We start from the raw sequence: 230,686 nt of genomic DNA, 5'->3' as shown, positions 1-230,686 counted from the left end.
CTCCCATGTCGCGGAGGTTCTCGAAGTTCACGCCCTTGACGACGCGCCCTGCCGCGACATCCAGGCACGGGATGATGCGGGTGATCACGGACACGTCAGAGCCTCGCTGCGTGGATCTCGGTCACGAGGATGGCGCGTGCGCCGAGACCATACAGCGCGTCCATCACCTGGTTGACGCCGGCGCGGGGGCTCATGACGCGCACCGCGACCCACTCGGGGTCGCGCAACGGCGAGATCGTGGGCGACTCGATTCCGGGGGCGATGGCCACCGCCGCGTCAACGAGGGTCACGGGGAGGTCGTAGTCGATGAGGACATAGCGCCGGGCGACCATCACGCCTCGAAGCCGGCGCAGCAGGGTGTCGATACCGTCGGCGTCCGATGCGCCCTGGATCAGGACCGCCTCAGACTCGAGGAGGACCGGACCGAAGATCTCCAGCCCCGCCTGACGGAGGGTCGTTCCCGTCGAGACCACGTCCGCGACCGCGTCGGCCACGCCGAGGCCCACCGCGGACTCGACGGCGCCGTCGAGCGGCACAAGATCCACCCCGATCCCGCGCTCATCCAGGAAGGCATCGACCAGACCTGGATAGGCGGTCGCAACACGCAATCCGTTCAGGTCGGCGAGGTCGGAGAATCGCCCGGGAGGGCCCGCGAAGCGGAAGGTGGAGCCGGCGAATCCGAGCGCCTCGATCTCACGCGCGGGCACCCGTGCGTCCAGCAGCAGGTCACGGCCCGTGATTCCGACGTCGAGCGCTCCCGATCCCACGTAGGTGGCGATGTCCTTGGGGCGCAGATAGAAGAACTCGACGTCATTGGCCGGATCGATGACGTGCAGGTCCTTCGAGTCCCGACGGCCGGTGTAGCCGGCCTCGGCGAGCATGGCGGCGGACGTGTCTGCCAGCGAGCCCTTGTTGGGCACGGCGATTCGCAACATCAGATGTCTTTCGAAAGGAGCGGGCGGCGGATGGGCGCGGGCTCAAAGATGTCGATAGACGTCTTCGAGACGCATCCCCTTGGCGATCATCAGCACCTGCAGGTGGTACAGCAGCTGTGAAATCTCCTCGGCCGTAGCCTCATGCGACTCGTATTCCGCAGCCATCCAGACTTCGGCCGCCTCTTCGACGATCTTCTTGCCGATCGCGTGCACACCGGCATCCAGCTGCGCCACTGTTCCCGAGCCTTCGGGGCGCTCGACGGCCTTCGCGCTGAGCTCGCCGAACAGCTCCTCGAACGTCTTCACGGTTCCAGGGTATCGAACAGTTCAGTGGCGGTGCGCCAGCAGCGCCCGTTCACGCAGGGAGGCGATCGCCTCCGTAGGGTCGGTGGAGCCGAACACGGCCGAGCCTGCGACGAAGGTGTCGGCACCGGCTTCTGCCGCCTGCGCAATGGTGGATGCGGAAATACCGCCATCGACCTGGAGCCAGACATCCGAGCCCCGACGGCGGGCGTGCTCTGCCACGAGAGCGAGCTTGGGCATCATGTCGGGCATGAAGGACTGCCCGCCGAAGCCGGGCTCCACGGTCATGATGAGGACCTGGTCGAACTCGTCGATGTGCTCGAGGAACGGCTCGATTCCGGTACCGGGTTTGAGGGCGACGCCGGCACGGGCGCCGATCTCACGCAGCCGGCGCGCCAGAGCCACCGGCTGCGTGGTCGCCTCGGCGTGGAAGGTCACCGACGCAGCCCCGAGCTCGGCGTACCCGGGGGCCCAGCGATCCACGTCGTCGATCATCAGGTGGACGTCCAGCGGCACGGGGCTCGTTTGCTGGATGCGCTCGACCATCTGCGGCCCGAAGGTGAGATTCGGCACGAAGTGGTTGTCCATGACGTCCACGTGGACGAAATCCGCCGAGGCGATGCGCGCGAGCTCGGCGGCCATATTGGCGAAATCGGCGGCGAGGATGCTGGGGTTGATCCGTACGGCGGCGTCGGGTGATGTCACCGAACCATTATGGATGGCGGCATCCGGCGACGAGCGCTAACGGCGGCGCAGAAGAGAGATCGACATGGCGTCGGTGCCGTGACGGTGGGGCCACAGCTGTGCACGACCGGAGTCATCCTGCTGTGCGGGAAGGTCGATCGGTGCCTGCGCGACCTCGCGTAGGACTGCACGCGCGTCCATCTCCTCGACACCCTCGCGATCGGCGAGCACGTCACGGACGACGTCGCGCGTCTCCGCGAGGTGCGGTGAGCAGGTCACGTAGGCGACCACTCCCCCGGGTGCGAGGCCGTCGATCGCGGCACTCAGGAGCTCCTGCTGCAGGGAGACGAGCTGACCGACGTCCGCCGGGCTCTTGCGCCACCGCGCCTCCGGTCGACGGCGCAGCGCACCGAGTCCCGTGCAGGGCGCGTCGACGAGGATGCGGTCGTAGCGCCCCCGGCGGGCGCGCATGCGACCGTCCTCCTCGGACACGGGGATTTCCACGGGGACAGCGGCGATCGAGCGACGCACGAGCCCCGCTCGGGCGGGGACGAGTTCGTTGGCCTCGAGTGCCACTCGCGTTCCCGAAACCGACGCCCGGTGGGCTTCCGCGGCGAGCAGAGCGGTCTTGCCGCCCGGCCCGGCACACAGATCGAGCCATTTCTCCCCTGGCATCGGCGTGCGCGCCCCGACGAGGGCGAGCGCTGCGAGCTGTGAGCCCTCGTCCTGGACGCGCACCGCGTTCCCCGATCCTTGGACCAGCCCCGCAGGATCACCGCCCGGTGAGCGGAAGCCGTACGGAGAGAAGAGTGTGTGCTCGGCAGTTTCGGGGATCTCCGCGAGCCCGGGGAGGGCCGCGAGGGTCACCGTCGGCGCGGCATTGTCGGATTCGAGCAGTGTCACCAGCTCTCCTGCCCGTCCCTCCGCATCCAGCGCGCGCCGCAGCGCGCGGATCACCCAGACGGGGTGGGAGAAGCGCACGGCGAGTCGCTCGTCATCCGAGCGCGCTGAGGCCTCAGCGCGCTCGAGCCACGACACCGCGTCGGAGGCGGCGACCTGACGCAGCACGGCGTTCACAAAGCCCGCCGCGCGGGCACTCGCCACTCGGCGTGTCAGGGTCACGGCCTCGTTGACCGCGGCATGCGCGGGCACGCGCATCCCCAGGATCTGGTGCACGCCCACGCGCAGGATGTCGAGCACCGCCGGATCGATCTTGTCGGTCCCCCGCGCCGCGGCGATCACGATGACGGCATCCCATGTGCCGCGCTGCCGCAGCGTGCCATAGGTCAGCTCTGTCGCCAGCGCCGCGTCGGGTCCGGTCAGCTGCGCGCGTGAGATCGCCTGTGGCAGTGCCAGGTTTGAGTAGGCGTCGGACTCGTCGACCGCGCGAAGCACCTCGAACGCGACATCGCGAGCGCTGACTCGCGCGCTCATCCGCCGACCACCGCGGTGTCGACCCGCAGCCCGCGCCACCAGTCGGCCGCCGCCATCGCCTGTTTCCCGGCGGGCTGGACGCGCACGAGCTCCAACGGCGCGGATCCGGTCCCGACGATGACGCCCCGGCCGAGCGCACGCAGGTGCCCTGGGGGAAGTGGCGGAGTGGCAGGGTCCACGGTGCGCACCTCGAGCACCTTCAGGCGTGCACCGTCGAAGGTGGTGTGGGCGCCGGGGGTCGGCGTCATCGCGTTGATGCGGGCCTGGACCAGGCGACGCTCCTGATCCCAATCGACCGCGCCGTCAGCATCGGAGAGCTTCGGGGCGAACGTCGGCTCACCGCGCTGGGCCACCGACCGGGCAGATCCGGCCCCGATGGCATCGATGACCTCGCGGAGGAGCACGGCGCCGTCCTCGCTTAATCTCGACAGCAGCCCGCCGGCCGTGGCGGACTCCTCCAGGCGCATGCGGATCTCGTCGAACACCGGCCCATCGTCGAGCCCCGGCCCCAGCTGGAACACACCGGCGCCGATCTCGTTGTCCGCCGCGAGGACGGCGTGCTGTACGGGCGCGGCACCGCGCCAGCGCGGCAGCAGCGAGAAGTGCAGATTGATCCACCCGTGCACGGGAAGCGACAGCAGGGGCTCGCGCACGAGTCCGCCGTACGCGACGATGACACCGAGATCGGGGGCGGTCTCCGCCACGAGCGCCGTCGTGGCGGCATCGAGGCGATCGGTGCGGTGGACGCGCAGCCCCAGTGTTTCCGCCGCCTGCGCCACGGGCGAGGGCGTGAGGGTGCGCTTTCGTCCGACGGGTGCATCCGTGCGGGTGAGGACGAGCGGGATGTCGTGACCGGCGGCCGCCAGCGCACACAGCGACGGAACAGCCGCGTCGGGGGTTCCGGCGAACACGAGTCTCATGGGGCACCTTCGATATCGATGTCGAGCAGATCCAGCCGGACACGCAGTGTACTTCCTCCCCGGGCGGGCGTATCGGCACCCGGTTGTCTGCGGCGGCTACGACTCGCCTCACGGATCACCGCGGCACGCAGTGCCTCGGTGATGGCGGCGCCGTCGTGATAGTCGAAACGCAGCACCGCGCGCCAGCCGTCGCGGTCGGGCACCGGCCCGAGGACGGACCAGGTGGGAAGTGCAGACACATCGGCACGCACGGCGGCGAGCGTGTCCTCCACCTCCCGGCGAGAGCCGTCGATGCGAGCGCTGCGGACCGCCGGCGGCATGTGGAGCGCCGCGCGATCGACGAGCTCGCGCTGCGCAAACTGCGGCTGGGACCACGTCGCCAGCGCTCGCCCCACGTCCCCTGCGACGCCCACGAGGTGCACGGGCGCCCCCGGTGCGGCGAGGGCTGCGGCATTCGACCACCACCTCAGGCAGTGTTCGGCGATGCGCAGATCCTCTGCCATCAGCATCCGTTCGCCGTCCAGCAGCAGCACCGCACGGAACCCCCCGACCGCGAGGGGCTCCGCTCCCCGTGTCGCGATCACGAGAGCGGGGTTGCTATCCACCTCGGTGACGGGGTGCTCACCGTCGGAGACGATGATCCGCGTTCCCGGGAATGCCCGCCCCAGTTCCTCAGCGGTGCGCTCCGAACCGCTTCCCACCAGACGGAATGCGCTCGACTCACACGTGCTGCAGCGCCAGGCGTCCGCCCGCGCTCCGCACCACGCGCACTCGGGCACCGCACCACGGCGGGCAGCTCGCAGCGGGCCACCGCATCGCCGGCAGCGTGCCGGCTCCCGACAGCCGGCGCAGGCCAGGACCGGGGCGTAGCCCGGGCGGGCCACTTGGACGAGGACCGGACCGGACGTGAGCGCTTCGCGTGCTGCCGAGAACGCCGCCGACGGTATGCGCGCGGCCATCGACTCCCCTTCGCGCATCGGTGTGAGAAGCACCCGTGGTGTCCTGCGGGGCGTCTCGACCACCTCATGGAGCCAGCCCATCGCCCGCAGGCGCTGCACATCGGTCGTGCGCGTGTGACCCGCGAATACAAGAGCACACGACTCGGTCTCCTGTCTTACCAGGGCGGCGTCCCGGGCATGCACGCCCGGGGCATGCGGTTCCGCCAAGAGGGGATCACCGTCGTCCCACACCAGGATGAGACCGAGGCGGTGTGCCGGGGCGTACACGCTCGATCGGTTGCCGAGGACGATCACCGGGCGCGGCTCCGATGCGCGCAGGTAGGCCCGGTAGCGCGCGGGAGCGGGCTGGGCGGCGTCCAGTCGAACGACGTCCTCCTCCTCGACCCGGTCGGCGAGTGCGCCGGCGAGCTGCTCGAGGTCGCGGTGGTCCGGCACGACGAGGACCGCACTCTCCCCCCGCGCATACGCGGCCACAGCCGCAGCGGCGACGACGTCTGCCCACACCCCGCGCGCACCGCTGGCAGCGGGAGCCGGCCGTACGGAGAGCGCCACACGGGCATGCTCGTGGAGGTGCTCCCGAAACCCGCGGTAGTCCGCGAGGACGGACTGCGCCCAGGACGCGGTGGATTCGCTCACCGTGGCGGGCGGTGCGGAATCTTCTCGGTTCGCGAGCCACGCCTTTTCGGCGCGCACCATCCGCCTCGGGATCGCCACCCGCAGGATGTCGTTCACGCTGCCGGCGGCACGGTCTGCCAATCGGCGCGCGAGTCGGTAGAGCGCTGGGGACAGCACCGGCACCGCGGACACGACCGAATCCAGCTCTGACAGCTCGCGATCAGGGGCGTCCTCGGTGTCCACGTCGACGATGAAGGCGTCCACGATGCGCCGCGCGGCACGCAGCGGTACGCGGGCACGGACACCCGGGATTGCGTCAGCCGCCAGCGCGTCGGGGATGGCGTAGTCGAAGAGTCGATCCAGCTGGGGCAGCGGAGAATCGAGCACGACCCGCGCAATGCGCCGGCCGACCACGCTCAGAGCCCGGCGGCGGCGCGCAGGTCAACCGCGCGATCGGTGCGCTCCCAGGTGAAGTCGGGGAGTTCGCGACCAAAGTGTCCGTAGGCGGCGGTCTGCGCGTAGATCGGACGCAGCAGGTCGAGATCATCGATGATCGCCTGCGGTCGCAGGTCGAAGACGCTGCGGATCGCCCCGACGATCTTCTCGTCCGACACATGGCCGGTGCCGAATGTCTCGACGTACAGTCCCACCGGGGTGGCGCGTCCGATCGCGTAGGCGACCTGCACCTCGAGTCTGTCTGCAAGGCCTGCGGCCACCGCATTCTTCGCGACCCAGCGCATCGCGTACGCCGCGGACCGGTCGACCTTTGACGGGTCCTTGCCGCTGAACGCTCCCCCGCCGTGCCGTGCCGCGCCGCCATAGGTATCGATGATGATCTTGCGTCCGGTGAGGCCGGCATCGCCCTTCGGACCGCCGGTGACAAAGGGACCTGCGGGATTGATGAAGTACTTCACGTTCGAGACATCCAACCCGGTGGTGGACAGGACAGGATCGATCACTTCCGCCTGCACGGCCGCGCGGAGCGCGGTCTGCGAGATGTCGGGATGATGCTGGGTCGAGAGGACGACCGCCTCGACCGTCTTCGGCACGCTGCCCTCATAACCCAGCGTGACCTGCGTCTTGCCGTCGGGACGCAGGAACGGCAGGTGGGCTTCACGACGCGCCTCGGTGAGTCGCTCCGCGATGCGGTGTGCCGTCCAGATCGCCATCGGCATGAGCTGGGGCGTCTCGTTCGTCGCGTAGCCGAACATGATGCCCTGATCCCCCGCGCCGAGCGCGTCATCGGGGTCGGAGGAACCGTCCTCACGGTGTTCGAGGGCTGAGTCGACGCCGTGGGCGATGTCGCCGGACTGCTCGCCGATCGAAACGCTGACGCCGCAGGAGTCCCCGTCGAAACCGGTGTCGCTGGACGTGTAGCCGATCCTGTTGACGACCCCGCGCACGATACCGGGGATGTCCACGTAACCGTCGGTGCGTACCTCGCCGGCGACATGCACGAGACCGGTGGTGACGAGCGTCTCCACCGCGACACGGCTGTGCGGGTCGACCGTCAGCAGGGCGTCGAGGATGCTGTCCGAGATCTGATCGCAGATCTTGTCGGGATGTCCCTCGGTGACCGATTCGGAGGTGAACAGCCGGAGTGCGGTCATGTGAGGCTCCCGTCGTGATGGTCGTCGCAGAGTATGCCGGTGGCCGCCGACAGCGGCGGTCACCGGCCGGTGATCACTCGGCGGCGCGCAGGCGCAGCTTGTCCTCGTGGATCTCGTGCAGCGCGATGGTGAGAGGCTTGTCCTCGACGGTCGAGTCCACGAGCGGGCCGACGTTGTCGAAGAGGTTTCCCTCGTGAAGGTCGGAGTAGTAGTCATTGATCTGGCGCGCGCGCTTGGCGGCGTAGATGACGAGCTGGTACTTCGAGTCGACCTTCTCGAGCAGGCTGTCGATGGGGGGCTCGATAATGCCCTGGTTGTTCCCGGCCATGGAGGACCTCCTTGGTGGCTGGCGGAGAGTGAGAGTCGCAGCGCCGAGGCGCGTGCGTGACGGGGTGAGCCCGTAGCCGTCCATTTTACGGGACGAATGGCGCCCGTGCCGTCACCCGTGCCAGAGCGCGACGCATCTCGTCATCTGTGGTCGCCGCGGAGCACCTCGACGACGGCGCGCGCGGCCTCCGCGACATCGGCGTTGACGATGAGGTAGTCGAACTCGTCCTGCGCGCGGAGCTCGGTCCGAGCGGTGCGCAACCGACGCGCGCGCTCCTCGTCGTCCTCGGTCCCCCGTCCCACCAACCGGTTGACGAGTTCAGCCCAGCTCGGCGGCGCGAGGAAGATCAGCGCGGCATCCGGTTGCGCCGCGCGCACCTGGCGGGCGCCCTGGAGGTCGATTTCAAGAAGGACGGCTTCGCCGCGATCGAGCGCTGCCTGGATGGGGCCGCGCGGCGTCCCATAGCGGTAGCGGTTGTGCACCAGAGCCCACTCCAGCAGTTCGCCGTCGGCAATGAGGCGGTCGAACTCGGCGTCGTCGACGAAGTAGTAGTGCTCACCGTCGACCTCGCCAGGCCTCGGCGGGCGCGTCGTGGCCGAGATCGACAGATGTATTTCGGGATTGTTCTGGCGGATATAGGTGGCGACAGTGCCCTTCCCCACGGCAGTCGGACCTGCCAGGACGAGCAGCCGCGACCGGTTGCCACGCGGCGTCGGCTCCGGCCAGTGTGCATCGAGGTAGCCCGCGAGCACCGCACGCTGGCGCGAACCGAGCCCGCCCAGTCGCTTGACCGGCGAGATCCCGAGTTCAGCCAGAATGCGATCACGCTTGGTCGTGCCGACGGCAGGGATGGCGGTGAGAAACTCCGTGACGCGCATCGCACCGGCAGCGGATTCGGGATCCGCAAGCGCACGTCGAAGGAGTCCCTGCGGTGTGAGCACGCGGGTCGCCACATCCATTTTCAGACCAGCGCGCTCACGGCGCGCCGCGACCGCGCGCTCCGATGCGGCCTGTCGATCGACCTCGGGCGGACGAGACTCAGGCACCCAGCGCCTCCCGGTACAGGGCGGTGCGCTCATCGATCCGATCAGCGATGGCGGCCGGACCGGCAGCCAGGATGCTGCGACTCTCGCTGGCGATCACCGCGCTACTGACATAGCCGAACAGGGTGCGAAGGTCGCGAGGCTCCGCACCTTGGGCCCCGAACCCGGGGGCAAGGAGGGGTGTCCCGGCGAGGACGACGTCGGACAAGCCACACGCCCGGCGTTCGACGGTCGCGCCCACGACGAGCCCGAGTGAACCCAGCGGTCCCGGCATCCCGACATTGCGGGCGCCGATCTCTCGAGCGATGCGCGCCGCCACCGACTCATCGTCACCGGAGCCCGGGTCGACGGTGAGCGCCGTCTGTACGGCGAGAGCCTCGGGGTTGCTCGTCGCCGCGAGGACGAACACGCCCTTGTCGGCGCGAAGCGCGGTGTTCATCGTGGTGTGGAGCGAGTCCGGCCCGAGGTACGGGCTGAGCGTGACGGCATCCGCTTCCAAGGGCGAGCCCGGCTCGAGCCAGGCGGCGGCGTACCCGTCCATCGTCGATCCGATGTCCCCGCGCTTCGCGTCCGCGATGACGAGGAGGCCCGCCGCGCGTGCGGCGGCCATGACCTCCTCCAGGGCAGCGAAGCCGGCCGATCCGAAGCGCTCGAAGAAGGCGACCTGCGGCTTGACGACGGCCACGCGATCGACCGCGGCCTCCACGACCCGAAGCCCGAACTCACGCACGCCCGCGGATGACTCGTCCAGACCCCATGACCGGAGCAGTCCACCGTGCGGATCGATCCCGACACACAGTGGACCGCGCTCGGCCAGTCCGGCGGCAAGTCGCTCCCCGAATGTCGTCATGCGTGCTCCGCCCGGTCGCGTGCGTAGTCTTGCAGGCTCTTGACGTCGAAGCCGGTTCGCAGCACCGGAATCGCGCTCACGGCTGCCCCGAGAACAGCCATCGTGGTGACCAGAGCCTTGTCGGCGGCGACCGCTGCCGCACGGATCTCATAGCCATCGGCACGAGCCGTCCCACCCCCGGGGGTGTTCACGATCATGTCGATCTCCCCCGCATTGATCAGGTCGACGATGTTCGTCTCCCCCGTCTCCTGCGTGAGCGAGTACTTCTGCACGACCTCGACCGCGATGCCGTTGCGGGCGAGGATCTCGGCGGTGCCCTCCGTCGCCGTGAGGGTGAAGCCGAGCTCGGCCAAGCGGTGAGCGGGCAGGATCACGGCCCGCTTGTCCGAGTCGGCGACCGAGATGAACACCGTGCCGGTCTGGGGAAGGCCGCCGTACGCCGCGGACTGGCTCTTGGCGAACGCGGTCGGGAAGTCGCGGTCGATCCCCATGACCTCACCCGTCGACCGCATTTCGGGGCCGAGCACCGAATCCACAATGTGACCCTCGGCGGTGCGGAACCGCTTGAACGGCAGCACCGCCTCCTTCACCGCGACAGGAGCGTCCAGCGGCACGCGCGAACCGTCTGTGGCGGGGAGAAGCGCCTCCGCCTTCAGCGCGGCGATCGAGTCTCCTGCCATGATGCGGCTGGCCGCCTTGGCCAGCGGGATGCCGAGGGCCTTGGATACGAAGGGCACCGTACGGCTGGCGCGGGGGTTGGCCTCGATGACGTAGAGCACACCGGCGCTGATCGCGAACTGTACGTTCAGCAGGCCCCGCACGCCGACACCGCTCGCAATCGCGAGGGTCGCCTCGCGCACGCGGTCGATGTCGGCGCGGCCGAGCGAGACCGGCGGAAGCGTGCAGCTCGAATCACCGGAGTGGATGCCGGCCTCTTCGAGGTGCTCCATCACTCCGCCGATGTACAGCTCATCACCGTCGAACAAGGCGTCGACATCGATCTCGATGGCATCGTCGAGGAACCGGTCGACCAGCAACGGCATACCCGGACCGATGATCGCCTGGTCGGCGACCCGCACGAAGTAGTCGCGCAGGCTCGCGGTGTCGTAGACGATCTCCATGCCGCGCCCGCCCAGCACGAAGCTCGGACGCACCAGGACGGGGTAGCCGATGTCCTCGGCGACCACGACCGCACCCTCGACATCCGTCGCAGTGCCGTGCCGTGGGGCGACGAGGCCGGCCTCCGAGAGGATGCCGCTAAACAGCGCGCGCTCCTCGGCAAGGTCGATCGCGGCGGGGCTCGTGCCGAGGATCGTGTAGCCGGCGGCCTCGATGCCCTTGGCGAGCCCCAGCGGCGTCTGACCGCCGAGCTGGCACACGACGCCGAGGATCGTGCCCGAGCGCGATTCGGCGTGCAGCACCTCGAGGACGTCTTCCAGCGTGAGCGGTTCGAAGTAGAGGCGATCGGACGTGTCGTAGTCGGTGGACACGGTCTCGGGGTTGCAGTTGACCATGACGGTCTCGTAGCCGGCATCCGAGAGTGCGAACGACGCATGGACACACGAGTAGTCGAATTCGACGCCCTGGCCGATGCGGTTCGGGCCGGAACCGATGATGACGACCTTGGTGCGTTCCGAAGGCGTGACCTCGGTCTCGGTGTCGTAGCTCGAGTAGTGGTACGGAGTCAGTGCCGGGAATTCCCCCGCGCACGTGTCCACGGTCTTGTAGACCGGGCGAAGGTCGAGCCCATGCCGGATGCCCCGCACCTCGGCCTCGGTCAGTGCGCGCAGCTGCGCGATCTGGGCATCGCTGAATCCGTGGTCCTTGGCCACGCGCAGCACCTCGAACGTGAGTTCGGAGGCATCGGCGATGAACTGGGCCACTTCGTTGATCAGCACGATCTGGTCGACGAACCACGGGTCGATGGCCGTGGCGTCGAAGACCTGCTCGGGCGTAGCTCCGGCACGGAGAGCCTGCTGCACGACCACGATCCGGCCATCCGTGGGGACCTTGGCGATCTCGAGCAGTTCGTCGACGGAACGCGGCTCGGTCCCCCAGTGGAAACTCGAACCTCGCTTCTCGAGCGAGCGGAGCGCCTTCTGCAGGGCCGTGCTGAAGTTCCGGCCGATCGCCATCGCCTCGCCGACCGACTTCATGGTCGTGGTGAGCGTCACGTCGGCCGCGGGGAACTTCTCGAAGTTGAAGCGCGGCACCTTCACGACGATGTAGTCGAGCGTCGGCTCGAAGCTTGCGGGCGTCACCTGCGTGATGTCGTTGGGGATCTCGTCCAGGCGGTAGCCGATGGCGAGCTTGGCCGCGATCTTGGCGATCGGGAAGCCGGTGGCCTTCGAGGCCAGCGCCGAGGACCGCGAGACACGAGGGTTCATTTCGATGACGATGATGCGCCCGTTGTCGGGGTTCACCGCGAACTGGATGTTGCAGCCGCCGGTGTCCACGCCGACGGCGCGGATGATATCGATGCCGATGTCGCGCAGGCGCTGGTATTCGCGGTCCGTGAGCGTGAGCGAGGGCGCAACGGTGATCGAATCGCCGGTGTGGACACCCACGGGATCGACGTTCTCGATGGAGCAGACGACGACCGTGTTGTCGGCCGTGTCGCGCATCAGCTCGAGCTCATATTCCTTCCAGCCGAGGATCGACTCCTCGAGGAGGACCTCGTTCGTCGGCGAGTCGTGGAGGCCCGCGCCGCCGATGCGCCGCAGGTCCGCCTCGTCGAAGGCGAAGCCGGAGCCGAGTCCGCCCATCGTGAAGGAGGGGCGCACGACGAGGGGGTAGCCGAGCTTGTCCGCCCCGGCGAGAAGCTCCTCCATCGAGTGACAGATGACGGAGTCGGCGACATCGGCGCCGGCCTCGATCACGAGTTCCTTGAAGATCTGGCGGTCTTCGCCCTTGCGGATGGCGTCGACCTTCGCGCCGATGAGCTCGACCCCGTACTTGTCCAGGATCCCGCGGTCGTGCAGCGCCATGGCGGCGTTGAGGGCCGTCTGCCCACCGAGGGTCGGCAGGATCGCGTCCGGCTCTTCCTTCTGGATGATCGTCTCGATCACCTCGGGGGTGATCGGCTCGATGTAGGTCGCGTCCGCGAAGTCGGGATCGGTCATGATCGTCGCGGGATTGGAATTGACGAGAATGACGCGCACCCCCTCTTCGCGCAGCACACGGCAGGCCTGTGTGCCCGAGTAGTCGAACTCGCATGCCTGACCGATCACGATCGGGCCCGACCCGATCACCAGGACACTGCGGATGTCGTCGCGCTTAGGCATTGCTGTCTTTCTTGCTCAGGTTCGAGGCCACCATGTCGCGGAAGCGGTCGAAGAGGTAGTTGGCGTCGTGGGGACCGGCGGCGGCTTCTGGGTGGTACTGCACCGAGAAGGCCGGGATGTCGAGTGCCCGCAGCCCCTCCACGACGTTGTCGTTGAGGCCGATGTGGCTGACCTCGACGGGTCCGAAGCCCTGCGGACTTTCGAAGGGCCCATCGAGCGGAGCGTCGACGGCGAAGCCGTGGTTGTGGGCGGTGATCTCCACACGCCCGGTCTGCTTGTCGAGCACGGGCTGGTTGATGCCGCGATGCCCGAAGGGGAGCTTGTAGGTTCCGAGGCCGAGAGCACGCCCCAGCAACTGGTTGCCGAAGCAGATGCCGAAGAACGGCAGCTTCTCGGCCAGGACCGCGCGCAGGAGCTCCACGTGGGCCTCGGAGGCCGCGGGGTCGCCCGGCCCGTTCGAATAGAAGACGGCAACCGGATCCAGGGCGAGGAGCGCATCGATCGTCGTGTCCTGCGGAAGGACGTGCACATCGAAGCCTCGCGCGGCCAGGTTGTCGACCGTTGCCTGCTTCACGCCGAGGTCGAGCACGGCGAGCGTGCCCAGCCGCTCGCCGGTGGCCGGGGTGACCTCCACCGCGGCGACAGACACCGACGCGGAGAGGTTCTGACCCGCCATCTGCGGTGCCTCGGTCACCAGCCGCAACTGCTCCTCCGCAGCGAGATCGACCGCCGCACCGGAGAAGACACCGCCGCGCAGGGAACCGGCCGAGCGGATGTGGCGGGTGACCGCGCGTGTGTCGATTCCGCTGATGCCGACGATCCCGTCGCGCTCGAGGGACGTCGCAAGCGACTCGTCCGCCCGCCAGTTGGACACGATCCGGGACGGGTCGCGCACGACATAGCCCGCGACCCAGATGCGACGCGACTCGGGGTCTTCGGCGTTCATGCCGGTGTTGCCGATGTGGGGCGCGGTCTGGAGAACGATCTGCCCGGCGTAGGACGGGTCGGTCAGGGTCTCCTGGTAGCCGGTCATGCCGGTCGCGAACACGACTTCGCCGAGAGTGACCCCTCGGGCGCCGTAGGCGTAGCCGGGAAAGCGTGAGCCGTCTTCGAGGACGAGGACAGCGGGTTCTGTGGAGAACGAATTCATGCGGTGGTTCCTGTCGGGAGGGCGGCGCGGAGGGCTTCGGCCAGCTCGCGTGCGGAGATGTCTCGGGGGCGGAGGTAGGTGTCGACGTCGGTCGCGGCGTCCAGGTGCCACCGCACGCGCACGAGTCCATCCTTCTCCACGACCCGGTCGATGGCGACGGTCGACTGTGCGATCGAGTCGAGCCGTTCGCGCCGGAGGGAAATGCGCGGTGTCGCGGCCAGATCGAACACCACGCCGGCGGTGGTGATGGTCGCCGTTCCCGTCGCGCGGAACCGTAGCCCCGCGATCGTGAGGCGCTCGAGGGGCTCGTCGACGCGCGTGGTCGCGACGTGCAGGATGTCGAATCGGCCAAGGACCGCGGCGTCTGCCGGCAGATCGTCGGTCGGGGCCTGCATCCGCGCGTCTCGTCGGACACGCCGCCACCAGCCCCACGCGATGAGGGCAAGGACGATGGCTGCCACGGCCATCATGATCAGCGCGGCGCCTTCACGGCTCATGCGAGCACCCCCGGGTGGTCGAGGAGAGCGCCCTCGGCGACCGTCGGGACGCCGCGGAAGATCGTCCAGCGGACTTCACCCGGCAGCTCGCGTCCGAGGTAGGGCGAATTGACGCTCCGCCCCTGCAGGTCGTCGGACGTGAAGGGGCGCCCGGGCGAGGGATCGTACAGGGTGAGGGATGCGGTGGCCCCAATCGTGAGGGTGCCGAGTCCCGGCAAACGGCCGATCTGTGCCGGGGTGGCGGACATGGTGCGGGCAACGTCCGACCACGACATCATCCCCGTCTCCACCATGGTCTGGTGCACGATGCGAAGCGCGCTCTCGAGGCCCACCATGCCGTTGGCGGCCGCCTGCCACTCACACGCCTTCGCTTCGGCGGGGTGCGGCGCGTGGTCAGTCGCAACGATGTCGATGGTGCCGTCGGCCAGGCCTTCGCGGACGGCGTGGACGTCCTCGGCGGTGCGCAGCGGTGGGTTGACCTTGTAGCGCGGGTCGTACCCGCGGACCAGATCGTCGGTCAGCAACAGGTGGTGAGGGGTGACCTCGGCGGTCACGTTGATGCCACGGCTCTTGGCCCAGCGGATGATCTCGACCGAGCCGGCGGTCGAGAGATGGCAGACGTGCAGACGTGAGCCGACGTGCTCGGCGAGTAGCACGTCGCGCGCGATGATCGATTCCTCGGCGACGGCGGGCCAACCCGCGAGGCCGAGCTCGGCAGACACGGCGCCCTCGTTCATCTGGGCGCCCTCGGTGAGTCGGGGATCCTGCGCGTGCTGTGCGATGACGCCGTCGAAGGACTTCACGTACTCGAGAGCGCGGCGCATGATCACCGGGTCCCATACACAGAACCCGTCGTCGCTGAACACGCGCACCTGCGCGCGGGACGTCGCCATGGCACCGAGCTCGGCCAGACGCTCCCCCTTCTGCCCGATCGTGACGGCGCCGATCGGCTGCACGGTCACGTAACCGGCAGACTCTCCCAGTGCCAGTTCCTGCTCGACGACGCCCGCGGTGTCGGCCACCGGCGAGGTGTTCGGCATGGCGAACACCGTGGTGTAGCCACCGGCCGCCGCGGCACCGGACCCGGTGAGGATCGTCTCGGAGGCCTCATAGCCGGGCTCACGCAGATGCGTGTGCAAATCGACCAGCCCCGGGAGCGCGATCAGACCGTCGGCGTCGACAACTCGCGCACCGGCGCGAGTGAGCCCCGCGCCCATGTCGACGATCGCCCCGTCGTCCACGAGCAGATCTGTCGTCGTTCCGTCCGCGAGCGTCGCGCTGCGGAGCAGGAGGACGTCGGTCATCGCTGTTCCTCCTTCGTCGTGTCGGTGTGTCCGGCCAAGAGCAGGTACAGCGCCGCCATGCGCACCGAGACCCCATTGGACACTTGTTCGAGTACCGTCGCCTGCGCCGAATCGGCTGCGGCAGCGGAGATCTCCAGGCCGCGGTTCATCGGCCCCGGGTGCATGACAATGCTATCCGCGCCCAGTGCCGCCAGCCGCTGCGCATCCAGGCCCCAGCGCCGTGCGTATTCGCGCTCGCTCGGGAAGTAGGCCGCGTTCATCCGCTCCAGCTGGATGCGCAGCATCATGAGGACGTCGGGTCCCTGTGCGATGGCATCGTCGAGGTCGTACACGACGCGGGCCGGCCAGCGCGAGACATCCTGCGGTACGAGAGTGGGCGGTGCGACCAGGGTCACGTCGGCTCCGAGGGTCGACAGCAGCCAGAGGTTCGAGCGCGCGACGCGCGAGTGGAGGATGTCCCCCACGATCGCCACGCGCAGGCCCGCGAGATCCCGTCCTCGGCTGTCGACGCCGTATGCGCGCTTGCGGATCGTGAAGGCATCCAGCAGCGCCTGGGTGGGGTGCTCGTGGGTGCCGTCGCCCGCGTTGATCACGCCCGCACTGATCCAACCACTCGTGGCGAGCGTGTGCGGGGCGCCCGAGGCCGGATGACGGATGACGACGGCATCCGCGCCCATGGCTTGCAGCGTCTGGGCGGTGTCCTGCAGCGACTCGCCCTTGGAGACGCTGGATCCCTTCGCGGCGAAGTTGATGACATCCGCCGACAGGCGTTTGGCAGCCGCCTCGAAGGAGATTCTGGTGCGCGTCGAGTCCTCGAAGAAGAGGTTGACCACCGTCTTCCCGCGCAGCGTCGGAAGCTTCTTCACCTCGCGCTGCTGCGTTGCCGCCATGTCTTCAGCGGTGTCGAGGATGAGCAGAGCGTCTGCCTTCGAGAGGTGCGCGGTACCGAGCAGATTCCTCATGACTCGATCGCCACCTCGTCGACGCCGTCCATCTCCCTCAGGCGCACGGTCACGTGCTCGGTGCGGGCGCTCGGCAGGTTCTTTCCGATGAAGTCGGGACGGATGGGGAGTTCGCGGTGGCCACGATCAACGAGGATCGCCAGGCGTACCGCGTCCGGACGGCCGATGTCCTTGATCGCGTCCAGCGCGGCACCGATCGTTCGGCCGGAGAAGAGCACGTCGTCGATGAGCACAACCGTTGCGCCCTCGAGGCCGGACGCGGGGATCGACGTCGGCTGCGGAGCGCGCGTGGGCTGGCGGTGCAGATCGTCACGGTACATCGTGACGTCGAGGGCGCCGACTTCGACGTCGGTGCCGGAGAACTCCCGGAGCAGAGCGGCGAGGCGATGGGCGAGAGTCACACCGCGGGTCGGGATTCCCAGAAGGACGAGTCCGTCCGCGCCACGGTTGGATTCGAGGATCTCGTGGGCGATACGCGTCAAAGCGCGCGCGACGTCGGCTTCGTTCAGCACGGTTCTCGTGCTCATCCGCCGCTCCCTTCTCCGCCTCACAGGACGGTGTTAAAGGTTGCTGTGCTCGCCACAGTCTACGCGGATCAGGACCCTGCCGGCACGCTCTCGGGTAGCTGCGGCGCGTCCGCCGCGCCACGCGCGCGGATCGGATGGCCCTGACTGGTCAGACACCGCCCGGAGGCGAGATCCCACTTCCAGTCATGCAGCGAGCAGGTGAGAACACCGTCCTCGATCTTGCCGGTCTTCGTGAGATCTGCTCGCAGATGTGGGCAGCGACGCTGCACGACCCAGTCCCCGATCTCGGCATCCTCGGTCTGATCGGTCTGCTCCGCGTACCAGTTCTCGACGTACTCGATGCGGTCGCGCGAGAGGCACTTGAGAAATGTCGTGAGGAACTCGTTGAACTTGCCGCTACGGCCCACGTCGAACTGCATCGACAGGAAGATCGAGTTCGACCAGTCGATCTCATGGTCACGGATGTTCGTCGAGACGAGGTCCGCGGGGATCGTGTACCAGTAGATGCACTCCTCCCCCGCGTACTCCCGCACCTTCGCCTTGGCGAAGTCGACGACCATGTCCAGCTCCCCGATGCGGAAGCGCACGTTGCCTCCGACACCGTTGCGGATCGTGCGGGCCCGGCGCAGCAGTGGCTCCCACCACTCCTTGATCGCGGCGAGCATCTCCTGCGGCGGAAGAATCGCGGCACGCGACCCTTCTTCTGCGCGGACTTCGTCCTGCCGGCTGTCCCGCTGCTCGGCGAGGTAGGCCCACTTGTCGTCGAAGACCCGGTCGATCTCGGCATCCGAGTAGAGCGTCTGCGTGACGCGTACCTCGCCGTGATTCAGGTCGAGGACCGTCCCCGGCAGAAACTCGTACCCCTTCTGCTCGGGACGCACGTCCTTCATGTGCGCGAGGAACTGGCGCTGGTCCGTGAAGATCGAATCGTCCTCGAGGCCGTAGCCGTTGTAACGGAAGAGATCCTCGCGCAGGAACATCGGTGGGCCCGCCATCGGGAACACGTGCTCGGCGTCGACCTTCTCGATGTAGTACAGCGCGCGCTTGTTCTGGGCGTCGCGCTTGAGTCGGGCGAAATTCTGCTTCGCGTCCTGAGGGAGGTCATACACCATAGGCCACCAGATGGCGCCGGATACCTGCGTGAAGTACGCATCGGGCTTCGAGAAGGTGAGGATCTTCTCCAGATCGAGCGGGTGAGAATCGTTCTGGTTGAGGATGCTCGCGGTGCCGTCGTCGACCGACAGTGACGAGTCGCCGATCGGTCCGTCGCTGGGTGCCCGCAATGGCGTGACCATGATCGTGAGCGGGCCGAACTGGATGGGCACACCTGCTTCGGTGTGGATGATGTTGTCGTATCCCGCGGCGCGCAGGTCGACCTCGAGATCATCCGTCGGATACTCCGGGAGGAGGACCTTGATGTCCTTGGGGACGACACGCTCCATGAGCGCGGGATCGAAATGGTCGCGGTGGCGGTGGGAGATGTAAAGGAAGTCCGCCCTGCCGAATCGCTCCCAATCAAGTCCCCGGTTGTCGGGAAATGGGAACCAGGAGCCGAAGAAGGTAGGACCGACGACCGGGTCGCACAGGATGCTTCCGCCTGCGGTCTCAATGAACATTCCCGCGTGTCCGAGGCCTGTGATGCGCATGCCCGTCCTTCCGTCCGTCACAGTGATGCTACGCGAACGACCCGGCCGCGATCCGGACGGATCGCCGTGACAAAGGGGCCGATGAGAAGCGTGAAGCCGGTCAGTCGCCGCGTGCGATGCGCGCGAGCACGCCGTGCACGAAGGGCGCCGACTCGTCGGTCGAATACTCCTTCGCGAGCTCGACGGCCTCATCAATCGCGACCGCGGCGGGGATGTCGTCGTTGTAGACGATCTCCCATGTCCCGATCCGCAGGAGGGCGCGGTCGACGGCAGGCATGCGGGCGAGCGACCAGTCTTTCGCGGTGTCGACGATCCGCGCATCGATGGCGTCGCGATTGTCGATCACGCCATCGATGATCTCTCGGGCGTAGAGCCAAGAGGCCTCGCGTGCGGGCTCGGTCGCAGCGCGCTGCGCCTCTGCGGCGAGCACAAGCGAGAGCTCCTCCCCCCGGACATCGGACTGGAAGAGCATGTCAAGCGCGCGCTTGCGCGCCTTCGTGCGGGCACTCATGAAACGAGGACCGCCTGGTCAGTTGACGCGGCCGAGGTAGTCACCGGAGCGCGTGTCGACCTTGACCTTCGTTCCGGTCTCGAGGAACAGCGGCACCTGGATCTCATAGCCCGTCTCGACCGTCGCGGGCTTCGTGCCCGCGGAGGACCGGTCACCCTGCAGACCGGGCTCCGTGTAGGTGATTTCCAGCACAACGGATGCGGGCATCTCGAGGTACAGCGGCGTCCCGTTGTTCATCGCGATCGTGACCTGCTGGTTCTCGAGCAGGAAGTGCTTCGCATCGCCGACGGTGGCCGCCGGCACGTTGATCTGGTCGTAGTCGCTCATGTCCATGAACACGAAGCTGTCGCCGTCGTTGTACAGGTACGTGTAGTCGCGACGATCGACGTTTTCGATCTCGACCTTGGCGCCGGCGTTGAACGTCTTGTCGACGACCTTCGCGGTGAGGATGTTCTTGAGCTTGGTGCGCACGAACGCGCCACCCTTGCCGGGCTTGACGTGCTGGAATTCCACGACGCTCCAGAGCTGTCCGTCGATGTTGAGGACGACGCCGTTCTTGATGTCTGCAGTCGATGCCATGAGTGTGTGAGTGTCCGTTCGTCTGGGCGGAGTCCGTGCGACCCGACCGCCTATTCTAGCCGCGACCCGCTCGATCGCCGTCAGAGGCTTTCGGCCGGGGATTCGATCAGGTCGATGAGCTCGTCCGTGGCGCGCACGTAGCCCGCCACGCCCTCCCCGACGACATGCACCGCGGCGACATCGCGCACGTACGAGTGGTGGCGGAACGGCTCCCGCGACAGGACGTCTGAGATGTGAACCTCAGCAACGGGCAGAGCAACACCCGATAGCGCGTCGCGCAACGCCACAGAGGTGTGGGTCAGCCCACCAGGGTTGATCACGATCCCCGCGCAGTCCTCGCGGGCAGCGTGGATCGCATCGATGAGCACGCCCTCGTGATTGGACTGCAGAGAGCGCACCTCGAAGTCACGATCAGCGGCGGCGCGGGCGACGAGGGTTTCCACATCGGAGAGGGTCTGGCTACCGTAGATCGCCGGCTCCCGTGTGCCGAGCAGGTTGAGATTGGGGCCGTTGAGCAGCAGCAGGCGGCGCGCGGTGCTCATGCCCCCACCTCCTGGTACGCGGCGAAGAGCAACGACTCGTCGGGTGCCTGCAGAACCGTCGGTCGCGCGATGTCGTCGAGGACGATGAAGCGCAGCATGCTGCCGCGGGCTTTCTTGTCGCGCTGCATCGTCGCCAGCAGCTGCGACCAGGCGCCGGCGCGGTAGGTCGTCGGCAGCCCGAGGGACGTGAGGATGTCCCGGTGGCGATCCACCGCCTCGTCGGAGAGTCGACCTGCCAGACGCGACAACTCCGCGGCGTAGACCATCCCGATCGAGATCGCTGCCCCGTGGCGCCACTGGTATCGCTCCGCGTGCTCGATCGCGTGCCCGAGCGTGTGCCCGTAGTTCAGGATTTCGCGCAGGCCCGCCTCGCGGAGGTCCTCGCCGACGACGTGCGCCTTCATTCCGATCGCCAGCTCGATGCACCGGCGGAAGGGTGCCGATGACGGATCGACCGCCATGTCCGGGTCCGCCTCGATGAGCTCCAAGATCTCGGGGTGCCAGATGAACCCGGCTTTCACGACCTCGGCGAATCCGGCCACCCGTTCGTTGCGTGAAAGCGTCTCGAGCAGCTCCAGATCGCACAGCACGGCCGCCGGCGGCCAGAACGCGCCGACCAGGTTCTTCCCCTCAGCGGTGTTGATGCCGGTCTTGCCGCCCACGGCGGCATCGACCATGCCGAGCACGGTCGTGGGCACCTGCACGACAGCGACGCCGCGCAGCCAGGTCGCAGCAACGAAGCCCGCCAGATCGGTGACCGCTCCGCCACCGAACCCGACAACGGCATCGGTGCGGGTGAAGTTGGCTTGCCCCATCACCTGCCAGCAGAACGCAGCGACCTCGACGCGCTTACCCTGCTCGGCATCCGGTACCTCGGCGAGAAGCACCTGCCTGTCAGCGGAGATCACTGCGCGCAGGGCTTCGGCCTCGGCGGCGAGGGTCGGAGGATGCACGATCAGCACGCGCTCCGCGGATGGCGGGAGCACGTCTCCCAGCTGAGAGCGGATCCCGCGGCCGATCATGATGTCGTACGGATTGTCACCCGCGACGGTGATCGTCGTTGCGGTCATGCGGTCTCCTCCTGCGCGTGCACCCAGTGCACGATCTCATCGACGGTGTGCTGCAGCGGCCCGTCCGAGGTGTCCAGCCGAAGCGAGGCGACCCTTTCGTAGACGGGACGCCGCTCTGCGAAGATGCGTGACCACTCGGCCAGTGCATCATCCCCGCGGAGCAGCGGACGTGTGGAACCCTGCACGCGCGTGGCGACCACGCGTGGCGCGACGGTCAGCAGGACGACGTCGCATCGTTCCAGGTCCGCCTGCGTGTCGGCATCCAGCACCGCCCCGCCACCCAGAGACACGACACGCGGCGCAGAGAGGGCATCGCGCACGGCGTCGCGTTCGTAGCCGCGGAACACGTCCTCGCCCTGATCGGCGAAGATCTGCTCGATCGGCCCGTGCACGCGCTGGACGCTCGCGTCGGTGTCGACGAATTCGACCCCGAGCCGCCGGGCCACCCGACGTCCCACGCTCGTCTTGCCCGCACCCATGGGGCCGACCAGCACGAGGGGTCTAGAGACCGGCATCGTCGCCCAGGAGAGAGCCGTCGCTCATGGCGGTCGAACGCAACGTTTCCGGGATCGCTGCGAGGTAGCTCTCAAGATTCCGACGGGTCTCCCCGATGCTGTCGCCACCGAACTTCTCGAGCACCGTCTCTGCCAGGACGATCGCCGTCATGGCCTCTGCGACGACGCCCGCGGCCGGAACAGCACAGACATCCGAACGCTGGTGATGCGCCGAGGCGGTCTCACCCGTGGCGACGTCCACGGTTCGCAGCGCATGCGGAACGGTCGCGATCGGTTTCATTGCGGCCCGCACGCGCAGGACGGTACCCGTCGACATGCCGCCTTCGGTTCCTCCCGCGCGGTCGCTGGCACGGGTGATCCCGGCGGCGGTGGCAAAGAGCTCGTCGTGGGCGCGCGACCCGCGACGCCGCGATGTTTCGAAGCCGTCGCCGACCTCGACGCCCTTGATGGCCTGGATGCTCATAAGTGCCTGCGCAAGCTTGCCGTCGAGGCGACGGTCCCACTGCACGTGGCTTCCGAGTCCCGGCGGGAGTCCGTAGGCGAGCACCTCGACGATGCCGCCGAGCGTATCGCCCTCCTTGCGGGCGGCATCCACCTCGGCCACCATCAGCGCGGAGGTGGCCGCATCGAAGCAGCGCAGCGGATCAACGTCCAGCGCCGCGACGTCATCGGGTGTCGGAAGGGCAGCGTCGGCGGGTGCCTGCACGGGTCCGATCGAGAGGGTGTGGGACACCAGACGGATACCGAGTTCGCCGAGGAACGACCGAGCGATCGCCCCGAGGGCGACGCGGGCGGCCGTCTCGCGCGCGCTGGCACGCTCGAGGATCGGCCGTGAGCTGTCGAAGTCGTACTTCTGCATCCCGACCAGGTCGGCATGGCCGGGGCGAGGGCGCGTGAGCGCGGCACTCCGACCGCGTGAGCGCTCCGTCACCTCCACGGGATCGGCGCTCATCACTTCCGACCACTTGGGCCACTCGGTGTTGCCGATCCGCAGCGCGATCGGGCTGCCGAGTGTCAGCCCGTGAACGACGCCGGTCGAGATCGTGAGCTCGTCCTCTTCGAACTTCATCCGTGAGCCACGGCCGTAGCCGAGCTTTCGGCGGGCCAGGTCAGCCTGGATGGCCGGACGGGAGACGGGGACGCCGGAGGGCAGGCCCTCCATGACGGCGACGAGTTCGGGGCCGTGTGATTCGCCGGCCGTGAGCACGCGGAGCATTCGTCTATCCTCCCACGAGCGCGCGGCGCATCGCGGCGAGAACGACCTCTTCCCGGTCGAGAGGCTCGTCGGCCGTGCCCGCCGCGAAGATCCGGACCTGCAGCAGGGCCTGGTGCAGGAGCATCCCCTCCCCCGTGATCACCGGTGCGCCGGCACGATCCCATGCCTCGGAGATTCGCGTCGGACCGCGACCGTAGACCACATCCAGAAGCGGTCCACCGGGCTCCGCAATGATGTCGGCAACATCCGGAGGGATCCGGGCCCCTCCGGGCAGCGTCGCAATGGTGAGATCCACGGGCGAGTACGCGGGCGTCTCGAACAACAGCGGCATGACGCTGACACCGAGGCTGTCTCCCAGGTCCTGCAGCGCAGCGACCGCGGGCGGACGGCGGGCGACGACCTCAACGTAGGAAGCCCCGAGTTCGGCGGCCGCGACGAGCGCCGATGTCGCGGTGGCACCGGCGCCGATGATGCGGACATCCGCCACCGAGGTGATGCCGTTCTCCGCAAGAGAGGCCGTGATGCCGCCGACATCGGTGTTGAACCCCCGCGTCCCGGCATCCTCGAGCAGCAGCGTGTTGACGGCGCCGGTCAGCTCGGCGCGCCGATCGCGCCACGTCGCGGCGCCGAAGGCGGAGGGCTTGAGCGGTGCGGTCACGGACAGTCCGCGGAAAGTCGAGTCCAGGGATGCCAGTACGCGGGCGAACTCGCGCTCGCCCACCTCTCGCCGCTCGTAGGACCAGTCCACCCCCAGCACCTCGTACGCGGCGAGGTGGAGCTGTGGCGAGAGACTGTGGGCGATCGGGTCGCCCCAGACCTCGAGGGCCCGACGATCGGTCACGTCAGCAGCCCGAGTCCGGGTTCGCCGCGCACCACTGCTGCCACTGCTCGACGGCGGCGAGATGGTCGTCGTAGGTCGTCGTGAAGACGGTCTCGCCGGTGTCGAGGTTGACCGTGACGAAGTACAGCCACGGTCCATCCGCCGGATGCATCGCCGCGTCGATCGCCAGATCGCCGGGGTTGGCGATCGGGGTGGCGGGGAGTCCGTCGATGACGTAGGTGTTCCACGGGTTGTCGTCCGAGAGCGCGGCGCCCGAGGTGCTCACTGTGCCGTCGTGCATCTCTCCGTAGCCGTACTGTGCCGTCGAGTCCATCTGGAGCTTCATGCCGATGTCGAGCCGGTTGTAGATCACGCGCGAGACGTTGTAGAAGTCCTGCTCGAACCGCGCCTCACGCTGGATGATCGAGGCGATCGTGAGGATGCGCTCGCGATCGTCGACAGGGACCCCGGCGGCATCCAGTGACTCGACGGCCCTCGACACCATTCGGGCGATGATGTCGGTAGCGGCAACGCCGGCGTCGAAGGTGTAGGTCGCGGGGAACAACCAGCCCTCGAGAGTCGTCGCCGATACCCCGTACACGGCGGGATCGGCGACGGCCGCCTGGAAGTCGGCGAGCGGAATGCCGAGATCCGTGGAAAGGATCTCAATCGTCTGATCGACTGTCAGACCCTCGCGCACGAGCGCGGTGTTCTCCATCTTGTTGGCGGGGTCCTCGAGCGCGGCGAGAGCGGCTGCGGAGGTCATCTGCAACTGCAAGCGATACACACCGGGGAAGAAATCGGGGCTCTGCTCGGTCTCGATCAGATAGTCGTAGAACGCCTCCGGCGTCTTGGTGACCCCAGCAGCGGCAAGGCTCACAGAGATGGACTCTCCCGTGTCCCCCTCGACGATCGTGACGTAGGCCTCGCCCGTGGCCATCCCGTCCTCGTAGTCCTTCGGCTCTTCCCAGCCCATGACCTCGCGGATCTTGTCCTCGTAGGTGCTCCACGCCCACCAGCCCGCGCCGGCAGCCCCACCCACCAGAGCAAGGATGATGATCAGCGCGATGATCGGCCCCTTGCGCGAGCGCTTCTTCCGCTTCGTGGACGGTGTCATGCCGATGTCATTCGTGGTGCGCTCGCCAGAGAACAGGTCATCGAGAGAGGATGAGCCCCCCGGCGATCCCGCACCGTCGTGCGTGCGTGTCGTGGTCGTGTCGCGCGCGGATGCGGGAGCCTGAGCCGAAGCCAGGAAACCCTCGAACGACGCGTCCGGGGTTGCCGGGCGGCCGGCCTCGGCGGGCGGGGCCGGGGGCGCGGGCTCCTGGCGCGCCTCACGCGCGGCGCGGCGAGATCCGGGAACGGGCGACTGCTGTGCCCCGTCAGCGGCGGGGGTGTCGCTCGGCGACGGCTCGTCGGACATGGTCAGACAGTCTCCTCGGGGGGCGGGAGCACGCTTCCAGCAGGACGCCCGGTGCTCTTCTCGATGTCGACTGCATGCTGGAGCAGGACGACGGCGGCGGCCTGATCAATCATGCTACGAGACGACTTCGTGGTTTTCCCGGAGGCGTGGAGCGCGTGCTGCGCCGAGACGGTGCTCAATCGCTCATCTACAAGGCGCACAGCGACACCGCTCGCCGCCTGGATCTCGCCTGCGAAAGAGATCGCATCCTCGGTCGAAGCAGTGTGCTCGCCCCGGAGATTGACCGGCAGGCCGACGACGATCTCCATCGGCTCCCACTCGCCCACGAGCGCCGCGATCCGGGCCACGGCCCCATCATCGCGTCGCACCGTCTCCACAGGCGTGGCGAGGAGCCCGTCCGGATCGCACCGTGCGACACCGACCCGGGCTTTCCCGACGTCGATGCCGAGGCGCAGACCGCGACGAAAGCCGCTCACGCGTTCCGCAGCGCTCGAGTCACGGCATCCAGCGCCGCATCGACGGCGCCGGCGTCGGTTCCGCCGCCCTGAGCCAGATCGTCACGACCGCCGCCGCCACCACCCAGTACGCCGGCGGCGGCCTTGGCGAGTGCGCCGGCCTTCAGCCCCTGCGCGCGTGCCGCGTCATTGGTGGCGACGATGATGACGGGGCGATCTGCGACAACGGATGCCAGTGCCACGACGGCCGCCTCGGCCCCGAGCCGCTCGCGGACCTGCAGAGCGACGGCGCGCACATCGTCGGCCGATGCGGCACCCGCGACATTCTGTACCACGGCGCGGACGTTCCCCTCCCGGGTCGCCCGCGCGACCAGGTCGGGGATCTTCTCGCCGAGCGCCCTCGCCTCGAGCGCGGCGATCTTCTTCTCGGCCGCCTTGAGGCTGGACGACAGCTCGGCGATGCGCGCGGGAAGCTGCTCGCGCGGGGTCTTGAGCGCGGATGTGAGCTCAGCGACGAGGGCGCGTTCGGCGGCCAGGCTGCGGAAGGCATCCATACCGACGAGCGCTTCGACGCGACGATTGGCGGCACCCACCGAGGCCTCGCCGACCAGCGAGATCAGGCCGATCTCTGCGCTCGTGCGCACGTGGGTGCCCGCGCAGAGCTCGCGCGACCACGGGCCTCCGATGTCCACCATCCGCACGGTGTCGCCGTACTTCTCGCCGAAGAGCGCCATCGCGCCGAGATCCCGCGCCTCATCCAGTGCGAGCACGCGGGTGGTGACTTCGAGGTTGTCACGCACTGCGGTGTTGGCGATCTCTTCGATCTCGGTCTTGGTCTCGGCTGACAGCGCCTGCGACCACGAGAAGTCGAATCGGAGATACCCGGCACGGTTCAGCGATCCCGCCTGGGTCGCGGTCTTGCCCAGTGTGTCGCGCAGGGCTGCATGCACGAGATGGGTCGCCGAATGGGCCTGTGCCGCCGCACGGCGGTTGGCGGCATCCACGATGGTCGTGGCTGCGTGACCGACCGCGACCTCGCCGGCCTTCACCTCGACGGTGTGGCTGACCAGCCCCGGAACGGGCTTCTGAACGTCGAGCACATCCAGTTCGAAGCCCGCGCCGACGATGATGCCCTTGTCGGCGATCTGTCCGCCGGACTCGGCATACAGAGAGGTGTCGGCGAGAATCACCTCTGCGGTCTGGCCGGCTGTCGCACGGTCGACGGATACACCGTCCACCAGGACGCCGAGCACCCGCGTCTCCGTCTCGAAATCGGTGTAGCCCGTGAATGTGGTCTCGCCCAGAGCGCGGAACTCGCGGTAAACCGAGTGGTCGGCGATGGCGCGCTTGCGCGCCTTCGCATCCGCCTTGGCCCGGGAGCGCTGTTCCTGCATGAGCGTGTCGAAGGCATCGCGGTCGACGCTCAGACCTGCTTCTTCGGCGATCTCGACCGTGAGGTCGATCGGGAAGCCGTAGGTGTCATGCAGCAGGAAGGCCTCCGCGCCGGCAAGGCTCGCGCCGCCAGAACGCTTGGTATCGGCCACAGCAGTGTCGAGAATCGTGGATCCCGAGGCCAGCGTCCGCAGGAACGTCTCCTCCTCGGCGATCGCGTAGGACGACAGGCGGTCATAGTCCCGTGCCAACTCGGGGTAGGCGGGTGCCATCGCATCACGCGAGGCGGCGAACAGCTCGGGGAAGGTCGGCACATCGACACCGAGCAGACGCATCGCGCGGATCGTGCGGCGCATCAGACGGCGCAGGATGTAGCCACGGCCCTCATTCGAGGGCGTCACGCCGTCCGAGAGGAGCATGAGCGAGGAGCGCACGTGGTCGGCGATGACACGGAAGCGGACGTCGTCCTCGTGCGAGGCACCGTAGCGACGACCGGACAGGTCGACAGCACGGTCGAGCACCGGACGGACCTGGTCGGTCTCGTACATGTTGTCGACACCCTGCTTGATGAACGCGACGCGCTCGAGGCCCATGCCGGTGTCGATGTTTTTGTTGGGCAGCTCGCCGACGACGTCGAAATCGGTCTTCGAACGCACGTTGTTGATCGAGTACTGCATGAAGACGAGATTCCAGATCTCGGTGAAGCGGCTGTCGTCGACGGCCGGGCCACCCTCACGGCCATAGGCGGGGCCGCGATCGAAGTAGATCTCCGAGCAGGGACCCGCAGGACCCGGCTGGCCGGTGGACCAGTAGTTGTCCTCCTTGCCAAAGCGCTGGATGCGCTCCTCGGGCAGGCCCGCGATGCGGCGCCAGAGAGCCGCGGCATCGTCATCGTCTTCGTAGACGGTCACCCACAGGTCGCGCTCGTCGAAACCGAGACCGCCGTCTGCTTCGGAACTGGTGAGCAGTTCCCATGCGTACGAGATGGCGCCTTCCTTGAAGTAGTCGCCGAAGGACCAGTTACCGAGCATCTGGAAGAAGGTGCCGTGTCGGGCGGTCTTTCCGACTTCCTCGATGTCGTTGGTCCGGATGCACTTCTGGACGTCCGCCGCCCGCGCGTAGGGGGCGGGGACCACCCCGGTCAGATAGGGGATGAACGGCACCATCCCCGCGACGGTGAACAGCAGTGACGGGTCGTCGGTGACGAGGGAGGCGGAGGGGACGATCACGTGATCGTTCTTCTCGAAGTAGTCGAGGTAGCGCTGCGCGATCTCAGCAGTCTTCATCGGTGGTCCTCAGGGCGTGCGACATCGTCGCCGATGGGCGACGACGGTGGGGTATCCGTGCGGGTCAGTTCTTCTCGTCCGCCGCGCCTGCGGAATCGGCGCTCTTGGCTTCCTCCGCGATGGCCGCGGCGACGTCGGCGGCAGCTTCCCGCGCGTCGCTGACCAGGCCGGATATCCGAGACTCCTGCTCGTGGTAGGCGTCAGCGATCCTGTCCGTGAACTGCGTGATGCGCGCATCCACCTCGGCGAGCACCTCGTGACCACGCGGGTCCTTGTTGACGAAGTGGGCCGCGACGAATCCGCCGACCAGACCCAGTGCAAACCACAGCAGGTTTTTCATGCGCTCACTTCCTCCCCGCGGGGTGACGTTTCCCCCATGTTAGGCGAGAACGACGAAGGGCGCCGGGTGACCGGCGCCCTTCGAAGTGCGATCTCGATGATCAGCGAGCTGCGTAGTACTCGACGACGAGCTGGACGTCACAGACGACCGGAACCTCGGCGCGCTTGGGACGGCGCACGAGACGGGCGTGCAGCTTGTCGAGCTCAACCTCGAGGTAGCCCGGAACGGGGGGCAGGACTTCGGCGTGTCCGCCCGCGGCCGCGACCTGGAAGGGCTCGGTACCCTCACTCTTCTCCTTGACGTGGATGAGCTGGCCGGGGGCGACGCGGAACGACGGGCGGTCGACGGTCTTGCCGTCCACGAGGATGTGGCGGTGGACGACCATCTGGCGGGCCTGCGCGGTCGTGCGGGCAAAGCCGGCACGCAGGACGAGGGCGTCCAGACGCATCTCGAGCTGCTCGACCAGGTTCTCACCGGTCAGGCCGTCCTTGCGGCGGGCCTCGTTGAACGCGATGCGCAGCTGCTTTTCACGGATGCCGTACTGCTCGCGCAGACGCTGCTTCTCGCGGAGCCGGACGGCGTAGTCGCTGTCGGCCTTGCGCTTGGTGCGGCCGTGCTCGCCGGGAGCGTAGGGACGCTTCTCGAGGTAGCGAGCAGCCTTGGGGGTCAGCGCGACGCCGAGCGCGCGCGACATGCGGACCTTGCGGCGGTCCTGTGACTTCGTGGGCACGAAGATTTCCTTCCGAGGACATGGCCGTGTCTTTCACGGCTCATGGACGTATCCGATGCACCCCCTCTCCGGCGCACACGTCGGGGCGTGCCGAAGCGATGTGAGGGGTGTGGGATATTCGAAAACTCGGTTCCGAACCGAACAAGTCTACCAGACGTGCTCAGTCCTGCTGGTTGGGTCGGCGTCCGAGGATGCGCTGGATACGCTCCCACCTCACCTGCAGATCACGTTCAGCCCCGCGTGCGACGGGACGGAAGTATGTCGTGTCGCGCAGTTCGTCGGGAAGGTACTGCTGGCGCACCACCCCGACCTCCTCGTCGTGCGGGTACCGGTACCCCGCGCCGTGCCCCAGCCGCTTCGCCCCGGCGTAGTGCGCGTCGCGCAGGTGCGGCGGCACCGGGCCGAAGCGGCCGGCGCGCACATCGGCGATCGCCTCGTCGATGGCGACGTACGCCGAATTGGACTTCGCCGTCGTCGCCAGGTACACCGTCGCTTCAGCGAGCGGGATCCGACCTTCGGGCAGTCCGATCAGCTGGACGGCCTCTGCCGCAGCCACCGCCAGCGGCAGTGCTTGGGGATCGGCGAGACCGATGTCCTCGGATGCCGAAATGATGAGACGGCGGGCGATGAAACGAGGATCCTCCCCCGCCTCGATCATGCGCGCAAGGTAGTGCAGCGCGGCGTCGGGGTCCGAGCCGCGGATCGACTTGATGAAAGCGCTGATGACGTCATAGTGCTCATCGCCCTGCCTGTCGTACCGTAGCAGCGCGCGATCCACGGCCTGCCCGACGTGCTCTTCGGTGATCTCGGGCGGTTCTTCGCCGTCCATGCCGTCACTCGCGAGTGATGCAGCCGCCTCCAACGCCGTCAGCGCACGTCGCGCGTCCCCCGATGAGAGCTGCACCAGCGCGCCCCGAGCCTGCTCGGTGATCGTCACGGCGCCATCGAGACCACGCGCATCCGCAAGAGCTCGGTCGATCAGCGTTCCCAGATCGTCGTCGGAGAGCGGGCGCAGCGTCAGCAGCAGCGACCGCGAGAGCAGCGGCGCGATGACCGAGAACGACGGGTTCTCCGTCGTCGCGGCGATGAGGACGACCCAGCCGTTCTCGACGCCGGGAAGCAGCGCATCCTGCTGGGCTTTGGTGAAGCGGTGGATCTCATCGAGGAAAAGGATCGTGGACTGACCGTAGAGATCACGCTGGGTCAGTGCCTCCTGCATCACCTCGCGCACGTCCTTGACGCCGGCGGTGATCGCGGACAGCTCGACGAATCTCCTGCCCGACGAACGTGCGATCGCCTGGGCGAGCGTGGTCTTGCCGGTGCCCGGCGGACCCCAGAGGATGACGGATGCGGCAGCCCGTTCGCCTGCGCCGGGATCTGCCAGGACCACGAGTGCTGACCCCGCGCGCAGAAGGTGACTCTGCCCTGCAACCTCCTCGAGACTCGTCGGGCGCATGCGCACCGGAAGCGGTGCGCGCGCCGAGAACAGCGCGGTCTGACTGGTCACCCGCCCAGGCTATCCCGCGCCACCGACCTCTCCGGCGGCGAGATCGACCGTACTAGGCTGGTCGCGTCCATCCCCCGCAGGCGGCCCGGCCGCATTGAGGTGCCCCAGTGTCTGACACATCCCCCGCCCCCGCCACCCCCGACGAGCCCTGGGGGCGCGTCGAAGAAGACGGCACCGTCTCGGTGCGCGAAGGCGCCGGTTGGCGCGTCGTCGGGCAGTACCCCGATGGGACCGCGGAGGAGGCGCTCGCCTACTACGAGCGCAAATTCTCCGACCTGGCGTCGGAGGTGACGCTGCTCGAGGTGCGCGCTCGTCGCGGCGGGGCATCCGCCGCAGATCTCCGCTCCGCTGCCGCCAGCGTGAGTGTCAAGATCAGCGGTGCCGCCGCGGTCGGCGATCTCGGTGCTCTGGAGGCGCGCGTCGAGGCGCTGGCATCGACTCTCACAGAGGCCACCGCCGCCGAAGCGGCCCAGGCCCGAGAGGCCGTTGACGCCGCCGTTGCCGAGCGAACGGCGCTCGTCGAACAGGCGGAGGCATGGGCGGCCAAGGACCCGAAGTCGGTGCAGTGGAAGACCGCATCTGCTGAGATGTCGGCGCTCTTCGACCAGTGGCAGCGTCACCAGCAGACGGGGCCCCGTCTACCGAAGTCCGCCTCGCAGCAGCTCTGGAAGCGATTCCGCGACGCGCGTGCCACAGTGGACAAGCATCGCCGAGAGTTCTTCGCCGAACTGGACGAAGCCCACAGGAGCGTGCGCAGCCAGAAGGAACGACTGATCGAGCGCGCGGAGGCCCTGGCCGCCCGTGGTGAGGACGGCATTACGGCCTACCGCGATCTGCTGACCCAGTGGAAGACCGTCGGTCGTGCGGGCAAGAAGGTCGACGACGCCCTCTGGGCGCGGTTCAAGGCCGCCGGTGACGCCCTGTACGGCGCACGTTCGGCGCGCGAGGCCGCTGAGGTCGAGGCATCCAAAGAGAAGATCGACGCGAAGCGCGCTCTGCTCACCGACGCCGGCGCGATCCGCGACGAGAAGGATGTCGCGAAGGCGCGTGCGGCTCTCACCAAGATCCAACGCGCGTGGGACGACATCGGTCGCGTCTTCCCGCGCGAGCAGGAGCGGTCACTGGACGACGAGTTGCGCAAGATCGAGATCCTCGTCCGCGATCGAGAGTCCGCGGAATGGACGCGGACCAATCCCGAGACCACTGCGCGCGCCGACGACATGACGCGCCAGCTCCACGCCGCCATCGAGAAGCTTGAGGCCGATCTGTCGGCAGCAACCGCCCGCAAGGATGCCGGTGCGATCCGCCAGGCCAACGAAGCCCTCGAGGCCCGACGCGCCTGGTTGCGTGCACTCGGCGGCTGAACGCGCGAGTTCTCCACAGATTCGGGCTGCTGGCGAGACGCCGTTCCCGGGACGCGCCACACTGCCGGTGTGACAGATTCCGTCCGCTCAAGTGCTCGGTCCTTCATCTACGTCGCGGGCGAGGGCCTCTCCCTTGCCGAGGCGACGGCAGCCTGCTTGGACGGCCATCTCGCCGCCAGCGACGAGGTCTACGTTCCCGCCGATCTGTATGAGACCGCCGCCGTCCGCGCAGCATCCGTCGCTCACCTCCTGCGCGGGGTCCTCGCAGCGACGCACCTGACGGCCGCCTGGATCCATGGCGCCCTCCCCACCCCGCCGTTGCGGCACACGGTGCAGCGGGCGGTGCCCTACCGTCTCCACGCGGTGATCCACCGACGTCTCCACTATCGGGATGTGGAAGTACCGCCGCGCGATCTGCGCCGGATCGCGGAACAGATGGTCACGACGCCCGAACGTACGCTTGCCGATCTCATCCGCATCGATGATGACGAGCACCAGACCGCGGCGCTCGCCATGGCAGACCGCGACCGCGGACTGCCGCTCCGCGCCCGCATCTGGTTGATCGCCGCGGGTGCCGTGCCGTTCAAGCGCGTCGGGGTGGCCCGCCTCCGGCGACTCGAACGCCGCGCACCGCCGTCGCCCGCTCAGGACGACGTCACGCGGTATACGTCATAGACCGCATCGATCCGACGGACCGCGTTCAGCACGCGGTCCAAGTGCACGATGTCGCCCATCTCGAACACGAAGCGGCTGATCGCCAGACGGTCGTTGCCCGTCGACACCGTCGCTGAGAGGATGTTGACGTGGTGCTCACTGAGCACGCGCGTCACATCGCTGAGGAGCCCCGACCGGTCCAAGGCCTCGACCTGGATCTGAACGAGGAAGATGCTCTTCGTGGTCGGCGCCCACTCGACCTCGATCAGGCGCTCGGGATCGGCTCGCAACGAATCCGCATTGGTGCAGTCAGCGCGGTGCACCGAGACGCCCGATCCGCGCGTCACAAAGCCGATGATCTCGTCCCCGGGAACGGGCGTACAGCACTTGGCGAGCTTCACGAGGATGTCGGGTGCCCCGCGCACCAGAACGCCCGAGTCGCCGGCCCGCGGCTGACGCGAACGGCCGACGTGCGGCAGATCGATCGGGCCGGTGGCCGTATCGGTCGACGCACTCACCAGCGCCGTCACCTTCTCGATCACCGACTGGGTGGAGACGTGCCCCTCGCCCACAGCGGCATACAGCGCGGACACGTCCTCGTAGCGCAGAAGGTGGGCGACCTCGGAGAGCGACTCTTGCGTCATGAGGCGCTGCAATGGCAGGTTCTGGCGGCGCATCGCCCGCGCGATCGACTCCTTGCCCTGTTCGATAGCCTCCTCGCGGCGTTCCTTCGTGAACCAACCACGGATCTTGTTGCGCGCGCGGGTGCTCTTGACGAACGACAGCCAGTCCTGGCTGGGGCCGGCATCCGGATTCTTCGACGTGAACACCTCGACGACGTCACCGCTGACCAGTTCCGATTCCAGCGGCACGAGGCGGCCATTGACCTTCGCACCCATGGTCCGGTGACCGACTTCGGTGTGCACCGCGTACGCGAAGTCGACGGGTGTTGCTCCGGCGGGCAGCCCGATCACGCGACCCTTCGGTGTGAAGACATAGACCTCTTTGGCGCCGATCTCAAAGCGCAGGGAATCGAGGAACTCACCCGGATCCGCCGTTTCGGCCTGCCAATCCGAAATTCGCGCGAGCCAGGCCATGTCGGCGTCGACGGTTCGGTCGTCGACCTTGCCGCCCGCCATCTGCTCCTTGTACTTCCAGTGGGCGGCGACACCGTACTCCGCCTGCTGGTGCATCTCGTGCGTGCGGATCTGCAGCTCGACCGTACGGCCCTCGGGCCCGATGACGGTCGTGTGCAGCGACTGGTACAGGTTGAACTTCGGCGTCGCGATGTAGTCCTTGAAACGACCCGGCAACGGCGTCCACCGCGCGTGGATCGCACCGAGGACGGCGTAGCAGTCACGAACGCTCGTCACGAGCACGCGGATTCCGATGAGGTCGTATATGTCGTCGAACTCACGGCCGCGGACGATCATCTTCTGGTACACGGAATAGAGCTGCTTGGGCCGACCGACGACCTGTCCGCGCACCCGCAGCTCTCGCAGGTCCGATTCGACGGCGGCGATGACGTTCTGCAGGTACTTGTCGCGCTGCGGCGTGCGCTGGCGAACCAGGCTCTCGATTTCGGCGTACAGCTTGGGATGCAGTACCGCGAACGAGAGGTCCTCGAGTTCTGCCTTGATCGTCTGGATACCCAGTCTGTGGGCCAGCGGCGCATAGATCTCGAGCGTCTCGGTGGCCTTCTTGCGTGCCTTCTCCGGGGGGACGAATCCCCACGTCCGAGCATTGTGGAGGCGGTCGGCGAGTTTGATGAGCAGGACGCGGATGTCGCGGGACATCGCGACGATCATTTTGCGTACGGTTTCGGCCTGTGCGCTCTCGCCGTATTTGACCTTGTCGAGCTTGGTGACGCCGTCCACCAGCATGGCGACCTCGTCACCGAACTCCGCCGTCAGCGTGTCGAGCCCGTATCCGGTGTCCTCAACGGTGTCATGAAGGAGCGCCGCAGCAATCGCCTTCGGACCGAGACCCAGTTCCGCGAGGATCTGAGCGACCGCGAGCGGGTGGGTGATGTACGGCTCGCCGCTCTGCCGCTTCTGCCCGGCGTGTGCCCGCGCAGCCACGGCGTAGGCCCGTTCGATGATCGAGACATCGCCCCGCGGATGATGCGTGCGCACGACACGGACGAGCTGTTCGACGTCATCTCGCCGCGCAGCGCGCGAGAAGATGCGCGGCACCAGGCGGAACAGCGACGGCGCCGCGTTCGAGGCGGGAGGAACAGTCTCGGTCACCGCGGACTCCCCCCTGTGCTGGAGCACCCCATCCTACGCCGGTCGCCGCACACTCAGGATGCCGCGACAGCCTTCTCGCGTGCGCCGATGACGCGGGCATCGCGCTTACGGATCGGTTCCTCGCTCTCGCGGAAGAGAGAGTAGAGCGGGGCCGCGACGAACAGGGTCGAATACGCCGCGACGATGATGCCGACGAAGATCGCCAACGAGATGTCACTCAGCGTCTCTGCACCGAGCCAGATCGCACCGATGAACAGAATGGCACCGACGGGAAGAATCGCCACCACCGTCGTGTTGATCGATCGCACGAGCGTCTGGTTGACGGCGAGGTTGACCGACTCACCGAATGTGCGCCCCGAAATCTCGCCGTCTTCGCGCGTGTTCTCGCGGATCTTGTCGAAGACCACCGTCGTGTCGTACAAGGAGTACGCCAAGATCGTCAGGAACCCGATCACGGCGGCCGGAGAGATCTCGAACCCGAACAGCGCGTAGATCCCGACCGTCACCACGAGCACGTCGGCCAATCCGACGATCGCGGCCGCCGACATCTTCCAGGTGCGGAAGTACAGCGCCAGGATCACGAAGGTGAGCGCCAGGAAGATCGCCAGACCCCACAATGACTGCCGCGTGACATCCTGCCCCCAGCTGGGACCGATGAACGAGGTGGTGACTTCACTTTCGGGCACGTCATACGCCGTTGCCAGTGCGGTCGACACCTCACGCGTCTGGGCGTCGGTGAGCTGGTCGGTCTGCACGCGCACGGTGTCGGAACCGACCGTGACGACCTTGGTCGTCGCATCCGGGACGACGCTCTGCACCGCGTCTGTCGCCAGGAGCTGGTCTGTCGTCGCGACGCCGGAGACGGTGAACTGCGAGCCGCCGGTGAACTCGATCGAGAACTGCATCGGTCGCACCAGGGGAACGAGTGCGGATCCGATCACGAGGATGGCCGCAACGATGAACCATGCGCGGCGCCGTCCGACGAACGGGAACGACGTCTTGCCCGAGTAGAGGTCGTTGCCGAGCTGATTGAGCGAACGCATCAGGCGCCCTCCCCCTTCGTCGAGGACCCTGACGTGCGGTCGGTTTGCGACTCGTCGACACCACCGGTCTTGACGGCCCGCGACTCGGCGAGTTTGCGCTCGGCGATCGTCTGCCGCTTGGCCGCCTCGCCCCGCGAGCGCGAGGCACGCTTCTCGGCCGCCGTACGCGGCGAGGCGGCTGCGGGCGCGCGGAACTGGGCACGGCCCCGATACACGGCGCCCAGAGCGTCAGGATCCAGCCCCGAGAGCGGATGACCGGACGAGAAGAACCGGGTGCGCGAGAGCAGCTGCATCACCGGGTGGGTGAACATGATGAAGATCAAGATGTCGATCGCCGTCGTGAGTCCGAGGGTGAAGGCGAATCCCTTCACCGTGGCATCGGCGAGGATGTACAGCACGACCGCGGCGAGGATGTTGATCGACTTGGAGATGTAGATCGTCCGCTTTGCGCGACTCCAGCCGTCCTCGACGGCGCCGGTGATGGACTTCCCATCACGGAGTTCGTCTCGGATGCGCTCGAAGTAGACGATGAACGAGTCGGCCGTGAATCCGATCGACACGATCAAGCCCGCGACGCCGGCCAACGAGAGCCGGAAGCCCATGCGCCATGCCAGAATGCACAGCGCGATATAGGTCAGCACCCCCATCACGACGAGCGAGGCGATGATCACGAACCCGAGCGCGCGGTAGACGACGAGCGAATAGACCGCGACCAGCGCGAGCCCGATGAGCCCCGCGATCAGGCCGATCTGCAGTTGCTGCGAACCCAGCGTCGCCGAGACGGTGTCGGAGCTGACGACCTCGAAGCTCAGCGGAAGCGCTCCGTACTTGAGCTGGTCCGCGAGAGCCTGGGCGGTCTCCTGCGTGAAACTGCCGCTGATACTGGGCTTACCGTCCAGGATGATGCCGTTCATGGCCGGCGCCGACAGCACGTATCCGTCGAGCACGAACGCGAATTGGTTCAGCGGAGACGTCGCACCGTACAGCCGCTGGCTGATGTCGGCGAAGATCGTCGTTCCCTCGGAGTCGAAGGTGAGGTTCACGACCCACTGGCCCGTCGTCTGCTCGAGACCGCTCGTCGCGTCGGTGATCGACGAGCCGTCGAGCTCTACCGGTCCGAGGATGTACTTCACCGTGCCCGTAGCGTCACAGGTGATTAGCGGCTCATCCGTCGGTGCGTTGGCCGGGTCGTTGTCGGGGTTGGTGCAGTCGTACGCCAGGTACTCCGCCTGAAGTGCAGGGGTGAGCCAATTCAGATCGCTGCCGTTGGTCGGTTCCACCGTCGGAGTGGCCTCGAGGGTGGGGTCGGGCGTCGGATACGGTGTCGCGAGACCATCGTCGCCCACATATGACGTCGCGGGCGAGCCCGCGTAGAGGACCGCGCGCAGCTGAAGCTGCGCGGAGGCCTCGATCCGCTGACGGGTCTGCTCGTCGGCGTCACCAGGAATCTGGACGACGATGTTCTTGCCGCCCTCGGTCGTCACCTCCGCTTCGCCGACGCCCGAGGCGTCGACGCGCTGACGGATGATCGTGACCGCCTGATTGAGCTGCTCCGCCGACGGGTCCGCTCCATCTGCGGTCTGCGCCTCGAGGATGATCTGCGTACCGCCCTGCAGGTCGAGGGCGAGCTCGGGCACCCACGAGCTCTGCTGGAACACGTAGACGCCGAGCGCATTGATGCCGAAGAGCACCGCGGTGATCGCGAGCAGGCCCGTGAGGGCCCGGACGGCATGACGAACGGGCGTAGAGGTGGCCACGAAGGAGCCTTTCGGTGAGGTGCGGCTCAGGCGCTGGGCTTGTTGTCGCCGTCGCGCGACTCGGTCTCACCCTCGGCCGGTGCGGCCTCTTCCGGAGACGTCTCGTGGAAGCCGTCCACGATCTGCTCGAACTTGTCGTCACCGTGCTCCTCATCGCCCTCGTCGTCGACCTCGACGTCATCGGCGGGAGTGATCACACGCAGGATGGCCTGGCTGTGGACACGGATGTCCACACCGGGAGCGATTTCGACGATGGCGGGCTCGTCGAGGTTGTCGGGGTCGAAAGAGACGATCGTGCCGTACAGGCCGCCCTGGAGGAGTACCTCCGCGCCCGCGACGGTCTCGCGCTGCTTCTTGGCCTGCTCCTCGCGCTGCTTCTTCATGCGGCGGCTGGAGTTCCAGAACATGAAGACCAGGAGCGCACCCAGCAGGATGATCAGGCCGTAGTTGAGGAAGAAGTCCTGGATGTTCATGAAGGGAGTAAGCCTTTCGATGCCGCCGGAGGATTCACGGCGTGCGGGGTCGGGGGCGAGAGCCTCCAGGAATTATAGGCCATCCACTTCGAGGGCCTGCTGCGCGCTCCGCAGACCGAGATGCGTGTAGGCGGCGGGCGTGGCGATCCTCCCCCGCGGAGTGCGCCCCATGAACCCGATGCGTACGAGATAGGGCTCGATGACGGACTCGATCGTGTCCGCCTCCTCTCCCACCGTGACCGCGAGGGTGTTCAGTCCCACCGGTCCGCCGCCGAAACGTCGGATCAGGATGTCGAGCACCGCGCGATCGAGGCGGTCGAGACCGATCTGATCCACGTCGTACAGCTCGAGCGCGGCATCGACGGCCGTGTGGGTCGCACCCCCGCCGTTCACGACGACATAGTCGCGCACACGACGAAGGAGCCGATTCGCGATGCGGGGCGTGCCTCGGGACCGACGCGCGATCTCCTCGCGCGACGAAGGGGGAACCTCGAGTCCGAGCATGTCGGCGGAGCGACGAACCACGCGCTCCAGCTCATCGACCTCGTAGTACTCCAGGTGCGCGGTGAACCCGAATCTGTCACGCAGCGGGTTGGGGAGCATCCCTGAACGGGTTGTCGCACCCACCAGCGTGAACGGTGCGAGATCGAGCGGAATGCTTGTGGCGCCGGCACCTTTGCCGACCATGATGTCGATCCGGAAGTCCTCCATCGCGAGGTAGAGCATCTCCTCGGCGGATCGCGCCATGCGATGGATCTCATCGATGAAAAGCACCTCGCCGGGCGTGAGGCTCGAGAGCAGCGCGGCGAGATCGCCGGCATGCTGAATCGCGGGACCGCTGGACATGCGCAGCGGGCGCTCACTTTCGTAGGCGATGATCATTGCCAGCGTCGTCTTCCCCAGCCCCGGCGGGCCGGCGAGAAGGATGTGATCTGCGGGACGCTCCTGCAGGCGCGCAGCATCCAGCAAGAGTTGCAGCTGGCCGCGTACCTTGGGCTGACCGACGAACTCAGCCAGGGATCCGGGGCGCAGCGCACCCTCGAGCGCGCGCTCCGATTCGTCGGTGGACACAGCCGGATCGGAACGCTCAGCCACGGACGGTCTCCGCGCGCCGCGGCCCGAGCTGCGCCAGTGCGAGTCTGAGGACGTCCGGAACCTGTGCCTGCTCGGGTGCGCTTTCCGAGATCTCGGCGACCGCGCCCGCCGCCGCCTTCTCGGGCCAGCCGAGGCCGACGAGGGCCTCGACGACCCGTGCGTCTCGTTCGCCCGATGCCGCACGCGGCACGCCGGGTGTGGAGGCGTGGATCTTTCCGGCCAGGTGGAGCACGATCAACTTGGCCGTCTTCGGCCCGATTCCCGACACGCGCCGGAACGGTGCATCGTCCTCATCCGCCACCGCCGCGGCGATCTGGTCGACCGACATCGCGCTGAGGACGCCGAGGGCGGACTTCGGCCCGACCCCGGTGACACCGACGAGAAGGAGGAACGCGGAGAGTTCGTCGCGCGTGCCGAAACCGACGAGCGACAGAGCGTCCTCACGCACGATGAGCGAGGTGTGCAGGAAAAGCTGCTCCCCCACGCGCGCACTGCGAGCGACCGCGGGGACGACGGACACTGCCAGGCCCACCCCGCCGACCTCGACGACAACGCTCTCCAGGTCGGCGTGCGCGACGACACCTCTCACGGATGAGATCATCGAGGGCCTCCTCGGGCTCGGGCGGATATGGCTACGACCCTACGGTCACCCTCGTACATTCGTTCGAGCGACACGCCTCTGTGATGTCAGACGCGCATGCGGCGTTCAGCCTCGCGCCACGCACGCTGCGCGGGCGTGAGGACGCCGGAGGTCTCGCTCCGCGCCGCGGGGGCGCGCCACGCGTGGCACAGTGCGAGCGCCAGCGCGTCTGCGGCGTCGGCAGGCTGGGGGAGCTCGCGCAGCCGCAACACGCGGGCGACCATCGTCTGCACCTGACGCTTGTCCGCCGCGCCATAGCCGGTGATCGCGGCCTTCACCTCGGTGGGCGTGTGTGTGGCCGTCGGAAGACCACGCTCCCCCGCGAGCATCAGCGCGATGCCGCTGGCCTGCGCAGTGCCCATGACCGTGTTGCGATTCTGCTGTGCGAACACACGCTCCACCGCCACGACATCGGGAGCGTGAACCTCCATCACCTCACGCAGTCCGCGCGCGACGTCGACGAGCCGCTGCTCGATCGGCGCATCGGAGGCCGTCCGCACGACACCGACGTGAACGAGTACAGCAGAGCGGTCGGCCGCGACATCCACCACGCCCACGCCGCAGCGGGTCAGTCCCGGGTCCACCCCGAGCACGCGCAGAGTCGCCATCCTCCGAGGTTAGGCGCGCGAGCTCGGCGCGGGTTCCAGGCGCGCCCTACTCGTCGTTCTCGAGTTCGGCCTGCACATCGGCGGTGAGATCGAAGTTGCTGTAGACGTTCTGGACGTCGTCGCTGTCTTCGAGGGCGTCGATGAGGCGGAAGACCTTGCGTGCGGTGTCGGCGTCGACCTCGACCTTCAACGAGGGTACGAACTCGACATCGGCGGATTCGTAGTCCAGGCCCGCGGCCTGCAGCGCGGCACGCACGCTCACGAGATCGGATGCCTCGGTCAGCACTTCGAATCCCTGGACGTGCGGCTCGATCTCCTCTGCGCCGGCCTCGAGGGCCGCCATCATCACGTCATCCTCGTCAGCACCTTCGCCCGCGACGACGATGACGCCCTTGCGCGAGAAGTTGTAGGCGACCGAACCGGGATCGGCCAGCGTGCCACCGTTGCGAGAAAGGGCCGTGCGCACCTCGGCGGCGGCCCGGTTCTTGTTGTCGGTCAAGCACTCGATCATCAGAGCGACGCCGTTCGGGCCGTAGCCTTCGTAAAGAATCGTCTGGTACTCGACGGCATCACCGGAGATCCCCGCGCCGCGCTTGATCGCGCGATCGATGTTGTCGTTCGGGACCGAGGTCTTCTTGGCCTTCTGGACGGCGTCGTAGAGGGTCGGGTTTCCCGTGAGGTCTGCTCCGCCGAGCTTGGCGGCGACTTCGATGTTCTTGATGAGCTTGGCGAACGACTTCGCACGACGCGCGTCGATGACGGCTTTCTTGTGCTTGGTCGTCGCCCATTTGGAGTGACCGGACATGCAGAAGATTCTATCGGGCGCTCACGCAGCCTTCACGAGCGACAGGAAGTGCCGGTGGAAGCGGTGTTCCCCGGTCACCTCCGGATGGAAGGACGTCCCCAGCAGGTTTCCCTGCCGAACCGCCACGATCCGACCGTCGGCGAGACGGGCGATGGGCTCGACGGCAGAGCCCACCTCCTCGACCAGCGGCGCGCGGATGAACACCGCGTGCACATCGGGCGAACCGAGCAGCGGGACATCCAGATCGGTCTCGAAGGAATCCACCTGACTGCCGAAGGCGTTGCGCCGCACCAGTACATCGAGACCGCCGAGCGTTTGCTGTCCGTCGATGCCATCGGCGATCCGATCGGCCAAGAGGATCAGGCCCGCACAGGTCCCGTACACCGGCAGCCCGGACGCGATCGCCGCCACGAGGGGCTCGCGCAGCTCGAAGATCCGCGCCAACTTGTCGATGACACTCGATTCGCCACCCGGCAGCACCAGCCCGTCGACACGAGCCAGCTCCTCCGGGCGCCGCACGAGCGTGGCATCGGCACCGAGGTGCTCGAGCACACGAACGTGCTCGCGGACGTCACCCTGAAGCGCCAGCACGCCCACACGGGGGTGTGCGGTCATCGTAGGGTCACCAGCCGCGCTCTGCCAGACGGTGTGGTGCGGGGACATCCGCGACGTTGATGCCCACCATCGCCTCGCCGAGACCGCGAGAGACCTCGGCGATGACCTTCGGGTCGTCGTAGAACGTGGTCGCCTTCACGATGGCGGCTGCTCGCTCCGCGGGGTTTCCGGACTTGAAGATCCCGGAGCCGACGAACACGCCGTCGGCACCCAGCTGCATCATCATCGCGGCGTCCGCGGGGGTCGCCACGCCACCGGCGGTGAACAGGACGACCGGCAGCGCGCCGGTCTCGGCGACCTCGGCCACGAGCTCGTAGGGTGCCTGCAGCTCCTTCGCGGCCACGTACAGCTCGTCCTTGGTCATCGATCGCAGCAGGTTGATCTCGCTCGTGATCTTGCGGATGTGCTTTGTCGCTTCGGAGACGTCGCCGGTGCCGGCCTCTCCCTTGGAGCGGATCATCGCCGCACCCTCGTTGATGCGACGCAGCGCCTCGCCCAGGTTGGTGGCACCGCACACGAAGGGCACCGTGTAGCCCCATTTGTCGATGTGGTTGACGTAGTCCGCGGGCGAGAGGACCTCGGACTCGTCGATGTAGTCCACGCCGAGCTCCTGCAGCACCTGCGCCTCGACGAAGTGCCCGATGCGGGCCTTGGCCATCACGGGGATCGAGACGGCTTCGATGATGCCGTCGATGAGGTCGGGATCGCTCATGCGCGCGACGCCGCCCTGAGCGCGGATATCTGCGGGGACACGCTCGAGCGCCATCACGGCAACGGCACCCGCGTCTTCGGCGATCTTCGCCTGGTCGGCCGTGACGACATCCATGATGACGCCGCCCTTGAGCATCTCTGCGAGGCCGCGCTTGACGCGGCTGGAACCGACCTGTCCGGTGCTTTCAGTCATAGCTCTCGATTCTACGGGGCGGCGAACTCACGCTCGCGCACAGGTCGCACGCGGGGTCCACGATGCCCGGGGCGTGCTCAGGCGTTCCAGCCGGCGGCGACCGCTGTGCGCACCTCTTCGAGCAGCTGTGGAAGCGCCTTGGTTTTCGCGATGATCGGGAAGAAATTCGCGTCGGTGGCCCATCGGGGAACAATGTGCTGGTGCAGATGCCCGTCGACGCCCGCACCGGCCACGGCCCCCTGGTTCATACCGATGTTGAATCCATCGCAGCGGGACACAGTTCGTAACACCTGCATCGCGCGCTGCGTGAGGGCGCCGATCTCTGCAACCTCCTCGGCCGTCGCCTGGTCGTAGGTCGCGATGTGTCGGTACGGGCACACCAGCAGGTGGCCCGAGTTGTACGGGAACAGGTTCAACAGGACATACGCGAAATCCCCGCGGGCGACGATCAGCCCGTCCGCATCCGACTTCGCCGGCGCCGCGCAGAACGGGCACTCCTCGCGCAGCGGCTCGGGACCCGCCTGGATGTAGGCCATGCGATGCGGCGTCCACAGGCGCTGGAACTCGTCCGGTACGCCCGCGAGCCGGGCCGCGTCCTCCACGTCGCCCGTCACCGCACGCTCCGGTCAGCCGAGGTCATCAGCGGTGTTCACCAACGACTTCGCGGTCACCGCAGCGCGAACGCGGGCGACGGCATCGGCGATGGGGACGGCGTTGAGCTGGGTTCCGTCGCGGAAGCGAAACGACACGGTGCCGCCGGCGCGATCCTGCTCGCCCGCGATCAACATGAGCGGCACCTTCTGGGTCGTGTGAGTGCGAATCTTCTTCTGCATGCGATCGTCGCTGTCGTCCAGCTGCGCCCGGACACCGGCAGCCCGCAGCTGGCCGATCACATCCGACAGGTAGTCGGCGTACTCCTCGGCGACGGGGATGCCCACCACCTGCACAGGCGACAGCCACACCGGGAAGGCGCCCGCGTAGTGCTCAAGCAGGATCGCGAAGAAGCGCTCGATCGAACCGAACAGCGCGCGGTGGATCATCACCGGACGGTGCTTGGCGCCGTCACTGCCGGTGTACTCGAGCGCGAACCGCTCGGGCTGATTGAAGTCGAGCTGGATCGTCGACATCTGCCAGGTGCGGCCGATTGCGTCGCGAGCCTGCACCGAGATCTTCGGGCCGTAGAAGGCCGCACCTCCCGGATCCGGCACCAGCTCCAGCCCCGAGGCCTCTGCGACCTCCCGCAGGGTGTCGGTCGCCTCTGCCCAGAGGTGGTCGGCGCCGATGAACTTCGGATTGCCCTCTTCCTTCGTCGACAGCTCGAGGTAGAAGTCGTCGAGACCGTAGTCCCGCAGCACCGAGAGCACGAACTCGAGGTTGCGCGTGAGCTCGTCCCGTACCTGATCGGGCGTGACGTAGATGTGCGCGTCGTCCTGGGTCATGCCGCGCACACGCGTGAGCCCCGCCAGCGTCCCGCTCTTCTCATAGCGGTAGACCGTGCCGAACTCCGCCAGCCGCAGCGGCAGCTCTCGGTAGCTGCGACCGCGCGCACGGAAGATGAGGTTGTGGAACGGGCAGTTCATGGGCTTGAGGTAGTACTCCTGCCCCTGCCGCGTGACGTTGCCCTCGCCATCCACGATCTCGTCGAGTTCCATCGGCGGGTACATGCCGTCGGCGTACCACTGCAGATGGCCGCTGGTCATGAACAGGTCGCCCTTGGTGATGTGGGGCGAGTTCACGACCTCATAGCCGCCCGCGAGAAGCCGCTCGCGCATGTACTGCTCGATCTCGTAGCGGATGATGCCGCCCTTGGGGTGGAACACCGACAGGCCCGGACCGATCTCGTCGGGGAACGAGAAGAGGTCGAGCTCTGCGCCGAGCTTGCGGTGGTCGCGGCGCGCCGCCTCCTCAAGGCGCTGCTGATAGGCCCGCAGCTCGTCCTTGGTCGGCCATGCCGTGCCGTAGATGCGCTGCAGCTGCGGGTTCTTCTCGCTTCCACGCCAGTACGCCCCGGCAACCCGGGTGAGGTCCCAGCCATTGCCGACCATGCGCGTGCCGGGGACGTGGGGCCCGCGGCAGAGATCCTTCCACGCGGTCTCGCCGTCACGGGTCACGTTGTCGTAGATCGTGAGCTCCCCGGCACCGACCTCGACGCTGGCGCCTTCCGCAGCCTCGGCGGAGCCGCCCTTGAGCCCGATGAGCTCCAGCTTGAACGGTTCGCCCGCCAGCTCCGCACGGGCCTCGTCGTCGGTCACCACGCGGCGGACGAAGCGCTGACCCTCGCGGACGATGCGCTCCATCTCCTTCTTGATCGCCTTCAGATCCTCGGGAGTGAAGGGGTCGTCGACACCGAAGTCGTAGTAGAAGCCGTCGGTGATCGGCGGTCCGATCCCCAGATTCGCCTGCGGGCGGATGCGCTGCACGGCCTGAGCGAGCACGTGCGCGGTCGAGTGCCGCAGGATGTCGAGCCCGTCGGCGCTGTCGATCGTGACAGCGTCCACCTCGTCGCCGGTCGTCACGACGGTGGCCAGATCACGCAGTGCGCCGTTGACGCGGAGCGCGACCACAGAACGGTCGGGGAAGAGGGCGAACCCGTCGGCCGGAAGGGCGACGTCGGCGGGGGCGGGGGCGTGTGACACGGGCGAACTCCTGAAATTGTGCGCTTCCAGGCTACTCAGCTTGGCGGGCGTTGCCGAACGGCGAGCTACATGACCTCGCCGATGTAGGAGTACTTGACGAAGACCTCGGGGGCGATGCCCGCCGACAGCAGCACTCCCTGCACGGCAGCCAGCATGTAACGGGAGTCCCATCCCATGTAAAGGAAGTGCGTGTCATCGAGGGTGTCCCACTGCCCGTTCCAGGCCTGGGTCGGATACACCGGCCCCCCGCGTCGGGCGCAGAATGCCTCCACCGCGCCGCGGTCGTCCGCCCACAGTCGCTTGAAGATCCGATTGAACAGGTACTTGATGTCGGGGACTTCCCAGTGTTCGCCGACGTACTCGACGTAGGCGAACTCGCGCTGCCACCCGCGCGGCCATCCTCGTCGCGGGATCGCATCCAGAATCGGTGTCAGCCCGTCGTCGTCGATGACGAGAGGTCCGGGGCGCGACCACACTTCCATGAAGCGCGACGCGAGCGAGCCGGAGCGCTCGGAGATGCGAGACGTGTTCCACTCCGGCACAGTGGCGACCGCGGTAGTCACGGCGAGGCTGCTGCGCGAATAGACGCGCTGCTTGGCCGGGAACGACCGGTCGAACGCCTGCTCAGCGAGCGGCTCTTCCAGCAGAACCAGGTTGCCGAGCGTACCCGAGAGCGCGCGCAGGCTGTTCTGCTCGTCTTCACTGAATTCCGACCAGGAACGCACACCGTCCCCGGTCCACTCGTCTCCGGGCGCCGCGGGCACCACATGGTCCACATCGAACGCCCCATCCGTCGCCGCGCCGCTGAGCCGGGTAAGGACGTAGTGCGGGTGCGGCAGCGGACTGTGCTTGAGCGCCACGCGCACCCGGTCGTCAGAGGGCGTCACACGCGACATTCCGAGCGCCAGGGCGTCGACGCCGGCTTCCAGGCTTCGCAGCAGACGCGCGACCAGCCGATCGGTCGTGATGGAAACGACGGCGCGACGCAGCAGCAGAGACTGCAGTTGGTCGAGGAGCGCGACCAGCGTCTCCCGATCGAGATCCCCCGCCAGGTGCATCCCGTACAGGCGCATCGTGAGCGGGTACATCGACCTGCCGAAGGTGTTGAGGTGCACGAGCTGTTCGGTGAGAGCGCGGTCTGCGGCCCGCTCCGGCTGAAGCAGTGTGCCGTAGACCTGTGCTGCGTCGCGCCACCGCGCGGCGTGCGCACGCAGCGACGCGGAGTCCAGGCGTGGATACTGCGCGCGGAAGGCCTCGTACACGCCGCGTCCGCCGGCGGTGACCGCCACTTCTCGGCCGCCGACCATCACCAGGAAGTGGTTCCAGAACGTCGCGATGTGCTCGCCTGTGTGTGCCTCGATGGGGGCCCAGAACTCATCTTCGTTCTGGGTCTGCTCGGCGTGCGTGAGCCCCATCAGCACGTAGTTGTGGATCAGTTCGTGGTCCTGCAGCGGCTCACCCGTGGAGTTCAGGCTTTCGAAAATCTGCTGGGCGTTGGCACCCTGACCAAGAGTGATCGCGACGTGTTCGAGCTTGCGCAGGCCACGCCAAAGGTGCGCAACCTCGTCGGGTCGGATCTGGCTGCGGAAGAACGCGTAGTTGTCGGCGAATCGCGAGTCACGCACCGCCGCCGGCCGATCCACGCCGAGCACGACATCCTGGAAGACCTGCGCCCAGGCGCGATGCGGCCGAAGCTTCGTCTCGGTGGTGCCCGGATGCACCAGCACCCGAAGAAGGTCCGCGGACAGCTCGGCGTCCTGGGTGCCCGCCGTATGGGCAAGGGCCGCGACCAACAGCATCAGCGTCGTGATGCGCTGCTGCCCGTCGATCAGCACCCACTCGGTGGGGCCGGCTCCGCGGGATTCAGCGCTCAGAATGGAACCGATGAAGTGCATCCGCGTGTCGTCGAGATCGGCGACGGCCCGGATGTCGGCGAGCAGCTGTTCGCACGCTCCGATGTCCCACCGGTATTGGCGCTGGTAGATCGGCACCACGATGGTGGCATCCGCCGTGGAGAGCCACCCGACCGTGTTGACGGCCGTGGCCTCGATGTTCGTCGCACTGATCATGCGGCTCGCTCCTCCCGGACGTGCAGACACCGCGGTCGAGTCTAATAAGTACGGCCCACCCCCTGGGGTCTCCCAGACCCCGCAGGTAGGCTTGCCTAAGTTGGGCCTGTAAAAACGCGCTGGCCCTCTGACGAAAGGCAACCCCCGTATGGGCTACATCAAGAGCGCCGCTCTCGAGGAAACCGGCTTCGTCGTCCTCGACTCGTACGACAAGCCGGTGGACCCCAAGGAGTGGCTCGACATCGAGTACGTGGATTGGAAGTCCTCTGGCGACACCCGCTTCGCACCGCTCGCATCCGCGAAGGGTGAGATCGAGTGCAACGGCTTCTGGAATCACGAGCCTCCGCGCACCGACAAGGACGGCGTCTGGATCGACGCGCAGACCGAGCTTGCCCCCACGCTGACCGCACGCGCCCAGGAGCCGGGTGCCAACGTCGGTCGCTGCCGCATCATCGAGCTGCAGCCGAACTCCTACGCCGACTGCCTCTACAACCTGCACCAAGACGACAACAACCGCCTGAACCCCGACGGCACGGGCTGGGTCGTGCGCGGATTCTTCAACCTCACCGATGACAAGGACAGCTACTTCGTGCTGCGCGAGAACCGGACCGATCCGAGCATCGAGTACCGCATCGCGCTGCCCGCCGGAGCGCAGCTGATCGTCGACACGCAGCGGCTGTGGCACGCCGTCCACCACCAGGGCGACGAGCCCCGCTACTGCCTCATCACCTCCTGGACCTCGTGCCCCGAGCTCGACGCCTACATCGAGAAGTACAACGGGCGATCGACCACGGAGTACTACCCCGTGTCGGAGGAGGTGCGCGAGGCGGGGCAGGCCGAGCAGGCTCGCCGCGATGCCGCCCGCGCCGCGTACTACGCCGAGAAGGGTCAGAAGGCGAAGCTCGCCATGAGCGAGGCCTGATCTCCCGACGCCCCGTGTCGCCCCTGCTCCTTCGGGAACAGGGGCGACACTCGCTTCTGGCGTCTCGCGGCTCAGGAGTCCCAGATCGGGCCGAAAGCCGGAATGCCGCGACGCTCGAACTCTCCCACCACGCGAGCGGTCACGGGACGATTGGACACGCAGATGACCGCATCCGCGCCCGTGGACCGGTACGCGTCGTATGACACATCGAAGACATCGGGCTTCCCGCTCGCACCGGTATCCCAGATCACTGCCTCGGGCTGTGCACGCATGACCTCGTCCACGAGACCGTCACCGTAGGTGGCGCGCGGGTTCCGTGTGACCCATACGAGTCGGGAGCCCTGGGTGTCGGACAGCAGATGCCCGAGGGCGGGTCCGATGCCGCTGCCCGTCGTCACATACAGCACGCGGTTGAAGAGCTTCTTGGCGTTCGCGACCCCGACGGTGGGCAGGCCGCGCACCCAGACATGTGCCGGCGGGTTCTCGATGAAGCGAGAGGTCCAGTCCCCCGCCCGAGACACCACCATGCGGTAGCCGCCCTCACCGGGGATGGCGGGCACGCACGCGAAGGGATGCCAGCTCTGCAGAGGATGCAGGGCAACAGCGCGAGTCGTTCCCACGGGTGGTTGGTACTTCTGATGCACCTTCACGATCGCCACATGAGATGACGGCGTCTCGACACTGATCGGCACCTTGCGCAGCAGCGCCCAGGGCCAGATCGCCATAGCCGTCGAGGCGAGCACCATCCAGAAGATCGGCGACGTCATCAAGACCTGACCCAGGGGGATCTCCGGCTGCAGCCGTGCCAGCAGGAAGACGTTCACCCACGCGAGGATCAGCACCGCCCACGCACCACCGCGATGCGTGGCCTCGAACAGATTGTGCTTCTTGGACCTCACGACGGGCATCGCGCACACGACCATCAGGAGCAGTATCGACACGATGCCGACCGCGAAACCGAGGCTGATGTCGTCGATACCCGGCTCGCCGTCTGCCCAGGCAGGCGCGAGGAGCACGATGTACAGCACGTACCAGGCTGTTCCCGAAAGCGCGGCACCGACGTGAATCCCACCCACGTGGTAGTACTTGGCAAGCAGCATGCGGATGCGCAACGGCCATGACGTCGAGGGTCGCGTCGCAAGCCACGACGCAACGTTCACGACCCATTGCTGGCGCGGCACCGACGAGATCACGAGGTTCGCCTGACCGATCGCAGCGATCACCTGCAGGCTCGGCGCATGGGGATTCCACCAGCCCAGGAACAGCCCGAAGGCGAACAGCGCCACGTTGAGCACCAGGACACCGGCCAGCAGAACGACATAGAGCATGACGCGCGCGCGTCCTCGCTGATGTTCGATGGTGTACTCGGATACTGCTGGCGTGGTCGTCATCACGGCCTCCGGTGTCGGCGAGCGTCGTCTCGTGAACCTGGTGCGTGGCGGCAACGCTACTGCGCTGAGCTCCAACTCGCACTGGACCTGCGTCGTGTGCCACGCCCGCGACAGTGGCGGCGTCGTGATCTCCGTCCCTCATCGACCTGCGCTTCTTCACCTCCCCGGTCTTCACGTGGGCGGTCATCAGGATGGTGGTCATGAACGCGATCCTCTTCGGCTCAGACCGCGCTCGGCGGGCCACCTGCATACTCGTAGCTCGATCGAAACCACGAAAGCCCCCGGCGAACCGGGGGCTTTCTCGTGTGGTGCGCGATACTGGGATCGAACCAGTGACCTCTTCCGTGTCAGGGAAGCGCGCTACCGCTGCGCCAATCGCGCCCGAGTGGGCTGTTAAGTTGTCATGCGAGGTGGCGACGGGATTCGAACCCGTGTAAACGGCTTTGCAGGCCGGTGCCTAGCCGCTCGGCCACGCCACCGTGTGGTTCGACCCACGTGTCGTGCTTTCCATAGAAAGCCCCGCACTCGAGCGGATGACGAGACTCGAACTCGCGACCCTCACCTTGGCAAGGTGATGCGCTACCAACTGCGCTACATCCGCGTTGCGCCAGCTGCCTGGCGCTTGATCGACTTTAGCCGACGATCGACGCTGCACCAAACTGAGACACACCCGCGCGTGTCACATACATGGTGTCGTTCCCCGCTCCCCACATCGGGTAGGATCGAGACTCGGTCCTCACGGATCGCGGGCGATTGGCGCAGTTGGTAGCGCGCTTCCTTCACACGGAAGAGGTCATCAGTTCGAGTCTGGTATCGCCCACCATCTCAGGCTCTGGCGGCATCCCACCCGTACCTCTTTCTCAGTGTGTTCGCGACAGCGACGAATCTGTCGAGGTCGAGCGCCGCGGCCTCGCGACGCATTCCGTCGCGGTGGACGCTGTAGATCCGCGACACGTCCACCCACGATGCGCGTCCGCGGGAGTCCCACTCCCCTGAACCGAGCGACACGTAATCCGGATCGCCAGGATGAGCCGTGGATGTCATGCGCACCGCGTAGACCCTGTCCTGGTCTTCCCGACCGATCACCAGCACCGGACGGTCTTTTCCTCGGCCGTCGTACTCCGCGTAGGGAACCCACGTCCAGACGACCTCGCCGGCGTCGGGATCACCATCCCAGTCGGGTCGGTAGCTCAAAAGCAGGCCGTCAGCTCGCGGCGGAGTGATCTGGACGGTCTGCGACAGCCCTGTCGCGCCCGGAGACGATGACGTCCGCACCACATGCGCCGAGGCTGCACTGTCCTCGGTGCGACGCGTCAGGCGGCTCCACAGCCGCGCGGCCGAACCCATCAACCCCGAAGCGCCGCCCATGGCGCCACACTACCGAAGCGGGCGACGCCACACCCCGGGAACCCGCACAACGGAGCAGGGCGCCCCGACCGAAGTCGGAACGCCCTGCTCGAGAGGTGTTGGCAGATCAGGCCTGCTCGGCGAGCGAGTAGCCCTCTTCGCCGTGGACGACGGTGTCGACACCAGCGACCTCGTCCTCGTTCTTGATACGGAAGCCGATCGTCTTCTCGATCGCGAAGCCCAGGACCCAGGCGATGACGAAGGAGTAGATGAGGACGGCGAATGCGGCGATCGCCTGAACGGTGAGCTGCTCCCAGCCACCGCCGAGGAACAGGCCGGTGCCCGTAGCGAAGAAGCCGAGGTACAGGGTACCGATGATGCCGCCGACGAGGTGGATGCCGACAACGTCGAGCGAGTCGTCGTAGCCGAGCTTCCACTTGAGCTCGATGGCGAAGGCACAGATCGCACCGGTGACGAGACCGAGGAGCAGAGCCCAGCCGGGCGACAGGAAGGCACAGGCCGGGGTGATCGCAACCAGACCGGCAACAGCACCGGACGCAGCGCCGACCGAGGTGGCCTTGCCGTCCTTGAACTTCTCGACGATGAGCCAACCGATGATGGCGGCGGCGGTGGCACCCAGCGTGTTGATCACGATGATGCCGGCCCAGCTGTCGGGGCCCATGGCGCCGTACGAGCCGTCACCGTTCAGCCAGTTGGCCTCAGCACCCGCGTTGAAGCCGAACCAGCCGAACCACAGGATCGACGCGCCGAGCATGACCAGCGGCACGTTGTGCGGCTTCTGGATGCCCTTCTGGAAGCCGATGCGCTTGCCCAGCACCAGTGCAAGGGCAAGGGCTGCGGCACCCGCGTTGATGTGGACCGCGGTACCACCGGCGTAGTCGAGGACTGCGATACCCGAGTCGTCGCCGAACATCATGGAACCGAGGTTCATGATCCAGCCGCCACCCCAGACCCATGCGGCCACGGGGAAGTAGACGACCGTCGCCCACACGCCGGCGAAGATCATCCACGAGCCGAAGCGGGCGCGGTCAGCGATAGCGCCCGAGATCAGCGCAACGGTGATGATCGCGAAGGTGGAGCCGAACAGTGCGAGCACGTAGTCCGAACCCGTGAGCTCAGGCGAGGACAGCGCGAAGTTCGCGAACGGGTTTCCGGAGAAGTCCCAGGGGTTGGCGACAGCAGCCATGTTGAATCCGTACAGGATCCAGAGCACGCCGATCAGTGCCATCGAGCCGAAGCTCATCATCATCATGCTGACGACGCTCTTCGCCTTGACGAGGCCGCCGTAGAAGAACGCGACGCCGGGCGTCATGAAAAGGACTAGCGCCGATGAGGTAATACCCCAGGCGAGAGTTCCAGCATCCATTGAGAATCCTCAATTCGTTTCTGTGTTGTCAGGAAATGTCGACGCGGGTGAGCCGAACACTTGCTCGGTTAGTCTCTCGGCGACCGGTTTCGACCGGATCGGCGTCGTGTTTCCAGTCTGTTACACAGACAACACTCAGGTAAACATCAGATTTCCCAGGACCAGGAGGTCGCTAGGAATCTCAGGCGAGTGTCGAAGCCACCAGACGCGAGATCGCGCGCAGGTACTTCTTTCGATACCCACCTGCGAGCATCTCATCCGGAAACACGCGATCCAACGACAGGCCCGTGGCGCGAATCGGGATCTGGGCGTCGTAGATGCGGTCGACGAGAGCAACGAATCTCAGCGCAGCGGACTGGTCCGCGAAGACCGTGACATCGCGCAGGCCGATCAGCTCCACTCCGTCGAGCAGCCGGATGTACCGCGACGGGTGCACGTGTGCGAGGTGGGCGACGACATCGTGGAAGGCGTCGTCACTGACGGCCGCGGATGCGGCGACCGCGGAGATCTCTGCCGCATAGGTCGACTCATCCAGTGTCACGGCATGTCCATCGACGGCACGATGGCGATAGTCGGTGCCATCGATGCGAATTGTCTGGAAGCTGTCGGCCATCGCGTGGATCTCGCGCAGGAAGTCCTGAGCTGCGAACCTTCCCTCGCCGAGCGCGTTCGGCGGAGTGTTCGATGTTGCGGCCAGTCGTGTCCCCGACGCGACCAGCTGACCCAGCAGGCGTGTCATCACCATCGTGTCGCCGGGGTCGTCCAGTTCGAACTCGTCGATGCAGATGAGATCGGCGCCGCGCAGCTGATCGACCGCTCCTTGAAAGCCGACGGCGCCCACCAGCGCCGTGTACTCGATGAAAGACCCGAAATACTTCCGGCGCACCGGCATCTCGTGGTAGATCGCTGCGAGCAGGTGGGTCTTGCCGACACCGAACCCGCCATCGAGATAGACACCAGGTTTGGTCGGGGCAATCTTCGGTGCGCGTCGGAAGAACCCTGCTTTCGGCACCGCGGGTCCTCCGCCCGCGAAACCCATGAGTTGGGACTTCGCGTCGGCCTGGGACGGGTACTCGGGATCAGCACGGTAGGACTCGAAGCTCGCGTGTGCGAACTGCGGCGGTGGGACGAGCGCCGCGACCATCTGCGCTGCCGTCAACTCGGGAACGCGTTCCGCGAGATGGACGATTCCGGGGGCGATGGCCGTCGTCATAGGTGCTTCTGCGCGCGGATTGCCGGCTATGCGGATGCCGGGCGCGACGGCGCCGCATAGAGTCGGAGGGACGGTCCAACTGTACGCCGTCTACACCCTGCAGGCCGTCTACACCCTGCAGAGCGCGCGACAGGAGGCATCGTGATCGTCACCGAGGTCGTCCCCCGCTCGCTCGACGCCGTCGATGTGGACACCGCCCCCGATGTCACCGCCTCGTGGTTCGCCGCGCGCTACGCGCAGCCCGCTGACACGGTGCGCATCAACATGATCACGGCGCTGACCGGCGCCGCGTCCGGGCATGACGGCACCAGTGAGTCCCTCACCGGAGGCGCGGATCGTGCCATCCTTCGCGCGGTGCGCGCTGCGGCCGATGTGGTCCTGGTGGGGGCGCGCAGCGTGCGCGCCGAAGGCTACATCCTTCCCCGCCGCGCGCGTCTGGCAGTCCTGACCGCTACCGGCGATCTCGCCGGACACCGTTTCCGTCTTCCCGGGGATGACAGTGCTGACGCGCCCCTCATCCTTTGCCCGGCCTCTCGTTTCGCCGCTGTGCGCACACAGATCGGTGATCTCCCGGTCGAGCTCGCGCCACTGAGTACGGACGCGGCTCCTCCTGCTGCTGCGCTCGCGCACCTTCGGAAGATGGGGCTGAACCGCATCGTGTGCGAGGGAGGGCCGTCGCTGGCATCTCAGCTGGCACAGCTCGACGCCGTCGACGAGTACTGCGTATCGATCGCACCGGCTCTGGAGCCGGCGTCCTCGGCGTTCATCGCCGTGACGGAGCGTGTTCCCACTCACCTCACGGGCATGCTCGTCGATGAGGACGGCTACTCCTATCTCCGGCTCACTGCTCGTCGGTGAGGCCGCGCTCTCGGAGCCAGGCCAGGATCCGCCGCGACCAGCGCTCCTGGTCGTAATTCCACAGTTTCGTATGACGCGCCTCGGTGAACACCTCGAGCTCCACCAGATCGGGGCGCGCGGCCTGCAGCGCGTGCGACGCGTCGCTCGGGACGAACCCATCCTGATCACTGTGAAGGATCAGAACCGGCTGGCGCAGCTCCGCAGCGCGCGAGACGATGTCGAGTCGGCGGAACGGGATCGGCGCCGAGGCACCGGTCAACACTGTCCCCCACTCCGCCCCGAGCGCAGCGATCGCGAGCTTCGTGACGGGTGCGGGCAGACCGACTTGCGCTGCCTGGTAGTCCAGCACGACGCGCCAGTCGACCACGGGTGAATCCAGAATGACGCCGACGATCAGATCCCGGTGCGCCGAGTTCAGCGCGAGCTGCAACGCGATCGCGCCGCCCATAGACCAGCCCATCACCACAATGCGCTGTGCGCCGTGACGGCGTGCGAACCCGACGGCCGCGTCGACATCCCGCCACTCGGTCGCGCCGAGCGAGTAGGTGCCCGAGCGACTGTGGGGAGCCTCTCCGTCATTGCGGTACGACACCACAAGACTGGTGATGCCGGCCGCGTGGAAGACCGGGACCGCCCGAAGGCACTCCGCGCGCGCCGCACCCCGGCCGTGGACCTGAACCACCCAGGTCGTACTCTCTCCCGCCGGGAACAGCCACGCCGGGCAGGGGCCGAGCGCAGAGCCGATCAGCTCCGGCGTGAACGGGAGGTGTAGCTCCTCGGGCCGCGAAAAATACCAGCCGCTGAAAGCGGCGTCCCGCCAGATGCGCGCGTCGGGGCCGACATGGGTCAGGAGCTTGCGCCGCACCTCGGTGTCGGACTGCGAGAGCACCGATCCCAGCTTGATGTAATCCTCGGAGCCGGTCGTGAACAGACCGTATCGTCCGGGAAGCTCGGTGTCCGCAGTGCGGGACAAACCGATGGTCTGCGCTTGGGTGTCGAACGCCACGATTCGCGTGTCGTTCTCACGGGCGGCGGGGCGCACGACTTTGCGCGCCATGCGGATCGCGACCACGCCCATGGCACCCAGGGTGAACGCCAGCGCGCCACTCAACAGAACGAGGACTGCGCGCACGACGGCGGCGAATGCGGAGGGGGCGGCGCGCCTGTACTGGAGCATCGTCCGTTCACTCTAGTCTGTCCGCGTGAGTGAGGACCCTCTGGCAGTGGTGGAGTTCTCGCATGCCGTTGCGCGGGTCCGCGACATGTCCTTCCGCGACGACCTGCACGTCCGCGAGATCGCAGCGCCGACCGGACTCGCCCCCGACGCGCTCGCGCTCGCAGCCGACGTGCGGCCGGATGCCCCCGGCGCGGAATCGCTGTACGGCACGGGACGACTTGTTCTTCTCCACGATCCGGACGAACCCACGCAGTGGGGCGGGCCGTGGCGCATCGTCAGCTTCGCGCAGGCACCGCTCGAGGCGGAGATCGGCGCCGACCCGCTCCTGGCGGACGTGGCCTGGTCGTGGCTGATGGATGCGTTGTCCGCCCACGGAGCGCACTTCCACTCCCCCGCCGGAACCGCGACCAAGACGCTGTCGACCGGCTTCGGATCACTCGCGGCTGAAGGCGACGGATCCCAGATCGAACTGCGCGCCTCCTGGTCACCGACCGGTCCGATCAGTCCGCACGTGGAGGCCTGGGCAGAGCTCGTGTGCATGCTGGCAGGCCTCCCACCGGGATCGGAGCAGATTGCGACCATGACGGGACGGCGGTTCACGCGTGGCTGAACGCACGTACACCGTCCACGACTCCCCCGCCGGGCTCGCCGACGCGACCGCGTCGCTCGCCGCCGGGACAGGACCCATAGCGATCGACGTCGAACGAGCTTCCGGCTTTCGATATTCGCAGCGGGCATACCTCGTCCAGATCTACCGGAGCGGCAGCGGACTCATCCTTCTGGATCCGCCGGCGATCGGCACCGACTTCTCCGCCCTGCACAATGTCCTCGCTCAGGAGGAATGGATCTTCCACGCCGCCAGCCAGGACCTCCCTTCGCTCCGGGAATTGGGCATGGACCCGACCACGATCTTCGACACGGAGCTGGCGTCCCGACTCCTGGGCAAGGATCGTGTGGGTCTGGGCGCAGTGGTGGAGAACACGCTCGGTATCTCGCTCGCGAAGGCCCACTCCGCCGCAGACTGGTCCACCAGGCCGCTCCCGCAGGAGTGGCTCGAGTACGCCGCGCACGACGTCGAGTACCTCATCGATGTGCGCGATGTCCTCGCATCGGAGCTGGAGGCGGCGGGGAAATCCACCTTCGCACATCAAGAGTTCCAGGCGGTGCTGACCCGCGAGCCCAAGCCGGCACGGGAGGAGCCCTGGCGTCGGCTGAGCGGCTTGCACGCGGTGAGGGGGAAGCGCGGCCTCGCCGTTGCGCGCGCACTGTGGACCGCGCGCGAACAGCTTGCTCAGAGCTTGGATATCGCCCCCGGCCGGCTCGTGCCGGATCGTGCGCTGGTCGCCGCGGTGATGGCCAACCCGGCATCCAAGCAACAGCTCGCCGGCACGAAGGAATTCACCGGACGCGCCAGCCGAACCGAGTTGGACCGTTGGTGGCGTGCGATCGAAGAGGGACGCCACGACGAGGCGCCGCCGGCCGAACGCGGACGCAGCACCGACGCGCTACCACCACCCCGCGCCTGGGCCGACCGCAACCCCGAGGCCGACCTCCGGCTGAAGACGGTGCGACCGAAGATCGAGTCTCTGGCCGTTTCGCTTTCAATGCCAACCGAGAACCTGCTCACACCCGACTTCCTTCGCCGCGTCTGCTGGTCGCCACCGACGCCCGCGGGGCCAGGTCAGATCGCTGACGCCCTCGCGGCACTCGGAGCCCGCCCCTGGCAGATTGCGCAAACAGCACAGGCAATCGCCCAGGGCTTTGTGGATTCGACGCAAGCGGCCGAGACTCCGCCGGATCCCGTTTCGTAGATTCGGTCCAAGCGATTCCGAGTCGAATTTTCACGGCTCCTAGGCTGGCGCTGATCCCGATACAACCAGGAGGCAGTGTGGCCGAGATCTCGGACGTCTACTTCGTCGATGGAGTGCGCACCCCGTTCGGGCGCGCCGGCGAGAAGGGCATGTACTGGAACACGCGCGCGGATGATCTGGCGGTCAAGACGATCATCGCCCTGACCGAGCGCAACCCCGAGGTCCCACCGGAGCGGATCGATGACGTTGCGATTGCGGCGACCTCGCAGACGGGCGATCAGGGCCTCACGCTTGGCCGCTCGGCCGCAATCCTCGCCGGTCTCCCCCAGAGCGTTCCCGGGTTCGCCATCGACCGAATGTGCGCCGGCGCCATGACGGCGGTCACGACGATGGGCGCGTCCGTGGGCATGGGCATGTACGACCTCGCGATCGCAGGCGGCGTCGAGCACATGGGTCGCCATCCGATTGGCTCCAACGCCGACCCGAACCCCCGCTTCGTCGCCGAGCGCATGGTCGATCCCGGTGCGTTGAACATGGGTGTCACCGCGGAGCGACTCCACGACAGGTTCCCGCATCTCACCAAGGAACGCTCCGACGTGTTCGGAATGCTCAGCCAGCAGAAGGCCGAAGCCGCGTATCGTGCGGGGAAGATCCAACCCGACCTCGTGTCGGTCGCTGTCAAGGGTCCCGACGGCGCCTGGGGCCTCGCGACGGAGGATGAGGGGCGCCGCCCCGAGACCAACCTGGAAGGGCTCGCGGGCTTGAAGACGCCCTTCCGCCCCCACGGACGTGTCACGGCGGGAACCTCCTCTCCGCTCACCGACGGCGCGACGATGAGTCTGCTCGCCAGCGGCACCGCTGTGCGTGAGCTCGGTCTCGCCCCCAAGATGCGGATGGTGTCCTTCGGCTTCGCGGGTGTGCAGCCCGAAATCATGGGTATCGGACCCATTCCCTCGACCGAGAAGGCGCTCGCCCGAGCGGGACTCACGATCGAAGACATCGGACTGTTCGAGCTGAACGAGGCGTTCGCGGTGCAGGTCATCTCCTTCCTGGATCACTTCGGTATCGCCGACGATGATCCACGCGTGAATCCCTGGGGCGGCGCGATCGCGCTCGGACACCCTCTGGCCGCGTCCGGAGTGCGCCTGATGCTCCAGCTCGCAGCGCAGTTCGCCGAACGCCCGGACGTGCAGTACGGGCTGACCGCGATGTGCGTGGGCCTCGGCCAGGGGGGCTCGGTGATCTGGGAGAACCCGCACTACAACGGCCGCGCCGCAGGATCCAAGAGGAAGTGACGACAATGACCGACTACGCCGCCATTGACTTCTCCCCGCTCGACGCGATGACCGAAGGCGAGGTCGTCACGCACTCACCGACGCGCGATGTGCACCTTCCCTCCGGAAAGACCCTCGCCCTGATCACGCTCGACAATGGGCGTGACCACACCCGACCCAACACGCTCGGGCCGGCCACGCTCGCCGAGCTCGGACGCACGCTCGACGGTCTCGCCGCGCGTGCGGCGGCCGGCGAGATCGACGCGGTCGCCGTGACGGGGAAGCAGTACATCCTCGCTGCGGGCGCCGATCTCAGCGACGTCTCACGTGTGCCCTCACAGGAGATCGCAAAACTCGTGGCGCAGCGCGGCCACGCCGTGCTCGGCAAGTTGAGTAGCCTCGGCGTGCCCTCTTTTACCTTCGTCAATGGTCTAGCCCTCGGCGGAGGTCTCGAGATCGCGCTTCACTCGACGTACCGGACCGTGGATGCCTCGGCGGCCGCCATTGCACTGCCCGAGGTCTTCCTCGGCATCGTGCCGGGATGGGGCGGTGCCTATCTCCTGCCGAATCTCATCGGCATCGAGAACGCGCTCGAGGTCGTGATCTCCAATCCGTTGAAACAGAACCGCACACTCAAACCGCGCCAGGCGTTCGAACTCGGCATCTTGGACGCGATCTTCCCCGCAGCAAACTACCTGGAGGACTCGCTGCGCTGGGCCGATGGGGTGCTGTCGGGCACCGTAAAGGTCGAGCGAAAGAATGCCCCGGGAAAAATCGAGCGACTCACGAAGTGGCCCGTCGCGATCCGTGTCGCCCGCAACATGCTCGAGTCCCGCATCGGGACGGTCCCTCGTGCCCCCTACGCCGCGCTCGACCTCCTCGACAAGGCGCGCGGAGGTACTGCAGCAGAGGGCTTCGCCCGCGAAGATGACGTGCTGGCCGATCTCATCACGGGCGACCAGTTCGCGGCATCCATGTACGCGTTCGACCTGGTGCAGAAGCGCGCGAAGCGACCGGTCGGCGCGCCCGACAAATCGCTCGCACGCAAGGTCACAAAGGTCGGCATCATCGGCGCCGGTCTCATGGCCAGTCAATTCGCCCTCTTGTTCGTTCGCAAGCTCCAGGTGCCGGTCCTCATCACCGACCTCGACCAGGCGCGCGTGGACAAGGGTGTCGCCTACATCCACGAAGAGATCGGAAAACTCGAGGCCAAGGGACGACTCGATGCCGACGCCGCCAATCGCTTGCGCGCCCTCGTACGGGGCACGACCGACAAGACGGAATATGCCGATTGCGACTTCGTCATCGAGGCCGTGTTCGAAGAGGTAGGAGTCAAGCAGCAGGTGTTCGGCGAGATCGAGAAGATCATCGCGGAGGACGCCATCCTCGCGACCAACACCTCGTCGCTGTCGGTGGCCGAGATCGGTTCGAAGCTCGCCCACCCCGAACGGCTCGTCGGATTCCACTTCTTCAACCCGGTCGCAGTCATGCCTCTCATCGAGATCGTCCGCACCGGCACCACGACAGACGCGGCACTGTCGACCGCATTCACCGTCGCCAAGGGCCTCGGAAAGAACGCCGTCCTGACCGCGGATGCACCGGGCTTCGTCGTGAACCGCCTCCTGGCAAAGGTCATGGGTGAGGCCGCACGCGCCGTCTACGAGGGAACGCCGATCACGAAGGTGGACGAGGCGTTCGCTCCGCTGGGTCTGCCGATGTCCCCGTTCCAGCTCATCGACCTGGTCGGCTGGAAGGTCGCCGCGCACGTACAGGACACCATGTTCGGTGCCTTCCCGGAGCGTTTCTACGCCAACGAGAACTTCCACGAATTGGCCGCGTTGGATGCCGTCGTCGAGAAGGACAAGGCCGGCAAGGTCACCGGCTGGACAAAGCCGGCCGAGAAGATCGTGGCGCGCGCGGCCGGGAACACCCCGCCGAGCGCATCGGAGATCCTGCGCCGTGTGCAAGATGGTCTGACACACGAAATCCGCATCATGCTCGACGAGGGTGTCGTGCCTGAGGTCGAGGACATCGATCTCTGCCTCATCCTCGGCGCCGGCTGGCCGTTCATCGACGGCGGTGCCTCGGTCTACCTTGATCGCGAGGGCGCATCGGAGCGGGTCTTCGGCGGATCGTTCCACACCCCGCCGATCCGCGGCGTCGCCGCCGTCTGAGCCGGAGCGCTACGCTTCTCCGCTCGTCCGTCGGGTGAACTCGGAGATCAGATCCTCTTCCGAGTCCGCCGGACGGGCGACCGGGATGCGGGTGCCGAGCACCTGCGCGACAACGTCGTGCGCGATCTTGCTGGCGACCAGACCTGCATCTTCCAGGATCTGCTCGCGTGTGGCGTGATCCAGGAACTCATCGGGGAGGCCGAGCTCGTCGACGGCGGTGTCCACGCCGGCTTCGCGCAGCACCTGTCGGATCCGCGTTCCCACACCCCCGACCCGGATGCCGTCTTCGATCGAGATCACGAGGCGGTGCGCAGCGGCCAACTCCACAACGGATGAGGGAACGGGGATCACCCACCGCGGATCGATGACGGTCGCGCCGATCCCCTGCGCGCGCAGGCGGTCGGCAACGTCCATGGCAACGTGCGCCATCGGGCCGATCCCCACGAGAAGCACGTCTTGAGCGGTGCCGCGCTGCAGGACATCAACCCCGTCGTCCAGTCGCTCAATGGTCGGCAGCGTGGGCAACACCGCGCCCTTCGGGTAGCGCAGCACCGTCGGGCCGTTGCCGACGGCCACCGCTTCCCGAAATTCCTCACGGAGACGCTCAGCATCCCGCGGCGCGGCAATGCGGATGTGCGGGACCAGCTGCAGCATCGCGAGATCCCAGACGCCGTGGTGGCTCGGACCGTCGGGGCCGGTCACACCGGCCCGATCCAGAACGAACGTGACGCCGGCGCGGTGGAGTGCGACATCCATGAGCACTTGGTCAAAAGCGCGGTTCATGAACGTCGCGTAGACAGCGACGACCGGGTGCAGCCCGCCGAACGCCAGACCCGCTGCCGAGGCGGCCGCATGTTGCTCCGCGATTCCGACGTCGTAGACCCTGCCCGGGTACTGCTCCGCGAATTGCTGGAGTCCGGTCGGACGAAGCATCGCCGCAGTGATCGCGATGACATCGTCGCGCTCGGCCCCGACGGCCGACAGCTCCTGGGCGAAGACATCGGTCCAGGCGAGCGCGGATGAACTGCTCACCGGCTCGCCGGAGTCTGGATCGATCCGCCCGACAGCATGGAATTGATCGGCCTCATCACGAAGCGCGGGCTCATACCCACGCCCCTTCTCGGTGATGGCGTGCACGATCACCGGCGCGCCGAAGCTCTTCGCCAGCCGCAGCGTTTCGATCAGCGAAGGGAGGTCGTGACCGTCGACGGGTCCCAGGTACTTGATGTCGAGATTCGAGTAGAGCTCGGCGTTGTTGGTGAAGCGCGAGAGGAAGCCCCGCGTGCCTCCCCTGACGCCGCGGTACACCGCGCGAGCCACCGGACCGAGCCGGCGCGAGAGCGAGTCGGAACTGCGACGCAGGGACTCGTAGCTCGATGCCGTGCGCACGCGGTTCAGATATCTCGCCATGCCGCCGATCGTCGGAGCGTACGAACGACCGTTGTCGTTGACGACGATCACCAGGTTGCGATCATTGTCGTCGGAGATGTTGTTGAGCGCTTCCCAGGTCATACCACCGGTCAGAGCACCGTCTCCGACGACAGCCACGACATGGCGGTCGTTGCGTCCGGTGCGGGTGAACGCCCGGGAGATGCCGTCTGCCCAGCTCAGCGAGCTGGAGGCGTGCGAGGACTCGACCACGTCGTGAACGCTCTCAGAGCGCTGTGGGTAGCCCGCCAATCCACCGCGTGAGCGGAGCGCGGAAAAGTCCTGGCGCCCTGTCAGCAGCTTGTGGACGTAGGACTGGTGACCTGTGTCGAAGATCACGGGGTCGTTCGGCGAGTCGAACACGCGGTGCAAAGCAATCGTCAGTTCGACGACACCGAGGTTCGGCCCGAGATGGCCGCCCGTGCGCGCAACGTTCTGGACCAGGAACTCGCGGATCTCCGCGGCCAGCTCGATCAGCTGCGCCGAAGAGAGCGCTTCTAGATCGCGAGGCGACCCGATCTGCGGCAGCAGTGGCATCTCGCTCCTTCCCACGTCGCGCCCGAGGCGTTGAGCAAGTCTACCCAGCCGAAGCTGGGGGCAGCGGGAGCGTGATCGCCCCTCCTGCCCCCGCACGCCGATCAGACCAGCGAACGCAGCACGTACTGCAGGATGCCGCCGTTGCGGTAGTAGTCGGCCTCACCGGGCGTGTCGATGCGCACGACGGCGTCGAACTCGACCGTCTGCTTACCCGCGGGCGAGAACTCGCTCGGCTCGGCGACGACCCGCACGGTCTTCGGGGTGACGCCGTCGTTGAGCTGCTCCAGCCCGGTGATCGAAACGATCTCGGTGCCATCCAGCCCGAGCGACTTCCAGCTCTCTCCCGCCGGGAACTGCAGCGGGACAACGCCCATGCCGATCAAGTTGGAGCGGTGGATGCGCTCGAAGCTCTCGGTGATGACGGCCTTCACCCCGAGCAGACGCGTGCCCTTCGCCGCCCAGTCGCGCGAGGATCCGGAGCCGTACTCCTTGCCGCCGAAGACCACCAGCGGGGTGCCCTGCGCCTCATAGTTCATGCAGGCGTCATAGATGTAGGACTGCGGACCGCCGGCCTTCGTGAAGTCGCGCGTGTAGCCGCCCTCGACGACCTGACCGTCGTTCACGGCGGACACCAGCTCGTTCTTCAGACGGATGTTGGCGAAGGTGCCGCGGATCATCACCTCGTGATTTCCGCGGCGGGAGCCGTACGAGTTGAAATCCTTCTGCGCGACGCCGTTGGCCGTGAGGTACTCAGCAGCAGGAGTGCCAGCCTTGATCGAACCCGCCGGGCTGATGTGGTCGGTCGTGACCGAGTCCCCGAGGGTTGCCATGACACGGGCACCCTGGATGTCGGAGACGGGAGTGAGGTCCATGCTCATGCCATCGAAGTACGGCGCCTTGCGCACATACGTCGACGCGTCATCCCATTCAAAGACCGGCCCGGTCGGAGTCGGCAGGTTCTGCCAGCGCTCGTCACCGTCGAAGACGGTCGCGTACTGCTTGATGAACTGCTCACGCGAGATCGACGCATCCATGACTTCCTGCACCTCATCGGGCGAGGGCCAGATGTCACGGAGGAAGATATCGTTGCCGTCGACGTCCTTGCCGAGCGCATCGGTCTCGAAGTCGAAGTTCATCGTGCCGGCCAGCGCGTACGCGACCACCAGCGGCGGCGACGCGAGATAGTTCATCTTGACGTCGGGGCTGATACGGCCCTCGAAGTTGCGGTTCCCCGAGAGGACGGCGGTGACGGCCAGATCGTTCTCGTTGATCGCGGTGGAGACCTCCTCGATGAGCGGACCCGAGTTGCCGATACAGATGGTGCAGCCATAGCCCACCGTGTAGAAGTCGAGGCCCTCGAGAGCCTTGTCGAGTCCCGACTTCTCGTAATAGTCGGTGACGACCTTCGACCCCGGCCCGAGCGTCGTTTTGACCCAGGGCTTGCGGGTCAGCCCCTTGTCCACGGCCTTCTTGGCGAGCATGCCGGCCGCGATCATGACAGAGGGGTTGGACGTGTTCGTGCACGACGTGATCGCCGCGAGCGTGACTGCGCCATTGTCGAGCAGATAGACCTCACCGTCGGGGGTCGTGACCTTCACCGGCTTGGACGCCACATGTGGCGCGCCGCTGGCGATGACAACGGGCGCCGTGTCAGCGGTTTCCTCCCCCGGCGGGTTGCCCGGGTCGGAGGCCGGGAAGGACTGCTGCGACTCGAGATCAGCGAGGGATTCAGAGGTGATGGCATCCGCGTAGTTGAGGATGTCCTGCCCGAACTGCGACTTCGCCTCAGAGAGGAGGATGCGGTCTTGGGGGCGCTTGGGACCTGCGATCGACGGGACGACCGTCGAGAGGTCGAGCTCCATGTACTCGCTGAACGTGGGCTCGTTGGCCGCATCGTGCCACAGGGTCTGAGCCTTGGCATACGCCTCGACGAGTGCAACGGTCTGCTCGTCACGACCGGTCAGCCGCAGGTAGTCCAGCGTCACGTCATCGATCGGGAAGATCGCCGCGGTCGAGCCGAACTCGGGCGACATGTTCCCGATTGTGGCGCGGTTTGCCAGCGGCACGGATGCCACGCCTTCACCGTAGAACTCGACGAACTTGCCGACGACGCCGTGCTTGCGGAGCATATCGGTGATGGTGAGCACGACATCAGTCGCGGTGACACCGGCGGGAATGGCACCGGTGAGCTTGAATCCGACCACGCGCGGGATGAGCATCGAGACCGGCTGCCCGAGCATCGCGGCCTCCGCCTCGATACCACCGACGCCCCAGCCGAGGACACCCAGTCCGTTGACCATCGTCGTGTGCGAGTCGGTACCGACACACGTGTCGGGGTAGGCGCGCAGCACGCCGTCGACCGAGCGATCGTAGATGACCTTCGCAAGGTGCTCGATGTTGACCTGGTGCACGATTCCGGTGCCCGGCGGGACGACCTTGAAGTCCTGGAAGGCGGTCTGTCCCCAGCGGAGGAACTGGTAGCGCTCGCCGTTGCGCTCGTATTCGATCTCGACGTTGCGCTCCAGCGCATTGTCACTTCCGAAGAGATCGGCGATGACGGAGTGGTCGATGACAAGCTCAGCGGGCGACAGGGGGTTGATCTTCGCCGGGTCTCCCCCGAGCGCCGTGACCGCCTCGCGCATGGTGGCAAGGTCCACGATGCAGGGCACACCGGTGAAGTCCTGCATCACGACACGCGCCGGCGTGAACTGGATCTCGGTGTCGGGCTCAGCAGCGGCATCCCACGACCCGAGCGCGAGGATCTGCTCCTTCGTGACGTTGGCGCCGTCCTCGGTGCGCAGCAGGTTCTCGAGCAGCACCTTCAGGCTGAACGGGAGCTTGTCGAAACCCGGAACGGCATCGACGCGGAAGATCTCGTAGTCGGACCCACCGACCGTCAGGGTGCTCTTGGCACCAAAGCTGTCAACAGTGGACACGGATAGCTCCTTCGTCGGCATGGCAGGGCGAGCGATGCCCCCAATATTCGTCGTCCGTCGCGACACCGGCTAGCAAGGTCAGCCTTACCAAGACGAGCTTCGCGAACTATCTTGACGTCAAGATAAATGCTATCACTGGGGCTCGCGCGGGTAGAGCGCGCGCACGACCAGCCAGGTGACGGCGACCAACGGAGCGAACAGAGGAATCCCCATCGCGAGCTTGAGCGTGCCGAGCGCGGTGACGGCCCCGGCGAAATACAGCGGAAGCTGAACGAGGAGACGCAGACCGAACAGCATCGCCCAGGCGATCGCGAGCCAGAAGTACACTCGCCGTTTGCGGCGGTCGCGGCGCCAGGCGGTGCCGTCACCCATGAGGTAGCCGGCGGCGAGCCCGACGAGCGACCACCCGATCAGCGCCGACACGAGAAAGGCGGCGCCGTAGGCCGCATTGGTGATCAATCCCGGCACGAAGTTGTTGGATGCCTCCCCCGTGAACAGTGCAAAGCCAGCCGCCACCAGCGCCGCGATCAGGCCTCCCACCGCGGCGGAGACCGTCTGCCGCGCGATCAGACGAGCGATCGTGAAGATCGCCGCCGCACCGACGGAGATACCCAACGACAGCCACAGATCACCGTCTTGCGTGGCCGGATCGATCGTGACGGTGTAGACCACGATGAACAGCAGCCCCGGGAGCACCGACTCCAGGATGCCGCGCCAGCCGCCGATCGCGCCCCACACGGCACGCCCCGCGGAGACGTCCTGCTGCGGATCGAGCCCCGCGCGCCGGGCCGCGCCACCGAGCGCCGCGCTCCACACCTCGGACGCCGAGGTGGTCTCCGCGGACGCGTCGTCCGAGTGATCCTCGGGTTCGCTGCTCATGCGCTCCCCGGCGTCGCAGGCATCTTCAACGGGATCAGGTCGCGCGGCGGCATTGGACTGCTACCGCGTACGACCACGATCGAGCGAAACAGGTCCTCCACGCGCGCCGCCACGTCGGGGTCGGAGGTGGCAGCGCCTCCGATAACACCGCGCAGGAACCATCGCGGGCCGTCGACACCGACGAACCGCGCAAGGCGTTTTCCGGCCGCCTGGCCGGCCTCTGCGGCCGGGACCTCCGCAAGCAGTTCCGGCCCGAGCGGACCGACGCGCTCTTCGACGCGACCGCCCTGCTGACGAATCTGTCCGTGGATCTGAGCCCGCGTCTCGTGCCACAGCCCTGTCGACCGCGGTGCGGCGAACGCCTGGACCTGCAACGTCGAATCTGCGTAATCCAGGCCGACGGCGACGATGCGCTTGGACTGCTCTTCAACCTCGAGGCGCAGATTCAGCCCATCCCGAGGGAGGATCTTGATGGCGCCCAGATCGATGTATGGGCGTACCGAGCGGGCCTCCGCATCATCGAACGGGCCCGCGATGGTCCGGTCGTCGGGGGCGGACTTCGCGTCCTTCGGGGACGTCCCGTCCGCCGCCTGCGCCTCTACCGACTCAATCTCTTCGCTCATCACTTCACTTCCTGCTCTGCCGCGTCGGCGACATATCCGGTCGATCCGAACCCGGAATCGCCGCGTGCGCTGTCGGGCAGCTCGTCCACCGGTATGAAGTTCGCGCGCGTGACCGGCATCACGATCATCTGTGCGATCCGGTCTCCTTGCGTCACCTGATACGTCGCGCTCAGGTCGGTGTTCAGGAGCGCCACCTTGATCTCCCCGCGGTATCCCGCATCGATCGTGCCGGGAGAGTTGACGATCGAGATGCCGTGCTTGGCAGCCAGGCCGCTACGGGGCACGATGAAGGCGGCGTACCCGTCGGGCAGAGCGATCCGTACCCCGGTCGCCACGAGCGCCCTCGCCCCCGGGCCGAGTGTCACCGACTCGGCCGCGACCAGATCGGCGCCCGCGTCGCCCGGCTGTGCATACACAGGCCGGTGCGCGGCGATAATGGGTATGTCCACGGAATCCGTCACGCAACGAGGGTAATGCAGAACACGTCATCGACCACTCGCACATCAGCATCGCCGCGATACCGCGAACGGCTCAGCCCATCGCTGTGGTTCCTCGTCTCGGCTGCCGTCGTCGCGCCGATGGCGGCGCTGACCGTGACGCCGGTCGACGGCACGCTCGCACTCATCGTGGGCGTCATCGTCGCAGCCGCTGTCGTCGTCGCCTGGGCCCTCACCGGACCGGTCGTACTGCTCGCGGACGGCGTGCTGCGGGCTGGACGCGCGTCGATCGCCGTGACCGAGCTCGGCACCGCGGTCGCCAAGACCGGTGACGATGCCCGTCGGGCCCGCGGACCCGAACTCGGGCGACACTCCTGGCACCTCGTCCGAGGTGGGATAGACGGGATCGTGGAGATCGAGATCACAGATCCCGAAGATCCGGCCCGCCTCTGGGTCATCTCCAGCCGCACTCCCGATCGACTTGTCGCAGCGCTACGGCGGGCGCAACTGAATGCTGCCGCGCCGTCATCACAGCAATAACGACAGTCGCTGAGCGAAGGTCAGGCGGCGCATTCCTTGCAGATGTAGCCGAACTTCTCCTCGTGGTGCACCTGCGAGCGGTGCTTCACGAGGAAACAACTCGCGCACGTGAACTCGTCCTCCTGCGGAGGGAGCACCACCACGTCAAGTTCGAGATCAGACAGGTCCGCTCCCGGCAGCTCGAAGCCCGAGGGGTTGTCGGCGTCCTCGGAATCGACCGAGCCCGACATCTTGTCAGGTACCCGCTCCTTGAGCGCCTCGATCGACTCGCTGTCGTCTTCGGACTTTCGGGGGGCGTCGTAGTCGGTGGCCATTCCTGCGGGTCTCTACTTCCGTCTTCGTGGTGCAAGTGCCCTGGTGGGCGGCGATAGTTTGCACGACCATCGTCGTTTTCGCAAATGCCCGCACCGGACTCTGCCCGGTGCGCCTCGCACCGCGGCACAACACCTTATGTCCGCAAAGGATTCCCGCGGCACGCGCGCGAGATGCCGGGTGCGGTCCACCCGCCATGTCAGCATTGGCGGGACGCGCCGATCAGGCATCGGAAGGACCGTGGAATGGAACAGCTGAGAGTCATCGGTACTGAGGACGACGTACTCGTCCTCGCCACTGAATCGGGAGAGACGTTCGCGCTCGCCTGGGATGACGCGCTCGCCTTCCAACTTCGTCGCGCTCGGCGCGAACGAGAAGCGGAGAGCCGGGTCGCCCGACCGAGCCCCCGAGACATCCAGACGCGCATCCGCGCGGGCCTCACCGCCGAAGAGGTGGCCGAGGTACTCGGCGCGAGCGTGGAAGACGTCCGTCGCTACGAAGGCCCGGTGCTCGCGGAACGGGAGCACGTGCTCTCGCAGGCGCTGGCGGTGCCGGTGCTCGTCGGTGCCGAGCTCGAGCCCGACAGCGAGGCCACGTTCGGGGTTGCTGTTCGGGCGAAACTCGCCGAGGCGAACGCGTCCGGCGAACGATGGACGAGCTGGAAAGACGCATCGGGATGGGTTGTGAAGCTCGAGTTCCGTGCCGGTGACGTCGATCGGGATGCGCGGTGGGAGTTCGATCCACGTCGTTCGACGTTGACCCCGGCGAACGCGGATGCCACCCAGCTCTCTCGCCAGGGGTCGCTGCCGGAAGGTCTCATCCCGCGGTTGCGCGCGCTGGAACCCACCGGCGCCAAGGACGATTCCCGGTTCGACAGCGGCGCGTTCGGACCCCGCAAGAAGGAAGCCGTAGACGCCCCGGAGCCGGAGGCCGGAGATGAGCGCGCGAGCGCTGCCGCGCGGGAGGCAGCCACCAAGCGTGCTACCGAGACTGTCGTCACCACCTCCCCGGAAACAGCGGACCTCCTCGAGGCCCTCCGTCGCCGGCGCGGCCAACGTGACGTCCCGGCCATGTCGGACACCCCTGCCGTCGAGGAGATCGAGCGGGCACCTGTCGCCCTCTTCGATGCGTTGGAGCCCGGCTACGACGAAGACCTCACTCCCCCGGTGGACGATGAGCCTGTCGATCTCGCACCGACCCAGCTGTCTGCGAGCCGTCGACGCGGCCGCGCTTCCCTGCCGTCATGGGACGAGATCGTGTTCGGAGCCCGCACCGACGAGTGATCAGGGTGCGAAAGCGCCCAGTCGCAGGAGCGGCACCAGCGTCTCCTCGAGTGTCAACGAGCCGTGCTGTCCGACCATCCGCTGCGCCGCTTTGTCGGTGAGCCGGTCGTCGTAGTAGGCGACGCGGGAGCGTGCGGCAACGAGCACGTCGCCGATCCTGTCTTGCACAACCGGATCCACATCACCGAAGAGTCCCTCCTCGATCGCCTCGGCGCGGGTGAACACCCACGAGCGCGACTCCTCGCTTTCGCGCCAGGCGTTCGCCACAGCAGCCGCACGTGCCGGTGCGGTGTACAGGTGCAGCATGCGCGGCTCGCCTGCGACCTCCACAACGTCTTCGAGAAGCCCGTCGCCCTCAGTGAGGAGTACGTGCCCAGCCGGCGGAACGTCGATCATGCCGTGGTCAGCGGTCACGATCACACCGATCTGGGCGGCATGATCGGGCACGCTGCCACGCAGTGCGCCATCCACACGCTCGAGCATGGCCGTCCACCGATCTGATTCCCAGCCGAAGCGATGCCCGAGACTGTCCAGCTCCGGAACATAGAGGTAGACGAAGGTCCCCGGAGTTCGCGCCTCCTCCATCGCACGCGCGACCCGTTCTTCCACCCCGCTCACACCGACGAACTCCGCCCCGGTCGTCGTCGCTCGGGTGAACCCGGTCCGTGCGTACTCCGGCTTCGAAACGACCACGGCGCGCACGCCTGCGGTGCCCATTGTCGAGGTCAAAGCGGGCAGACGGTGCCAGTCGGAGTCGAGCGCGCCATCCTCCCACCCGCGCAACTGGTTTGCGAGGACGCGTGTCCCCGGAACCTTGACGCGATAGCCGACGATTCCATGTCGGCCCGCTGGAGCTCCGGTCAGCAGCCCGGTCAAGGCGGTCGCCGTCGTCGAGGGGAAAGCCGTGCGCGCTCTCTCATGAGGACCGGCCGCCGCCGAGAGGAACCTCGCGTGACCCACACGTGCGCGTAGCTGCGCCATCCCGAGTCCATCGATCAGGATCACCACCGCCGACCGTGCGGGGCGCAGCCAGGTTCCGTTTCCGGTGAGGGCGCGCGACACCTCCGGCACGAGTGCGGTGAGGCTCCGAGTTCTCGCGGAGTGCGCGGGTAGTCTGATCGGCATCCACGTCAGTCTCCCACGCGCCCTCCTCCTGGTCGCCGAGCAGTGTCCGTTCGAACGCTCGAGGTTTCCCCATGCCGTCATCCCGCACCGCTTCACCGCCCCCGGCCGAGGAGCGCATCGAGGACGTCGATGTCGCGACGGAGATGCAAGGTTCTTTCCTTGAGTACGCGTATTCCGTCATCTACTCCCGCGCTCTTCCCGATGCGCGCGACGGTCTCAAGCCCGTCCAGCGTCGCATCCTCTTCCAGATGGCGGACATGGGCCTACGTCCCGACCGCGGCCATGTGAAGAGCTCCCGCGTCGTCGGGGAGGTCATGGGAAAGCTCCACCCGCACGGAGACGCTGCCATCTACGACGCCCTCGTGCGCCTGGCACAGCCCTTCTCGCTGCGTGTGCCACTGGTCGACGGACACGGCAACTTCGGGTCACTCGACGATGGACCGGCAGCACCGCGCTACACCGAGGCCCGCCTGGCAGCACCGGCCCTCGCGCTGACAGAGAATCTCGACGAGGACGTCGTGGATTTCATCCCTAACTACGACGGCCAGTTTCAGCAACCCGACGTTCTCCCGGCGGCCTTCCCCAATCTCTTGGTCAACGGCGCATCGGGAATCGCCGTGGGCATGGCGACCAACATGGCCCCCCACAACCTCGTCGAGGTCGTCGCGGCGGCCATCCATCTCCTCGAGAACCCGGGCGCATCGCTCGAAGAACTCATGGAGTTCGTGCCGGGACCCGACTTCCCCTCGGGTGGCACCATCGTCGGACTCGACGGCGTGCGTGACGCCTATGCGAACGGCCGCGGATCCGTGAGAACGCGCGCGAAGGTGAGCGTCGAGTCGCTCGGACCGCGCCGCACAGGTCTGGTGGTCACCGAACTCCCCTACCTCGTCGGTCCCGAACGCATCATCGAAAAGATCAAGGACGCGGTCACGGCGAAAAAGCTGCAGGGTATCGCCGACGTCACCGACCTCACCGACCGACATCGCGGACTGCACCTGGTGATCGCGATAAAGACCGGTTTCGATCCGCAGGCGGTTCTCGAGCAGCTGTACCGTCTGACCCCCCTCGAGGACTCCTTCGGCATCAACAACGTCGCTCTCGTCGGAGGACAGCCCCACACACTCGGCCTCAAGCGCATGCTCGAGGTCTATCTGGAGCACCGCATCGAAGTGGTCACCCGCCGGAGCCGCTATCGGCTGCAGAAGCGACGCGATCGTCTGCATCTCGTCGAGGGCCTCCTGATCGCCATCCTGGACATCGACGAGGTGATCCAGGTGATCCGCACCTCTGATGATGCAGAGACCGCGCGCTCCCGCCTGATGGATGTTTTCGATCTGTCTCAGGCACAAGCCGACTACATCCTCGAACTGCGGCTACGCCGGCTCACCAAGTTCTCGCGGATCGATCTTGAAACGGAACGTGACGAACTGAAAGCCGAGATTGCGCAGCTGGAGGAGCTGCTCGGCTCGGACCGTCTGCTGCGCGCACAGGTGGCGCGCGAGCTCGAGGCGGCCTCGGAGGCTTTCGGTACTCCGCGGCGCACACTCCTGCTCAACGGAGGCGCGGTCACCGCTCGCAGTGCCAAGAAGAAGGATGTCGACCTCCAGATCGCAGACGCGCCCTGCCGCGTCTACCTGTCGGCGACCGGGCGAATGGTGCGCGCGGACATCGACCCGGAGGCACCGCAGGGCGGCGTGGTCGCACCGACGCGGCGCGCCAAGCACGATGCGGTGCGAGCCAGCGTTGACACCACCGCACGGAGCTCGATCGGGGCCATCACCACCCGGGGACGGCTGGTGCGTTTCAGTCCGGTCGACCTGCCATCCGTCCCCGCCAACGCCGTGCAGCTCGCAGCCGGGACACGTGCGGACCAGTATCTTGGCCTCCCGGCGCAGGAGCACGTGATCGGCCTCGTCTCCCTCGACGACCCGACCCCGCTCGCACTCGGCACCGCGGCCGGCGTCGTCAAGCGCACGACCGTCACGGACATCGGCGCACGTGAGGAGGTCGAGCTCATCACGCTCAAGGCCGGGGACCACCTCATCGGTGCCTCCCCGGCCCCCGATGGCGCCGAACTCGTCTTCGTCGCCGATGATGCGCAACTCCTCCGGTTCTCGGCCGACGCTGTCCGCCCACAGGGACGGGCGGCCGGCGGTATGGCCGGGATCCGGCTCGCGGATGGCGCGCGGGCCATCTGCTTCTGCGTCGTGTCCGAGGAGGATGCGCGCGCCGGCCAGACGATGGTCATCACCGCGGCCGGTGCGGATGGCGTGATCACGGGCACGGATGCCGGCAGCGGCAAGGTCTCAGCGTATGAGGAGTTTCCGGCCAAGGGCCGCGCCACCGGGGGTGTGCGCGCTCAGCGCTTCCTGAAAGGCGAGGACCGACTCATTCTGGCCTGGGTGGGGACCGCCCCCCGCGCGCTCGCGCACGATGGCACCGTGCGTACGCTCCCGGCGCCCGGCGCGAAGCGTGACGCCTCCGGCACGCCGCTCGAGGCCACGATCGCCGCAGTGGGATCTGCGATCCGCTGACGACGCCCCGCGCGGTGCAGCGGCCGCGCGGCCCACCTAAGCGTCGATGCGATCGCGCACAAGGCGCCCGGAGGCGTCGATCAGGAACTCCCGGCGCGGCGCGACTTCGTTCCCCATCAACAGTTCGAAAACCCCGGCCGCCGATTCCGCGTCGGGCGCCTGCACGCGACGCAGCGTACGTCCCGCTCGATCCATCGTCGTGCCTGCCAGCTGCTCGGCATCCATCTCGCCGAGGCCCTTGTAGCGCTGAATGGGCTCCTGCCAGCTGCGGCCGGCCCTCTTGAGGCGCGAGAGGAGCGCGTGGAGCTCGGCCTCACTGTATGTGTAGATCGTCTCGTTGGGCTTCGATCCCGGATGCTGGACGATGACGCGGTGCAGCGGCGGCACCGCCGCGAACACCCGTCCGGCTTCGATGAGTGGTCGCATGTAGCGGAAGAAGAGCGTGAGGAGGAGCGTGCGAATATGCGCCCCGTCGACGTCCGCGTCACTCATCAGGATCACCTTGCCGTAGCGCGCCGCGGACAGATCGAACGAGCGCCCTGAACCCGCCCCGATCACCTGGATGATCGACGCGCACTCCGCGTTCGAGAGCATGTCCCCCACCGATGCCTTCTGCACGTTGAGGATCTTTCCGCGGATCGGGAGGAGCGCCTGGAACTCGCTGTTGCGGGCGAGCTTGGCCGTGCCGAGGGCGGAGTCGCCCTCAACGATGAAGAGCTCGGAGTCCGCGACGTCGTTCGACCGGCAGTCCACGAGCTTCGCGGGTAGCGATGAGGATTCCAGCGCATTCTTGCGGCGTTGCGTCTCCTTGTGCGCGCGTGCTGAGAGCCGCGCCTTCATCTCGGAAACGACCTTGTCCAGCAGCAGCGCGGTCTGGGCCTTGTCGTCACGCTTGGTCGACGCGAACCGCTCTGCGAGTTGCTTCGCGACCACCGAGGCCACGATCTGGCGTACCGCCGGTGTGCCGAGGACTTCCTTCGTCTGCCCTTCGAATTGGGGCTCTGGGAGGCGCACCGTCAGCACGACGGTGAGGCCAGCGAGGATATCGTCCTTCTCGATCTTGTCGTTGCCGACCTTCAGTCGCCGCGCGTTCTGATCCACCTGCGCGCGCAGCACCTTCATCAGCCCCGCCTCGAAACCCTGCTGGTGGGTGCCCCCCTTGGGTGTCGCGATGATGTTGACGAACGAGCGCATCGTCGTGTCATAGCCGGTCCCCCATCTCAGGGCGACATCCACCTCGCACGTGCGCTCCACCTCGGTCGGAACCATGGCGCCGGAGCTCTGCAACACCGGGACCGTCTCGGTGAAGGTCCCCTCGCCCTGCAATCGCCACGTGTCGGTGACCCCCGGATCGTGCGCGAGGTAGTCGGCGAATTCCGAGATGCCGCCGTCATAGCGATAGCTGGTGGTCACCGGCTCGGCGCTGCTGCGCTCGTCACGGATGACGATCTCGATGCCGGGCACGAGGAAGGCTGTCTGGCGCGCGCGCTGCTGCAGGTCCTCGAGGGCGAAGACCGCGTCGCGGGTGAAGATCTGGCGGTCCGCCCAGTAGCGGATGCGCGTACCGGTGACACCCTTGGCGGCTTTCCCCACGACGCGCAAGCGTGAACTGTTCTCGTACGGGGTGAAGGACGAGTCCGGCGACCCGCCGGCGAACTCCCCCGGCTCCCCGCGGTGGAAGGACATTGCCCACGTCTTTCCGCCACGATCGACCTCGACGTCCAGCCGCTCCGAGAGTGCGTTGACGACCGAGGCACCGACGCCATGGAGTCCGCCCGAGGCCGTGTACGACCCCGACCCGAACTTGCCGCCGGCGTGGAGTTTGGTGAAGACGACCTCGACGCCCGAGAGTCCCGTACGCGGTTCGACATCGACCGGGATGCCGCGCGCACGGTCGCGGACTTCCACGCTGCCGTCCGCATGGAGGATGATCTCGATGTGGGAGCCGTGACCGGCCAGCGCCTCATCCACGGAATTGTCGATGATCTCCCACACACAGTGCATCAGCCCACGCGAATCCGTGGAACCGATGTACATGCCCGGCCGTTTACGGACGGCTTCCAGCCCCTCCAGTACCTGCAGATGGTGGGCGGAATACTCGGCTGTCACAATCGACCAGACTACGTTGCCCTCGACCCCGTCCCCGGGAGCGACGCGGAAGCGCAGCCCGATGGTACGCGGTCAGCGAAATGTGACGCATTCGCGGCATTCTCGAAACATCGTCGTGGTTGCATGTAGTGACCCACCGAAGAAGTGACGCACCGAGGAGGCATGACCATGACAGCGCTGACGATTCCCGACGAAACCGAGCTCCGCGAGTCCCGCCTGACCGCCGCCGATCGGTGCGATTCGTGTGGCGCACAGGCATACATCGCCGCCGAGGTCAACGGCAGCGAGTTGCTGTTCTGCGCTCACCACGGTCGTCGCTACGAAGAGAAGCTGCGCTCGGTCGCCACGAGCTGGCACGACGAGACTCACCGACTCGAAGACTGACGCTCGTCGTCGACTAAGGTCTTTCAGGGGACTCGATCGAGTCCACGCTCGCATCGCGAGCGTTCGTTCGTGATGAGGTGACAATGGACGGCGCTCCCAACGAGGGCAAGAGACTCGAGATCTCCGTCGGGGGGCGCGAGTTCGATCGGATCCCGATCCGGACGCACGTGATCGCGGTCGGGGATGACCTCGACCCCGTCATCGAGTCATACGCCGTCCCCGCCGTTGAAACTGGCGACTGGCTCTTCGTGACCGAGAAAATCGTGGCGATCAGCCAGGGACGTTCGTACCCTGTGTCCAGCATTCACCCCAGACGCCTGGCGACATTCCTCTCGCGCTACGTGACGAAGACGTCATACGGCATCGGACTCGGTATGCCCGAGACCATGGAGATGGCCCTCCGAGAGTGCGGGACGGTCCGCATCGTCTTCGCCGCGGGCGTGTCCGCTGTGACCAAGCTCTTCGGCCGCTCGGGCGACTTCTACCGCGTCGCCGGCGAACGCGCGCGTGGCATCGACGGTCCGACACGGGGCACCCTTCCGCCCTATAACGAGCACGTCGTCCTCGTTCCCGACAAGCCCGATGCCGTTGCCGCACACATCAAGCAGCTGATCGCTGCACACGGAAAGAATGTCGACGTCTTCGTCGTCGACATCAACGACATCGGCGGGAACATCCTCGGATCCACGGCCTCGAAATCCGTCACCGAGACGCTGCCCCTGATCCTCCAGGACAATCCGCTCGGACAGGGCCACCAGAGCACTCCGCTCGGTATCATCCGAGCGCGCTGAAGACGAGACCGCCGAAATTCAGCGGTTGGAGACCGGCAGACCCATCGCCTCGTAGTAGCGGGGCCGAAGGCCCCTCCGCACCCCCGACGCACTCGGCTTGGCCTGGAACACACCGGTGTTGTAGTTGCCTTCGATGAGCACCGGTCGCTCCGGGGTGATCGCGACGTCCCACCCGACGTAACGCAGTTGCGGGACGCGCAGCGCGGCGGCACGGACAAGATCACACACCTGATCGAACAGCGGCACGGCGAACCCGGGAATCGTCACGCCGCTGCCCGGGTGCACGCTGTAGACGTCGTTGCGCCCGTCGAAGGCCGGGTAGAGCGCAATGCCGTCATCTCCCAGCATGGTGTACATCCCGCCGTCGCTGAAGTTGTCGACGTCGCCCCCGTTCCCGATCTTCAGCACGCACGCGAGGATGTCGACCTGGTCATCCGTGACGAAGGTCACCATCCGCAGGGTGTTCACGCTGCTCGGGTTCAGCCGCTGCATTTCCGGATGCTGGACCAGGAACTGTTCCAGCAGAACCTGTCTGGCGGCGACAGCGTCGGCGACGAACGTCTCGACGTCGGAGATCTGCTCGCGAGTGACCTTTTGCACGTCCTTACCGCCGAGGCTGTCGGCGGGTTTGAGGATCATCACGGGATTCGCAGCGACGAACTCTCGCACGGTCTCGAACGACGCCACGCGCAGATCGATCCACTCACGCCCGATCATGTCGGGGAAGGTCTGGTTGAACCGAGCCTTGTCCGCGAACTGTCCGCGGAACTCCTTCTGATTGAACATCAGCACAAGGTGGTCCGACGCGGGATGGGTGATGAAGGTGCGTCGCTCTGCTGAGGTGAGCATGTAGAAGTCCCAGTCCTGGTAGTCCTGGAACCCGGTCTCGTGCCTCACCGAAGCCCATAGCATGTCGAGGAAGACCCACAGAGTCGGCCGATGCGCGGCGGGGGCCATCGAGCGTGCCATGCCCCACACACGGGGCACCTCGATCGCCCGGGCGCGCCGGAGCAGGTAGCGAACCCTCAGACGCAGACGATTCATCGGGCAAGCGCCGCAGCCGCTGCAGCCTCAATGATCTCGAGACCTTCGATGAGAAGATCGTCCTCGCCGACAAGGGTCGGCATGAGCTTGACCACCTCGTCCTGCGCACCGCTGGTCTCGACGATCAGGCCGCGCTCGAAAGAGCCGCGGGAGATCGCCTTCGCCACGGCGGGATCGGCGCACACGAGTCCCTGGAGCAGGCCGCGCCCACGAGTGGCGAACATTTCCGGAGCTGTCGCGGCGATCCCCGCGATCCGCTCTTCCACGAGCACGGAGCGGCGCCCGATGTGCGACTCGAATTCTGACGTCGTCCAATACTCTCGAATCGCGGCCGTCGCTCCGACGAAGGCCACGTTGTTGCCACGGAACGTTCCCGAATGCATGCCGGGCTTCCAGACATCCAATTCGGGACGGATGAGCACCAATGACATCGGAAAGCCGTACCCCGACAACGACTTCGAGAGCGTGACGAGGTCCGGCGTCACACCCGACTCCTCGAAGCTGAAGAACTGACCCGACCGCCCGATACCGATCTGGATGTCGTCGACGATCAGCAGGATCCCGCGCTCGCGACACACGTGTTCCAGGTCGCGTAGCCACTGCGTGGATGCGACATTGACACCGCCCTCGCCCTGCACCGTCTCCACGATGACCGCTGCCGGCAGGTCGACGCCGCTCGACGCGTCGTCCAACAGGGTGCGCAGCATCGACACGGTGTCGATATCAGGCCCGAAATAGCCGTCGTAGGGCTGGAAGACCACGTCGGGAAGAGCCGTGCCGGCTCCGTCACGGAACCAGCTGTTCGCCGTAGCAGCCAGCGCCCCCAGGGAGACACCATGGAAGGCGTGGGTGAAGGCGATGACCGATCGCCGTCCCGTGACCTGACGGGCGATCTTCAGCGCTGCCTCCACCGCGTTCGCCCCGGTGGGACCCGTGAACTGCAGCTTGTAGTCGAGCTGGCGCGGGCGCAGGATCACGTCCCGGAAGGCCTCGAGGAATTCCTGCTTGGCGACGGTTGCCATGTCCAGCGCGTGCTGGATGTTGTCACCCGCAATGTAGTCGATCACCTTCTGCTTGATGATCGGGTTGTTGTGCCCGTAGTTCAACGTTCCCGCGCCACAGAAGAAGTCGATGTATGAGCGTCCGTCGACATCCCAGATCTGCGACCCGCGGGCGGTGGTGAACTGCGTGGGGAACGACCGAATGTAGCTACGTACCTCGGATTCCATCTCACTGAAAACAGACAGATCCACGATGTTGGCCTTTCTTTGACTTCCCCGCTCAGCGCCATGCGGGTCCTTACGGCATCAGAGGCTCATCATCTCACCTCGAGGCGCCACAAGACGTATGACTCACTCCAGATAGTCGCGCAGCGACTGCGACCGCGACGGGTGACGAAGCTTCGCCATCGTCTTGGACTCGATCTGCCGAATACGCTCGCGTGTGACGCCGAACGTGTCGCCAATCTGGTCGAGCGTCTTGGGCTGCCCGTCACCCAAACCAAAGCGCATGCGGATCACGCCCGCTTCGCGCTCCGACAGGGAATCGAGCAGGGATTCGAGCTGACGCTGCAGCATCGTGAAGCCCACCGCGTCGGCCGGGACGACAGCCTCGGTGTCCTCGATGAGGTCACCGAACTCGCTGTCACCGTCCTCCCCGAGGGGGGTGTGCAGTGAGATCGGCTCGCGACCGTACTTCTGCACCTCGATGACCTTCTCGGGGGTCATGTCGAGCTCGCGACTGAGCTCCTCGGGGGTGGGCTCGCGACCGAGATCCTGCAGCATCTGACGCTGCACCCGCGCCAGCTTGTTGATGACCTCGACCATGTGGACCGGAATGCGGATGGTGCGGGCCTGGTCGGCCATCGCGCGCGTGATCGCCTGACGGATCCACCAGGTGGCGTAGGTCGAGAACTTGAAGCCCTTGGTGTAGTCGAACTTCTCGACGGCGCGGATGAGGCCGAGGTTTCCCTCCTGGATGAGGTCCAGGAACTGCATGCCGCGGCCCGTGTAGCGCTTGGCGAGAGAGACGACCAGACGAAGGTTGGCACCCAGCAGGTGACTCTTCGCGCGCTGTCCATCGCGGGCAATCCACTGCAGATCGAGCCCCAGCTGGCTGGACTTCTCGGCCGGCGTCATGGCCGCGAGCTTCTCCTCGGCGAACAGACCCGCCTCGATGCGCATGGCCAGCTCGACCTCTTCGGCCGCGTTCAGAAGCGGCACCTTGCCGATCTGCTTCAAATAGTCCTTGACCGGATCAGCAGTCGCACCGGTGATCTGCGTCGAGTAGACGGGGACGTCATCCTCATCGCTCGAGGTGATGACCATCGCGCCCGTGGGCAGCGGCTCCTGGAAGGGCTTCTTGTCCTTCGAGTCGTCGTCCTCGGACGAATCGGAAGCGTCCTTACTGTCGGACGCGTCAGTCGCGGACTCGTCGGCGTCGGCGGCACCCTCGTCGGCGTCCTCTTCCTCGACGTCATCCGATGGGGCCTCGTCGCTGTCCGCTTTCGTCGCCTTCTTCTTCGCGGGCGCCTTCTTCTTCGCCGCCGCGCGGGGGGCGCGCTTCGTCGTGGGGGCCGCGTCGGCCTCGACCTCGTTATCGACGGCCTCGTCGGCCGCGCCGGACGCCTCAGCGGTCTTCTTGGTACGCGTGCGGGTCGTCGTCGTGCTCGGGGTCACGTTTCCCTCTCAGCGCACGGCAGGGCGGTCGCCGCGCAGTTGGTTTCGGAACCTAGTAAGACCCTTGTCAAGTCCCACATGGCCCTGTGGAGGACCGGGACGACAACGGGTCAGGTCTCCATTGTCTCATACTCCGCCGGACGGTCCGGGTTCAGCGTGCCCTCCGCCGACACACGAGAACAACACCGTCGGTGCCCTGGGTATTCCCTCGCAGTGGCGCAGGTTGTGATTCAGGGCTTGTCATCGTCCGGCCCTGGCCGGCTGGCGAGGTACCGCTCCAACTCCGCGGCGATCTCGTCCGCCGACGGCAGGTCACCGGTGTGGATCAGCGGCGACGCGTTCGTCGACCCGGCCATGTACGCGTCGTAGCGTTGCTCCAGGTCACCGACCATGCGCGCGAGTTCGTCACTTCCCGCGACCTGTTCTTCCACCTTCTCCAGGTAGGCGCGGTTCTCCTCGCGGAGCGCATCAGAGTCGAACACGAGGCCGGTCGCGACCGTGATGCTGTCCAGCGCCGCCAGAACCGCTGCGGGATATTCCGTCTCAGCAAGATAGTGCGGTACCAGCAGGACGAAGCTCGCCACCTCTGCGCCGGCCTGAGCGAACCGGTATTCCAACAAGTGTCCCGCAGACGCCGGGACCTGGGTCTGGGGCTGCCACACCGAGTGCGCAGCCGTGAGCTCGTCGCGCGTACCGCTCACCGTCGCTCCGAGCGGACGCGTATGGGGCACCGGCATCGGGATCGAATGCACCCACGTCACCGTCGCGACCTCACATTCGGCCGCCAGTGACAGAACGGCGGCGCTGAAGGCGTCCCAGGCGAAGTCGGGCTCGTAGCCGGTCAATGCGAGAAATGGCTGGCCAAGCGCATCGTGCATGACGGTCAGGTCCAGCCGCGGCGGCCGATAGTCGGTGAGATGGTCGCTGTCGAAGGAGATGATCGGACGGCGGGCGCGGTAGTCGAGCAGCACGTCGTTCTCGAACGCCGCGAGCGTCGCCGTCTCATTCGCCTCCCGCAACTGAGTGACAAGCCGACTCACCGCGGATCCGGCGTCGGAGAATCCGGTCAACGCGATCACCAGCGGCAGCCCCGACGGCACAGACGGTGCCGGGGTTGCTCTTGTGAACACGGGGTCGGACAGGGCCATGAGTCCATGCTACGGGCGGCGACGATCCCGGGCTCCGCGCACCCGACCGCTCACAGCGAACACCGCCGGCGCTCTTCGGGCCGCTCTAGGATGAATGCATGACGCATCCCGTCGTGGACTTCAGCACCGAGCCCATCCGCCAGTCCGACGCAGATGCGCTCCTCCTGGCGATCCCCGCCATCAGCGACATCCCCGAGGAGTCGTGGGCGGCGTGGGGCGATCTCAAGCAGAATTTGGATCGCATCGGTTTCACCGGCGCCCCGAGCAGCTTCGCTCGTGTATATGCGCCCGAGATCGGCGATAAGCCGATCGCTGTCGTCGGTCTGGGCACAGAACCCCGTGCCGGCGAGGTACGCGCGGCGATAGGCGTGGGATGCCGCACCCTGACCGGGTTCGGGTCCGTCGCGATCGCGTCTCCGTTCACCGACATCGATCTCGCCGCGGCAGCCGAGGGTGCCGGGCTCGGGGCGACGACCCACGTGACCTTCAAGTCGGGCTCCACCCCCGCGCGCGCTCAGCGGGTCATCGTGCACAGCGCCACGGCACCAGGCACGGTCGCGCTCGATCGAGTGAGGGCGACCGTGGCGGCCGTCGCGATGGTCAAGGAGCTTGTGACGACGCCCGCCGCCCTTCTCGGGCCGGATGACCTCGCCCAGCGAGCGCTCGCGGAACTCGCCGACCTCCCCGTCGATGTGCGCATCTGGGATGAAGTCGAACTTGCCGCGGACGGGTGTGGCGGCATCCTCGGAGTGGGCCAGGGATCGCCGCGTCCACCGCGACTGGTCCGCCTGGATTACTCCCCCGTCGGTGCGAAAACCCACGTCGCCATCGTGGGCAAGGGCATCACCTTCGACTCGGGCGGACTCTCACTCAAGCCCGCCGGCGGGATGGTCGACATGAAGTACGACATGTGCGGCGCCGCCACGGTGCTCGCCGTCGTCCGGGCAGTCGCAGCCATGGAGGCGCCCGTGCATCTCACCGGGTGGCTCTGCATCGCAGAGAACATGCCTTCCGGGTCCGCGACGCGCCCCGGCGACGTGCTGACGATGGCAGACGGCACCACGGTCGAGGTTCTCAACACCGACGCCGAAGGCCGGTTGGTGCTCGCTGACGGACTGGTACTCGCGAGCCGCGAGCATCCGGATCTGCTCGTCGACGTCGCGACCCTCACCGGCGCCATCACCGTTGCGCTCGGCACACGCCACGTCGGCGTCATGGGCGACGACGACGCGGTTTCGCGCTACCTCGCCGCCGCCGCATCCGCCGATGAATTCGCGTGGCAGCTTCCCCTGCCGCGCCACATGGTGGAGGAACTCGACTCCCCCGTTGCCGACATGCGAAACGCGAAGGTCGGCGATCCCGCGGGCGGCTCCCTGTTCGCCGGCCTGTTCCTCCAGCGGTTTGTCGGTCCGGCGGCACCGGTCGATGAGGCCGCGCAATCCGACCGCATTCCGTGGGTCCATCTCGACATCGCGGGCGTCGGCATGAACAAGGGCGCGGGGTACGGATTCACCGACAAGGGGCCGACCGCCGCGACCGTGCGCTCTCTCATCGAGCTCGCCCTTCGCGAGGCGGACGCGTGAGCGACGTCGATCTGCTCGTCCTCGGCGGTGGCAGCGGTGGGTACGCCGCCGCACTTCGAGCCGCCGAGCTCGGCATGACAGTCACTCTCATCGAGAAGGACCGCGTCGGTGGCACCTGTCTTCACCGCGGCTGCGTGCCGACCAAGGCGCTGCTGCACACTGCCGACATCGTCGACACCGTGCGGGGCGCGCACCACCACGGTGTCGACGCGACCCTGTCCGGTATCGACATGGCGGCTGCGCTCACGCACCGGTCGCAGATCGTCTCCAAGAAGTTCAGTGGCCTCACCGGACTGCTGGCGGCCCGCGGGATCACGGTGATCGAGGGCGTCGGCGTACTCGACCCGGACGGCGCCGTCCGTGTCGGCGAACAGAGAATCACCGCCACGGACACGGTGATCGCCACCGGCGCCCGGACGAAACTGCTGCCGGGCATCACGCCGGGCCCTCGCATCCTCACCAGTGACACGGCGCTCGATCTCGCCCGCGTGCCCGAGTCAGTCGTCGTTCTGGGGGGCGGTGTCATCGGCGTCGAATTCGCGAGCATCTGGCGTTCGCTCGGTGCCCAGGTCACCATCGTCGAGCCCATGTCCCGACTCCTCCCGGCCGAGGACGAAGCGAGCAGCGCGGCCCTCCTGCGTGCTTTCCGCAAACGCGGCATCGACGTCACGCTCGGACAGGGCTGCTCGGCAGCCACCGAGCACGAGGACCGCGTCACGATCACGCTCTCCGACGGTTCTGAGCTCAGCGCCGACGTACTGCTGCTCGCCGTCGGCCGCGAACCGGCGACATCCGACCTCGGACTCGAAGCAGCCGGCGTGAAGCTGGACCGCGGATTCGTCATGACCGACGATGCGCTGCGCGCGAGCGCACCTCATGTGTGGGCGGTCGGCGACGTCGTCCCTGGCCCTCAACTCGCGCACCGCGGATTCGCGCACGGCATATTCGTGGCAGAGACGATTGCGGGTTTGGCGCCCGCGCCACTCGATGACAACGCTGTGCCGCGAGTCGCCTACTCGAATCCCGAGGTCGCCTCGATCGGACTCACCGAAGCTGCCGCCACCGAGCGGTACGGAACAGACGCCATCGCCACCGCGCAGTTCTCCCTGGCAGCCAATGCCAAGAGCGAAATCCTCGGAACAAGCGGCTTCGTCAAGGTCATCCGCCGCATCGGTGGTCCCGTCATCGGCGTGCATATGGTCGGCGCGCGCGTCGGCGAGCTCATCGGCGAAGCCCAGACGATCGTCGGGTGGGAGGCACACCCCGAAGACGTCGCCCCACTTCTGCATGCACACCCCACCCAGGGCGAGGCCCTCGGCGAGGCGATGCTGATGCTCGCGGGCAAACCCCTGCACGCGCGCTGACCGGCACGCGCCACACATCACTAAGCTGGAACGCACATCGGCACTTTGAAGGAGACAAACGCATGAGCACTTCCGTGGTCCTCCCCGCGCTCGGAGAGAGCGTCACCGAGGGAACGGTCACCCGCTGGCTCAAGAAGGTCGGAGACACCATCGAGGCCGATGAGGGGCTTCTCGAGATCTCCACCGACAAGGTGGACACCGAGATCCCGTCTCCCGTCTCCGGCGTGATCGAGGAGATCCTGGTCGCCGAAGACGAGACCGTCGAGGTCGGCGCGATTCTCGCCAAGATCGGTGACGGCAGTTCCGCTCCCGCGCCCGCGGCCCCGGCGACGGAAGCCGCGGCAGCGCCGGCAGAAGCCGCAGCGCCGACTCCGGCACCGGAACCCGCACCGGCGTCCGAGCCTGCACCCGCGGCCGCGCCCGCCGGCGCCGGCAAGGATGTCCTTCTCCCCGAACTCGGCGAGAGCGTCACCGAAGGTACGGTCACCCGCTGGCTCAAGGCCGTCGGCGAATCGGTAGAGGTCGACGAGCCCCTTCTCGAGATCTCCACCGACAAGGTCGACACCGAGATCCCCTCCCCCATCGCCGGCACACTCCAGGAGATCCTGGTCGCCGAGGATGAGACGGTTGCGGTCGGATCGGTCCTTGCCCGCATCGGCGACGGCGCAGCCCCGGCTGCACCCGCGCCCGTCGCTGAGGCACCCGCGCCCGCACCGGCACCTGCGCCCGCGCCCGCGCCCGTCGCTGAGGCTTCTGCACCGGCACCTGCGCCCGCACCGGCACCTGCGCCCGCACCGGCACCGGCCCCCGCGCCCGCACCGGCGCCCGAGGCCTCGACCTACGCCACTCCGCTGGTGCGGCGTCTCGCCGAGAAGCACGGTGTGGCACTGGACAGCGTCACGGGAACCGGCGTCGGTGGGCGCATCCGCAAGGAGGACGTCCTCGCCGCTGCAACCAGCGCCCCCGCACCGGCGGCGGCCGCCCCGGTGGTCCGCGAGGTCTCGCCACTGCGTGGCACCACCCAGCCGATGTCGCGCCTACGCAAGGTGCTGGCCGAGCGCGCCGTGGCATCCATGCAATCGACAGCTCAGCTGACCACCGTCGTCGAGGTCGACGTGACCAAGCTGGCGAACTTCCGCGATGCGGTCAAGGGCGATTTCCAGACCAAGACGGGTGCCAAGCTCTCGTTCCTGCCCTTCTTCGCCCTCGCCGCCGCGGAAGCCCTGCAGGCCTACCCCGTCATCAACGCAACGGTTGAGGATGCATCGATTGTCTACCCGGCAGCGGAGAACCTTTCCATCGCGGTCGACACCGAGCGGGGCCTCCTGACTCCGGTGCTCCGTGACGCGGCAACGAAGGATCTGGCCCAGATCGCCAAGGAGATCGCCGACCTCGCCGCCCGCACTCGCGAGAACAAGCTCAAGCCGGATGAGCTGGCGGGCGGAACCTTCACGCTGACCAACACCGGATCCCGTGGCGCGCTGTTCGACACGCCCGTGGTGTTCCTCCCGCAGTCCGCGATCCTCGGCACCGGAACCGTGGTGAAGCGTCCCGGCGTGGTGACGGTGGACGGCAAGGAAGCGATCTCGGTGCGCTCGTACGTCTACCTCGCGCTTTCGTACGACCACCGCATCATCGACGGTGCCGATGCCGCGCGCTTCCTCGCCACGGTGAAGCAGCGCCTCGAGGCTGCGGAATTCAGCGCCGATCTCGGCATCTGATCATCCTGGCTGCTGCGCGACGCCGTACACGTCGCGCAGCAGCCACTCACCGTCTGGACGGGCCAGCACCACGATCAGCGTCGTCTCTGCGCCCGCTTCCGTGGCGCCCACCACCGCGACATCACCGAAGTCGTCGATCAGCGTCAGGTCAAGGGATGACACCGGGGCGACAGCCGCACCGCCGGGCGAGCCCAGATCCGGCGACTCGGCGATCGTCGATCTGCAGGACACATCTTCACCGCACGTCGTCCATGCATCCAGCAACGCCGCAGCAATCGCGGTGATCTCTTCCGGCGTCGCAGGCTGATGACTCATCCCGTCTGCTGCGGTCTCCCCCTCGCCATCCACACTCGTCGGCGTCCCTGTGGCAGCACCCGGTGTTTCGTTCTCCGCTGCTGCCCCTCCGGACGAAGCGGCGCCCTCGGGAGCGACGTCGAGCAGAAGAAGCGCGGCCACTGCCACCACCGCGGCGAGGCCCAGCGCGCCGAGCACCACCCGGCGCCTTCGCGGGCGCGCCGCGGTGCCGCCCGACCGGCGCCGACGGCGCACCCGCGCGAGCACCTCATCTGCCATATCGCGCACTTCGCGTGACATCGCAGCACCCCACATTCCGCTCGTTACGGCCGGGCCATTGCGCCGCTCCTCGGGCATATGCTCTGCGTCGCCTGCGAGCGAGGGGGGCAGGTCCCGCACCGGCGGCTCTGTTCGGAGCGCCATTGAGGCCGTCCCCGTCACCGGGATCAGGGCGGCCGGTGCAACCGTGGCGAAGATCCGCTGCTCGCACCGCAGCCGCGACGAGTCGTTTGCAGCAGTGCTGATGGCCCCGGCGACCGTGTCGCCCAGCGCGCGCATCTCGGCGTCGTCGATGTCCAGCTCGGCAATGAGCGCGCACGCCGACGCCGCACACGCTGTCCCGGTATCACCGAGCGCGAAGACCGGGCGACCGGAGCCCGTCATCCACCACTCGCCGGGGGCCTCCGCGTCGTCGCTGCGCGCCATCTCAGCACTGCCGCGCAGCAGCGCGACGAAGACAGTCGCAAGCTGGGAAGGCGTGAGTCGCCCGAGTGAACCCAGCTGGACGCGCAGCGGGCCCGCACATATCTCGACTAGCGCCTGCGGCGCGCCCTCCGGGAGCCGACCACCCTGAACGACTTCCCGTGCGCGCAGCACATGGGATTCCTCCGCCACCTCCCAGAAGACTCCGGCGCGAGGCTGCTGGTCGGGGTCGATCAGCAGCCGGGTTCCCGTCCCGACCCGGACCAGCACCCCAGGGTAGGGAGACTCGGCTGCCCGCACACGTCGGAGCGGGGCGTACCCGACCATCAGCGATGATCGTGCTTCATCAACTCGATCGCGAGCGTCCGTCGTCATGTCTCCCACGGTGACCGCGAGTCCGAGCGATCGGATCCGGACCCAGCCCGCGGGGCATGAGTCAGACGAACAGCGCCGTGGGGAGGAGCGACGGACCGGCAACGGTAGGCTGGAACAATGGCAGCACGCGCGTCACAGCCCGCACGCAACCCCGGGTTCTTCTCTCAGCTTCGTACCCTCTACACCTTCACGCAGCAGAGCTACAGCTGGCTCCCCTGGATGCTCATCGGATCGGTGCTGCTCGGTGCAGCGGCCGGCGTCGGCGTCGGGTTCCTGATTCCGCCCGTCGCGGTGTGGAGCGTCATCCTCTGGGGCGTGACCGGTCTTCTCGCCGGAATCCTCGTCGGCCTCACGCTCACGACCCGGCTCTCCAGCCGCGCAATGTATCGCCGCATCGACGGCGTCCCCGGGGCCACGGGGCACGTTATTTCCACCTCGCTCGGCCGCGCCTGGCAGGCCAGCGAATACCCTGTCGGCGTCAACCCCAAGACGCAGGAGGCTGTCTACCGTGCCATCGGCCGTGGCGGCGTCGTGATCATCGGCGAGGGCGCCCGCGGGCGCCTCACCCGCCTCGTCAACGACGAGCGTCAGAAGATCCAGCGCGTCGCGTCCGGAGTTCCGCTCACGGTTCTCTACGTGGGCCACGGCGACGACGAGATCTCGATCGCGAAGCTCGCTCCCACGATCAAGAAACTCCCCCGCAAGATCGACCGCGCCACGATGGCCGCGGTGATCAAGCGGGTGGACTCGGTGTCGCAGAACCTCACGTCGCTGCCGATCCCGAAGGGCGTGGACCCGACGAAGGTCCGAGCGCCTCGTCCCCGCTGAGCGCCGGCGGCTCGACCTCACCGACTGCGCACGAGCGCAGTACCCGCGATCTTGTCGTGCAGACCCCGCAGATCGGCGTCCCAGATGACGGCGGGAATCACGAGCACGAGAAGTAGCGATCGCACGACCGGGCGCCACAGCCCGACCCAACCGCCGGACAATGCGATCACCCGCATACCACAGATGCGGTGGCCGGGGCTGCCCCCGATGGTCGGGATGAACAGTACCTGGATGATCACGAACACCATCAGCGGGGCGAACAGCGTCAACCCGGCTTCGGCCGGCAACGCGTAGGGGTCGTAGCCCAGAAACGCGATGGCGATCACCGTCGCCGCGGTGTAATCGATGAACAGTGCGCCGATGCGCCGCCAGATGCGGGCGATCGAGAGAGCCCCACTCGCGGGAAGACCGAGGCGTTCTCCGGGGGCTTGCGATGCATCCGTCGTCACCTCACGAGCCTACCGTGGCACGCTCTGTAACATGCCCGAAACAATAGAGATACCCGAGGGCAACGCCTTGGCACTAGCGTTCACTGCGTACCCGAAACGGGTATTGTCACGCCTACCTCTGGAGAGTCTGCATGTTCAGTGATTCATCCGAGGTGCTGAAGTTCATCAAGGACGAGGACGTCAAGTTCCTCGACATCCGTTTCACGGATCTCCCCGGTGTGCAGCAGCACTTCAACATCCCGGCATCCACCGTTGACGAGGACTTCTTCACGGTCGGCCAGTTGTTCGACGGGTCCTCCATCCGTGGATTCGCCAACATCCACGAGTCCGACATGCAGCTGATCCCTGATGTCACGACCGCCTACCTCGACCCGTTCCGCGAGGCGAAGACCCTGATCATGGTCTTCGACATCTACAACCCGCGCACCGGCGAGATCTACCACAAGGACCCGCGCCAGGTCGCCAAGAAGGCCGAGAAGTTCCTCGCCTCCACCGGCATCGCCGACACCGCGTTCTTCGCACCCGAGGCGGAGTTCTACATCTTCGACGACGTGCGCTACGAGGTGACCCAGAACGGCAGCTTCTACGCGGTCGACTCGGAAGAAGGCGCCTGGAACACCGGCCGTGTCGAAGAGGGCGGAAACCTCTCGAACAAGACCCCTTACAAGGGCGGCTACTTCCCCGTCTCCCCCGTCGACAAGACGGCCGACCTGCGCGATGACATCAGCCTCAAGCTGATCGAGTCGGGCCTCGAGCTCGAGCGCGCACACCACGAGGTGGGCACCGGCGGCCAGCAGGAGATCAACTACAAGTTCGACACGATGGTGCACGCCGCCGACGACATCTTGAAGTTCAAGTACATCGTCAAGAACGTCGCCGAGCAGTGGGGCAAGGTCGCAACCTTCATGCCCAAGCCGCTCTTCGGTGACAACGGCTCGGGTATGCACACCCACCAGTCGCTGTGGCTCGAGGGCAAGCCCCTCTTCTACGACGAGCAGGGCTACGCGCAGCTCTCGGATGTCGCACGCTGGTACATCGGCGGCCTGCTCGCGCACGCCCCCTCGGTGCTCGCATTCACCAACCCGACGCTCAACTCCTACAAGCGCCTGGTCAAGGGCTATGAGGCTCCGGTCAACCTGGTCTACTCGGCCGGTAACCGTTCGGCAGCCGTCCGTATCCCGATCACGGGCTCGAACCCGAAAGCCAAGCGCCTCGAGTTCCGCGCCCCGGACTCGTCGGGCAACCCGTACCTCGCGTTCGCTGCGCAGCTGATGGCCGGCATCGACGGCATCATCAACCGCATCGAGCCGCACGAGCCGGTCGACAAGGACCTCTACGAGCTTCCCCCCGAGGAGGCGAAGAACATCCCGCAGGTCCCGAACTCGCTGCTCGACTCGCTCGACGCGCTCGAGGCCGACCACGAGTTCCTCCTGCGCGGCAACGTTTTCACGAAGGAGCTCGTCGAGACCTGGATCTCGTACAAGTTCGAGAACGAGATCCAGCCGATGAACGCCCGTCCTCACCCCTTCGAGTACGAGCTGTACTTCGGCGTCTGACGCTCTCCAGCACGGTGATGCCCTCATCCTCTTCGGGATGGGGGCATCACCTCTTGCGCGCGGGGCTGCGTCGAGCAGCGGTGGAGTGCCGGCGAAGCCCGCTGATCCCTCAGCCGTAGAAGTACTTCTCGAACACACGACGCGACCTGCGGGTCACCGCCAGATAGTCTTCCTCGACCGCCGTCGCCGAGTGCGGCGGGTACTCCAGCAGGCGGGCGATCCCGTCCAGTCTGCCGCGATCCGTCGGGAGGACGTCGCTGGTCGTCCCCGACAACAGCGTGTTCGCCGAACGCAGACGACTGGCCAACACCCACGCCTCACGCAGCCGCGCAACGGCAAGACCCGGCAATAGTCCCTCACGCTCGAGCACCTCCAGCGCACCGAGCGTGGACGGTGTCCGTAGATCCGGAATCGCCGCCGCGTGTTGGAGCTGCATCAGCTGCACGAGCCACTCGACGTCACTCAGTGATCCTCGTCCGAGTTTCAGGTGACGGGCGGGGTCGGCGCCCTGAGGCAACCGCTCGTTCTCGACACGCGCCTTGATGCGCTTGATCTCCCGAAGCCCATTGGGGTCGGGAGAGGGACGGTAGCGCACAGCGTCGGCCATCTCTGTGAACGCGGCGATGAGCGACACGCTCCCCGCGATCCCCCGCGCCCTGAGGAGCGCTTGAGCCTCCCACGACAGTGACCACCGGGCATAGTACGTCTCGTAGGCCTCGAGGGATCGCGCGAGGGGACCCTTCCGACCCTCCGGACGAAGGTCGGCGTCCAAGTCCAGCGGCAGTCGGAAATCCTCCGAGTGTTCGCGGAGCCCGGCGACCAACCGAGCGGCCAACGCCCCCGCCCGATGGACGGGCACGTCGTTCGCACGAAAAACGTAGAGCACATCGGCGTCAGAGCCGAAACCCAGCTCCGCGCCACCGAACCTGCCGACGGCTATGACAGCGAAGTCCAATCCATCGTCCTCGGCCGGTACGACCTCACGCCGCACGGCACGAAGGGTCGCCTGGATGGTGGTCTCGGTGATCGTTGTCAGGGCCTCGGCGATCTGGTCGATCGAGAGAATTCCCAACACTCCGCCGATCGCCGTGCGCAGCACCTCACGCCGGCGCAGCGCGCGCACCGCGCGCATCGCGTCATCGATCGTGGAATGGCGCTCTTGGATGGCCCGCGCCTCCTCCTGGAGCGCGACTCCCGACCGCGGCTGGAGCTGATCGTCGCGATCCAACCACGCGGCGGACTCCGGTATCCACTCCATGAGCTCACCGACATATCGGGAGCCGGAGAGGACTTTGGTCAGACGTTCGGCAGCGCCCGTCGAGTCCCGGAGCATCCGCAGGAACCACGGGGTATCACCCAGTCGCTCACTCACGCGGCGAAACGCCAAGAGTCCGTAGTCGGGATCGACGCCATCGGCGAACCAACGGATCATGATCGGCATCAAGTGTCGTTGGATGGTCGCCTTGCGGCTCAACCCCGACGTCAGCGCCCCGATCGTGCGCAGCGCGCCGCGCGGGTCGACAAAACCGATCGCGGCCAGCCGGTCGTGTGCCTGCGCCGACGAGAGCACGCGCTCCTCCGCGGGCAGCGCTGCGACCGCCGACAGCAGAGGGCGATAGAACAGGCGCACGTGGATGTCGCGTACCTCGCGTTTGATCGACTCCCACCTCCGCACCAACGCGGTGCCGGTGTCACTCAGCCGGGAACTGCGCGCAAGCACCCGCAGCTCGGTGCGATCGGTCGGCATGAGGTGGGTTCGCGAGAGGCGGCGCAGCTGCAGCCGATGTTCCAGGACGCGCAGCATGCGGTAGTTCGTCGCGAATGCGGCGGCGTCGGTGCGCCCGATGTATCCCTCGGCGACGAGAGCATCGAGGGCCACAAGCGTCCCCGCCTGGTGGATAGACGGATCACTCAGTCCGTGCACCAGCTGCAGCAGCTGCACGGTGAATTCGACATCGCGAATCCCTCCGGGGCCGAGCTTGATCTGATTCGCAACTTCGTCGGCGGGAATGTTGTCCGTCACCCGCTCGCGCATCCGTTGGACACTGTCCACAAAGTTCTCGCGCGCAGCGCTCGTCCAGACCATGGGGCGCACCGCGGCGACATAGTCGTCGCCGAGGCCTCGGTCGCCTGCGATGGGGCGCGCTTTGAGCAGTGCTTGGAACTCCCAGCTCTTGGCCCAGCGCTCGTAATACGAGACATGGGAATGGAGCGTGCGCACCAATGCTCCCTGCTTGCCTTCAGGGCGAAGGTTCGCGTCAACCTCCCACAGCGGCGGCTCGACCTCCACCTCAGAGATCCCGCGCATCGTCTGCACCGCCAGCCGGGTGCCGATGTCGATCGCCCGACCCTCACTGACCCCCACGTCGGGGTCCTCGGGAGCCCCTCCCACGAAGATCACATCGACATCGGAGACGTAGTTGAGTTCGCGAGCACCGGTCTTGCCCATGCCGATGATGGCGAACCGGGTCGCCGCAACGTGTGCCCGCGAATACTGGCCGCCAGGTCCCCCGTCCGTGATCCGCGTCCGCGCGACGGCGAGCGAGGCCTCCAGCGCAGCGCCGGCGGCATCAGCCAGTGCCGCCGCCACCGCGTGCAGGATGATTTCCGGCTGGCGTTGGCGCAGGTCATGCACCGCGATGAGCGCGACCTGCGTGCGGTAGGCGACCCGCAGGCGCACCCAGGCCGATTCATCCCCGGACGATGCGAATCCCTCATCGGCGCCGACCGCAGCCAGCAGAGTCGCGGTCATCGTCGCGGCAGACGGAAGCTCCCTCCCAGCCCCGGCGAGGGCCCCGAGCTGGTCGGGATGGCGCGAGTAGAACTCGCCGTACCCCATCGATGCGCCCAGCAACAGCCACGCGTTCTCCCAGGCCTCGGCATCCTCGATCAGCGCCCGCACTGGCTCGGGTGCGCGGCGTGCCACGCGCACGAGTGCACGAAGCGCGGCATCCGGATCCGCCGCCTCGCCGCTGGGCGCCACCACGACCTCGCGGGCGACCCCGAGCGCCTCGGCGAGCTCGTCGAGCAGGACGTCCGCACCGCTGAGGTCATCGAACCCGCTGCGGGCAAGACTGGTCAGCCCCGTGGAGCGGTCACTCGAACTCATCGCAATCCCCGCCGGGGGATCAGAGCATCTCGAGGTTGCTCTTCAGCTCGTAGGGCGTGACCTGAGCACGGTACTCCTGCCAGTCACGGCGCTTGTTGAGCAGCACGTAGTTGAACACCTGCTCGCCGAGCGTCTCGGCCACGAGCTCTGAATCCTCCAGGTATCCGAGCGCGTGGTCCAGGCTCTGGGGCAACGGCGCGTAGCCGAGTGCACGACGCTCGGAGTCCGACAGCGACCACACATTGTCCTCGGCCTCCGCAGGCAGCTCATAGCCTTCCTCAATGCCCTTCAGACCAGCGGCGAGCATGAGCGCATATGCGAGATAGGGGTTGGCCGCAGAGTCGAGAGCACGATATTCCACACGCGTGGACTGGCCCTTGTTCGGCTTGTACATCGGCACGCGCACCAGTGCAGAGCGGTTGTTGTGGCCCCAACAGATAAAGCTCGGGGCTTCATCGCCACCCCAGAGACGCTTGTAGGAGTTCACGAACTGGTTCGTGACGGCCGAGATCTCGTTCGCGTGACGCAGCAGACCCGCGATGAACTGCCGTCCGATCTTCGAGAGCTGATACTGCGCACCCTCCTCGTAGAAGGCGTTGGTGTCTCCCTCGAACAGCGACATGTGGGTGTGCATGCCGCTGCCGGGGTGACCGCTGAGCGGCTTCGGCATGAACGTCGCGTAGACGCCCTGCTCGATCGCAACCTCCTTGATGACCGTGCGAAAGGTCATGATGTTGTCGGCCGTCGCCAGCGCGTCCGCGTACCGCAGATCGATCTCGTTCTGACCGGGACCACTCTCGTGGTGGCTGTACTCGACCGAGATCCCCAGATCCTCGAGCATGCGCACCGACCGGCGTCGGAAGTCATGCGCCGTACCACCGGGCACATTGTCGAAGTAGCCTGCGGAGTCCACTGGGACAGGACCGTCCGGGCCGTAGCTCGAGGACTTCAGCAGATAGAACTCGATCTCGGGGTGCGTGTAGAACGTGAAGCCGGCGTCCGCGGCTTTCGCGAGTGCACGCTTCAGAACGTTGCGAGGGTCGGCGACGGCGGGCTGACCGTCGGGGGTGGTGATGTCGCAGAACATCCGCGCGGTCGGGTCGATCTCTCCACGCCAGGGCAACGTCTGGAACGTCGTGGGATCGGGATGTGCGAGCAGGTCGGACTCGTAGGAGCGTGTCAATCCTTCGATCGCCGACCCGTCGAACCCGAGACCCTCACCGAAGGCACCCTCGACTTCGGCCGGGGCGATCGCAACGGATTTCAGCGTGCCGACGACGTCGGTGAACCACAGGCGCACGAACTTGACGCCGCGCTCCTCGATAGTGCGGAGGACGAAATCTCGCTGCTTGTCCATGCGAGTCCTTTCGAGTCAGTGAACCGGGCGGCTCAGGCGTCGCCGGCGGTTGCGCCCCAGGAGTCTTCCCGGGTGTCGTCGTCGGCCCACGCACGGGAGCGTTCGCGAAGGACGTCAGGAGCTTTCGCCGCCTCCTCGGCGGTGTCGAACGGTCCGGCGCGATCGATCGCCGGCGACTCGAACCCCTTCTCGACCTCACCGGTCGTCAGGTTGTACCAGTACTTCTCCGCGCTGTCAGCCACGTCGTGCTCCCTCGGTGCGTTCCGCTTCTTCGATCCTACTGATGGAGGGCGCCGCCATGGGTAGGCTGAAGGCATGGCAACAGACCTGACTCGTGCGGTGGGTATCGACATCGGTGGAACGGGCATCAAGGGAGGTGTGGTCGACCTCGCAGCGGGCGACCTCGTCACCGACCGCATCAAAGTCCCCACACCCCCGGGAGCAGAACCCGAGCAGGTGCTCGCGGCCGTGCATGAGGTGCTCTCCACGCTGGGCGTGACCGATGACGCGATGCCGCTGGGCGTCGCGTTCCCCGCGATCGTAAAGGGCGGACGGACGCTGTCAGCGGCGAACGTCTCGGACAAGTGGATCGGGTTCGAGGCGGAGAAGTTCTTCGAGGACGGCCTGGGCCGCGGCATCCATTTCGCCAACGATGCCGATGTTGCCGGTGTGGCGGAAGTGCGATACGGCGCTGCCAAGGGCGTGGATGGACTCGTGCTGCTCACCACGCTCGGCACCGGCATCGGCACCGCGATGATCAATGACGGCAACCTCATCCCGAACACCGAGCTCGGCCACCTGCAGCGCTCGGACCACAAGCACGACGCCGAGTACTACGCCGCCTACTCTGCGATGGAGCGCGAGAGTCTTTCGTGGAAGAAGTGGACCAAGCGGCTCCAGTGGTACTACTCGCACCTGGAGTTCCTCTTCTCCCCCGACCTCTTCATCGTCGGCGGCGGAGTGTCCAAGCACGCAGACGAGTTCCTCCCGCTGCTGGATCTGCGCACGCCGATCGTGCCGGCCGTCCACCGCAACAACGCCGGAATCATCGGTGCCGCCGCACTCGCTGTGAGCTGAGACGCGGCGCGCAGCTGCGCGGGGTGCGAATGGGTCGGCCTGTACGCCGGGTTCTGTTCCGGGGACTGGCCCCTTCGACGGTCATCTCTCTCGGCATCACGTTGCCGTGACGCTCTAGCGGTCTACCCGGGGACTCGGCGAGCCGCGTCGTCATCCCCTGTCTGACCTTGCTCCGGACGAGGTTTACCCTGCGAGCCGTGTCACCACGGCTCCGGTGGTCTCTTACACCACCCTTTCACCCTTACCGGGTTTCCCCGGCGGTCTGCTTTCTGTGGCACTGTCTCGCGGATTGCTCCGGGTGGGTGTTACCCACCGCCCTGCCCTGTGGAGCCCGGACGTTCCTCGGCGCGGTCTCCCGCGACGCGACCGTCCAGCCGACCCATTCGCAACTCACGATGCTACCCGCCCGAGACTGCGAGCGGGATCTCGAGGCTCTCGTCTACAGCGCGGAGACCTCGGTACGTACCAGAATGCATCCGCATTCCGGACAGTGGGCGACCACATCTGAATCGATGTGACGCATCGCACTCAGTTCGCTCCCGGCAAGTTCCATCCGGCATCCCTCGCAGGTGCGTCCGCGCAGCAGACCTGCTCCCACGCCACGTGCACGCAGCCGGTCATACTGGGCGACAAGGTCCGCGGGGAGAGAGTCCGCGACTGCGGCGCGATCGCGGGACGCGGCCTGGATGTCGGACTCGGCCGCCGCGACCGTCTCCTTGGCGGCCGCGCTGAGCGCAGTTCCCTCGGCATTCGTCGCCGCGAGATGCTGCTCAATGCCGGCGACGACCGCCTCCGCCTCCTCGACCCGCTCCATCAGAGCCAGCTCGGCATCCTCGAGATCACTCTTGCGCCGCAGCAGCGAGGCGATCTCGTGTTCCAGGCTCTGTGCCTCTTTGGCCTGCGTCGAACCGGCCGCCCGCGCGTTGTCACGCGCGATGCGAGCCTCGACGACTTTCAGATCCGACTCGATCCGGCCCTGCTCTGCCCGCGCGTCGTCGACCTCGCCGCGCGCCTTCGTCAGCGACTGCGCGATCTCGGTGCGCTCGGCGAGAAGCTCCTTGACGCGAGCTGCCTGCGGAGGGTTGGCGCGCGTCGCTTCCGCGGTGCGCAGACGCAGATCCAGCGCGACGAGGTCGAGGACTCGGCGCTGATCGTGGGGACTGGCGTGCATGTGGGCCCTGCCGGGATCGAACCGACGACATCCACGGTGTAAACGTGGCGCTCTACCAGCTGAGCTAAAGGCCCGTGTCGCCAGTCTATGCGAGCGCGACCGCTCTACGCGGTTCCCAGTGCCGTGCGTATCGCTAGGCTTATCGGGAATGCGTCATCGAACGGTGACAACCGTCGCGCGCATGCGAGATGCGAGTTCGTGGCACGACCTGCCCGACCCAGAAAGGCCTCACGTGACCGTCAACGATCAGGATCCGTATTCGCAGGAGCCGCTGGACAGCGACCCGGATGAGACGGCCGAATGGCAGGAATCGCTCCAGCAACTCGTCGCCGCCAAGGGCCACGGCCGCGGTCGCGAGATCATGCTGAGCCTGCTGCAGAAGTCTCGTGATCTGCACCTCAACGTGCCCCAGGTCCCCACGACCGACTACATCAACACGATCGCTCCCGATAACGAGCCCGCCTTCCCCGGCGACGAAGAGCTCGAGCGTCGCTACCGCCGGTGGATCCGCTGGAATGCCGCCGTCACCGTGCACCGCGCACAGCGTCCCGGGATCGGTGTCGGTGGCCATATCTCCACCTATGCCTCATCAGCATCGCTCTATGAAGTCGGTTTCAACCACTTCTTCCGGGGTCTCGACGACCCCTCGGGCGGCGACCAGATCTTCATCCAGGGCCACGCCTCCCCCGGAATCTACGCGCGTTCGTTCCTCGAGGGCCGCCTCACCGAAACGCAGCTCGACGGATTCCGCCAGGAGAAGTCGCACGCACCCAACGGTCTGCCCTCCTACCCGCACCCTCGCCTCATGCCGGACTACTGGCAGTTCCCGACGGTGTCGATGGGACTCGGTCCCATCAACGCCATCTACCAGGCGATGACCAACAAGTACCTGACCAACCGCGGCATCAAGGACGTGTCGGACGGTCACGTCTGGGCGTTCCTCGGCGATGGCGAGATGGATGAGGTCGAGAGCCGCGGCGCACTCCAGGCCGCAGCCAACGAGGGCCTGGACAACCTGACTTTCGTCATCAATGCGAACCTGCAGCGTCTGGACGGACCCGTCCGAGGCAACGGCAAGATCATCCAGGAGCTGGAGAGCTTCTTCCGCGGAGCAGGCTGGAACGTCATCAAGGTGGTCTGGGGACGCGGCTGGGATGACCTGCTCGCCGAGGACAAGGACGGCGCACTCGTGCGCCTGATGAACACCACTCCCGACGGCGACTTCCAGACCTACCGCGCGGAGGACGGCGGATTCATCCGCGAGCACTTCTTCGGTCGCGACGAGCGCACAGCCGCTCTGGTCAAGGACTGGTCGGATGCGGACATCTGGGGCAAACTCCGCCGCGGTGGGCTGGACTACACGAAGGTCTACGCGGCGTACAAGGCGGCCGTCGAGCACAAGGGTCAGCCGACCGTCATCATCGCCAAGACCATCAAGGGCTACGGGCTCGGACATCACTTCGAGGGACGCAACGCGACCCACCAGATGAAGAAGATGACCCTCGAGGACCTCAAGCACTTCCGGGACTCGATGCGCATCCCGATCTCGGACGCGCAACTCGAGGAGAACCCGTACCTGCCGCCGTACTACAACCCGGGGCCCCAGGACGAGACGATCCAATACATGCAGGAGCGTCGCCGCGCTCTGGGCGGCTTCCTCCCGCAGCGCCGCGCCACCCACGTGCCGATGTCCCTGCCCGCCGACAACGTCTACGCGCTGCCGAAGAAGGGGTCGGGAACGCAGGAGGTCGCCACGACGATGGCCTTCGTGCGCCTGTTGAAGGACCTCCTTCGCGCCAAGGGCTTCGGTCACCGGATCGTGCCGATCATCCCGGACGAGGCACGCACCTTCGGCATCGACGCGTTCTTCCCCACGCAGAAGATCTACAACCCCCACGGCCAGAACTACACCTCGGTCGACCGTGACCTGCTGCTCGCCTACAAGGAGAGCCCGCAGGGGCAGATCATGCACGTCGGCATCAACGAGGCGGGTGCTCTCGCGGCCTTCACCGCCACGGGAACCTCGTACGCCACGCACGGCGAGCCGCTCATTCCGGTGTACGTGTTCTACTCGATGTTCGGGTTCCAGCGCACCGGTGACGCCCAGTGGGCAGCCGGCGACCAGATGGCCCGGGGCTTCGTGATCGGCGCGACAGCAGGACGCACGACGTTGACCGGCGAAGGCCTGCAGCACGCCGACGGGCACTCGCACCTGTTGGCATCCACGAACCCCGCGACGGTCTCGTACGACCCCGCCTACGGGTACGAGATCGCCCACATCGTGCGCGACGGCCTCGAGCGCATGTACGGCGGGCACCACCCCGACCCGAACGTGATGTACTACATCACCGTCTACAACGAGCCGATCATCCAGCCCGCCGAGCCCGAGGGCGTGGACGTCGACGGCATCCTGCGCGGTATCCACAGGATCTCGACGGCTGTCGGTGAGGGCCCCCGCACGCAGCTGCTCGCATCGGGCGTCGGTGTCCCGTGGGCGCTCGAGGCGCAGGAGCTGCTGCGCGAAGACTGGGGCGTGCACGCGGATGTCTGGTCGGTGACCTCGTGGACTGAACTCCGCCGCGACGGCCTGGCTGTGGACGAGCACAACTTCCTCCACCCCGAGGAGGCGCCCCGCACGGCGTACATCACGGAAAAGCTCGCTGAGGCTGTGGGACCCGTCGTCGCGGTCAGCGACTTCATGCACGCGGTGCAGGACCAGATCCGTCCCTGGGTGAAGAACCAGTTCGTCACCCTCGGCGCGGATGGCTTCGGCTTCTCGGACACCCGCGCGGCAGCCCGTCGCTACTTCAAGATCGACGGCCCTTCGGTTGCCGTCCGCGCACTCCAGGCCCTCGCCGACGAGGGCGTGGTCGACCGCGATCTGGTCGTTCAGGCCATCCGCAAGTACCGCCTGCATGATGTGCTGGCCGGAACGAGCGGAAACGCCGGCGGCGAGAGCTGACCGCGCGGCACATGGCGGCACACGGATCCGAGAAGGCGGAGACGCTCGCGTGGCTTCGACGCATCTCGGGAGACCTTGCGACAGCGACCACGGTGCGGCTCGAACAGAGCCTGCCGTGGTACTCGGAGATGCCTCCGGCGCGGCGCTCGGCAGTGGGTCTGGTCGCGCAGGCCGGGATCACCTCGTTCATCCAGTGGTACGACGATCCCGAGTCGACCCCGTGGATCGCCGCTGACATCTTCGCGACCGCTCCCCGAGAGCTGTTGCGTAGCGTCAGCCTGCAGCAGACACTGCAGCTGATCCGCGTCTCGGTCACGGTCACGGAGGAGCGCGTCGCGAACCGCAGTGAGGAACTGCGCGAGGCGATCCTGCTCTACTCGCGCGAAGTCGCCTTCGCCGCCGCGGATGTGTACGCGCGCGCGGCGGAGGCGCGGGGACTGTGGGACGCACGTCTGGAGGCCCTCGTCGTCGACTCCATCCTCACCGGCGAAACGGACGAGGAGCTTCCGAGCCGTATTGCCGCGCTCGGGTGGCACGGTCATGGCGAGGTGGCCGTCCTCGTCGGCACGACTCCCCCGCAACTGGACGTCGACCAGTTCCGACGGACCGCGCGCAAGCTCGGCGTCGATGTGCTCATCGGGGTGCAGGGATCGCGACTCGTGCTCGTCCTCGGTCGCGCCGAGCCACCCACCACCGCCGACGACACCCCCACCGACCTGCCCTTCCCTGAAATCGCTCGCCGCCTGGAGCCCGCCTTCGGCACGGGATATCTCGTCCTCGGTCCCGCCGTCCCCGCACTGGTGGATGCGAGCCTGAGTGCACGCGCCGCCCTCGCGGGCTTCGCGGTCGCCCGCGGGTGGCGCAACGCGCCCCGTCCCGTGGAAGCAGACGACCTGCTCCCTGAGCGCGCACTGGCCGGCGACCCGCTGGCCAAGCAGACCCTCGTGGAGAAGATCTACCGGCCGCTGCAGGCGCACAGCACAGACCTCACCTCCACACTGTGGAGCTATCTCGACAACGGCCGTTCCCTCGAGGCCACCGCCCGGGAACTCTTCGTCCACCCCAACACGGTCCGCTATCGCCTCAAGCGCGTCTCCGAGGTGATCGGCTGGGATGCGACCGGCCCGCGCGAAGCCCTCATTCTGCAGACGGCTCTCATCCTCGGCTCGATGGGAACGGAGGCGACGCGTCGGCGCTCGGCCCTCCAGCGCCGACACTCCGCGGAGCGCTGACGAGACGACACGCCGCGTTGCGCGAACAGCACAATCCCGCCCCGCATTCTTCGACGACATCCTCCAGAAACCACCTTCCCGACACTGGCAGGATGGAACGGTGATGATCGGCGTCTTTCCCGGCCAGGGCTCGCAAACACCTGGATTCCTCGAGCCGTGGCTTGAGATCGACGGCGCGCGCGAGCGCCTCGCGCAGTTCTCGGAGTGGTCAGAGGTTGACCTGCTCGAGGCGGGCACCGTGTCGGATGCGGACACGATCCGCGACACGCGCATCGCTCAGCCGCTCATCGTGGCCGCCTCCCTCCTTTCCTGGGAGCTCTTCGCCGGGCACAGCACCGGAGTGATCGACGGCGTCGCAGGACACTCCGTCGGTGAATTCGCGGCCCTCGCCGCCGCGGGCGTGCTCTCGACGGAAGACGCGCTCCGTCTGGTCGGCATCCGGGGCCGCGCGATGGCGGATGCCGCCGCCGCCGTTCAGACCGGCATGAGCGCTGTCATCGGCGGAGATCAGGACCTCGTGCTGGCAGCGCTCGCCGAGCACGACCTCACACCCGCGAACTTCAATGGCGGCGGTCAGATCGTCGCTGCCGGCGCCACCGAGAACATCGCCGCCTTCGCGGCCTCTCCCCCGGCGGGCACCCGCGTCATCCCGCTGTCGGTCGCCGGCGCGTTCCACACCCGCTTCATGGCCCCCGCCGTCGAGACGCTCCGGACGGCGGCCGCGACCCGTACCGCTTCCGACCCCCAGCGCACGCTCTGGACCAATCGCGATGGATCTGTCGTCACCTCCGGTTCTGGTGCCCTCGATCTCGCTGTCGATCAGGTGGCGTCGCCGGTGCGGTGGGACTCGTGCATGGCGGCCTTCGCCGAGGCCGGTGTGGCCGGGATCGTCGAGTTCGCCCCGGCCGGCACGCTCGTGGGACTCGCCAAGCGCGCGCTCCGCGGTGTGCCGAGCGTCGCGATCAAGACGCCCGACGACTTTTCCGCAGCCGATCACCTCCTGACAGGAGAGCGAGCATGAGCCCGACCCTCGTCCAGACGCAGGGAGTCGCGCACACCCGCATCTACGCCTACGGTGCGGCGCGCGGGGAGAACGTCGTTCCGAACGATGATCTGGTCGGTCCCATCGACTCCAGCGATGAGTGGATCCGTCAACGCACCGGCATCGTGACACGTGTGCGGGCCGTCTCCGACACCACGGCGGTCGATCTCGCCGCACACGCCGCGGCCGAAGCCGTCGCGACGTCTGGCATCACCCCCGACCTGATCGACGCCGTCATCGTCGCAACGATCTCCAATCCGAAACAGACACCGTCCGTGTCGGCGATCGTCGCCGACCGCATCGGCGCAAACCCGGCCGCCGCCTACGACGTCAACGCCGCCTGCGCCGGCTTCGCCTACGGCGTCGCGCAAGCCGATGCGCTGATCCGTGCCGGTGTCGCCCACTACGCCGTCGTCGTCGGCACCGAGAAGCTCAGCGACATCGTCGATCCCACGGACCGGTCGATCTCGTTCCTTCTCGGCGATGGCGCCGGCGCCGCCGTCATCGGCCCATCGGACACGCCGGGCATCGGCCCGACCGTCTGGGGCTCGGATGGGTCGAAGGCAGACGCCGTGGGCATGAACCACACCCTCGTGGAATTCCGCGACGGCGCGTCCCCCTGGCCCACTCTCCGCCAGGAGGGCCCGACCGTGTTCCGCTGGGCCGTCTGGGAAATGGTCAAGGTCGCCCGTCAGGCATTGGCAGAGGCCGGCGTGGAGGCATCCGATCTCGCCGCCTTCATCCCGCACCAGGCGAACATGCGCATCATCGACGAATTCGCCAAGCAGCTCGGTCTCCCCGAATCTGTCGTGATCGGTCGGGACATCGAGACGACCGGCAACACCTCTGCCGCGTCCATTCCGCTGGCCACACACCGCCTGCTCACCGAGCACCCGGATCTCAGCGGCGGACTCGCTCTGCAGATCGGCTTCGGCGCCGGTCTCGTGTACGGCGCGCAGGTCGTCGTACTTCCCTGAGACGAACGAACCCCAACCCTAGACTGAACACGGCCGATCGGCCGCGGTCACGAGAACAAGGAGACACCATGGCACTGACCACCGAAGAAGTCCTCGCTGGACTGGCTGAGCTCATCACCGACGAGACCGGCATCTCGGCCGACGAGGTCGCGCTCGAGAAGTCGTTCACCGACGACCTCGACATCGACTCGATCTCGATGATGACCATCGTCGTCAACGCCGAGGAGAAGTTCGGCGTGACGATCCCGGACGACGAGGTCAAGAACCTCAAGACCGTCGGCGACGCGGTCACGTTCATCACGTCGAACCAGGAGTAACTCCCTTCCCGGTGGGGGCTCAGCCCCCACCGGTTCACACTGAGGATCCAGACATGAGCACTTCACGCATCGTCGTCACCGGCATCGGCGCCTCCACCCCGCTGGGCGGCACGGCCTCCGAGACCTGGGACGCCCTGCTGGCCGGGCAGTCCGGAACGCGGGCGCTGGAGGAGGAGTGGGTCGAGAAGTACGACCTGCCCGTCACCTTCGCCGCACAGGGACTTGTCCGCCCCGACACCGTGCTCGCGCGCCCCGAGGCCAAGCGACTCGACCCTTCGGCGCAGTTCGCCCTGGTCGCCGCACGCGAGGCGTGGGCGGATGCCGGCTCTCCCGAGGTCGATCCCGAGCGCCTCGGCGTCGATTTCGCCACCGGCATCGGCGGCATCTGGACGCTGCTCGACGGCTGGGACACGCTGCGCGAGAAGGGCCCGCGCCGGGTCATGCCGATGTCGGTCCCCATGCTCATGCCGAACGCGCCCGCCGCTGCCATCTCAATGCATCTGGAGGCTCGCGCCTACGCGCGCACCGTCGCGTCGGCCTGCGCCTCGAGCACGGAGTCCATCGTCAACGCCGTCGAGCACATCCGCCTGGGTCTCGCCGATGTCGTGATCGCCGGTGGCACCGAGTCCGTCATCCACCCGATCACGATCGCAGCCTTCGCTTCGATGCAGGCGCTCTCACGCCGCAACGACGATCCTGCGACCGCGTCCCGCCCGTACAGCGTCGACCGTGACGGATTCGTGATGGGCGAAGGCGCGGCAGCCCTCGTCCTCGAGACCGAGGAGCACGCTCGCGCTCGCGGCGCGCGCATCTACGCGGCGATCGTCGGCGGTGCCGTCACTGCGGACTCGTACCACATCACCGCTCCCGAGCCCGAAGGCCTGGGTGCCTCGCGCGCTGTTCGCGATGCCCTTGCCCAGGCGGATGTCTCGGTCGCTGACGTCACCCACATCAACGCCCACGCGACGTCGACTCCCACGGGCGACATCGCCGAGTACAAGGCCCTGCTGTCGGTCTTCGGCGATCGCGTGCACGAGATCCCTGTCTCCGCGACGAAGGCCTCCACCGGACACCTCCTGGGCGGGACGGGTGCGCTGGAGGCGGTCTTCACGGTCCAGGCGCTGCACAACCGGCTCGCTCCCCCCACGATCAACATCTCGACCCAGGACCCGGAGATCCCTCTGCGTGTCTCCGGTGACCCCATCCAGCTCGGTGCCGGTGACCAGGTCGCGATCAGCAACTCGTTCGGCTTCGGCGGTCACAACGCCGTCGCCGCCTTCACCACGGTCTGACATCCCGAGCAGTTCATCCCGCGCACAGAAGAGAGGCCCCGGATCACTCCGGGGCCTCTCTTCGTATCAGATGGGCAGCCTACGCTCTCTCAGAGTCGGGGATGATCATCCCGCCCCCGTTACGCACGCCGGCCGCGCATCCACATCTCTCAGCCGACCGGTCTCTCAGCCAACCTTGTGCAGCCACACCACGGCGGCGTCGTCGCTCGCGTGACGGAAAGGTTCCAGCTCGTCATCCCACGCCGCACCCAGCGCGAGTACCAGCTCTCGCTGCATCTCTGCCGGATCCAGTGCCCCGCGCTCCAGGGCGGTGCGGACAAGGTGCTCGCTCACGACGATCGAACCGGCTGTGTCGGTCTGGGCATGATGGATGCCAAGCTCGGGCGTATGCATCCAGCGGCCGCCGTCGGAGCCGGCCGTGGCATCCTCGGTCACTTCGAACCGCAGATGGTCCCACCCATGCAGTCCTGATGCGATCGCGGCCGCCGTGCCGACCGGACCCGTCCAGTAGAATTCGGCGCGGCGGCTGCCAGGAAGTACCGGCTGGTCGGCCCACTCGAAGTTCACTCCTCGACCGAGGGCGCGACCCACCGCCCACTCGAGGTGGGGGCACAACGCGCGCGGCGCGGAGTGAATGAAAATCACGCCGCGCGTCATGCTTGCTGCCATGGTCGTCTCCGTTTCGTGAGGTGCGTCTTCCCCTACGACCTCACCGGATCACCCAATGGCGATTCTGAACTTGTCGCCGCTATTATCGCCCAGCGCACACCCGAATGACAAGGCTGTGGTTTGCAGCTGTGAAAGACTTCTGACGTGCCGATGTCCCGCCCGTTGACCGTGTCCGCTCTCGCCGTGGTCGTCGCCGCCACGCTCACCGGATGCGTGGCGGGTGCGCCCACGGCCGATCCGACGAGCAGCGTGTCACCGCAGCCGTCTGCGTCGCGTACCGCTTCCCCGACAGCAACACCCACGGCCACGGTGTCGCCGACGCCGACGCCGCTGCCGACCTCGACAACCCCGGGCACCAATGGCGGCGGATCGAACGGCGGTGGCTCGAACGGCGGTGGCTCGAATTCGGGCGGCAACACTCCCACCCCGACGCCGACCAGCACCCCCACGCCGAGCCCGACACCCACACCGGTGGTGCCGGCCGCCTGCACGACCAGCAACACCGATCCCGGCATCCCAGCCGCCGACTTCGGCTCCATCGCGGCATACTCCAAGACGGCATTGGCGCAGGGAGCTACCTGCACGGGATTCCGCGCCTATCTGTCCACCGGCCTGCCGCAGTACGACTCGCAGTCGTATGAGTTCTTCGGACACCTCACCGACGACGACGGCAACGTCAACTCGATCGCGCTGATGTCGCAGGGCAACCCCGTCGAGTACGACCACATCCGTCTGCCGTTCACGGCAGAAGAGGGCGGCTTGATCTTCAACCGCCTCTCGCTAGGCGAAGGGCCGATGTTCGGCGGCATCTACGGTGTCGCCGGCGTGACCGTCCCTGTCTCGATCGACTACCAGCCCTGGGCCATCAACGTGGCGGACTCTGCGACCGCACCGACGCAGACGATCGAGATGAAGGTGCTGTCGGGCAGGATCGGCGGCGTGGGCGCCGAGTACGAGCTCACCGTTGCGGTGAAGGTCGAAGTGCCGGGCTCCAGCACAGCACAGCCGGCGCAGCTCACCATCCGCGCGAAGGACCATACCGGAATGATCCAGTGGGGCTACGGACCCAACGGATTCTTCCCGCTCTGGATGTTCGACGGATCGTCGATCGACGGCATTCACAAGCCAGACCAGCGGACGCCGATCATGACCACCTATGGCGGCGACATCGGCGCCTACCTCGCCGCAACGAACGCTCCCATGACCGGGCAGGGCTCGCACTACTACTCGATGCCGCTCGTCGAGGTCGAGGAGTGGTCCATCACTGTCGGCTCTTCGTACGTCGCACACGGCACCGAAGGAAACCTCTTCTTCGACAACCTCACTGAGACCTACAACGAGTCGGCGAAATACATCCTCGAGCACGGGTACAGCTGGACCGAATTCTCCGTTCAGCTCCCCGACAGCACCGAGGGCATGTTGATCGCCCGGACACACCAGGACGACGTCGGGGATCTCTACTATGCGATGCGCGCGGGCGCAGGTTCCACGCAATCGACGAATGGAACTCTGGAGCCGACGGCGAACTGGCCGCAGGGCGCCATCCACATCACCGCCATCCCGTCCAGCACATGGACCTCGCCGGCAAGCGGGTACGTCTATGAGCTCAGCTACAGTGTGCAACTGGATGCCTCATCCACAGAGCCCGCTGCGGACCTCACCTTCACCGCCGTCGCCCAGAATCAGGAACTCTGCTTCACCGTGAACCACGAGACGAGAGCCGTGTACGAGGGGTTGTTCGAGTACAGCGGCACACTGGACGGCAAGACCGTCAGCGGGTATGCCTGGGGCGAGATCCAGGGCACCCCGCCCGGCGGCGGCGGTGCCCCAACGCACTGCTGACATCGAGCACCCGCGCTCACCCGCGTCGACCACCTCCGACGCCGCAGCCCTGTGCATCGGCGAGACGAGTAGGGATCTCGCCCGTTACGATCAGCTCCCCATCGACCGTCGTGATCGATGCGAGCTCAACACACGCGGGCGTGACGTCCGTGACCAGACTGTCGGGAAGTGATCCTGCGCCCCACGAGTCCACCTCGACGGGAACACCCTGCACCGTCACGGCAACGACATCCATCGTCACAGCTCCATCCACGATTGCGGGGTGGATATGAATGTCGACCGGAAGCGCTCCGATGGGGCTGTCGTACGTCGTCGAGAAGTGGATCCCGTCTTCGATCCACACATCTTGGACGACGCCCGCGGAACGGATGTCGATCTGCTCCGACAGCGCCGCCTCATCGATGGTGGCCCGCACGGCGATTGCGCCCGTGAGATATCCCCACACGACCGACCCGGCGAGCTCGACCGTCGCACCCGTCGGTGCGACGTCTCGCAGCCGTTCGGCGAATCGGGAGCGCACCGCCAACTCCGCCGCCGTCGCAACCGCGATGAGCGCGACGAGAGCGACGACGAGCACGATCATCCACCGCGGGACACGATGAGGACGGCGAGGTGAGGCCGTGTCACTCATCCCTCGTACCTCAACGAGGTCACCGGGTCCTGCCGCGCGGCGCGCAGCGCCGGTATGGTGCCAGCGAGGAATGCGATCACCATCACCACGACGATGATCGTCGCGATCGCGAGAGGATCGAACGCGATCAGCTGCAGTCCAGGCAACCCCGACAGGACGGTACGCCCCAGGACCCGGCTGGCGATGCTGCCCGCGACCATTCCGATCAGGACTCCGATCGCACTGCCGAGGAACCCGATGAACGTGGCTTCAAGGCTGAACAAGGTGAACACGCGCCCCGACCCCATTCCCATCGCTTTCATGAGTCCGATCTCGCGGGTACGTTCCTGTACGGACATGAGCAGCGTGTTCACGATCCCGAAGCCCGCAGCGAGCAATGCAATCACCGCGAATCCGTTCAGGATGAGCACAATGCCATCGATCACATCGGTGAACGCACCGAGCTGTTCAGCGACCGTCGTTCCCTCGTATCCGAGATCGGCGAGTTCGTCTTCCAACGCAGCGATCTCATCGTCCGACCAGTCCGCAGGAACCCACAGATTGACCTGTGCGAATGTCCCGAGGTCCTCGTCGGGCACTCCGACCGACTGCACGTCGACGAGGGCTTGCTCGAGCGCCTCATTGGGTGAGATGTTGCCGGTGCCGGAGAGCGAAAACGTCTCTTCGGCCACGCCGACCACCGTGGCAGAGATGACCTGTTGATCTCCGTTGCCGTCGGTCAGGCCGAGGTCAACCGACGCACCGATGGCGCCGGCGGCACCGTCGAACCCGAGCGGATCCACGTAGGTGACGGGAATGACCACCTCGAACCCTTCGCTCGCGTCATCGGGCTGCTCCCCCGCCGCAAGTTGCAGGGATTGTCCGTCGACGAGCGGTGTGACTCCGACGACGTAGGGGATGCCCTCACCGACGGCGATGAAGTCGGCGCTGATCTGCGCAACACCTTCGACCGCGACGACGCCGTCGATTTCACTGAGAGTGTCGAGGTCGCTCTGGTCCATGTACTCGATGGTCGTGACGCTGTTCCCGCGCCCGTTGGTCGTCGTCGCATCGGGGACGTACTCGCGGGGCCCTGTCCCGAGCGAGGCGTCCTCTGTGGGTTTGGTCACCGACATGACGTCATTCGCGCCGAGACTGGCGACCGTGTCGTCGATATAGGCGTTGATCCCGGTCCCCAACCCCGTCGTGAGTGTGAGTGTGAACGCTCCGACGAAGATAGCGAGGATCGTCAGGATCGTCCGTGTCATGGAACGGAAGGTGCTGCGGATCGCCGTGACGATGAGATCGACCGCCCTCATGCCGCCACCTCCTCATCGGCGACAACACCGTCGCGGATACGCACGCGTCGATCACAACGAGACGCGAGTTCGTCGTCATGGGTGACGACGATCAGCGTGATCCCGCGATCGCGGTTGAGACCGAACAGGATGTCTTCGACCGTCGCCCCGGTCGCGGAGTCAAGGTTGCCCGTCGGCTCATCCGCCATGAGGATGCGCGGCTCACTCACGAGTGCACGAGCGATCGCGACCCGCTGCTTCTGCCCGCCGGACAGGTCGACCGCGCGGTTTCCGGCCTTGTCGGCCATGTCGAGCTGGTCCAGCGCCGCCATCGCGCGCTGACGACGTTGCTTGCGACCGACCCCTCGGATCGTCAGCGGAAGCGCCACATTTTCGAGCACCGTCTGGTTCGGGGTGAGGAAGAACTGCTGGAACACGAAGCCGAACACCTCATTGCGCGTGCGGTTGAGGGAACGCCCACTGAGCCGTGCCGTATCGATACCCGCGACCTCCACGGTGCCGGCGGTGGGTCGATCCAGGAGCGCGAGCACGTGCATGAGGGTCGACTTCCCGGATCCCGATTTCCCGACGATGGCGAGAGTCTCCCCGTCGGCGACGTCCAGGCTGACACCCCGGAGAGCGTCGAAACGTGTGGAGCCGCGCCCGTAGGTGCGGGAGAGGTCGCGAGCCGCGAGTGCCGGCGCTTGCATGGGTGTCTCCTTCGGTGTCCGTATCGTGCTTCCAGCATTCGCTGCGTGCATGTCGACGTCGTCAGCTCCTGAGCGCGCTTCACAGATACCGCGACCGCGGTATGCGCGTACCCCGGTCGCTTCTGGGCGCAGCACACGCCCGCGAGAGAAGATGGACGGGTGACCGTCACCCCGCCGCCGCGACTCCACACGCCCGCGTGGGTGATGGACGTTGTCGTGGTCCTCGTCGTCGCGCTCGCGGGGATGGTGCGACCCGGCACCGAGGTGAGCGAGCGAGCCCCCTGGGAGTGGATCGTCGCTCTCCTCCCCGCGCTCTTCATGCTCGCGCGGCGCCGCGCGCCGCTCGTCGTACTCGGCGTCAGCGCCGCGTGCTACGTCCTCCTGGTGGGCACCTCCACCGCGACACTGCTGGCGCCGATCCCCACGGGATTCGCGATCTACGCCGTTGCGGTCGCCAACGAACGACGGATGACGGTCCTCGCGACCGCAGTCACGACCGGGGTCATGATCGTCCCGGTCTCCTTCGTCGGCGGCGTGTACGTCTGGTTCGCGATCTTCCAACTTGCGGCGACCCTTGCATTCGCTGCGGCCCTCGGCAGCGCCGTCCGCACACGGCGCGTGTTTGTCGAGGCGGTCACCGCGCGCGCGGAACGAGCCGAGCGCACGCGTGAGGCCGAGGCATCCCGGCGAGTCGCAGAGGACCGTCTGCGGGTCGCACGCGATCTGCACGACGCCGTCGCGCATCAGATCGCCGTCATCAGCCTCAACGCCGGTGTCGCCACGTCGGCGCTGGACTCCCGCCCGCAGCTTGCGCGGGAGGCGCTGGTCACGATCCGCTCGGCATCGCGCCAGGTGCTCAGCGAGATCGGCGAACTCCTGACATCCCTCCGGGAAGGCGAGTCGATCCGGCCTGGCGTCGATGAGATCCCCGCACTCATCGAGCGCTTCCGCGCCGCGGGGCTGACGGTACGGGTGCGCAGCGTGGGGGTGCCGCCCTCGCAGGCGGCAGCCGGCCCGGTCGCGTACACCGTCGTGCAGGAGGCACTCACGAACGCGCACAAGCACGGCACTTCGGGCCAGGCCGATGTGGCTCTGCACTTCACTGACAGGGAGATCGACATCGTGGTGACCAACCCCGCGCACGAGCACTCGTCTCCCGACGGATCCATCGCACTCGGTCTGGTCGGCATGCGGGAGCGCGTCGAACAGGTCGGCGGCACACTGGAGGTTTCGTTGCGCGATCAGCTCTTCCGCGTCCACGCGCGACTGCCTCGGGAAGAGGAGCCTTCATGATCCGCATCGTGATCGCGGATGACCAATCGCTCATCCGTTCGGCCGTGCGAGCGCTCTTGGAAGCTCAACCTGACTTCGAGATCGTCGCCGACGTGGACGACGGTGCGGCAGCAGTCGCTGCTGTCCAGGCCGCCGCGGTCGATGTCGTGGTGATGGACATTCGCATGCCTGTCCTTGATGGAATCGCCGCGACGACCGCGATCTGTGACGACCCGGCCCTGGCGGGAACGCGCGTGCTGATTCTCACGACTTTCGAGGAAGACGACTATCTCGTGGCGGCGCTTCGCGCCGGCGCGAGCGGCTTCATCGGCAAAGGTTCTGAACCCGACGAGATCGTCCGCGCGGTGCGGGTCACGCACAGCGGCGATGCACTTCTCTCACCGACCGCGACACGCTCACTCATCGGACGCTACCTCGACGCAAGCCCTCCGCCCGGCCGCACCCGCGCGGACCGTTCTCTGCTCACGCAGCTGACGCCGCGCGAGGCTGAAGTGCTTGCGCTCGTGGCGACGGGACGCTCGAACGACGAGATCGCAGCGGATCTCTGGATTTCCCCCGCCACGGCGAAGACACATGTCAACCGCATCATGACCAAGCTCGGCGCCCGTGACCGGGCCCAGCTCGTTGTCTGGTCCTATGAGGCGGGGATCGTCGTTCCGGGACACCACCGGTAGCCGTTACCCGATCATCGCGGTGGCGGCGCCCGCGATGTAGGGCACGAGCCAGATCACCCACACTGCGATGCTGAAGCGGTGGAAGACCTGCTTCTCCCTCGTCCGATTGCGAACGAGCACGACAACCGCCCACACGAGATGCACAGCCATGAGCACGATGGCGATGAGTCCTGTCACCGCCATCACCGTGTCCAGCGGGCCTGCCTCGATGCCCTGTGCACGCCGATCCGCCGCGATCGAGGACATCAGGAGCGTTCCCGTGGTGTCAGCTGCAAGACCCAGGGCGAAGAATCCTGAGTGCCACCATTTCAGGGTGTGCTGGATGCGCTCAGCCCAGACGCCGATCGAATAGAAGACAAGGGCGAGTGTGATGCTCACGATGGCAAAGGTCAGCATGGTCGTGAGCGTACCTGCGCGGCAATCGCCAGCGCCAGGCGAAGCCCTGGACCCTGTGACCAGAACGTCTCGGTAGGGCGGGTGGGACTTGAACCCACGATCGTCGGGTTATGAGCCCGCTGCCTTGACCAGCTTGGCCACCGCCCCCTGCGGGATCAAGCCTACTGGGACGGCTTCTCTTCGCCGTCCTCGTCCTCTGCGTCGCTTCCTCGCACGATCGGCAGCTCCTGGCTGTCGCTGATGATCTGAGGATGATTGCGCGCAAGACTGATCACGCCGTAGACCGCCAGGGCACCGGCCGCCGCAAACCCGATGAAGGCCCAGAACGGTGCTTTCTCCGCTTCCTGCAGCACCGTCAGTCCGATGACCACCGCGATGATCGGGTCGATGACGGTGAGACCGGCAATCACGAGGTCGGGCGGCCCGAGCGAGTACGCCGTCTGGACGAAGTAGGCACCGACGAGGACCGCAGCGATGAGAGCCGCCATGGAGAGCAGCGTGAGCCAGTCGAAGTTGTTGTCGCGGATGCGGCTGAGGACGACCTTGGCGAGGGTCGCGACGAATCCGTAGAGCACGCCCGAGGCGACGATGTAGAGCAGCGCCATCGACCGGGAGCGCAGGAGCACCCACAGCACCGCGAACGCGACGATCGTCACGCCCAGAAGCCCCAGGATGATGATGATCTGCGTCTGGGTGACGGGACGCTCCGTGGCGAAGAATGCGGCGATCGTCACGAAGATGAAGATGCCACCCACAGCGGCGACGATCGCGCGGATCGACTGTCTGGTCGGCGCGTGACCGCTCACGCGGGCGTTCAGCAGCGTGGTGATCACGAGGGAAATGGCGCCGAGCGGTTGCACCAGGATCAGCGGCGCCACCGAGAGCGCGGCGAGCTGGCAGACGATCGCCAGTGCGAGCATGAGCGTACCGCTGAGCCAGGACGGGCGCTTCAGCAGGTTCAGCAGGTGGTGGAGATCCAGCCCGGTACCGCCGGAGCGCCCGGTGACACGCTCCACCTTCTGCACGCCGCGGTGCTGATACTGCGCGCCGAGCGACATGAAGATCGCGCCGAGCACCGCCATCGGGATACCCGTGAGGATCGCCGGGTCGCGGAACGCATCGGTGAACTGGTCGGTGACGCTCGCCGCCGACATCAGGAAGAACACCCTCCGACCCTATCCGCTCGCGCGGCCTATCCCCCGCTGGTACATAGGCTTGTCGCATGACAGTGCTCCCCATCCGTGTCACGGGTGACCCGGTGCTCCACGCGCCCGCAACACCCGTCGCGGAGATCACCGACGACATCCGTCGCCTCGTCGCCGACATGTACGAGACGATGGATGCCGCACCGGGCGTCGGGCTCGCCGCCCCGCAAGTGGGCGTGGGCTTGCGGATCTTCACCTACAGCTACGCCGACGACGAGGGTCTCCCCTGGCGCGGTGTGATCATCAACCCCGAGCTGTGGCTCACCCCACCCGAACCCGGCGTCCCCGATCCCGACGACGAGGCGGAGGGCTGTCTCTCGTTCCCGGGTGAGCGCTTTGCGCTCCGCCGCGCAGACCGCGCGCGGATCACGGGCATCGATCTCGACGGAGAACCCGTCGAGATCGACGTCGAGGGATGGCGTGCGCGCATCCTGCAGCACGAGTTCGACCACCTCAACGGCATCCTGTATGTCGACCGTCTCGGCGAGCGGGATGCGCGGATCGCGCAGAAGATCGTCCGAAAACAGGGCTGGGGCGTCCCGGGCGTCTCATGGATGCCGGGGGTCGACGACATCGACGCCTGAGACAGGATCGACAGCCGCTGCGCCTCAGTGGCACGACGCTGGCACTCAGTCGCAGTGGATGTACTGCGCGTTCTCGGGCGGCGGATCGTAGGTGCACGCGTTGGGGACCGCGTACTCGACGTGAAATGCCCAGCCGACGCTCGCCGCGAGGATGACAAGTGACGCGGCCCAGACCGCGATGGTCGTCCGCCGCTCGCGGTGACCGCCCTGCAGAGTCTTCAGCGCCATCATCATCCCATTGCGAATCGTTCGGCGAACACGCGCTGCTCGGCGACCCCGAGCTCGGTGAGTCCAGCGGAGACGGCGTCGATCACGGGCTCGGCGGCGCAGATGAAGTACTGCCGCTCGCCGCGATCGGCCGGAAGCATCCGGTCGAGGAACGCGGCATTCATCCGCCCGCGCTCTCCCGTCCACGACGCACTCGGCCGGCTGATGATCTCCACGAGCGTCAGGTTCGGCATCCGGCGCTGCAGGTCATCGAGAGCCGCACGACCGATCACCGCATCCTCGTGCCGGTTGCCGAGCAGCAGCATGACGGGTCGCGCGTCGCCCCGGTCCGCCATGGTGGTGAGCATGCTCAGCATCGGGGTGATGCCCACTCCGGCCGCCACCAGGACGAACCCGGGGGCGTTGTGCCGCTCGATCGTCATGTGTCCCCATGGACCGTCGAGATAGACGGTGCTGCCGGGCTGCAGATCGGGGATTGTTGTGGTGAACCCGTGCTCCTGCTTGATCGTGAACGCGACGCGCTCAGGGTGCTCCGCGCTGGACGCGAAGGAGAATGGGTTGTACGTGATGGCGAACGGATTTCCGCCCGTACGGATCCACGCGTACTGACCCGCCTGGAAGTGGAAGCCCCGTGGACCGTATGAGGCGGGGTTGACCAGCTCGAGAATCAGTGTCGCGGCCCCGTCCCCGAACGTTGTGATCTCGACCACTCGCCACCGGCGACGCCAACGGATGAGGGGCTGGATGAGTCGCACCCAGACCCCGAGTGCGACGAAGGCCATCGTGTACACGGCCCAGAGGATCTGCTCCCACGTCTCGCTGACGTAGTAGCCGATGAGCAGCACGTGGAGAAGGGCCGTGAGCACGATGAGCACCGCAAGGACGCTGTGCAGGATCTGCCAGACCGGGTAGCGCAGCCGCAGCTTTCGGCGCCAGATCGAGGACACGATCAGGAGGATCAGCAGCAGAACGCTCAGCACCGCGAACTTCGCGCGCACCGGCGAGGTCACCGGGTTGAGCAGTTCGAGGAAACGCGGGTCCCAGACGAACAAAATGATCGGGTGCGCGAAGATCAGCACCGCGATGAGCACGGTGATCTGCCGGTGGAAGCGCAACAGGATGTCGAGCCCGAACACGCGCGCGGTGCGCACGGTGTGCGTTGCGAGGGCGAACTGCAGCCCCATGAGAGAAAGACCGACGAAGCCGGCGGCGACCGAGACGTTCACCCAGAATCCACGTCCGGGATCGAGCTGGATGAGGCTCAGGAGCAGCGGCGCCAACGCGATCAGCAGGTAGACGAATCCCCACGCGGCAGCACGTGCGGTCGTCGACACCACAGGCCTCCTCGTCCGACTGTCACGCCAGATGACCCGAGGCCCGCATGAGTCCCTACAAAGAAAGCTCCCCGGCTTGGACTCGAACCAAGAACCTATCGGTTAACAGCCGATTGCTCTGCCAATTGAGCTACCGAGGAATATGCCCGCCGAAACAGGCAACTCCGCTATCTTAGCAAAGCTCCGGGCGTGCTCACGACTCAGGACACGACCATGCCGTGATCGGCTTCGGCACTCGGCGTCCAGATCAGATCCTTGGTGCCGTGCCCGAACGCCACCACGTGTCCGCCACGCAGCACCAGCACGTTGGCGTCCAGTTCGCGGACCGCCTCGGGCTCGTGCGTGGAGATGAGCGCAGCCATACCGCTGGCGTCGCGGCGGCGTGTGATCGCCTCGCGTGCGGCCTTTCGGACATCGACATCCAGGTTCGCGAACGGCTCGTCGGCGACCAGGATCCGAGGATCCAGCACGAGCGCACGTGCGAGGGCCACGCGCTGGCGCATGCCCGCGCTCAACTCATAAGGGAACTTCCCGGCCAGCCCCAACGGGAGCATGAGCTCATCGAGCAACCCTGCCACGCGGATCGACAAAGCCTTCTGGTTCACGCGACGTTCGCGGCTGGTCACCGGCTCGGCGATGACCTCTGACACCGTGAGCCGCGAAGGGAGGTGTGCACCGGCGGACTGGGCGAGGTACCCGGTGTAGTAGGTCAGCTCACGCAGCGCCCGCCCAGGGCGGCGCACCGAGATCCCGTCGACGTGCGCCTCTCCCCCGGTGACGGCGATGCCGCTGTCGGCGCGGCCGGCGAGCACGGCGAGCAGACTCGACTTGCCCGCGCCTGTCGGTCCCATCACGGAGAGCACAGACCCCCGGGCGACCGTGAAGGTGATCCCGTCGATGAGTCTCGTCGTCTCGCCGCGCGCGACATGACTGATTGACAGATCAGAGCAGACGATCGCGGCGTCCGTGGAAATGCGACGAGCCATGGATTCATCCTGCCCGCTCCCGCGGGCAGGCGCCACCCCGCAGCCACCGGCGCCGGAGCGACCCGGTCACCGCGCTCCTTCCACGCTCCATCGGACGCGGTCCTCATCGAGGGTGCGCAGCTGCATGCGAACGTCACGCCCCTCCGGGGAATCCGGGGCGACGCGGCCGATCGCGCGCAGCAGCTCGGCCTTCTCCGCGTCGATACGGCGGATGATCAGCCGTCGAGCGAGGTCGGCGGCGGATGCCTCGGCATCGGTGTCGGTCAAGGCGGGAAAGGACCCCATCAACAGCTCGGATCCCAACCCCCGAAAGGGTTCACGGATGCGGTCGACGGCACGCACCGCCCACCCGGGTGATTGGTAGTCGTCGACGTCGGCGACGGCGACACGGATGGCATCCAGTGCCGGATGCCGGAAAGGTGCTCCCAGTGCCCGTCGCAGCGTCGACTCGTCAATACGGTGCCCGAACTGCAACGCACCCATCAGCGCATCGCGCTCGAGCACGACCTCCCGCGTCCGTGGGAGCGAGGCCAGCGTGACCGCGGGCATCGCCGGTTCGGGTGGCGGAGGCTCCGAGGGCGGCGGCACCGGACGCGGCGCTGCGCCGCGTCCGCGCGAGCCGCCGATGGCCCGGGTCACCTCGTCGAGATCCAGGCCGATGCGGCGCGCCAGCACGCGCGCGTAACCCGGGCGGAGCGAGGGATCGCGGATGTCGGCGACGATGGGCGCGGCAGCGCGGAGGGCCGCTGCCCTCCCCTCGACGCTCGCGAGGTCGAACTGCGCGACACGGCGGTCGATGACGAACTCGAACATCGGCAGCTTCGTGTCCAGCAACGCCCGCACCGCCGCATCGCCGCGCGCAAGACGCAGGTCGCACGGGTCCAGTCCCTCCGGTGCGACGGCGACGTAGGTCTGTGCCGAGAAGCGCTTCTCATCGGCGAAGGCGCGTAGCGCCGCCTTCTCGCCCGCTGCATCCGGATCGAAGGTGAAGACCACTTCTCCGGAGGAGGTGTCGTCTCCCATGACCCGCCGGAGCACCGAGATGTGATCGGCACCGAATGCCGTCCCACAGGTGGCGATCGCGGTCGTGATCCCCGCGAGATGGCACGCCATCACGTCGGTGTAGCCCTCGACGACGACCACCCGATGGTTGCGGGAGATGTCGCGTTTGGCGAGGTCCAGGCCGTAGAGCACCTGCGATTTGCGATAGAGCGGCGTCTCGGGGGTGTTGAGGTACTTCGGGCCTTGGTCGTCGTCGAAGAGCTTTCGGGCGCCGAAGCCGACGACCTGACCGGTCACGTCCCGGATCGGCCAGACTACACGTCCGCGGAATCTGTCGTACGCCCCGCGCTGACCCTGGGAGAGCAGGCCTGCAGCCAACAGCTCTTCCTGCGTGAAGCCTTGCCCTCGCAACGCGTCGAAGAGCCCCGACCAGCCACGCGGGGCGAAACCCACGCCGAAGTGGGCGGCCGCCGCGGCATCGAATCCGCGGCCGCCGAGGAACTGGCGGGCGATCTCGGCGTCAGGTGTCTGCAATTGCGCGCGGAAGTACTCCGCCGCGGCCGCGTTGGCTGCGAGCAGGCGTGCACGGCCCGAGGTCTCGGGCGCGGCACCACCGTCCTCGTAGTGCAGCGCATAGCCGATCCGTCCTGCGAGACGCTCGACCGCCTCGGTGAAGCTCAGGTGGTCCATCCTCCGCAGGAAGGAATAGACGTCCCCGGACTCGCCGCAGCCGAAGCAGTGATAGAACCCCACCTGCGGTCGGACGTGAAAGCTCGGGCTGCGTTCATCGTGGAAAGGACACAGCCCCTTCCACGAGCCCACTCCCGCCGGCTTGAGTGCCACACGCTCGCCGATGATGTCCACCAGGTTGGTACGGGACTTGACCTCTTCGACGTCGGCCTGGGCGATGCGCCCGGCCATCAGCGGCTCCTCATGGCAACGTGTCCACGCTGCGCGGAGTCCAGATCCCGAGGGAGGAAGCATCGATATCGCCCACGAGGCGACCGTGCCACGAGATCGCGTGCTGGTCGGTGAGGCTCGCCACCTGATCGACGATGACGCGGCGCCGCGCGTTCTCGTTCGCAGCAGCGATGAAGTCTTGGGCGTACACCGTGTCCAGGTGCTCCGGCGCCTCCCACAGCGCGGTTGCCAGGCGCTTCAGGAGCCGACGCTGCTCCTTGTAGAGCGACTTGCGACCATCGATGCCGACGACAGCGGTTCCGATGATCCCCTTGAGCACCGCCATCTCGGCTTCGACGACGCGAGGGACGACGACGTTCGCAGCGTAGCGGGTCAGCACGGGGCCGGCGGCCGCCTCCCACGTCGCCGTCGTGGCGGCACGCGCGAATCGGCCGATGAGATCGCTCGTGAGGTTCTTCAGCCGGGCGAGATCCTGCCGGGTGCCGTGGAAGCTGGTGAGCCATTCCGGCATCCGCATGATCCGGTACAGCGCGTCTTCGAGTTCATCGCGCGCGAAGTCGAAGCCGACCCAGTTCTGGATGCCGGTGACCAGCGCATCGTGCTGGGCACGGTCTGCCAGCATCGCCGGGTCGAGGTACCCGTTGACGACGGCGTCCTCGAAGTCATGCACCGAGTACGCGATGTCATCGGAGAGATCCATGACCTCCGCCTCGATGCACCGCACGCGCCCCGGGGCGTCCCCGCGCATCCAGACGAAGACATCTGCGTCCTCGGCATACACGCCGTACTTCAGCCGGCCGCCGGGATCGGGCATCGGGTGCTCGTCGGTCCAGGGATACTTGCACGTCGCGTCGAGACTGGCCCGCGTCAGGTTCAGGCCGTGGCTGCGGCCCGCGCCGTCGATCACCTTGGGCTCGAGTCGAGAGAGGATCCGCAGAGTCTGCGCGTTCCCCTCGAAACCGCCGATGTCCTCTGCCCAGTCATTGAGCGCGCGCTCGCCGTTGTGTCCGAAGGGCGGATGACCGAGGTCGTGGCTGAGGCAGGCGGTGTCGACGACATCCGGTGCCAGCTTCAGAGCGGTCGCCAACTCGCGGCCGACCTGAGCGACTTCGAGCGAGTGCGTGAGGCGGTTTCGCGCGAAGTCTGCCGTGCTGGCGGGGCTCAGCACCTGAGTCTTGGCCGCCAGGCGCCGAAGGGCCGCGGAGTGAAGCACACGCGCGCGGTCGCGGGCGAAGCTGTCGCGCTGGGATCGATGGCGCTCCGCATAGAAGCGCTCGGCATCGGGCGCGTCGTATCCGGGCGCACGTGGAGCGGTCGAGCCGCGATCATCCGCCACTGTGGTCCAACTCCGCGTCGGCGAGCACACAGGACTCGGCAAGATCGAACTCCTGAGAGTCCAGCCAGCCGTCCGGCAGCGCCGGACGCTTCGGGCTTCCGGCACGCCCGCGCTGGCCTTCGGCAGCCGCCCCCGGGTAGGGAGCGGTCAGGTCGAGCGTGGCCAGGATGTCATCGATCTCTGCGAGTGAGGACGATGTGGCCAGCGCCGCGCGAGTCTCGCCGCCGACCGGATACCCCTTGAAATACCAGGCCACGTGCTTGCGAATGTCACGGCATCCGCGACCCTCGTCGTCGAAGAACTCGACGAGGAGCTCGGCATGGCGACGGAACGCCCGCGCCACGAAAGCGAGATTCGCATCGACGGGCCCGGTCACGCTCGGAACACCGAAGGCCTCGGCGAGCTCGCCGAAGAGCCATGGACGTCCGAGGCAGCCCCGACCGACCACGACACCGTCGCAGCCGGTCTGCGCCATCATCGTGATCGCGTCGGCGGCCGACCAGATATCGCCGTTTCCGAGGACGGGCACCGAGGTGACATGCTCCTTCAGCGTCGCGATCGCCTCCCAGTCCGCGTGCCCCGAGTAGAACTCCGCGGCGGTGCGCGCGTGCAGCGCCACTGCGGCGACACCCGCATCCTCGGCGATCCGGCCCGCGTCGAGGTACGTGAGGTGGTCCTGATCGATGCCCTTGCGCATCTTCACCGTCACCGGGATGTCGCCCGCCGCCTTCACCGCGCGGGTGACGATCTCGCGGAACAGGCCCAGCTTCCACGGCAACGCGGAGCCGCCCCCCTTGCGGGTGACTTTGGGAACAGGGCATCCGAAGTTCATGTCGATGTGGTCGGCACGGTCCTCTTCGACCAGCACGCGGACGGCGGATTCGATCGTGGCAGGATCAACTCCGTAGAGCTGAATGGAGCGGGGCGTTTCGGATTCGTGGTGCGTGATCAGCCGCATCGTCGTCTCGTTGCGTTCGACGAGCGCGCGCGAGGTGATCATCTCGCTCACGTAGAGTCCCGCGCCGTACTCGCGGCAGAGACGTCGGAACGCGGTGTTGGTGATCCCTGCCATCGGGGCGAGGACCACCGGCGCATCGAGCTCGATCGGCCCGATGCGCAGCGGCGCGGTGGGAGCGATCTGAGCTGACGACATTCCCCTATTCTCCCAGACGAATGGCGGGCGGTTTGCGACTGTCCCACCCGCCATTCGCCGGAGAATGCGCGTGCGCGTCAGTGGTGGAATCCGCCGGCCTCAGCTTCGTCCAGCGGCACGCCGACCGGGTGGCGGTCGAAGTGCGAGATCGCAGCACGATAGTCGTCCATCAGAAGACTTGCCTGGTCGCGGCTGAAGCCCTGCCGGACGAGGATGCGCTGGACCGCGAGGTCCTCGCGATGCGGCGGCATCGTGTACGCCGGGACCTGCCATCCGCGGGTGCGAAGGCGGTCGGCCAGGTCGAAGAGAGTGAAGTTGTGCTCGCGGTCCTCGCGAAGTTTCCACGACACGGCGGGAATCCCCGCCTCCGGGCTGCCGTCATTGATGATTTCGAAATGCCCGAGCTTGCCGATCTCGGTGGCGAGATACTGCGCTGTCTCATGGCACGACAGGTGGATCTTGCGATATCCCTCGCGTCCCAGCCGCAGCAGGTTGTAGTACTGGGCCACGACCTGTCCGCCGGGCCGAGAGAAGTTCAGGGCAAAACTCGGCATGTTGCCGCCGAGATAGTTGACGTTGAAGATCAGGTCCTCGGGAAGGTCGTCAGCATCCCGCCAGATGATCCACCCGACGCCGAGCGGCGCCAGCCCGAACTTGTGCCCGGACGCGTTGATCGACTTCACGCGCGGGAGCCGGAAATCCCACTCCAGCTCGGGGTAGGTGAACGGGGCGAGGAAGCCGCCGCTGGCCCCGTCGATGTGCATCGGGACATCCAGTCCGGTCTGTTCCTGCAGGCGATCGAGCGCGGCGTGCACCTCCTTCACGGGCTCGTAGACGCCAGTGAAGGTGACACCCAGCGTCGGCACGACCGCGATCGTGTTCTCGTCGACCCGAGCGAGCGCCGACTCCGGCGTCATGGCGAAGACGTCGCCCTCCATCGGGATCTCGCGCAGCTCGACATCCCAGTAGCGGGCGAACTTGTGCCAGCAGACCTGCACCGGCCCGGTGACCAGATTCGGCTTGTCCGTCGGCAGTCCCGCGGCGCGCCGACGCTCCCGCCACTTCCACAACAGCGCCATCCCGCCGAGCATCGCGGCTTCGCTCGAGCCCGTCGTCGACGTGCCGATCGTGTTGTGCGCGTCGGGCGAGTTCCAGAGGTCGGCGAGCATGTGGACGCAGCGCTGCTCGATCGCCGCCGTCTGCGGGTACTCGTCCTTGTCGACCATGTTCTTGTCGAGTGTCTCGGCCATGAGTGCAAGGACCTCGGGCTCGAGCCAGGTCTGGCAAAAGGTCGCGAGGTTCTGACGCGAGTTGCCGTCCAGCATCAGCTCATCCGAGACGGTCTGGAACACGTGGCGGGCCTCGTGCTCCTTATCCGGCATCCGGTACTTGGGGAGCGCGACCGACAGATCGGGCGAGGCGAACACCTCATCCAGAACCTCGTTGCGGATCGTGTCACGTTCGTGCAGCATGGACTGTCCTCTCGGGTTCGTCGGGCGGCCGGACGCCGCCGTCCCCGCGAAGCGTAGCGTGCGCGGCTTACGCGTTGCCTCCGCGCGCGACATGGGGTGTGTCCACCGCGCCGCCGAAACGACGATTGCGTCCGAGGTAGCGGTCGATCGCCTCCCAGAGATCCTGGCGGCTGAAGTCCGGCCACAGCGTGTCGAGGAAGACGAACTCGGCGTAGGCCGATTCCCACAGCAGGAAGTTCGATGTCCGCTGCTCGCCGCTGGAGCGCACGAACAGGTCGACGTCCGGCATATCGGGCAGATAGAGGTGGCGACGGATGAGCTTCTCACTCACCGCGGAAGGACGCACGCGTCCGGCCGCGACCTCTTCGGCGATCTGCTTCATCGCATCCACGAGTTCCACACGTCCGCCGTAGTTGACGCACATGGTGAGGGTGAGCACGTCGTTGTCGGCGGTGAGCTGCTCGGCGTACTGCAGCTCTTTGATGACACTCGACCACAGCCGCGGCCGGCGTCCCGCCCAGCGCACGCGCACTCCCCATTCGTTGAGCTGGTCGCGCCGGCGATGGAGGACATCCCGGTTGAAGCCCATGAGGAAGCGGACCTCGTCGGGCGAGCGCGACCAATTTTCCGTCGAGAACGCATAGACCGACAGGTGCTTCACTCCCGCCTGGATCGCACCGGCGACCACGTCCAGCAGCGCCGCCTCCCCCGCCTTGTGACCCTCGACGCGCGTGAGTCCGCGGCGATTTGCCCACCGCCCGTTGCCGTCCATGACGATCGCGACGTGATGCGGAACGGTGCCCTTCTCGTACGCCGGAGGATAAAGACCGGTCCAGTCCACGGGCCGGTACGGCACCGCGTCCTTGTGGGTATAGGCCTTGGGGGTCATGATCCGCCTCCGACGTGATCGAGTGAGCGGATGCCGCGCTCGAGGTGCCACTGTGTGTAGGCCGCGATCAGGCCGGACGCCGAACCGGTGTCGCGGGGAGAGGCCGCATCGATGATCTCCCACTCGCCGGCCACGAGCGAGCGCAACAGCTCGAGCGTTCCTTCGGCGACACGCACACCGCCCGCAGGCGCGCAGTTCGTGCACACCATGCCACCCAGCTGCGCGACGAAGTGCGCGTGCGGGCCTGGACGGCCACAGCGCGCACAGTCAGCGAGGGCCGGGGCCCAGCCGGAGAGCGTCATGACACGCAACAGGTAGGAATCCAGGATGCTGCGCGAGGCGTGGTCGCCGTTCGCAAGCGCCCGCAACCCGCCGAGGAGCAGCAGGTACTGCGCGGGGGTCGCCTCGGCATCCGACAACCGATCCGCGGCCTCGACCATCGCATTCGCAGCCGTGTAACGGTCATAGTCGCCGACGATCTGCGTACCGTACGAGCCGAGCGACTCCGCCTGCTGCACGATGTCCAGCGAGCGGCCCTGGTAGAGAAGCACGTCCGCGACCATGAACGGTTCCAGCCGCGAGCCGAAACGTGACGAGGTGCGCCGGATGCCCTTCGCAACAGCACGCACCTTGCCGTGGCGCCGGCTGAGAAGCGTCACGATGCGGTCGGCCTCGCCGAGCTTGTGAGTCCGCAGGACCACAACCTCGTCGCGATAGGTGGGCATCCTACGATTATCCCGGCAGGCGAGGACAATGGGGCTATGGACGACGCGATGCTCGTGATTCCGATCTGGGCGGATCTCGCCGCGGTCGGACTCGGCGGACTCCAGGGGGCGATGTTCGCCTCTGGATTCCGCGGCACTCGCCATCTGGATCTTCTCGGCGTCGCGTTGATCGGCATCCTGATCGGGATGGGCGGCGGACTCATTCGCGACCTGCTGTTGAACCAGCTCCCTGTCGTACTCCAATCGAACTGGTACCTCATCACCGCCGTCCTGGCGTCCATGGCCGGGATGCTCATCGCCACGTATCTTCAGCGCATCAACTGGCTGATCGTCGGCCTCGACGCCCTGGTGATCGGCCTGTTCGGGGCCTTCGGCACGAGCAAGGCGCTCTTTCTCGGGCTCCCCGAGGTGCCGGCGATCTTCGTCGGTGCCGCGGCGGCCGTCGGCGGCGGCATCCTGCGCGACATGCTGATGGGACTGCCCGTGGCCATCATGCACGTCGGCTCGCTCTACGCGGTCGCGGCCGCCTCCGGAAGCGCCGTGCTCGTCGTCCTCCACGCCTTCGGCGTGTCGCTGGTCGAGGCGGCGATCGTCGCGATCATCGTGACGACCACGATCAGGATCCTCGCGGTCGTGTTCGATATCTCCCTGCCGGAACAGCGCGCACTGTTCCGGCAGAAAGTCGCGATCGAGACCAGCCAGATCCCGATCGTGAAGACGGACGAGTCCTGATCAGACGGCGGCCAGCTGAGCGGCGCTCTCGCGGGTGCGAATCGCCCGGTTGACGCCCGACACGATCGCCTTGAGCGATGCGGTCGAGATGTCGCCGTCGATGCCCACGCCCCAGAGGCGCTCACCCTCGACCTGCAATTCGACGTACGCCGCGGCCTGGGCGTCACCGCCCGCGCTGAGGGCGTGCTCGACATAGTCGTAGACCGTGACATCGAAGCCCTGCTCGCGCAGGACCGAGACGAACGCGGCGACCGGACCGTTCCCGTGGCCCGCAGCGTCAACAACGTTCTCCCCATCGCGCAGACTCACGTCGAGCGTGACGTCCCCGCTCATATCGCTCTCGGTGCGCGTGGACAGCAGCTCGAACCGGCCCCACTTCGCCTCTGCGTCATCTGAGGGCAGGTACTCGTCGGTGAAGATCGACCAGATCTGATCGCTCGTGACCTCACCGCCCTCGGCATCCGTCATGGCCTGCACGACACCAGAGAATTCGATCTGCAGTCGGCGAGGCAGATCCAGGGCGTGATCGGTTTTCAGCAGGTAGGCGACGCCGCCCTTGCCGGACTGCGAATTGACACGGATAACGGCCTCATACGAGCGACCCAGGTCTTTCGGGTCGATCGGCAGATACGGCACGGCCCAGACCATGTCGTCGACGTGCACCCCGCGCGCCTCGGCTTCGGCGGCCATCGCCTCGAAGCCCTTCTTGATCGCGTCCTGGTGGGATCCACTGAACGCTGTGAACACCAAGTCGCCCGCCCAGGGGCTGCGCTCGTGGACCGGCAGCTGGTTGCAGTACTCGACCGTGCGCTTGACGTGGTCGATATCGCCGAAGTCGATGTGCGGGTCGATGCCCTGCGTGAACATGTTGATGCCCAGAGCCACCAGGTCGACGTTTCCGGTGCGCTCACCGTTGCCGAACAGACAACCCTCGATCCGATCGGCACCGGCCATGTAGCCGAGCTCGGCGGCCGCCACGGCGGTCCCGCGGTCGTTGTGCGGGTGCAGCGACAGGATCACGTTCTCACGGTGATTCAGACGACGGCTCATCCACTCGATCGAATCGGCGTAGACGTTCGGTGTCGCCATCTCCACCGTGGCGGGCAGGTTGATGATGACCTTCCGCTCGGACGTCGGCTGCAGCACATCGATGACCTGATTGCAGACGTCCACGGCGAACTCGAGCTCTGTGCCGGTGTAGCTCTCGGGCGAGTACTCGTAGAAGACCTCGGTGTCGGGGACCATCGCCTCGAACTTCTTGCACAGACGCGCGCCTTCCAGGGCGATGTCGATGATGCCCTGCTTGTCGGTGCGGAAGACGACCTCGCGCTGCAGCACACTCGTCGAGTTGTAGAAGTGCACGATGGCGCGCTTGGCGCCCTTGATCGACTCGTAGGTGCGCTCTATCAGGTGCTCGCGCGCCTGAGTCAGCACCTGGATCGTGACGTCATCAGGGATGACCTCGTCCTCGATGAGATGGCGCACGAAGTCGAAATCGGTCTGGCTGGCCGAGGGGAACCCGACCTCGATCTCCTTGTAGCCCATGCTCACGAGCAGATCGAACATGATCCGCTTGCGCTCGGGGCTCATCGGGTCGATCAGCGCCTGGTTACCGTCGCGCAGGTCGACGGCGCACCAGCGCGGCGCCTCGGTGATGTGGGCATCCGGCCACGTGCGATCGGGCAGCGAGACGCCGATCTGCTCGCGGAACGGGCGGTACTTGTGCGTCGGCATACCGGACGGCTTCTGGGTGTTCTTCACGGGGGTCGCTTCTTCCTGGCTCAAATGGAGCGGGCCGACACGAAGCTCCGCGACGGGGAAGGCCCTAAATCGAGGCCCCGTCGCGGCTGCTAAGGAGAAGCGAGCGCACGCGCATGCGCCCATGCTAGCAGGCCGCTCGAGCCGGACCATCTCGACATCCACCCCCGCGGCATCGCCGGCGGCACCGACGGGCGTCCCGCTCGTCATCTTCGGCGCCGACGGGGTCTCGTACACGGACGCCTCCGGGACATCCCGCTGGACCACGCCGGTGCGATGTGGGATGTCCTTGTTGGGACACGACGCGGCAGACGGTGGGACATGGATGCCATGCGAGTCGCTAGAACCCGAGGCGACCGAGCTTCTTGGGGTCGCGCTGCCACTCCTTGGAGACTTTCACGTGCAGCGACAGGTAGACACGGCTTCCGAGCAACGGCTCGATTCCGGCACGTGCCCGAGCTCCGACCTCGGCCAGGCGCGATCCCTTGCGGCCAATGATGATCGCCTTCTGGCTGTCACGCTCGACGACGATGTCGGCATACACGTCGGTGAGGTCGGAGTCCTCACGGGGCTCGACGTCCTGGACGACGACGGCGATCGAGTGGGGCAACTCATCGCGGACGCCTTCGAGAGCGGCCTCCCGGATGATCTCCGCGATCCGGTCTTCCTCGGCCTCATCGGTGACGATGTCGTCCGGGTACAGCGCCGGTCCCTCGGGCAGGAGGGAGAGGATCTCGTCGGCGAGGATGTCGAGCTGATCGTTCGTGGCGGCCGAGATTGGAATCACTGCTGCCCAGTCCTCACGCAGGGCGTCGACCTCCATGAGGCGCTCGGTGATCTGATCGCGCGCGGCGACATCGGTCTTGGTCACCAGGGCGATCTTTTTCGCGCGGGGGTAGCCGTCGAGGGATTCCGCGATACGTCGATCTCCCGGCCCCACCTTCTCGGTTGCGGGTGCGCAGAACGCGATCACGTCCACATCACCCAGCACCTCCTCGACGAGGTCGTTGAGTCGCTGGCCGAGGAGTGTCCGGGGGCGGTGAAGACCCGGGGTGTCCACGATCACGATCTGGCCGCCCGGACGGTTGAGGATGCCGCGGATGGCACGTCGCGTCGTCTGTGGCTTATCGCTGGTGATCGCGATCTTCTCCCCTACCAGCGCGTTCATCAGCGTCGACTTTCCGACGTTCGGGCGACCGACGAAGGTCACGAAACCGGAGTGGGGGTCTGCCGGGCTGTTCATGCGCGTGCTCTCTTCTCGTCGCGTGGCTGGTCGGCGGGCGCCACGCGCTCGACGAAGACGGTGGTGACACCGCGTCCCTTGCCGCGCGATGCGCCGCCGGTCAGACGCAGACCCGATACTTCGGCGACGGCGCCCGGCTGGGGCACCTTGCCGAGCTCTTTGCCCAGCAACCCGCCAACGGAGTCGACCTCGTCATCCTCCAGGTCCACGTCGAACAATTCACCGACCTCATCCAGCCCGAGCCGTCCGCTCACACGGAACCGTCCCGGGGCGACCTCGACAGCCTCGCTCGTGCGGGGGTCGAACTCGTCCGCGATCTCGCCCACGAGCTCTTCGATCAGATCCTCAAGGGTCACCAGACCCGACACCGAACCGTATTCGTCGACTACCATGCACACGTGCACGGCCTCCCGCTTCATCTGCTGCAGCAGCGTCTCGGCTTTCATCGACTCCGGGACGAAGACCGCGGGCCGGGCGAGCTGCGCAACCGGCGCCGCGGCCCAGCGCTCCTCGTCACGATAGGCGAACTGGACGAGATCCTTGAGGTAGACCATGCCGACGATGTCGTCGGCGTCCTCATCGATGACCGGCACACGAGAAACACCGGTTTCCAGGAAGAGATCCATCGCTGCGCGCGTCGTCGTGTCGGCATCCACGGTCACAAGATCGGGGCGGGGAATCATGACAGCGCGCACGAAGGTGTCAGTGAAGTCGAACACCGAATGGATGAGTTCGCGATCATCCTCTTCGATGAGGTCCTGCGACGCCGCCTCGTCGACCATGCTGAGAAGCTGCTCCTCGGTCGCGAACGAGGAGCCACGCGAGATACCGGGCGTGACCCGGTCACCGAGCGCGACCAGACCGTGCGCGAGGGGCCCGAGCACGATGCGGACACCACGGATCACCGGTGCGGCTCCCCGCAGGAGGGCCCGCGCATGATGCCGCCCGACACTGCGAGGGCTCGCGCCGACCACGACGAAGGAGATTCCGGTCATGATGGCCGCGGCCGCCAGCGCCGCCCACCACTCGTTGTCGAAGAGGAACATCAGCGCGATCGTGACGAGCACCGCGGCCGTCGTTTCCGAGAGGACACGGATGAAGCTGACCGCGGTCGCGTGGGCAGCGGGATCGTCGGCGATCCCGCGAAGATAGGCGGCGTTCCGACCCGTCTCAGACATCTCCTCGAGGTCGGCACGGGAGGTCACGCCGAGGGCAGAGTCGAGGGCCGCCATGAGGCCACCGAAGCCCACGAGGACCACGGCGGCGGCGAGAAGGAGAGCGGCGGTCACGGATGCGTACGGCGCCGCTCGGACGCATGGAAGCTGATGATGAGATCGCGCTGCAGCGCGAACATCTCCTTCTCTTCCGCCGGCTCGGCGTGATCGAACCCGAGGAGATGAAGCAACCCGTGGGTGGTGAGCAGGATCAGCTCATCGAGGGTCGAGTGTCCCGCCGTCTGCGCCTGGCTCTCGGCGACCTGGGGGCACAGTACGATATCGCCGAGCAACCCCTCCGGCGTGGGCGCCTCCTCCGTACCCGGGCGAAGCTCATCCATCGGGAAGCTCAGCACGTCGGTCGGGCCCGGCTCGTCCATCCACTGCACGTGCAGGGACTCCATGGCACCCTCGTCCACGAGCAGGATCGCGAGATCCGCGTCCGGGCTGACGTGCAGCTCGGCCAGGTTGTGCTCCGTGAGCCGGAGCAGCACCGTCTCATCGACGGCGACCCCGGACTCGTTGGTGATCTCGATCGTCATCGGCGTCCTCGCTGGGGAAGGTGGTCCCGAGGTCCACCGGTGTGGGGAACTTGCGTGCGCCGGTCGGCGCGGTTCGCGAACTCGGCTGCCTCATCCCGCTCACGTCGGGCCGCGAGGCGCTTCTCGTCGTACGCCGAGTACGCATCGACGATCCGACCGACCAGCGTGTGACGCACGACATCATCGCTGGTCAGATAGGCGAAGTGCAGGTCGTCGATGTTGCTCAGCACTCGGGTGACCGTACGCAGTCCCGAAGTGCCCTGCGGGAGGTCGACCTGCGTGATGTCTCCGGTGACCACCATTTTGGTGTTGAACCCCAGACGCGTGAGGAACATCTTCATCTGCTCGGGGGTCGTGTTCTGAGCCTCGTCGAGCACAACGAACGAGTCGTTGAGCGTGCGCCCTCGCATGTAGGCGAGCGGAGCGACCTCGATCGTGCCCGTCGCCATGAGCTTGGGGAGGATCTCGGGATCCATCATTTCGTTGAGGGCGTCGTACAGCGGTCGGAGGTAGGGATCGATCTTGTCCGTCAGCGACCCCGGCAGAAACCCGAGCCTCTCCCCCGCCTCCACCGCCGGGCGGGTCAAGATGATGCGGTTCACCTCTTTGCGCTGCAGGGCCTGCACAGCCTTGGCCATCGCCAGGTATGTCTTGCCTGTCCCGGCCGGACCGATGCCGAACGTGATCGTGTGGTTCTCGATGGCGTCGACGTACGCCTTCTGCCCGAGCGTCTTCGGTCGGATCACCCGCCCGCGACTGGAGAGGATGGCCTCGCCGAGCACCTCGGAGGGGCGCGGCCCGCCCTCGCTCCGCAAGATCCGGTTCGAGTTGGCGACATCCGCGGGCGCGATGCTGTGCCCGGCGCGCGTCATGGTCAACAGCTCTTCGACCAGCTCGCGCGCGGCGGACACCGCTGCGGGCTCGCCGGTAAGGGTGATCTCATTGTCGCGCACGTGGACGTCGACCCCTGGATGCTCCCGCTCGACCACGCGGAGCAGCCGATCCTGCGGTCCGAGCAACTGCACCATCGCGATGCCGTCGGCGAAGAGACGTTCGGTGATCGCTTCGTCGGATTCAGCCACCGAGGCTGCCTTCCGCGAGGTCGCCGCCGAGCACGTGGGCGTGTACGTGGAACACGGTCTGGCCCGCGCTCGGTCCGGTATTGAAGACCAGCCGGAACTCGCCGTTGCCGTGGACGCGGGCAACGTCCGCCGCCAGGCCCGTCATCTCGGCGAGGAGCGCCGGATCACCGTCCGCGAGCTCGACAACGTTGCGGTACTGCTCGCTCTTCGGGATCACGAGGAGGTGCAGAGGCGCCTGCGGAGCGATGTCACGGATCGCGAAGACGTTCTCCGTCTCGGCGATGATCTCCGAGGGGATCTCGCCGCGCAGAATCCGGGTGAACACCGACGCTTCGCTCATGCCTCCAGTGTACCGATGCGCTTTCCTCACCGACCGGTTCACCACCGCCCGAGGCGGGCACACAGCAACGCGATGGCTGCCGGACCCGCTGTCGACGTGCGCAGAACTTCGTCCCCGAGGCGGACGAGCGTGGCTCCCGCGCTCACGAGGACCTGCAGCTCACCGTCTGCGATGCCCCCTTCGGGTCCGACCACGAGGACCACGTCCCGCCAATCGGTCGCGTCCCACTCGATTGTCGTCAGCCTCTCGTCAGCTGTCGGTTCGAGCACGAGCATCCGCACCGACCCGGCGCGCGCGGCCAACGCCGCCGTCGTCTCGATACCGCGGACCACGGGGAGCCAGGCACGGTGCGACTGTTTGCCTGCTTCGCGTGCGATCGTGCGCCAGCGTGCGACGCCCTTTTCTTGCTTCGGGCCGTCCCACCGCGACACCGAGCGCGACGCCTGCCACGGAGTGATCACGTCGACGCCGAGCTCCGTCGACGCCTGCACGGCGAGCTCGTCGCGATCACCCTTGGCGAGGGCTTGCACCAGCTCGATCCGCACGCCCGGCGGGGGCACCTCCGAACGGACGATCACCTCGATCTCCACGCGTCGCGCATCCACCGCGACCACAGTTCCCTCGAGCCAGACGCCGCGTCCGTCGCCGACCGTGACAGCCTCACCCGCCCGTACCCTGCGCACCGCGGCAGCGTGATGTGCCTCCGACCCGGTGAGGACGATCTGCTCACCGGGGACGGCGGTGGCGGGCTCATCCAGCACGAAGTGCAGCGCCACGATCAGCCGTTCCGGAACCGATCGCGCAGCTTGGAGAACAGGCCCTGATGGAACTCGGCGAGCTGCGGGCGTGGCAACTTCGTCCGCGTGGCGAGTTCTTCGATGAGCGAGCGCGACTTCGCATCCAGCCGCGTGGGCGTGACCACGTGGACGCCCACGCGGAGGTCGCCACGCTGGTTGCCGCGCAACGGGGTGATGCCGCGTCCCTTGATCGTGAGCACGTCGCCGGACTGGACCCCGGGGCGGATCTCGAGATCGACGGGGCCGTCGAGGGAGTCGATACGGCTGGTCGTGCCGAGGATCGCGTCCGGCATCGACACCTCCAGGGTTGCGAGCAGATCCTCGCCGTCGCGGCTGAACACCGCGTGATCGGCCACCGAGACCTCGATGTAGAGATCGCCGTGCGGGCCGCCGCCGGGGCCGATCTCACCCGAGCCGGGCAACTGCAGACGAAGTCCGGTTTCCACACCGGCGGGGATGTCGATCGACACCGTGCGGCGCGCCCGTACGCGCCCCTGTCCCTGACACGTGGCGCAGGGATAGGGAATCGTCGTGCCGTACCCCTGGCAGGTACCGCAGGGCTGAGAGGTGACGACGTTGCCGAGCAGGCTGCGCACCGTCCGCTGCACGTGGCCGCTGCCGTGGCAGATGTCACAGCGCACCGGGGAGGTCCCCGGCTGCGTGCACGCCCCGTGACAGGTCTCACACTCGACAGCGGTGTCGACCTCGATATCGCGGTGGACACCGAACACGACGTCCTTCAGCTCGAGGTCGACACGCACGAGCGCATCCTGACCCTTCTCCTTGCGCGAGCGCGGCCGGCCGGCACGGGCTCCTCCCCCGCCGAAGAAGGTCTCGAAGATGTCGTTGAAGCCCCCGAAATTGGCGCCTGCTCCCCCGAAGGGACTGTCGCTGCCGCCCGCGTCGTAGCGCGCGCGCTGATCCGGATCGCTGAGCACGTCGTACGCGTGGGTCACGAGCTTGAAGCGCTCTGCTGCTTCTTCGCCAGGGTTCACGTCAGGGTGAAGCTGGCGGGCCAGCCGGCGGTACGCCTTCTTGATCTCATCGGGGGTCGCTTCGCGCGACACTCCCAGCACCTCGTAGTGGTCAGCCACGATCGCCTTTCTGCCCCATGCCGCGCACGGCATACAGCGGTCGTCGGTTCATCGATTGCTCTCGTCGTCCGAGAGCAGCCGCGTCAGATATCGTGCAACCGCGCGCACGGAGGCGAGATTGCTCGGATAGTCCATGCGTGTCGGACCCATGAGCCCGACGCGTGCCCGCGCTCCGGTCGCGTCGTAGTCGCTCGCGACCACGGAGGCCTCCGACAGCCCGAAGGCTTCGTTCTCTCGGCCGATGCTGGCGGCCAGGCCGTTGTCGTCGGCCACCATCTCGCCCATCAGGCGCAGGAGCGTCACCTGTTCCTCGATCGCTTCGAGCAACGGATAGATGCTCCCCCGGAAGTCGGCCTCGCGCCGGGCGAGATTCGCAGTGCCGGCCATGACGAGGCGATCCTGACGGAACTCGTCGAGTTCCTCCTCGACCACGCGAAGCACCGCGGCCACCGCGCGCTCGTGGCGTGTGGTCTCCGCTGGCGACGTCGCGCGCTCCTCGACGCGCGCCACGCCCTCGCGAACGGTCTTTCCCACCAGCAGTGTCGAGACCTCGGCGCGTAGGCGCGCGATCTCGGTCTCGTCCAGATCGTCGGGGAGCACCGCCAGTCGCTGCGACACGCGGCCGGTGTCAGTCACCACGATGACGATCACGCGAGGGCCATCGAGCGCCACAAGCTCTATGTGGCTGATGTTCGCTTTCGCGAAAGAGGGGTACTGGACGATCGCGACCTGGCCCGTCAGCTGGGTGAGCGCACGCACGGTACGCACCAGCACGTCATCCAGATCGTTCGAGCCCTCGAGGAACTGCGAGATCGCGGTGCGCTGTGCCGGCGAGAGCGGGCGGATCTCGGCGAGGTGATCGACGAACACGCGGTAGCCCTTGTCAGTCGGCACACGACCCGACGAGGTGTGCGGCGCGGCGATGAGCTCTTCGTCTTCGAGCAGGGCCATGTCATTGCGGATCGTCGCCGCCGACACACCGAAGGCGTGGCGCTCCACGATGGCCTTGCTGCCGACGGGTTCGCGGGTGTCGACATAGTCCTGCACGATGGCTCGCAGAACCTGCAGGCCGCGCTCGCTGACCATGTCTTCTCCCTTCGGCGCGCGAGGTGGGTCGTGCCGCGAACTGTTGGCACTCATCCACGGTGAGTGCCAATTCTATCGGATGCGACACCACGGACTCCCGTCAGGCGACGAGTGTCCGCACGATCGTGTCGGCGAGCAGTCGCCCGCGCAAAGTGGGCACCACACGACCGGCGATCGCGACCGGACCGTCGATGAGCCCGTCGGCGATGAGCCCCGCCAGGTCGCGGCGCTGCGTTGCGTCCAGCTCGGCGATGGGAAGCCCGTCGCTCGTTCGTGTGGCCAGCAGAACGCGCTCCAGCGTGCGGGCGGCGGCATCCGGGATCTCCTGTCCCGCTGCCGGCGACAGACCTCGCGCGAGCCGCTGTGCATAGGCCGCGGGGTGCCGCACATTCCAGAAGCGCACTCCGCCGATGTGGCTGTGCGCGCCCGGGCCGAAGCCCCACCAGTCGTGCCCCCGCCAGTACGCCTGGTTGTGCCGCGATCGCAGCATCTCACTCCTGGCCCAATTCGAGACCTCGTACCAGGCGAAGCCGGCCGCGGCGAGGGCCGCGTCCGCCCACTCATACATCGCGGCGTGCACGTCGTCATCGGGCGCGGGGTACTCGCCACGGCGGATCTGCCGCTCGAGCTTGGTGCCGGATTCGACGATGAGGGCGTAGGCAGAGAGGTGATCGGGCTCCAGCGCGATTGCGGCATCCACGGTGCGCTGCCACTGGTCAAGGGTCTCGCCGGGCGACCCGTAGATCAGATCGACGCTGACCTGCAGGCCGCCCCGTCGCGCCGCCGCGACGGCCGTCGTGACGTTCGCCGGGTCGTGCATGCGATCGAGCACAGCCAACACGTCCGGGACCGCGGACTGCATTCCGATCGAGAGACGCGTCACGCCCGCGTCGACGAGTCTTTCCACCACGGTGTCGTCGACCGTGTCCGGGTTCGCCTCGACGGTGACCTCCGCGTCGGCGGCGATTCCGAACTCGCCGCGCACGGCATCCAGCATGTGCGCCAGATCGCCCGGCGGCAGCAGCGTCGGCGTGCCTCCGCCGAAGAACACCGTCGATGCTTCTCGGCTCGGCCCGAGGTCGGCGAGCACACGCCCCGCCAGTGCCACCTCGCCCGCCAGCGTCTGGGCATAGTCGCCTTGGCGTGCGCCACGCAGCTCGGTGGCGGTGTACGTGTTGAAGTCGCAGTACCCGCAACGCACGCGGCAGAAGGGCACGTGGATGTAGGCCGAGAACGGTGTTCTCGAATCGATCCGCGCGCCCGGGAGTGATCCGTCGGCGGGCACCGGATCACCGACCGGCAGCGCCGCTCCCATCAGGATGCGAACAGCGGTGAGACCGCCTTGAGATAGCGCTCGAACAGCCGGGTGCGACGGCGGCGCACGAGGGTGGGAAGGATCCGATACAGCGCCGACACCGCGGTGTCGAAGGCCCGTACGGTGAACCAGACCTCGTCGTTCGGGCGCCACTCCAGCAGGAACAGCTCCTCGCCGCGCACCACCGAGCCCCCGACGGTGCCGAGAGCGACGGCGACTCGTCGCGGCTCCTCCACCGCGAGGATCACGCGAAGATCCGCGTCCGCGCGATATCCGTCCACACGACCGCTGACATGGATGCTCGTGCCGGCGCTGACGTAGGGAGTGCCCTCCGCATCGAAGCGCTGCTCCGCCTCGCGCCGTGCCGGACCCACGGGGGTACCGTCCGCGTCGTAGGACACACCGGTGTACCCGGGTCCCGCAGCCGGATGCACGTTCGAGATGCTCAGACCCGCGCCACGCAGCGGTGTCCACGTCAACAGCGACTCGGTCGCCGTCGCGAATCGCTCCTCCCCGCTGCCGAGGCGCCAGGACTGCTCGGCGGGAATGCTGCCCTCGGGCGGGAACTGCATCAGGTCGGGTGCCTGCGTGGCCCCGACCGCTGCGTAGTCGACGGTCTCGTCCCGGAATGTGCCGCGGCGCATGGTGGTCAGACTACTTCTCTTTGCCCTCGACGTCGCCAGAGAGTGCGGCGATGAAGGCCTCCTGCGGCACCTCGACTCTGCCGACCATCTTCATGCGCTTCTTGCCCTCTTTCTGCTTCTCGAGGAGCTTGCGCTTGCGGGTGATGTCGCCGCCGTAGCACTTGGCGAGCACATCCTTGCGGATCGCGCGGATCGTCTCTCGCGCGATGATGCGCGCACCGATCGCCGCCTGGATCGGCACTTCGAACTGCTGGCGCGGGATGAGCTTGCGCAACCGTTCAGCCATCATCGTGCCGTAGCTGTACGCCTTGTCACGGTGGACGATCGAGCTGAAGGCGTCCACCTTCTCGCCCTGCAGCAGGATGTCGACCTTCACGAGATCGGCGGTCTGCGATCCCGCGGGCTCGTAGTCCAAGCTCGCGTAGCCCTGCGTCCGGCTCTTCAGATGGTCGAAGAAGTCGAAGACGATCTCACCGAGGGGCATGGTGTAGCGCAGCTCGACGCGCTCCTCGCTGAGGTAGTCCATCCCCAGCAGGCTGCCGCGACGCGACTGGCACAACTCCATGACGGTGCCGACGTAGTCCTTGGGGAGCAACACGCCGACTTTCACGACCGGCTCCGAGACCTCCGAGACGCGCCCGTCCGGATACTCGCTCGGGTTCGTGACGGTCACGGTCTCTCCCGTGTCGGTGAGGACCTCGTACGTCACCGAGGGCGCGGTCGTGATCAGGTCGAGTCCGAACTCGCGAGAGAGGCGCTCGGTGATGATCTCGAGGTGCAACAGCCCCAGGAACCCGCAGCGGAAGCCGAACCCGAGCGCCACCGACGTTTCGGGCTCGTACTGCAGGGAGGCATCCGAAAGCTTGAGCTTGTCGAGGGCCTCGCGCAGCTCGGCGTAGTCGCTGCCGTCGATCGGGTAGATGCCCGAGAAGACCATCGGCTTCGGATCCGTGTACCCGGCCAGCGCCTCGCTTGCGGGCTTGCGCTGGTTGGTGACGGTATCGCCGACCTTCGACTGGCGCACATCCTTCACACCGGTGATGAGATATCCGACCTCTCCGACCCCGAGTCCCTTCGTCGGGATCGGCTCAGGACTGGACACTCCGATCTCCAGCAGCTCGTGCGTCGCCTTGGTCGACATCATCTGGATGCGTTCGCGCGGCTCGAGCTTGCCGTCCACCATGCGCACATAGGTCACGACACCGCGGTACGCGTCGTAGACCGAGTCGAAGATCATCGCGCGGGCGGGGGCGTCGGCGTCTCCCACGGGTGCGGGAATGTCCCGCACAATGCGATCCAGCAGCGCCTCGACGCCCATTCCCGTCTTGCCGCTGACGCGCAGCACGTCGTCGGGGTCACCGCCGATGAGGCTGGCAAGCTCCGCCGCGAACTTCTCTGGGTCGGCTGCGGGAAGATCGATCTTGTTCAGCACCGGGATGATCTGGAGGTCGTTCTCGAGTGCCAGGTACAGGTTCGCCAGGGTCTGTGCCTCAATACCCTGCGCGGCGTCGACGAGGAGGATCGCCCCCTCGCATGCGGCCAGCGACCGACTGACCTCGTAGGTGAAGTCCACGTGACCAGGGGTGTCGATCATGTTGAGGGCGAAGGTGCCGTCAGCCGTCGCCCACGGCATCCGCACCGCCTGGCTCTTGATCGTGATGCCGCGCTCGCGCTCGATGTCCATGCGGTCCAGGTACTGCGCGCGCATGTCACGTTCGGCGACGACGCCGGTGATCTGCAGCATGCGGTCGGCGAGGGTCGACTTGCCGTGGTCGATGTGAGCGATGATGCAGAAGTTGCGGATCTGCTCCGGAGGAGTGGCAGCCGCCGGCAGGGGCGTGAGGGCGCGGGGGGACATATCCGCACGATTCTACCGGGCGCGGAGGGCAATCCTGCGGCACCCACCAGCCCTCCCGCAGGAGCGGTCGATAGCCTGAGCTCATGTCCACCGCCGTCGTGCTCGTCCACGGCATCCGCACCTCGCGCACCATGTGGCGCGCCCAGCTCGAGTACCTGGACGGGCGGGGCAATCCCGCCGTCGCCGTGGACCTTCCCGGACACGGTGCCCGCATGGATGAGACCTTCTCCCTGCAGGGCGCGTTCGAGACGATCGACGGGGCCGTACGCGCGGCCGTCGCGGAGCACGGTCGCGTCCTGTTGGTCGGACACTCGATGGGTGGCCTGCTGAGCGTGGAGTACACCGGATCGGCCGATTGGCACCCGGTCGACGGTCTGGTCGGCGTCTCCTGCACCGCGATTCCACGCGGGGCTGCGCTGCGTGCGTATCGGACGCTCGCTCGCGGCTTGGACGCCTTCCCGGACCGCGGCGCCTGGCTGAGCGAACGGGTCCTGGACGCGACCCTCCCCGACGAGACGCGCGGGGATTTCGGTGCCGGCGGCTACGCATTGGATGCTCAGGACGCAGCCCTGCGCAGCCTTTCCGTGCTCGATCTGCTGGCGGCGCTCGAGCGCATCGAGGTTCCCCTGTGGTTCGTCAACGGCCAGTTCGATCAGCTCCGGGTGAACGAAAGACTCTTCACACGAATGGCCCCGGATGCCGAGCTCATCGTCTTCCCGCGCACGAGCCATCTGGTCACCGCCATGCGCCCGAACGAGTTCAACGCCGTCCTCAACCTCGCGCTCACGTCGCTCGAGCAGACCTGATAGACTCGGTTTTTGGCTTGCGTGTGGGTAGCCCCCTCACGACCGCCGTCCGGCGCCCCTCTCTCGCCGTCGGCAACTCATCCATCACTCCGAACGAAAGAACGTCGACACGTGGCGAACATCAAGTCGCAGATCAAGCGCAACAAGACCAACGAGAAGGCGCACGAGCGCAACAAGGCTGTCAAGTCCGAGCTGAAGACGCACGTGCGCCGCACGCGCGAGGCGATCGCCTCGGGCGACAAGGCCGCGGCCGAAGCCGCGCTGGCCACCGCCTCCAAGAAGCTCGACAAGGCCGTCAGCAAGGGCGTCATCCACGAGAACCAGGCCGCGAACCGCAAGTCGGCCATCGCGAAGCAGGTCGCCGCTCTCTGAGCCCCACCCGCATCACACAGCGCCCGGAACCGCAAGGAACCGGGCGCTGTGTCGTTCCCGGACTGCACCATCAGCCTCGGACTACGCCGCTACGAACCGAACGGCGCCCGCGTCGCGACCACGGTGACCAGACGCTCCAGCGCGAACACCGCGTCACGCGACGCGCCCTTCACCTCGGCATCCGCACGCGCCGCCGCCTGGATGGCACCTGCCAGCGCGGCTTCATTCCAGCCGCTGAGATCACGGCGCGCTCGGTCGACCTGCCAGTCCTTGACCCCGAGGCGCGCGGCCAGCGCCTGTGAGGGCTCCCGTGACCCCGCCACACGCGCCATGGTGCGCAGCTTCGACGCGATGGCCGCGACCATCGGCACCGGGTCGACACCCGAAGCCAGCGCTTGTCGCAGCGTGATCAAGGACTCGCCGTACCGCCCCGCGATCGCGGCATCCGCCACAGCGAATCCTGTCGTCTCGACCCGGCCCCCGTAGTAGCGGCGCACGACATCTTCGGTAATCGATCCCGGCACATCCGAGATGAGCTGCTGGCATGCTGCGGCGAGTTCGGTGACATCATCGGCGAACGCCGCCACGAGCGCGCGCAGTGCACCGGAGTCGATTCGCCGGCCGACGGTCGAGAACTCTCCGGCGGCGAAATCGTACTTGTCGGCGTCCCGCTTGATGGCGGGACACGCCACTTCGACTCCCCCGCCCGCGCCGCCGCGGATCGCTTCCAGCAACTTCTTTCCGCGCACGGTCGCACCGGTATGCCGCAGCAACACGGTCGCGCCTTCCTGCGGCCCCTCGAGATAGGCGAGGGCCTCGCTCAGGAAGGCATCCGAGGCCTTCTCCACCCCGAACACCCGCACCAGACGCGGTTCGCCGAACAGCGACGGCGACGAGACCGTCAGCAGCGTTCCGGCGACGTAGTCGTCTGCTCGGATGTCCGTGACCTCAAGGCTCGCGTCGGCGGCTCGGAGCTGGTCTCTGATGCCGGCGATCGCGCGTTCAGCGCAGACCTCTTCTGCGCCGCTGACCAGGATGATCGGCGCCGGTCGCGGTTCACGCCACGACACCTGCGGGATCTTGCTGCGCGTCCCGCCGGTCGCGGAGCGGCGGGGGGCCGGTGACATGACTCCAGCCTAGTGATCACCCCCGACGGCCTCGGCCGTCGTCGGTTCGCCCCGCTCGCGCCAGAGTGTCACCCCATCGCCGACGGCGCTCACAGCCAGCATGCCCGACACATCCGCTCGACCGATCACAGCATCCGACAGAAGCGCCAAGAGGGAGTCGCGCGGATGGCCGTAGTCATTGTCCCGGCCGACCGTGATGAGCGCCAGGGGCGCCGCGATAGCGCGGTAGAGCTCGGGATCCTGATCGCCCGAACCGTGGTGGGCGACTTTCACGAGGTCATACGAACCCGCCACCGCATCTCGGAGCACGGCCTGCGCCGATGCTGAGAGATCCCCGAGGAAGATCGAGCGCGGGACACCTCCACCGCTGAACTCCACGACGACAGACGCGTCGTTTCCCGGCGGAAACACCGTCTGGGCCAGAGGCCATCGAACGACCCAGGACGACGCACCCAAACGGCCTCTCATTCCGGCGGCGGCCACCACCGCGCGCGCACCGTCATCGGCCAGGGTCGTGAGCACGCGATCCGAGGGGGCATCCGGTGAGGGCCCGTGCACCACCTGAGATACCTTCCCCACGACCGCACCCACTCCCCCGACATGGTCGGCATCGAAATGCGTGAGAACGAGCAGATCGATGTGACTGACCGCCGTACGGCGCAGGCACTCCGCCAACAGCTCCTCATCCGGGCCGGTGTCGATCAGTGCGATCGCCCCGGCGCTGCGCACAAGCAGCGCATCTCCCTGCCCGACATCGCACGCGATCACCGACCACTCGGTGGGAACGACCCACCGCGACGAGAGCGCACCGGCAACCACCACGCCGCCGCCCACACCCACCGTGAGGGCAAGAACGGTGAGAGCGCATGCCCGCGCGAGCCGCGCGCGACGTCCCGTCGACGTGCTGATGATGATCACGCCGACGGCAAGCCCCAGCGTGGCAAGGGCCACAAGCCCCCAGACGCCCTCCGCCCACGGCAGATTCGCGCGCGGCAGGCGTGACGCGACCTCCGCGGTCGCCCCGACCCAGGATGCCGGGATCCAGGCCAATACCGTCAGCCCGCTTTGCAGGATCGGGATCGGCGCGCAGAGGCAGGCGAGCAGCCCGAGCACCGTGGCCACCGGAGCAGCCGGCGCCGCGACGATGTTCGCAGGCACACCCCAGAACGGGATGACAGGGCTGATCAGCACGAGGATCGGTCCGCAGGCGAGCTGAGCAGCCAGGGGGACGGAGATCGCCAATGCGAGGGGGGACGGAAGCCATCTCGACAGGCCCCGCGCCATCGGCCGCGCGAGTGTGAGTAGAGCGGCGGTCGCCGCCACGGACAGGGCGAACCCGAGCGAGGTCGCCAACCAGGGATCCATGATCAGAAGGACGGTCACTGCCGCGGCCAGGATCGCGATGCCTGCGGCCGATCTGCCCCACAGCACGGCGAGCATCGCGCCGCCCGCCATCACCGATGCTCGCACCACGCTGGGCTCCGGCGTGACGAGAACGACGAAGCCCGCGAGCGCGAGGACACCGACGAGCAGCCGAGTACGCCTTCCGCCGCCGAGTACCGACGCTGCGCCCGCCGCGATAGCGACTACCAGTGCACAGTTCGCCCCAGAGACCGCGGTGAGGTGTGACAGTGATGAGGCCTTCATGGCGGCATCCGTCGCACCACTCACACTGGAGGTGTCTCCCACAGCCAGTCCTGCGATGAGCTCGCCGCCCGACCCCGGAAGTCCCGCCGCAGCCGCGACGAGGGATTGCCGACCTGCCGCGGCCACGGCGAACACACCCTGTGGCGGCGTGAGGACGGTGACCTCACGCGCGATGACGAGAGCCACGGCCCGCCGGCCGGGGCTCACTTCGAACGCAGAGCCTTCGAGGGCGATACGCGCCCCGACGTCCAGCGATGGGGTCAACGTCTCGGCGGGTACCCTGACAGAGATCGGGGTGGGCTCGACCTCCTCTCCCGCCAGGGAGGACACCAGTGCGTCGAATTCGCGGGCGCCATCGTCGCGCGGCTCGAGTTTTCCCACGATCACGGCTGTGGCTGCCACAGATCTTCCCGCCTCACCCACTCGCTCGGCCATATCGGCACGCGTGTGGACGGCTGCGGCCACGTGCGAGGCGGTGGCGGCTGCACAGGCCAGTGCCACGACTGCCATCACCGCTCCCGCGCGCCACCGTCGCGGTGGGCGGCGGGCGTCTGCGGCGAGGACGACCAGGCCAGCGATCACGCTCACGCCGCATCCCGCGACGACCCAGCCGGACGCTTCCGGAGAGACGACGAGAAGAGCCGCACCCGACCACGTGAGTATCATCGCCGGGACCAGACGCCACGCGCGGATGCCACCGGGCACGGTCAGATCCCCACCATGTCCCGTATGCCGGCGAGCAGCTTCGCGCCGATTCCGGACACCGCGAGCAGGTCCTCGACGCTGGTGAATCTCCCATTGTCTTCGCGCCAGTCGATGATCCGCTGTGCGATCGCGGGTCCGATGCCCGGCAACGTGTCCAGCGCCGCGATATCCGCCGTGTTCAGATTCACCAGACCATCGCCCGTCCCCGTCTGAGGGCCGGCGACCTCCCCCTCCCTCAGGACGACGAGCTGTTCCCCGTCCGAGACGCTGCGCGCAAGGTTGACGGCAGCCCGATCGGCGTCCTCGCTGAACCCACCCGCCGCCGCGACGGCATCCACGACCCGGGCACCCGGCGGGAGGAGATACAGACCCGGCGCCGTCACCGCGCCGGACACATGCACGTACAGCGACGGCTCGGCGATCTCCACTGTCGTCGCGTCCACGACGGTCTCGACGGGCGCCGAGGCACTCCGGATGACGCCGATCGCGACCGTGACCGCGAGAGCCCCAAGGACCAGGACGACCACCGCGCCCGTGCCCCAGCGTCGGCGTTCGGAGCGGTCGGCAGGCACGGCGCCACGCTAGGTTCCCCCGGACCTTGCCTACCGGCGTACCCCTGCTCGCCCGCGACCGTACGAAACGAACGTCGCTGGGGAGGAGGGATCAGTGCGTGCTGAAGCTGACGACCTTCGGCGCACGCACGATGGCGCGCGTGATCTCGCGTCCGGCGAGGGCACGGACGATCTTCTCGTCGGCACGGGCCGCTCGCTCCAGCTCTGCCGGATCGACCCGCGCCGACACCTCGATGGTGGAGCGGACCTTGCCGTCGATCTGGATGACCGCAGTGACGTTCTCCTCGACGAGGAGCGTGGCATCGGGCTGCCGCCAGGGAACGAGTCCGACGAAGCGGTCGTACCCGAGCGCCTCCCACATCTCCTCTGCGGTGTGTGGCGCGAACAGATCGAGGATCATCGCCACCGCCTCGGTCGCCTCACGAACCGCCGGATCGGCGGGACCCGCACCCGTGTCGATCGCCTTGCGGATCGCGTTGACAGCCTCCATGAGGCGGGCTACGACGACATTGAACTTCGTCTGCTCGATCAGTCCCGGGACCTCCGCCCACAGGCGGTGCGTCACCCGCCGCAGCGCGGTGTCGCCCTCGGCCCAGACGACATCCGGGTCGCTGGTCACGTCGTGGGCGATGCGCCAGGCGCGCGCCAGGAACTTCTGGGCGCCGGTGGTGGAGACATCCGCCCAGTCCTTGTCATCCTCGACCGGCCCCGCGAACGCGAGCGCGACACGCAGGGCATCGGCCCCGTGCGCGGCGAGCTCTTCGTGGAAGAGCACCAGGTTTCCCTTGCTCTTGGACATCTTCGATCCGCCCAGGATCACCATGCCCTGGTTGATGAGCGAGGTGAAGGGCTCGGTGAAGTCGACATAGCCCATGTCGAACAGCACCTTCGTGATGAACCGCGCATACAGCAGGTGCAGGATCGCGTGCTCGACGCCACCGATATAGAAGTCGACCGGCGCCCAACGCAGAGCCTGCGCGGGATCGAACGGCTGTGTCGCGTCCTGCGGCGCCAGGAATCGCATGTAGTACCAGGAGCTGTCGACGAAGGTGTCCATCGTGTCGGGGTCGCGCCGCGCCGACTCCCCGGTGCGGGGATCGACGGTCGACATCCAGTCGTCCGCACCACCCAGCGGCGACGTCCCCTTGGGCGCCAGATCCAGCCCGTGCGCGTCGGGAAGCCTCAGCGGCAGCTGGTCATCAGGCACCGGGACGATTTCCCCGTCGGCGGTGTGGATCATGGGGATCGGCGTGCCCCAGAAGCGCTGACGTGAGATCAACCAATCACGCAGTCGATACGACTTGGAGGCGCGACCGGTGCCGGATGCCGCCAACTCTTCGGTGATACGCGCGATGGCGTTCCGCTTGCTCAGGCCGTCGAGCGAGCCGGAGTTGATCATGCGCCCGTCACCGACCAGCGCGACCCCCGTCGTGGCGGGGTCGATGGACTCGATCGTGTCGAGATCCTCCAGATTCGCATCCGGGTCGATGACCGGTATCGCGCCCGTCAGCGGTGCTGTGGTGTCCACGACCACGCGCACCGGCAGATCGAACGCGCGGGCGAAATCGAGATCGCGCTGATCGTGCGCAGGTACCGCCATGACCGCACCGTGGCCGTAGTCGGCGAGCACATAGTCCGCCGCCCAGATCGGGAGGCGTTCGCCGTTGACGGGGTTGATCGCGAACCGGTCGAGGAAGACGCCGGTCTTCGGTCGGTCGGTGCTCTGCCGCTCGATGTCGGTCTGCTTCTGCACAGCCTCGAGGTAGTCCTGGAATCGCTCGCGCACCTCGGCGCTGGAGTCGGCCGCGAGTTCCGCTGCCAAGTCGCTGTCCGGCGCGACGACCATGAAGGTGGCACCGTGCAGTGTGTCGGGCCGGGTCGAGAACACCGTGACCTTCTCGGCACGCCCCTCGATCTCGAAGTCGATGTCGGCTCCGACCGACCGGCCGATCCAGTTGCGCTGCATCTGCAGCACCTTGTGGGGCCACGAGCCCTCAAGCTGATTCAGGTCATCCAGCAGACGGTCGGCGTAGTCGGTGATGCGGAAGTACCACTGGGTGAGCTTCTTCTTGACGACCACCGCACCGCAGCGCTCGCACTGTCCGTCCACGACCTGCTCGTTCGCGAGCACCGTCTGATCGTTGGGACACCAGTTGACCGGGCTCTCCTTGCGGTAGGCCAGCCCGCGCTCGTGCATCTTCTGGAACAACCACTGGTTCCAGCGGTAGTACTCCGGATCGCTGGTGTGCAGGACGCGGTTCCAGTCGAAAGAGACCCCGTAGGAGCGGAACCCCTCTTTCTGCTGCGCGATGTTGGCGTATGTCCACTCGCGGGGGTCCGCGCCACGCTTGATCGCCGCGTTCTCTGCCGGAAGCCCGAACGAGTCCCACCCGATCGGGTGCAGGACGTTGTAGCCGCGATGACGCCACGCCCGAGCGACGATGTCGGAGTACAGATAATTCTCCGCGTGACCCATGTGCAGGTCGCCCGAGGGGTAGGGGAACATCGCCAGAACGTACTTGCGTGGGCGCGTGTCTTCGTCGCCGCCAGCCCGGAACGGGTCTTCCTGTTCCCAACGCTCCTGCCACTTGCCCTGGATGGCATGCGGATCGTAGCCACCCTCGGCGATGGCGGCGGTGTCGACGGGAACGGTCTGGCTCACGAAATGGGTACCTATCAGTGCGGGAGAAGGCGCAACTTGTGCCCTTCCAGGCTACCGGATGGCGCGCTTTCACCAGCCGTGAGGAGGGAGCACCCCGACCGCCGCGAGCGGTGCGCGCGCCTTCAGACCCACCTCCGCCACCTCGAACGCGGGGTCCGACAGCCAGGTGATGCCACCGCCCGCGCCGACATACACACGACCGGGCTCGATCACAACGGATCGGATCACCATCGCCAGGCGCATCTGCCCCGAGTGCCCGACCCAGCCGAACGCTCCCGCGAACAGTCCCCGCGCGTGCCCTTCCAGGCGGTGCAGGATCGTCATCGCCGACAGCTTCGGCGCCCCGGTCATGCTCCCGGCGGGAAAAGCGGCATCGAGGATGTCGCCGACACCGACCCCTTCGACGAGGTTCCCCGTCACCGTGCTGACGAGCTGATGCACTGCAGGGTGGCTCTCGACCTCGAACAGTCGTTGCACCGTCACCGACCCGGTCGTGCACACCCGGGTGAGATCGTTGCGCATGAGATCCACGATCATGACGTTCTCCGCGCGCTCCTTGACGTCGCTGCGCAACTCCTCGGCGAGCGCCGCATCAGCATCCTGCTGCACTCCGCGCGGTCGGGTCCCCTTGATCGGATCGGTGCGGATACGGCCGTCCTCGACCGCGAGAAACTGCTCCGGGCTGGCACTGAGCAGCCACCTGTCCGCCATGCGGATCACCCCGCCGTGCGGGGCGCGGGACGCCGCGCGGAGTCGTCGATACGCATCCACGGGGTCGACATCGACCGCCATCTCGAACCGCGTTGTGAGACACAGCTGGTAGGCATCGCCGAGCCGGATCGCCTCTCGGCATGCCTCGATGAGTGCGGCGTACTCCTCGGGACGGTGCCGCGAGGATGCCTGCGTCTGCGGGGTGACCTCAGGGGCCGGTTCGGGCGGCCCGAGCGCTGAGAGCCGCTCTGCGAGTGCCTCGGCGAGTTCGGGTGTCTCCGCGTGGACACGGATGGCTCCGCCTGCGGGCGCGAACTCCACGGCCGCGGTCGTTCGCATCCAGGCGTCCTCGCCCGCCCCGTCGAGGTGAACCGGGGCTCCGGCACGCGCTGCGCCCGACTCGTAGGCGAACCACCCGACCCAGCCCTCTGCCGGCGATGACGGCGCGGGGTGCACCCGCACGGCACGGATGTCGGCGATGGACGCCGGTTCGCCGACCCCGACCCAGCTGGATTCCGCGTCCGCATCGCGCCCGGCATCCAGCCAGTAGCAGAACGGGAACTCCGCCGCCCAGCCAACGAACACCTGTTCCGGTGTGATCGACGCGGCCGCCCCCACGAGCGTCGACACAGAAAGCACCACGCTCACAGGGTAGACGGCACCCCCGTTCTAGGCTTCAGAAGATGAACGAGTGGCTGTCGTGGCTGCTGGACACCGTCCAGGGCGTGGACCCCGCAGTGCGCACACTGATCGCGGGCCTGGCCGTCATGCTCGAGACGAGTGTGCTCATCGGACTCATCGTCCCCGGCGACACGATCGTGATCATCGCCGGTACCGCGGTGGCCTCCCCCGTGGAGGGCCTCGCTCTGGGCATCGCGGTGGTGATCGGCGCTCTCGTCGGTGAGACCATCGGCTTCTGGCTCGGACGTTTCCTGGGACCGTACATTCGCCATTCACGCCTGGGCGCGCGACTCGGCGAACACAACTGGAACCGCGCGGAGAACTACGTGCGGCGGCGCGGCGGAATCGCCATCTTCCTCAGCCGTTTCCTTCCCGTCCTCCACTCGCTCATTCCCCTGACCGTGGGAATGAGCGGTTACTCGTATCGCCGATTCCTTGCCTGGACTGCGCCGGCGTGCATCCTCTGGGCAGGTCTGTACGTCACCGTATCCGCGCTGGCAGCGGGCACCTATCGAGATCTCGCCGATCGCGCGCATTACGCCGGATATGTCTTCGTGGGAGCCATCGCCGTGTTCGTGGTGCTCGTGTTCCTCGGCAAGAAGCTCGTGCACCGAATTGAGCGACGCCACCTGTCCGGCTCTGACGCCGGCGAGCCCGACCAATCGGGCACGGCCGATGATCAGTCCTCGGGGGCGTGAAAGACTGAGAGGGTGCCCGGTTCGCAGTCCTCACCCGTGCCCGAGAAGTCGGTGTGGCTTGCACGCCTCGAACGCCGGGTGCAGGCGTGGCGCGAGCGCCGAGCGAGGTCTCGCGGTCGCCGGCCGACGGTGGCCGCCGTGCCCGGCTACGGTGGCCAGGGCTGGGTACGCGTCCTCGGTCGTGCGCTGATCGTTCCGCCGCAACCCACCCGCAGCTCCAGCGAGTACGCGTCTGTGCGGGGGTGGCGCAGCTTCGCCTCCGTCCCCGTCGCCGACGCCGCCGTGCAGATCACGATCGGCGGTACGACGCACGATGTCATCGCAGACCGCGGCGGCGTCGTGGATGTCGTGATCGACGCCGATCTCCCTCCGGGGTGGCAGAGCTTCACGATGTCTGTCGAAGGCGGCACACCGGTGCCCGCACGCGCTTTCATCGTTGGAGCCGACGTGCGCGTGGGCGTTGTCTCTGACGTCGATGACACCGTCATGGTGACGGCGCTCCCGCGACCGCTCCTGGCCGCGTGGAACTCTTTCGTCGTCGACGAGCACGCCCGCCAGCCCGTGCCGGGGATGGCTGTGCTGCTGGAACGGTATGCGCGGGAGAATCCCGGTTGCCCGGTGGTGTATCTGTCGACCGGCGCGTGGAATGTCGCACCCACTCTGGTGCGTTTCATGCGGCGTCACCTCTTCCCCGCCGGCGCGATGCTCCTCACCGACTGGGGACCCACCCACGATCGCTGGTTCCGCAGCGGTCGTGCGCACAAAGAGGAGAATCTTCGCCGCCTCGTCCGAGAGTTCCCGGACATCCGCTGGCTGCTCATCGGCGATGACGGTCAGCACGACGACGCCATCTACACGGCGTTCACGGCGCAGCATCCGGACAATGTCACCGCCGTCGCCATCCGACGCCTTCTCCCCGCCGAAGCCGTCCTGGCCGGCGGACGCACCGTCGTCGATCATCACGCCGCGGCCGATGTGCCCTGGGTGACAGCATCCGACGGCGCCGGCCTGTTGGAGCGGCTGCAGGATGCCGACGTCCTCGAGCGCTGACCCCGTCGTCGCCCCGACGTAGGCTTGCGCCCGTGTGCGGAAGATTCGTCGTCGCCCAGGTCGGCTCGGAACTCGTGGGCGTGCTCCACGCCGATCTGATCAGTGATGCGCTTCCCGCTCCGTCCTTCAATGTCGCGCCCACCGACAGCGCCGCGATCGTCCTCGACTCCGCGCGCACGGAACCCCCGCAGCGTCGGGTGGAGAGCGCCCGTTGGGGTCTCATCCCCGGATGGGCGAAGGATGCAGCGATCGGGTCGCGCGCCTTCAATGCGCGATCCGAGGAACTCGAAGACAAGCCGATGTTCCGCACTCCGCTCGCGCGCCGACGCGCGGTGGTCCCCGCGACCGGATATTTCGAGTGGCACCGCACCGGTGAGGGCAAGACCCCGTACTTCATCCGTCCTGGCGACGGCGCACCGCTGCTGTTCGCCGGGCTCTACGACTGGTGGAAGGACCCGGCGCGCGCCGACGACGATCCTGCGCGTTGGGTGCTGTCGTTCACGATCCTGACGCGTGCGGCCACGGGAGGGCTCGGATCGATCCACGAGAGGATGCCCGTGTTCGTGGACGCCGATCACGCCGATGCCTGGCTGGATCCTGACATCGAGCACCCGCGCGACATCCTGGACGCCGCGGTCGATGCCGCGCGCGACATCTCCCGCACGCTCACGGCGTACCCGGTCTCCACAGCGGTCGGCAACGTGCGCAACAACTCCCCCGCCCTCATCGAGCCGCTGCCGGGCGAGGAGCCTATCCTCGGAGGGTGAGCGCAGTCACCGCCGCCGGTCCGGTCGTCTGGGAGAGATCAGTCTGGACCGAACGAGCCGAGGCACATCGCACACGCGCAGACGAGCTCACGAGGGGCCGTCGTGAGCGCTCCGCGCGCGGCGACACACACCCCGTCGACGACTTCCTGTTCACCTACTACTCCTATCGCCCGGCGCTGCTGCGTCGCTGGCATCCCGGCGAACACGTCGTCCTCGCCGATGCGCCCGAACGCTTCGGCTGGCGCGGATATCGCCGGGTCGAAGCCGGTGTCACCGTCGACGGACGCGCGGTGCGCGCAGAACGCGCAGCTCTGTTCGCGAACATCGCCAATCTTCTGGCGCGGACGGCCACACGGCCGGCGCGCTTCGGATGCTTCGGGCTTCACGAGTGGGCCATGGTGTACCGGGAGCCGGAGCACCGCCACGGGGTCCCGCTACGCCTCGGGCAGGACGGTACCGACGCGGTCGTCGAGGCGCACGGGCTGCGCTGCACCCACTTCGATGCCTACCGCTTCTTCACGCCGGAGGCCGTCAGCCGCAATGCGGAAGAACTCACCCGTGACCGTCAGAGCGAGACGGAACAGCCGGGATGCCTGCACGCCGGGATGGATGTCTACAAGTGGGCGGTGAAGCTCGGTCCGCTCGTTCCGGGCGACCTGCTGCTGGACACCTTCACGCACGCGCGCCAGATCCGCGATCTGGACATGGAAGCATCCCCCTACGACCTCCCGGAGTGGGGCTATGCGCCCGTGCGCATCGAGACCGAGGAGGGCAAGGCCGAATATGTGCGGCGACAGCGCGCGCTGGCGGAACGCTCACAGCAGCTGCGCGGCCGACTTCTGGCGATCCTGACCGGAGACGACGTCTAACCGACCGGCGCGCACTCCGGGCACGGGGCCAGACCCGGCCCCTCCGCCGCGGCGTCCAGCCGCAGTGCTGCCACCCGCGTCGCGGCCTCATCCAGCCGTTCCTGCGTGAGCTGGCCGTTCTCGACCGCCGCCGCGATCCCCGCAGTGATCCGCCCGGCCGTGTCCCGATCGCTGTAGAGGATCGTTAGCACCATGTCGTTGCCGGCAGCCAGCGCCGCCACGGCATTCGCAACCGGATCGCGATACTCAGGCAGACCGGAGGCCTCTAGCATCCCGAGGTCATCGGTGATTGCGACCCCCTCGAATCCGAGGTCCTCGCGGGCGATCCGATGCCACTCCGCGGACAGCGATGCCGGTGCGCTGTCGACCGCTGTGTACCGCAGGTGGCCGAACATGAGCAGCGGAGCTCCGGCATCGATCCCCGCCGCGAACGGCAGTGCGTCGCTCGAAGCCCACTCCGCGTATGACTCGCCGGTCTCCGGGATCCCCGCGTGGGAGTCTCCGGGAGCAGCCCCATGCCCCGGAAAATGCTTCAGGGTCGAGAAGACCTCCGAGCCCTCACCGGTCACGGCTGCGGCAACGCGTTCGGCCGCCGCATCCGGCGTCGTCCCCAACTCGCGGGTATAGATGAACATCGACGTGTCCGGGGTGACATCCGCGACGATGCCGAAATTCACCGAAATGCCAGCCCGCTGGACGAGCGCCGCGCGCCCGGCGAACGCGAGCGCGGTGGCATCCGTCGGCTCGTACTTCAGCGTGCGCGAGGACGGAAAGTCGTCCCACGGCAGTCGGGACACGACACCGCCCTCCTGATCCACCGCGATCAGGGGCGGGAAGGCCGGGTCGAGTGTCAGTGCGGCGGTGATCTCGCGCAGCGCCGACTCCGATGCCGGGATGTTCGCGCCCATGAGGATGAAGCCGCCGATGTCGGTCTCGCTCATGTACGCGCGCAGCGCGTCGGGCGAGGTTCCTGCGATGTGTCCCATCACCACGCTCGCGGCCTTGTCGTCGAGACTCATCTGCGCCACGATCTCGGCGGCGCGACGATCGGCGTCGTCCGCGCCGGCACCAGTCACTTGCACGCGTCCAGCCGGGAGGGTGGAATCGTCGGAGGTATCTGCAGAAGCGGGAGCGCCCACAACGACGGCGCCGCTCACGAAGACAATCGTGAGCACACCTCGCCACCACCGACCGAATGCCATGATCTCCCCTTGCAGACGCTCGCCAGGTTACCCGCTGGCGGCATCGCCGGTGCGCGAGATGTAGCCTGGCGGCATGGACAGCACGCCGAGGGACCGCGCTATTGCGCGGCGGACTTTCCTCGGCGCGGCGGCAGTGTTCACCGCCGCCGGAATAGTCGGCTCCATCCGAACGGACGACGAAAAGGCGCGCTCCGCGTTCGTCGCCGCAGCGGCCGAGTGGGAAGCGGCCGTAGCGAGTGCTGACGCGGCTGCGCTCGCATGGGAAGACAGTCGGACCCGCGCCGAGACAGACGCTGGCCTGGCTTCAGGCCTTCTCAGCGTTGTCGACACCTCGATGCTCGACGACGTCGCAACGGCGGATACGGCACAAGCCGCTCTCGACAACGTCGTGAGTCTCGGTGAACTCACCGTCGTCGCCGCGGGCGACATCACCCACACCGCCATCGTCACCCCCGCCCGCGCCACGCCGGAGGTACCCGAAGGGCGCGCTGAGCAGTACAGCGCCGCGAGCGAACTCGCCACCGCAACAACGCAACTGGTCGCTGACACCGAGGGCATCGTCGCGAACACCGACGCACTTGATGTCGCCGTAGCGACGATGAACGACACGGTCTTGGCGGTGATGACCTCCGCTCACACGAAAGGCACTGCGGCCGAAGTGCCGAGCATGGCATCCCAAGAGACGAAGGACGCCTACTCCGCGGCCGTCGACGCGCTCGAGGATCATCTTGCCGGCACGCCCGCAGAGCGAGTACATGCGTATCAGGAGGCATGGGCTGCTGTGCTGTCGTCGCACGAGGAGGCCGAATCCGCCGCCGCGAACGCCTCGAGTTCGGCCGGCGAGTCGACCAACGGCGTGGCGGAACCGACCTATGTCAGCGGGATTCTCATCGCGAACAAGACCTACGCGCTCCCCAGCTGGTACGGAAACGGTCTGACCGGTGCCACGGCGTCATCGTTCGAATCAATGCGCGCCGAGGCTGCTGCATTGGGCCTGAGTCTGTGGATCGCCAGCGGATTCCGGTCCTACGCCACGCAGGTCGCCGTGTACAACCGCTGGGTCTCGCAGGAGGGGGTGGCGGCAGCCGACCGACACTCGGCACGTCCCGGGCATAGCGAGCATCAGTCCGGTCTCGCCTTCGATCTGAACACCATTTCCGAGGCGTTCGGCTATACGCCGGAGGGCCAGTGGGTGGCCGCCAACGCACACCGCTTCGGGTTCATCGTTCGCTACCCTCAGGGCAAAGAAGGCTCTACGGGCTACATCTGGGAGCCCTGGCACCTGCGCTATCTGGGCGTGGATGTCGCGACCGCCGTCTACGACAGCGGTCTCTCGCTCGAGGAGTACCTCGGCATCACGTCCGTGTACCAGTAGAAATGCGAGAGACCCTCGGATTTCCGAAGGTCTCTCGCATTGTGGTGGACCTGAGGGGACTCGAACCCCTGACCCCCTGCATGCGCTTCACAAAGCCAAGTTCGTGTTCGTTGCTAGTGTTTCCCCCGAGATTACCGCTGTTCTCACGCGGCTGGCGATCTCCGAATGTCTCATCGATGTCCGTCGCTGGCGGTCCCTGAGGACTTCAAAAGTGGCTCAAAAGTGGCGCTCGTTGCCCCGCTCGGAGCCCGACTCTCAGTTGCTGGGGTCCAGTGTCACGTCGATAATTAGGACGAATGTGGCGAAGGCGGGTCATAGTGTTCCTGCGCCGTGGCAGTGCTAGGGCCTATTGGTGATCTGTCCGACGTCACCATCTCCTTGGAGGCGTACTCACCGTCCGCTGTGCAATATATGCCTCGATCGCTTGCTCCGTGTAGCGCACGCTGCCAACTAGCCTGACGTAGTCCGGGCCAACGCAACGCTCCCGCCAGTTCTCTACAGTTCGCACGGAAACGCCGAGTATGTCAGCAACCTCAGCCTGTGTGAGCAATCGCGGTATTGCCATCATCCTCGCCCAGATCGTGTGTCGCGCACCTCCACCACGGGGGTGAATACTTCACGGGATCAAGCGTCGCTCAGAACAGCCGCTTGTGCCCCCGATGGCGACACAATAGTTGATCTGCCGCGACCGAGACGGATCCGCGCTCTGAATCGAGTACCCCGCCGTAGTTCCGCGGTTGCCCGCGAAAAGAAGAGTAGGACAGCGTAGGCCCGCTCTTGTTCTGGCCAGAAATGGAGATTTTGAGCCGCATTGTCGGGGTGATGCGTCGCTCTCCTTGGGGGGAGCTCCGCGCGCCGCAGCAGCGGAAAATCAGAGCTTGTTGGAGTCGTGACGCGCGTCCAACCATGACTCGAACCAAGAACCTATCGTTTAGCAGTCGAGTCTCCCCCACACCTAAGTTTGCTCTAGTACTGAGGCATTTCGAGAAAGGACAGCCAGCAACTGGACTATCCAGCAGCGCACGACTCCTCCCTGCTACGTAGATCTACGATCTGTCCCTCAGCTCAACCGAGTACCGAGCTGCCAAATGCTATGTCGTTGGTCAACGCGCGCGCAAGACAACCATCACGCCGGAGCGCCCAGCTGGTATTCGTTCAGTTCGTCCTCGCACAGAGAACCTTGCCGAAACTGGACATGACAACTGATCCCACGTCATGGACCCAGGTCAGACAAGCCTCTGAGCGAGCGACGGTCCCTCGGCGCATGACGACGTTCATCGTCCAAGCAATCCGACATCGGAAGGGATCCGCAATCGGGCGGTGCGCGAAACAGGTTCCCCCGCGAGCGTCACCGCTCCGGAGTACGAGCTCGTGAGCAGAGATGACTCGACCCCAGCGACTAGTTCGCGGGGGTGCTAACGGTCACGCCTCCCTGGAAGCACCCGTAGGTCTTGTCTCCGACCAGATGGACACCGTCACCGAGCCGTGCGCAGATCATGGTGGCCTCCAATATCGGAGGGAGCGTGAAAGCAATCACGACGGCCATGAACACCAACCCGACGGCTGCAACAATCACTCCAGCAAGCGCGAACCGATTCAAGAATCCCGCGCGACGGGACTTCACCAGTCCGACAATGCAAAGCACCAAGCCCACCAGATTGAGCACGGCCACGAACGAGAGTACGAATCCGACGATGCCGATAGCTCTGTGCGGATCCGCGGATGTCGCCGGCGGCTGACTTCCCACCCTGGATTCAGTGACGAGGCCCATCACCACATGCTAGGTCGCGCCTCGACCGCGACCTTCACCAGAGGAAGATCAACCTCGCGAAGATCGGTCTTCGGCTGCTCCCGCCAAGGGCTACGCGCCTGCGATCAGTCTCACGATCGCGAACGTGATCGCCAAGAGTCCGACCCCGACCCAACCGACGCCGACCGCGCCAGCCCAGAACGGCGTCTGCAGCCGTCCCCACCTTTGCGCGCGACTCTTTCCAACAATCGGTGCTTCGGACTTGATGACGAAGTCGCGGGCTTGCTTCCTGTACTTCACGAGCAAGATTCCGATCACGATGGCTCCGAGTCCGACAACAATTGGAACCACCACCTCCGGCCTCATGTGCCAAACCCTAGAGGATCTAGTCGACCGTCACTCTGCTGTAGCCGGAACCTTGCCCGGTGCGATGGTTCAGCTTCGTTGCGAAGTCAGCTGGTTGCGAGAGACTCGGTCACGTCTTCCAGTTTGGATGCCAGCCTGCGACAGACACATCTTCCCGCATGAGCGGCTCGTCCACTTCGGAATAGCCACGGATCTCGTCCCGATCCGTCTCCGGGCAGTGCACGGTGGCGGGGCATCGTGGGCAGGCTGCGGTTGCCGATCGATGTTGTGTGGCGAGCGGCTGGGTCTACGGCGCCTGCTCAGTCTTCCGTGAGAAGTGCCGCATCCAGCGCTCGTGGTATCCCTCGGCCGAGTGCCGTTTTCCGTGGGCGTCACCCATGGCGATGATGCTTGGGTAGGCCTCGAGGAGCCCGTGCCATCCGATCACGTGCTCGGGACGGTCGACCGCTGGCAGTTCCGTCGCGAGCGCGTCCGACTTGCGGACATTGCACATGGTGTGGAGTGTCGTGAGGTTCGCGATCTCGCCGGTGCCACCGCGGGCGTGCGCGAACTTGTGGTCCGCTTCGGGGGCGAGTGCCCAGTACATCGGGTGGATCGCGCCGCGGCGGTAGTTGCGGTGGTATGGCAACTCATCAGGGAACAGGTCGCTGAACGCGACGAGTACGCTCTGCGGGATGCATCGCCCACCGCAATACGTGCAGGTCATCTCATCCCGCAGGAAGACCTGGGCGCGCACGGGATCGGTCACGTCGCGAGGCCGACGTTCGGCAGGATCTGTCGCCGGGCTGGCTTTCGCTGCGGAGCGGAGGTGTCCTTCCCAACGCTCGAATGCGATCGGTTCGATGCTAGTCCGAGCGCCCTCGAGGTCGCCGCTCACGATCGCCCGCGCCGCTGTGCTGAGCGTGTCAGCGTATCTGTCGACATCTTCGAGTTCGAGGGTGAGGGTTGCGGTCACGGCGCCACTGTATCGATCCTTCAGTGGCCGGCGGGCTCCGGATCCGAGGGCCGCCGCATTGTCCGGATGAACTCCACGAACGAGATGACTCGGAGGTTCTGAAAGAGCGCGGGGATCTTGCCGACGTTCGCGAGTTGCCGCGCGTACTCCCAATTGCGGTGCACCTTTGCCAGTACGGCCTCGTTGCAAACCACGAGGCCGTACAGCCCAAGAGCACTGGCGTTCAGCAGGTCGCCGAGCATGTGCTTTGCCGATCCGCTGTTCACGATCTCAACCGCAAGAAGGCAGCGAGGGTTCTCATTGGTTCTGAGGTCCTCAAACCAGTGGCGCATGGTCCCAGGGAACATTTCGAGACTCATGGGGAGGCGGCCGCTCGAGGTGCTGTAGGGCCCGACCGCAAGATCGACGCGCGGCGCGTACCGTCTCACGTCCGAACGGAACGCGTCCGTAGCTCCTCTCGCGGACTGCCACTCCGAGGTGACTTCCGTGAAGTGTTCATCGAGCAAGGACTTCGCAACCGCCTGGAATGAAGCGGCGTTCGAAAAGGACGGAGGCAAGTCATCGGGCACGTCAACGCCCTCCGATCCGCAAACTACCTTGATGGCCACAGGGACCTCTGGCTTCACAGCGCAGTCTAATCGGCTTGAGTAGGTCAGGCTCCGCGGATCCGCATACGGGCACTGACCGCTCAAGGGTCCAGTTCGTGCGTCAGGGATATACAGCGAGCTCGATACGCAACCGGCCGACCAGTCCTGTGACCCGTGCTTGGAATCGCTCGGTTCAGGCGGAACCAGCAGCAATGGCGGCGCAGCTACCAGCACCGCTCATATGTATTGGCCTGTGAAGAGTCGTCACGCGTCTAGCTAGAGCGCTTCAGGGTCAGGCGTGTATCCCGCGGCTTGAAGCTCTTTGAACAGCTTCGCCTTCACTTCGTCGATCTTGTCCTTGAAAGGGAGGTAAAGCAGACCGTGGATATCGCTGGGTTTCTCAACCGTCTCTTGATAGAGAATCGCGACACGCTTCCGTCCAAGGTTCGCAAGGACCATCCCCAGTTCCAGGATGACATTTTGTCGCGCACGGGCATGCGCCTTTGACGCGTCAGATTTCACATGCCCGATGTCGTCGGGGGTCAAGAGGACGCAGGCGTACCCGACGTCGCCGGATTGCCGAAGGTACCGCTCAAGCTTCTCGATGACTGTGTCGCCTGCTGCCGGCAGGTTCGCCAGGATGATCGGCTTCAATCCCATCTTGCGGAGGAGCAATTCCAACGCGTCCGTAGCCGCAGCATCGTGGCCGTACACAACAAAGACATTCTTGTTGGGACCAGGCGTCGGTTGGATACCGACCTGTTCACCCACGCTGAGTTCCGGCTGCGCTCCGTCCTTCCACGCCTGCAACTCATCGAGGAGCGGCGTCCTCTTCCCTTGCGTCTGAACCGTCCCCGTGTGGAAGAAGTTGACGACCTCTCCGGACTTGGCGCGAATCTGAGTGCAGTGTTCCTGCTCCTTGATGTCGTACTCAATTCCACGCTGGGTGAGCAGCGCCTCGACCTCGGCTTGATTCATGCCTCTCCTAACTCCTTGCCTCAATGTATCGGCCGACCAACCGCCCCACCGAACCACTCGAACCGTATTCGGGCATTGCCCGAAAGAGGGGCGACGGCGTGCCACCAGAGGCCTCAGGGGAGTATCGCCACCCGGCAGCAGCTTTGCCTCGTGGAGATCGCGAATGCACTTATCGCGGCGGTCTGTATCGGCGTGACTATCCTCATTGCCTGGGCGTCGACACGTACGACGCGTGCTCGGCGACGCGCTGAGGAGGCGAAGCTGGCGCTGAAGCTCCTCGAGGCGAATCTAGCAAGCGAAAACCGAACGGATCAGGATCGGTTGATGGAAGCGCGGCTTGTGAACACCGCACGGTTGGCGACCACCGAGTTCACCAGGCTGATGCTTGATGATGGACCGCGGTGGTGGTCGGTCGTTCCTGTCGCCACCTATGGCGTGCTCCTCTTGGTCATGTCTTGGGTCACGCCCAGTTCCGGAGCGGCGGCGATGTTTGTGGCGATTGGCATTGGGGGCTTCGTCTATGTCATCGTCGCGGTGCGGCTCAAGGGCCGTCGTGCGCGGCGGCTCAAGGAAGCCGGCATTCACGTCCCGAACATCCGCGAGTTGCTCGACGCCGAGCGCCGCGACTGGTCGAATGTCTTGGCCGCACGCCGCACACGACGAGCCGGTCCTCCGGTGTCCAAGGATGGCGTGCCAAGCCAACCCGTCGATCGCGATCCACGTACGTGCAGCGACCAGAGTTCCGGCTGAAGGAAGTTCGTGTCTGACTCGGAGTTCCAGTTCCCGTCCCCGAACTACTTGACCTTTACGCGGGCGGTCCGGCGATATGCCATTGTCGAGTGCACCGACAAACAGTGAACGCACTGCGAAGCGAGCGCCTAGGTTTCAAACCTGCCGGCGGAGGAACACCCGCCGGCGCCCATGCTCAGGCTTGTGGTCGCTGACGATCTCGGCCGCTTTCAACCGGTCGAGTACTGTTCGGTGGGCTGCGTCGTCCGGAACTAGTGGCCGTGTGGTACCCCGGTCCGCGATCGACGGGTAGGGATCACCGAGGGCACGCAACGCCGCCCGGAGCTGGTCGAGCGTAACCGTGCTGGATGACGACAGCAGTGCGACAATGCTCTCGTCCAAGGCGCCGGCGGCCCTGAGCTGATCGATCACTGGGTAGGCAGTGTCAGTGCGCGAGGCAACCGCAGCTGACGCCATCGCGCGAATCGAGGCCGGGCTGGCCCCAGGGATGAAGTTCGAGAGGTCGCGCAGGACCGCGGCCTTCAACCGTGGCGGAATGTCGGCGCTCCCTAGGAAGGCCGCGACGTCGCTGTCCGGTAGCACGTCCGGAGAGATGAATTCCTGCGCGCCACTCGATCTGATCAGCGCTGCCTCGCGTGTCGGCCAGTCGGGGATGAGCGCGCTCGAGAAGGTTTGCGCTTCGTCGGCGAGCAGGCCAGCCTCGATCATTAGGCCGACGATCTCACCCCGCTCGGCCGTCAGCGATGTTTGCGGGATCGACGCGGAAAGCTCCAGGCTCGCGGCGAGCTTCACACGCTGCGCCGCCGCCGGGAGCGCTTGCCGTGCACCGATGATCGCAACGGCAAGACGTGCACGCTCCGGCTCCGCGATGTCGCCCGATAGCTCGACCACCTCCACCCCATCGAGGAGCTTGCCGATGCTTCCGTCAAGTGCGCCGACGCCGTCGAGGTAGGCCAGCAGATTCGAGTCAGAGACCGGAACGCGCCGTGTGGCCGCGAGAGCAGGCCACGCGCTCTGCGGCGCGTGGACGATCGTGTCCACTCGGCAGTGCGCTGACGCAGCTTCGATAAGTCTGCTGACGTGTGAGTCCTCGACTGCCGCGTCGTGCACGCTGTTAAGCACAGATAAGAACTGCTGTGGGTCATCGACCGTCGCCGCACCCTGCTGTTCCGCGATTATCGCGAGGTACTCGGTCATGCGCCCGAGAGCCGTTGCGTATACAGGTTCCTTGCTCGCGTGGATAGCGTCCAGCGCGAGCGACGACTGTCCCGTCAGGTCCTGGATATTCGCAGCCGTGAGCTCGTAAGCGCCCAGCTCGATCACGCGCGCCCGGGCGATGGCGTTCAAAGGTTCGGTCGCAGGTAGCTGGATCCCAAGCTTCGCGATAGCGTCCATGGCCGCCGGCTTCGGGAAGACCATCGCTCTGGGGCTCGTCGGCGCAGGCGTGCTGATCGACGGGAAACCCGCGTATCTCTCGATCACGAGTTCGGCGAACTCGCGGGTCGAAGGCTCGCCGATTTGCGAGCCAGCGGACGTAAGCGCGGCATCGATGAGTTCGGCGAGCACTGCCTCCGGCGCGCCGCTGACAAAATCCGCGATCTTCTCGGGCACAAGTGGCGCGAGCATACGCACGAACCGTTTCCGCTCGGTCCCGGCGTCGAGATATGCTTCCGCGAAGTCTCGATCGCCCCGATCCCAAGCGGCGACGTGCCGCACGATCATCATTGCCTCATCCGGGCGATCCGCGAGTAGATGATCAAGGAGCTTGATGTTGTAGGCGGCGCGGTCCCGGAAGATGTCGACGCCCTTGTCTCCGATGATCGCCTCGACGTCTTCGGCCTCGAGCTCCGCGTGGATGTCGGCGACGCCGCGGTCAAGCGCGTGCACGATGTAATTGAGCGCGCGGGGACGTAGGTGCTGGCCATAGTAGATCGACACATGGAGGGCGAAGTACTCATTGAGGTATCCGGACGCCACGAGCGCCCGGGCCAGACGCGACTTCAGGATGCGGGCCGCCGCTTGCTCGAACGTCTCGGGTTCTTTCCCTGCTCCGGCAGCGGCGGTGAATTCGCTCCGCTCGTAGATCTCATGCCATGAGTGGTGCCGGAGAAAGGCGACGTCGCGCCGAGCCTGGCGTTGGAGTTCGATCTGTGTCGCGCGATCGACCTTGGCCCATTGAGCAGCGTCAATCGCCGTTCCCAGGAGCGTCTGCAGGTCATCTGTGGACAGGCTTATCGACGAACCGCTCTGTCTGTTGGTGAACACCAACGCCGGACGCTCGTTGGAGAGCTGGATCCAGAGCGCGGGAGTTCGCAGTTGTAGGCCCTCGTGACGCTGGTTCGCAATGCGCAGTTGCACATAGTCCGGATACTGCTGGCCAGCGGGCGTGGCTCGCATCACGAGCTCGAGGCGGTCTCCTAGCTGCTTCGCGCGACTGTCGAGCGTCCTTTCCATCGCCAATTTCTCGCTTGCTGCGTGGTCGCGGGCGAGCGCGTTGCTCACTGCGGCCGTCACAATGCCGCGCCATGCGTTGTACAGGCGGTCGAGGTCGCTGCTCCCAAATCGAATGGCCTCGAAGTCGGACATGTGCACGCACTTGTAGACGATCAGCGCAAACAATCGGTCGGGATCGATTCCGGGCATCTTGTTCGGCGTGCCGAGCAGGCGGTCGGCGTAAATGTCATACTCGTTGCGCATGTCGGTGATCAGTCGCATGTCCGCGACGAAGCGGGCCACCACGTTGACGAGGTCTCTAGAGACCCCCCTTGCCCTCCATCTGCTTCAGCATGAGGTCACGCGCGTTGCGTTGGGTAATAAAGGGGACGATCGGGATCACGATGTCGAAGAACATGGTGCGATTCGCCCGCCGCACCTCATCGTCCGCGGCGTCCGCGTGCACGCGGGTGTGCGACGATTCCGACCCAACTGAATCGTCGACGTCAATGACATCACCGAGTCTCTCAAAGACGCTGTCACGCAACGCGTAGATGAACTTCACCTCTGGGAGCGAGCCGCGCTTTGTGGAGGCATTCTCGACTGCAGCCCCTGTCAACGTGTTTCTCTTCGCGCGGATGCGGCGGCGCCCGCGAACCTGCTCAGTTCCGTTCAGGAGGTTGTTGAGGGCGCGTAGCGCTTCGAAGATGTGCGGATCTTCGAAGCGGTCGATGTCTTCGAATATGACGATGTCGCGACCGCTCCGCTCGAAGAAGTACACGATCTCATCCATGTACTGATCGAAGTAGTTGGAAGATGTCGCAGCGAGCGAGACGGTCGCCGGGCCTGCACTCAGCTTCTCCAGGAACGTTCGGTTGTGCGTGAGCCATCGGATCGCAAAGATCACTCCCGACAGAATTGTCAACAGCGCGAGGCCTCCGAGCACTGTCGACCCAAGAGCTGGCTCATCGCCGAGGAAGGCCAGAAGCGGCGTTGTGAGACCGGACAGCCACAGAATCGCGAGCAACAACGCCCCTAGCCCCAACGCGACGCCGACCTCCCGCCGCGGTCGGAATCGTGCCAGCCGGTGGAAACGGGAACCGCGGGTGCGCTCGGGCGCATCCCTGTACAGGATCTGCTTGACGATCTCCTTTTGGATCTGATTCGTCTTCGTCCACGCCGCGGGGTTCGCCTCCGTGGGCCGATCGGGTTGTTCTTGCTCGACTCCCACCGTTGACAGCGACAACTCCAGCACCCGATCCTTGAACTCGTCGAGTTCACCGAGCTGCTGCAACACACTGCTCTTGCCTGTGCCGTATGCGCCGGTCAAGGCGATGTTCCGGACATCGTCCTGGTCGCGGAGCGCGCGCACGAGCGCGCGAAGGTATACGCCGTGCCGGCCCTCGTCGTAGCTCGGCGCGAGGCTCCTGAGCGAGATCGAATCATTGGCGGCAGGATCCGGAGCATCGGGCATGGGGCGATGCTATTCGACGAAGCGGACACGCTCAGTTCACCTGGACCTGTGGCGTACGCCGCCTGTGCTGCAGCGCCGGTTCCTGCGGCAATGTCAGACCACAGGGAACTGATCTGCGCCGCATGGGCGTCGGGGTCGCGGCGATGGCTTCGTGCGCCATCCATCGGTGCCGTACCATCGGCGAATGGCGATCACCTATCCTCCGATTCCGCCCGCACCTGGTGAGAGTGCGGAGGTGGAACTGCGTCCTGGTGTGCGAACCGAATTGCGCTGCGTCGCCGAAGGACACTGGCTCACCGACCCTGTTCAGGGCGTCCAGACCGAGGTCCGTCGTGGCGACGAGGGTTACTCGGTGCTGACGACGAATGGCGACGCACACTTAGAGTCTGAGTGGCGCTCCTGGCGCGAGGCAATGATTCACGGAGTCGTCTGACGGTCCGCGCAGATTCTCAGCGAAGCGTCGGCGACCACACTCGCCGTCCATCACCTTAGGTCGGGTCAAACATGCGCGATGCCCGCCGCGGGCAGGGGTCAGAGCGCAGCAACCGCTGCCTGATCGAGTCGCACTGACACTCTGATGTCGGCAGCAAGCTCCGGCGGCGCGTGGAACGCATGTGCGATCGCTTCGCGCGCGTTGGACACTGCTTCCTTCAGCGAGGACCCGAAAGCTGCGGTTACAGGCAGCTTTCGGACGCTCGCAATCCAGGTGGCCTCGTCATAGGTCAGGTCGAGCATGAACTCGTGCGCCTTCAGCAGCCGCCACCCGTTCGCGGATGCCATCGGTGCGAGATTCCGTTCCACGTGGGTTGCATGTCGAGCCTCGTTTCGGTCAAGCCATTCACGAAGTTCATCGATCGACGACAATAAAACGCACTCGTCGGCAGCGTAATCGAACAACTGGAAGCTGGTCGGATCGTCGGTCAAGCTGATGTTGAACAGTGAAGAGCCGAGCGCGCCGAATGACCACATCAGCTCCGCGCCGCCGTCAGTATTGGCGAGCTCGCAGTACCAGCCGGGCCGCCCGTACAGGAGGTTCCCGAGCGACTCCCACCACGGACTGGAGTCATCTCCGTAGAGACTTGTCGCCGTGACGACGTACTCGGGGGAGCCGAGGTTCAGCTCAATCTCCACCCGCGTGTGGGGGTCGGGCGTGGTACCGGTCATGAAATCCTCCTTATAGCTGTAAGCCGAGATACTTCCATAGTCCTCGTCGCTCGATTGACGGTCGCTGAGCGGGCGATTGTTTACGCTGTCGGCCGCTCAGGCTAGCCCCGACGCGTAGACCCGCCCGCGAAACTCTGCTGTCACACTGATTCAGCTAACGCTCTAGTCGCGCGCCGGTCCGAACATGCTGTAAGTCTCCAGTACCGCTCGCTGGGAGATCGAGCTTGGACGCATGAGCAGGTATTCCGTCAACGCCGCCGCGACACCCGAGATAGCGGCGGATGCACTGGCAGCCACCAAGTTGCCACCCATGAGCTGTCCGCCAGCGGCACCCAGACCGGCGAAGCCGAATGTTCGACCCGCTCGACGAATCGTACTGAGGAATCCTGCCTTGTTCACCTGCTTCGACAACACACGACTCGCGCTCTCGAGTTCGTCACTCATCACCTCACGGGCCGTCGCTAACCAGCTTTCATCGGAATTTGGGATGGCATGGACAATCTGCATCGCGCGCGTTAGCTCTTGACGGAAGCCCACGTACGCGTCCGACTGCCGCGCCACCGCCACGGTCGAGGAGTCCGGAATTAGCACAGGTATCGGCAGCACCGAGAAGTCGCGCATTGCTCGCCGATTCTCCCCGCCCGTACCCTGGGTCTCCACCAGACGCTCGATGACCGATCGTTCCAATGGGGTCCCGATGTGAATCGCGCCGTTGGGAGCCACCTGTCGAGCGATAGCGATCGAGTGAACGACTTCCATCGCAGCGAGGGTTTTCGAGGCGTCGCCTCTCACACCTTTGGGATCCGTCATCCAGCGCCAATCCAGTTGATCTTCCGCGATTTCGTTCATCGCCTGCCAAGCCGAAACTGTGTGCTCAGCGAAGTCGGCGCTTGACGGGGGACGGAAGTACCGCACTGCTCCCAGTCGTTCAAGCGGCGCGAGTTCGACGATTGTTCCCAAGACCGACGCCAACTCTGAGGAGGAGGGCGGCTCAGTCCAAGAGTCTGCTTGCGACGCCCGAATGCTCATGAGAAGTGGATGTAGAGGGTCGAGGACCGCGACCTCACCAACCAGAAGCGCCAGTGCCCGCACCCTCGCCCCGGCGAGCGGCAGAAGATCGGGGCTGTACAACTCATCGGGCCTTGAATTGGTGGCGCAGTATGCCTGCAGGTTGACCGGTCGCGAGGAACCGAGATGGTGTTGAGACTCGAGGTGCTCGGCGAACGCGAGCCAATGCTCAGGCGGAGCTTTTGAGATCGCCGAAATGCCGTCGGGCCCCAGTCCTGGGCCCCACCACGCGGTGAGCGCGTCGATGAGCGTTTCGGTCATGCATCAGAGCTTATGGACTACGGAGTCCGGCAAGTCGGCCATCAAATGCAGATGGACCAGGCCTCGTTCGATCGGTGCCGGCGCGCAGGGGGCTGCGGTCGGATTTGGGAGACCGCCGTGCTGGCCGGACGATAGCCGGTCGCTCACCGTGCGCCAAGCAACCACTCCCCCTCGCTGCTCCTCAGCCTTAGCTTCAGGAGAGTCGGCGAACACATGACCCGCCGAGAGCGACTTTCGATTGGCATCCCTCATTCGCCGCACGCTGGCGCGGCCCTCTCATACCAGCCGCAGCGTCGGCCGGGCCACAGTCTGGCCACGACCGGCGAACTCGAGTGTGTGGATGCAGGTGGTGAGCCCGACCCGGTGGGTGGTGGGGTCGGTGATCATGTCACCGACGGCGATCACCAGAAGCTCCCGCTCGTGCGGGTGGAGGCGGGCGGTGTCGAGGACCCAGTTGATGTCATCGCGGAGGCGGGACCCGGTTGCGGCTTCGGCGCCCGGGTAGGTGGCGGCCATGATGGCGGCGCGGACGATGATCTCATCCGCCATGTCACGGTCAAGCACGGCGGCGCACCCCCACCGGACCTGTCGCCAGACGAATGAACCGCCACGCGCGAGCCTCCACCTCCGCGTCCACATCCTCATACGGTGTCGCACCGCGGGCGATGCGGGCCCGGTTGTCCAGGAGCACGTCCTCCCGCAGCTGACGCCCGTGGTGTCGGAGGATCACCCGCAGCTCATAGTCGGTGGGGTCAGGGAGGTGGGAGGCCACCGCCCGCCAGAACACGACCCGTTCATGGTCCTCCCGCGCCTGCCGGCACGACCGTTCCCACGCGACCAGCAGCCGCATCGCGGTGACCTGCTCCTCCGGCCAGCACCGGGCGAAGAACACCCCCGCTGGGTCCGCCTCGTCACCGACCACAGACGACACCTGACGCCCCTCATCCGGGGCGGCACTTCCGTCCCCTTCCAAGAGGCAAGACACGGGTAGGTGCGGGGCATTACGCGGTTTCGGCCGGATTCGTAGGAGCAGACTTCACAGCCGCATCAGTCAGATGCCATGCCTCCCACATGCTCGACGGAACAGGGCATCGCACCCCCACCGAAAACGACCGTTTTCGGTGGCCTCCGACGGCACCCCGGATCGGCCGCGACACGCCGTGCAGGAACTCACCAAAAACGGTCACCGAAACCATTTCTCACCGAAACACCGGTGCTACCGTTTTCGGTGGTCCCGTGGAGCCATGCCAACAACGACCCACCGGACCACCACCCCGGTCGTGAGCAAGAAGCAACTATTCGCTACGTATGGCTGCAGCCTGTTCATCGCTTAGGGGGCGCGACCGTCGCCCCTCGAGCATTAGAAACAGACGGGACGTCTCTTCAATCTCTTCGACGGCATCCGCGGCAGATTCCAGATCTGCAGCTGCTGCGATCGAGCCGTGATTGCGCATTAGCAGACAGCGCGACGTCACTGCCAACGATTCAACAAGACTGAGAAGGTGCGCACTTCCGGGAGCCGCGTAGTCGACGACCGGGAGACGCCCCACGCGCATCGCGTAGTACGGCGTGATCGTCGGTAGAGCGTCGAACTCCGAGAGGCTTTCGAGACACGAAACCGCGACAGCGTGGGTGGAGTGAAGGTGAGCGACAGCGCGACTCGTCGGGTGATTCCTGTACAGGGCCAGGTGCAGCGGGAGCTCTTTGGTAGGCGGGTCTCCGCCGAGGTGGGTTCCATCGACCGAGACGACAGAAAGCCTCTCCGGATCCAGCCGGCCGAGGCTCACGCCCGACGGCGTCGCCAGAACTTGACCGTGCGAGGCCAGACTCAGGTTCCCCGTGCGCCCGGGGGTGAGTCCACGATCGTAGAGAGCCGCACCAATCCGCACAAGCAGGTCACGATCGGCGCGCGAGAAGGTCACGAGGTCCTCATGACAAGCGCATCACGGAAGAAAGTTGGCGCGCCGAAGTTGCCAGACTTGAACGCGATCGCCATTCCTGAGTCTGTGAGAATCCAGGGCACGCCGACAGCAATATCGGCACCAGTTCGCGCTGACCGGAGGCGGAGCGCATCGGCCACGGCGCCGGAAGTCTCTCCCCCAGCGACGATGAGACGGCGCACTCCGAGCGCGGACAGCGCAACGCCAATCTTGCCCATTGCAACTTCGATTCGTCCGGACAGATCACCAGCTGCGTCGTTCGACCCATCCGTTGCCCGCCCGCCAGCAGTGCGGTCAGACGCGATCAGAATCGGACCCCGTGAGAGGTGACGCTGAGCGAACTCTGCTGCAATCGCGAGCGGGTCACCGTCAAGGAAGTCCTCGGCCCGAAGCATGAGGGTTGCGCCACCAAAGCGCTTGATCTGCTCCCGAGTAGCACTCGACAAGCTCCCCGCGAGAACCGCCGCAGGCCCGTCAGGTAGCGCAGGGGGAACAGCGCCTGCAGAAGTAGGAGAGCCAACTCGAGCTCGTGCTGCCACTGCGAATGCCGCGCCGAAGGCCGCACTGCCGGCTGCGATCGGGTCGGAGGCCACCGCCGCCGCAACCGCATCGAGGTCCTCATCACAGGTCGAATCAGCGATGATGTGATGACCGCCAGAACTACGATCCCCGATATCGGCCAGTCGGTTAACGATGGCGTCCGGGCCCTTGACGATCGTGGGCATGGTGAGCAGATCCACGGACCGGCCAGTCTGGGAACCGAGAACCCGACCAAGGTGGGAGTCTCTCATCGGATTGAGCGGATGATCCCGCATGGGGGACTCGCTTAGCAGCTCGTCACCTACAAATAGATGCCCCCGGTAGACAGTGCGCGCATTCGCGGGGTATGCGGGCGTGTGGACGACACGTCGAGCACGCGTGAGATCAGCTAGTGCGTCAGCGATCGGCCCGATGTTACCTTCGGGCGTCGAGTCGAACGTGCTGCAGTACTTCGAAAAGATCTGATCAATGCCCGCGCTCTGGAGAGCGACCGCCGCTGATTCCGCCCGCGCACGTGCGATCCGAGCAGGAACGCTGCGAATCTTCAACGCGACTACAACTGCGTCACCCTCCGCCTGGATAGCGTCGGAACCGAACACTATTCGTGTGTCGAAACCTCTCCCGACGAGCGCGCTGGCAAGATCCGTTGCGCCCGTGATGTCATCGGCAATAAAGCCGATCGGTCGAACCATGCGGGTCACCCTGCGATCGCGTCCGCGAAGCGCGGGAGATCTGCCATCAGCTGCTGCGTGTACGGGTGCTGAGGCGCAGTTATGACCTGCTCAACCTCACCCGTCTCGACCACACGCCCCTGTTCGAGCACCATGATGTCCTGCGCGATGCTTCGTACAACGGCGACGTTGTGGGTAATGAAGAGCATCGAAAGGCCCCGTTGGTACTGCAATTCGCGAAGCTGCTCGATGACCAGCGCCTGGACGGATACGTCGAGTGCTGATGTGATTTCGTCGCAGATCAAAAGATCCGGGTCGACGATGAGCGCGCGCGCAACGGCGACGCGCTGCCGCTCTCCGCCCGAAAGTTGCTCAGGCATTCGGTCGGCAAGGTCGGCGCCGAGAGCTACCAGTTCAAGCATCTCGCCCACTTTCCGGCGCCGCTCCAAACGAGGTAGCCGCTCGAAGAAGCGCAGCGGCTCCTCGACGTTTTCACCCACCGTGAGGCGAGGGTTCAGGGAAGCATGCGGGTTCTGGAAGATGTATTGGATGCGCTTGCGCTGCTCGGGGCGTCGGCGCTGCACTCGAGGTTCCAACAGATCGCCGTCATAGCTCACAGGCCCATCCCAAGAGCTGTGTAGGCCGGCAAGGCATCGCGCAAGAGTGGTCTTGCCCGAGCCAGACTCACCCACGATTCCTACGCACTTTCCAGCTTCGATCGAGAACTGCACATCATGCAGCGTTTGTTTCGCGCCGTACCAGGCTGAGAGCCCCTGAACATCAAGAACCGCGCCGCGCGATTCGCTCGCCACCGACCGCGGTGCCGATGTTGCTGTGGCCATCGACGACCTGCTGTCCAGCGGGTGGAAACAACGCACCTGATGCTCGTCACCGAGCAGCTCGAGTGTCGGATTCACTGAACGACATTCGGCGGTTGCCGCCGCGCAACGTTCCACGAACCCGCAACCGGCGGGCCACCGTCCTGGGCGCGGCGGCCGGCCGTCGATTCCGATAAGCACGCCAGAGCGCTCCGGGGTCGGAGCGGCCTGCAGTAGCCGCGCCGTATATGGATGACGTGCACCTCCGAATATCACCGAAGACTGCGCCCGCTCGACAAGGCGGCCGGCATACATCACCGCGACATCGTCGGCGACTTCAGCAACCACCGGAAGATCATGACTGACGTACACGGCGCTCACGTCGTGCGCGGATGTGAGCTGGCGAATGGTCTGGAGAATGTGACGCTGTGTAGTCACGTCCAGACCAGTCGTCGGCTCGTCAAGCACAACAACCCGAGGTCGACATGCGAAAGCCATTGCGATCGCGACTCGCTGCGCCTGCCCCCCCGAGACTTGGTGCGGGTAACTCTTCAAGAGCGCCGCGGTAGCGGGGAGCCGCACTTCGTCTAGCAAAGCGGCCACTCGATCGTCGATCGACTCCGAGTGAGATCCCATGTCGTGGACACGCATCGCTTCCGCGAGCTGATACCCGAGCGTCAGCGAAGGATTGAGTCCGCTGGTTGGGTCCTGGGGCACATAGGAGATGAGCGTACCGCGGGCCTTTCGAAGATCTGCCGCGGACAGATCGAGGACGCTGGTGCCAGCGATATCCACTTGCCCCTGGGCAATCGTGAGTCCACGCCTCGCATAGCCGAGAAGAGACAACGCAACCGTGCTCTTGCCCGACCCGGACTCGCCGACAAGGCCCATCACCTGCGCCGGGCGGAGCGTGAACGAGACGTCTTCGACGACTGGAGTACGAGACCGGGTCAGAACAACCCCTAGCCCTTCAACCCGCAGTCGCGGCTCCGTCGATGAAATGGAGTCGGAAGTCACTTTGAACCCTTCGAAGCGGAAGTCTTAGATCCGAGGACAGCGCTCTCGCCGCGTGTTTCACCGAGGTTCGCGCGCGCGATTGCGTCGGCGAATGTGTTTGTGCCTACTGCGAGCAGAGCCAAGAGAATCGCGGGAGCCAACACCCCCCACGGGTTCGCGCCCATTCCAATGCGGTTCTCGTTCACCATCACGCCCCAGTCAGGCGCTGGCGGTGGTGCGCCGAGTCCGAGGAAGCTGAGGCCGGCGATGAGAACGATCGAGTAGCTGAGCCGAAGACCAAGCTCGACCATGAGCGGTGTAGTCAGATTGGGGAAGACATGCCGAGCAAGTACGGTCCGTGTCGGAACACCCCACACTGCGACAGCCTTCACGAAGTCCTTCTCCACGACGGACTGGGCGGCACCATAGATCACGCGGGCGGTCTGAGGCGCTTGAGAAAGCCCGACTGCGAGGATCAGGAGCCACCATTGCGGCCCGAGCAAGCTCAGCAGCAGGAGCGAGAAGACGAGCTGGGGAATCGCGAGCACGACGTCGATGCCGCGCATGAGGAGGTTTTCAACGAACCCTCGACGGTACGCGGCGACAACACCAACTATTGCGCCAGTCCCCACGGCGAGGAGCGTTGCTGCGAACGCGAGCAACATGAGGTGCTGGCCGCCGTGCAGCAACCGCCCCAGCACACTGCGTCCGAGCACGTCGGTGCCGAAAACCCCCGCCCCTCCAGTGAACGGACTCGAGAAAGGCGGCGCGACAAAGTCGGTAGGTGAGATTGGGATGAGCGGCCCAAGGAGCGCGATCAGCAGCACAAGGCCTGCCAGTGCTGCACCAACGATGCCTCGGGTAGTGCGAAGTGCCGTAGACAGTACGCGCCTTATGGCTCCCGCGCCCTTGCGGGGCGCAGGACCACTGGGTAATTGGATGACTGTTGAGTTCGTCATGGTGGTTGTAGGCATCGTCTTACCTCGGTGCGCGTCGTCGGGGCGTTGATAGAAGGACGAGCACGTCCGTCAGGATGTTGAGAGCGACGTAGAAGACTGCGAGCAGTACAACAATGAACTGCAGAACAGTGACGTCACGCACCCTGACGGCGTCTGCAAGCGCCAAACCAATCCCCGGGTACTGGAATACGGTCTCGACCAGGACGATCCCGCCCGCGAGATAGAGGAGGTTCAGACCGAAGACCTGGATTGCGGGCGGGACCGCGTTCGGCAGTGCATGCCTAAACAGCAGTCGTGAAGCACCAACGCCCTTGAGTTCGGCCACTTCCGCATAGTCGCTGGTGAGCGCCTCAATCATCGATGCGCGGACCATACGGAACATATACGGAGCCGTGACGATAACAAGCGTCAAGGCGGGGAGCACAAGCTTGATCGGCTGGTTCCAGATCCGCTCGTCCGGCGGAATGATCGACACGGCCGGGAACCAATCGAAGATCCCCCCCGAGAAGACAAAGATGACGAAGACTCCGACGACGAATTCCGGCAGTGCACTGGCGACGAGGGCGAGTACCGAGGCTGTGTCATCGAGTGCACTGTCCCGCCGGTGCGCCGCAATTACGCCGCCCACAACACCAACAAGTGTCGCCACGAGTGCAACGATCGCCACCAGCACCACCGAGTTCGCTAGTCGCGGAAGTACGACCTCAGTGACCGGCACTTGACTGGCGAGGGAGAGTCCGAAGTCGCCTACAGCGAAACTCCCAAACCAATCGAGCATCCCCGCGAGGACGCCCTGGTCCAGACCCAGCTCCGCCCTCAATCTCTCAAGTGCTTCTGGCGTTGCAAACTGTCCCAGGATCGCCGTTGCAGCGTCACCCGGGAGTACTCGCGTTGCGAGGTACGTGAGCATCGCAACAAGCAGGACCGACAAGACACCCAGCGGAATGCGCCACAGCAGCAGTCGCCGCACCGGGCGCGCGGCGCGAGTCCGGGGGGACTCACTCCGCGCACCCAGCGCGATCGAAGATGAAGGCGTCTTCATTGCGATACTCATTCGCCGCTGGCGATCCAGACGTTCTGCCAGCTGCCACCGTTGACCGGAATTCCCGTGATGTTGGGGGTCACGCCACCAACCTGGTCGGACATTCCTTCGATACCGGGGAAGTACACCGGGATGATGTAGCCGCCGTTGTCGTAGTCGAACTGGATGAGTCCTTGAACGAGCTCGTCCCGGGCCGCCTGATCAACGGTCGCAATCGCCTCGTCGTAGAGCGTCTGCCACTCGGCATTCGCCCAATGCGTTTCGTTCCAGGGCGCACCTTCTGCAAGACCCTGCTGCGCCATCGTGAGGTACGCACTGGTGTTCCAGAAGCTCATCGCAAACGGAACCTGCGCGTACGACTGCGACCAGAACTGTGTGGCGTCCTGAGTAATCACATTTACAGTCACCCCTGCCTCGGCTGCCTGCGTCGCGAAGACGCTGGCGATAGCCTCGGCACCAGGGCCTACCGGGGCCGTGTACAGATCAACCTGGAGGTCCGAGTACCCGGCATCAGCAAGCAACGCCTTGGCCTCCTCAACGTCCTGTTCGCGCTGCGGGACCGCGCCGTCATATGCGGGATCGATTGCCCCGAACACATCGTTCCCGATTGCACCAAGGCCTCCGTAGACCTGCTGGTTCATTGCCTCACGATCGACGAGAAGGCGAAGCGCCTGGCGCACCCGCACGTCGCTGAAGGGCTCCTCGTCCACTCGCATGGTCAGGGGAACGAAACCGCGTGTCTGGGAGACAACAACGTTGCCGCCGCCAGACTCAACCGCCGCCACAGAAGCCGCCGAGAGCTGATCGATCAGGTCAACCTCTCCCGACTGGAGCGCGTTGATCTGAGCAGTCTCATCAGCGAAGTCGATGATGACCAGCTCGTCAAGATAGGGCTTGCCGTCCTGCCAGTATCCGTCGTACTTCGCGAACGTCGATTCCTGGCCCGGCGTGAACGAGACGTACTGGAAGGGACCCGTACCAACCGGGTTAGCAGGGTCGTAGCCTTCAGGCACGATTCGGGTGGCGAACACGTCCGCCAAGCCCTCAACGAAGATGCTGTACGGAGCCGTGAACGGAATCGTAAGCGTCAAATCATCGACGATCTGCGCATTGGCCAGATCGATCGGCCCCATCGTCGATAGACCCGGGAACCCGTTCTCTTCGATACGACGCAGCGAAAACAGCACATCTGCCGAGTCCAGGGGCGAGCCGTCCTGGAACGTGATGCCAGGCTTGAGCGTAATCGTCCACTCTGTTGCATCATCGTTCGGCACGATCGAGTCAGCGAGCACCATCTCCGGCTCACCGGTGTCGGCGTTCATCTGTACGAGCTGCTCGAACAGTGCCCCAACTCGAATGAAGTCGATCGTTGTGAGCGGGTTCTGTGCGTCAAGCGTGTCCCCGCTACCTCCACCGGTCGCACCGACCCGGATCGTTCCGCCGTCGACTGGCCCAGCAGCTGTGGTGTCGTCCGGCTGGCTCCCGCCGGAGGTACTGCAGGCTACGAGGCTGATCGCCGCGAGAGCAATCGCGCCGGCCTTCAAGATTGTTCTGCGACCTCGCGTAAGGCGATTGGTCATAGAGCTGTGTTCCATGGTGCTTCCACTCTCCCTTGTTTCTCCTGACTTGTGCGGCGAATCGGGCTCGCCGCTAGGTGAGGTTGATACCGCCGTCGACCAGCAAGTCGATTCCGGTGATGTACGAAGACTCATCCGATGCGAGGAAGACAACTGCCTGCGAGATCTCGGTCGTCTTCGCCATGCGGCGCATGGGGATCTTTGCGACATCCTTCGCAACGCGCTCCGGATCGGTCTTCTCCGAGTGCTCAACCTGAGCGGTACGGACATACCCCGGAGAGATCGAGTTGACGCGAATGCCATGGCTCGCAAGATTCATGGCCGTGTTGCGCGTGATACCGAGGACAGCAGCCTTCGACGATACGTACGCGACAAATCCGTTCTCAGCGCCGCCGCGATGGGCCCACGAAGACGCGATGTTGATGATCGAACCGCCACCAAGCGCCGTCATCCCAGGCACAACCGCCTGGATGCCGAGGATGATGCCGGTCTGGTTGATCGAGATGACGCGATCCCATTCGTCCTTGGTGATGTCAACGATGGACGTCGGTGAACTGATCCCTGCGTTATTGACGAGAATGCTCACTGCATCCCATGCCGGATCGATGCTTGTCAGCACCGACTCCCAATCATCCTTGGACGCGACGTTGAGGTGCCGGTAGACGACGGAGAATCCCTCCGCGTTAAGACGCTCGGCAAGTGCGCGTCCCTGTTCGTCCAGCACATCCGTCGCCACCACGCGAGCACCCTCGCGAGCCAGCCGCTCAATATGCGCAGCACCCTGTCCTTGGGCCGCACCGGTAACGAGTGCAGTCTTGTTTTCGAGCCGATCAACCATGCCGAGAAGTCTCCCGGCGGCCCAAAATGAGCGCCACTGTACGCGAGTACGGACTCACCGAGCTGATCTAGATCGCCGGAGCAACGTTGTACCCACCGATAGTCAAGCGGCTGCATTTTGCACTCAACGCCAGTTGTGGGCCTTTGCTCCGTGATCGAGCTTTGCTGTGTACCACTGTGACACCCGAAGGGAATCGGACTTCATCATGGATCTAGGATTCTTCAGCCCCCCGTACGCCGAGGAGTATGTCGCGGGTCGACGAACTCTTCAGGAGGTCATCGAATGGGACCTGCAAGTTGCCCGCTGGGCAGACGAGTATGGGCTGGCAGAGCTGTATTTTGCTGAGCATCACACAATTGGGCACGAGCCGAGTCCCGCGCCCGATCTGATGATCGCTGCGGCCGCTCGTGAGACCACGCGGCTCCGACTTGGCGCGGCAGCGCACCTGCTTCCGTACCACAACCCCATGGCACTGGCTACGCGTCTCATGTACCTCGATCACATGACTGGTGGGCGATACATCGCAGGTTTCGCACCGGGCTCATTCCCCACCGACGGCGGTCTCTTTGGGGTCGGTGCCGGCAACGCCAAGATGATGGATGAGGCACTCGACATCATCGAAGCTCTGTGGACCCGTACAGACCCGTTCCGCATCGAGGGCGAGTTCTGGACCACGGAACTCCCGGCGTACTCCACTCAGTGGAATGGCCCACACCTCAAGCCTTTCCAAAGCCCCCATCCCGAGATCGTGATGACTGGAGTGCAGCCGACATCTCCGACGTTCGTCGACGCGGGTCGACGAGGCTATTCGCCGATGAGCCAGCAGGTTGGCCTCGCCACGCTGCTGAAGCAATGGGAGACGTACACGACCGCGGCCACCGAGGCCGGGCACAACCCCGACCGCTCAAATTGGCGAATCATGCGTGACGTGTTCGTCGCGGACACCGACGAGGAAGCACGTCGTCTGTTCCTTGAAGGCCCAGCCGGACAGACCTGGGACAAGCTCGTCTTGCCGACGTTCCGCACGGTGAGGGACCGCGGCGGCAAGCCGTATGCCCTCGGCGAGCTGCTTCTCGACCCCGGGATGTCGATTGACGAGCTCACTCTGGAGTGGATGGTTGACAACTTCTTCCTCATCGGGTCGCCCGAGACAGTCATCGACAAGATCACCCGGTTCAATGAGCAGGTTGGGGGTGTCGGTGCGCTGCTTTCCTTCGTGTTTGATTACAGCCGCGAGCCCGAGACGTACCGCCGCCACCTCGAACTCCTCGGGCGTGTTGTCGGCCCTGAGGTGGCGCAGCTTGGCCCGCGCGCCGCACGCTCGACAGTCGCAGCATGAGCGCCGCGCAGTCGGCCAGAATCGTCTATGACGGCGATCCTGCCAGCCTGACGTTGTCTGTGCTGGGGCCTCGGAAACCGGCCCTCGCCGGTGCCCCAGTTGAATCCGTCTCAGTGCTCCACCGGGACGACGACGCGCGCTGTGGCGTGTGGGAGTGCACGCCCGGTCGCTTCGCCTCCGCTCGCTCTGGGGACAACGAGCTGATGCACTTCGTCTCGGGTGCTGGGACCATCACGAGCAGCGACGGTTCGGTGTTCGAGATCCACCCGGGCGCAGTGCTCATTGCGCCCGACGGGTGGGCCGGTGAGTGGAACATTCGAGAAACGGTGCGGAAGGTCTACACGATCTGGAACACCAAAACCGTCGGAGAGGCAGGAAATCCCTCATGACCACCATTCGCGACCTGCAAGAGTCGGCCTGGGATGCCGAATGCAGACATGACATTGACACCCTCCTGAGTCACTTCCACCCCGATGCTGTCTTCCACCCTGCGGGGCAACCTCCCCAGCGCGGGCATGCCGCAATTCGAGCCCTTACCGAGGACTTCTACTCGTCGTTCCCGGGACTGGACATCGAAATTGTGGGCGAATGGAGCTCATCCGACAACAGTGCCGCCTTTCAGTTCCGCGCGCTGCTGACCGACATTGGGGGCGGCCGAAGCACTCTTGACGGGATCTGTCTTGTCACCGTTGCGGACGGAGTGTTTACCTCGGTCCGCTATTTCGAGGACGCCCCGGAGCCCGTGTAGCGAGAAGGTCGGCTCCGCAAGAGAGGAGGTGCGCACCGTCAGGGTGCGCACCTCCTCTCTTGCGTTGTTGTTCTGACACTCCTCATCACTGGACGCCGTCGCACGCACCACGTGCGGAGCAGACGCGGATCGTTCTTCCCGATAGGGAGCTGCGAGTCCAATTCCAGGAGGCACCTCGCTAGGTCCTGAGCTAACGGGAACTGGCACGCGCGAGCTGCTCTGGGATCCAAGCCCTCCACTTGCGGGCTAGGCAAGAGCAACGAGTATGGGCCTCACCCACGTGGGTGAGGCCCATACTCGTTGCTCTTCTACCGTCAGTCCGCGTTGAGGATCTCGTTCAGCCGAACAGCGGCCTTACCACCGGTCGCTACTGCACCCTCCATCCAGCCGCGGAAAGCGTGGGAGATGTCAGATCCCGCAAAGACAAGGCGACCTTCTGTCGCTTCGAGTGCCGAGGCATACCTGGAAAGCAGCCCCGCCGGCGGCGTGCACCACGTCCCCTTTGAGTACGGGTCCGCGAACCAGTCATGGCCATCGACCTTGAGTACCACCGCCTCAGGCACATAGCGACGAAGCGCCGCCTCCACGCCTTCGAGGTCGAGCACGTTCAACGCGCGCTCCTGAGTGGAGAACCCCACAACGAGATCGCCACCAAGATCAGTCTCATCCACCGGATAGTCGGTGAAGAAGACATCGATAGGCTCCGCTTGCTCTCCGATTCCGACAATGTGAGGAGGTAGCCCCGTCACGAGCGCCCACAGCTTCTTCGCCGCACCCGACTGACCGATCGCAACTCCAGCCGCCTTGTCAGGCGACAGCGGAGGAACAAATTCGACATCACCAATGCAGTTGAGTGGCAGCGCGATGACCGCGCCACGCGCGCGAAGCAACTCACCAGCCGTGGTCCGAACTACGACACTGTCAACTGTCTGGGTGACTGCTTCAATCGGTGTCGAGTACAGAATGTCTGCACCTGAGTCCTCAAGAATTCGGGTGAGTAGGTCGATGGTGCCGTGCTCGAAGCGATGCGTCGGAATGTGGCCGATAGCGAGCACGTCATCGTTCAGCAGCGGTATCCACGCCATGAGGTGGAGTGCCGAAATCTGGGACAAGTGACATCCAGTCTCTTGCCGTACCCATGAGCCCATGAGCTCCTTCAGCGTGACGGAAAATCCGAAACCATTGAGGTAGTCCTCGAGCGGTACGTCGAGATCCTCAACGCCTTGGGTATCGAGCGGCACCGCTGGATCGATTCGCTTCACCTGAGCGCTCGCTTCAACCACGAAGCGGCGAAGGTCGCGCTCATCGTCTGGGCTGATCGGACACTCCGCGTGGCTCATCACACCATCCAGGATCGACACGTGGCTCTTCGCCTCGGGACTCCGATCGATCGCCACACCATAACGCTCCACCTCCGCCATGAGAGCTGGGTTGCCGTCCGGGTCGAGCCAGTTTCCACCCATCTCCACTGGGAAGTCGGTGTCAGCGAACGGTCGATACCAGGTCCTACCGCCAATGCGATCGCGCGCTTCGACGATCAGAACGCGATTGCCTTGTTTCGCTAGATCTCGCGCTGCCGTCAGACCCGCAAACCCCGCGCCGACCACGAGCACGTCGTACGTTTCATCGTCCACTAGTCATCTCCTACTCTCTCCGCCTGTGCGGGTGGCATAAATGGGACCTGGTGTCAGCCGAGACCGATCGGTAGCTGCAGAGGGTTCCCTCGTTGTCCGGGCGCGCATGCAGTGATGCTGTGGGTTGCCAGAGACGCAAGAACCAAGACATCCAGGCGCGGGCCGGCGAAGGCTACATTCGTTGGTGTTGCAGCGTATACGCCGGACCAATCGTCGACTTCGATTGTCAGCTCACCATCCGGCGCAAGGCGATACACACGATTCGGTTGCCAACATCCGATCCACATACCGCCTTCAAGATCGAAAGCGATACCGTCCGGGACGACCTTGTCAAGCACGACCACTGGTTCACGTGTTCCGCCCGACAACGGCACCCGACTGACCCTTGGCCACGTGGACTCGACAACGTAGAGCCAGTCATCGTGAATAGCGAGGCCGTTCGCAAAGTGGAGCCCGTCGAGCACACGTTCTGTCGTTCCGTCACGTTCGATGCGCACGACACCGCCAGTCGCGGTCCCCCACTCGCCCGAATCGGAAACCCAGAGCCGACCGGTGCTGTCGAACACCGGATAGTTCGGGTACTCGATAGATTCGCCATACTGACGTGCGGCGCCGTCAGCTGTCACACGCTGAATGCAACGATTTCCGACGTCGCAGACGTACACAGATCGAGCGCCGTCGACTGCAAGGCCCAGAAACGAACCCCCGGGGATCTCAGCAACCGTCTGACACGACGAGCCATCGAGGCGGAATCGGTAGAGCTCGCCGCCTTCCCCGCCGGCGTAGAGGCACTCTTCATCCGGCGACCAGCAAATGCCCTCGGGGTGGTTGAGCCCCTCCACAACTGGCCGCAGATCCACCCCAATAACGGACGCAGGAACGCCCGACGTGGTCTGAGGCTCCGATTGGGGTGAGGTGCGGTTCGCGTCAGTCATCGTCGTAAGGCCGATCAATTACGCGATCTGACTGTGGTCGCCGAGTTGGTGCCATGTGCGGTTGTAGTACACGAGCGGTACCTGCTCATCGGCCGAGTCCGATGGGCTCGCTTCCAGCGCTTCCACAAGAACCACGACAGATCCGCCGGCATCCATTGACGTCAGCACGCGTCCGCGAATCCATGCGCGCGCTCCGGGGAAGTAGACCTCCCCTGTAGGCAAAGTCGACCAGAGACTCGTGTCCGAGAAGCGATCAATCCCGCTCGTCGCTCCTAGCTGGGCGAGATCAAGTTGACCCGCGCCGAGAAGGTGTACCACGACCGTCTCCGCCCGGCGGATGGTGGGCGTGCTCGAAGAGTGCGCAGACAATGAGAACATGACGAGCGCGGGGTTCGCACTGACCGAAGACACGGATGTCGCGGTGAGCATTACCGGGCCACGGCCGGCGTCAGCCGTGATGACCGCAACCCCTGCCGGATGCTGGCGGAAGGCCGCTTTGAAGTCGTCGGGCGACATCGTTGCTGCAGCAACGGGAGCAGTCGATGTGCTGGTCATGTTCTTTCCCTTCTGATCCTTGGCCATGGTTCCGTTCCACGTCTATGCCGACATGCTGTTGAACCGCTTAGCCTCACTTCGATGATCCACCGACATCGGTGTGCCATCTATTGGCGTCGCGCACGAAGACCTCATGCTCAGTCATAGGTCCATATAGGTAGGCGTCGAACTTGGGTCGTACGGCCCGCCTGCGGCTGGGAGGCACTACAGGGGCGTGGCAATTGACTGAGCGATCTGCTCGATCGCGAGGCGGGGGCTCGAGAGAACCGGTACACCGCCTGTCTCACGGCCCTCAGCTACACGCGCCATAGAAGCCTGCGCAAGGACAACAACATCAACCTGCGCGACAAGTTGGTCAAGCTCGTCGGCAATGATCGCATCGTGGAGCTCTACATCTCCCCTACCGAGCGCGTCGAAGGCCCCCTCGCACAGACGAGGAAGAATCGTGACATCCCGCGCTTGTCCGTCTGCTGCCGAACGAACAAGGTCCACGGTCGGAACCAAGGTCGTGGGCAGCGTTGCAAGTACTCCAATAGTGCGTCCCATGCCAACCGCGCGCTCCGCCATCGCACGATCCACGCGAAGCACGGGGACTTCACTAGTCGCGGCCAGCTCGTCGACTGCCGCACCGACCGATGAGCATGTGACGAGCACCGCATCCACACCGTAGCTCGCCAGTTGTTCGACGTGTTGAGCAAGCCTTTCGCGGGTGATGCCATCGACAGCGCCGTCTCGTATCGTTCGCTGGAGCAATAGCTCGTCAGCGATGACTACCGTGCCGACACCCGGCAAGTACTCCCCCACGAGCCCGTCAAACACGGGGGCCAGTCGCGAGACGGTGTGAATGATTCCTAGCTTCTGCATAGTCGCTTCCGTCCCCGCGGCCGTCAGTAGATCTCGGCGAGAACGCCACCATCAACAACAAGAGCCTCGCCAGTAACGAAACTCGCGTCGTCCGATGCGAGAAACAGCACTGCACGTGCCACCTCGCGTGGTTGACCGATACGCCCGAGCGGGTACTCTGCTTCTGCTTGCGCCCGGAGAGCAACTGGATCTTCCGCCGCTGCGAAGTATGCCTCGACAAGCGGGGTCTGAATGTCTCCGGGGCACACGGCGTTGCACCGAATCTTGTCCCGTCCATACTTCACCGCAGCGGACTTGGTGAGCGCGAGAACTCCACCCTTTGCCGCACCGTAAGCGGCAAGCATCGGGTCACCCGCCAACGCAACCACAGACGCGACATTCACAATCGCACCACCGCCCGCGGGTCTCATCACGCGAATGGCGTGCTTGCAACCAAAGAAGGGTCCTTTGAGGTTGACGGCGAGGACCCGATCGAGCTGCTCCTCGGAAGTCTCGGCGAGCTCTTGCTCCACCTGAATCGCAGCGTTGTTGACCAGCACGTCAAGCCGCCCGAACCTACGAACAGCTTCGTCAATCAGGAACTCGACTTCAGATTCCTTGGACACGTCAGTGTGAATATATGCGCCGATGCCCGCCATGGTTTCCTCGCCAGCGGGGTCATTGACATCACAACCAAGTACGTTCGCCCCTTCCGCCGCGAACTCACGGGCAAGTGCACGGCCAAGGCCCGAAGCCACCCCCGTTACTACGACACTTTTCCCGTCGAATGCCTTGCTCATGTCTGCGACCTCTCGTTCGTATCCGGCAGCGATCTGTAGCCTGACGCGCGCATGCTGCAATGTCGACTGTGCGCCGGGAACAATCGCCGGCCGCGGTCCATATGGAGGAATAGGAGCAGTGTCCGACTCATGGAGACGTCTGCGCCAGCGCCAGGGCACGGAGGGCGAACCAAAGTTCGCTGACATCACCGATTGAACGCATCGATCGACCCGTGAGGTCCTGAATACGTGTGATCCGATAGTTGACCGTCTGGGTGTGGACAAACAGAGTCTCCGCTGCCTTGCTCGGTGAACGGTCGGACTCAAGGTAGACCTGAAGCGTCTTGACGAGTTCCGTTCCCTGGTCGCGGTCATATTCGAGCAATGGCCCCAAGACTCGGTCGGCGGTCAACTTGGATTCTGCGAGCGTCCGAGGCAGGAAGGAAGGACTTCCTTCGCCATAGTGAGCTAGCCCTGCTCCATCCGGGCTCACCATCTCAAGTGCCCAGCGGGCCTGACGAACGGCATCGCTCAGGTTGCCGGCACCACCAAAAACGTCACTGATGCCAGCACGCCACTCGCTACGAGTTGCTCGTTCCTCAAGCTCGCTGGCGTCCAAGTCAGTGGAACGAACTACGGCAACTGCGATCTGTCCAATCTCTCCGAGGAGGAAAGGAACGTCATGGATGAGCCAACTCCGAGCGAGACGGTCGATTGTGGCGGGACGCCCGTCAACTGCAACTACGCGAAGGTCGCTGCCCAGTCCTCGAGCACGAAAGAGCTCGGCGAGGACGCCTGGCTCAAATCTGCCGCTTAGAGCGTCGTTGATCATTCCTGCACCAGCACGCCGTGCTCGCTCCACGGCCGCGTCTACCCGGTCGATCTCAAGCGCGCACGCAGCCGCTATCTGCTGAAGAACCGCGAGTTGCGGCCGAGTTTCCCCCTCAGGGAACGCGATGAGACAGGCCGACCCTTCGCTTGGTATGGGCATGGTCAGGGCGGATCGCTCACCCACGGCGAGGTTCATCACGAAGGGCGCACGGCCGGAGGATCGGCTGATTTCCGCGTCGTATGCAGCCTTCCAGTCGCGGTCAGGCAGAGTGCCGCCCCGAACGAGCGGCTCCCATGTAGTTGGATCAAGCACGTGCAGCGAACAGCGCACGACTCGACTCAGCCTGTTGACGAACTCCGTGCCGGACAGGTGCTCCCTCAGACTGGCCATCACTTCGCCATGCACACGTGCGATCTTGGTGAACGATTGGTTCTCTTCACGAGCATTCGCTGCGGCAACGAAACGGACGTACTGCGCGAACCCAACTTCATGCGCTCCGTGGATGACAGGAAGCCCGAGCCTGTCCGCCGCAGCGAGCATCTCTTCAGACAACGGGGGGAGGCGATCATCTTCACCAACCACCAACCCACTAAGTCCGGCGGCGGCGAGGTTCTCAACGAACTCGACCTGTGCATGCGGTTCGACCGGCACTATGTAGCCGCAAGTCAACACAAGGTCACCCGGATCGAGCCAATTCCACGGATCAAACGCGTCGCTCACATGAGCCCAGGAAACCCGTCGGTCAAGTCCCGACTCCCCCGCGAGAGGCGTCGCATGCAAGTAGCTCAGCTCAACGAGGTCTCGCACGGTCACGCCACCAGCGTTGGCCGACCGTGCCATCGCTGTTCCGGAATCAGGAGGTTGTACGTCCATCTAGTAACGATAGCTCCGCGACGCCCACTATCGGCTGTGCCCAGATACGGACGTAAGCTCGCAAACTAGATGTGAATATAATCTGACCGACCATCGGGCAGACTTCTACGGGTAGAGCCCCCGAATCCGATGCGCATCGGCGACCCGCTCGACAGCCATCGCAGTTGCTGCATCACGCAGCGACAACGAGTCGCGCGAGCTCCTACTGCGGACAAGACTCCACGCCTCGAGCATCCGCCCACGAAGTCGCTCGTCTACCTCACGCGCCGACCAACGGTATGCCTGATGCGCTTGCACCCATTCGAAGTACGACACGAGGACACCGCCCGCGTTCGCGAGGATGTCGGGGACGACCACAATCCCGCGCTCCTCAAGGATCCGGTCCGCGTCCGCCGTGGTGGGGCCATTTGCACCCTCCACAATGATCCGCGCGGACACCGCTGAGGCATTGTCGGAGGTCAGGACCCCTTCCACCGCAGCGGGGATCAGCAAATCACCGGACAGTTCCAGGAGTTGAGCGTGCTCAATCGGCTCAGCTCCGCCAAAACCGACAAGTGTGCCGGTCCGCGCGACGTGTGACGTCAGGGAGGACACGTCTATGCCCGACGCGGCGTAAATCGCGCCATACCGATCGCTAAGCGCTTGAATCCTGGCGCCGGCCTCCGCGAGCAGTCGCGCGGCCTCCGCTCCGACCTTGCCAAACCCCTGAATTGCGACGCGTGCCTGATCGACCCGAATCCCCTCTTCCTTGAGTGCCGCAAGTGCTACGTGGAACAGCCCCTCGGATGTCGCGGATGAACGGCCGAGTGAACCCCCGATGCTGATCGGTTTCCCGGTAACAACACCCGAGACTGTGAACCCGTTGTTGACGGAGAAGGTGTCCATCATCCAAGCCATCGTGGTTTCATCCGTGCCGATGTCAGGTGCAGGGATATCGCGCTGGGGTCCGATGATCGGCATGATTTCGCTGGTGTAGCGTCGGGTGACGCGCTCAAGCTCAGACGTACTGAAGTCGCGCGGATCAATCGCCACTCCGCCCTTCGCCCCACCGTACGGAAGGTCGAGGAGCGCACACTTCCAGGTCATCCACATTGCGAGCGCTCGCACCTCATCGAGAGAGACACCCGCATCGAAGCGAACGCCGCCCTTCGCCGGGCCACGCGAAAGGTTGTGCTGAACGCGATAACCAGAGAACACCCGCACCGTTCCGTCATCTCGGCGGAGTGGCACACTGACCTGAAGCTCCCGCCGTGGGCGCCGGAGCATCTCGTGGGTGCCCTCGTCGTATCCAAGGAGTGCAACAGCACGCGCTAGCTGAGTTTGGGCACTCGCAAGTGTCTCGATGCCCTTTTCTTCTGCGGGAGTTTTGCCGACGGCCTCGAGAGTAAGAGTCTCCATTTCGGTGCGACCCTCAGCTCACCGGGACGAGTGTGTACTTGGTAGTGAGGAACTCATGGATTCCCTCGACACCACCCTCGCGGCCAAGGCCAGACTGTTTGACTCCACCGAACGGTGCCGCAGCATTTGAGACGACCCCCGCATTCAGCCCCATCATGCCAGTCTCGAGTTGCGTGATCATGCGGTGTCCCCTCGCAAGGTCTTGGGTGAAGACATAAGAGACCAACCCGAACTCGGTTGAGTTCGCTAGAGCGACTGCCTCTTCTTCACTTTCAAATGTCGAAATGGCAAGGATCGGTCCGAAGATCTCTTCGCTGAGAAGTGAACTCCCCAACGGCACGTCAGTAACAACTGTTGGCTCGATGAAACAGCCCTCTCCAGCAACCTCCCGGCCGCCTGTGAGCACGCGCGCACCGCGCCCGAGAGCGTCGGCAACAAGCGCTTGTGCCTTGCTGACGGCTCGCTGGTCAATCAGCGGCCCGATATCGACGCCCTTCTCGGTGCCGCGCCCGACCCTCATGTTCTGGACCCTTTCCGTGACGCGGTGCTCGAACTCCTTGGCCACGCTCTGGTGAACGATGAAACGGTTGGCAGCTGTGCATGCCTGGCCGATGTTCCGAAATTTCGCGAGCATCGCACCTTCAACCGCGAGGTCCAGGTCTGCGTCTTCGAAGACGAGGAACGGCGCGTTTCCGCCTAACTCCATCGAGACGCGCAAGACGTTATCTGCGGCCTGCGAGAGGAGCCGTCGACCGACGGGCGTGGACCCGGTGAAAGACAGCTTTCGCAGGCGGGGATCGGCGATCACAGGCTCAGAGATTGCTGCTGCACGGGTCGTGGTGATGACATTCACCACACCCATCGGCAGCCCAGCCTGCTCAAGAATCGATGCAAGGAACAGCGTCGTGAGCGGCGTGAGTTCAGCAGGTTTGATCACAACGGTGCAGCCGGCCGCAAGCGCGGGGGCGATCTTGCGTGTCGCCATCGCAAGCGGGAAGTTCCAGGGGGTGATGAAGTAGCAGGGCCCAACGGGGTGTTCGGAGACAATCATGTGTCCCGTCCCCTCGGGGTTGACTCCGTACCGACCGGAGATTCGAACGGCTTCTTCGCTGAACCACCGCAAGAACTCGGCGCCGTATGCAACCTCTCCTTTCGCCTCGGCGAGCGGCTTCCCCATCTCGAGCGTCATGAGGAGTGCGAGCTCGTCCGTGTGCCGAATGACGAGTTCGAAAGCGCGACGGAGAATCTCGCTGCGCACGCGGGGTGAAGTAGCAGCCCACGAGTCCTGGGCCGCTACCGCCGCGTCGAGGGCGCGGATTGCATCGGCCGGCGAGGCGTCGGCGATCGAGCTCAGGACCCGCCCCGTCGCTGGATCCTTGACGTCGAAGGTGAGGCGCTCTTCGGCTTCTTCCCATCGCCCGTTGATGAACAGCTTGTTCGGCACCATCTCAAGCAGTGACCACTCGGCAGCCTCACCCGATGCCATACTCGGGCGTGCTCTGGTATCGCTCTCGTTCATCGAGGCCTCCGCGACGTTCATTTGGCGGCCGCCGCGTGAGGCGCCCGAGCGAGCGTTTCGATGATCACGTCAAGTCCCTCAACGAGTAGGGCGGGGCTAATTGACAGTGGCGGAAGTAGGCGAATGATGTTGCCGAATGTCCCACACGTTAGGACGATCACCCCCGAGGAGATGCACGCTTTCGCGATCAAGGAGGCGAGAGCAGCATCTGGCATATTCGTCGCAGGGTCCACGAACTCGACGGCCATCATCGCTCCGCGCCCGCGCACGTCGCCGATCCTCGGATCCTCTGCCTGGACCGCCTTGAAGCGTGTAGTGACGAGCTCTTCGATCTCGCGCGCGCGTTCGATCAGACCTTCGGTCTCATAGACATCGATCGCAGCGAGAGCGGCGGCGCACGCCACAGGGTTGCCCCCGTACGTACCCCCGAGCCCGCCGGCGTGCGCGGCATCCATGATCTCTGCACGCCCGGTGACTGCTGCCAGGGGCATGCCACCCGCGATCCCCTTCGCGGTCGTAATCAGGTCCGGGATGATGCCGAAGTGCTCACTTGCGAACATGGCACCGGTACGCGCAAATCCGGACTGTACTTCATCAGCGATGAACACGACGTCGTTATCTCGGCACCAGCTGACGATAGCGCCGAGGAATCCATCGGCGGGAACGACAAAGCCCCCCTCCCCCTGGATAGGTTCAATGATCACGGCCGCCAGGTCCGCGGCGCCGATCGTCTTCTCAATCTGGGTGATTGCTCGTCGCGCGGCTTCCTCCCCCGAGAGTCCGTCCCGGTACGGGTACGACCCCGCAACGCGGTAGATGTCGGGCGCGAATGGGCCGAACCCGCTCTTGTACGGCATCGCCTTGGCGGTGAGCGCCATCGTGAGGTTCGTACGTCCGTGGTAGGCGTGCTCGAAAGCGACGACCGCATTCTTCTTCGTGTACGCGCGGGCAATCTTGACTGCGTTTTCTACCGCTTCGGCCCCAGAGTTGAACAGCGCGCTCTTCTTCGCGTGATCTCCGGGGGTCACACGGTTCAGTGCTTCTGCAACCTCGATGTATGCCGAGTACGGCGAAATCATGAAGCAGGTGTGGGTGAACTGCGCTGCCTGCGTCGCGATAGCATCGACGACCTTTGGATGCGCGTTGCCGATCGAAGTGACGGCGATGCCGCTACCGAGATCGATGAATGAGTTGCCATCCGCATCAACCACGACGCCACCGCCGGCTGCAACGGCCGCGATCGGAACAGTAGCGCTCACCCCCGCCGCGACTGCCAATGCCTTCCGGTCGAGTGCGGCCTGCGAGTTCGGCCCGGGGATAGAGGTCACGAGCCGACGCTCCTGCGGAAGACTCGGGCCACCGACTGCGGCGTTTGCGGGAACTGACACTGTGCTCATGAGCGCAAGGCTAGGTTCAATACCCCAGTCACCACATTGTCCGCCGTGTACATCTGAGACCCATTCTTATTCGACTTGTACACTTCCTACCCATGGGCACACTTCCGGCAAGCGGTCCCTCGCTCAGGACCTTGCTGCGACTCGGAGATCTGAATCTGCGGCTAGTCACGCCCGAGGAAGAATTGCTGCCGGGCGTACTCGACACCCACATTCGCTGGGTGCACAGCTCAGATCTTCCTGACCCGACCCCGTTCCTGTCCGAGGATGTCGCACTCCTCACGACCGGCACCCAGTTCTTCCCACCCGACGGCGAATGGGACGTCGAGCACTACCGCGCGTACGCCACCCGGTTGGCCCAGCAGCGTGTCCGTGGGCTCGGCTTCGGCACAGAGGTCGTGCGCGAGGGCGTGCCCACCGATCTGATTCGCGCGTGTGCAGAAACTGGCATACCGCTATTTGAGGTGCCTTACCGTACGCCGTTCCTCGCCGTTGCTCGAGCGAATGCGGACGCAAGTGCCGAAGCGACCTACTCGCGACAGAGCTGGGCGCTCGCCGCGCAGCGCTCCCTGTCACTCGCCGCGCTCCGCACCGACGGCGTGAAGGCTACGGTCGCCGAGCTTAGCCGCCAAGTCGGAAGTTGGGTCGCGCTCTTCGATGCGGGCGGCAGCATCATGGAGCAAGCTGGCCCTAGCCCCACGGCCGAAGTTGCGGCGTCGCTTGAGCAGGCCGCCACCGAACTCACGGGTCGCGCCAAGAGCGCAACATCTGTGACTCGTGAACCCGGCGCGAATTTCACGATATCGACCCTCGGCCGTGCGGGAGCCCTACGCGGTGCGCTGGCTGTCGCAACCGCGAGCCTCGACTATGAGGCTCGCGGCGTCGTGGGAGCGGCGGTGGCGACAATCGGGCTGGCACTCGAGCAGCGCGACGAAGGCGAGGAAGTCCTCCGTGGGTTGCGTTCCGGAGTGTCCCTCGCACTGACTGAGGGGCATTTGGAAGTCGCGCGTGGTATCGCCCACTCGGCGGGGATTGTCATACCGGACGCCCCGTTCACAGTCGGCATCTCGAGTCGTCCCGAAAATCCCCTGGCACTGACGCGATGGATGACATCGCATGACCCCGGCGCGCTGTGGTCGATCACTGACGACGGGATACTGCTCGCTGTCAAAGACCCCTCCCTCTTCGATCCACTCACCAAGCGCTTTCGCGTACAGATCGGGACGGCGCGTGCCGATCGTGATGAAGAGATCCCGGCAGCCATTCGACAGGCACGACTTGCGCGAGAGCTCGGCTCCGGAACCGTCACGACATTCGAAGATGTTCAAGAACACGGGCTCATGTATGGACTTCGCGCTGAGTCGGCTGAGGCCATCGCGACCGCATTCTTGCTACCGATCGCAGCACACGATGCAGCGCACAGGACATCGCTTGTGGAGACACTTCGAGCGTGGTTCCTGCATGATTGCGCAAACGAGTCAACCGCGCTCGCTCTAGGCATTCATCGACATACCGTACGCGCCAGAATTTCCTTGGCCGAGAAGCTCCTCGGGCGCGATCTGGCTCAGTTTTCGAATCGGGCCGAAGTCTGGACCGCGCTCGAACTGAGTGGCTGAGATCCTCCACCGAAGGCGACCGCCAAAGCCGCCTACGAAGGATAGTCAACAATCTGCACGGACAGCGACGCGATGTCGAGAAGCGCAATGTTCCCCCGCATCCCATCACACGAAAGGGCGACGACTTCACGACTGTCGGAAGTCAATCCGCGACCCGATACGTGGAGATGACCGTGGATCAACAAGTTGGGTCTGACCGTTCTCCATACCCGGCCGACCCGCTCACGCGATTTCGCGGATGACGTCAGGGCGCTCTCTGACAGGAGTGGACGGTTCGCGGCCATAGCGCGCTGCGCAGCCAGGACTGGGCTGCCCTCCGGCGATTCATGGCAGAGCATGATGTCGGCGACCATCGGCAACGCACTCTCAACCTGGTGGTCTGTAATCTCCTCGTCCGACCACCAGTCCACTCCTGATTGGCGCCACTCGCGGTCGACCGATGTCGCTCCCCCAAGGCTCACTACGGCTCGCCCCATGATCTCGAACTGCCAGGGTCGGGGAAGCAGCCACACGACTTCCGAGACACGCACAGCACACCCGGGATGCGCCGCCAACAACGGCGTATAGGTCCCGTATGGCTCGTGGTTTCCCAGAGTGACGAGAACCCTCCTGATTCCAGTTCTTTTCGCCCAGTAGTCAACAGTGTCGGTACTCATCCAAAAATCGCCGACATGCAGCAGCGTCTCGATCTGACGGTCAATGCGTCCGAGCGCGGGCAAGAGTCGTTGCACCCATCCGACGTTGCCGTGCCAGTCCCCCGCCACCCACACGCGCGGATCGGGCAAGTTCATCGTGCGGGCCGCCTCGAGCACTTCCATGGCGGACAGTCTCACATGCACGCCCGACGAGTCCACGACCGCCACGTCACTGTCGCGACAAGCACCGCCGGCTGCGACGTGGCTTGTCCAAGAGCCCTAGAGTCTCGGCAATCAGACGGCGTTCGGCTTCACCTAGCGTCACATCCCCGTCCGGGGACCCGATCTCTGTGAGCACCGTGCGGATGACGATCTCGTCCGGGTCGGTGGTCCGCCCAATCCGCACAAACGCGTGCAACGCGTTCAGCGCGTGGAGCCGCTCGGGACGAGCAGACGCACCCATAACGCGGGCAAGAAGGAGCCTGACGGTGTGCCACGAGCTCCCGCCCTCCCTGGCGGAGCGTGCACGGCGGCCTTCCCACCAGGCCGCAACCGCAATCAGAATGGCGACCACCCAGATCGCGGCCACCACAACCGTTGTCACCATCGCTAGCTCCTCGCACTCACCCGATGGCGACAACCCGTACCAAGATTTCTGTGCACTTGGTTGGCGGTCATTGGTTCGATCCCAGTTCGTCCCACTCGTCCGCGATCGTGTCGAACTGGCCGAACTCCCCGGCTTCAGCGCGCGTCTCAAGTGAGAGTCTGTGAGCGCTGTGGTCGACGATCGCTTCCCACTGCGCTTGGAGGAGCGCGCGGGCGTCGTAGGTGAGTTCCTTCGGTGCGACATAATACGTGTCGGTGACCCGGGTGCCCGCGTGGCCAAGTACGGATGCTGCCTCCTCGAGGCCAACGACGTGCGCGACTTGCGTGGCGACTGCCTTTCGGAGTGCGTGGGGCCGGTACACCGCAGGAAGGCCCGCCCACTCGCGAACGTTTCGCAGTGCCCTGTGGACTGCCTGTGGGCCTTGAACATTGCCCGTGGCTGTGTGGAACAGGAATTCGTTGCCGACGAGCACACGCGCCGTCTGGCGTCGACGAATGATCTGCACCGCATACTCCGGCAAGGGCACGGCGCGACGGCTGTTCTCGGTCTTGGGGAACGGTTCCCAACGGGTGCCGCCCTTCTCCTTCACAGCACCATTCACCACGCAGTATGGTGTGTCCCCGTCAAGGAAGATGTCCAGCCCGTACCGAAGCCCCATCACCTCGCCGATCCGTAGGCCAGTTGCGAGGATGAGATCGACAGCGTCGAGTGCGTAGTCCGCTGGTCGCGGCCCGCTTCTATGGGGCCGGTTCGTGTATCCGACAATTGCAAGGCGGAACTCGACGAGCTCGGCAACGGCAGGTGCGAAGATCGGCTTCTTCGCGCGAGGGAGACTCTTCACCGTCGCAACAGGGTTTGCCCCGTCACGGCGCCCGGTGTTGATCGCAAAGGCCAATACCTGACCGATGACCGACTTCACGTGACGTGCGAGCGGCCTGTGGTACTCCGCGAGGGCAATGTAGAGCCGGAAGACGTCCCGGGACGTGATTGTCGCGATGCCACGAGCCCCCAACGCCGGATATGCGTGTGCCCGGAGCATCTGCGTGTGACCGATGTGGGTTCCGAGGGCCTTCGTGTGGTCCTCGAGCTTGAGCGCATCGAACGCTAGCCACTCCTCGGCAACCTCTTGGAAGGTTCGCTCGCTGTCGATGGGTTCGCACCCAGGCGAGTTCTCGCGGACCAGCTGCGCGAGTTCGGATTTCATGTCGCGGACAAGTTCGCTCTTGGTTGTTCGGGCCATGCGCTTCTCATCGCGTGTGCCGTCATCGCGCCGGTATTGGACTCGCGCCGCCCATCGGCCGTCCGCGAGCTGTCGCGGTTTGATATCTCCCCAGCTGCCGGCTGGGATCGCGTCACGCACCATCGCTCAGCCCGCCATCTTGTCGAGCCACTCGAGCACATCGCTGCGTCGGTACCGGAGGTGCTTGCCGAGCTTGACGGGATGCGGTCCCTCGCCGTCGGCGTTCCACTTGTACAAAGTCGACTTCGGGATCTGCACGAAGACAGACAGCTCCTCGATCGACAGGAGGTCCGGAAGGAACTCTCTCCGGCGCAATGTGGGGGCGGGATCGGCGTCCGCAAGGTAGTCGGAGTCGACCCCGCTTGCGGTGGTGGGGATGGACAGTGGGGCAATCGTTGTTTCGCTCATGCCATGCACATGCGCGGTATCGCCCTCGACGTGAACCACCCCTTCGGGTGGTGGTGTGCGACAGCCTCTGATCGGTATCCATACGACCTCGTTTTTGTCCGTTAGAGGTCGTCGAAAAGTGGCGCAAAAGTGGCGCTGACGCCCATTTAGCGGCTGAGAATCGACGACCGGAACACGAACAACGTGGTCTGATCAGGCATTTTGGTGGACCTGAGGGGACTCGAACCCCTGACCCCCTGCATGCCATGCAGGTGCGCTACCAGCTGCGCCACAGGCCCATCTGCTGCCCCGTGAGGCAACTCGACTAGCTTACTACATTCGATACGCCACGCCGAACCAGTCAGCGGATACGCCTCAGTCGGATGCCGCCGGCTGAGTGCTCTCAATGGGCACCACCGGGCAGTCCTTCCACAGACGTTCGAGGCCGTAGAAGGCACGCTCCTGCTCGTGGAAGACATGCGCGACGAGATCCCCGAAATCCAGCAGCACCCAGCGGGACTCATTGCGTCCCTCGCGCCGCAGCCGCTTGTGTCCGGCCTCGAGGAGCTTCTCCTCGATCTCGTCCGCGATCGCCGCCACGTTGCGCTCGCTGCGACCGGTGGCCAGCAAGAAGATATCGACCAGCGGCAACGGCTCCGACACGTCCAGCGCGACGAGATCTTCAGCGCCTGTGGCCTCGGCGGCCGCCGCCGCGATCGCCAGCATCTGTCGCGAATTCTCGCTGGCCGTCATCGAACCGCCTCCGCCGTCACGAGAAGACCCCCGTGACGAAGGCGAGGATGAGTACGCCGACGAGCGCAAGCGCCAGCACACCGGCGGTGATCGCCAGCGTCAGCATGAGCCGGGAGCCCTTCTCCGGGGCCGGCGGACTGATGATCTCGGCGGTGGGCTTGACCGTGCTGATCGCTGCGCTGGCGGCGATGGGCGTCGGGGAGGAGTGCTGCGGAAGTTCCCCATCAGCGAGCGCGCCATCGATGTCCATGCCGTCGGAGCCCGGCAGCTGACCGGTACGCCCGAGCATCTCGGGGAGCGCCAGACTTCCGGTGACGAGCACGTCCCCCGTTGCGTTCACGGGAGCGGTGATTCCTTGGGGCTGCGTATCGGTGACGATCAGGGCGTGTTGCGCGGATGTCGACGCCGTCGGCGTGCGGGAGATGAGCTGGTCGAAGCTGGGCCGGTCATCAGAGTCTGCGGTGTAGCCGGACAGCAGTGCCGCCCCGAGCTGCGGGCTGACAGTCCCCCGCTCGGTCGTGTCATCTGCGGCCAGACCCGCCGCCGCCTGTGAGATCGGGTGTTCCGCCGGATCGTGAGCCTCGGCGACATCATCCGCGCCGGGTTCGTCCGTCGCGGTCGGTTCCGCCATCGGCTCCGGCTGCGGCTCAGCAACCTCGGCAGTCGCCTCCTCCGCCTCGGCGGGAGCCTTTCCTCGACGACGGTCGCGACGGCGCGATCGTGTCGTGGGTTCGCCCGAAGCAGGCGGTTCTTCCGACGGGGCCGGCGCGGTCGCGGACTCTGATTCGGATTCCGCGACGGGCGCGACATCACCGGCAGCGGCGACCTCCTCGGCCTGCGACTGCTCGGCGACGCTCTCCGGCTCCGCGGGCGGTGTCGTGGGCAGGATCGGCGTCGCCCCCGTGTTGCGCATCTCGCGCAGCTGCCGCCGGGTGAGGGGCGGTGGGGTCGGCTGATCTTCTGTGCTCATTCGCTGCTCCGATACAGATGGTGCTTCGCAATGTATTGGACGACGCCGTCAGGCACGAGGTACCAGACGGGGTGTCCTCCGCGAACACGTTCGCGGCAGTCTGTCGACGATATCGCCAGCGCGGGGATTTCCAGCTGACTCACGTCCTCGACAGGAAGTCCGTCCGTGTTCAGGACGTGCCCGGGACGGGAGACGGCCACGAAATGGGCCAGCTCCCACAGATCATGATGGTCGCGCCAGCTGAGAATCTGCGTGATGGCATCTGCCCCCGTGATGAAGTACAGCTCAGCTCCCGGATGCTGGTGCTGGATGTCTCGCAGGGTGTCGATGGTGTAGGTGGGACCGGCCCGATCGATGTCGACGCGACTGACGCTGAATCTCGGGTTGGCGGCGGTCGCGATCACCGTCATGAGATAGCGGTGTTCAGACTCGGTGACAGGACCCTTGTGCCAGGGACGTCCCGTGGGAACGAAGACGACCTCGTCCAACCCGAAGGAGTCGGCGACTTCGCTGGCCGCCACGAGGTGTCCGTGGTGGATCGGGTCGAACGTGCCGCCCATCACCCCGATTCGGGGCGCCCTCGTCTGCGTCATCCGGGGTGCCTAGTGGCCGTGCCCCGATCGCTGAAGCTCTGCAGCATGGGACTTCGCGTAGGCCTCGGCCTTGTGCGCGTGGCGGTTGGCGACGTTGCGGTACGAAGAGGTCACAAAAGCCAGCAGAGCGAACACGACGATCGCGAGGATGAAGTAGGGGAACGTCTCCAACGCAACGTTGCCGTGGTGCTCTGACTCCTCGGCGGCGAGGAGGACAAGCGAGGCGATGGTCATTCGGACTCCGTTCGTGGCTGTCGGCAGAATCTGCGTGCTGCAAGCCTATCGTTCAGAGACGCACCTGTCCGGCACCCCGAACCAACCACTTGGTGCTGGTGAGCTCCGCCAGACCCATTGGCCCGCGAGCGTGGAGCTTTTGGGTCGAGATCCCGACTTCAGCCCCGAAGCCGAACTCGCCGCCGTCGGTGAATCGGGTCGAGGTGTTCACCATGACCACAGCCGAGTCGACCTCGGCGAGGAAGCGGGCGGCGGACGCCGCGTCGTCCGTGATGATCGACTCGGTGTGATGCGTGGAGTAGCTGCGGATATGTGCGAGCGCCTCGTCCAGGTTCTCCACGATCTTCATCGAAACATCAAGACTCAGGTACTCGGTCATCCAGTCGGCCTCTTCCGCCGGCACGACATCGGGGGCCAGCGTGGCGACCACCGAATCCCCGTGGACCGTCACACCGGCGGCCTGCAGATCCGCCACGACACCGGGGACGAGGCGCGCCGCTGCATCGCGGTGGACCAGCACCGTCTCGACCGCGTTGCACACGCTCGGGCGCTGCACCTTGGCGTTGACGACGATCTCGCGCGCCCAGTCCTCGCGCGCGGTCGCGTCCAAGAGGATGTGCACGATACCGGCGCCGGTCTCGATGACCGGCACGCTCGACTCAGTGACGACGGTCTCGATGAGCTGCGCGCTGCCACGCGGAACCAGGACGTCGACCAGCCCCCGTGCGTGCATCAGCTCGCGCGCACCCTCACGACCGAACTCGTCGACCGTCTGCACAGCCTCCGGATCGATGCCACAGGACGCGAGCGCTCCGCGCATCGCGGTGATCAGCGCGGCGTTGGTCAGCTCGGCCGCGGTCCCGCCTCGCAGCACGACGGCATTTCCCGAACGCAGCGCGAGCGCGGCGATGTCGACCGTCACGTTGGGGCGCGCCTCGTAGATCGAACCGATCACGCCGAAGGGGACAGCGACCTTGGTCAGGGTGACGCCGTTCGCCATGACACGCTCATCGAGCACCCGCCCGACAGGGTCTGGCAGCGCGGCGATCTCGCGAACGGCGTCCGCCAACGCGTGCACACGCGTGGCATCCAGCTTCAGGCGGTCGAGCAGCGCGGTCGACAGTCCGCTGCCAGCCCCGCGCTGCAGATCCTCACTGTTGGCGGCGGTGATCGCATCGGTGTCTGCCTCGATCGCGTCTGCGATTGAGGTCAATGCCGCGCGCTTCTCATCGTCGCTCAGAAGCGCGACGGACCGGGCTGCGACGCGTGCCAGCGTCATCCGCTCGCGAGGGGAAGTCGTGGTCAGTGCCATCCGACCAGCCTACCGAGCTACCGGTCGACCGGAACCGGTCCGGTGAGCGCCGTCGGCGTCGGAGTGGGGTTGGGGGCGAACCACGTCCCGATGTGTTCTCCGCGCAGCGCCGCGTCCACCAGATCGGCGCTCGTGACAAGGACGCCGATCCCCGCCTGCGCCGCCAGCCGTGCCGCCGAGACTTTGGTCGCGGCTCCGCCCGTACCGACGCTGTTGACCACGACAGAGCCGAACTGGAAGCCATGAAGATCGTCGCCGAACTCCACCATGTCGATCGGTGCCGCGCCCGGCTCATCCGGCGGACGGGTGTAGAGCGACTCGATATCGCTGAGAAGGATCAGAGCATCCGCACCCACCAACTGCGCGACGAGAGCCGCGAGTCGGTCGTTGTCGCCGAAACGAATCTCGTGCGTCGCGACGGTGTCGTTCTCGTTGACGATCGGCAGGATCTTCAGACCGAGCAGCCGCGCCATCGCCCGCCGCGCGTTCGAGCGGTGAGTGGGGTTGTCCAGATCGCCCGCAGTCAGCAGAACCTGGCCGGCGAGGATGCCGAACCTGTCGAGGCTGGTCTGGTAGCGCCACATCAAGACGTTCTGACCGACCGCAGCCGAGGCCTGCTGTGTCGCGAGGTCGTCCGGGCGTCCCTCGAGATTGAGGAAGGGCAGCGCGGTGGCGATGGCTCCCGACGAGACCAGTACGACCTCGGTGCCGCGACCGTGCGCCGCGGCGATCGCCTCGACGATCGCGTCGATGCGCCACGCATGCTTACCGCTGATCGAGGAGGAGCCGACCTTCACGACGATGCGCTGTGCGCCCGCGATCGCGGCGCGCGCCGCAGCGGTCACTCCTCGACCTCGCCGTCGCGCTGTGCAATGCGCTCGGCCTCGAGCTCGGCGCGGGCGTCGGCCTTGGCATCCATGCGCTCGTGATAGCGCTCGCGACGCTGGGAGGTCGTACGACGCGGGTTCTGAGCCAGTCGCGGGTCGGTGCCGCGCGGAGCGGTCATGAGCTCAGCCGCAGAGGTGAGAGCAGGCTGCCAGTCGAAGACGACGCCGTCGTCTCCGCCGATCACCACCGTCGCGCCGGGGGTCGCGCCGACGCGGAACAGTTCGTCCTCGACGCCCAGCTTCTCGAGACGGTCGGCCAGGTATCCGACGGCTTCTTCGTTCTGGAAGTCGGTCTGCTGCACCCACCGGAGGGGCTTGACTCCCTCGACGCGGTAGACGGGACCGTAGGTGCCACCCTCGACACGCACGGTGAAGTCCTTCTCGGACCCCTGGGGGCGAATCACGATCCGCTCGGGGGCGGGCGCGGATGCCGCCGCGATGCGATGCTCGGCAACGATCTCGCCGAGGGCAAAGGTCAACTCGCGCAGTCCGGCATGGCTGACCGTCGAGATCTCGAAAACCCGGTAGCCCCGGGCTTCCAGGTCCGGACGCACGAAATCGGCGAGCTCCTGCGCCTCGGGAACGTCGATCTTGTTCAGCACGACCACCTGTGGCCGCTCCAACAGCGGCGTTTGACCCTCGGGAACGGGGTAGGCACCCAGCTCCGCGACGATCACGTCGAGATCGCTCAGCGGGTCACGGCCGGGGTCGAGGGTGGCGCAGTCGAGCACGTGGACCAACGCGGTGCAGCGCTCGACATGGCGCAGGAACTCCAGTCCGAGACCACGGCCCTCGCTGGCACCCTCGATCAGGCCGGGTACGTCGGCGACGGTGAACCGCACATCGCCCGCCTCGACCACGCCGAGATTCGGGTGCAGCGTCGTGAACGGGTAGTCCGCGATTTTGGGACGAGCGGCGGAGATCGCGGCGATGAGGCTCGACTTTCCCGCCGAGGGGAACCCGACGAGCGCGACATCCGCCACGGTCTTCAGTTCGAGGATGACATCGCCCTCCCAACCGGGAGTGCCCAGCAGAGCGAATCCGGGCGCCTTGCGCTTGGGCGACGCCAATGTGGCATTCCCCAGGCCGCCTATCCCGCCGGGTGCCGCGACGAAGCGCATTCCGGGTTCGATGAGATCGACCAGCGTCTTACCGTCGGCGTCCTTGACGACCGTGCCCAGCGGTACCGGAAGTTCGAGGTGTTCGCCGGCAGCGCCCGAACGATGGTCCCCCATACCGAACCCACCGTTACCCGCAGAGCGGTGCGGAGAGTGGTGATACGACAGCAGCGTCGTCACCTGCGGGTCAGCGACGAGGACGACGTCACCGCCGTGTCCCCCGTTGGCCCCGTCTGGTCCGGCCAGCGGCTTGAACTTCTCGCGCTTGACAGAGACGCAGCCGTTGCCACCTTTGCCCGCGCGAAGGTGCAGCGTGACGCGGTCGACAAACGTGACCATCGGTTCTCTCCTGATCTAGACGAGGTGTCTGTGCGAAAGGAAAAGGGGCGAGCCGAAGCCCGCCCCTTTTCGAAAGCTGTGAACCAGCGGCGGAGTCACTCCGCGGCAGCCACCACGTTGACGACCTTGCGGCCACCCTTCGCGCCGAACTCGACCGCACCGGCGGCGAGAGCGAACAGGGTGTCGTCGCCACCGCGGCCGACGTTGGCGCCCGGGTGGAAGTGGGTGCCACGCTGGCGGACGATGATCTCGCCGGCGTTGACGACCTGGCCGCCGAAGCGCTTCACACCCAGTCGCTGGGCGTTGGAGTCACGACCATTGCGGGTGGAGCTTGCGCCCTTTTTGTGTGCCATTTCTTCGCCTCTTCCTGGGTCTTACTTGATGCCGGTGACCTTGACGCGCGTGAGGTCCTGACGGTGCCCCTGGCGCTTCTTGTAGCCGGTCTTGTTCTTGAACTTCTGGATGACGATCTTCGGGCCGCGCTCCTCGCCGAGGACCTCGGCGGTGACGCTGACCTTGGCAAGCTTTGCCGCGTCGGTCGTCACGGTCTCGCCGTCCACGAGCAGCACGGCGGGCAGCTCGACCTTGTCGCCGATCTTCGCCGCAAGGCGGTCGAGAACGACGATCGAGCCGACCGCGACCTTCTCCTGACGGCCGCCGGCGCGCACTACTGCGTAAACCACTTCACACCTGTTTCTTCTGGGAGCAGATCGCTCCGGGTCTGTCTGAGGGGGTCATCCCGAGGGGAAGACCACTGTGGTGCGGAACCGAGGCCCTGATCGTGCCGCCGTCCGGATCGCGGCACACGACGCACCAAAGGGATACTTTACCCGAACGGGCCACATACGCGCAAAGCGACGACCAGCGTGTCGCAGCACATCACCTCCCCGCCTAGGATCGGCGCGTGACGATCCTGATCGATGAGCCACGTTGGCCCGCCCACGGCCGCCTGTGGTCGCACCTGATCAGCGACGAGAGCCTGGCCGAACTCCACCGATTCGCCGACGAGAACGACATCCCTGCGCGCGGCTTCGACCGTGATCACTACGACGTCCCCGATCACGCCTACGAGCGACTGGTCGCTGCCGGCGCTCGCCCCGTCGACGGGCACACGCTCGTGCGCGCGCTCATCGCCTCAGGCCTGCGCGTGCGTGCCCGCGATCGTCGCTAGCGCTCAGCCCTCCTGCGACTCCTGCTGAGTCGGCGTCGCCTCCACAGGGGTCCCGGTCAATGCCGCAGTCGTGACGCGTCGACGACCCCGGCCCTGTCCAGGAGCCTTCGGCTCCGGGAGGGCGTTGAGCACCGAATCCAGCAACAGATCCTTCTCGGTCTTCGGTTTCTCGGTGTCTGTGCGCTTCTTACGTCGCTTGGGCTTGTCTGCGGGCATTTCTGCCGGAACATCCGCGATCGCTGCGTCAGCCGGTTGCTCGGTGATGACCTCGACCGGTTCCGTCACCGGATTGATCGTGGAGGCGGCGATCTGCGCGAGCGCCGACTTCACTCCCGCCGTGATCGTGTGCGTTCCGCCATTCGCGGTGCCGTTGCCGTTCGCGCCCTGGTTCGCGTTCCCCGAGTTCTGGCCGCGCGAACGACGGTTGGAGCCACCGCTGCTCGCGGCGGGGCGGTGCTTCACGACGGGATCGTGATGCACAATGATGCCGCGACCCGCGCACACCTCGCAGGCCTCGCTGAAGGTCTCCAGCAGACCGAGGCCGAGCTTCTTCCTGGTCATCTGCACGAGCCCGAGCGAGGTGACCTCGGCGACCTGATGCTTCGTGCGATCGCGGCTGAGGCACTCGATCAGTCGGCGCAGCACGAGGTCGCGGTTGGATTCCAGGACCATGTCGATGAAGTCCACGACGATGATGCCGCCGATGTCGCGCAGGCGCAGCTGCCGGACGATCTCTTCGGCGGCTTCGAGGTTGTTCTTGGTGACGGTCTCCTCGAGGTTTCCCCCCGAGCCGACGAACTTCCCGGTGTTGACGTCGATGACCGTCATCGCCTCGGTGCGATCGATGACCAACGATCCGCCGGAGGGCAACCAGACCTTGCGATCCAGCGCCTTCTCGATCTGCTCCGTGATGCGGAACTCGTCGAAGGGGTCACCCTCGCCCTCGTAGGCGGACACACGCTCGAGCAGGTCGGGGGCGACGCTCTCAAGGTAGCGAGAGATCGTGTGGTGGGCGTCTTCGCCCTGGATGAGCATCCGCGTGAAGTCCTCGTTGAAGACGTCCCGCACGATCTTCACGAGCAGGTCGGGCTCGGAATGCAGGAGCGCCGGCGCCTGCGTCGTCTCGACCTGGCGGCTGATGTGCTCCCACTGCGTCGTCAGACGCTGCACGTCGCGGGTCAACTGCTCTTCGGTGGCGCCCTCTGCCGCGGTGCGGACGATCACGCCCGAGGACTCGGGCAGCACCTCCTTGAGGATCTTCTTCAGGCGCGCCCGCTCGGTGTCGGGGAGCTTGCGCGAAATGCCGTTCATGCCGCCGGCGGGGACATAGACCAGGTAACGGCCGGGCAGCGAGATCTGGCTCGTCAATCGCGCGCCCTTGTGTCCGACCGGGTCCTTGGTGACCTGGACGAGGACCTTGTCACCCGACTTGAGTGCGAGCTCGATGCGGCGCGGCTGGTTGCCGGTCTCGACAGAATCCCAGTCGACCTCACCCGAATACAGCACGGCGTTGCGGCCTCGCCCGATGTCGACGAACGCCGCCTCCATGCTGGGCAAGACGTTCTGCACACGACCGAGGTAGACATTGCCGATGAGCGACGCATCCTGACTGCGTGCCACATAGTGCTCGACGAGCACGTTGTCCTCGAGCACACCGATCTGGATCCGACCGTTCTTCGAACGAACCACCATCACGCGGTCGACAGCCTCGCGGCGCGCGAGGAATTCCGCCTCGGTGACGACCGATCGACGGCGGCCCGCTTCGCGCCCGTCGCGACGGCGCTGCTTTTTCGCCTCAAGACGCGTCGAACCCTTGATCCGCTGCGGCTCGGTGATGACCTCGGCAGCACGACCGCGTGAGTCGCCGCTGTCGTCACGGCCCTCTCCCCCGCCCTTGCGACGGTTGCGACGACGCGAGGATGAGCGGGGCGCGGGCTCTTCTTCCTCGGGTTCCGGGGTGGGAAGGGCCGGCAGCGCGACGATCTCGGGCGCGTAGAACATGAGCGAGGTCGAGACGGCGGACACGAAGTTTTCCGGCAGCAGACCCAGGCTGGCCGCTGTCAGCGGAGCAGCGGGCTCGACGCTGTCTGTCGTGCCTGCTTCGGCCGCGGAGGCGGGCTCTGCCTCGATGACGGGCGCCGATCCGGACGCGGACACGGGCGCGTCCGCTTCCGCAGCGGGCGTGGATTCCTCGACCGACTGCTCGTCGGGCTGCGCCGCCTCGCTCGTCTCGGTGGTCGTTGCGGCCTCGGGCGCCGTCACAACGGCATCCTCGACGGCGTCTGCGGAGGGTGTTTCGGTCTGATCGCCCATATCTGGGTACTCCTTGTCGGAACGACACCGCGCGTCGTTCCGACGAAATCTCGTGCGGCCGTGTGACCGCAAAATCCACTAGATCTGCAACGGGCGCGAAGCTCTCGTTGCGTCGGGCAGCCGTTGCCCGGAAGTCTGTGACGAAGGCATCCCCAGCGCGGCTGCGGAATCGTCCCTGCCATTATCGCACTTTCGGGCTCCGACGTGTGGAAGGCGAGCCCCCGACACTGCGAAACGGCCTGCGCACAGGAATCGAGTGCCAGAATCGGACTCATGCCCGCCACGCCTCACCATCGCGCCCCCGGTCTCGGCATCTGGCTCATGATCGCCGGCGCCATCGGGTGGTATGCCGCGTTCGCATTGACTCAGGAGCGCCTGCACCTGCTGGAAGATCCCAACGCGACGGCATCCTGCGATTTCAGTGTCCTCGTCCAATGCACGGCGAACCTCGAGTCCTGGCAGGGCAGCGTGTTCGGCTTCCCGAACCCGATCCTCGGCCTCGCCGGCTGGATCGCCCCGCTGGTCGTCGGCGCTGCTCTCCTGGCAGGCGCGCGCTTCGCACGCTGGTTCTGGCTGCTCTTCTGGGCCGGCATGGCGTTCGCCTTCGGCTTCGTGATCTGGCTCATCGGGCAGAGCATCTTCGTGCTGGGCACGCTGTGTCCGTGGTGCATGGTGACCTGGAGCGTCACCATCCCCACGTTCTATGCCGTCACGGTGCACCTGCTGCGCAGCGGTGCCGTCCTCGATTCCCCGAGAGTGCGCCGCGTGGGCGCGCGCCTCATGGCGTGGGTCCCGTTGGCGAGCGTGGTCAGCTATGCCATCGTCGCCGTCCTCGCTCAGACGCGGCTCGACGTGCTGAGCTCGCTCTTCTGACGATCCGGCGGCAGCCCTGACATGCCGAAGGGGCGCCCCGCACTCGGAGCGCCCCTTCAGCATTCGCGGCCGCGACTCAGCCGAACCAGATGCCCAACTCTCGCGCGGCGGACTCCGGGCTGTCAGAACCGTGGACGAGGTTCTGCTGCACCTTCAGGCCCCAGTCGCGGCCGAAATCACCGCGGATCGTTCCGGGCGCGGCCGTGGTCGGATCGGTCGTGCCCGCCAGAGAGCGGAATCCTTCGATGACGCGATTGCCCGCCAGACGAATGGCGACTGAAGGGCCGGAGAGCATGAATTCGAGGAGCGGTTCGTAGAAGGGTTTGCCCTCGTGCTCCGCGTAGTGGGCGGCGAGCAGATCACGATCGGGGTCGACGAGCTTGATGTCGACCAACGCGTAGCCCTTCGCCTCGATCCGGGCGAGGATCGCGCCGGTCAGGCCCCGGGCCACCCCATCCGGCTTGACCAGGACGAGGGTTTCTTCGGTCGACATGTCATTCTCCGTTCGACGGGTCGGTGGATGCCGCAATGCGGGCATTTCGGGCGTCGAGAGACGCCCCCTTGATGGTCCCATACGCCCAGAGGGCACCGAAAACGAGCGCGACGATCACCAGCGCGGGCACGAGGATGCCGCCCAACAGCACGACGACCTGGAGTCCCCAGCCCACCGCGATGGCCCAGCTGTGACGCAGCAGACCGGCGGTGAGGATCATCAGCACGGCAAGGGCGGTGCCCGCCACGATCCCCCACCACGACGCGATGCCCTCCGGGAGGGCATTCAACCCGTAGACGACCAAACCCCCCAGAAACACCACGATCGACTCGAATCCGAGGACGACCGAACCCAGCGATTCCCTGGCTCCGCGCGCGCGTCGCACGCGCGGTGGTCGAGCGTCCTCGCCCCCCGCAGCGCCGATGTCCGGCTCACTCACTCTCGACCACCGGCTTCCAGCCTTCTTCCGCCGCAATGCCGATTGCCTCACCGGCCAGCACGACAGACCCCGTGATCACCACCGCACGGCGCTCCGCCTCTGCTGCCCACGCGCGCGCGGCATCTGCGGCAGCACCGACATCGCCGTAGATCGCAACCGGCATGCCGTGCGCCTCGAGCACATCGGCCAGAGCATCCACATCGGTCGCGCGATCCGAGGTGGGAGCCGTCGCGAACACCTGGGTCGACAGATCGGCGAGCTCGGCGACGATGCCCACGGCATCCTTGTCATCCAACACGCCCAACACCACGCCCCACTCGTCGAAGTCGAAGTACTCACGCAGCGTCGCGGTCAGCGCACGGACCCCGTGCGGGTTGTGTGCGGCATCCACGATCACCGTCGGATCGGTGCCGATCAGCTGCGCTCGTCCGGGCGAGGTGACCGTCGCCAGCCCCTCGGCGAGAACGTCGGCCGACAGCGGGCGTTCCCCGCCACCGATGAGTCCTTCGACGGCGGCGATGGCCAGCGCAGCATTCTGCCCCTGGTGCGCACCGTACAGCGGCAGGTACAGCTCGTCATACGTGCCGGCGAGCCCCCGCACCGAGATCAGCTGGCCGCCGACGGCCAACTTCGCCTCGGTGAGCGCGAAGCCGTCGCCCTCGAACGAGATCGACGCCGTGCGGGCATCCGCCGCCGCGGTGAGCACACGTGCCGCCTCTGCCGCCTGTCGAGCCGAGACCACGACAGCGTCGTCCTTGATGATGCCCGCCTTGATGGTCGCGACCTTCTCGACCGTATCGCCGAGCCGCGCGGCGTGGTCGATGTCGATGGGTGCGAACACGGCGACATCCCCATCCGCAGTGTTCGTGGAATCCCAGAGACCTCCCATGCCCACCTCAAGCACGAGCACGTCCACGGGGGCGTCGGCGCAGACGACGAAAGCGAGCACCGTGAGCAGCTCGAAGAAGGTGAGTTCGGCATCCCCGGCAGCGGTCAGCTCCGCATCGACGATGCCGACGAACGGTTCGATCTCATCCCACGCCGCCACCAGCGCAGCGTCAGTCACCGGGAGACCGTCGATCATGATGCGCTCGGTGAACCGCTCGAGGTGCGGGCTGGTGAACAGCCCGGTCCGCAGTCCGTGCGCACGCAGGATGCTCTCAATGACCCGGCTGGTCGAGGTCTTGCCGTTGGTGCCGGTGACATGGACCACGCGGTACGTGCGCTGGGGGTTGTCGAGGTAATCCAGCAGCTTCTGGGTGCGCTCGATTCGGGGCTGTACCCACTGCTCGCCCTGGCGGCCGAGAAGCAGGTCGTACACGTCGTCCGCGCGTTCGCGGTCGCTCGTCATGCCGAGACCTCTAGCCGTGAGACAGCGACCGTGACTGCGCCACGGTTCGCATACGTCCCCGCCGGGACCACGTTCTCGAACTCCGGCATCGCTCCCGCACCGACCTCCACGAGGAGGGCGGTGCGGCTCCGCACGGCATACGCACGTGCCAACGTCTCGCCCGCCACATCGGCACCCTCGAACGCCGACGCGACAGCCTCGGCATCCGCGTCGTCATCGAAGAGCAGGTCCAGGCGGATGCGGTCGCTCACGTCGAACCCGGCGGCCTTGCGCGTGTCCTGTACCGCGCGGATGACGTCGCGAGCGAGCCCCTCGGCTTCCAACTCCGGTGTCGTGGTGGTGTCCAACAGAACGAATCCACCCACTGGCAGTACCGCGAGAGCTTCACCCTCGGGGCGTCCCGACGTTTCGAGCATCAGATCGTACTCGGAGGGTTCCAGAGTGATACCTCCCGCGACGACGGTGCCGGCGGCATCCGACCAGTCACCGCTCTTGGCGGCCATGATCGCCTGCTGCACCTGCTTGCCCAGACGCGGACCTGCGGCGCGCGCGTTCACCGAGAGGCGGTGCGTGATGCCGTAAGCGGCGGCCGTACCCTCCTCGAGCTCGACGAGTTCGACGCTCTTGACGTTGAGTTCGTCTCGCACGATCGCCTCGAACTGCGCGAGGGCCGCAGCATCCGGCACCACGACCGTCAGACGCGACAGCGGCAGTCGAACGCGCTTCCCTTCCTTCTTCCGCAGCGCGTTGGCCACGCTCGACACCTCCCGCACAGCATCCATCGCGGTGCGGATGTCCGCTGCGGGCGCGAAGGATGCGGCATCCGGCCAGTCCTGCAGGTGCACGCTGCGTCCGCCGGTCAGCCCCTGCCAGACGCGCTCAGCGACAAGCGGGAGGAGCGGGGCGGCAACGCGTGTGAGTGTCTCGAGCACCGTGTAGAGCGTGTCGAAGGCCTCGCGACTTCGCGGTTCATCAGTCACGCCCACCCAGAAGCGGTCACGCGAGCGACGGATGTACCAGTTGGTGAGCGCCTCGGCGAAGTCGCGCAGCTTCTCCGCCGCGCTCGTGGAGTCGAGCACCTCGAGATCCGCGGCAACGCCGGTGACGAGATCGCCGAGCAGCGCGAGGATATAGCGATCGAGCACGTCGGTGGAGTCCGTGCGCCACGATGCCACGTACCCGGCGCCATCGGGACCCGAGGCCGCGTTCGCGTAGGTGCCGAAGAAATACCACGCGTTCCACAGTGGCAGCATGAACTCGCGCACGCCGGCGCGGATGCCCTCCTCGGTCACGACGAGGTTGCCGCCGCGCAGCACCGAGCTGGACATCAGGAACCAGCGCATCGCATCCGAGCCGTCACGGTCGAAGACCTCGGAGACGTCCGGGTAGTTGCGCAGCGACTTCGACATCTTCTGCCCGTCGGATCCGAGCACGATGCCGTGGCACGAGACGCCGGTGAAGGCCGGGCGGTCGAACAGCGCCCCCGAGAGGACGTGCATGACGTAGAACCAGCCCCGGGTCTGGCCGATGTACTCGACGATGAAGTCCGCCGGAGCGTGCTCGTCGAACCAGTCGTGGTTGTCGAACGGGTAGTGCACCTGGGCGTAGGGCATCGAGCCGGAGTCGAACCACACGTCGAAGACGTCCTCGATGCGACGCATCGTCGAACGGCCGGAGGGGTCGTCGGGATTGGGTCGTGTCAGATCGTCGATGAACGGGCGGTGCAGGTCGACCTCACCCGCAGCGTTGCGCGGCAGCGCGCCGAAGTCCCGCTCGAGCTCTTCGAGCGAGCCGTAGACATCCACGCGCGGGTGCTCGGGGTCATCGCTCTTCCAGACCGGGATCGGCGAGCCCCAGTAGCGGTTGCGGCTGATCGACCAGTCGCGAGCGCCTTCGAGCCACTTGCCGAACTGCCCGTGCTTGACGTTCTCGGGCGCCCACGTGATCTGCTCATTGAGCTCGATCAGCCGATCCTTGATGTCGGTGACGCGCACGAACCAGCTCGAGACGGCCTTGTAGATCAGGGGGTTCCGGCAGCGCCAGCAGTGCGGGTAGGAGTGCTCGTAGCTGGCTTCGCGCAGCAGACGACCGTTTTCGCGGAGCAGACGGATGAGCGGTCGGTTGGCCTCCGACCAGAGCGCGCCCGCGACATCCGTGACCTGAGGCAGGAACTTGCCGCCGTCATCGAGGGACAGGATCGTCGGGATGCCGGCAGCGGTCGAGACGCGCTGGTCGTCCTCACCGTAGGCGGGCGCCTGGTGGACGATGCCCGTGCCGTCGCTGGTGGTCACGTAGTCGTCGACGAGGATCTGCCACGCGTGCTCGGTACCCCAGGTCTCGGCATCCGCGTAGTAGTCGAACAGACGGTCGTAGCTCACACCGGCCAGCTCCGTACCGTTCACGGTGCGGCTCACGGCCGCACGAGCGTCCTCGGCCGACTCGTAGCCGAGGTCCTTCGCGTAGCCGGCGAGCAGGTCTTCGGCCAGGAGGTACTCGTGCGCGCTCGCCTCGACGGTGTCATCGACCTCGCCACCGGGGCCGCGGTGCACATCAGCGGCGCCGTTCGGACCCCCGGGGACGACGACGTAGGTGATGTCCGGTCCCACGGCAAGCGCCAGGTTGGTCGGGAGGGTCCACGGCGTGGTCGTCCAGGCGAGCGCCCGCACCGCGGTCAGTCCCAGCGCCTCCGCCTTCGCTCCCACGAGAGGGAAGGTCACGGTGACGGACGGGTCCTGCCGCATCTTGTAGACGTCGTCGTCCATGCGCAGCTCGTGCGTCGACAGCGGTGTCTCGTCGCGCCAGCAGTAGGGCAGCACGCGGTAGCCCTCGTAGGCGAGGCTCTTGTCGTAGAGGGTCTTGAACGCCCACAGCACCGACTCCATGTAGCCCGTGTCCAGGGTCTTGTACCCGTTCTCGAAGTCGACCCAGCGCGCCTGGCGGGTGACGTAGTCCTCCCACTCGCGCGTGTAGGTGAGCACCGATTCGCGCGCCTTCGCGTTGAAGGCGTCGATGCCCATGTCTTCGATCTCGCTCTTCTCGGTGATGCCGAGCTGCTTCATCGCCTCGAGTTCGGCGGGAAGACCGTGCGTGTCCCATCCGAACACACGGTCGACCTTCTTGCCGCGCATGGTCTGGAAGCGCGGGAAGAGGTCCTTGGCGTAGCCGGTGAGGAGGTGACCGTAGTGGGGCAGGCCGTTCGCGAACGGCGGGCCGTCGTAGAAGACCCACTCGGGCGATCCCTCGCGCTGCTGGATCGATGCGCGGAAGGTCTGATCCTGCTGCCAGAAGTCGAGGATCTCGCCCTCGATCGCGGGAAAGCGCGGACTCGGGACGAGGTCGGCGGCAGGGCCGAAGGCCGAGGGGCGGGGATAGGTCATGTCGTCTCGCAGTGGGGTCACGGATGCGTCACGCCGGGACGATCCCCTGAAGGACCGCGGTACCACCCCGCCTGCCGGACCGGAATCTCTCGATTCGCGGTCTCGACCTCTTTCACTGCGGCTGTGACGGGCCTGACCCGCTCGGTTCTACTGGGTCCCGGCCGGGACTGTTCTTCCGAGAGCTCCCCGGTGATGGCCGGATCGGTGCTGGTGTGCTGATTCTACCCGGCGCGCCGCGTCGCGGCATCCACCTGTGCCCTGTCCTTTCTGCGGGCATCGGCACTCGTGCGCACGGGTGCGCCGCATTCATGCGTGACTGTGCAGATATCCGTCGCTGGTGACAAGTCATCGCGCCCGATGGAGCCCCTGGCCGACTGCCCGCATGATGACGTCCTGCACCGAGACCCAGTCGGAGACCACCTGCGTGTACGAAAGACGGATGACGTGGTAGCCCTGCAGAAGAAGCTCGGCGTCGTGGGCGATATCGCTGGTGCGTTGCGGGCCGACGTGAGTTGCGCCATCGATCTGCACGACGAGCCTCTCACCGATCAGGAAGTCCACCCGGTGCCCCGCGATCCATGCCTGTGGGACGATCCTGATCCGCATCCATCGGAGCCTGATGACGAAGAGCGATTCGAGCCCCGAGTCCGACCAGCGCTGTGAGTCGTCGAGGACAACCCGAGCGGCAGGTGGCAACGACAGCCGCGCCATCGACTCTCGCCGGACGACACCCCGGTTGAACGCTGACTCCCATGTCGCGCACGCCACCTCGTGCGGTTGACATGTGGCGATCAGAACGAGGGCATTGTCCACGCTGTCGACCAGCGCATCCGGATGCCTCGGAACCGCAGGCCTACGCCAATGCACGACCGCGTCGTCCCGACCGCGTGCAGGACCGTTCTGGTCGGCAGCCACATGGGGAAGCCCAGGATCCTCAAGGACCCAGAGGCCCTGACGCCGAGCGAGCGTGATGCAACTGAGGACGACGCCCCACTCCGCTACGCGCACGAGGTCGGCAGGCGCATCCGGGAGCGCGACCCACCCACGTCGGATGCGCTGCAGCGTTCCGTCGGAGATCGCCGCAGAAAGATGATGACGAGAATGCCCCGCCGCCAGAATCGAGCGCACTCTGGCGACACCGCCACGAGTCCGCACTGCCGTCAGGATCAGGCTCCGCGCATCCATTCTGCGACCCTGCGGGGGACGACCGAAGCTGAGGTGACTCGCGCGGAGCCCAGTGGGAAGGTGACGTCGGGCCAAGGGTGGGGAGGAAGCGGCTCGCTCCGTGTCAGAGATCTGCACAGTTCGGCAGTCTTCACAGCTACGGGGATCTGCACAGCGACGGGCCTTTCGCGCCGGCTGATGCGCAGGAGTGCAGATATCTGCGTGGGCTGCGAACGCGACCGCGGGACGTGGGCTGCGAGCGGAGCGGGGCAGGATGCCGCGTGCCGGGTAGAATGTCGGGCACAACCCACACTCAGGCACGCTCACACAGTGCCGCACATACTGCTCAAGGAGACACCCATGGCCACGATCCCCGACAAGCCCGCAATCGAGGGCCTTGAGCAGAAGTGGGACGCAGCCTGGAGCGCTGCCGGGACGTATCTGTTCGACCGGCCACGGGCGGTCGAGGCCGGTCGTGAGGGCGTGTACTCGGTCGACACTCCCCCGCCGACCGCATCAGGATCGCTCCACATCGGGCACGTCTTCAGCTACACCCACACAGACGTGAAGGTGCGCTTCGAGCGGATGCGTGGCAAGGCCGTCTTCTATCCGATGGGCTGGGACGACAACGGCCTGCCGACCGAGCGTCGCGTGCAGAACTACTACGGTGTCCGGTGCGACCCCTCCCTCGCATACGACCCGGATTTCACGCCACCGTTCGAGGGTGGGGACAACAAGAGCTCACGCGCCGCCGACCAGGTGCCGATCAGCCGCCGCAACTTCATCGAGCTTTGCGAGAAGCTCACCGTCGAAGACGAGAAGCACTTCGAAGATCTGTGGCGTTCTCTGGGCCTCTCCGTCGACTGGACACAGACCTATCGCACCATCTCGGACGAGACGATGCGCACGAGCCAGCTGGCCTTCCTCAACAACGTCGCGCGAGGTGAGGCCTACCAGTCCCTCGCGCCGACGCTGTGGGACATCGACTTCCGCTCCGCGATCGCGCAGGCCGAGCTCGAAGATCGCGAGCAGCAGGCCAGCTACCACCGCCTCGCCTTCCACAAGGCGGACGGCTCGGGCGACGTGCTCATCGAGACGACGCGTCCCGAGCTGCTGCCGGCGTGTGTGGCCCTGGTCGCACACCCCGACGACGAGCGCTACCAGCCGCTGTTCGGCACGACGGTGCGCACTCCCCTGTTCGACGTCGAGGTCCCGGTGCTGGCCCACCCCCTCGCGCAGCCCGACAAGGGTTCGGGTATCGCGATGATCTGTACGTTCGGTGACGTCACCGACGTCGTGTGGTGGCGCGAGCTCGACCTCCCCAACCGCACGATCATCGGACGCGACGGTCGCGTGCTGGCAGATGCTCCCGAGGCGCTCGAGACACAGGCAGCGAAGGATGCCTACGCCGAACTCGCCGGCAAGACGGTGTTCAGCGCCAAGAAGCGCGTCGTCGAGATGCTCGGCGAGTCGGGTGAACTCCTCGAGGTCTCCAAGCCGTTCTCTCACGCCGTGAAGTTCTTCGAGAAGGGTGACAGACCGCTCGAGATCGTCTCGACCCGCCAGTGGTATATCCGCAACGGCGCGCGCGACGAGGCTCTGCGCGAGACGCTGGTCGCACTGGGCAAGGGAGTGGACTGGCATCCCGACTTCATGCGCGTGCGCTACGAGAACTGGGTCGGTGGCCTCACCGGCGATTGGCTCGTCTCGCGCCAGCGGTTCTTCGGCGTGCCGATCCCGGTGTGGTATGCGCTGGATGAGAACGGTGAGCGGGACCACGACCGCGTCCTGCTGCCCACGACCGACCAGCTGCCGATCGACCCGACCACTGACGTGCCCCCGGGGTACACCGAAGAGCAGCGTGGCGTCCCCGGCGGCTTCGACGGTGAGCGCGACATCTTCGACACGTGGGCGACGTCGTCTCTCACACCGCAATTGGCCGGCGGATGGGAGCGGGATGAAGAGCTGTGGAACACCGTGGCGCCCTTCGATCTTCGCCCGCAGGGCCAGGACATCATCCGCACGTGGCTGTTCTCCACAATGCTGCGCAGCGCCCTCGAGGACGGCCGCGCACCGTGGAAGCACGCGGCGATCTCGGGCTTCATCGTTGACCCCGACCGAAAGAAGATGTCCAAGTCCAAGGGCAACGTGGTCACCCCGGCCGATATCCTCCGCCAGCACGGCTCGGATGCCGTGCGCTACTGGGCGGCATCGAGCCGACTCGGCACCGACGCGGCGTTCGATCCGCAGAACCCCACCCAGATCAAGATCGGCCGGCGCCTGGCGATCAAGATCCTGAACGCCGCCAAGTTCGTGCTCTCGTTCCCGGTACCCGAGGGCGCAGAGGTCACTCATGCGCTGGATGCCTCGATGCTGGCCACACTCGACGGCGTGATCCGCGAAGCGACGACGGCGCTGGAGTCCTACGACCACGCCCGGGCGCTCGAAGTGACCGAGGCGTTCTTCTGGACCTTCTGCGATGACTACCTCGAGCTCGTGAAAGAGCGGGCCTACGACCAGACCGACGTCGGTCAGGCATCCGCCGCGCTCGCCCTTCGGCTCGCGCTATCGGCCCAGCTGCGCTTGCTCGCCCCCGTCGTGTCGTTCGCGACCGAAGAGGCCTGGTCGTGGTTCGAGGACGGATCGATCCATGCCGCCGCCTGGCCTGAGCCGCTCGACATCGCCGGCGACCCCGCTGTTCTCACCGCCGTCGGTGAGGCGCTCATCGGTGTGCGACGCGCGAAGACCGAGGCCAAGGCCTCGCAGAAGACGCCCGTGACCTCTCTCACCCTGGGCGCGAGCGCCGAGACCCTCGCCCTGCTGCAGCAGGCCGAGGGCGATCTGAAAGCCGTCGGACGGATCGCCGAACTCGCCTACGCCGAGGCCGAGTCGACCGGTGTGACCGACATCGTCCTGGGTGAGGTCTGACATGCAGCTGGGCACGCGATGGACCTCGGGCGATGTCCCGCCCCGAGCCGTCCCGGCGGAACTCCACGCCGCGATCGCCTCGGTCGACGGCGCGCTCCCGGCCGACCCGCTCGGTCAGCCTCGTCCGCGCTGGACGCTCACCTGGCTCGAGGGTCGACCGATCGCCGAGCTCGACACCGGCGTACTCGTGACGATGGAGCACGACGGGACCGCTGCCGTTCGCACGATCGACGACGAGGACTGACTCAGCGCTCGTCGTCGATCGTGCCCGCCGCGACGCTGGTCGCAGCCAGCAGCAGACGCGCGCCCAACAGGGTGGCGATCGGACGCCGCAGCCGTCCACAGCTTGCCGAACGCACGACCGAGCGCGGGGCGCTCGGTCGTGGGAGCATCCGTCGTCATCGCGGCAGAATGCCGATCGTCCCCGCCGCGCGCGCGTCCTGACGGCGCTCGGCATACGAGACGATCGCCTCGTGGCAGGCATCCGCCTGGCGCGCCCTCATCTGAGCGAGCCGCAGCTCGAGGCGACGTTCGATGCGCTCAGCGATACGCAGCAGCAGGCGGTCGAGGGTGCTGAGGCGGCCCGCTTCGGCGGCGATCGCGCTCATGATGACTCCTCATGATCGGTCAGGGGGAACATGTCGGTGCGGATGGTGAAGGGACGAACGCCCTCACCCTCCTGGTCGCGGAAGCGATTCGCGGCATCGCTGATCACCTCGTCGAGCGCCTGCGCCACTTCCTCGAACTGGGCATCGGTCATCCGAACCGTCGCGCTGCTGAGCATCGCGCTCCAGTCGGCGGGATCCTGTCGACCGACCCGCGCAAGGAAGTCTTCGAGCTGGCGGTTGCGGCGACGGTAGAACTCGGCGAGCACGACCTGGCTGGCCGCGCGCCCCGCAGGTGTCTTCACGGCGTCAGGGCTCGCCATCGAAACCGCGCCCTGGGGCCGCTCCCACCACCGCTCCCGAGCCGTCCCGCGATCCGGGATCTCGCGAATGAGGGAGTGCTTGGCCAGCGCGCGCAGGTGGTAGCTGGTCACACCGGATGACTCCCCCAGCTGCTCTGCCAGAGAGCTGGCCGTCTGGGGCCCGAACTGGCTGAGGATGTCGTAGATCTGCACGCGCAGCGGGTGCGCGAGTGCGCGCAGCGCCCCGGCGTCCAGCTCGCGGGCGTCGCGGAGGTGCGCCGCCTTCTGAGCATCCTGCGATTCCTCGGTCATGCCCTCACGGTACCAATGCAAAGCCTTCTTTGCAAGGATTTCTTTGCAAATGAATCTCTGCGTTCGGTATCGTGAGGGAATGACACCTGCGGATGCCGCGAACCCCCTGCTCGCCCCCTCGCTTCTCCCCTACGGACTGCCCGACTACACAGCCATCCGCCCCGAGCACTACCTGCCGGCCTTCGAGGAGGCCTTCGCACGGCACCTCGACGAGATCCGTGCGATCACCGCGGACCCGGATCCGGCGACCTTCGCCAATACGATGGTGCCGCTCGAGGCGAGCGGTGCGCTTCTCCACGACATCGCGGCGACCTTCTACACGGTGTCGTCTGCCGACGCCACGCCCGCGATCCAGGAGATTGAGGAGACCCTCGCGCCGCTCATGGCCGCGCACACCGATGCGATCCAGCTCGACGCGGCGCTGTACCGGCGGATCCAGGACGTGCACGCGAAGCTCGACTCCCTCGATCTGTCCGCCGAGGATCGCTATCTCGTCGAGCGCCACTACCGCGAGATGACACAGGCAGGGGCCGGGTTGGATGCCACACAGAAGGAGCGCCTCACGGCACTCAACGGCCGCCTGTCGACGCTGACGACGACGTTCGAGAAGAACCTGCTGAACGACACGAACGACCTCGCCGTCGTCTTCGACGATGCGTCCGAGCTCGAGGGGCTGGGCGCGGGCGAGCTGTCCGCGGCCGCGCGGGCCGCCACCGAACGCGGCCTGGAAGGAAAGTGGCTGATCTCGCTCCCCCTGTTCACCGGCCACCCGCTGCTGGGTTCACTGCGCCGCCGCGATGCCCGCGCACGCATCATGGCCGCCTCCCGCGCACGCGGCAGCCGCGACAACGCGTACGACAATCGCCCCGTCCTCCTCGAGATCGTGCGTCTGCGCGCGGAGCGCGCGACCCTCCTCGGCTTCGCCTCCCACGCGGCCTACATCACCTCCGACGAGACGGCAGGGACCCCCGAGGCCGTTCAGGATCTGCTCTTCCGCCTCGCCGTTCCGGCCGCTCGGAACGCGCACCGCGAACGGGCGGCCCTGCAGCGGATGGCGGATGCCGAGCCGGCGCCCTTCGACATCGCGGCGCACGATTGGGCGTACTACACCGAGAGGGTGCGCGCGTCCGAGCACGACATCGACGCCGCGGCGCTGCGACCCTGGTTCGAGGCGGAGCGCGTTCTGCAGGACGGCGTCTTCCGCGCGGCGACGCTACTGTACGGCATCACCTTCGTCGAGCGGCCGGACATCCCCGGTTACCACGACGACGTGCGCGTCTTCGAAGTCTTCAACGAGGACGGCTCGGCACTCGGGCTGTACCTGCTCGATCTCTACACGCGCGATTCGAAGCGCGGCGGGGCGTGGATGAACTCGATCGTCTCGCAGTCGCGTCTGCGCGGGACTGCGCCGGTCGTGGTGAACAACCTCAATGTGTCGAAGCCGAGCGGGGACCTGCCGACGCTTCTCACGATGGATGAGGTGACGACGTTCTTCCACGAGTTCGGCCACGCGCTGCACGGACTGTTCGCCACCGTCACCTACCCCCATTTCGCCGGCACGAACGTCTTCCGCGACTTCGTCGAGTTCCCCTCCCAGGTCAACGAGATGTGGATGCTGTGGCCCGAGGTTCTGACCCGGTATGCACGTCATCTCGACACGGACGAGCCCCTGCCGGCGGAGGTCATCGACAAGCTGCACGCCTCCGAGGCCTTCAACCAGGGCTTCGCGACGAGCGAATATCTCGCCGCATCGTGGCTGGACCAGGCGTGGCACCGTCTCGGAGCGGACGAGGCCGCCGCGGACATCGATGTCACCGCGTTCGAGGCGGCTGCGCTCGCCGAGATCGGACTGGACGACCCCGCGGTCCCTACCCGATACTCGTCGACCTACTTCGCCCACGTCTTCTCGGGCGGCTACAGCGCGGGGTACTACTCCTACATCTGGAGCGAGGTGCTGGATGCCGACACGGTCGAGTGGTTCCGCGCGAACGGCGGGCTCACCCGGGCCAACGGCGACCGGTTCCGCGATCGACTCCTGGGGGTGGGCGGCTCCAAAGATCCGCTCGAGGCGTTCCGCGACTTCCGCGGTCAGGATGCCGACATCGAGCCGCTCCTCGCGCGCCGCGGCCTCACCGGCTGATCAGGCGGGCGTGACGGCGTAGCGGAGGCGTGCGAACGGGCCCACGGCCCGTGCTTCCAGCAGACGAAGCCGCGAGGATTCGATCCTACGAGGCATCATCGGCGCGCCGCCGTCGAGTGCGACCGGGGCGACCGTCAGGGCGATCTCGTCGAGCGCTCCGGCGTCGTCGAATTGACCTGCAAGGTCCCCACCGCCGACGATCCAGATGTCCTCATCACCGGCGGCGCTGCGCAGCTCCGGAAGCAGGTCCACGACGGGGCCGGAGACGAATGTCACCGACGCGCCGTCGGGCACCGGCAGCCGGCGACTCGTGAAGACGAACGTGCGACGATCACCGAAGTACTCCTGCCAGCGCTCGGGGTGCGCGAGCAGGTCAGACTCCCTCAACAACCATTCGTAGGTGGAGGACCCTTCGACGATCAGCGCGCGGGACGGCGGCTGGATGCTCGGGTCAGGGTCGTCCGCGCCGGGGACGTCGAACAGCCACTGCAGCGACTGACGCTGATCCGCGATCCAGCCGTTGAACGTGCAGGCGGTGTCGTAGACGATGTGGGGCATGTGGAGACGGTACCGCCGGCCTCCGACAGCGTCTGGGGATCAGGCGGTCTTGCGCGCCTGGCGCAGAACGAGCGTGGGGGCTGCGCCCTCGTCCACGGCTGCCCGGGTGACGACCACCTTGTCGACGTTCTCGGCCGACGGGATCTCGAACATGATCGGACCGAGCACGTCTTCGAGGATCGCGCGGAGCCCGCGCGCACCGGTCTTGCGGGTCACCGCCAGCTCGGCGATCGCCTTGAGCGCCTCGTCGTCGAATTCGAGGGAGACGCCGTCGATCTCGAACATCCGCTGGTACTGCTTGACCAGGGCGTTCTTGGGCGTCGTGAGGATCTCGATGAGGGCCTCGGAGTCCAGCGGCGACACCGAAGCGACGACCGGAAGACGACCGATGAACTCGGGGATCAGTCCGAACTTGTGGAGGTCTTCGGGCTGCACCTCGCTGAACAGGCTCAGATCGTCGCCCTTGTTGTGCAGCGGTGCACCGAAGCCCACGCCGTGCTTGCCGACGCGTGACGAGATGATGTCCTCGAGTCCCGCGAAAGCACCCGCGACGATGAACAGCACGTTCGTGGTGTCGATCTGGATGAACTCCTGGTGGGGATGCTTGCGACCGCCCTGCGGCGGCACGGAGGCCACCGTGCCCTCGAGGATCTTCAGGAGCGCCTGCTGCACGCCTTCGCCCGAGACGTCGCGGGTGATGGAGGGGTTCTCCGCCTTGCGCGCGATCTTGTCGACCTCGTCGATGTAGATGATGCCGGTCTCGGCGCGCTTGGTGTCGAAGTCAGCGGCCTGCAGCAGCTTCAGCAGGATGTTCTCGACATCCTCGCCGACATATCCGGCCTCGGTCAGCGCAGTCGCATCCGCGACCGCGAACGGGACGTTGAGGCGCTTGGCGAGCGTCTGCGCGAGATAGGTCTTGCCGCATCCGGTCGGGCCCAGCAGCAGGATGTTGCTCTTGGCGATCTCGACGTCCTCGGCGCGCTGCTCGGCGGGCTGGAGCGTGCCGTGGGCGCGGACGCGCTTGTAGTGGTTGTACACCGCGACCGACAGCGCCCTCTTGGCGTCCTCCTGGCCGACGACGTACTCCTCGAGGAACGCGAAGATCTCGCGCGGCTTGGGAAGGTCGAAGTCGGCGACTTCACCGTCGCCGGATTCAGCCATCCGCTCTTCGATGATCTCGTTGCACAGCTCGACGCACTCGTCGCAGATGTACACACCCGGACCCGCGATGAGCTGCTGCACCTGCTTCTGGCTCTTCCCGCAGAAAGAGCACTTGAACAGGTCGGCGCTCTCACCGATGCGTGCCATCAGGGTCCTCCTGGGTTGGGGTGGCCTCTGGTCGTGCAACGAGCCTAACCGAGCGCACCGACATCGTACGGGATTGGAACGAACTCACTGCGGAAACGGCGAACGCCCCGGCTCCGAAGAACCGGGGCGCCCGACCGGAGCTGTCACTTGCCTGCGATCGGACCGCGCTTGCGAGTGGTGAGGACCTGATCGACCAGACCGTAGGTGACGGCTTCCTCGGCCGACAGGATCTTGTCGCGGTCGATGTCCTTGTTGACCTCTTGCGGGGTCTTGTTCGAGTGCTTGGAGAGGGTCTCCTCGAGCCAAGTGCGCATCCGCAGGATCTCCTGCGCCTGAATCTCGATGTCGGAGGCCTGACCGTGGCCGGCCTCCCCCATCGCCGGCTGATGGATGAGGATGCGGGCGTTCGGCAGCGCCAGGCGCTTGCCGGGAGCACCCGCCGCCAGCAGCACGGAGGCCGCGGAGGCCGCCTGACCGAGCACGACGGTCTGGATCTGCGGCGACACGTACTGCATCGTGTCGTAGATCGCCGTCATCGCAGTGAAGGATCCACCGGGCGAGTTGATGTACATGATGATGTCGCGGTCGGGATCCTGCGACTCAAGGACGAGCAGCTGCGCCATGACGTCATCGGCCGAGGCATCGTCCACCTGCACGCCGAGGAAGATCACGCGGTCCTCGAACAGCTTGTTGTACGGGTCCTGGCGCTTGTAGCCGTAGGCCGTCCGCTCCTCGAACTGCGGAAGGATGTAGCGGCTGCCCGGCATCTGAAGGCCGGCGGGCGAGGACTGCGGGAGACCGGAGGTCGGGATGTTCATGCGGGTTCTCTCTCTTTCGCCTGCGGTCACTTCGTGTCCGTGCCGCCGCCGCCGGCGACGTCGGCCGCGTGCTCGCGGATGTGGTCGACGAATCCGTACTCGAGCGCCTCGTCGGCGGTGAACCAACGGTCGCGGTCGCCGTCCTCGTTGATCTGCTCGACCGTCTTGCCCGTCTGGGCCGCGGTGATCTCGGCGAGGCGGTTCTTCATCGAGGTGATCAGCGCTGCCTGCGTCTGGATGTCGCTGGCCGTGCCGCCGAAGCCGCCGTGCGGCTGGTGCAGCAGCACGCGGGCATTCGGGGTGATGTACCGCTTGCCCTTGGTGCCACTGGTGAGCAGAAGCTGACCCATGGATGCCGCCATGCCGATTCCGACCGTGACGATGTCATTGGGCACGAACTGCATCGTGTCGTAGATCGCCATGCCCGCGGTAATCGAACCGCCGGGCGAGTTGATGTAGAGGTAGATGTCCTTCTGCGAGTCTTCGGCAGCGAGGAGCAGGATCTTCGCGCAGATCTCGTTCGCGTTCTCGTCGCGCACCTCTGACCCGAGCCAGATGATGCGGTCCTTCAGCAGCCTGTCGAAGACGCTCGTCGCGACAAGTGGTTCAGCCATGTGTGCTCCCGTTTCGTTGCGTGCTTCGAATCTACCGGCGCGCTTCGCGCCCCCCGGTCGTGTTCGCCCTGGGCAGAGCGCGCAGACGACGGATGCCCCGACCCCACACGGGGTCGAGGCATCCGGAACGTGCAGCGGCGCGGATTACTCCGCGTCGGCGGCCTTCGGCTTGCGCGGGGCACGCTTCTTGGGAGCGGGCTTCTCCTCTGCGGCCTCTTCGGCTTCAGCCTCGGCGACGATCTCCTCGGCCTCCTCGACGACCTCTTCCTCAGCCTCAGCCTCGTCCTCGTCGGTGCCGAGGTAGATCGACAGGTCGACGGCGGCGCCGTTCGTGTCGACGATCGAAACCGTGCGGAGCGCGACGACGACGGCCTTGCTGCGCGCGACCTCGCCCACCATCGCCGGCAGCTGGTTGTTCTGCTGCAGCGCGTTGACGAAGTCCTGCGGCGCCATGCCGTACTGCGCGGCGGACTGCATCAGGTACTGGGTCAGCTCGTCCTGCGAGACCTGCACGTCGAGCGATTCGGCGAGGGTGTCCAGCAGCATCTGGGTGCGGAACTGCTTCTCGGATGCCTCGGTCACCTCGGCACGGTGCTCGTCATCCTCCAGACGCCCCTCGGACTCGAGGTGGTTGTTCACCTCATCCTCGACCAGACCCGCGGGAACGGGGATCTCGACCTGCTCGAGCAGCAGCTCGATGAACTTCTCACGCGCAGCGGCGCTCTGCTCGAAGCCGCCCTGCTCACCCGCACGGCTCTGCAGGCTCTCACGCAACTCGGCGATCGTGTCGAACTCGCTGGCGATCTGCGCGAAGTCGTCGTCAGCCTCGGGAAGCTCGCGCTCCTTGACGCTCTTGACCGATACGGCGACCTCGGCCTCTTCACCCGCGTGGTCACCGCCCACCAGCTTCGAGCGGAAGGTGGTGTCTTCACCGGCGGTGAGGGAGTCGATGGCCTCGTCGATGCCTTCGAGCAGCTCACCCGAGCCGACCTCGTAGGACACGCCCTCGGCGCGGTCGATTTCGTTGCCCTCGATGGTGGCGACCAGGTCGAGTTCGACGAAGTCCCCTGTCGCGGCGGGACGGTCGACGGTGATGAGCGTGCCGAAGCGGGCGCGAAGCTTGTCGAGCTCCGCGTCGACCGCGGCGTCATCGACCTCGAGCGCGTCGACCTCGAGGGTCAGACCGGCGAACTCGGGCAGCGTGATCTCGGGGCGGACGTCGACCTCGATCTCGACCTTGAGGTCACCCGAGAAATCCTTCTCGTTCGGCCACTCGACGATCTCCGCGCTCGGGCGGCCGAGCACGCGCACTTCCTGCGCCTGGACGGCCTCGCGGTAGAACCGGTCGAGCCCGTCGTTGACGGCGTGCTCGAGGACTGCGCCACGACCGATGCGCTGGTCGATGATCGGCGCCGGGACCTTCCCCTTGCGGAAGCCGGGGATCTGGACGTCCTTGGCGATGTGCTCGTATGCGTGGGCGATGCTCGGCTTGAGCTCGTCGGGGGTGATCGACAGAAGCAGCTTGACGCGGGTCTCGCTGAGCTTTTCGACAGTGCTGGTGACCATGCCTGTGTTGTTCTCCTCGTGAATCACCGCGTGCTCGCGCGGCGAAGGTCTGGGGTCGGGCCGTGATGTCGGGGCGACAGGATTTGAACCTGCGACTTCCCGCTCCCAAAGCGGGCGCTCTACCAAGCTGAGCTACGCCCCGGGCGGGTTGATACGCACGCGTGCGACAGACGGCCCACAGAAGTCTAGCCGACGCGGCCGCTCCGGTGCGGTTCGAGGCCACGCGGCAATCGCGTATAGACTGTCGGATGCTGCTTCGGCCTGGCCGATGCGGGGGTGTAGCTCAATGGTAGAGTCTCAGTCTTCCAAACTGATTGCGCGGGTTCGATTCCCGTCACCCCCTCCACAGCTCCGATGTGTCACCTCAGGTGGCGCAGCGGAGCTTTCGCGTTGGGTGCCGTGCGAAACGATCGCCGACCCTACTTCGGACCTTCGACGAGATCGTGCGGCTGCCGTGCCTGCAGCCGACGTTCGATGATCAGCAGCGCCACGACGATCGCGACGCCAAGCAGGAAAAGCCCGAGGATCGCGAGGATGTCGCCCTGCGGCGCGAGAACTCCGCCGTCCTCGGTCTGCCACGGCCACAGCGCACGAAGAGACCCGACCATGAGCCCCGTCATGACGGCGAGCGTCGCGTCACGTCGATGCTCGAGGAGCCACTGGAGTCCGGTGACGAACAATCCCAGTCCGACGATGGCGCCGAAGGCGAACGTGCCGAGGTAGACGAGGTCACGGTCGTTGACCGCGGCGATCGTCGGAGCGTACATCCCCATCGTCAGGAGCAAAAAGGATCCCGAGACGCCGGGAAGCACGAGCGCGCACACCGCAACGGCCGCCGCGACGAAGACCAGTGGAAGAGCGGGATCGGCATCCACGCTCCCCGGGATGCTCGTGAGCGCGAACGCAGACACCGCAGCGACGACGGCGAGCACGACGTGGCGCGGCCGCCAGTGGGAGACCATCCCCATCGGCACCGCGATGGATGCCGCGATCAGTCCGGCAAAGACCGCGCGCGTCTGGGTCGGGTAGTCCTCGATGACCGGCCCGAGGATCGCGGCACCGATCACGAGTGCCGCGCCCATTCCGATCGCGATCGGCAGCAGCAGCATCCATCGCACCTGCGCGAACTGCGCCCGCGCGCGGGCGAGGCCTCGCCCGCGTACCCCATCGATCACAACGCGGACCGCGCCGCGGACGAGATGTCCTGCCGAGGTGATCAGGCCCGTGTAGACCCCGACGATGAGGGCGATCGTGCCGCCGCTGACGCCGGGGATGATCTCGGCGGTGCCGATGAGCGCACCTCGGAGGAGGTCGAGAAGGAAGCGGGGCAGTCGCACGAAGGTCCTCTCGGGAGTCAGCGGCGCCGTGTCGCACCGCTGTACGGTCGGCGTCGGTCGATCGTAGCGGGACGTGGTCGGTTCGAAACCTGTGATCCCTGTGGACCGGCTATGTACGAGCTCCCCGGTGGGACGCGGTGTGGCGCAAGTAGGCCTGCGCGTTCCCCACCAGACCTGCTTTCTCGTCAGCGGTGAGTTCACGGCGCACGCGGGCGGGGACACCGGCCACGAGTGACCCCGGCGGGATGATCGTGCCCTCGAGCACGACCGCTCCCCCGGCCACGAGCGAACCTGTCCCAATCACGGCTCCCGACAGGACGACGCTCCCCATACCGATGAGACAGTCATCCTCGATCGTGCACCCGTGCACCACCGCGTTGTGCCCGACGGAGACACCGCGGCCGATCACGACGGGGTGGGCGGCGTCGACGTGCACCGACACGTTGTCCTGAATGTTCGAGCCCGCGCCGATCGTCACCGAGCCACTGTCGGCCCGAACGACGGCGTTGTACCAGATGCTCACCTCGGCATCGAGTGTCACATCACCGATGACCCGCGCACCGTGGGCCAGGAAGGCGGTCGGATCGACGCGGGGGGTCTTGCCCGGGATCGAGAGGACGGATGCCTGGTCGAAAGTCATGCTGCGAGCGTACGTCAGGCCCCTGTCGCGCCGGCGCTCACCCCGAGGATGCCTCACCCAGGGCTTCCCGAAGCGCTGCGGTGTAGTACGGGGCGAGCGTGTTCACGAACGTCACCGTCAGGTGATCCTGGTCCCGATAAAGATTGGCGCCGCCGACCACCGGGTAGCACCACTGGGCGTCGCAGTAGACGTCGGTGAAGTCCAGCAGCGTGACCTCGGCCATGGCATCCGCGGCATCGCGCAGCGGATCGTCCGTGACGAGGACGTCTGCACGGGCGCCTACGCACTCGGCGGCATCCCGCGTGCGCAGACACTTGTTCGGATCTGTCTCCCAGACCGGATTGTCGACGACCGTCACCACCGGGATCCCCCGTGTGGTGACCTCGCTCCATGCCTCCTCATAGCCCGCCACCGCCGCGTCATGGGTCGACCCGGAGCCGGATGATGCATAGGGCGTCGTCGCCAGCGCCGAGGTGAACACCACATCGGGGTCGAGTGCCTCCAGTTCCGCGGTCATCGCCGCGCGCCACGCGTCGCAGGATGCCCCGAAGGCTCCGCCGGTGGCCAGGGGTGTCGTGTTCCACGGGCAGGCGCCCTTGAAGAACGTGACCAATCGCCAGCCGTTGTCATCGGCCATCTGCTGGAAGGTCGACAGCAGCTGGAACGCATGACTGTCACCGACAAGCGCCACGACAGGAGCATCGGAATCAACCGAGCCGAACTCGCAGCTGACCGGACGCGCGTCGTTCAGCTGAACGAAGCACTCCTCGTCGGCGGGCCGATCGACCCCGGCGAACCCGGGCGCGGGAAGGATGACACCGGCGAAATCCGCATCCGCGCAGCCCTCATCGAGGACGAGCGCCGCTCCGAAGCACTCCGGCGGGTTCTCGCGCACCTGCTCGATCGCGGCCACACCGTCCGCATACGCCTTCGCGTTGATCGCCCAGGCAGTACCTGCTGTCCCCGCCACCACCAGCATCGCTGCCAGCGCCGCCCATAGCGTCACGCGCGCGGGTCGCTCGGTGAGCACCTTCCACCGGCGGGCGGGGTCCTCGACGAACCGCTTGGTCAGCCACGCGAGGACGAAGCACAGCGCGAGGAGCGCGACGCGATGGTAGATCGTGAGACCCCAGAACGGCACCCACGGGGCGATGATGATGAGCGGCCAGTGCCACAGGTACAACGAGTACGAGATGTCTCCCACGAACTGCGCCGGCCTCAGCGCGAGGACGCGAGTGGGATACCACCACCGCTCAGTGTTGGACGCTGCGATGATCGCCGCCGCACCCAGTGCGGGCAACAGGGCGGCGTAGCCGGGGAATGGCGTCTGCCCGTCGAAGCTGAATGCGGTGTACAACAGCGCGATGATCCCGGCCCAGCCCAGCGCGAAGCTCGCCCAGGCTGAGCGGATGCGCAGTGCGGGGATCAGCGCGATCATCGCGCCGAGGCCGAACTCCCACATGCGCGCGAACGTCACGAAGTACGCCGGGGCCGGATCGGTCGCGGTGAGGATGACCGAGTACGCGAAGGATGCCAGGGCGACGCCTGCGAGCGTCCACATGACGGCGAGGCGCACGCGTCCGCGCACCCACCGCGTCGCCACCCACGCGGCCGCCAGCATCAACAGTGGCCACAACACGTAGAACTGCTCCTCGAGCGAGAGCGACCAGTAGTGCTGGACGGAGGACGGGTCTCCCTGGTGGTTGAGGTAGTCCGCGGAGGTGAGCGCGAGATACCAGTTCTCGACGTAGAAGGTCGAGGCGATGATCTCGCGCACCTGGGACGCGACGGCCGATGTCGGAGTGAGATAAGGCGTCATCGCGACCAGCGCGCAGAACAGCAGCACGAGCAACGAGGCCGGCAGTAGCCGTCGCGCGCGCCGCGCCCAGAACTGGCCGAGGCGCACCGTCCCGGTCAGGACGAGCTCACGGGAAAGGTGTCCCGTGATGAGAAAGCCCGAGATGACGAAGAACACGTCCACGCCCACGTAGCCACCCGGAAGGCGCCCCGGCCAGAAGTGGTAGAGGACGACGAGCAGCACCGCGATGGCACGCAAACCTTGCACGTGCGGCAGAAAGCGAGAGGGTTCCGCATGCTCCGGTGAACGCTCCGACGGTTCGCGCAGGATCGGGCCCGAGGGTGTCGAGAGATCCTGGGGCTGCTCGGAGGGTGTCACCACAGCTCGACGGTAGTCGTCGCGACGGCAGATGCCGGCAGCGACCCGACGCTGGGCTCCATCGGACACGCCCGCACCGATTCCGGGTTAGCCAGTACTGACTTGCTTGCGCATTTTGCGCGGCGAAGTAACGTGAGGGTGACGAAGCACCCCGATTCAAGGAGGTTCGACATGACTGACACCCGCACCACCCCCGCGACCGCCGCCGACCCGACCGTCGCCGCGGCCGCCGCCCAACTGCTGACCCCTGTCGTCCTCGGTCTCCAAGCGCTCGCCGTCAACGGAAAGCAGGCGCACTGGAACGTGCGCGGCGCGAACTTCATCGCCATCCACGAGCTGCTTGACACCGTCGTCGACCACGCAAAAGAGGCCGCAGACGAGGCGGCCGAGCGCATCGTCGCCCTGGGACTTCCCGTCGACGCACGGCTGTCCACGATCTCGACCAAGGCCACCGCATCTGCCGTTCCCGCCGGGTTCACGCCGTGGGATGCCATGTGCCGCGCGATGATCGCCGACCTCGACGCGGTCATCGCCGACGTGAAGGCTGCCGTCGACGGCCTCGACGAAGTGGACCTGACAAGCCAGGACGTCGCGATCAGCATCCAGCAGACGCTCGAGAAGGACCGCTGGTTCCTCTTCGCGCACCTCGCCGAGTAGGCGGCCGCGGAACACCACGCAGGGGTTCGGGACTCGTGTCTCGGGCCCCTGCGGCGTGTCAGCCCAGGTGAGTGATGCGCCCGCCCACAAGGGTGGCCCGAACCTCCATCGCACGGAGTTCGCGTTCGCCGGCCACCCGCGGGTCGGTTTCGCACAGCACCAGGTCTGCCGGCTCTCCTACCGCGATCCTCGCCGGGTGCTCAGAGCCACCGTGTGTGGACGCCGCAAGCGCCACCTCCAGCGGCAGCGCCTGGCCGGGTTGCCACGCCTCACGTCCGTCGCGGGTGCGGAAAACCGCCGACGCCATCGCCGCCCAGGGGTCGAGCGCGGCGACCGGCGCGTCCGAGCCGAGGGTGAGGTTGGCCCCACTGTCAGCCAACGCGCGCAGCGGATACGGCATCGCGGTCTGATGTGCCCACAGCGTGTCGGTCATGTCACGGTCGTCGAGCGCATGTTCCGGTTGCACACTCGCGGTCACCCCCAGCCGCGCGAAGCGGGGTACATCGACGGCCGAGACCAGCTGCGCGTGCTCGATACTCCCCCGCGCCCCGGTCACGGCGAAGGCATCCAGGGCATGCGAATTCGCAAGATCGCCGATCGCGTGGATCGCGCAAGAGATGCCGTTGGCCGTCGCCTCGGTCATGAGGGCGCGCAACTCGCCGGGCGGCACCGTCAGCACGCCGCGATCGTCGTGCGTACCCGCATACGGGTGCGAGCACGCCGCGGTACGCGTCCCGAGCGACCCGTCGCTGATCACCTTCAGGCTCCCCACCGTCACGAGGTCGGATACCCGGTCTCCCGTCGTCCATCCCTCCGCGATCAGCCGATCGAGCATCGCGGGGTACGTGCCGAACTCGATGCGGAGCGTATCGAAGCCGCCGCCGGTGCGACGCTGCCATGCTTCGGGATTCCACCCCATGTCGAAGTCCACCAGACCGACGACGCCGCGTGCGGCCGCTCCCTGCGCGAAGCGTGCGACCGCGGCATCCGCCCGCTCGGCCGACGCGGCGTTCAGGCGGCGCGAGATCTCGAATGCCGGTTCCTCGCGCAGTAGGCCCGTGCTGTCGACGGGGGTCATGCCCTCGCGCCGGAACGCGGCGGTGTTCAGCCACACGCTGTGGACGTCCGCGTTGATGAGGTAGGTCGCGACATCACCCGTGGCGGCATCCAGCATGTCCAGTGAGGGAAGATCCGGCCACAGCGCGTCACGGAAACCGGTGCCGACGCGACGACCGTCCTCGTCCATGGCCGCACCGGCCATCGCCTCCGCCGCGACGTGCGCGCTCTTCACGTCTCCCAACGGATGCCGACGCGCGGCGAGCGCGGCCTGGACGACATGCACGTGGTGGTCCCAGAGCCCGGGGACCAGCCAGGCGCCGTCCCCATCGAGGGTGTCACCCACGGGTGGCAGGATGCCGGGCAGCCGCAGGTCGGCAATCCGTCCGGCATCGTCGATGACGACATCCCACGGCCCCTCGAACGGCAGGAGCTCTACCCCGGGACCTGCCACCCGCACACCGAGGATCGTGCCGACCCGGGCACCCCGGCCGTTCACGCCTGGCATGAGGGGCACCAATAGAGCTTGCGACCGGCGGCCTCTTCGACGACGATCGCCGTACCGCACACTCGGCACGGCAGACCCGCGCGGTGGTAGACCCAGTGGCGGTCGTCACGATGTGCCATCGCTCGCCGGTAGGCGTCGCCATCCAGACCGTCCATCGTCATCATCTGACCCGTTTCGACACCGATCCGGAGCAGTCTCACCCAATCCCGCCAGAGCGCGCGAACGGTGTCTTCGGGCACGTCGCGCCCGGAGGTGTAGGGATTCACGCCCGCGCGGAACAGCAACTCCGCGCGATAGACATTGCCGATGCCGCTGACGACCGCCTGGTCCATGAGCAGCAGCCCGATCGCGGTGGGCTTTCGCCGAACGACCGCGACGAACCGCTCCTCGGCCTCATCGACATCGTCGACCAGCGGGTCCGGCCCGAGCTTCGCGATTGCGGCGACGACCTGATCGGGCGTCTGGATCTCGCACGCGGTGGGTCCGCGCAGGTCCGCGCACGTGACATCCGTGAGAAGGCGCAGGCGCACCTGTCCGACCGGGTGCGGGGGCCAGTGATCATCCGCAGGAAGGCCGGTGGTCTGCTCCGACATGCGCACGTGCGCGCGCGCCCGTCGCGGCGCCCCGATGGAGCTCAGCGAGTTTTCCCCCGCCGCGTCGAAGACCTCCACCTCTCCCAGATCCGTGCCTCGCTGGTTGGTCTGGCCCATGCGGCCGTTCGCCGAGGCGATCGTGGGGTCGACCTCGATGGTTCCGGCGAAATCCCAGGCGCCGTACATTCCCAGGTGCACCCGCAGCCACAGATCGCCTTCGAATTCCAGGAACATCTGCTTGCCCACCGCGCGCGCGGCCAGCATCTCACGGCCGTCGATCAGCGCGGCTCCCTCGGCGAACCGCCCCTGAGGGCTGGAAGTCCGGACGGCGCGACCGACGTAGTTCTGCGCAAACTGCCGTGCGATCCGGTGGACGGAGTGTCCCTCGGGCATCAACCAGCTTCCGGATCGAATGCATCTCCCGGCTCGCTACCCGAGGCGTCACGCGGGTCGGGGAGCAGAGATCCGTCCGCCTCGTACGCGGCGATCTGCGCGATCCGGCGCACGTGGCGCTCTTCGTCCGAGAACGGCGTCGAGATGAAGCGGTCGATGAAGGTCACAACCTCCCCGAAAGTGTGCTGGCGGGCGCCGATCGCGATGACATTCGCGTCGTTGTGCTCGCGGGCCAGCTCCGCCGTGGGGATGTTCCACACCAGAGCCGCCCGGATGCCTCGCACCTTGTTCGCGGCGATCTGCTCACCGTTGCCCGACCCTCCGAACACGATGCCAAGGGCTTCCACGCCCGCCTCCTGATCGGCGACCACGCCCAGCGCGGCCCGGATGCAGAACGAGGGGTAGTCATCGACGGCGTCATAGACGATCGGTCCGTGGTCGATGACCTCATGGCCCTGCTCGGCGAGATGGTGCTGCAGCTGCGTGGAGAACTCCATGCCGGCGTGGTCCGTGGCGATGTGGATGCGCATGGCTTCATCCTAGGGAACCGGATCGCCCCCGTCCTGATCGCGCTTCCCGCTACGACCCTCGCCATGACCGCGGGGCCGTTCGGCCACGGTGGCCGCGTCACCCGAGGCTCGATGATCCGGGCGGTCGGGACCCTTGGGCTGGATGTGGCCGGGCTCGAGCGTACGCTCGACATCCTCGGCCGTGACCACGGAGATCTCCTGCGTCGCCGTCGTGTACCACTCGGTGAGCTCCGGGTCCTCCGTATCGAGCCACGCTCCCGCACCCTCGCCAGCGTCCACCTCGGTGGACTCGAACACGAAGTCGTCTCCGTGCTCGGCGATCCCCTGCCGCACACCCTGAGCGATGGCCGCCTGGGCGAACTTCCTCCGCAGCATGTAGGGGTCGGTCCGGAGCTCCTTGCCCCACGCCACCATCATGCCGATCATGATCACCGCGAACGGCAGGGAGGTCACGATCATCATCGACTGAAGACCCCCCAGCGCCGTCGAACCTCCTGCCAACAGCAGTGAGCCGCCCACCGCTCCCAGCAGCAGTCCCCACGTGATCGTCACCCACATCGACGGCTCCGGCTTGCCGCGCTGGCTCATGGATCCCATGACGATCGATGCGGAGTCGGCCGATGTCACGAAGTAGACGATGATCGAGATCATCGCCACGATCGAGGTGAGAAGTGGCAACGGGAGATTGCCGAGCATCGCGAACAAGACGTCCTCGGGCTGTGAGACATCCGCGACGCCGTCCCCCTGCATCTGCTGATCCATGGCGGTGCTGCCGAGGATCGTGAACCACACGAAGCAGACACTGGAGGGCACGAGGATCACCACCGTGACGAACTCACGCAGGGTGCGACCGCGGGAGATCTTGGCGATGAAGATGCCGACGAACGGCGACCAGGAAATCCACCACGCCCAGTAGTACGTCGTCCACGACGCCATGAACGAGGCGGCGGCGTCGCTCTGCAGGCCGTTGCGCGAGAGCATGACCCCGAGATCTGTGAAGAAGGTCATGAGACCCGACGGGATCATCGTGACGATCAACAGCGTCGGACCGACGACGAACACGAACAGGGCGAGAAGCCCCGCCAACGCCATGTTGATGTTCGACAGCGCACGGATGCCGCGCTTCACGCCAGACACAGCCGACAACACGAACAAACCGGTCAAGATCGCGAGCAACGCGATGAGAAGACCCTCACTCACTTCGTCGATACCGCCGATGACCTCAATCCCGCGCCCGATCTGCAGGATGCCGATTCCGAGTGACACCGCAGTCCCGAACAGCGTCACGATGATCGCGAAGACGTCGATGACACCGCCAGCCCACCCGTCGACGCGACGCCCGAACAGCGGCTCGAAAATCCCCGAGATGAGCGGGGCGC

The 230,686-nt window shown here is 66.3% G+C and carries 210 protein-coding genes, 10 tRNA genes and 1 other RNA gene (2 of these 221 only partly in view); 51 read left to right on the top strand and 170 right to left on the bottom strand.

Annotated features, from left to right (window positions below; genetic code table 11):
- The 31 genes from hisF to ABD206_RS04095 form a co-directional block, all read right to left on the bottom strand.
- Positions 1-94: the 5' end (the start) of an imidazole glycerol phosphate synthase subunit HisF gene (gene hisF / locus ABD206_RS04245; RefSeq protein WP_344069725.1), read on the bottom strand. Its footprint begins 671 nt before the window's first position; the window shows 94 of its 765 coding nt (coding positions 1-94); it begins with the start codon at positions 92-94; its stop codon lies beyond the left edge, outside the window.
- Position 95: 1 nt separating this feature from the next.
- Entirely contained in the window at positions 96-935 is an 840-nt protein-coding gene (hisG, locus tag ABD206_RS04240) for an ATP phosphoribosyltransferase (protein ID WP_344069722.1), read from the bottom strand.
- A 42-nt stretch (positions 936-977) separates the two neighbouring features.
- Positions 978-1,241, bottom strand: coding sequence for a phosphoribosyl-ATP diphosphatase (locus ABD206_RS04235; RefSeq protein WP_344069719.1), 264 nt, complete (start codon positions 1,239-1,241; stop codon positions 978-980).
- Positions 1,242-1,262: 21 nt separating this feature from the next.
- Positions 1,263-1,943, bottom strand: a complete 681-nt coding sequence (gene rpe, locus ABD206_RS04230) for a ribulose-phosphate 3-epimerase (protein WP_344069716.1) — start codon at positions 1,941-1,943, stop codon at positions 1,263-1,265.
- Between the two features lie 36 nt (positions 1,944-1,979).
- Positions 1,980-3,356, bottom strand: coding sequence for an RsmB/NOP family class I SAM-dependent RNA methyltransferase (locus ABD206_RS04225; RefSeq protein ID WP_344069713.1), 1,377 nt, complete (start codon positions 3,354-3,356; stop codon positions 1,980-1,982).
- Entirely contained in the window at positions 3,353-4,276 is a 924-nt protein-coding gene (locus ABD206_RS04220; protein ID WP_344069710.1) for a methionyl-tRNA formyltransferase, read from the bottom strand. Before ABD206_RS04220 ends, ABD206_RS04225 begins: the two co-directional genes overlap by 4 nt.
- On the bottom strand, positions 4,273-6,237 hold the full coding sequence (locus tag ABD206_RS04215) for a primosomal protein N' family DNA-binding protein (RefSeq protein ID WP_344069707.1): 1,965 nt from the start codon (positions 6,235-6,237) through the stop codon (positions 4,273-4,275). Before ABD206_RS04215 ends, ABD206_RS04220 begins: the two co-directional genes overlap by 4 nt.
- A 29-nt stretch (positions 6,238-6,266) precedes the next feature.
- Positions 6,267-7,460 (bottom strand): methionine adenosyltransferase, encoded by a 1,194-nt coding sequence (gene metK, locus ABD206_RS04210; RefSeq protein ID WP_344069704.1) that lies wholly within the window; start codon positions 7,458-7,460, stop codon positions 6,267-6,269.
- A gap of 73 nt (positions 7,461-7,533) precedes the next feature.
- Complete coding sequence (gene rpoZ / locus ABD206_RS04205) at positions 7,534-7,788, bottom strand: DNA-directed RNA polymerase subunit omega (protein ID WP_344069701.1); 255 nt, start codon at positions 7,786-7,788, stop codon at positions 7,534-7,536.
- Between the two features lie 140 nt (positions 7,789-7,928).
- Positions 7,929-8,834, bottom strand: coding sequence for a guanylate kinase (gene gmk / locus ABD206_RS04200; RefSeq protein WP_344069699.1), 906 nt, complete (start codon positions 8,832-8,834; stop codon positions 7,929-7,931).
- Entirely contained in the window at positions 8,827-9,681 is an 855-nt protein-coding gene (gene pyrF, locus ABD206_RS04195; RefSeq protein WP_344069696.1) for an orotidine-5'-phosphate decarboxylase, read from the bottom strand. Before pyrF ends, gmk begins: the two co-directional genes overlap by 8 nt.
- Positions 9,678-12,965, bottom strand: coding sequence for a carbamoyl-phosphate synthase large subunit (gene carB, locus ABD206_RS04190; protein ID WP_344069692.1), 3,288 nt, complete (start codon positions 12,963-12,965; stop codon positions 9,678-9,680). Before carB ends, pyrF begins: the two co-directional genes overlap by 4 nt.
- Positions 12,958-14,115: a glutamine-hydrolyzing carbamoyl-phosphate synthase small subunit gene (gene carA, locus ABD206_RS04185; protein WP_344069689.1), complete on the bottom strand. Its 1,158-nt coding sequence runs from the start codon at positions 14,113-14,115 to the stop codon at positions 12,958-12,960. The genes carB and carA overlap by 8 nt, the downstream gene beginning before the upstream one ends.
- Positions 14,112-14,612 (bottom strand): PH-like domain-containing protein, encoded by a 501-nt coding sequence (locus tag ABD206_RS04180; protein WP_344069687.1) that lies wholly within the window; start codon positions 14,610-14,612, stop codon positions 14,112-14,114. The genes carA and ABD206_RS04180 overlap by 4 nt, the downstream gene beginning before the upstream one ends.
- Positions 14,609-15,916 (bottom strand): dihydroorotase, encoded by a 1,308-nt coding sequence (locus tag ABD206_RS04175; RefSeq protein ID WP_344069684.1) that lies wholly within the window; start codon positions 15,914-15,916, stop codon positions 14,609-14,611. The genes ABD206_RS04180 and ABD206_RS04175 overlap by 4 nt, the downstream gene beginning before the upstream one ends.
- A complete protein-coding gene (locus ABD206_RS04170; protein ID WP_344069680.1) occupies positions 15,913-16,878 on the bottom strand; it encodes an aspartate carbamoyltransferase catalytic subunit in 966 nt (321 codons plus the stop codon). Before ABD206_RS04170 ends, ABD206_RS04175 begins: the two co-directional genes overlap by 4 nt.
- The gene (gene pyrR / locus ABD206_RS04165; protein WP_344069677.1) at positions 16,875-17,405 is read right to left on the bottom strand and encodes a bifunctional pyr operon transcriptional regulator/uracil phosphoribosyltransferase PyrR; all 531 of its coding nucleotides are present in this window, start codon (positions 17,403-17,405) and stop codon (positions 16,875-16,877) included. The genes ABD206_RS04170 and pyrR overlap by 4 nt, the downstream gene beginning before the upstream one ends.
- A gap of 68 nt (positions 17,406-17,473) precedes the next feature.
- On the bottom strand, positions 17,474-19,051 hold the full coding sequence (locus ABD206_RS04160; RefSeq protein ID WP_344069674.1) for a Rieske 2Fe-2S domain-containing protein: 1,578 nt from the start codon (positions 19,049-19,051) through the stop codon (positions 17,474-17,476).
- Between the two features lie 100 nt (positions 19,052-19,151).
- Positions 19,152-19,562: a transcription antitermination factor NusB gene (nusB, locus tag ABD206_RS04155; RefSeq protein ID WP_344069671.1), complete on the bottom strand. Its 411-nt coding sequence runs from the start codon at positions 19,560-19,562 to the stop codon at positions 19,152-19,154.
- Positions 19,563-19,580: 18 nt separating this feature from the next.
- Positions 19,581-20,141, bottom strand: coding sequence for an elongation factor P (efp, locus tag ABD206_RS04150; protein ID WP_344069668.1), 561 nt, complete (start codon positions 20,139-20,141; stop codon positions 19,581-19,583).
- 80 nt (positions 20,142-20,221) lie between these two features.
- Positions 20,222-20,683 carry a type II 3-dehydroquinate dehydratase gene (aroQ, locus tag ABD206_RS04145; RefSeq protein ID WP_344069665.1) on the bottom strand — a complete coding sequence of 154 codons (462 nt, stop codon included), beginning with the start codon at positions 20,681-20,683 and terminating at the stop codon, positions 20,222-20,224.
- On the bottom strand, positions 20,680-21,753 hold the full coding sequence (gene aroB, locus ABD206_RS04140; RefSeq protein ID WP_344069662.1) for a 3-dehydroquinate synthase: 1,074 nt from the start codon (positions 21,751-21,753) through the stop codon (positions 20,680-20,682). The genes aroQ and aroB overlap by 4 nt, the downstream gene beginning before the upstream one ends.
- Entirely contained in the window at positions 21,750-22,268 is a 519-nt protein-coding gene (locus tag ABD206_RS04135) for a shikimate kinase (protein ID WP_344069660.1), read from the bottom strand. The genes aroB and ABD206_RS04135 overlap by 4 nt, the downstream gene beginning before the upstream one ends.
- Entirely contained in the window at positions 22,255-23,484 is a 1,230-nt protein-coding gene (aroC, locus tag ABD206_RS04130; protein ID WP_344069657.1) for a chorismate synthase, read from the bottom strand. The genes ABD206_RS04135 and aroC overlap by 14 nt, the downstream gene beginning before the upstream one ends.
- A 4-nt stretch (positions 23,485-23,488) precedes the next feature.
- Positions 23,489-24,325: a shikimate dehydrogenase gene (locus tag ABD206_RS04125; RefSeq protein WP_344069654.1), complete on the bottom strand. Its 837-nt coding sequence runs from the start codon at positions 24,323-24,325 to the stop codon at positions 23,489-23,491.
- Position 24,326: 1 nt separating this feature from the next.
- Positions 24,327-25,727, bottom strand: coding sequence for an endolytic transglycosylase MltG (gene mltG, locus ABD206_RS04120; protein WP_344069651.1), 1,401 nt, complete (start codon positions 25,725-25,727; stop codon positions 24,327-24,329).
- 2 nt (positions 25,728-25,729) lie between these two features.
- Positions 25,730-26,203, bottom strand: coding sequence for a Holliday junction resolvase RuvX (ruvX, locus tag ABD206_RS04115; RefSeq protein WP_344069648.1), 474 nt, complete (start codon positions 26,201-26,203; stop codon positions 25,730-25,732).
- Positions 26,200-28,860, bottom strand: coding sequence for an alanine--tRNA ligase (gene alaS / locus ABD206_RS04110; protein ID WP_344069645.1), 2,661 nt, complete (start codon positions 28,858-28,860; stop codon positions 26,200-26,202). Before alaS ends, ruvX begins: the two co-directional genes overlap by 4 nt.
- Positions 28,861-28,924: 64 nt before the next feature.
- Complete coding sequence (locus tag ABD206_RS04105) at positions 28,925-29,200, bottom strand: ATPase (protein ID WP_344069642.1); 276 nt, start codon at positions 29,198-29,200, stop codon at positions 28,925-28,927.
- A gap of 100 nt (positions 29,201-29,300) precedes the next feature.
- Entirely contained in the window at positions 29,301-29,930 is a 630-nt protein-coding gene (rpsD, locus tag ABD206_RS04100) for a 30S ribosomal protein S4 (protein ID WP_344069639.1), read from the bottom strand.
- A gap of 160 nt (positions 29,931-30,090) precedes the next feature.
- A complete protein-coding gene (locus ABD206_RS04095) occupies positions 30,091-31,386 on the bottom strand; it encodes a replication-associated recombination protein A (protein ID WP_425561173.1) in 1,296 nt (431 codons plus the stop codon).
- Between the two features lie 158 nt (positions 31,387-31,544).
- Here ABD206_RS04095 and ABD206_RS04090 point away from each other — a divergent pair, with 158 nt between their 5' ends.
- Together ABD206_RS04090 and ABD206_RS04085 are read left to right on the top strand one after the other, a co-directional pair.
- Positions 31,545-32,801 carry a DUF349 domain-containing protein gene (locus ABD206_RS04090; protein ID WP_344069634.1) on the top strand — a complete coding sequence of 419 codons (1,257 nt, stop codon included), beginning with the start codon at positions 31,545-31,547 and terminating at the stop codon, positions 32,799-32,801.
- Between the two features lie 69 nt (positions 32,802-32,870).
- On the top strand, positions 32,871-33,476 hold the full coding sequence (locus ABD206_RS04085; RefSeq protein ID WP_344069631.1) for a hypothetical protein: 606 nt from the start codon (positions 32,871-32,873) through the stop codon (positions 33,474-33,476).
- On the opposite strand, the gene ABD206_RS04080 is transcribed toward ABD206_RS04085, so the two are convergent.
- From ABD206_RS04080 to ABD206_RS04020, 13 genes are all read right to left on the bottom strand, one after another.
- Positions 33,446-35,704, bottom strand: coding sequence for a RelA/SpoT family protein (locus tag ABD206_RS04080; protein WP_344069628.1), 2,259 nt, complete (start codon positions 35,702-35,704; stop codon positions 33,446-33,448). The genes ABD206_RS04085 and ABD206_RS04080 overlap by 31 nt on opposite strands.
- 53 nt (positions 35,705-35,757) lie before the next feature.
- Positions 35,758-36,747: a protein translocase subunit SecF gene (gene secF / locus ABD206_RS04075; protein ID WP_344069625.1), complete on the bottom strand. Its 990-nt coding sequence runs from the start codon at positions 36,745-36,747 to the stop codon at positions 35,758-35,760.
- Positions 36,747-38,504: a protein translocase subunit SecD gene (secD, locus tag ABD206_RS04070; RefSeq protein ID WP_344069621.1), complete on the bottom strand. Its 1,758-nt coding sequence runs from the start codon at positions 38,502-38,504 to the stop codon at positions 36,747-36,749. Before secD ends, secF begins: the two co-directional genes overlap by 1 nt.
- A 26-nt stretch (positions 38,505-38,530) precedes the next feature.
- Complete coding sequence (locus tag ABD206_RS04065; RefSeq protein WP_344069618.1) at positions 38,531-38,977, bottom strand: preprotein translocase subunit YajC; 447 nt, start codon at positions 38,975-38,977, stop codon at positions 38,531-38,533.
- A gap of 72 nt (positions 38,978-39,049) precedes the next feature.
- Positions 39,050-40,072: a Holliday junction branch migration DNA helicase RuvB gene (gene ruvB / locus ABD206_RS04060; protein ID WP_344069615.1), complete on the bottom strand. Its 1,023-nt coding sequence runs from the start codon at positions 40,070-40,072 to the stop codon at positions 39,050-39,052.
- On the bottom strand, positions 40,065-40,673 hold the full coding sequence (gene ruvA, locus ABD206_RS04055) for a Holliday junction branch migration protein RuvA (RefSeq protein ID WP_344069612.1): 609 nt from the start codon (positions 40,671-40,673) through the stop codon (positions 40,065-40,067). The genes ruvB and ruvA overlap by 8 nt, the downstream gene beginning before the upstream one ends.
- An 86-nt stretch (positions 40,674-40,759) precedes the next feature.
- Positions 40,760-41,320 (bottom strand): crossover junction endodeoxyribonuclease RuvC, encoded by a 561-nt coding sequence (gene ruvC, locus ABD206_RS04050; RefSeq protein ID WP_344069610.1) that lies wholly within the window; start codon positions 41,318-41,320, stop codon positions 40,760-40,762.
- A gap of 46 nt (positions 41,321-41,366) precedes the next feature.
- Entirely contained in the window at positions 41,367-42,125 is a 759-nt protein-coding gene (locus tag ABD206_RS04045; protein WP_344069607.1) for a YebC/PmpR family DNA-binding transcriptional regulator, read from the bottom strand.
- 21 nt (positions 42,126-42,146) lie between these two features.
- The gene (pdxT, locus tag ABD206_RS04040) at positions 42,147-42,740 is read right to left on the bottom strand and encodes a pyridoxal 5'-phosphate synthase glutaminase subunit PdxT (protein WP_344069603.1); all 594 of its coding nucleotides are present in this window, start codon (positions 42,738-42,740) and stop codon (positions 42,147-42,149) included.
- Between the two features lie 7 nt (positions 42,741-42,747).
- Complete coding sequence (gene pdxS / locus ABD206_RS04035) at positions 42,748-43,644, bottom strand: pyridoxal 5'-phosphate synthase lyase subunit PdxS (protein ID WP_344069600.1); 897 nt, start codon at positions 43,642-43,644, stop codon at positions 42,748-42,750.
- A gap of 77 nt (positions 43,645-43,721) precedes the next feature.
- Complete coding sequence (locus ABD206_RS04030; RefSeq protein ID WP_344069597.1) at positions 43,722-44,258, bottom strand: HIT family protein; 537 nt, start codon at positions 44,256-44,258, stop codon at positions 43,722-43,724.
- Between the two features lie 12 nt (positions 44,259-44,270).
- Positions 44,271-46,280 (bottom strand): threonine--tRNA ligase, encoded by a 2,010-nt coding sequence (gene thrS, locus ABD206_RS04025; RefSeq protein WP_344069594.1) that lies wholly within the window; start codon positions 46,278-46,280, stop codon positions 44,271-44,273.
- Between the two features lie 65 nt (positions 46,281-46,345).
- Positions 46,346-48,349, bottom strand: coding sequence for a DUF262 domain-containing protein (locus ABD206_RS04020; protein ID WP_344069591.1), 2,004 nt, complete (start codon positions 48,347-48,349; stop codon positions 46,346-46,348).
- Positions 48,350-48,497: 148 nt separating this feature from the next.
- Here ABD206_RS04020 and ABD206_RS04015 point away from each other — a divergent pair, with 148 nt between their 5' ends.
- Positions 48,498-49,271, top strand: coding sequence for a hypothetical protein (locus ABD206_RS04015; RefSeq protein WP_344069588.1), 774 nt, complete (start codon positions 48,498-48,500; stop codon positions 49,269-49,271).
- A gap of 71 nt (positions 49,272-49,342) precedes the next feature.
- On the opposite strand, the gene ABD206_RS04010 is transcribed toward ABD206_RS04015, so the two are convergent.
- From ABD206_RS04010 to ABD206_RS03995, 4 genes are all read right to left on the bottom strand, one after another.
- On the bottom strand, positions 49,343-50,662 hold the full coding sequence (locus tag ABD206_RS04010; RefSeq protein ID WP_344069585.1) for a ferredoxin reductase domain-containing protein: 1,320 nt from the start codon (positions 50,660-50,662) through the stop codon (positions 49,343-49,345).
- 306 nt (positions 50,663-50,968) lie between these two features.
- Positions 50,969-51,043, bottom strand: a tRNA-Val gene (locus ABD206_RS04005).
- Positions 51,044-51,070: 27 nt separating this feature from the next.
- Positions 51,071-51,141: transfer RNA gene (locus tag ABD206_RS04000), tRNA-Cys, on the bottom strand.
- 49 nt (positions 51,142-51,190) lie between these two features.
- Positions 51,191-51,263: transfer RNA gene (locus ABD206_RS03995), tRNA-Gly, on the bottom strand.
- Between the two features lie 146 nt (positions 51,264-51,409).
- On the opposite strand from ABD206_RS03995, the gene ABD206_RS03990 reads away from it, so the two are divergent.
- Positions 51,410-51,485: transfer RNA gene (locus tag ABD206_RS03990), tRNA-Val, on the top strand.
- Positions 51,486-51,487: 2 nt separating this feature from the next.
- Here ABD206_RS03990 and ABD206_RS03985 read toward each other — a convergent pair.
- The 3 genes from ABD206_RS03985 to zapE form a co-directional block, all read right to left on the bottom strand.
- A complete protein-coding gene (locus ABD206_RS03985) occupies positions 51,488-52,030 on the bottom strand; it encodes a type II toxin-antitoxin system PemK/MazF family toxin (RefSeq protein WP_344069582.1) in 543 nt (180 codons plus the stop codon).
- A gap of 106 nt (positions 52,031-52,136) precedes the next feature.
- Positions 52,137-53,396 (bottom strand): ammonium transporter, encoded by a 1,260-nt coding sequence (locus ABD206_RS03980; RefSeq protein WP_344069579.1) that lies wholly within the window; start codon positions 53,394-53,396, stop codon positions 52,137-52,139.
- A 181-nt stretch (positions 53,397-53,577) separates the two neighbouring features.
- Positions 53,578-54,609 (bottom strand): cell division protein ZapE, encoded by a 1,032-nt coding sequence (gene zapE / locus ABD206_RS03975; protein WP_344069576.1) that lies wholly within the window; start codon positions 54,607-54,609, stop codon positions 53,578-53,580.
- A gap of 141 nt (positions 54,610-54,750) precedes the next feature.
- Between zapE and ABD206_RS03970 the strand changes: the two genes are divergently transcribed.
- Positions 54,751-55,467 (top strand): dihydrofolate reductase family protein, encoded by a 717-nt coding sequence (locus ABD206_RS03970; RefSeq protein ID WP_344069573.1) that lies wholly within the window; start codon positions 54,751-54,753, stop codon positions 55,465-55,467.
- On the opposite strand, the gene ABD206_RS03965 is transcribed toward ABD206_RS03970, so the two are convergent.
- The gene (locus ABD206_RS03965; protein ID WP_344069570.1) at positions 55,451-56,644 is read right to left on the bottom strand and encodes an alpha/beta hydrolase family protein; all 1,194 of its coding nucleotides are present in this window, start codon (positions 56,642-56,644) and stop codon (positions 55,451-55,453) included. The genes ABD206_RS03970 and ABD206_RS03965 overlap by 17 nt on opposite strands.
- A 25-nt stretch (positions 56,645-56,669) precedes the next feature.
- Between ABD206_RS03965 and ABD206_RS03960 the strand changes: the two genes are divergently transcribed.
- The 4 genes from ABD206_RS03960 (at position 56,670) to ABD206_RS03945 (ending at position 61,903) form a co-directional block, all read left to right on the top strand.
- Complete coding sequence (locus ABD206_RS03960) at positions 56,670-57,254, top strand: DUF3000 family protein (RefSeq protein ID WP_344069567.1); 585 nt, start codon at positions 56,670-56,672, stop codon at positions 57,252-57,254.
- Positions 57,247-58,455, top strand: a complete 1,209-nt coding sequence (locus ABD206_RS03955; RefSeq protein WP_344069564.1) for an HRDC domain-containing protein — start codon at positions 57,247-57,249, stop codon at positions 58,453-58,455. The genes ABD206_RS03960 and ABD206_RS03955 overlap by 8 nt, the downstream gene beginning before the upstream one ends.
- 77 nt (positions 58,456-58,532) lie before the next feature.
- Positions 58,533-59,750: a thiolase family protein gene (locus ABD206_RS03950; protein WP_344069561.1), complete on the top strand. Its 1,218-nt coding sequence runs from the start codon at positions 58,533-58,535 to the stop codon at positions 59,748-59,750.
- A gap of 5 nt (positions 59,751-59,755) precedes the next feature.
- The gene (locus ABD206_RS03945; RefSeq protein WP_344069558.1) at positions 59,756-61,903 is read left to right on the top strand and encodes a 3-hydroxyacyl-CoA dehydrogenase NAD-binding domain-containing protein; all 2,148 of its coding nucleotides are present in this window, start codon (positions 59,756-59,758) and stop codon (positions 61,901-61,903) included.
- A 9-nt stretch (positions 61,904-61,912) separates the two neighbouring features.
- On the opposite strand, the gene dxs is transcribed toward ABD206_RS03945, so the two are convergent.
- From dxs to dut, 5 genes are all read right to left on the bottom strand, one after another.
- Positions 61,913-63,868, bottom strand: coding sequence for a 1-deoxy-D-xylulose-5-phosphate synthase (gene dxs, locus ABD206_RS03940; RefSeq protein ID WP_344069555.1), 1,956 nt, complete (start codon positions 63,866-63,868; stop codon positions 61,913-61,915).
- 101 nt (positions 63,869-63,969) lie between these two features.
- On the bottom strand, positions 63,970-66,804 hold the full coding sequence (locus tag ABD206_RS03935) for an aconitate hydratase (RefSeq protein ID WP_344069553.1): 2,835 nt from the start codon (positions 66,802-66,804) through the stop codon (positions 63,970-63,972).
- Positions 66,805-66,936: 132 nt separating this feature from the next.
- Entirely contained in the window at positions 66,937-67,683 is a 747-nt protein-coding gene (locus ABD206_RS03930) for a DUF3159 domain-containing protein (protein ID WP_344069550.1), read from the bottom strand.
- Complete coding sequence (locus tag ABD206_RS03925) at positions 67,680-68,306, bottom strand: DUF3710 domain-containing protein (protein ID WP_344069547.1); 627 nt, start codon at positions 68,304-68,306, stop codon at positions 67,680-67,682. The genes ABD206_RS03930 and ABD206_RS03925 overlap by 4 nt, the downstream gene beginning before the upstream one ends.
- A complete protein-coding gene (dut, locus tag ABD206_RS03920; RefSeq protein WP_344069544.1) occupies positions 68,306-68,767 on the bottom strand; it encodes a dUTP diphosphatase in 462 nt (153 codons plus the stop codon). The genes ABD206_RS03925 and dut overlap by 1 nt, the downstream gene beginning before the upstream one ends.
- 12 nt (positions 68,768-68,779) lie before the next feature.
- Here dut and ABD206_RS03915 point away from each other — a divergent pair, with 12 nt between their 5' ends.
- Positions 68,780-69,283: a DUF3093 family protein gene (locus tag ABD206_RS03915; RefSeq protein WP_344069541.1), complete on the top strand. Its 504-nt coding sequence runs from the start codon at positions 68,780-68,782 to the stop codon at positions 69,281-69,283.
- Positions 69,284-69,303: 20 nt separating this feature from the next.
- Here ABD206_RS03915 and ABD206_RS03910 read toward each other — a convergent pair whose 3' ends face one another.
- A complete protein-coding gene (locus ABD206_RS03910) occupies positions 69,304-69,597 on the bottom strand; it encodes a DUF4193 domain-containing protein (protein ID WP_344069538.1) in 294 nt (97 codons plus the stop codon).
- A 243-nt stretch (positions 69,598-69,840) separates the two neighbouring features.
- Between ABD206_RS03910 and sepH the strand changes: the two genes are divergently transcribed.
- A complete protein-coding gene (sepH, locus tag ABD206_RS03905; protein WP_344069535.1) occupies positions 69,841-70,878 on the top strand; it encodes a septation protein SepH in 1,038 nt (345 codons plus the stop codon).
- On the opposite strand, the gene ABD206_RS03900 is transcribed toward sepH, so the two are convergent.
- Positions 70,879-72,003: an alkaline phosphatase family protein gene (locus ABD206_RS03900; RefSeq protein WP_344069532.1), complete on the bottom strand. Its 1,125-nt coding sequence runs from the start codon at positions 72,001-72,003 to the stop codon at positions 70,879-70,881. It lies immediately after the preceding gene.
- A 71-nt stretch (positions 72,004-72,074) separates the two neighbouring features.
- Between ABD206_RS03900 and ABD206_RS03895 the strand changes: the two genes are divergently transcribed.
- Positions 72,075-74,540, top strand: a complete 2,466-nt coding sequence (locus ABD206_RS03895; RefSeq protein ID WP_344069529.1) for a DNA gyrase/topoisomerase IV subunit A — start codon at positions 72,075-72,077, stop codon at positions 74,538-74,540.
- Between the two features lie 36 nt (positions 74,541-74,576).
- Here ABD206_RS03895 and ABD206_RS03890 read toward each other — a convergent pair whose 3' ends face one another.
- Entirely contained in the window at positions 74,577-76,649 is a 2,073-nt protein-coding gene (locus ABD206_RS03890; protein WP_425561155.1) for a DNA gyrase/topoisomerase IV subunit B, read from the bottom strand.
- 168 nt (positions 76,650-76,817) lie between these two features.
- Between ABD206_RS03890 and ABD206_RS03885 the strand changes: the two genes are divergently transcribed.
- Together ABD206_RS03885 and ABD206_RS03880 are read left to right on the top strand one after the other, a co-directional pair.
- Positions 76,818-77,033 (top strand): DUF7455 domain-containing protein, encoded by a 216-nt coding sequence (locus ABD206_RS03885; protein ID WP_425561172.1) that lies wholly within the window; start codon positions 76,818-76,820, stop codon positions 77,031-77,033.
- 83 nt (positions 77,034-77,116) lie between these two features.
- Positions 77,117-77,824, top strand: a complete 708-nt coding sequence (locus tag ABD206_RS03880; protein WP_344069523.1) for a coenzyme F420-0:L-glutamate ligase — start codon at positions 77,117-77,119, stop codon at positions 77,822-77,824.
- 18 nt (positions 77,825-77,842) lie between these two features.
- Here the strand turns inward: ABD206_RS03880 and ABD206_RS03875 are convergent, their stop codons facing one another.
- From ABD206_RS03875 to ABD206_RS03860, 4 genes are all read right to left on the bottom strand, one after another.
- Entirely contained in the window at positions 77,843-78,868 is a 1,026-nt protein-coding gene (locus tag ABD206_RS03875; protein WP_344069520.1) for a sugar-transfer associated ATP-grasp domain-containing protein, read from the bottom strand.
- Positions 78,865-80,121 carry a diaminobutyrate--2-oxoglutarate transaminase gene (gene ectB / locus ABD206_RS03870; protein WP_344069517.1) on the bottom strand — a complete coding sequence of 419 codons (1,257 nt, stop codon included), beginning with the start codon at positions 80,119-80,121 and terminating at the stop codon, positions 78,865-78,867. The genes ABD206_RS03875 and ectB overlap by 4 nt, the downstream gene beginning before the upstream one ends.
- 99 nt (positions 80,122-80,220) lie before the next feature.
- Positions 80,221-81,546, bottom strand: coding sequence for an RNA polymerase sigma factor (locus tag ABD206_RS03865; RefSeq protein WP_344069514.1), 1,326 nt, complete (start codon positions 81,544-81,546; stop codon positions 80,221-80,223).
- Between the two features lie 230 nt (positions 81,547-81,776).
- A complete protein-coding gene (locus ABD206_RS03860) occupies positions 81,777-82,694 on the bottom strand; it encodes a proteasome assembly chaperone family protein (protein WP_344069511.1) in 918 nt (305 codons plus the stop codon).
- 98 nt (positions 82,695-82,792) lie between these two features.
- Here ABD206_RS03860 and ABD206_RS03855 point away from each other — a divergent pair, with 98 nt between their 5' ends.
- The 3 genes from ABD206_RS03855 to sucB all read left to right on the top strand — a co-directional run bounded on the left by ABD206_RS03855 (position 82,793) and on the right by sucB (position 87,362).
- A complete protein-coding gene (locus tag ABD206_RS03855) occupies positions 82,793-84,277 on the top strand; it encodes a leucyl aminopeptidase (RefSeq protein ID WP_344069509.1) in 1,485 nt (494 codons plus the stop codon).
- Positions 84,274-85,641 carry a dihydrolipoyl dehydrogenase gene (lpdA, locus tag ABD206_RS03850; protein ID WP_344069507.1) on the top strand — a complete coding sequence of 456 codons (1,368 nt, stop codon included), beginning with the start codon at positions 84,274-84,276 and terminating at the stop codon, positions 85,639-85,641. Before ABD206_RS03855 ends, lpdA begins: the two co-directional genes overlap by 4 nt.
- A 62-nt stretch (positions 85,642-85,703) precedes the next feature.
- Positions 85,704-87,362 (top strand): 2-oxoglutarate dehydrogenase, E2 component, dihydrolipoamide succinyltransferase, encoded by a 1,659-nt coding sequence (gene sucB / locus ABD206_RS03845; RefSeq protein WP_344069504.1) that lies wholly within the window; start codon positions 85,704-85,706, stop codon positions 87,360-87,362.
- Here sucB and ABD206_RS03840 read toward each other — a convergent pair whose 3' ends face one another.
- Positions 87,363-88,733: a hypothetical protein gene (locus ABD206_RS03840; protein ID WP_344069501.1), complete on the bottom strand. Its 1,371-nt coding sequence runs from the start codon at positions 88,731-88,733 to the stop codon at positions 87,363-87,365.
- Positions 88,734-88,850: 117 nt separating this feature from the next.
- On the opposite strand from ABD206_RS03840, the gene ABD206_RS03835 reads away from it, so the two are divergent.
- Positions 88,851-89,561, top strand: a complete 711-nt coding sequence (locus ABD206_RS03835; RefSeq protein WP_344069499.1) for a DUF4191 domain-containing protein — start codon at positions 88,851-88,853, stop codon at positions 89,559-89,561.
- A 17-nt stretch (positions 89,562-89,578) separates the two neighbouring features.
- On the opposite strand, the gene ABD206_RS03830 is transcribed toward ABD206_RS03835, so the two are convergent.
- Complete coding sequence (locus ABD206_RS03830) at positions 89,579-90,010, bottom strand: RDD family protein (protein WP_344069496.1); 432 nt, start codon at positions 90,008-90,010, stop codon at positions 89,579-89,581.
- Positions 90,011-90,141: 131 nt separating this feature from the next.
- Here ABD206_RS03830 and glnA (ABD206_RS03825) point away from each other — a divergent pair, with 131 nt between their 5' ends.
- Entirely contained in the window at positions 90,142-91,566 is a 1,425-nt protein-coding gene (gene glnA, locus ABD206_RS03825) for a type I glutamate--ammonia ligase (protein ID WP_344069493.1), read from the top strand.
- A gap of 109 nt (positions 91,567-91,675) precedes the next feature.
- Here glnA (ABD206_RS03825) and ABD206_RS03820 read toward each other — a convergent pair whose 3' ends face one another.
- From ABD206_RS03820 to ABD206_RS03810, 3 genes are read right to left on the bottom strand one after another with little or no spacing between them, the layout of a single operon-like run.
- Complete coding sequence (locus ABD206_RS03820) at positions 91,676-94,675, bottom strand: bifunctional [glutamine synthetase] adenylyltransferase/[glutamine synthetase]-adenylyl-L-tyrosine phosphorylase (RefSeq protein ID WP_344069490.1); 3,000 nt, start codon at positions 94,673-94,675, stop codon at positions 91,676-91,678.
- A gap of 19 nt (positions 94,676-94,694) precedes the next feature.
- Positions 94,695-96,032 (bottom strand): type I glutamate--ammonia ligase, encoded by a 1,338-nt coding sequence (gene glnA / locus ABD206_RS03815; RefSeq protein WP_344069487.1) that lies wholly within the window; start codon positions 96,030-96,032, stop codon positions 94,695-94,697.
- A gap of 32 nt (positions 96,033-96,064) precedes the next feature.
- The gene (locus tag ABD206_RS03810) at positions 96,065-96,274 is read right to left on the bottom strand and encodes an SPOR domain-containing protein (protein WP_344069484.1); all 210 of its coding nucleotides are present in this window, start codon (positions 96,272-96,274) and stop codon (positions 96,065-96,067) included.
- Positions 96,275-96,347: 73 nt separating this feature from the next.
- On the opposite strand from ABD206_RS03810, the gene ppgK reads away from it, so the two are divergent.
- Entirely contained in the window at positions 96,348-97,109 is a 762-nt protein-coding gene (ppgK, locus tag ABD206_RS03805; RefSeq protein ID WP_344069481.1) for a polyphosphate--glucose phosphotransferase, read from the top strand.
- A 26-nt stretch (positions 97,110-97,135) separates the two neighbouring features.
- Here ppgK and rnpB read toward each other — a convergent pair.
- From rnpB to ABD206_RS03790, 3 genes are all read right to left on the bottom strand, one after another.
- Positions 97,136-97,491, bottom strand: an RNA gene (gene rnpB, locus ABD206_RS03800) — RNase P RNA component class A.
- Positions 97,492-97,548: 57 nt separating this feature from the next.
- Positions 97,549-98,280 (bottom strand): zinc ribbon domain-containing protein, encoded by a 732-nt coding sequence (locus ABD206_RS03795; RefSeq protein WP_344069478.1) that lies wholly within the window; start codon positions 98,278-98,280, stop codon positions 97,549-97,551.
- Between the two features lies 1 nt (position 98,281).
- A tRNA-Val gene (locus ABD206_RS03790) sits at positions 98,282-98,354 on the bottom strand.
- 158 nt (positions 98,355-98,512) lie between these two features.
- Here ABD206_RS03790 and aceE point away from each other — a divergent pair.
- The 6 genes from aceE to ABD206_RS03760 all read left to right on the top strand — a co-directional run bounded on the left by aceE (position 98,513) and on the right by ABD206_RS03760 (position 106,102).
- Positions 98,513-101,242: a pyruvate dehydrogenase (acetyl-transferring), homodimeric type gene (aceE, locus tag ABD206_RS03785; RefSeq protein ID WP_344069475.1), complete on the top strand. Its 2,730-nt coding sequence runs from the start codon at positions 98,513-98,515 to the stop codon at positions 101,240-101,242.
- A gap of 11 nt (positions 101,243-101,253) precedes the next feature.
- Complete coding sequence (locus tag ABD206_RS03780; RefSeq protein WP_344069472.1) at positions 101,254-102,474, top strand: PucR family transcriptional regulator; 1,221 nt, start codon at positions 101,254-101,256, stop codon at positions 102,472-102,474.
- 100 nt (positions 102,475-102,574) lie between these two features.
- Complete coding sequence (locus ABD206_RS03775; protein WP_344069470.1) at positions 102,575-103,495, top strand: ACP S-malonyltransferase; 921 nt, start codon at positions 102,575-102,577, stop codon at positions 103,493-103,495.
- On the top strand, positions 103,492-104,493 hold the full coding sequence (locus tag ABD206_RS03770; protein ID WP_344069468.1) for a beta-ketoacyl-ACP synthase III: 1,002 nt from the start codon (positions 103,492-103,494) through the stop codon (positions 104,491-104,493). Before ABD206_RS03775 ends, ABD206_RS03770 begins: the two co-directional genes overlap by 4 nt.
- A gap of 68 nt (positions 104,494-104,561) precedes the next feature.
- Positions 104,562-104,810, top strand: a complete 249-nt coding sequence (locus ABD206_RS03765) for an acyl carrier protein (protein ID WP_344069466.1) — start codon at positions 104,562-104,564, stop codon at positions 104,808-104,810.
- A gap of 53 nt (positions 104,811-104,863) precedes the next feature.
- Positions 104,864-106,102, top strand: coding sequence for a beta-ketoacyl-[acyl-carrier-protein] synthase family protein (locus tag ABD206_RS03760; RefSeq protein WP_344069463.1), 1,239 nt, complete (start codon positions 104,864-104,866; stop codon positions 106,100-106,102).
- A gap of 165 nt (positions 106,103-106,267) precedes the next feature.
- On the opposite strand, the gene ABD206_RS03755 is transcribed toward ABD206_RS03760, so the two are convergent.
- Positions 106,268-106,771: a DUF3145 domain-containing protein gene (locus ABD206_RS03755; RefSeq protein WP_344069460.1), complete on the bottom strand. Its 504-nt coding sequence runs from the start codon at positions 106,769-106,771 to the stop codon at positions 106,268-106,270.
- 144 nt (positions 106,772-106,915) lie between these two features.
- Between ABD206_RS03755 and ABD206_RS03750 the strand changes: the two genes are divergently transcribed.
- A complete protein-coding gene (locus ABD206_RS03750) occupies positions 106,916-108,613 on the top strand; it encodes a hypothetical protein (RefSeq protein ID WP_425561154.1) in 1,698 nt (565 codons plus the stop codon).
- A 16-nt stretch (positions 108,614-108,629) separates the two neighbouring features.
- Here ABD206_RS03750 and ABD206_RS03745 read toward each other — a convergent pair whose 3' ends face one another.
- The 3 genes from ABD206_RS03745 to ABD206_RS03735 are packed head-to-tail and all read right to left on the bottom strand — an operon-like array spanning position 108,630 to position 111,231.
- Positions 108,630-109,244 (bottom strand): hypothetical protein, encoded by a 615-nt coding sequence (locus tag ABD206_RS03745; RefSeq protein ID WP_344069457.1) that lies wholly within the window; start codon positions 109,242-109,244, stop codon positions 108,630-108,632.
- Complete coding sequence (locus ABD206_RS03740; protein WP_344069454.1) at positions 109,241-110,542, bottom strand: ABC transporter permease; 1,302 nt, start codon at positions 110,540-110,542, stop codon at positions 109,241-109,243. Before ABD206_RS03740 ends, ABD206_RS03745 begins: the two co-directional genes overlap by 4 nt.
- On the bottom strand, positions 110,539-111,231 hold the full coding sequence (locus tag ABD206_RS03735; protein ID WP_344069451.1) for an ABC transporter ATP-binding protein: 693 nt from the start codon (positions 111,229-111,231) through the stop codon (positions 110,539-110,541). Before ABD206_RS03735 ends, ABD206_RS03740 begins: the two co-directional genes overlap by 4 nt.
- Positions 111,232-111,390: 159 nt before the next feature.
- On the opposite strand from ABD206_RS03735, the gene ABD206_RS03730 reads away from it, so the two are divergent.
- Positions 111,391-112,524: a sensor histidine kinase gene (locus ABD206_RS03730; protein WP_344069448.1), complete on the top strand. Its 1,134-nt coding sequence runs from the start codon at positions 111,391-111,393 to the stop codon at positions 112,522-112,524.
- On the top strand, positions 112,521-113,198 hold the full coding sequence (locus ABD206_RS03725) for a response regulator (protein WP_344069445.1): 678 nt from the start codon (positions 112,521-112,523) through the stop codon (positions 113,196-113,198). Before ABD206_RS03730 ends, ABD206_RS03725 begins: the two co-directional genes overlap by 4 nt.
- 3 nt (positions 113,199-113,201) lie before the next feature.
- On the opposite strand, the gene ABD206_RS03720 is transcribed toward ABD206_RS03725, so the two are convergent.
- The 3 genes from ABD206_RS03720 to ABD206_RS03710 form a co-directional block, all read right to left on the bottom strand.
- On the bottom strand, positions 113,202-113,594 hold the full coding sequence (locus tag ABD206_RS03720) for an HsmA family protein (protein ID WP_344069442.1): 393 nt from the start codon (positions 113,592-113,594) through the stop codon (positions 113,202-113,204).
- A 73-nt stretch (positions 113,595-113,667) separates the two neighbouring features.
- A tRNA-Ile gene (locus tag ABD206_RS03715) sits at positions 113,668-113,741 on the bottom strand.
- 14 nt (positions 113,742-113,755) lie between these two features.
- Positions 113,756-114,748, bottom strand: a complete 993-nt coding sequence (locus tag ABD206_RS03710) for a DMT family transporter (RefSeq protein WP_344071406.1) — start codon at positions 114,746-114,748, stop codon at positions 113,756-113,758.
- Positions 114,749-114,816: 68 nt separating this feature from the next.
- Here ABD206_RS03710 and def point away from each other — a divergent pair, with 68 nt between their 5' ends.
- Positions 114,817-115,383, top strand: a complete 567-nt coding sequence (def, locus tag ABD206_RS03705; RefSeq protein WP_344069439.1) for a peptide deformylase — start codon at positions 114,817-114,819, stop codon at positions 115,381-115,383.
- A 45-nt stretch (positions 115,384-115,428) separates the two neighbouring features.
- Here the strand turns inward: def and ABD206_RS03700 are convergent, their stop codons facing one another.
- The 10 genes from ABD206_RS03700 to recO form a co-directional block, all read right to left on the bottom strand.
- Complete coding sequence (locus ABD206_RS03700) at positions 115,429-115,611, bottom strand: hypothetical protein (protein ID WP_344069436.1); 183 nt, start codon at positions 115,609-115,611, stop codon at positions 115,429-115,431.
- Positions 115,612-115,613: 2 nt separating this feature from the next.
- Complete coding sequence (locus tag ABD206_RS03695; RefSeq protein WP_344069433.1) at positions 115,614-116,945, bottom strand: ferredoxin reductase family protein; 1,332 nt, start codon at positions 116,943-116,945, stop codon at positions 115,614-115,616.
- A 67-nt stretch (positions 116,946-117,012) separates the two neighbouring features.
- A tRNA-Asn gene (locus tag ABD206_RS03690) sits at positions 117,013-117,085 on the bottom strand.
- 60 nt (positions 117,086-117,145) lie between these two features.
- Positions 117,146-117,931, bottom strand: coding sequence for an ATP-binding cassette domain-containing protein (locus ABD206_RS03685; RefSeq protein ID WP_344069430.1), 786 nt, complete (start codon positions 117,929-117,931; stop codon positions 117,146-117,148).
- A gap of 66 nt (positions 117,932-117,997) precedes the next feature.
- Complete coding sequence (dnaG, locus tag ABD206_RS03680; RefSeq protein WP_344069427.1) at positions 117,998-119,854, bottom strand: DNA primase; 1,857 nt, start codon at positions 119,852-119,854, stop codon at positions 117,998-118,000.
- Between the two features lie 10 nt (positions 119,855-119,864).
- Complete coding sequence (locus ABD206_RS03675) at positions 119,865-121,190, bottom strand: deoxyguanosinetriphosphate triphosphohydrolase (protein WP_344069422.1); 1,326 nt, start codon at positions 121,188-121,190, stop codon at positions 119,865-119,867.
- Positions 121,180-122,343, bottom strand: a complete 1,164-nt coding sequence (dusB, locus tag ABD206_RS03670; protein WP_344069419.1) for a tRNA dihydrouridine synthase DusB — start codon at positions 122,341-122,343, stop codon at positions 121,180-121,182. Before dusB ends, ABD206_RS03675 begins: the two co-directional genes overlap by 11 nt.
- Positions 122,344-122,420: 77 nt before the next feature.
- The gene (gad, locus tag ABD206_RS03665; protein WP_344069416.1) at positions 122,421-123,815 is read right to left on the bottom strand and encodes a glutamate decarboxylase; all 1,395 of its coding nucleotides are present in this window, start codon (positions 123,813-123,815) and stop codon (positions 122,421-122,423) included.
- A gap of 67 nt (positions 123,816-123,882) precedes the next feature.
- Positions 123,883-124,704 carry an isoprenyl transferase gene (locus ABD206_RS03660; RefSeq protein WP_344069413.1) on the bottom strand — a complete coding sequence of 274 codons (822 nt, stop codon included), beginning with the start codon at positions 124,702-124,704 and terminating at the stop codon, positions 123,883-123,885.
- Complete coding sequence (recO, locus tag ABD206_RS03655) at positions 124,701-125,429, bottom strand: DNA repair protein RecO (RefSeq protein WP_344069410.1); 729 nt, start codon at positions 125,427-125,429, stop codon at positions 124,701-124,703. The genes ABD206_RS03660 and recO overlap by 4 nt, the downstream gene beginning before the upstream one ends.
- A gap of 36 nt (positions 125,430-125,465) precedes the next feature.
- Between recO and ABD206_RS03650 the strand changes: the two genes are divergently transcribed.
- Positions 125,466-126,161 (top strand): trimeric intracellular cation channel family protein, encoded by a 696-nt coding sequence (locus tag ABD206_RS03650; protein ID WP_344069407.1) that lies wholly within the window; start codon positions 125,466-125,468, stop codon positions 126,159-126,161.
- Here ABD206_RS03650 and leuA read toward each other — a convergent pair whose 3' ends face one another.
- From leuA to lepA, 12 genes are all read right to left on the bottom strand, one after another.
- Positions 126,162-127,922: a 2-isopropylmalate synthase gene (gene leuA, locus ABD206_RS03645; protein WP_344069404.1), complete on the bottom strand. Its 1,761-nt coding sequence runs from the start codon at positions 127,920-127,922 to the stop codon at positions 126,162-126,164. It lies immediately after the preceding gene.
- A 337-nt stretch (positions 127,923-128,259) separates the two neighbouring features.
- The gene (gene era / locus ABD206_RS03640; protein WP_344069401.1) at positions 128,260-129,162 is read right to left on the bottom strand and encodes a GTPase Era; all 903 of its coding nucleotides are present in this window, start codon (positions 129,160-129,162) and stop codon (positions 128,260-128,262) included.
- Complete coding sequence (locus ABD206_RS03635) at positions 129,159-130,451, bottom strand: hemolysin family protein (protein WP_344069398.1); 1,293 nt, start codon at positions 130,449-130,451, stop codon at positions 129,159-129,161. The genes era and ABD206_RS03635 overlap by 4 nt, the downstream gene beginning before the upstream one ends.
- Complete coding sequence (gene ybeY, locus ABD206_RS03630) at positions 130,448-130,918, bottom strand: rRNA maturation RNase YbeY (RefSeq protein WP_344069395.1); 471 nt, start codon at positions 130,916-130,918, stop codon at positions 130,448-130,450. Before ybeY ends, ABD206_RS03635 begins: the two co-directional genes overlap by 4 nt.
- Entirely contained in the window at positions 130,915-131,946 is a 1,032-nt protein-coding gene (locus tag ABD206_RS03625; protein WP_344071404.1) for a PhoH family protein, read from the bottom strand. Before ABD206_RS03625 ends, ybeY begins: the two co-directional genes overlap by 4 nt.
- Positions 131,947-131,992: 46 nt before the next feature.
- Positions 131,993-132,340 carry a histidine triad nucleotide-binding protein gene (locus ABD206_RS03620; RefSeq protein ID WP_344069392.1) on the bottom strand — a complete coding sequence of 116 codons (348 nt, stop codon included), beginning with the start codon at positions 132,338-132,340 and terminating at the stop codon, positions 131,993-131,995.
- 38 nt (positions 132,341-132,378) lie between these two features.
- Positions 132,379-133,116, bottom strand: a complete 738-nt coding sequence (locus ABD206_RS03615; RefSeq protein ID WP_344069387.1) for a 16S rRNA (uracil(1498)-N(3))-methyltransferase — start codon at positions 133,114-133,116, stop codon at positions 132,379-132,381.
- 2 nt (positions 133,117-133,118) lie between these two features.
- Complete coding sequence (gene dnaJ, locus ABD206_RS03610; RefSeq protein WP_344069384.1) at positions 133,119-134,231, bottom strand: molecular chaperone DnaJ; 1,113 nt, start codon at positions 134,229-134,231, stop codon at positions 133,119-133,121.
- 48 nt (positions 134,232-134,279) lie between these two features.
- Positions 134,280-135,317, bottom strand: a complete 1,038-nt coding sequence (gene hrcA, locus ABD206_RS03605; RefSeq protein ID WP_344069381.1) for a heat-inducible transcriptional repressor HrcA — start codon at positions 135,315-135,317, stop codon at positions 134,280-134,282.
- A 100-nt stretch (positions 135,318-135,417) separates the two neighbouring features.
- A complete protein-coding gene (gene hemW / locus ABD206_RS03600; protein WP_344069378.1) occupies positions 135,418-136,632 on the bottom strand; it encodes a radical SAM family heme chaperone HemW in 1,215 nt (404 codons plus the stop codon).
- On the bottom strand, positions 136,632-137,276 hold the full coding sequence (locus tag ABD206_RS03595; RefSeq protein WP_344069374.1) for a DUF1990 domain-containing protein: 645 nt from the start codon (positions 137,274-137,276) through the stop codon (positions 136,632-136,634). The genes hemW and ABD206_RS03595 overlap by 1 nt, the downstream gene beginning before the upstream one ends.
- Before the next feature lie 10 nt (positions 137,277-137,286).
- Positions 137,287-139,134, bottom strand: coding sequence for a translation elongation factor 4 (lepA, locus tag ABD206_RS03590; protein ID WP_344069371.1), 1,848 nt, complete (start codon positions 139,132-139,134; stop codon positions 137,287-137,289).
- A gap of 83 nt (positions 139,135-139,217) precedes the next feature.
- Here lepA and ABD206_RS03585 point away from each other — a divergent pair, with 83 nt between their 5' ends.
- A complete protein-coding gene (locus ABD206_RS03585) occupies positions 139,218-139,940 on the top strand; it encodes an alpha/beta fold hydrolase (RefSeq protein ID WP_344069368.1) in 723 nt (240 codons plus the stop codon).
- Positions 139,941-140,051: 111 nt separating this feature from the next.
- Positions 140,052-140,312: a 30S ribosomal protein S20 gene (gene rpsT / locus ABD206_RS03580; RefSeq protein WP_344069365.1), complete on the top strand. Its 261-nt coding sequence runs from the start codon at positions 140,052-140,054 to the stop codon at positions 140,310-140,312.
- An 89-nt stretch (positions 140,313-140,401) separates the two neighbouring features.
- Here rpsT and holA read toward each other — a convergent pair whose 3' ends face one another.
- From holA to ABD206_RS03555, 5 genes are all read right to left on the bottom strand, one after another.
- Positions 140,402-141,439, bottom strand: coding sequence for a DNA polymerase III subunit delta (holA, locus tag ABD206_RS03575; protein WP_344069362.1), 1,038 nt, complete (start codon positions 141,437-141,439; stop codon positions 140,402-140,404).
- 9 nt (positions 141,440-141,448) lie between these two features.
- Entirely contained in the window at positions 141,449-143,791 is a 2,343-nt protein-coding gene (locus tag ABD206_RS03570; protein WP_344069359.1) for a ComEC/Rec2 family competence protein, read from the bottom strand.
- Between the two features lie 2 nt (positions 143,792-143,793).
- Entirely contained in the window at positions 143,794-144,363 is a 570-nt protein-coding gene (locus ABD206_RS03565; RefSeq protein ID WP_344069356.1) for a ComEA family DNA-binding protein, read from the bottom strand.
- Positions 144,364-144,454: 91 nt separating this feature from the next.
- On the bottom strand, positions 144,455-147,025 hold the full coding sequence (gene leuS / locus ABD206_RS03560; RefSeq protein WP_344069353.1) for a leucine--tRNA ligase: 2,571 nt from the start codon (positions 147,023-147,025) through the stop codon (positions 144,455-144,457).
- A gap of 69 nt (positions 147,026-147,094) precedes the next feature.
- The gene (locus ABD206_RS03555; RefSeq protein WP_344069350.1) at positions 147,095-148,378 is read right to left on the bottom strand and encodes an anthranilate synthase component I family protein; all 1,284 of its coding nucleotides are present in this window, start codon (positions 148,376-148,378) and stop codon (positions 147,095-147,097) included.
- Between the two features lie 41 nt (positions 148,379-148,419).
- Between ABD206_RS03555 and ABD206_RS03550 the strand changes: the two genes are divergently transcribed.
- The 4 genes from ABD206_RS03550 to ABD206_RS03535 are packed head-to-tail and all read left to right on the top strand — an operon-like array spanning position 148,420 to position 151,801.
- The gene (locus ABD206_RS03550) at positions 148,420-149,115 is read left to right on the top strand and encodes a DedA family protein (RefSeq protein WP_344069348.1); all 696 of its coding nucleotides are present in this window, start codon (positions 148,420-148,422) and stop codon (positions 149,113-149,115) included.
- A gap of 12 nt (positions 149,116-149,127) precedes the next feature.
- The gene (locus ABD206_RS03545) at positions 149,128-150,165 is read left to right on the top strand and encodes an App1 family protein phosphatidate phosphatase (protein WP_344069345.1); all 1,038 of its coding nucleotides are present in this window, start codon (positions 149,128-149,130) and stop codon (positions 150,163-150,165) included.
- A 32-nt stretch (positions 150,166-150,197) separates the two neighbouring features.
- Entirely contained in the window at positions 150,198-150,932 is a 735-nt protein-coding gene (locus ABD206_RS03540; protein WP_344069342.1) for an SOS response-associated peptidase, read from the top strand.
- On the top strand, positions 150,929-151,801 hold the full coding sequence (locus tag ABD206_RS03535) for a 3-methyladenine DNA glycosylase (protein ID WP_344069339.1): 873 nt from the start codon (positions 150,929-150,931) through the stop codon (positions 151,799-151,801). Before ABD206_RS03540 ends, ABD206_RS03535 begins: the two co-directional genes overlap by 4 nt.
- On the opposite strand, the gene ABD206_RS03530 is transcribed toward ABD206_RS03535, so the two are convergent.
- Positions 151,798-153,003: a glycoside hydrolase family 3 N-terminal domain-containing protein gene (locus ABD206_RS03530; RefSeq protein ID WP_344069336.1), complete on the bottom strand. Its 1,206-nt coding sequence runs from the start codon at positions 153,001-153,003 to the stop codon at positions 151,798-151,800. The genes ABD206_RS03535 and ABD206_RS03530 overlap by 4 nt on opposite strands.
- Before the next feature lie 73 nt (positions 153,004-153,076).
- On the opposite strand from ABD206_RS03530, the gene ABD206_RS03525 reads away from it, so the two are divergent.
- Entirely contained in the window at positions 153,077-154,378 is a 1,302-nt protein-coding gene (locus tag ABD206_RS03525) for a M15 family metallopeptidase (RefSeq protein WP_344069332.1), read from the top strand.
- A gap of 367 nt (positions 154,379-154,745) precedes the next feature.
- Here the strand turns inward: ABD206_RS03525 and ABD206_RS03520 are convergent, their stop codons facing one another.
- From ABD206_RS03520 to ABD206_RS03495, 6 genes are all read right to left on the bottom strand, one after another.
- On the bottom strand, positions 154,746-154,943 hold the full coding sequence (locus ABD206_RS03520) for a helix-turn-helix transcriptional regulator (RefSeq protein ID WP_344069329.1): 198 nt from the start codon (positions 154,941-154,943) through the stop codon (positions 154,746-154,748).
- Between the two features lie 834 nt (positions 154,944-155,777).
- Positions 155,778-156,149 (bottom strand): hypothetical protein, encoded by a 372-nt coding sequence (locus ABD206_RS03515; RefSeq protein ID WP_344069326.1) that lies wholly within the window; start codon positions 156,147-156,149, stop codon positions 155,778-155,780.
- Between the two features lie 90 nt (positions 156,150-156,239).
- Positions 156,240-156,494 (bottom strand): hypothetical protein, encoded by a 255-nt coding sequence (locus tag ABD206_RS03510; protein ID WP_344069323.1) that lies wholly within the window; start codon positions 156,492-156,494, stop codon positions 156,240-156,242.
- 286 nt (positions 156,495-156,780) lie between these two features.
- Complete coding sequence (locus ABD206_RS03505) at positions 156,781-157,449, bottom strand: HNH endonuclease (protein ID WP_344069320.1); 669 nt, start codon at positions 157,447-157,449, stop codon at positions 156,781-156,783.
- A 20-nt stretch (positions 157,450-157,469) separates the two neighbouring features.
- Positions 157,470-158,075, bottom strand: coding sequence for a hypothetical protein (locus ABD206_RS03500; RefSeq protein WP_344069317.1), 606 nt, complete (start codon positions 158,073-158,075; stop codon positions 157,470-157,472).
- A gap of 237 nt (positions 158,076-158,312) precedes the next feature.
- Positions 158,313-159,014: a TIR domain-containing protein gene (locus ABD206_RS03495; RefSeq protein ID WP_344069314.1), complete on the bottom strand. Its 702-nt coding sequence runs from the start codon at positions 159,012-159,014 to the stop codon at positions 158,313-158,315.
- Between the two features lie 150 nt (positions 159,015-159,164).
- Here ABD206_RS03495 and ABD206_RS03490 point away from each other — a divergent pair, with 150 nt between their 5' ends.
- Positions 159,165-159,764 carry a hypothetical protein gene (locus ABD206_RS03490; protein WP_344069311.1) on the top strand — a complete coding sequence of 200 codons (600 nt, stop codon included), beginning with the start codon at positions 159,165-159,167 and terminating at the stop codon, positions 159,762-159,764.
- Between the two features lie 135 nt (positions 159,765-159,899).
- Here ABD206_RS03490 and ABD206_RS03485 read toward each other — a convergent pair whose 3' ends face one another.
- Positions 159,900-162,503 carry a YobI family P-loop NTPase gene (locus ABD206_RS03485; protein WP_344069308.1) on the bottom strand — a complete coding sequence of 868 codons (2,604 nt, stop codon included), beginning with the start codon at positions 162,501-162,503 and terminating at the stop codon, positions 159,900-159,902.
- 13 nt (positions 162,504-162,516) lie between these two features.
- The gene (locus tag ABD206_RS03480; RefSeq protein ID WP_486348064.1) at positions 162,517-163,569 is read right to left on the bottom strand and encodes a YobI family P-loop NTPase; all 1,053 of its coding nucleotides are present in this window, start codon (positions 163,567-163,569) and stop codon (positions 162,517-162,519) included.
- Positions 163,570-163,855: 286 nt separating this feature from the next.
- On the opposite strand from ABD206_RS03480, the gene ABD206_RS03475 reads away from it, so the two are divergent.
- Positions 163,856-164,104: a hypothetical protein gene (locus tag ABD206_RS03475; RefSeq protein ID WP_344069302.1), complete on the top strand. Its 249-nt coding sequence runs from the start codon at positions 163,856-163,858 to the stop codon at positions 164,102-164,104.
- Positions 164,105-164,202: 98 nt separating this feature from the next.
- Here the strand turns inward: ABD206_RS03475 and ABD206_RS03470 are convergent, their stop codons facing one another.
- The 11 genes from ABD206_RS03470 to ABD206_RS03420 form a co-directional block, all read right to left on the bottom strand.
- Positions 164,203-164,835: a type II toxin-antitoxin system HicB family antitoxin gene (locus ABD206_RS03470; protein ID WP_344069299.1), complete on the bottom strand. Its 633-nt coding sequence runs from the start codon at positions 164,833-164,835 to the stop codon at positions 164,203-164,205.
- A 162-nt stretch (positions 164,836-164,997) separates the two neighbouring features.
- A complete protein-coding gene (locus ABD206_RS03465; RefSeq protein ID WP_344069296.1) occupies positions 164,998-166,164 on the bottom strand; it encodes a hypothetical protein in 1,167 nt (388 codons plus the stop codon).
- 276 nt (positions 166,165-166,440) lie between these two features.
- Positions 166,441-166,728, bottom strand: a complete 288-nt coding sequence (locus ABD206_RS03460; RefSeq protein ID WP_344069293.1) for a hypothetical protein — start codon at positions 166,726-166,728, stop codon at positions 166,441-166,443.
- On the bottom strand, positions 166,721-167,095 hold the full coding sequence (locus tag ABD206_RS03455) for a hypothetical protein (RefSeq protein ID WP_344069290.1): 375 nt from the start codon (positions 167,093-167,095) through the stop codon (positions 166,721-166,723). The genes ABD206_RS03460 and ABD206_RS03455 overlap by 8 nt, the downstream gene beginning before the upstream one ends.
- A 364-nt stretch (positions 167,096-167,459) precedes the next feature.
- Positions 167,460-168,086, bottom strand: a complete 627-nt coding sequence (locus tag ABD206_RS03450; protein WP_344069288.1) for a class II aldolase/adducin family protein — start codon at positions 168,084-168,086, stop codon at positions 167,460-167,462.
- The gene (gene otnK, locus ABD206_RS03445; protein ID WP_344069284.1) at positions 168,083-169,336 is read right to left on the bottom strand and encodes a 3-oxo-tetronate kinase; all 1,254 of its coding nucleotides are present in this window, start codon (positions 169,334-169,336) and stop codon (positions 168,083-168,085) included. The genes ABD206_RS03450 and otnK overlap by 4 nt, the downstream gene beginning before the upstream one ends.
- A gap of 5 nt (positions 169,337-169,341) precedes the next feature.
- Positions 169,342-171,150, bottom strand: coding sequence for a dipeptide ABC transporter ATP-binding protein (locus ABD206_RS03440; RefSeq protein ID WP_344069281.1), 1,809 nt, complete (start codon positions 171,148-171,150; stop codon positions 169,342-169,344).
- Positions 171,147-171,956 carry an ABC transporter permease gene (locus ABD206_RS03435; protein ID WP_344069278.1) on the bottom strand — a complete coding sequence of 270 codons (810 nt, stop codon included), beginning with the start codon at positions 171,954-171,956 and terminating at the stop codon, positions 171,147-171,149. Before ABD206_RS03435 ends, ABD206_RS03440 begins: the two co-directional genes overlap by 4 nt.
- Before the next feature lie 151 nt (positions 171,957-172,107).
- Positions 172,108-173,130, bottom strand: a complete 1,023-nt coding sequence (locus ABD206_RS03430) for an ABC transporter permease (protein WP_344069275.1) — start codon at positions 173,128-173,130, stop codon at positions 172,108-172,110.
- Between the two features lie 8 nt (positions 173,131-173,138).
- Positions 173,139-174,452 (bottom strand): ABC transporter substrate-binding protein, encoded by a 1,314-nt coding sequence (locus ABD206_RS03425; protein WP_344069274.1) that lies wholly within the window; start codon positions 174,450-174,452, stop codon positions 173,139-173,141.
- 328 nt (positions 174,453-174,780) lie between these two features.
- A complete protein-coding gene (locus ABD206_RS03420) occupies positions 174,781-175,545 on the bottom strand; it encodes an SDR family NAD(P)-dependent oxidoreductase (protein ID WP_344069272.1) in 765 nt (254 codons plus the stop codon).
- A 205-nt stretch (positions 175,546-175,750) separates the two neighbouring features.
- Between ABD206_RS03420 and ABD206_RS03415 the strand changes: the two genes are divergently transcribed.
- From ABD206_RS03415 to ABD206_RS03405, 3 genes are read left to right on the top strand one after another with little or no spacing between them, the layout of a single operon-like run.
- Positions 175,751-176,884: an LLM class flavin-dependent oxidoreductase gene (locus ABD206_RS03415; RefSeq protein ID WP_344069270.1), complete on the top strand. Its 1,134-nt coding sequence runs from the start codon at positions 175,751-175,753 to the stop codon at positions 176,882-176,884.
- The gene (locus tag ABD206_RS03410) at positions 176,881-177,273 is read left to right on the top strand and encodes a cupin domain-containing protein (RefSeq protein WP_344069267.1); all 393 of its coding nucleotides are present in this window, start codon (positions 176,881-176,883) and stop codon (positions 177,271-177,273) included. Before ABD206_RS03415 ends, ABD206_RS03410 begins: the two co-directional genes overlap by 4 nt.
- The gene (locus ABD206_RS03405) at positions 177,270-177,632 is read left to right on the top strand and encodes a nuclear transport factor 2 family protein (RefSeq protein WP_344069264.1); all 363 of its coding nucleotides are present in this window, start codon (positions 177,270-177,272) and stop codon (positions 177,630-177,632) included. Before ABD206_RS03410 ends, ABD206_RS03405 begins: the two co-directional genes overlap by 4 nt.
- Positions 177,633-177,946: 314 nt before the next feature.
- On the opposite strand, the gene ABD206_RS03400 is transcribed toward ABD206_RS03405, so the two are convergent.
- From ABD206_RS03400 to gabT, 9 genes are all read right to left on the bottom strand, one after another.
- On the bottom strand, positions 177,947-179,266 hold the full coding sequence (locus ABD206_RS03400) for a flavin monoamine oxidase family protein (RefSeq protein WP_344069261.1): 1,320 nt from the start codon (positions 179,264-179,266) through the stop codon (positions 177,947-177,949).
- Positions 179,267-179,319: 53 nt separating this feature from the next.
- Positions 179,320-180,201 (bottom strand): SMP-30/gluconolactonase/LRE family protein, encoded by an 882-nt coding sequence (locus ABD206_RS03395; RefSeq protein ID WP_344069258.1) that lies wholly within the window; start codon positions 180,199-180,201, stop codon positions 179,320-179,322.
- Positions 180,202-180,219: 18 nt separating this feature from the next.
- Positions 180,220-180,756: a flavin reductase family protein gene (locus ABD206_RS03390; RefSeq protein WP_344069255.1), complete on the bottom strand. Its 537-nt coding sequence runs from the start codon at positions 180,754-180,756 to the stop codon at positions 180,220-180,222.
- 204 nt (positions 180,757-180,960) lie between these two features.
- Positions 180,961-181,620 carry an aspartate/glutamate racemase family protein gene (locus ABD206_RS03385; protein WP_344069252.1) on the bottom strand — a complete coding sequence of 220 codons (660 nt, stop codon included), beginning with the start codon at positions 181,618-181,620 and terminating at the stop codon, positions 180,961-180,963.
- A gap of 23 nt (positions 181,621-181,643) precedes the next feature.
- Entirely contained in the window at positions 181,644-182,399 is a 756-nt protein-coding gene (locus ABD206_RS03380; protein WP_344069249.1) for an SDR family NAD(P)-dependent oxidoreductase, read from the bottom strand.
- A 127-nt stretch (positions 182,400-182,526) separates the two neighbouring features.
- On the bottom strand, positions 182,527-184,023 hold the full coding sequence (locus tag ABD206_RS03375; RefSeq protein ID WP_344069246.1) for a PucR family transcriptional regulator: 1,497 nt from the start codon (positions 184,021-184,023) through the stop codon (positions 182,527-182,529).
- A gap of 165 nt (positions 184,024-184,188) precedes the next feature.
- Complete coding sequence (locus ABD206_RS03370) at positions 184,189-185,481, bottom strand: Glu/Leu/Phe/Val family dehydrogenase (RefSeq protein ID WP_344069243.1); 1,293 nt, start codon at positions 185,479-185,481, stop codon at positions 184,189-184,191.
- Between the two features lie 13 nt (positions 185,482-185,494).
- On the bottom strand, positions 185,495-186,967 hold the full coding sequence (locus ABD206_RS03365; protein WP_344071402.1) for an NAD-dependent succinate-semialdehyde dehydrogenase: 1,473 nt from the start codon (positions 186,965-186,967) through the stop codon (positions 185,495-185,497).
- Positions 186,968-187,017: 50 nt separating this feature from the next.
- On the bottom strand, positions 187,018-188,397 hold the full coding sequence (gene gabT, locus ABD206_RS03360; RefSeq protein WP_344069241.1) for a 4-aminobutyrate--2-oxoglutarate transaminase: 1,380 nt from the start codon (positions 188,395-188,397) through the stop codon (positions 187,018-187,020).
- Positions 188,398-188,489: 92 nt separating this feature from the next.
- Here gabT and ABD206_RS03355 point away from each other — a divergent pair, with 92 nt between their 5' ends.
- Positions 188,490-190,010, top strand: coding sequence for a PucR family transcriptional regulator (locus ABD206_RS03355; RefSeq protein ID WP_344069239.1), 1,521 nt, complete (start codon positions 188,490-188,492; stop codon positions 190,008-190,010).
- A gap of 32 nt (positions 190,011-190,042) precedes the next feature.
- Here ABD206_RS03355 and ABD206_RS03350 read toward each other — a convergent pair whose 3' ends face one another.
- From ABD206_RS03350 to rplU, 13 genes are all read right to left on the bottom strand, one after another.
- A complete protein-coding gene (locus ABD206_RS03350; RefSeq protein WP_344069236.1) occupies positions 190,043-190,828 on the bottom strand; it encodes a metallophosphoesterase family protein in 786 nt (261 codons plus the stop codon).
- 491 nt (positions 190,829-191,319) lie between these two features.
- Positions 191,320-192,615 carry a tyrosine-type recombinase/integrase gene (locus tag ABD206_RS03345; RefSeq protein ID WP_344069233.1) on the bottom strand — a complete coding sequence of 432 codons (1,296 nt, stop codon included), beginning with the start codon at positions 192,613-192,615 and terminating at the stop codon, positions 191,320-191,322.
- 3 nt (positions 192,616-192,618) lie between these two features.
- Positions 192,619-192,900 carry a helix-turn-helix transcriptional regulator gene (locus ABD206_RS03340; protein WP_344069230.1) on the bottom strand — a complete coding sequence of 94 codons (282 nt, stop codon included), beginning with the start codon at positions 192,898-192,900 and terminating at the stop codon, positions 192,619-192,621.
- A gap of 202 nt (positions 192,901-193,102) precedes the next feature.
- Positions 193,103-193,178: transfer RNA gene (locus tag ABD206_RS03335), tRNA-Ala, on the bottom strand.
- Between the two features lie 76 nt (positions 193,179-193,254).
- Positions 193,255-193,632 (bottom strand): ribosome silencing factor, encoded by a 378-nt coding sequence (rsfS, locus tag ABD206_RS03330; RefSeq protein WP_344069227.1) that lies wholly within the window; start codon positions 193,630-193,632, stop codon positions 193,255-193,257.
- Between the two features lie 16 nt (positions 193,633-193,648).
- On the bottom strand, positions 193,649-194,602 hold the full coding sequence (locus ABD206_RS03325) for a hypothetical protein (protein ID WP_344069224.1): 954 nt from the start codon (positions 194,600-194,602) through the stop codon (positions 193,649-193,651).
- On the bottom strand, positions 194,599-195,195 hold the full coding sequence (nadD, locus tag ABD206_RS03320; protein ID WP_344069221.1) for a nicotinate-nucleotide adenylyltransferase: 597 nt from the start codon (positions 195,193-195,195) through the stop codon (positions 194,599-194,601). Before nadD ends, ABD206_RS03325 begins: the two co-directional genes overlap by 4 nt.
- 9 nt (positions 195,196-195,204) lie before the next feature.
- Positions 195,205-195,429 (bottom strand): hypothetical protein, encoded by a 225-nt coding sequence (locus tag ABD206_RS03315; protein ID WP_344069218.1) that lies wholly within the window; start codon positions 195,427-195,429, stop codon positions 195,205-195,207.
- Between the two features lie 52 nt (positions 195,430-195,481).
- A complete protein-coding gene (locus ABD206_RS03310) occupies positions 195,482-196,741 on the bottom strand; it encodes a glutamate-5-semialdehyde dehydrogenase (protein ID WP_344069215.1) in 1,260 nt (419 codons plus the stop codon).
- A 17-nt stretch (positions 196,742-196,758) separates the two neighbouring features.
- Positions 196,759-197,586, bottom strand: a complete 828-nt coding sequence (gene proB / locus ABD206_RS03305) for a glutamate 5-kinase (RefSeq protein ID WP_344069212.1) — start codon at positions 197,584-197,586, stop codon at positions 196,759-196,761.
- Positions 197,583-199,085: a GTPase ObgE gene (gene obgE / locus ABD206_RS03300; RefSeq protein WP_344069210.1), complete on the bottom strand. Its 1,503-nt coding sequence runs from the start codon at positions 199,083-199,085 to the stop codon at positions 197,583-197,585. The genes proB and obgE overlap by 4 nt, the downstream gene beginning before the upstream one ends.
- 95 nt (positions 199,086-199,180) lie before the next feature.
- A complete protein-coding gene (rpmA, locus tag ABD206_RS03295) occupies positions 199,181-199,438 on the bottom strand; it encodes a 50S ribosomal protein L27 (protein ID WP_344069208.1) in 258 nt (85 codons plus the stop codon).
- Between the two features lie 21 nt (positions 199,439-199,459).
- Positions 199,460-199,768: a 50S ribosomal protein L21 gene (gene rplU, locus ABD206_RS03290; RefSeq protein WP_344069206.1), complete on the bottom strand. Its 309-nt coding sequence runs from the start codon at positions 199,766-199,768 to the stop codon at positions 199,460-199,462.
- A gap of 221 nt (positions 199,769-199,989) precedes the next feature.
- Between rplU and ABD206_RS03285 the strand changes: the two genes are divergently transcribed.
- The gene (locus ABD206_RS03285; RefSeq protein WP_344069203.1) at positions 199,990-200,256 is read left to right on the top strand and encodes a DUF4031 domain-containing protein; all 267 of its coding nucleotides are present in this window, start codon (positions 199,990-199,992) and stop codon (positions 200,254-200,256) included.
- Between the two features lie 3 nt (positions 200,257-200,259).
- On the opposite strand, the gene ABD206_RS03280 is transcribed toward ABD206_RS03285, so the two are convergent.
- Positions 200,260-202,569 (bottom strand): Rne/Rng family ribonuclease, encoded by a 2,310-nt coding sequence (locus tag ABD206_RS03280; protein ID WP_344069200.1) that lies wholly within the window; start codon positions 202,567-202,569, stop codon positions 200,260-200,262.
- 273 nt (positions 202,570-202,842) lie between these two features.
- On the opposite strand from ABD206_RS03280, the gene ABD206_RS03275 reads away from it, so the two are divergent.
- On the top strand, positions 202,843-203,442 hold the full coding sequence (locus ABD206_RS03275) for a vitamin K epoxide reductase family protein (protein ID WP_344069198.1): 600 nt from the start codon (positions 202,843-202,845) through the stop codon (positions 203,440-203,442).
- Between the two features lie 76 nt (positions 203,443-203,518).
- Here ABD206_RS03275 and ndk read toward each other — a convergent pair whose 3' ends face one another.
- From ndk to ABD206_RS03250, 5 genes are all read right to left on the bottom strand, one after another.
- A complete protein-coding gene (gene ndk, locus ABD206_RS03270; RefSeq protein ID WP_344069195.1) occupies positions 203,519-203,935 on the bottom strand; it encodes a nucleoside-diphosphate kinase in 417 nt (138 codons plus the stop codon).
- A 1-nt stretch (position 203,936) separates the two neighbouring features.
- A complete protein-coding gene (locus tag ABD206_RS03265) occupies positions 203,937-204,374 on the bottom strand; it encodes a DUF4233 domain-containing protein (RefSeq protein ID WP_344069192.1) in 438 nt (145 codons plus the stop codon).
- Entirely contained in the window at positions 204,367-205,725 is a 1,359-nt protein-coding gene (locus tag ABD206_RS03260) for a bifunctional folylpolyglutamate synthase/dihydrofolate synthase (protein ID WP_344069188.1), read from the bottom strand. The genes ABD206_RS03265 and ABD206_RS03260 overlap by 8 nt, the downstream gene beginning before the upstream one ends.
- Positions 205,722-209,102 carry an isoleucine--tRNA ligase gene (gene ileS, locus ABD206_RS03255; protein WP_344069185.1) on the bottom strand — a complete coding sequence of 1,127 codons (3,381 nt, stop codon included), beginning with the start codon at positions 209,100-209,102 and terminating at the stop codon, positions 205,722-205,724. The genes ABD206_RS03260 and ileS overlap by 4 nt, the downstream gene beginning before the upstream one ends.
- Before the next feature lie 345 nt (positions 209,103-209,447).
- Positions 209,448-210,287: an endonuclease domain-containing protein gene (locus tag ABD206_RS03250; protein ID WP_344069182.1), complete on the bottom strand. Its 840-nt coding sequence runs from the start codon at positions 210,285-210,287 to the stop codon at positions 209,448-209,450.
- Positions 210,288-210,626: 339 nt separating this feature from the next.
- Here ABD206_RS03250 and valS point away from each other — a divergent pair, with 339 nt between their 5' ends.
- Together valS and ABD206_RS03240 are read left to right on the top strand one after the other, a co-directional pair.
- Positions 210,627-213,194: a valine--tRNA ligase gene (valS, locus tag ABD206_RS03245; RefSeq protein ID WP_344069179.1), complete on the top strand. Its 2,568-nt coding sequence runs from the start codon at positions 210,627-210,629 to the stop codon at positions 213,192-213,194.
- Position 213,195: 1 nt separating this feature from the next.
- The gene (locus ABD206_RS03240; RefSeq protein WP_344069176.1) at positions 213,196-213,438 is read left to right on the top strand and encodes a hypothetical protein; all 243 of its coding nucleotides are present in this window, start codon (positions 213,196-213,198) and stop codon (positions 213,436-213,438) included.
- A gap of 1 nt (position 213,439) precedes the next feature.
- Here ABD206_RS03240 and ABD206_RS03235 read toward each other — a convergent pair whose 3' ends face one another.
- From ABD206_RS03235 to ABD206_RS03225, 3 genes are read right to left on the bottom strand one after another with little or no spacing between them, the layout of a single operon-like run.
- Entirely contained in the window at positions 213,440-213,586 is a 147-nt protein-coding gene (locus ABD206_RS03235; RefSeq protein ID WP_344069173.1) for a hypothetical protein, read from the bottom strand.
- 6 nt (positions 213,587-213,592) lie between these two features.
- Complete coding sequence (locus tag ABD206_RS03230; RefSeq protein ID WP_344069170.1) at positions 213,593-213,802, bottom strand: hypothetical protein; 210 nt, start codon at positions 213,800-213,802, stop codon at positions 213,593-213,595.
- Positions 213,799-214,413 (bottom strand): helix-turn-helix domain-containing protein, encoded by a 615-nt coding sequence (locus tag ABD206_RS03225; RefSeq protein WP_344069168.1) that lies wholly within the window; start codon positions 214,411-214,413, stop codon positions 213,799-213,801. Before ABD206_RS03225 ends, ABD206_RS03230 begins: the two co-directional genes overlap by 4 nt.
- Before the next feature lie 79 nt (positions 214,414-214,492).
- Here ABD206_RS03225 and ABD206_RS03220 point away from each other — a divergent pair, with 79 nt between their 5' ends.
- Complete coding sequence (locus ABD206_RS03220) at positions 214,493-216,553, top strand: M3 family metallopeptidase (RefSeq protein ID WP_344069165.1); 2,061 nt, start codon at positions 214,493-214,495, stop codon at positions 216,551-216,553.
- On the opposite strand, the gene ABD206_RS03215 is transcribed toward ABD206_RS03220, so the two are convergent.
- The 6 genes from ABD206_RS03215 to ABD206_RS03190 form a co-directional block, all read right to left on the bottom strand.
- Positions 216,554-217,111, bottom strand: a complete 558-nt coding sequence (locus ABD206_RS03215; RefSeq protein WP_344069162.1) for a dihydrofolate reductase family protein — start codon at positions 217,109-217,111, stop codon at positions 216,554-216,556.
- Positions 217,112-217,150: 39 nt separating this feature from the next.
- Positions 217,151-218,419, bottom strand: coding sequence for an ATP-dependent Clp protease ATP-binding subunit ClpX (gene clpX / locus ABD206_RS03210; protein WP_344069159.1), 1,269 nt, complete (start codon positions 218,417-218,419; stop codon positions 217,151-217,153).
- A 143-nt stretch (positions 218,420-218,562) separates the two neighbouring features.
- Positions 218,563-219,237 (bottom strand): ATP-dependent Clp protease proteolytic subunit, encoded by a 675-nt coding sequence (locus ABD206_RS03205; RefSeq protein ID WP_344069156.1) that lies wholly within the window; start codon positions 219,235-219,237, stop codon positions 218,563-218,565.
- Between the two features lie 26 nt (positions 219,238-219,263).
- Positions 219,264-219,986 (bottom strand): ATP-dependent Clp protease proteolytic subunit, encoded by a 723-nt coding sequence (locus ABD206_RS03200; protein WP_344071400.1) that lies wholly within the window; start codon positions 219,984-219,986, stop codon positions 219,264-219,266.
- A 9-nt stretch (positions 219,987-219,995) separates the two neighbouring features.
- Positions 219,996-221,417 (bottom strand): trigger factor, encoded by a 1,422-nt coding sequence (gene tig / locus ABD206_RS03195; RefSeq protein WP_344069153.1) that lies wholly within the window; start codon positions 221,415-221,417, stop codon positions 219,996-219,998.
- A gap of 68 nt (positions 221,418-221,485) precedes the next feature.
- Positions 221,486-221,559, bottom strand: a tRNA-Pro gene (locus ABD206_RS03190).
- Positions 221,560-221,689: 130 nt separating this feature from the next.
- Here ABD206_RS03190 and ABD206_RS03185 point away from each other — a divergent pair.
- Positions 221,690-221,763: transfer RNA gene (locus ABD206_RS03185), tRNA-Gly, on the top strand.
- A gap of 73 nt (positions 221,764-221,836) precedes the next feature.
- On the opposite strand, the gene ABD206_RS03180 is transcribed toward ABD206_RS03185, so the two are convergent.
- The 3 genes from ABD206_RS03180 to ABD206_RS03170 all read right to left on the bottom strand — a co-directional run bounded on the left by ABD206_RS03180 (position 221,837) and on the right by ABD206_RS03170 (position 225,573).
- Positions 221,837-222,754, bottom strand: a complete 918-nt coding sequence (locus tag ABD206_RS03180) for a DUF368 domain-containing protein (RefSeq protein WP_344069151.1) — start codon at positions 222,752-222,754, stop codon at positions 221,837-221,839.
- A gap of 109 nt (positions 222,755-222,863) precedes the next feature.
- Positions 222,864-223,394 (bottom strand): gamma carbonic anhydrase family protein, encoded by a 531-nt coding sequence (locus ABD206_RS03175; RefSeq protein ID WP_344069148.1) that lies wholly within the window; start codon positions 223,392-223,394, stop codon positions 222,864-222,866.
- 37 nt (positions 223,395-223,431) lie between these two features.
- Complete coding sequence (locus ABD206_RS03170; protein WP_344069145.1) at positions 223,432-225,573, bottom strand: acyltransferase family protein; 2,142 nt, start codon at positions 225,571-225,573, stop codon at positions 223,432-223,434.
- Between the two features lie 168 nt (positions 225,574-225,741).
- Here ABD206_RS03170 and ABD206_RS03165 point away from each other — a divergent pair, with 168 nt between their 5' ends.
- A complete protein-coding gene (locus tag ABD206_RS03165; RefSeq protein WP_344069142.1) occupies positions 225,742-226,227 on the top strand; it encodes a Dps family protein in 486 nt (161 codons plus the stop codon).
- A 58-nt stretch (positions 226,228-226,285) separates the two neighbouring features.
- Here ABD206_RS03165 and ABD206_RS03160 read toward each other — a convergent pair whose 3' ends face one another.
- The 4 genes in view from ABD206_RS03160 to ABD206_RS03145 are tightly spaced (at most 9 nt apart) and all read right to left on the bottom strand, a layout consistent with a single transcriptional unit that may run on beyond the window.
- Positions 226,286-227,791 (bottom strand): amidohydrolase, encoded by a 1,506-nt coding sequence (locus ABD206_RS03160; RefSeq protein WP_344071398.1) that lies wholly within the window; start codon positions 227,789-227,791, stop codon positions 226,286-226,288.
- Positions 227,779-228,777, bottom strand: coding sequence for an Fpg/Nei family DNA glycosylase (locus ABD206_RS03155; RefSeq protein ID WP_344069139.1), 999 nt, complete (start codon positions 228,775-228,777; stop codon positions 227,779-227,781). The genes ABD206_RS03160 and ABD206_RS03155 overlap by 13 nt, the downstream gene beginning before the upstream one ends.
- Positions 228,777-229,307 (bottom strand): ribose-5-phosphate isomerase, encoded by a 531-nt coding sequence (locus ABD206_RS03150; RefSeq protein ID WP_344069136.1) that lies wholly within the window; start codon positions 229,305-229,307, stop codon positions 228,777-228,779. The genes ABD206_RS03155 and ABD206_RS03150 overlap by 1 nt, the downstream gene beginning before the upstream one ends.
- Before the next feature lie 9 nt (positions 229,308-229,316).
- Positions 229,317-230,686, bottom strand: partial view of a BCCT family transporter gene (locus ABD206_RS03145; protein ID WP_344069134.1) — the 3' portion only. The gene runs 625 nt beyond the window's last position; the window shows 1,370 of its 1,995 coding nt (coding positions 626-1,995); its start codon lies beyond the right edge, outside the window — the gene reads right to left on this strand; it ends in the stop codon at positions 229,317-229,319.

It is taken from the genome of Microbacterium sediminicola (assembly GCF_039531125.1).
GTDB classification, from domain to species: Bacteria; Actinomycetota; Actinomycetes; order Actinomycetales; family Microbacteriaceae; genus Microbacterium; species Microbacterium sediminicola.
This window is presented reverse-complemented; position numbering and strand designations above follow the sequence as displayed.

Excerpts from the sequence above, each read along its gene's own strand:
- ABD206_RS03340 (WP_344069230.1), bottom strand. The coding sequence starts at position 192,900 with ATGAGCGAAACAACGATTGCCCCACTGTCCATCCCCACCACCGCAAGC.
- ABD206_RS04225 (WP_344069713.1), bottom strand. The coding sequence starts at position 3,356 with ATGAGCGCGCGAGTCAGCGCTCGCGATGTCGCGTTCGAGGTGCTTCGC.
- era (WP_344069401.1), bottom strand. The coding sequence starts at position 129,162 with ATGAACAGCCCGGCAGACCCCCACTCCGGTTTCGTGACCTTCGTCGGT.
- ABD206_RS03660 (WP_344069413.1), bottom strand. The coding sequence starts at position 124,704 with ATGACCCCCAAGGCCTATACCCACAAGGACGCGGTGCCGTACCGGCCC.
- efp (WP_344069668.1), bottom strand. The coding sequence starts at position 20,141 with ATGGCATCGACTGCAGACATCAAGAACGGCGTCGTCCTCAACATCGAC.
- otnK (WP_344069284.1), bottom strand. The coding sequence starts at position 169,336 with ATGGTTCGACCGATCGGCTTTATTGCCGATGACATCACGGGCGCAACG.
- ABD206_RS03625 (WP_344071404.1), bottom strand. The coding sequence starts at position 131,946 with ATGGTGCAGTTGCTCGGACCGCAGGATCGGCTGCTCCGCGTGGTCGAG.
- ABD206_RS04170 (WP_344069680.1), bottom strand. The coding sequence starts at position 16,878 with ATGAGGAATCTGCTCGGTACCGCGCACCTCTCGAAGGCAGACGCTCTG.
- aroB (WP_344069662.1), bottom strand. The coding sequence starts at position 21,753 with ATGACCGCAACGACGATCACCGTCGCGGGTGACAATCCGTACGACATC.
- ABD206_RS03370 (WP_344069243.1), bottom strand. The coding sequence starts at position 185,481 with ATGGAGACTCTTACTCTCGAGGCCGTCGGCAAAACTCCCGCAGAAGAA.
- ABD206_RS03755 (WP_344069460.1), bottom strand. The coding sequence starts at position 106,771 with ATGGCAGCAAGCATGACGCGCGGCGTGATTTTCATTCACTCCGCGCCG.
- carB (WP_344069692.1), bottom strand. The coding sequence starts at position 12,965 with ATGCCTAAGCGCGACGACATCCGCAGTGTCCTGGTGATCGGGTCGGGC.
- hisG (WP_344069722.1), bottom strand. The coding sequence starts at position 935 with ATGTTGCGAATCGCCGTGCCCAACAAGGGCTCGCTGGCAGACACGTCC.
- ABD206_RS03620 (WP_344069392.1), bottom strand. The coding sequence starts at position 132,340 with ATGAGCGAAGCGTCGGTGTTCACCCGGATTCTGCGCGGCGAGATCCCC.
- ABD206_RS04015 (WP_344069588.1), top strand. The coding sequence starts at position 48,498 with ATGGGCTACATCAAGAGCGCCGCTCTCGAGGAAACCGGCTTCGTCGTC.
- hemW (WP_344069378.1), bottom strand. The coding sequence starts at position 136,632 with ATGGGAGCGGCGCTGCCGGTCGGTGATCCGGTGCCCGCCGACGGATCA.
- ABD206_RS03650 (WP_344069407.1), top strand. The coding sequence starts at position 125,466 with ATGGACGACGCGATGCTCGTGATTCCGATCTGGGCGGATCTCGCCGCG.
- ABD206_RS03740 (WP_344069454.1), bottom strand. The coding sequence starts at position 110,542 with ATGAGGGCGGTCGATCTCATCGTCACGGCGATCCGCAGCACCTTCCGT.
- ABD206_RS03595 (WP_344069374.1), bottom strand. The coding sequence starts at position 137,276 with ATGCGCCGCGGCACATTCCGGGACGAGACCGTCGACTACGCAGCGGTC.
- mltG (WP_344069651.1), bottom strand. The coding sequence starts at position 25,727 with ATGTCCGACGAGCCGTCGCCGAGCGACACCCCCGCCGCTGACGGGGCA.
- ABD206_RS03685 (WP_344069430.1), bottom strand. The coding sequence starts at position 117,931 with ATGGCTCGTCGCATTTCCACGGACGCCGCGATCGTCTGCTCTGATCTG.
- ABD206_RS03395 (WP_344069258.1), bottom strand. The coding sequence starts at position 180,201 with ATGACTGACGCGAACCGCACCTCACCCCAATCGGAGCCTCAGACCACG.
- ABD206_RS03710 (WP_344071406.1), bottom strand. The coding sequence starts at position 114,748 with ATGTCGGCGGCGAGCGTCACCGACCAGTTCACCGATGCGTTCCGCGAC.
- ABD206_RS03390 (WP_344069255.1), bottom strand. The coding sequence starts at position 180,756 with ATGACCAGCACATCGACTGCTCCCGTTGCTGCAGCAACGATGTCGCCC.
- ABD206_RS03930 (WP_344069550.1), bottom strand. The coding sequence starts at position 67,683 with ATGAGCAGCGAACCCGAGGATCACTCGGACGACGCGTCCGCGGAGACC.
- ABD206_RS03380 (WP_344069249.1), bottom strand. The coding sequence starts at position 182,399 with ATGAGCAAGGCATTCGACGGGAAAAGTGTCGTAGTAACGGGGGTGGCT.
- obgE (WP_344069210.1), bottom strand. The coding sequence starts at position 199,085 with ATGGTCACGTTTGTCGACCGCGTCACGCTGCACCTTCGCGCGGGCAAA.
- ABD206_RS03770 (WP_344069468.1), top strand. The coding sequence starts at position 103,492 with ATGAGCCCGACCCTCGTCCAGACGCAGGGAGTCGCGCACACCCGCATC.
- ABD206_RS03760 (WP_344069463.1), top strand. The coding sequence starts at position 104,864 with ATGAGCACTTCACGCATCGTCGTCACCGGCATCGGCGCCTCCACCCCG.
- ABD206_RS03230 (WP_344069170.1), bottom strand. The coding sequence starts at position 213,802 with ATGAGCGCGATCGCCGCCGAAGCGGGCCGCCTCAGCACCCTCGACCGC.
- ABD206_RS04105 (WP_344069642.1), bottom strand. The coding sequence starts at position 29,200 with ATGAAAAACCTGCTGTGGTTTGCACTGGGTCTGGTCGGCGGATTCGTC.
- ABD206_RS03315 (WP_344069218.1), bottom strand. The coding sequence starts at position 195,429 with ATGACCATCGCCTCGCTTGTCCTCCTCGCCGCCGAGGAGTCAGAGCAC.
- ABD206_RS03260 (WP_344069188.1), bottom strand. The coding sequence starts at position 205,725 with ATGACGAGCGACCGCGAACGCGCGGACGACGTGTACGACCTGCTTCTC.
- gabT (WP_344069241.1), bottom strand. The coding sequence starts at position 188,397 with ATGAGCACAGTGTCAGTTCCCGCAAACGCCGCAGTCGGTGGCCCGAGT.
- ABD206_RS03425 (WP_344069274.1), bottom strand. The coding sequence starts at position 174,452 with ATGAACGCCGACACCGGTGAGCCGGAGATGGTGCTCGCTGACTCGATC.
- ABD206_RS03215 (WP_344069162.1), bottom strand. The coding sequence starts at position 217,111 with ATGCCCCACATCGTCTACGACACCGCCTGCACGTTCAACGGCTGGATC.
- ABD206_RS03495 (WP_344069314.1), bottom strand. The coding sequence starts at position 159,014 with ATGAATCAAGCCGAGGTCGAGGCGCTGCTCACCCAGCGTGGAATTGAG.
- ABD206_RS03310 (WP_344069215.1), bottom strand. The coding sequence starts at position 196,741 with ATGGCACTGACCACGACTTCCCCTCGCGAGCGGATGACGCTGGCACGC.
- ABD206_RS03175 (WP_344069148.1), bottom strand. The coding sequence starts at position 223,394 with ATGACTTTCGACCAGGCATCCGTCCTCTCGATCCCGGGCAAGACCCCC.
- ABD206_RS03915 (WP_344069541.1), top strand. The coding sequence starts at position 68,780 with ATGCAGAACACGTCATCGACCACTCGCACATCAGCATCGCCGCGATAC.
- ABD206_RS03725 (WP_344069445.1), top strand. The coding sequence starts at position 112,521 with ATGATCCGCATCGTGATCGCGGATGACCAATCGCTCATCCGTTCGGCC.
- secF (WP_344069625.1), bottom strand. The coding sequence starts at position 36,747 with ATGCGTTCGCTCAATCAGCTCGGCAACGACCTCTACTCGGGCAAGACG.
- ABD206_RS04220 (WP_344069710.1), bottom strand. The coding sequence starts at position 4,276 with ATGAGACTCGTGTTCGCCGGAACCCCCGACGCGGCTGTTCCGTCGCTG.
- ABD206_RS04175 (WP_344069684.1), bottom strand. The coding sequence starts at position 15,916 with ATGACCGACGTCCTCCTGCTCCGCAGCGCGACGCTCGCGGACGGAACG.
- ABD206_RS03165 (WP_344069142.1), top strand. The coding sequence starts at position 225,742 with ATGACTGACACCCGCACCACCCCCGCGACCGCCGCCGACCCGACCGTC.
- ABD206_RS03225 (WP_344069168.1), bottom strand. The coding sequence starts at position 214,413 with ATGACCGAGGAATCGCAGGATGCTCAGAAGGCGGCGCACCTCCGCGAC.
- ABD206_RS03405 (WP_344069264.1), top strand. The coding sequence starts at position 177,270 with ATGACCACCATTCGCGACCTGCAAGAGTCGGCCTGGGATGCCGAATGC.
- ABD206_RS03875 (WP_344069520.1), bottom strand. The coding sequence starts at position 78,868 with ATGAATCGTCTGCGTCTGAGGGTTCGCTACCTGCTCCGGCGCGCCCGG.
- metK (WP_344069704.1), bottom strand. The coding sequence starts at position 7,460 with ATGACCGCACTCCGGCTGTTCACCTCCGAATCGGTCACCGAGGGACAT.
- ABD206_RS03465 (WP_344069296.1), bottom strand. The coding sequence starts at position 166,164 with ATGACCGAAACGCTCATCGACGCGCTCACCGCGTGGTGGGGCCCAGGA.
- pdxS (WP_344069600.1), bottom strand. The coding sequence starts at position 43,644 with ATGACTGAAAGCACCGGACAGGTCGGTTCCAGCCGCGTCAAGCGCGGC.
- alaS (WP_344069645.1), bottom strand. The coding sequence starts at position 28,860 with ATGAAGACTGCTGAGATCGCGCAGCGCTACCTCGACTACTTCGAGAAG.
- ABD206_RS03420 (WP_344069272.1), bottom strand. The coding sequence starts at position 175,545 with ATGGTTGATCGGCTCGAAAACAAGACTGCACTCGTTACCGGTGCGGCC.
- ABD206_RS04095 (WP_425561173.1), bottom strand. The coding sequence starts at position 31,386 with ATGCGCCCGACGAGTCTCGAGGAGGTTGCAGGGCAGAGTCACCTTCTG.
- ybeY (WP_344069395.1), bottom strand. The coding sequence starts at position 130,918 with ATGACGATCGAGATCACCAACGAGTCCGGGGTCGCCGTCGATGAGACG.
- ABD206_RS04065 (WP_344069618.1), bottom strand. The coding sequence starts at position 38,977 with ATGAACATCCAGGACTTCTTCCTCAACTACGGCCTGATCATCCTGCTG.
- sucB (WP_344069504.1), top strand. The coding sequence starts at position 85,704 with ATGAGCACTTCCGTGGTCCTCCCCGCGCTCGGAGAGAGCGTCACCGAG.
- ABD206_RS03900 (WP_344069532.1), bottom strand. The coding sequence starts at position 72,003 with ATGCCGATCAGACTACCCGCGCACTCCGCGAGAACTCGGAGCCTCACC.
- dxs (WP_344069555.1), bottom strand. The coding sequence starts at position 63,868 with ATGCCACTGCTGCCGCAGATCGGGTCGCCTCGCGATCTAGAAGCGCTC.
- ABD206_RS04160 (WP_344069674.1), bottom strand. The coding sequence starts at position 19,051 with ATGCGCATCACAGGCCTCGGACACGCGGGAATGTTCATTGAGACCGCA.
- ABD206_RS03980 (WP_344069579.1), bottom strand. The coding sequence starts at position 53,396 with ATGGATGCTGGAACTCTCGCCTGGGGTATTACCTCATCGGCGCTAGTC.
- nusB (WP_344069671.1), bottom strand. The coding sequence starts at position 19,562 with ATGAGTGCCCGCACGAAGGCGCGCAAGCGCGCGCTTGACATGCTCTTC.
- ABD206_RS03345 (WP_344069233.1), bottom strand. The coding sequence starts at position 192,615 with ATGGTGCGTGACGCGATCCCAGCCGGCAGCTGGGGAGATATCAAACCG.
- ABD206_RS03275 (WP_344069198.1), top strand. The coding sequence starts at position 202,843 with ATGCCCGCCACGCCTCACCATCGCGCCCCCGGTCTCGGCATCTGGCTC.
- ABD206_RS03355 (WP_344069239.1), top strand. The coding sequence starts at position 188,490 with ATGGGCACACTTCCGGCAAGCGGTCCCTCGCTCAGGACCTTGCTGCGA.
- recO (WP_344069410.1), bottom strand. The coding sequence starts at position 125,429 with ATGCCCACCTATCGCGACGAGGTTGTGGTCCTGCGGACTCACAAGCTC.
- ABD206_RS03235 (WP_344069173.1), bottom strand. The coding sequence starts at position 213,586 with ATGCTCCCACGACCGAGCGCCCCGCGCTCGGTCGTGCGTTCGGCAAGC.
- ppgK (WP_344069481.1), top strand. The coding sequence starts at position 96,348 with ATGGCAACAGACCTGACTCGTGCGGTGGGTATCGACATCGGTGGAACG.
- ABD206_RS03585 (WP_344069368.1), top strand. The coding sequence starts at position 139,218 with ATGTCCACCGCCGTCGTGCTCGTCCACGGCATCCGCACCTCGCGCACC.
- ABD206_RS04020 (WP_344069591.1), bottom strand. The coding sequence starts at position 48,349 with ATGATCAGTGCGACGAACATCGAGGCCACGGCCGTCAACACGGTCGGG.
- ABD206_RS03945 (WP_344069558.1), top strand. The coding sequence starts at position 59,756 with ATGACCGACTACGCCGCCATTGACTTCTCCCCGCTCGACGCGATGACC.
- ABD206_RS03510 (WP_344069323.1), bottom strand. The coding sequence starts at position 156,494 with ATGAGGCCGGAGGTGGTGGTTCCAATTGTTGTCGGACTCGGAGCCATC.
- ABD206_RS03515 (WP_344069326.1), bottom strand. The coding sequence starts at position 156,149 with ATGGGCCTCGTCACTGAATCCAGGGTGGGAAGTCAGCCGCCGGCGACA.
- ABD206_RS03470 (WP_344069299.1), bottom strand. The coding sequence starts at position 164,835 with ATGACCGGTACCACGCCCGACCCCCACACGCGGGTGGAGATTGAGCTG.
- rpmA (WP_344069208.1), bottom strand. The coding sequence starts at position 199,438 with ATGGCACACAAAAAGGGCGCAAGCTCCACCCGCAATGGTCGTGACTCC.
- ABD206_RS03155 (WP_344069139.1), bottom strand. The coding sequence starts at position 228,777 with ATGCCCGAGGGACACTCCGTCCACCGGATCGCACGGCAGTTTGCGCAG.
- ruvA (WP_344069612.1), bottom strand. The coding sequence starts at position 40,673 with ATGATCTCATCCGTGAGAGGTGTCGTCGCGCACGCCGACCTGGAGAGC.
- pdxT (WP_344069603.1), bottom strand. The coding sequence starts at position 42,740 with ATGACCGCACACCCCCGTGTGGGCGTGCTGGCGCTTCAGGGTGACGTC.
- gad (WP_344069416.1), bottom strand. The coding sequence starts at position 123,815 with ATGCTGCACGAACGTGACACGATCCGCAACGAGGTTCTGGATGAGGTG.
- ABD206_RS03895 (WP_344069529.1), top strand. The coding sequence starts at position 72,075 with ATGCCGTCATCCCGCACCGCTTCACCGCCCCCGGCCGAGGAGCGCATC.
- ABD206_RS03880 (WP_344069523.1), top strand. The coding sequence starts at position 77,117 with ATGGACGGCGCTCCCAACGAGGGCAAGAGACTCGAGATCTCCGTCGGG.
- ABD206_RS04010 (WP_344069585.1), bottom strand. The coding sequence starts at position 50,662 with ATGACGACCACGCCAGCAGTATCCGAGTACACCATCGAACATCAGCGA.
- valS (WP_344069179.1), top strand. The coding sequence starts at position 210,627 with ATGGCCACGATCCCCGACAAGCCCGCAATCGAGGGCCTTGAGCAGAAG.
- ABD206_RS03385 (WP_344069252.1), bottom strand. The coding sequence starts at position 181,620 with ATGCAGAAGCTAGGAATCATTCACACCGTCTCGCGACTGGCCCCCGTG.
- sepH (WP_344069535.1), top strand. The coding sequence starts at position 69,841 with ATGGAACAGCTGAGAGTCATCGGTACTGAGGACGACGTACTCGTCCTC.
- rsfS (WP_344069227.1), bottom strand. The coding sequence starts at position 193,632 with ATGACGGCCAGCGAGAATTCGCGACAGATGCTGGCGATCGCGGCGGCG.
- glnA (WP_344069493.1), top strand. The coding sequence starts at position 90,142 with ATGTTCAGTGATTCATCCGAGGTGCTGAAGTTCATCAAGGACGAGGAC.
- aroQ (WP_344069665.1), bottom strand. The coding sequence starts at position 20,683 with ATGAGCACCGCGCGCCGCCTGCTGCTGCTCAACGGCCCCAATCTCAAC.
- ABD206_RS03965 (WP_344069570.1), bottom strand. The coding sequence starts at position 56,644 with ATGCTCCAGTACAGGCGCGCCGCCCCCTCCGCATTCGCCGCCGTCGTG.
- ABD206_RS03910 (WP_344069538.1), bottom strand. The coding sequence starts at position 69,597 with ATGGCCACCGACTACGACGCCCCCCGAAAGTCCGAAGACGACAGCGAG.
- dnaG (WP_344069427.1), bottom strand. The coding sequence starts at position 119,854 with ATGGCCGGGCGCATCGCCCAGGCCGACGTCGAAGAGGTCAAGTCCCGT.
- ABD206_RS03250 (WP_344069182.1), bottom strand. The coding sequence starts at position 210,287 with ATGGATGCGCGGAGCCTGATCCTGACGGCAGTGCGGACTCGTGGCGGT.
- clpX (WP_344069159.1), bottom strand. The coding sequence starts at position 218,419 with ATGGCACGCATCGGTGAGAGCGCCGACCTGTTCAAGTGCTCTTTCTGC.
- pyrR (WP_344069677.1), bottom strand. The coding sequence starts at position 17,405 with ATGAGCACGAGAACCGTGCTGAACGAAGCCGACGTCGCGCGCGCTTTG.
- ABD206_RS04135 (WP_344069660.1), bottom strand. The coding sequence starts at position 22,268 with ATGCCGGTCTCTAGACCCCTCGTGCTGGTCGGCCCCATGGGTGCGGGC.
- ABD206_RS03855 (WP_344069509.1), top strand. The coding sequence starts at position 82,793 with ATGACGCATCCCGTCGTGGACTTCAGCACCGAGCCCATCCGCCAGTCC.
- ABD206_RS03205 (WP_344069156.1), bottom strand. The coding sequence starts at position 219,237 with ATGAACATCCCGACCTCCGGTCTCCCGCAGTCCTCGCCCGCCGGCCTT.
- ABD206_RS03415 (WP_344069270.1), top strand. The coding sequence starts at position 175,751 with ATGGATCTAGGATTCTTCAGCCCCCCGTACGCCGAGGAGTATGTCGCG.
- tig (WP_344069153.1), bottom strand. The coding sequence starts at position 221,417 with ATGGTCACCAGCACTGTCGAAAAGCTCAGCGAGACCCGCGTCAAGCTG.
- lepA (WP_344069371.1), bottom strand. The coding sequence starts at position 139,134 with ATGTCCCCCCGCGCCCTCACGCCCCTGCCGGCGGCTGCCACTCCTCCG.
- hrcA (WP_344069381.1), bottom strand. The coding sequence starts at position 135,317 with ATGGTCAGCGAGCGCGGCCTGCAGGTTCTGCGAGCCATCGTGCAGGAC.
- ABD206_RS04180 (WP_344069687.1), bottom strand. The coding sequence starts at position 14,612 with ATGAGCCGTGAAGGCGCCGCGCTGATCATGATGGCCGTGGCAGCCATC.
- nadD (WP_344069221.1), bottom strand. The coding sequence starts at position 195,195 with ATGACGCAGACGAGGGCGCCCCGAATCGGGGTGATGGGCGGCACGTTC.
- glnA (WP_344069487.1), bottom strand. The coding sequence starts at position 96,032 with ATGGACAAGCAGCGAGATTTCGTCCTCCGCACTATCGAGGAGCGCGGC.
- ABD206_RS03280 (WP_344069200.1), bottom strand. The coding sequence starts at position 202,569 with ATGGGCGATCAGACCGAAACACCCTCCGCAGACGCCGTCGAGGATGCC.
- ABD206_RS03840 (WP_344069501.1), bottom strand. The coding sequence starts at position 88,733 with ATGACGACGGACGCTCGCGATCGAGTTGATGAAGCACGATCATCGCTG.
- ABD206_RS03150 (WP_344069136.1), bottom strand. The coding sequence starts at position 229,307 with ATGCGCATCCACATCGCCACGGACCACGCCGGCATGGAGTTCTCCACG.
- ABD206_RS03735 (WP_344069451.1), bottom strand. The coding sequence starts at position 111,231 with ATGCAAGCGCCGGCACTCGCGGCTCGCGACCTCTCCCGCACCTACGGG.
- ABD206_RS03475 (WP_344069302.1), top strand. The coding sequence starts at position 163,856 with ATGGCGATCACCTATCCTCCGATTCCGCCCGCACCTGGTGAGAGTGCG.
- ABD206_RS03745 (WP_344069457.1), bottom strand. The coding sequence starts at position 109,244 with ATGAGTGACACGGCCTCACCTCGCCGTCCTCATCGTGTCCCGCGGTGG.
- ndk (WP_344069195.1), bottom strand. The coding sequence starts at position 203,935 with ATGTCGACCGAAGAAACCCTCGTCCTGGTCAAGCCGGATGGGGTGGCC.
- holA (WP_344069362.1), bottom strand. The coding sequence starts at position 141,439 with ATGTCACCGGCCCCCCGCCGCTCCGCGACCGGCGGGACGCGCAGCAAG.
- ABD206_RS03700 (WP_344069436.1), bottom strand. The coding sequence starts at position 115,611 with ATGGCGCTGAAGACTCTGCAGGGCGGTCACCGCGAGCGGCGGACGACC.
- zapE (WP_344069576.1), bottom strand. The coding sequence starts at position 54,609 with ATGACGACGGCCATCGCCCCCGGAATCGTCCATCTCGCGGAACGCGTT.
- ABD206_RS04045 (WP_344069607.1), bottom strand. The coding sequence starts at position 42,125 with ATGTCCGGTCACTCCAAATGGGCGACGACCAAGCACAAGAAAGCCGTC.
- ABD206_RS03240 (WP_344069176.1), top strand. The coding sequence starts at position 213,196 with ATGCAGCTGGGCACGCGATGGACCTCGGGCGATGTCCCGCCCCGAGCC.
- carA (WP_344069689.1), bottom strand. The coding sequence starts at position 14,115 with ATGAATTCGTTCTCCACAGAACCCGCTGTCCTCGTCCTCGAAGACGGC.
- ABD206_RS03220 (WP_344069165.1), top strand. The coding sequence starts at position 214,493 with ATGACACCTGCGGATGCCGCGAACCCCCTGCTCGCCCCCTCGCTTCTC.
- pyrF (WP_344069696.1), bottom strand. The coding sequence starts at position 9,681 with ATGACGACATTCGGGGAGCGACTTGCCGCCGGACTGGCCGAGCGCGGT.
- ABD206_RS03160 (WP_344071398.1), bottom strand. The coding sequence starts at position 227,791 with ATGCCAGGCGTGAACGGCCGGGGTGCCCGGGTCGGCACGATCCTCGGT.
- ABD206_RS03780 (WP_344069472.1), top strand. The coding sequence starts at position 101,254 with ATGGCGGCACACGGATCCGAGAAGGCGGAGACGCTCGCGTGGCTTCGA.
- ABD206_RS03520 (WP_344069329.1), bottom strand. The coding sequence starts at position 154,943 with ATGGCAATACCGCGATTGCTCACACAGGCTGAGGTTGCTGACATACTC.
- ABD206_RS03325 (WP_344069224.1), bottom strand. The coding sequence starts at position 194,602 with ATGAGCACAGAAGATCAGCCGACCCCACCGCCCCTCACCCGGCGGCAG.
- ABD206_RS03835 (WP_344069499.1), top strand. The coding sequence starts at position 88,851 with ATGGCAGCACGCGCGTCACAGCCCGCACGCAACCCCGGGTTCTTCTCT.
- ABD206_RS03525 (WP_344069332.1), top strand. The coding sequence starts at position 153,077 with ATGGACAGCACGCCGAGGGACCGCGCTATTGCGCGGCGGACTTTCCTC.
- ABD206_RS03530 (WP_344069336.1), bottom strand. The coding sequence starts at position 153,003 with ATGGCATTCGGTCGGTGGTGGCGAGGTGTGCTCACGATTGTCTTCGTG.
- ABD206_RS03550 (WP_344069348.1), top strand. The coding sequence starts at position 148,420 with ATGAACGAGTGGCTGTCGTGGCTGCTGGACACCGTCCAGGGCGTGGAC.
- ABD206_RS03795 (WP_344069478.1), bottom strand. The coding sequence starts at position 98,280 with ATGCACGCCAGTCCCCACGATCAGCGCCGAGTCCTCGACCTCGTCGCG.
- ABD206_RS03410 (WP_344069267.1), top strand. The coding sequence starts at position 176,881 with ATGAGCGCCGCGCAGTCGGCCAGAATCGTCTATGACGGCGATCCTGCC.
- ABD206_RS03925 (WP_344069547.1), bottom strand. The coding sequence starts at position 68,306 with ATGAGCGAAGAGATTGAGTCGGTAGAGGCGCAGGCGGCGGACGGGACG.
- aroC (WP_344069657.1), bottom strand. The coding sequence starts at position 23,484 with ATGCTCCGCGTGCTCACGGCCGGCGAATCACACGGCCCCGAACTCGTC.
- ruvC (WP_344069610.1), bottom strand. The coding sequence starts at position 41,320 with ATGGCGACTCTGCGCGTGCTCGGGGTGGACCCGGGACTGACCCGCTGC.
- ABD206_RS03820 (WP_344069490.1), bottom strand. The coding sequence starts at position 94,675 with ATGAGTTCGAGTGACCGCTCCACGGGGCTGACCAGTCTTGCCCGCAGC.
- ABD206_RS03365 (WP_344071402.1), bottom strand. The coding sequence starts at position 186,967 with ATGGCATCGGGTGAGGCTGCCGAGTGGTCACTGCTTGAGATGGTGCCG.
- ABD206_RS03720 (WP_344069442.1), bottom strand. The coding sequence starts at position 113,594 with ATGCTGACCTTTGCCATCGTGAGCATCACACTCGCCCTTGTCTTCTAT.
- ABD206_RS03765 (WP_344069466.1), top strand. The coding sequence starts at position 104,562 with ATGGCACTGACCACCGAAGAAGTCCTCGCTGGACTGGCTGAGCTCATC.
- ABD206_RS03985 (WP_344069582.1), bottom strand. The coding sequence starts at position 52,030 with ATGGGCGGCGCTTCGGGGTTGATGGGTTCGGCCGCGCGGCTGTGGAGC.
- rpoZ (WP_344069701.1), bottom strand. The coding sequence starts at position 7,788 with ATGGCCGGGAACAACCAGGGCATTATCGAGCCCCCCATCGACAGCCTG.
- ileS (WP_344069185.1), bottom strand. The coding sequence starts at position 209,102 with ATGACCTATCCCCGCCCCTCGGCCTTCGGCCCTGCCGCCGACCTCGTC.
- ABD206_RS03430 (WP_344069275.1), bottom strand. The coding sequence starts at position 173,130 with ATGAAGACGCCTTCATCTTCGATCGCGCTGGGTGCGCGGAGTGAGTCC.
- dusB (WP_344069419.1), bottom strand. The coding sequence starts at position 122,343 with ATGTCGTCAGCTCAGATCGCTCCCACCGCGCCGCTGCGCATCGGGCCG.
- def (WP_344069439.1), top strand. The coding sequence starts at position 114,817 with ATGACAGTGCTCCCCATCCGTGTCACGGGTGACCCGGTGCTCCACGCG.
- ABD206_RS03885 (WP_425561172.1), top strand. The coding sequence starts at position 76,818 with ATGACAGCGCTGACGATTCCCGACGAAACCGAGCTCCGCGAGTCCCGC.
- ABD206_RS03350 (WP_344069236.1), bottom strand. The coding sequence starts at position 190,828 with ATGGAAGTGCTCGAGGCGGCCCGCACGATGAACTTGCCCGATCCGCGC.
- ABD206_RS03860 (WP_344069511.1), bottom strand. The coding sequence starts at position 82,694 with ATGGCCCTGTCCGACCCCGTGTTCACAAGAGCAACCCCGGCACCGTCT.